Source organism: Micromonospora sp. NPDC093277 (genome assembly GCF_044765245.1).
Lineage (GTDB): Bacteria > Actinomycetota > Actinomycetes > Mycobacteriales > Micromonosporaceae > Micromonospora.
This window is the reverse complement of the sequence record NZ_JBIWJO010000001.1, coordinates 631,167-858,961: the sequence shown is the minus strand read 5'-3', so window position 1 is coordinate 858,961 and position 227,795 is coordinate 631,167. Positions and strand designations below refer to the sequence as shown.

Genomic DNA, 227,795 nt, shown 5'->3' with positions numbered 1-227,795 from the left:
TTCAGCCGCCCACTCCCCTCCCTCGTCTTCGTCGTCTCGCTGGTGGCGAGCATGGCCGGCCTGGCGTACGCGCTGCGCGACATCCCGGTCGGCACCGGCTACGCGATCTGGGTGGGGATCGGGGCGGTCGGCACCACGCTGGTCGGCATGCTCGCGCTGAACGAGCCGGCCACGCTGCCCCGGATCGGCTGCCTGCTGCTGGTGGTCGCCGGCGTGGTCGGGCTCAAGCTGTTCCACTGACACCCGCGACACGGGCCGCACACCGGTTCAGCAGGCCACCCATCGGGTAGGCAGGCCGCACGTCGGGTATGCGGGCCGCACGTCGGGTATGCGGGCTGCGCAAGGGTGCGAAATGTCCGCACCTATCCGCGAGGGAATCGACATCACGGAGGAGACCATGGCTGGTACCCAGGCCACCGCCCGCCCGCACAACGCGGCCCGCGTCTGCACGATTCTCGCGTTTGTCTTCGCGGTCCTCGCGATCTTCATCGTGCCACCGCTCTTCGCCCTGGTCGGCCTGGTGCTCGGCATCGTCGGCGCGACGCGGGGTGACAAACCGCTCGGCTGGTACGGTGCCGCGGCGGCCGTGGTCGGCGGCATTATCGGCCTGGTCATCGCCTACGCGGTCCACCACTCCTGACCGCCGTGCCACACCCGTCCGGCTACTCGTCGCCGCGCAGGCCGGCCAGGACCTCTTCCAGCTCGTCCGGCTTGACCAGCACGTCGCGGGCCTTGGAGCCCTCAGACGGCCCGACCACGCCCCGGGTCTCCATCAGGTCCATCAGCCGGCCCGCCTTGGCGAAGCCGACCCGCAGCTTGCGCTGGAGCATCGATGTGGAGCCGAACTGCGAGGTGACCACCAGTTCCACCGCCTGCACCAGCAGGTCCAGGTCGTCCCCGATGTCCTCGTCGATCTTCTTCTTGCTCTCCTGCGCCACGGTCAGCACGTCCGACCGGAACTCCGGCTCGCGCTGGTTCTTGCAGAACTTCACCACGTCGTGGATCTCGCGCTCGGTCACCCAGGCGCCCTGGATCCGCAGCGGCTTGGACGCGCCCATCGGCAGAAAGAGGCCGTCACCGCGGCCGAGCAGCTTCTCCGCCCCCGGCTGGTCGAGGATGACCCGGGAGTCGGCGAGCGAGGAGGTGGCGAACGCCAGCCGCGACGGCACGTTCGCCTTGATCAGACCAGTCACCACGTCGACCGAGGGGCGCTGGGTGGCCAGCACCAGGTGGATGCCGGCCGCCCGGGCGAGCTGGGTGATCCGGACGATGGAGTCCTCCACGTCGCGCGGCGCGACCATCATCAGGTCGGCGAGCTCGTCGACGATCACCAGCAGGTACGGGTAGGGCCGCAGCTCCCGCTCGCTGCCCGGCGGCGCCTTGATCTCGCCGGTACGCACCTTGCGGTTGAAGTCGTCGATGTGCCGTACCCCGTTGGCGGCGAGGTCGTCGTAGCGCATGTCCATCTCGCGGACGACCCACTCCAGCGAGTCGGCCGCCTTCTTCGGGTTGGTCACGATCGGGGTGACCAGGTGCGGGATGCCCTCGTAGCCGGTCATCTCGACCCGCTTGGGGTCGACCAGCAGCAGCCGCACCTCGTCCGGCGTGGCCCGGGTCAAGATGGACACGAGCAATGAATTCAGGCAGCTCGACTTACCGGCGCCGGTGGCCCCGGCGATGAGGATGTGCGGCATCTTCGCGAGGTTGGCCACCACGTAGCCGCCCTCGATGTCCTTGCCCAGCGCCACCACCATCGGGTGGTGGTCGCTGGTGGCGGCCCGCGAGCGGAGCACGTCGCCGAGCGCCACGTTCTCCGGGTCGGTGTTCGGGATCTCCACGCCGACCGCGCTCTTGCCCGGGATCGGGCTCAGGATCCGCACGTCCGGCGACTTCACCGCGTACGCGATGTTGCGGGAGAGCTGGGTGATCCGCTCCACCTTGACGCCCGGACCCAGCTCGACCTCGTACCGGGTGACCGTCGGGCCGCGGGTGAAGCCGGTGACCGCGGCGTCCACGTCGAACTGCTCGAAGACGCCGGTCAGCGCGGCGATCACCTCGTCGTTGGCCTTGCTCCGGCTCTTCGGCGCGGCGCCGCTGCCCAGGATGTTGGCCGGCGGCAGGGTGTAGTCGCCGGCCAGCCCGGTCAGTGCGAGCTGCTCGGCCCGGGTGGGCAACGGCGAGTGCTCCGGCGGCTCCGCCGGCTTGCGGGTCGCCGGCACCTTCCCCGGCCGCTTGCGCGGCAGCACCAGGGTGTCCTGCAGGTCGACGCCGTCGAGGTCGTCGAGGTCGCCGTCCGGGTCCGCCGGGTCCAACGGCGGCGGGACGCGCTTGGCCGGCCGCTTGCGGGCCGGCTTCGGCGTCGCCTCGGCCTCGGCGTCATCGGTGGCCGGCGCCCCGACCAGGCTGCCGGCGAGCAGCCCGAGGCGCTCCGGGATCTTGTTGATCGGGGTCGCGGTGACCACCAGCAGACCGAAGACCAGCAGCAGGACGAGCAGCGGTACGGCCACCCAGGCGGTGACGGCGGCCTTCAGCAGGTCACCCACGCCGGCGCCGACGAGGCCCCCCGCGTAGTCCCGCTGCACCCCGTTGGCCGGGTCCTGTCCGATGTGCAGCATCGCCGCGGTGGCGAGCAGCATCGAACCCCAGCCGACCAGGCCGCGTCCGCGGTGGGCGGGATCGGACGGGGTACGCAGCAGCCGCCAGGCGCCGATCATCAGCAGCACCGGCACCACGATCGCGATCGCGCCGAGGAAGAGCCGGACGGTGTCGGCCAGGCGTGCGCCGACCGGCCCGGCGCCGCCGAACCAGATGGCCACCGCGCTGAGGATGGCGAGGCCGAACAACAGCAGCCCGCCACCGTCGCGGCGGTGCTCCGGGTCGAGGTCACGGGCCGAGGCGGCGTGCCGGCCGGCGGCCCGCACCGCCCAGCCCAGGCCGTGCGCCACGCCCATCCACAGTGCACCCACCGCGCGACCGACGTACGCGGCCGGCGTCGGCCGGGCCGCGGGCCGCCGCCGGGGAGCCGCCTTGGTGGCCTTCTTCGCCGGCTGGCGGGCACGGCTGGTCGTGGTGCCACGCGGCGACGCGCCGCGCCGCCGGCTCGCCTGAGAGGTACGGCCCGCCATAGAGTCACCGTAACGGCGGGACCCGGTGGATCGCCGCTTTTCCGGGTCGTGTCCGCGCGTCGCAGCACCGACCGCGCCGCAGTCTGTGTTATTCGCCTCAGAAGGGATGCCCCCATGGCGTCGCCGGAGATCGAGGACGGTCCGGACGGCCCCCTGTCCGGGCACCCGCAGGCGTTGCGGCCGCTGACCGGCGAGCTGATCGCCGCCGTGCTGGCCAACCGGGGGTACGCGGTGGCCGAGGACGCCGACGGCGACCTGGTGGGCCGCTGGGAAGAGAGCCTGATCTGGTTCCACCGCCGGGGTGCCGCCGGGGAACTGCTGCAGGTCCGCGTGGTCGCCGCGCACCGCTTCGGCATCGAGCGGGTCCCCGACCTGTACGCCTTCTGCAGCTCCTGGAACCACGACCGGCTCTGGCCCAAGGCGTTCGTGCACGTGGCCGACGACGGGCTGGCCCAGGTCTGCGGCGAGGTGACCACCGATCTGGAACGCGGCGTCACCCCGCACCAGCTCGACCAGCTCATCGACTGCGGCATCGTCACCGGCTGCCAGCTCGCCGCCACCGTGGGCCGCCTGCCGGGCGGGTCGGCCCGGTGACCACCTTCCGCGACCGGGGGCTGGCCGACGCCCTCGCCGACGCCCGGGACCTGCCCGACGGCGAGGCCCGCTGCGCCGAGCTGGAGCGGATCGCCGCCCGGGCCGACGCGACCGGCGACCCGCGGACCGGGCTGGCCGCGCGGTTCGCGCTGATCGAGGCGTACCTGCAGCTCGGGGAGCGGTGGCGGCTGGTCGAGCTGGTGCGCCGCTGCCTGGCCGCGCTCGACCGGACCCCCGGGCTGCTGGACGGCCGCCCCGACGACGCCGTACGGCTGCGCCGGCATCAGCGGCAGGCGGTGGAGGCACTGTTCGGCACCCCGCGGATCAGCCTGGACCAGGCCCGCTCCCTTTTGGACGACCTCGCCGGACGGCTCGGCCCGGACGCCGACCCGGTGGCCGAGCTGCGCTGCCGGCTCGCCGACCATCTCGGCGACGAGCCCACCGCCCGCCGCGAGTACGCCCGCTGGCCCGACCCGGCCACCGCCGGATGGCGGTCGCGTCGGGACGACGATGTGGACGCCACCGCCTTTGGAGCTGATGTCGCAGACCAATCAGCGGGCGGGCGATCCGTCGGTGACATCGACTCCACAGCGGGTCATGGCTGCCCAGGGTGCGCCCCGGCACGGCGGGCCGAGCTGCTGGCCGGCTGGGGGGAGCCGGCCGCGGCCCTGGCGGCGCTGCGACCGGTGCTCGACGGCGAGGTGGGCTGCACCGACCAACCCGAACGGGCCCTCACCGCGGCGCTGCTGCCGTGGCTGCGCACCGGCGAGGCCACGCGCGCCGCCCGGGCGCACGTCCGGGCGTACCGCCGGCACCGCCGGGAGCGGACGGCGTTCCCGCTGATCGCCGCGCACCTGCGCTTCTGCGCACTGGGCGGGCACCTGGACCGTGGGCTGGACCTGCTGGCCGAGCAGCTGCCCCGGCTGGACCAGCCCGCCGACGACCTCTCCGCAATGGAGTTCGCCGCGTCGGGCGCGCTGCTGTGCGGGCTGGCCGTCGAGGCCGGGCTCGGCGGGCGGCGGATGCACCGTCCGGGGCACGGGCCGCGGCCGGCGGCCGAGGTGGACGTCGCCACGCTGGGCGGCCAGCTCCAGGCGCTCGCCATCGAGCTGGCCGGCAGCTTCGACGCCCGTAACGGCACCGGGCACCAGTCCGGCCGGATCGCCTCCTGGCTGGTCGAACGGCCGATCGCGGACCCGGTGCCGCTGCCCGGCGAGGACGACATCGACGACTGGCCGGACGACGACCCGGCCGAACCGGGCCCGCCCGCCGAGGACGATCCGGCCCCGCTCACCCTGGCCCTGCTCACCGCCGCCCTCGACCAACGGGGCGACGGCTACGCGGTGGAGCCGGACGGCACGGTGGTGGGACGCTGGGGCGAGGCCGTGATCCAGTTCCGCCAACTCGGCCGCCGGGGCGAGATCCTGCACGCCCGGGTGGTGGCGACCCGCCGGCTGCCGGCCGACCGCCGAGCCGAGGCGTACGCGTTCTGCAACGCCTGGAACCACGACCGGCTGCTGCCGGCGGCGTACGTGCACGATCCCGGCGACGGGACGCTGGTGCTGGCCGCCGACGTCACCACCGACCTGGCGTACGGGGTGGCCCCGACGCAGCTCGTGGTGCTCGTGACGGCGGCGGTCAGCACCGGCACCGCGTACGCCGAGGCGGTCGCCGCGCTGCCCTGACCCGAGGGCGCGGGTCAGACCTCGACGACCGTCGGGACGATCATCGGCCGGCGGCGGTACGCGTCGTTGACCCAGCGCCCGACGGTGCGCCGGACGATCTGCTGGAGCTGATGCGGGTCGGTGATGCCGTCCGCGGCGGCCCGGTTGAGCGCCTCGGTGACCAGCGGAACGACCGGGCTGAACGCCTCCGGATCCTCGGAGAAGCCCTTCGCGGAGACGGTCGGGCCGCCGACCACCTTGCCGGTGACCGAGTCGACCACCACGGTGGCGGCGATGAAGCCGCCGTCGCCGAGGATCCGCCGCTCGGTGAGCAGCGACTCGCTGACGTCGCCGACGGCGAGGCCGTCGACGTAGACGTACCGGCTCTTCACGTGGCCCACCAGGCTGGCCCGCCCGTCCACCAGGTCGACGACGTCGCCGTCCTCGCAGAGCACCACCCGGTCGGGGGCGACGCCGGACTCGACGCCGAGCCGGGCGTGCGCCCGCAGATGGCGCCATTCGCCGTGCACCGGCATCAGGTTGCTCGGGCGGGTGACGTTGAGCAGATAGAGCAGCTCGCCGGCGGGGGCGTGGCCGGAGACGTGCACCTTGGCCACGTCCTTGTGCACGACCACCGCGCCGGCCCGGGCCAGCCGGTTGATCACCCGGTAGACCGAGGTCTCGTTGCCGGGCACCAGCGACGACGCGAGCACCACCGTGTCACCGGGGGCGATGGTGATGTGCCGGTGGTCGCCGCTGGCCATCCGGCCCAGCGCGCTCATCGGCTCGCCCTGCGAGCCGGTCGACATCAGCACGATCTGCTCGGGCGGCAGGGCGGTGGCCTCCTCCAGCCCGACCACCAGGCCGGGCGGGATGTTCAGCAGGCCGAGGTCGCGGGCGATGCCCATGTTGCGGACCATCGACCGGCCGATCAGTGCAACCTTGCGGCCGTGCTCGACGGCCGAGTCGAAGACCTGCTGCACCCGGTGCACGTGCGAGGCGAACGAGGCGACGATGATCCGGCCGCGCGCCTTGGCGAAGATCGAGTCGAGCACCGGGCCGATCTCCCGCTCCGGGGTGACGAAGCCGGGGATCTCCGCGTTGGTGGAGTCCGACAGGAGCAGGTCCACGCCCTCGGCGCCGAGCCGGGCGAAGCCCGCCAGGTCGGTGATCCGGCCGTCCAGCGGAAGCTGGTCCATCTTGAAGTCGCCGGTGTGCAGCACCAGGCCGGCGCCGGTCCGGATGGCCACCGCGAGCGCGTCCGGGATCGAGTGGTTGACCGCGAAGAACTCGCACTCGAACGGGCCGAGCCGCTCCCGTTCGCCCTCCCGCACGGTCAGCGTGTACGGCTGGATCCGCCGCTCGGCCAGCTTCGCCTCGACCAGGGCCAGGGTGAACTGCGAACCCACCAGCGGGATGTCGGGCTTGTGGGCGAGCAGGTACGGCACCGCGCCGATGTGGTCCTCGTGGCCGTGGGTGAGCACGATCGCCTGGACGTCGGCGAGCCGGTCCAGGATCGGACCGAAGTCCGGCAGGATCAGGTCCACGCCCGGCTGCTCGACGTCGGGGAAGAGCACCCCGCAGTCGACGATCAGCAGCTTGCCGTCGTACTCGAAGACGGTCATGTTCCGGCCGATGGCGCCGAGTCCGCCGAGCGGGATGATCCGCAGGCCGCCTTCCGGCAGTGGCGGGGGAAACTCACCCTCGATGTGCGCCTCGGTCACGCGTCCACCTCATTCTGCGACGCCGTCACGCGGCGCGCGTCGTGTCGTTCGGTCATTCGGGAAGTGCCAGGCCCGCCGCCGCGCAGTCGATGCGTAGCTGGGCCAGTTCGTCGGCGGTGACGTCCACCAGCGGCGGGCGCACCGGGCCGGCCGGCAGGCCCCTGGCCGCCAGGCCCGCCTTCACCAGGATCACACCCTGGCTACGGAAGATGCCGGTGTACAGCGGCAGCAGCCGCCGGTGCAGCGCGAGGGCGGTGGCGTTGTCGCCCGCCTCGTACGCCTCGATCATCTGCTTGGTCTGGACGCCGGTGAAGTGCGTCGAGGTGCCGACGACGCCGACCGCGCCGACCGCGAGGGCGGGCAGGGTCAGCGCGTCCTCGCCGCTGTAGTAGGCCAGGTCGGTGCGGGCGAGCACCTCGGAGGCCGCGGTGAGATCGCCCTTGGCGTCCTTGACCGCGACGATCCGGCCGTGCTCGGCCAGTCGCACCAGGGTCTCGGTGGCGATCGCGGTGCCGGCCCGGTGCGGGATGTCGTACAGCATGATCGGCAGGCCGGTGCCGTCGGCGACCGCGGTGAAGTGCCGCAGCAGGCCGCTCTGCGGCGGCTTGTTGTAGTACGGAGTGACCACCAGCAGGCCGTGCGCGCCGGCCTTCTCCGCCTGCGCGGCGAGCTCGATGGTGTGCCGGGTGTCGTTGGTGCCCACCCCGGCCACGATCCGGGCCCGGTCGCCGACCGCCTCCGCCACGGCCCGGATCAGGTTCTCCTTCTCCGCGTCGGTGGTGGTCGGGGATTCCCCGGTGGTGCCGTTGAGCACCAGCGCGTCGTTGCCCTGCTCGTCGACGAGGTGCTCGGCGAGCCGTACGGCGCCGTCAAGGTCGAGCGACCCGTCGGCGGCGAACGGGGTCACCATGGCCGTGATCAGTCGCCCGAACGGGCGCGATGCGCCCCGGTCGGGAGCGGCAGGGTGGTCGTGCGTCATGTTCACAACCTAGCGGACGACCACCGGAACTCCGGTGGCGAAGGGCGCAGGAGTCACTCGGCGTGCGGGCTGGCCGCCACCTCGGTGCCGTCGGGCAGCGTGGTGATCACGAAGTCGGCGAAGACGTTCGGCGCGACCCCCTGGAGCTGCCGCAGGCACTCCACGGCCAGCTCGCGGATCTCCACGTCGGCGTGCTCGGTGGCCCGCATCTTGACGAAGTGCCGCCAGGCCCGGTAGTTGCCGGTGACCACGATCCGGGTCTCGGTGGCGTTGGGCAGCACCGCGCGGGCCGCCTGCCGGGCCTGCTTGCGGCGCAGCGTCGGGTTGGGCTCGTCGACGAAGCGGGCCTCCAGGCCCGCCAGCAGGTCGGTGTACGCCCGCACGCTCGCCTCGGTCGCCTCGACGAACTTCTTGTGCAGCTCCGGGTCGTCGGCGATCACCGCGGGCTCGACCATGGCCGCGTCCCGCTCCGGCACGTACCGCTGGGAGAGCTGGGAGTACGAGAAGTGCCGGTGCCGGATCAGCTCGTGGGTGAAGGACCGGGAGACCCCGCTGAAGTAGAAGGTCACCGAGCCGTGCTCCAGCACGCTCAGATGCCCGACCTCGAGAATGTGCGCCAGGTAGCCGGCGTTGGTCGCGGTGGCCGGGTTCGGCTTCTTCCAGCTCTGGTAGCAGGCCCGGCCGGCGAACTCGGCGAGCGCCTGGCCGCCCTCGGCGTCGGTCGACCACGGTACGTCGCCTGGGGTTTGGAACTGGGTCCACGCGATGAGCTTGACCTGGGGCTGCACCATGTCCGGCATTCCTGCGACTGTAGTGGCGGGTGGGCCCGCGGGGAAAGTTGGGCGCGCGGGAGGTGAAACGCGGCACCACCAGCGCCGCGGCCACGGCGGCGACGCGACCCGGTCAGACGTAGAGCGAGGTGAACGGGGCCCAGGGCAGGTTGCGCACCACCGAGAAGGCGAGCCACGCGGCGAGGAAGCCGCCGAGCACCTTCGGGCTGAGCCGCAGCTCCGGCAGCCGCCAGCCGAACGCCTGGTTCCCGGCCCAGACGACGAAGAAATATGCCAGGAAGGGCAGCGAGAAGACGAAGACGAAGTGGTGCCGGGCGGCGGCCGGCAGGTCGGCGTGCAGCACGTACCACAGGGCCCGGGTGCCGCCGCAGCCCGGACAGTCCAGCCCGGTGGTGAGCTTGAGCAGGCACGTCGGCGGGGCGTCCGGGTCGCTGTGGGTGGGGTTGCTCAGCAGCGCGTACGCCATGCCGAGGCCGACGCAGCCCACGGCGGCCAGCGGCACCGCCCAGCGCGGGGCCCGGGCGTGCAGCCGCAACACGAAGCGGGTGAACCGGTCCGGCTCGACGGGCTGGTAGGCCGCCCCGGCGGGCCAGATCGCCGAACCGGGTTCGGCAGCCGCGCCTTCGACGTGCGCCGTGGCCACGGTCGGGGGCGGGACGGAGACCGCCTGCGAGTCCGGCGCGGCGGCCGGCCGGTCAACGCTCGTCACGCGCTCACCGTACACCCGCCAGGCTCGTCAGGGCGGCGGCCAGCGGGAGCGCCAGATCGCCAGCGACCGGCGGGGCGACCGCGTCCAGGCCGAGCCAGCCGGCGAGCCGGTAGAGCTCGGCGGCGAGCGCCACCGCGGTCTCTCCCGGGTCGACGCCGGGCTCCACCCAGGCGGCCGGCACCAGCAGCACCCCGGCCTTCCGGTCGGCCTTCAGGTCGACCCGGGCGGTAAACCGCTCGCCCTGCCGGAACGGCAGCACGTAGTAGCCGTGCACCCGCTGGGGTGCGGGCACGTAGATCTCGATGCGGTAGGTGAAGCCGAAGAGCCGCTCGGCGCGGGCCCGCTCCCAGACCAGCGGGTCGAACGGGCTGACCAGGGTGTTGCCGCGGACCCAGCGGGGCAGCCGGGCCTGCGCGTGCAGATAGGCCGGCTGCCGCCAGCCCTGCACCTCGACCGGGGTCAGCTCTCCCGCCTCGACCAGCTCGGCGATCGCCCGCCGCGCCCCGGCCACCGGCAGCCGGAAGTAGTCGCGCAGCTCCGGCTCGGCCGCCACGCCCAGCGCCCCGGCGGCGACCGCCACCAGCGTGCGGTGGGCGTCGGCGTCGCTCGGGGTGGTGGCGTCGAGCACCTCGGCCGGCAGCACCCGTTCGGGCAGGTCGTAGCGGCGGGCGAAGGAGGTGGTGCGCTCGGCGGCGGTCACCTCGCCGGCCCAGAACAGGAACTCCAGCGCCCGTTTGACGGCCGACCAGTTCCAGCCCCAGTTGCCGGTCTCTCGGGGCGCGTCGTGCTCGATCTCGGCCGCGGTGAGCGGGCCCCGGGCGGCCACCTCGTCGCGGACCCAGGCGACCAGCTCGGGCTGCTCCTGGACGATCCTGCGCATCCCGCCCCACGCCTCGTCGCGGGCCCGGGCCATCCGCCAGCGCAGCGCCGGGTGCAGCTCGACGGGGACCAGCGACGCCTCGTGCCCCCAGTATTCGAAGAGCTGCCGGGGGCGGCGGTAGGCGGCGGTGTCGAGCAGAGCGGTCGGGTAGGGCCCAAGCCGGCTGTAGAGCGGCAGGTAGTGGGCCCGTTGCAGGACGTTGACCGAGTCCATCTGGATCAGGCCGACCCGGTCCAGCACCCGACGCAGGTGCCGCCGGGTGGGCACCCCGGCGGGAGCCGGGTCGGCGAAGCCCTGGGCGGCAAGGGCGACCCGGCGGGCCTGGGCGAGCGAGAGCGATTCCGGTGCGGTCATCGCCGGGCACCCTAGTCCACGGGTACGACACGGCGGCTCCAGATCGCGGCAGGGCGTCGGACGCGCCGGGGCGGACGCTGGACCCGCCGGCCGCCGGGGCATAGAACAGACAGGTGCTCACCATCCGCCGGGAGGAGCCCGACGACGCCGAGGCGATCGCCCGGGTGCATGTGCACGGCTGGCAGACCGGTTACGCCGGGATCATGCCGGACGAGGTGCTACGCCGGCTGAACCCGGCCGCCTGGGCACAGCGCCGCCGGGACCTCGGCACCGCCGACCCGGAGCACCCGTTCGCCACCCTGCTCGCCGAAGCCGACGGGGTGGTCGCCGGATTCACCACCTTCGGGCCGTACCGGAACAACCAGGACCGCGGCGACCTCGACGACCGGTACGGCGAGATCCTGGCGGTGTACGTCGAGCCGGCGTACTGGGGCACCGGCACCGGCCAGGAGCTGTTCGCGGCGGCCCGGGCCGGCCTGGCCGAACGGGGCTGGGCGGAGTACCGGCTCTGGGTGCTCGCCGACAACGCCCGGGCCCGCCGCTTCTACGAGCGGGCCGGGCTGTCACCGGACGGCGAGGAGTCCACCTATCCGGTGCCGCTCTCCGGTGGGCGGGACCCGGTGCGGCTCCGTGAGCTGCGGTACACCGCCCGTCTCGACGGCTGAGCCGCGCCGCTGGTGGGGTGCGCGACGGATCGGCGTGGCCGGGCGGCGGATCGGCAGACCGAGCAGCAGCGCCAGGCTGATCCAGACGTAGGTGTTGCTGCCGAGGAAGCCGTCGATCCCGCCGAAGTTCTCCTCCCAGGACCAGACGACCCGGCTGGTCAGGAACCCGTACCCGATGGTCGCGGCGGCCAGCAGGACGACGCGCCGGGGGCCACGCGCGGGGGCCGCCATGCCGTGGTCGACCAGCAGGATCAGCGCGGGCAGCAGCCAGACCAGGTGGTGCACCCAGGTCACCGGGCTGACCAGGCACATGGTGACGCCGGTCAGCGCCAGGCCGGCGGCCTCGTCGTCGGCGGCGGCCGCGGCGCGGGAGCGCCACACCCATACGGCCAGGGTGGCGAGCACCAGCACCAGCCAGGCGACGGTGCTCGGGTGTGCCGGGTCCAGCCGGGCGACCGTCCCGCGCAGCGACTGGTTGGAGATGAACGACAGCTCGCCCACCCGGTCGGTGTTCCACAGCGCCGAGGTCCAGAACTCGCGGGAGGCGTCCCGGAAGAGCGCGCCGGCGAGCACGGTGGCCCCGGCAGCCGCGCCCATCGCGATGAACGCGGCCCGCCAGCGCCCGGTGACCAGCAGGTAGACGATGAAGATGCCCGGGGTCAGTTTGATCGCGGTGGCCAGTCCGATGCCCACCCCGGCCCACCGGCTGCGCGCCGGCACCAGCCGCAGCAGGTCCGCCGCCACCAGGAAGAGCAGCAGCATGTTGACCTGGCCGAAGTTGACCGTCTCCCGCATCGGCTCGTACGCGGCGGCCAGGCAGAGCGCCACCGCGAGGGCGAACCAGCGGGTCCAGCCGCAGCGGCGGGCGATCGGGTCGAGCAGCCACCAGATGACCACGGTGCTGGCCAGCACGGTGGCGACCACGCTCACCGTGATCGCGGTGTGCCACGACAGGTACGCCATCGGCAGCATGACCAACGCGGCGAACGGCGGGTAGGTGAAGCCGTACTGGGTGCCGGCCTTGAGATAGTCGTAGATCTCCCCGCCGTCGTGCACCCACCAGTTCAACGCGCCGTAGTAGACCCTGAGGTCGAAGAAGCCGTGCCGCACGGCCGCCTCCGACAGGAAGGCGGCCACCGCGACGGCGAGCACCACCACGGCGACGACCTGCCCTGCCGTCCGCCTGGCACCCTGCGCCACCGTCGCCTCCCTAGCCCTGCGTAGGCTCACGTGCCATGGCTGCAGGGTACGTCCGTCCGGCGCGTCCGGACGACGCCGACGAGATCGCACGCATCCAGCTCGCGACCTGGCGGGTCGCGTACCGCCGGATCCTGCCCCGACACGTGCTCGACAACCTGGACGAGGCGTACCTCGCCCGGCGGTGGAGCGCGGCGGTGCAGGAGCCGCCTTCGGGCGCGCACCGCGTGCTGGTCGCCGTCGAGCAGGCCGAGCAATCGTATCTGGTGGGGTTCATCGCGGCCGGACCTGCCGACGCCGAGGCACTCGCGCCGGGCGAGCCGGCCGAAGCGCTCGGCGACGGGGTGGCCGCGGTCACCGACCTGCTGGTCGAGCCGCGCTGGGGCCGGCGCGGGCACGGCAGCCGGCTGCTCGCCGCCGCCGTCGACCACTGGCGCACCGACGGCTTCAGCCGCGCGGTGGCCTGGGCGTTCGACGCGGACGCGGCGACCCGGAAGTTCCTCGCCTCGACCGGTTGGGAGGCGGACGGCGCGGCCCGCGCGCTGGACGTCGACGACATGCTGGTCCCCCAGCTCCGCCTGCACGTCGCCGTGCCGGCCGAGCCGGCCTGACGCCTTCCCGCCCCGCCTGTCGCACCTGCCTGGTAGGCACGACGGGAAGCGAGTCATCGGGCGGCACTGGAAGGAGCGGACCATGTTCAGGGACACGAAGGCGTTCAGCGGATTCTCGGTGGACGACACCGACCGCGCGGAGCGGTTCTACACCGACACCCTCGGGCTGCGGGTGTCTCGCGACGAGGCGATGGGCGGCCTGCTGACGCTGCACCTCGCCGGGGACCGGCCGGTGCTGGTCTATCCGAAGCCCAATCACACGCCGGCGACCTTCACCGTGCTCAACTTCCCGGTCGACGACATCGACCGCGCAGTGGACGAACTGATCGCGCGGGGCGTGCGGTTCGAGAGGTACGACGGCATGCCGCAGGACGACAAGGGGATCATGCGGGGCAACGGGCCGTCCATCGCCTGGTTCACCGATCCGGCCGGCAACGTGATGTCGGTTCTCGAGCAGGGCTGAGCCACGGCCGGCGGTCCCGGCGCGGCTGGCGGGACCGCCGGCGGCGTGGTCAGCCCTTGTCGGCGCCCTCGTTGGCGCCGCGCACGAAGTAGCGCTGGAAGACCGCGAACAGCACGGCCACCGGGATGGTGGCCAGCAGCGCCGCGCCGAGCTTGAGCGGATACTGGGTGCCCTTGCCGAGCGAGCCGCTGACCAGGTCGGCCAGCCCTCGGGGCAGGGTGAACAGGTGCGGGTCCTGCACCGAGACCAGGCTGTGCGGGAACTCGTTCCAGGAGCTCTGGAACGACAGGATGGTCAGCGTGATCAGCGCGGGTCTCGCCATCGGCAGCACCACCGACCAGTAGGTGCGGAAGACGCCCGCCCCGTCGATCCGGGCCGCCTCCTCGACGCTGACCGGGATCGACTCGAAGAACTGCTTCATGATGAACACCCCGGCCGCGTCCGCGAGCAGCGGCACCACCAGGCCCGCGTAGCTGTCGTAGAGGCCGAGCTGTTTGAGCACCAGGAACTTCGGGATCAGCAGCACCACGCCGGGCACCGCCATCACCGCGATGACCGCGGCGAAGAGCCCGGCCCGGCCCCGGAAGCGCAGCCGGGCCAGCGCGTAGCCGGCGAGCGAGTCGAAGAAGATCCGGCCGAGCGTGACCAGCACCGTGACCAGCAGCGAGTTGCCGAGCCAGAGCGGGAAGTTGGTGCCGGCGAAGATCCGCTCGAAGCCTGCCAGCGTCACCGGATCGGGTACCGGCGAGAGCGGGTTGGCCGCCGCGTCCGGCTCGGTCTTGAACGAGTTGCCGAGCTGGATGACGAACGGGTAGAGGAAGACCAGCCCGAAGAAGATCAGGACCGCGTACCCCAGGATGCGGTTGACCAGGGTGCGCGGCGCGCTGCCGGCGCGGCGCGCGACGGGCGCTGCCGGCCGGTCGGTCAGCACGGCCATGTCAGGACCCCTCCGGTACGCGTCGCCGCCGCCACCGGCCGCGTCGGGACTCGTCCCGCTCGGCCAGCACCCGGCGTTGGAACAGGGTGAGCACGATGATGATCAGGAACAACACGAACGAGATCGCCGCGCCGGGGCCGTAGTTGAAGTCCACGAAGGCGGTCCGGTACGACAGGTACGCCGGGGTGAGCGTGGTCTTGGCCGGATCGCCCTGGCTCATCACGTACACCTGGTCGAAGACCTGCCAGGAGCCGATCAGGCCGAGGGTGAGCACCAGGAAGGTGGTCGGCTTGATCAGCGGCAGGGTGACGTGACGGAACCGCTGCCAGCGGTTGGCCCCGTCGATCATGCTGGCCTCGTCCAGCGCCTCCGGCACGTTCTGCAGCGCGGCGAGGAACATCAGCATGAAGGTGCCCGAGGTGGTCCAGATCACCAGGCAGATGATCGAGGTCATCGCGACGCTCGGTCCGGAGAGCCAGTCCCACCAGGTCAGGCCGAGCGGGCCGCCGGAGGTGAGCGCGGCGGGCGCCGAGTCCACCCCGACCTTGCCGAGCAGCAGGTGCAGCACCCCGCGGGAGTCGGCGAACCACTCCGGCCCGTCGATGCCGAACAGGCCGAGCAGGTTGTTGACCGCGCCGGAGTTGGCGAACAGGAACAGGAACACCACGCTGATCGCCACCGAGCTGGTGACCGAGGGGAAGTAGAAGGCGCTGCGGAAGAAGCCCTTCCCCTTGAGCATCCGGTTGTTCACCACCAGCGCGAGACCAAGGGCGAGCACGGTCTGCGCCGGCACCACGATCGCGACGTAGTAGATGTTGTTGCGGATGCTGGTCATCAGGTCCCGGCGGGCGAGCCCGTCCTCGGCGAACAGCCGGGTGTAGTTCCTGCTGCCGACGAACGGCACGTCGCCGGTGAACGGGCTGCCCTGGCCGTTCCAGTCGGTGAGGCTCACAAAGAGCGCCATCAGGATCGGCAGCAGCAGGAAGAGCCCGAGAATCACGATCACCGGCGTGACGAACAGCCAGCCGGCGATGTTCTCGTTGCCGCGGATGCCGCCACCGCCAAGGCGGCGCGACGGGCCAGACGGCGTGCTGGCCTGGGCGGCGAGCGCCTCCGTTGCCATCTCCCCTCCTCTTCCGGGGGAGGTGTAAGGAAGGGCCCCCTATTAACGCACAGGGTCAACAAGGGGCCCTCCTTTCACCTCAGCCGCCGAGCGCCGCCTTGGCGTTCTTGTCGAAGTTGCCCAGGATCGCCTTCGGGTCGCCGCTGGCCAGGCCCTGCAGGCCGGCCTCAAGGTCGCGCAGGACGCTGTCCATCTTCGGGGCGTTCACCGGGCCCTGGCCGTACGCGGCACCCTCGATGAACGGGGTGTCCGCCGGGAACTCGCTGGTGTACTGGTCGCGGACAGACTGCCGGGACGGCATGACCCCGAACGCCTTGGCGAAGGCGATCTGCTGGTCACCGGCGGTCATCGCCTCGACGAACTTGATGGCCTGCTCCTTGTACTGCGACTTGGCCGCGATGCCCCAGCACTGGGTGAAGGAGAGGGTGCCCTGCCCCTTCGGGCCGGCCGGCAGCGGGACGACCTTGTACTTCACGTTCGGGAAGTCGTTCTGCAGGGCACCCTTGATCCAGTTGCCCTCGATGGTCATCACGGCCTTGCCCTTGCCGAACGCCTCACCGGACCAGCCGGCGTCGAGCTGCTTCGGGAACTTCGCGTAGCCGCTGGTGAGCAGGGTCTTCACGTACTCGAGGGCCTCGACGTTCTCCGGGGTGTCCGCGGTGGGCTGCTTGCCGTCCTTGCTCATCAGCCAGCCGCCGTTCTGCACCATGAACGCGCCGATCCGGTCCCGGGTGTCGCCGAGGGCCAGCGCCACCATGCCCTTCGCCTTGATCTTCTGGCTGGCCGCGGTGAGCTGGTCCCAGGTGGTCGGCACGTCGGCGTCGGTCAGGCCGGCCTTCGCCCACAGGTCGGTGTTGATCTCGAGGGCGAGGGTGGAGAAGTCCTTCGGCGCGCAGTAGAGCTTGCCGTCGTAGGTGAAGGTGCTGCGCAGGCTCTCGTAGAAATCGTCCTTGTTGCTCACCTTGTCGCCGTAGGGCTCGAGGGCGCCGACGCTGGCGTAGTCGGCGAACCGGGTCGCGTCGACGTAGAAGACGTCCGGCGGGGTGCCACCGGCGAGCGCCTGGCCGAGCTGCTGGGTGAGGTCCTGGGCCGGCGTGACGGTCGCGCTGTTGCCGGACGAGGAGGCCCACTTCGCGGCGGCGTCCTGCACGGCCTTGGTCTCGGCGTCACCCGAGGAGCCGATCATGATCTGGAGGTTGGCCGGGCCGCTGGACTGCTTGGTGTCCTTGCCGGAGTCGTCGAAGCCGCTGCCGCAGGCGGCGGAGCCGAAGAGGGCGACGGCGGCGAGGCCGGCCACCGTGGCCCGGGTGAGGGTCCGAGGTGTCATCTCATTCTCCTGGTGGGGGATGTTGATCACGCGGTGTGCCGGAGCACGAGCGTGGGGCTGAGCAGCGCATGTGGGTCGGTGGGCTGGCCGTCGAGCACTCCGGTGAGCAGCTCGACGCAGCGGGCGGCGGCGGCCGCGAGCGGCTGGCTGACGCTGGTCAGCCCGATCGCGGCGGCCACCGGGGTGTCGTCGAAACCGGTGACGGCGACCGGGATCGCGGTGTCGCGGACGGCGCGGAGGGCGCCGAGTGCGAGGGAGTCGCTGACGCAGACGACCGCGGTCGGCGGTTCGTCGGCGGCGAGCAGCTCGCGCGTCTCCCGTTCGCCCTGGTCGATGCCGTCCTCCGTCGCGCGGTGCGCCGCGGCGCCGTCGAGGCCGGCCGCCGTCATCGCGGTACGCCAGCCGGCGCGCCGGTCGTCGCCGACGCCGGAGCCTTCCGGCCAGCCGATGAAGGCGACTCGGCGGTGGCCGGTGTCGAGGAGCCGCCGGGTGGCCTGCGCGGTGCCGGCGGCGCCGTCGACGTCGACCCAGGGGTGGGCGTCGGGGGCGTCCCAGGGGCGGCCGAAAGTGACGAACGGCACGCCCCGTTCGGCCAGCCAGGCGGTACGCGGATCGCCGTGGTCGGTGCCGGTGAGCACGAACCCGTCCAGGTCGTACGCGCCGAGCAGGTCGTCGAAGGTGGCGATCTCGTGGTCGTCGCCGGTGGCGGAGTAGAGCAGGACCCGGTAGCCGGCGGCGTCGGCGGTCTCGGTGAGCCCGTGCAGGAACCGGTCGAGCACCGAGCCGTTGATCCCGTCCTGGGTGGGCTCGATCCGGACCGCGATGAGTCGGGAGCGCCCGGTCCGCATCTGCCGGGCGGCCTGGTTCGCGCGGTAGCCGAGGACGGAGATCGCCTCCTGCACCCGCTGGCGGGTTTCCTCGCGGACGATGTGCGGCGCGTTGAGCACGTTGGAGACCGTCTGCCGGCTCACCTGGGCGTGCCGGGCCACCGTCGCGATGGTCACCTTTTCAGCCACGAAATCCCTCTCGCCACCTTGAACGATCCAACTCCGATGGGGCAGGATTAGATCGTTCAAGTTTCTGGAATGTTTCGCACTTTGCACCCGGCCGACGGCTTCTGTCAAGACGTCCCGGCCACCGATCAGCACCAGGAGTTCCTCTTGTCCGAACGCCAACTCCAACCCCTGCTGCATGACCTGGTCGGAGTGGTGCACGCCCCGACCAGCGCGCTGGGCGACACGGCGGGTCAGATCCGGCCGAGCGGTGTCCAGGGCGTCTTCCACGCCGACGCCCGGGTGCTGTCCCGGGCCGAGCTGCGCGTCGACGACCGGGAACCGGAGGCGGTGACCCGCGGCGCCGACGGCCCGCACGGAGCCCGCTTCGTCAGCCTGGTCCGCTGGCTCGGCGACCCCGGAGCCGACCCGACCGTCCGGATCGACCGGACCCGGCAGGCCGGCCCGTCCGGCCTCACCGAGGAACTGCACGTCACGTCCACCGCCGCCGTCCCGGTCCGGGCCACGGTCAGCGTCGACCTCGGCTGCGACCTCGCCCCGATCGAGCTGGTCAAGTCCGGCGGCGGCGGATCACCGCTGGAGGCGAAGGCCGGCGAACCCGGCCGCGTCGAGTGGGCCGCCGAGGGCCTCGTCGTGACGGTGACCGGCGAGGCGGCCACCGTGGACGCGGCCGGCGACCGCGCCGCCGCGCCCCGACTCAGCTGGCCGGTCGAGCTGGCCCCCCGCGGGTCCGTCACGCTGCGCTGGCGGCTCGCCGTCACCGACCCGAAGGCAGTCGTGGCCGCCCCGCCGGTCGGCCCGGACTGGTCCGTACCCGAGGTCCACGCCGACGACCGCCGCCTGGTCCGCCTGCTCGACCGCTCCCTGGCCGACCTGCGCGGGCTGCGGCTGACCGACCCCGCGCACCCCGAGGACGTCTTCCTCGGCGCCGGCGTGCCCTGGTTCCTCACCCTGTTCGGCCGGGACAGCCTCTGGGCCGCCCGGATGATGCTGCCGCTCGGCACCGAACTGGCCGCCGGAACGCTGCGGGTCCTCGCCCGCCGGCAGGGCACCCGGCTCGACCCGGACACCGGTGAGGCGCCCGGCAAGATCCTGCACGAGCTGCGCCGGCACGAGTTCGCCCTGCCGGCCCACGAGCTACGCCTGCCGCCCGCGTACTACGGCACGGTCGACGCCACCATGCTCTGGGTCAACCTGCTGCACGACGCCTGGCGCTGGGGTCTGCCGGCCGACCAGGTCGAGCCCCTGCTCCCGCACCTGGAGGCGGCGCTGCACTGGCTCGGCGAGCACGCCGACGCCGACGGCGACGGCTTCGTCGAGTACGTCGACACCACCGGCCGGGGCCTGGCCAACCAGGGCTGGAAGGACTCCGGCGACGCGGTCCGCTTCCGGGACGGCCGGTTGGCCCAGCCGCCCATCGTGCTGGCCGAGGTGCAGGGGTACGCGTACCAGGCGGCGGCGAACGGGGCCGACCTGCTCGACGCCTTCCAGCGCCCCGGCGCCGACCGCTGGCGGGAACACGCCGACCAGCTCGCCCGGCGGTTCCGCGCCGCGTTCTGGGTCGACGGCCGGTACGGCCCACAGCCCGCGCTCGCGCTCGACCGGGACAAGCGGCCGGTCGACTCGCTGACCAGCAACATCGGCCACCTGCTCGGCACCGGGCTGCTGTCGGACAGCGAGTCGGCGCAGGTCGCGGCGCTGCTGTCCACGGAGGCACTGGCCGGCGGCTTCGGGCTGCGCACCATGTCCAGCGACGACGCCGGGTTCAGCCCGCTGTCGTACCACTGCGGTTCGATCTGGGCGCACGACACCGCGATCGTCCTCGGCGGGCTGGCCCGGGCCGGCTTCGCCGAGGCCGCGCTGCGCCTCGCCGACGGCCTGCTCGGCGCCGCCGAGGCGTTCGACTACCGCCTCCCCGAGCTGTACGGCGGCGACGATCGGGCGCTGCTCGGCCGCCCCGTGGATTACCCGGCGGCGTGCCGGCCGCAGGCGTGGTCGGCGGCGGCCGCCGTGGCCCTGCTCCAGGCCGGCGTCGGCCTCTACCCGGACGTGCCCGGCGGCCGGGTGGAGATCCGCCCGCTGGCCGGCCCGGAGCTGGGCGCGCTCGCCGCTGGCGGCCTGCGGATCGCCGGCGCCCCGGTCACCGTGGACGTCGACCGCGCCGGCCACCCGACGGTCACCGGCATCCCCGCCGACCTGACCGTGACAACCACCCTCCCCATCCCAGCCCCCCGCCGCGGCACCCACACCCCCCTCTCCCCCACCCCCACAAACCCCTGACCCCCACCCACCCCCACCCTCCCCACCCCGCCGCTCACCTGGTTGATCAAGGAGTTTGCGTCAGGAGATCGCTCCTCCGCGACGCAAACTCCTTGATCACCGCAGGCCGGCGGGGTGGGGAGGGTGGGTGGGGCTGGCTGGGTGGGGTTAGGCGGGGTGGGTGGGGGTTAGTTCGGCGATGAGTTCGTCGTCGTCCATGGCGCCGGTGGGGTGGAAGCCCAGGGAGGTGTAGAGGGCGGCGGCGGGGGTGTTGTCGGGGTGGTAGCTGAGCCGGACCGGGGCGCCCTGGGCGGCCAGCCAGTCGGCGAGGGTACGCACGGCGGCCCGGCCGACGCCCCGGTCCTGTTCGGCGGCGTCGATCACCATGCCGCCGATCCACCGGGAACCGTCGTCATCCACGCCCCACATGACGTGCCCGACCACCGTCTCGTCCGCGTACACGGCCAGCGAGGTCCAGACATCCGAGCGCATGGTCAGCACCAGGTAGCGGGCGGCGAGGGCGGGCACCCAGACACGCTGGTCGTCGCGGGGTGCGACGTCGGCCACGCCCCGCCAGTTGTCGTCGTCGACCGGCCGCAGGGTCACCCGCCGGCCGGCACGGTCGTGGAGCGCAGATTCGATCACACAGGCCACGTTAGGCCCGCGCCGCTCACCCGGCGACACAGTTCACCGCACCGCACGGCCGGTCAGCCCGCCGCGGCAGCCGGGAAGGTTCAGTCGAGCAGGGCGTCCAGGCCGACGGTGAGGCCCGGACGGTTGCGCACCTCACGCACGGCGAGCAGCACGCCCGGCATGAACGAAACCCGGTCGTACGAGTCGTGTCGGATGGTCAGCGTCTCGCCGGTGGTGCCGAACAGCACCTCCTGATGGGCGACCAGACCGGTGGCACGGACGGCGTGCACGCGTACCCCGTCGATGTCGGCGCCGCGGGCACCCGGCACCTCGTCCCGGGTGGCGTCGGGCGCGGGCCCGAGACCGGCCTCGGCCCTGGCCTGGGCGATCAGCCGCGCGGTGTGCGTGGCGGTGCCGCTGGGCGCGTCCAGCTTGCGCGGGTGGTGCTGCTCGACGATCTCGACCGACTCGAAGTGCCGGGCCGCGCGGGCGGCGAACTGCATCATCAGCACCGCGCCGATACCGAAGTTGGGGGCGATCACCACACCCACCCCGGGCTTACGCGCCAGCCAGCCACGCACCTGATCGAGCCGCTGCCCGGTGAAGCCGGTGGTGCCCACCACCGCGCTGATGCCCTGGTCGATGCACCAGCGCAGGTTGTCCATGACGACGTCGGGGGTGGTGAAGTCGACGACCACCTCGGCACCGGCGTCGGAGGCGGCGAACAGCCCGTCCCCCTGGTCGATCATCGCCACCAGGTCCAGGTCGGCAGCCGCGTCGACCGCCTTGCAGACCTCCACGCCCATCCGGCCCCGGGCGCCCAGCACGCCGACCCGGATCGGCTCGGTCGGACTCGTCTCCTGCTCGTCAGTCACGGGGCACAACCTATCCCAATCGGGACGCGGTCCTCCGGCGGGACCGGCGCTGTCCCACCAGGAGTCCATGATCGACGCGGTATGCGGCAACGTGTGGTCTCGGCGGCGCCGGAGACCACCACTTGCCGCAACCCGCGCACCCCAGCCGGGCCGGACCGGGCAGGCCAGCCACGCCGGGCGGGGCCAGCCACGCCGGGCGGGGTCGGGTCAGGCCGAGAAGGCGGACTCCTCGAAGGGGCCGACGACCGCGAGGGACATCGGCCGGCCGAGCAGGTCGGCGGCGAGGCCGTTCACATCGTCCAGGGTCACCGCGTCGACCCGGGCGAGCAGCTCGTCCACCGGCATCAGGTCACCGTAGAGCAGCTCACCCTTGGCCAGCCGGCTCATCCGGGACCCGGTGTCCTCCAGGCCGAGGACGAACGAGCCCTTGCTCATCCCCTTGCCCCGGGCCAACTCGGCCTCGGTGATCCCCTCGGCGGCCACCCGGCGCAGCTCCGCCCGGGTCAGCTCCAGCACCTCGTCCACCTTGCCCGGCGCGCAGCCGGCGTAGACGGCGAACAGGCCGCTGTCGGCGTACTGGCTGGCGTACGAGTAGACCGAGTACGCGAGGCCGCGCTGCTCGCGGATCTCCTGGAACAGCCGGCTCGACATGCCACCGCCGAGGACGTTGTTGAGCACCCCGAGGGCGAAACGTCGATCGTCAATACGGTCGATGCCGGGGCAGCCGAGGATCACGTGTGCCTGCTCGGTCTCCTTCGGTTCGACCAGGGTGGTGGCCGGCTTGGTGCGTACCGCCGGGGCGGCCGGACGGTGCGGGGCCGGCACCGCCGGGTCGGTGTCCAGCGGGCTGCCGCGCAGCGCCTGCCGGACCAGCTTGACCACGGCGGCGTGGTCGAGGTTGCCGGCGGCGGCGATGACGATCTGCGGCGGGGTGTACCGGCGGCGGTAGAAGCTCTGGATCTGCCGGCGGGTCATCGGGGTGACCGTCTCCTCGGTGCCGGAGATCAACCGGCCGAGGGGGTGGTCGCCGTAGATGGCGCGGGCGAACAGGTCGTGCACCTCGTCGCCCGGCTCGTCGTCGTGCATGGCGATCTCTTCGAGGATCACGCCACGCTCGGTCTCCACGTCGGCGTCGTAGAGCACCGAGTCGGCGACCAGGTCGCACATGACGTCGATGGCCAGCGGCAGGTCCTCGTCCAGCACGCGGGCGTAGTAGCAGGTGTATTCCTTGGTGGTGAAGGCGTTGGTCTCACCGCCCACCGCCTCGATCGCCGAGGAGATGTCCAGCGCGCTGCGCTTCTGGGTGCCCTTGAAGAGCAGGTGCTCCAGGAAGTGCGCGGCGCCTCCCTGCGGCCCCGTCTCGTCGCGGGAGCCGACGGCCACCCAGATGCCGAACGAGACGCTGCGCATCGCGGGGATCGCCTCGGTGAGCACCCGCAGCCCGCTGGGCAGCACGGTACGGCGTACGGTCCCGCCCAGCGGGTCGTCGCTGAGCGTACGGGTGACCGCGCGGGCCGACCCGCCGACGGACCGGGTGCCCCCGGCGGCGTGCCGGACGGCACCGGGCGGCACCACCCCCCGTCGGCCCGCAGGAGAAGACGCACGCCGGGTCCGACTCACGAAAACCTGCTTCCAGTTTGACGAGGGGTGGGTGGTGCTTTGATCAGGACCGACGGCTCAGATCAGGGGTGCCGGCTCCGGGCCACGGCGCGGCGTCGAGCGCGCCGGGCCGGAGTTGTCGACGGCCGGGGCGACACCGTCGGCGTCGCCCCGGCCGTCGTGCATCAGCTGTGCCGGGTCCGGCGACGCGGACGGGAGTCGCCGCCGCCCTCGCCGCCCTCGCCGCCCTCGCCCCGCTCCGGGCCACGGCTGCCGCGCTCGCGGTCACCCCGGTCGCGCGGACCACGGTCGCCCCGGTCCCGGCCGGCCGGACGCTCGGCGGCGGCCTCACCTTCGGCCGGCGCCTCGGCGCCCTCCGGGCGGACCTTGTCCAGGTAGATCTTGCCGCGCTGGTCGATGTCGGCGATCTCCACCTCGACCTTGTCGCCGACGTTGAGGAAGTCCTCGACCTTCTCGACCCGCTTGCCGTCGCCCACCTTGGAGATGTGCAGCAGGCCGTCGCGGCCCGGGAGCAGCGAGATGAAGGCGCCGAACGCGGCGGTCTTCACCACGGTGCCGAGGAACCGGTCGCCGACCTTCGGCAGGGTCGGGTTGGCGATCGCGTTGATCCGCTCGACCGCGGCCTGGGCCGAGGGGCCGTTGGTCGCGCCGACGTAGATCGTGCCGTCGTCCTCGATGGAGATCTCGGCGCCGGTCTCGTCCTGGATGGCGTTGATGGTCTGGCCCTTCGGGCCGATCACCATGCCGATCTTGTCGACCGGGATCTTGACGGTGGTGACCCGCGGCGCGTAGTCGCTCATCGCGGCCGGGGCCTCGATCGCCGACTGCATCACGTCGAGGATGGTCTGCCGGGCCTCGTGCGCCTGCTGAAGCGCGGCGGCCAGCACGTCCGACGGGATGCCGTCGAGCTTGGTGTCGAGCTGGAGCGCGGTGACGAACTCCCGGGTGCCGGCGACCTTGAAGTCCATGTCACCGAACGCGTCCTCGGCACCGAGGATGTCGGTCAGCGTCACGTACTGGGTCTTGCCCTCGACCTCGTCGGAGATGAGGCCCATGGCGATGCCGGCGACCGGGGCCTTCAGCGGCACACCGGCCGACAGCAGGCCCAGCGTCGAGGCGCAGACCGAACCCATCGAGGTGGACCCGTTGGAGCCCAGCGCCTCGGAGACCTGCCGGATCGCGTACGGGAACTCCTCGCGCGACGGCAGCACCGGGATGAGCGCCCGCTCCGCGAGGGCACCGTGGCCGATCTCGCGCCGCTTCGGCGAACCGACCCGGCCGGTCTCACCCGTCGAGTACGGCGGGAAGTTGTAGTTGTGCATGTAGCGCTTGGACTTCTCCGGGGAGAGGGTGTCCAGCGACTGCTCCATGCGCAGCATGTTCAGCGTGGTGACGCCCAGGATCTGGGTCTCGCCGCGCTCGAAGAGCGCCGAACCGTGCACCCGCGGCAGCACGCCGACCTCGGCGGTCAGCGGGCGGATGTCACGCGGGCCACGACCGTCGATGCGGACCTGCTCGCGCAGCACCCGGCTGCGGACCTCGGACTTGGTCAGCGACCGGAAAGCGGCGGAGAGCTCCTTCTCCCGGCCCTCGAAGCGCGGGCCGACCTCCTCGACGACCTTGGCCTTGACCCGGTCGAGGGCCTCCTCGCGGTCGTGCTTGCCGGCGATCTTCAGGGCCTCGGCGACCTCGCCACGGGCCACCTCGGCGACCGCCTCGTACGCGTCGTCCAGGTATTCCAGGAAGATCGGGAACTCGGCGACCGGCTTGGCGGCCACCTCGGCCAGCTCGCTCTGCGCCCGGCACAGCTCCCGGATGGCCGGCTTGGCGGCCTCCAGGCCGCTGGCGACGACCTCCTCGGTCGGGGCGGTGGCCCCGCCGGCGACCAGCTTCACGGTGTGCTCGGTGGCCTCGGCCTCGACCATCATGATCGCGACGTCGCCGTCCGGCAGGGCTCGGCCGGCCACCACCATGTCGAAGGTGGCCCGCTCCAGCTCCTCGTAGGTCGGGAAGGCGACCCACTGGCCGTCGACGTGCGCCATCCGGGTGGCCCCGATCGGGCCGGAGAACGGCAGGCCGGAGAGCTTGGTCGACATCGAGGCGGCGTTGATGGCCACGACGTCGTACGGGTGCTGCGGGTCGAGCGCGAGGACGGTCTCGACGACCTGGACCTCGTTGCGCAGGCCCTTGACGAAGGACGGGCGCAGCGGCCGGTCGATCAGCCGGCAGGTGAGGATCGCGTCCTCGCTGGGCCGGCCCTCGCGGCGGAAGAACGAGCCGGGGATGCGGCCCGCGGCGTACATCCGCTCCTCGACGTCCACCGTCAGCGGGAAGAAGTCGAACTGCTCCCGCGGCTGCTTGCTGGCCGTGGTGGCGGAGAGGACGACCGTCTCGCCGAGCTGGGCGATGACGGAGCCGGCGGCCTGACGAGCCAGCCGGCCGGTGGAGAAGGTGATCTCACGGGTGCCGAAGGCCCCGTTGTCGATCGTGGCGGTGCGGGATTCGGTGCCGAGTCGGTTCTCGGTCATGGTGCGGCAATGCTCCTTCGCATCGGGGGCCCACGACGCGGGAGCTGCTCAGACGGCCGGTCTTCGATCGAAGCGCCCGGGTGACCGGCGGATGCCGGGGTGCCCGGAGGCCACTACCGGAGACCGGTACGCCGACCGGCTCCCTCTCGGGTGGTCGCGTGGCCCGGTTCTCTCAGTGGTACCGGAGCGGGGGAGCGGCCGTGCGGCCACTCCCCCGTCAGGTCACCGGCGCAGGCCGAGTCGCTCGATGAGCGACCGGTAGCGGTTGATGTCCTTCTTCTGAACGTAGTTGAGCAGCCGACGGCGACGGCCGACCAGCAGCAGCAGCCCGCGGCGGCTGTGGTGGTCGTGCTTGTGCACCTTCAGGTGCTCGGTGAGCTCGGCGATCCGCTTGGTGAGGACCGCGACCTGCACCTCGGGCGAGCCGGTGTCGCCCTCGACGGTCGCGTACTCCGCGCGGATCTTGGCCTTGGACTCCTGGTCGAGCGCCATGTTCTCCCTGTTTCGTGGGTCATTCGATGAGGTCCGTCGGGTCGCTCGGGGCGACCGGGGAACGGACCGGTCCTCGCACCCGCGGCGTCGTGCAGGCACGCGAGGCCCCACGTCGGTCAGCCGACGTCCCCGCCAGACTACCAGCCCGGTCGGGAACCACCCGGTGAAGGGCCGCGCGCCGGGCCGGTGAAGGGCCGCGCGGCGGCCGGTGAAGGGCCGCGCCGGGGGGTGGCCGGCGGGCTCAGCCGAGCACCAGGCGGGTCCGCTCGACGTCCTCGGCGATCTGGGCCAGCAACGGCTCGATCGAGTCGTACGTCCGTTGTTCCCGTAGGTGCGCCACGAAGTCCAGGGCCAGTCGCTCGCCGTAGAGGTCGCCGGAGAAGTCGAGCACGTACGCCTCCACCCGGCGCTCCCGGCCGGAGAAGGTCGGGTTGGTGCCGATGGAGACGGCTGCCGCGAGCGGCTCCCGCCCGCGACGCACCAGCCGGGCGGCGTACACGCCGTCGGCGGGGACCGCGGCGTACCGGTGGGTCAGCAGGTTGGCCGTCGGGTAGCCCAGCTCGCGTCCGCGCTGGTCACCGCGGACCACCACGCCCTCGACCCGGTGCGGGCGACCGAGCGCGACGGCCGCCGCGGCCACGTCGCCCGCGTCGACGCAGGACCGGATGTACGTGGAGGAGAAGACCGTCCCCGCCTCGGCCACCAGCGGCGCGCCCTCCACCCCGAAGCCGAAGGTGCGGCCCAGCCGCTCCAGCAGGGCCACGTCGCCGGCCGCCTTGTGCCCGAACCGGAAGTTGTCGCCGACCACCACCTGCGCCGCGTGCAGGTGCTCGACCAGGATGTCGTGCACGAACGCCTCGGCCGGCAGCCGGGAGAACTCCGGGGTGAACGGCACCACGCAGAGCACGTCGACGCCGAGCGCCTCGATCAGTTCCGCCTTGCGGGCCGGTTCGGTGAGCACCGCGGGATGCGAGCCGGGGCGGACCACCTCGGCCGGGTGCGGGTCGAAGGTCACCACCACCGACTTGACTCCCAGCTCACGGGCGTGTGCCACGGCGTGGCCGATGGTGGCCTGGTGTCCCTTGTGCACCCCGTCGAAGACGCCGATGGTGACCACCGAGCGCCCCCAGCCCCCGGGTGCCGCCTCGTACCCGCGCCACCGCTGCATGCAGACCTCCCCCTGTTCCGCCGCGCTTCCCGTCCTACGTTCTCAGGCCGGGGCCAGCACGATCTCCGCGCGGGCCCGCCCGTCCCGCTCGCTGACGATAGCGATCAACCCGCCGTCGGGTCCGAAGACGGCGTACGGGCCGGTGATGCCGGCCGCGTCGAGCGGGCCGCCGTGGGCGAGGATCTTCGCCTCGTCGCCGCTGGCGTCCCGGCGCGGGAAGAACCGCTCGGCGGCCGCGGCCAGCGGAAGGTTGACCACGTCGGGGGCGCGTTCCTCGAGCGTGTCCAGGGTGGCCGCCTCGGCGAGGGCGAAGCCGCCCACGGCGGTGCGGCGCAGCGCGGTCAGGTGGCCGCCGACCCCGAGCGTCAGGCCCGCGTCCCGGGCGATGGCCCGGATGTACGTCCCGGACGAGCAGGTCACGTCCACGTCCACGTCCACCACGTCCGGGGTCTCCCGGCGGACCGCCAGGACGTCCAGCCGGGAGATGGTGACCCGTCGGGCGGGCAGCTCGACGCTCTCTCCCTCGCGGACCCGCTTGTACGCCCGCTGTCCATTGATCTTGATGGCGCTGACCGCGCTCGGCACCTGGTCGATCTCGCCGGTCTGGGCGGCGAGCGCGGCCCGGATCGCGTCGTCGGTCACACCGGCGGTCGCCGTGGTGGCGATCACGTCGCCCTCGGCGTCGTCGGTGACCGTGGCCTGGCCGAGCCGGATCGTCGCGGTGTAGCTCTTGCCGGCACCGATCACATAGGTGAGCAGGCGGGTGGCCCGCCCCACGCCGATCACCAGCACCCCGGTGGCCATCGGGTCCAGCGTGCCGCCGTGCCCCACCCGCCGGGTACGCGCCAGCCGCCGGATCCGTGCCACCACGTCGTGCGACGTCATCCCGCCGGGCTTGTCGACCACGATCAGACCGTCTGTGCTCACGACCGCCAAGCCTGCCAGACGCCGGTCCTCGGCCTGGAACGGGATGGCACAGCGCGCGACGACGTGCGAAGATCAACCGCCCTCGCTGCCTCCGTCCAGGGAACCGTCATGTCCGAACCGCCGCGTCGCCCCGTCGGGGACTCCTCGCCCACCCGATCGTCGTCGCAGGCGCACCGGGCGCGGGTCGAGCTACCCGAATGGATGCGCAATCCGGAGCCGCCGCGCCGCACTCTCGGCCGCCGTCTCTCCGGATTCGTGGACGGGGTGCCGGCCCTGCGGGCGGCCCGGCACCGGCTCTGGAGGTGGCGGGACCGCAGCCGGTTCAGCGAGCGCCACCCGGTGGTCTCCGCGATCGTGTCGTTCTTCGTCGTCCTGGTGGTGGCCACGTGCCTGGTGGTCGGCACGTGGTACCTGTTCTACATGATCACCCAACGCATGCTCTGACGCCGAACCGCTCACGGCGCCGGCATGTCCTGCCGACGGCTCGCGCGCGAAGATCATCCGCCCACTCGACGCGCCACCACAGGAACCGGAATGACCGACGACCAGCAGAATCCCGAGCCGTCGCGCCGCTTCGACGAGATGTTCGCCTCCGTCGAGGCGGTCAAGGTCCCCGACTGGATGCGCCATCCGGTTCAGGAGCACGAACTGACCCGGCGGGAACGGCTGCACCTCGGTTGGGAGCGACACAGCGGGAAGCTGCTCGGCGGCGTCGGCCTGTTGCTGATCGTCGGCCTCCTCGGCTTCGCCGGCACCACAGGCTGGCGCTTCGTGGACAAGGTCCACCGGGGCGAGGTGGTACTCGGCGGACCCGCCTCGACCGAGGCTGCGCCAAGGCCGGTCGACGCGGACGGCAACACCCTGGGCGTGTACCTCGACACGCCCGCCGAGCATTTCGCCGAGGGCGAGAAGGCCATCGTCCTACCGGCCGCCCGGGCGACGGGCCCGTTCACTCAGCAGCAGGTCGCGGACGCGCTGTCCGGCGTCCGGGCGGCGCTGGTCGAGGGCCGCCTTGACAAGGACATGCTCTACGGCGACCCGAAGGCGTTCCTCGCCCGGCTCGCCCCCGACGCGCGGGCCGGGGTCACCGATGACGTGGCCCAGGGCGCCAGCCTCGGCTACGCCACCCGGATCCGCCGTGACGCCGACCCCGACTTCGTGCCCAAGAACGGGATCCGCGCCCGTGGCACCATCGAATACACCGTCATGACCCTCGACGACGGCATTCGCGTGCTGGCCATCACCACCCGGTTCATCTGGGTCTACTCGTTCGACCTGTTCCAGGCGCAGAAGTACCCGCCCGGCGCCGAGTTGGTAACCGTGCGCGACGAAGTGGTATGGCAGTTCCCCCACCCGGACGACGTACGCGCCTCGTCCCGGGGCCTCTGGATCGGCTCGGTCGCGGTGAACGTCGCGAACGCGCCGTGCGACGCGTTGGAGAAGGGCTACCTCGCCCTGGATTACGACCGCTTTGCCCCGCTCCGGCGTCCGAAGCCGGGGCCGACCGGCGACATCTACGATCCGGGCTGGCAGCCGGGCGACGGCGAATCCTGTTGACTGCAACGGTGGTCAGCGGATCGCGCCGACCACCGCCCAGCCGCCGGAGCGCAGCCGCAGCAGCAGGGCGACCAGCCGGAGCGCCACGAACAGCGTCAGCCCGGCCCAGATGCCGCCCAGCCCGAGGTCGAGCCCGTAGGCCAGCCAGATGGCGGGCAGGAAGCCTCCCACCGCCGCCACGATGGTGAGGTTGCGCAGGTAGCCGACGTCGCCGGCACCGATCAGCACCCCGTCGAGCGCGAAGACCACCCCGCCGATCGGCTGGAGCGCGACGAACCACGGCCAGGCGACCATCGCCTGCTCGCGTACCTGTGGATCGGAGCTGAACCAGGATGGCACCAGGCCGGCGCCGGCGGCGATCAGCACCGCGAAGGCCACGCCGCAGGCCCCGCCGAGCAGCGCGATCCGGCGGGCCAGGGCGCGGGCGCCGGCCGCGTCGCCGGCGCCGAGCGCCGCGCCGATCAGCGACTGCGCGGCGATCGCGAGGGCGTCCAGCACCAGCGCCGTGAAGAACCACAGCTGTACGGCGATCTGGTGGGCGCCGACCGCGGCGGCGCCGAACCGGGCGGCGACGGCGGTGGCGGAGAGGAAGCTCGCCTGGAAGGCGACGCCCCGGATCAGCAGGTCGCGGCTGAGCACTAGTTGCTGGCGGATCAGCCGCGGCCGGGGACGCAGGGAGATCCGCTCGCGCACCAGCGCCGCCGCGAACAGGCCGCCGGAGATGGTCTGCGCGACCGAGTTCGCCACCGCCGAGCCGACCAGGCCGAGTCCGACCGGGTAGACCAGCAGCGGGCAGAGCAGCGCGGAGAGCAGGTTGGGGGCGAGCACGAAGAGCAGCGGGCGGCGGGTGTCCTGGACGCCGCGCAGCCAGCCGTTGCCGGCGGCGGCCACCAGCAGGCCGGGCGCGCCGAGCGCCGCGATCCGCAGCCAGTTCGCGGCGGCGTCGGCCACCTCGCCCGAACCGCCGACGAGGGTACGCGCCAGCCATCCACCGCCGATCTGGATGGCGAGCGCCACCAGCACCCCGACGGAGAGGGCGAGCCAGGACGCCTGGACTCCCTCGGCGACCGCCGCGGCCCGGTCCCCGGAGCCGAACCGCCGGGCGGACCGCCCCGTGGTGCCGTACGCGACGACGGTGCCGAGCCAGGCGGTCAGGGTCAGCACCGTGCCGCCGACGGCGAGCGCGGCGAGCGGAACACGGCCCAGGTGGCCGACCACCGCCGTGTCGACGAGGACGTAGAGCGGTTCGGCGGCGAGCACCACGAGCGCCGGCAGGGCGAGCGCGGCGATCCGGCGCGGCGACGCGGCATCGGTGGCGGGAAGGGTCTGACTCATCGCGCCCGATCCTGACACGCCCCCCGTAAGGAACACAACCCACTACACCACTTACCGCACGTGGCGTGGCTCGGCGCGGGGGCAGGTGGGCATGGTGGTCTCGCGGGCGAGGGGGCTCGTGCCGGCCCAGGCGCTGGGGATGATCAGGGTGCGGCGCACCGGACGATCGGGAGGTCCAGGGGCACTTCATGCTCAGCACGGACTGCGGGCCGCCAGGGGCACTTCATCCGCAGCACAGACTGCGGGCCGCCAGGGGCACTTCATCCGCAGCACAGACTGCGGGCCGCCAGGGGCACTTCATCCGCAGCACGGATTGCGGGCCGGCGGTGACGCCGTGGCTGCGGCGTCAGCGCCGGGCGGCAACCGTCACTGACGGGTGTCCATCGAGGTCTGCAGCGCGCGGCGCATCTGCTCGCGCGCCTCGTCGGTGGTGGTCTCGGTCTGCGGCTTGCGCTTGGTCGCCATGGGAGTTCCCTTCCCGGGTGCGGGACCACAGGTGCCCGGTGGCCCGATGGGCCGACAGACTCCGGCTCGGCGCAATTCGCCGGCTGGAGCCATCGGTTCTGCTGGGCGCCGGGGCGGCGGTCCGGGATCACCGGGGCAGCTCGCCTGACAGCGTGAACGCGGGTCGGCCTGACCCTGGCGGGAGGCGGCACCGGGTGTGGCGCCACCGCCCATGACCAGCGCCGAAGCGCTGAACCTCTCCTAAGTTAACGTTTACTTTCCACATGCTGCCCCCTGTTCCCGCGATACGGACAACCGCCCTTGATCGACTCCAGGTGCGGGATGTGGTGGTCACAGCGGGCGGCGGATACCGCCGTTTGCGGGACACGGAGTGGATCACGCTGGGCACGGAGTCCGGGCGCGGCCCGCTGACCGCGTCCGAAGCTGTCACCGGAGCCGTCGTCAGCGGGCCAGGAAGTGCCACCCGAGCCACCACCAGAAGCCGAAGAAGCCGATCCGGCCGACCGGCACCGGGCCGACCTCGTAGCGCATGACGAAGGCGCACACGTCGGCGAGCGACGGGATCCGTGAATCCTCCCGCCGGGCGGCCCACTCGATGGCCGCGAAGAGCAGCAGCGCGGTCAGGAAACCGCCGATCGCCAGGGTTCGCATCATCGGCGGACCAGCCCCCAGAACGCGGACAGCCAGGCGAACCAGGCCGCGGAACGAACCAGGGGGTCCTCCAGCAACGGGTCGGCCAGCCGGGAGAAGGTGGGAAACTCGTCGCCGACGTTCAGCACAAAGGTCGTCCCTTCGAAGACCCCGAAGATGGTGACCGGCAGCAACCACCAGACCGCTCCGGGCGGCAACCGGCCCGGCGCGGGCCGCCGGGGCGTCCGGTTGCTCAGGCCGATCCAGATCAACGCGCCACCGGTACCCAGGGTGTAGAGGTTGGCCTGGGCGGAGAAGGACGGTAGCTGGCCGCCCACGAGGGAGAGACAGATCAGCACCGGCACGGAGACCGCCGGACGGTCCCAGGCTCGGGGCGCCTCGGCGGTGAGCTCTCGGGAATGATCCATCACCCGATTGTCCTCACCGTCACGGAGCGCGGGAAGACCAGCACGCCCCGGAAACGTCCCTGATCTCAGACCGTCAGCAGCGCAGCGCCCAACTCGGCGCGGATCCGGCCCAGCACCTCGTCGACCGTGCCCCGCCCGGTGAAGCCGGCCGCGAACCGGTGCCCGCCGCCGCCGAGCGCCACCGCCACCCGACTCACGTCCACCGCGCCCTTGCTGCGCAGCGAGACCGCCCACTCGCCCGAGCCAACCTGCTTGACCACGCAGCTCACGTCCGCCTCGGCCGTGCAGCGCACCGAGTCGATCAGCGCCTCCAGCACGTACGCCGGCTGGTCGTACCGGGCCAGGTCGTCCCGCGTGGCGTACGTCCAGACCAGCCCGCGCCCGGCGGCGGCGGCCGGTTCCAGCCGGGCCCGGCCCAGCACCTCACCGAAGAGCCGGACCGCGCCGAACGGGCGGGTGTCGAAGATCCGCCGGGAGATGTCCCCCGGGCGGATGCCGGTGGCCAGCAGCCGGGCCGCCATCCGGTGCACCTCGGGCGTGGTCGCCTCGAAGCGGAACGAGCCGGTATCCGTGCTCAGCGCGACGTAGAGGCAGGTGGCGATCTCCGCGTCCAGCGATACCCCGAGCCGTTCCAGCAACCCCTCGGCGACCACCGAGGTGGCCGCCGCGTGCGGGTCCACCAGGTGGATGCCGCCGAACCGGGTGTTCGAGGCGTGGTGATCCAGCACCAGCGCCACGCCGGCCTTGTCCAGCCGGTCGACCAGGTCGCCCAGCCGGGACTCGCTCGCCACGTCGAAGCAGATCACCAGGTCCGGATCCGGGTACGCGTCGTCCTGCGGCACCAGCAGGTCGAGCCCGGGCAGCCAGCGGAACGGCTCGGGCACCTCCGGCGGCCCGGGAAAGGTCGCCTGGAGGTGCCGTACGCCCCACCGGCGCAGGCCCAGCCCGAAGCCGAGCATGCTGCCCAGCGCGTCCCCGTCCGGGTTGACGTGGCAGATCAGCAGCACCCGCGCGTCGGCGGAGAGCCCGCGTACCGCCGCGAGAGCGGCTGCCCAGTCGGTGTCGGTGGGGCCGGCACCGGCCGGCGTACCGCCCACGGCGGGTGAGGTCACCGGCGGTCGCCGCCGCGCGGCTCGTCGTCGCCGGACTCGGCGTCCTCGACGTCCGCGTCCTCGTCCTCGTCCTCCACCCGGTACGGCTGCGCCTCGCCCGCGTACTGGGCCTTGGCCGCCAGCCGCTGCACCTCGGCGTCGGCGTTACGGGCCGCCGCGAGCAGGTCGTCGATGTGCTTGACCTGGTCCTGCACGTCGTCCAGGACGAACGTCAGGGTCGGCGAGTGGCGCAGCCCGAGGGCCTTGCCGACCGTGCTGCGCAGCATGCCCTTGGCGCTCTCCAGCGCGGCGGCGGTGCTGGCCTGGGCCGCCGCGTCCCCGAGCACCGTGTAGAAGACGGTGGCGTCGCGCAGATCGGCGGTGATCCGGGCGTCGGTGATGGTGATCATCCCGAGCCTGGGGTCCTTGATCTGGCTCCGCACCACCGACGCGACCAGTTCACGGATACGCTCCGCGTGCCGGCGTACCTTGGCCGGATCCGTCATGTCCCCCACCTCCAGGGCTTCCCACTTTCGGCCGGAGACGACGGCGCGGGCGCCGCCGGGTCCGGACCCCCCAACGTCTTCGAACACTACCCGCGTGCCCCGGCCAGCCGCTCAGCGCCGCCGGTGCAAGGAAGGGCCCCCTGTTAACGCCTCGTGCGGATAAAGGGCCCCTTCCTAACAGCCTGCCCGAATGCGACGTGCGGCGCTCAGTCCTCGGGGCCGTGGAGGCGGCGGCGGACCGACAGCAGTTCGGTCTCCGGGCGGGCGGCCACCAGGCGCTCGCAGGAGTCGAGCACCTCGCGGACGTGGGCCGCCTCGGCGGCCACCACGGCCACCCCGATCTCAGCCCGCCCGTGCAGGTCGAGCGCCCCGACCTCGGCGGCCGACACCTCGAACCGGCGCAGCGCGGCGACGATCGGCCGGACGTACGAACGCTTGGCCTTCAGGGACCGCGAGTCCCCCGGCAGCAACAGGTCGAAGTGCGCGGTTCCCGTGTACACGGCGAGCAACGGTACGGCAGAGCCGCGCCCCGGTCACCCGCTTTCTGTTGCCACCGCCACCAGGATGTCCCGGTCGATCGCCTGATCGACCCGGTGCGCGAGATCCCGGTAGCCGGGCCCGTCCACCACCCGCAGGCCGGCCCCGGCCAGCACCGCCTCGGCCGCCGCCCGCGGGGCCACCAGGGTGTTCCAGGACAGGCCCAGCGCTCCGCCGGGGCGCAGCAGCTCCCGCCAGACCGGCACGGCCGCGCCGAGCAGGTCCAGCGGGCTGCGGGACAGCCCGTGACCGGTACGGCTGCCGTGTGCCACCCCGTAGGGGGCGTCGGCGACGATCACGTCGGCGCAGGCCGGCCGGAGCACCTCCCGGGCCCGGGTGGTGTCGGTGTGCAGCACGGTGACCCGCTGGGTCGCCCCGGCCCGGTGCTCGTCCCGGGACGGCGCGAGCACCGCCTCGAACCGCCGGGCGACGAGCTTGCGGTCCCGGCGTACCGGCACCGTCTCCGCGGTGTGCTTGAGCCGCTTGCGGCGCAGCCAGGTACGCAGAAACGCCGCGTACGCGTCGACGTCCCTACCGTCGTGCTCGACGCCGATGCCGTCGTAGCCGTACATCAGCGCCTGGTTGAGCGTGGTGCCCCGGCCGCAGAGCGGGTCCAGCACCACGAGCTGCCGGTCCAGCATGTCGCCGGCCGAGGCGGAGGCCAGCAGGGTGACGTTGAGCAGCAGTCGGGTGAACTGCTCGTTGGTCTTGCCGGCGTACTTCGGGATGGTGATCAGGTCGGAGTCGTACCGGGCGAGGGGGTGCAGCGGCACCGGCCGGAGCAGGTCGTCGCCCACCCTCTCGAACAGCGCGTACGCCGCCGACAGGTTGGCCAGGTACGCCAGGTCCCGGGTGCGAGGCCCCGGCTCGGCCGCGGTGAAGGTCAGGTACTCCACCCCGCCGATCCGCTCCACCCCGATGTCGCCGGGTGCCGCGGCGAGCACCCCCGAGCCGGCGAAGGCCGCCAGTTCGGCGCGGGCCAGCCGGCCGGCCGCGTCGGCGTAGACCCGGTTGGTGGAGGGGGCGAGGAGCAGCGCGTACCTGAGCACGCCGGAGATTGTCGCAGTACGCGCGGACGGCGACGGCCGGGACCCAGGGGCCCCGGCCGTCGGTCGTTCATGCCGCTCAGGTGCGCGGCTTCTCCCGCATCTCGAAGGTCTCGATGATGTCGCCGACCTGGACGTTGTTGAAACCGGCCAGCGTCAGACCACACTCGAAGCCCTCGCGGACCTCCGTCGCGTCGTCCTTGAACCGCTTGAGCGAGCTGATCGTGAGGTTGTCCGCCACGACCGCCCCGTCCCGCAGCAGCCGCGCCTTGGCGTTGCGGCGCATGATGCCGGACCGGACGATACAACCGGAGATGTTGCCGATCTTGGACGAGCGGAAGATGTCGCGGATCTCCGCGCTCCCCAGCTCGACCTCCTCGTACTCCGGCTTGAGCAGGCCCTTGAGCGCGGCGTCGATCTCCTCGATGGCCTGGTAGATGACGGTGTAGTACCGGATCTCCACGCCCTCGCGGTCGGCGATCTCGCGAACCTTGTTGGCGGCCCGCACGTTGAAGCCGATGATCGTGACCGCCTCGGACGAGGCGCTCGCGAGCATGACGTCGCTCTCGGTGATCGCACCCACGCCCCGGTGGATGATCCGAAGCTGGACCTCCTCCGGGATGTCGAGGTTGAACAGCGCGTCCTCGAGGGCCTCCACGGAACCGGAGCCGTCGCCCTTGAGCACCAGGTTGAGCGAGGTCTTCTCGCCCTCCTTGAGCTGCTCCATGAGCGTCTCGAGGGTGGCCCGGCCACGGGAGTTGGCGAACGCCGCCGCCCGCCGTCGCGCCTGCCGCTGCTCGGCGATCTGCCGCACGGTCCGGTCGTCCTCGGCGGCCAGGAAGGTGTCACCCGCACCCGGCACCGTGGTCAGACCCAGCACCATGACCGGACGCGCCGGGCCGGCCTCGTCGACCGGCTTGCCGTTCTCGTCCAGCATGGCCCGGACCCGGCCGTGCGCCCCACCGGCGACGATCGAGTCGCCGGCCCGCAGGGTGCCCTTCTGCACCAGCACCGTCGCCACCGAACCGCGCCCCTTGTCGAGGTGCGCCTCGATCGCGACACCCTGCGCCGGCCCGTCGATCGGAGCGGTCAGCTCCAGCGACGCGTCGGCGGTCAGCAGCACGGCCTCGAGGAGTTCCTCGATGCCGATGCCGGGCTTCGCGGCCACGTTGACGAACATGGTCTCGCCGCCGTACTCCTCGGCGACCAGGCCGTACTCGGTCAGCTGCTGGCGGACCTTGTCCGGGTTGGCCTCCGGCTTGTCGACCTTGTTGACCGCGACCACGATCGGCACGTCCGCCGCCTTGGCGTGGTTGAGCGCCTCGATGGTCTGAGGCATCACGCCGTCGTCGGCCGCGACCACCAGGATCACGATGTCCGTGACCTGGGCACCACGGGCACGCATGGCGGTGAACGCCTCGTGACCCGGGGTGTCGATGAAGGTGATCGCCCGGTCCACGCCGTCGTGCGGAACGCGGACCTGGTACGCGCCGATGTGCTGGGTGATGCCACCCGCCTCGCCGGCCACGACGTTCGCCTTGCGGATCGCGTCGAGCAGCTTGGTCTTACCGTGGTCGACGTGACCCATGACGGTCACCACCGGCGGCCGGCTGACCAGGCGGTCCTCCGAGACCTCCGCGTCGAGGTCGATGTTGAACTGCGCGAGCAGCTCGCGATCCTCGTCCTCCGGGCTGACGATCTGCACGTCGAAGCCGAGGTGCTCACCCAGCAGCAGCAGGGTGTCGTCGGAGCACGACTGGGTCGCGGTCACCATCTCGCCCAGGTTGAACATCTCCTGGACCAGCGAACCCGGGTTGGCGTTGATCTTGTCGGCGAAGTCCGACAGCGAGGCGCCACGGGACAACCGGATGACCTGACCCTGGCCCCGGGGAGCACCCGAGGACATGGTCGGGGCCGACAGGTTGTCGAACTCCTGTCTGCGCTGCTTCTTGGACTTGCGGCCTCGGGTCGGCCGGCCACCCGGACGCCCGAAGGCACCCGCGGCGCCGCCGCCACGGCCACGACCGCCGCCACCCGGACGACCACCACCGCCGGCCGGGGCGCCCGGACGGAAACCACCGCCGGGAGCACCACCGCCGCCACCGCCACCGGGACCGCCGCGGTAGCCACCGCCACCGCCACCGCCGCCACCACCGGGGCCGCCGCGGTAGCCACCGCCACCGCCACCGCCGCCACCACCGGGGCCGCCGCGGTAGCCACCGCCACCGCCGCCGGGGCGACCCGCGCCGCCACCGGGACCGCCACGACCGCCACCGGGGCCGCCAGGGCGACCCGTGGTGGGGCGCTGGCTCGGCATGGAGGCCGGGCTGGGCCGCGGCGGCATGGAGGCCGGGCTGGGCCGCGGCGGCATGCCGGCCGGGCTCGGACGGGGACCGCCGGCACCGGCGGCCGGCGGCCGCTGCTGCTGGCCACCCTGGATGCCGAACGGGTTGTTGCCGGCGCCGCGCGCCGGCGGACGACCGCCCGGCCGGGCACCCGGGCCTGGGGTCGGGCCACCGGGACGGCCGGCGGCCGGGCTACCCGGACGCGGCGGCACCGCGTTCGGAGCCGGACGCGGACCCGGACGGGGACCACCCTCCGCCGGGGGCTCCCGGCGAACGTTCTCCCGCTGCTGCTGGCGGGCGGCCTGCGCGGCCTTGACCGCGGCCTCCTGCTCAGCCTTGAGGGCGGCGGCGCGCGCCTCGGCGGCCGCCACCTCGATGTCGTGCGCGCTCGCCGGCTTGGCGGCCGGGGTCGCCGGCTGCGGCGGGCCGGGGACCGGACCCTTGGGCTTCGGTCCAGGGGTCGGCGCAGCCGGGCGCCGGGGCGGCATCGGCTTGGCCGAGACCCGGGGAGCGCCCGGGGTCGGGGACGGCGTCGGGGTCGGGGTCGGGGTCTGGCTCGGGGCTGCCGCCGCTGGGGCGGCCGGCGCCGGCGCGGCCGGTGCCGAGGTGCCACCGGCGGACGCGACGAAGGCGCCACGCAGCCGTCGGGCGACGGGCGCCTCGACGGTGCTGGACGCGGACTTAACGAACTCGCCCATCTCCTTGAGCTTGGCGAGAACGGTCTTACTTTCGACCCCGAGCTCCTTGGCGAGCTCGTGTACGCGGGCCTTTCCTGCCACTGCACTCCTCACTCCGAGGTCGTGCGGGCAGCACCCGCAGCGACCTCACTCGTGCACTTGAAGCCTGGTCATTTCTGGGACTTCATCGTGTGCTCATGTCGGTCGTCCTACCTTGCTAGCGACCGCGACCGGTCGGGTTGACCGGTCGTCGGGTTTGGCGGCGTCAACGTGCTCCGCCAGCATGCCGTGATCGATGACCCCGGCGATGCGCAGTGCCCGCCCGAAGGCGCGGCGCCGCACCGCTTGCGCGAAGCAGGCCGGATCCGGGTGCATGTTTGCTCCCCGACCCGGCAGTCTGCGGGCCGCATCGGGCCGAAGGCTGAAGTGATCAGCTCCGTCACCGACCGCGACAATCCGCAACAACTCGCTGGCTGGCGCTCGATTCCGGCAGCCCACACAGGTGCGCTCCGGCAGCGCGCGTCGTGCCACTGGAGGAAGTCTACCCCTAGCTGCTTGAGATCGCGCCGCCCGGCTCGGGTACGTGATCAGCCCCGCTCCGGCCACCCGTGTCGGCCTGCTCCGCGTCGGAACGGATGTCGATCCGCCAACCGGTCAACCGGGCCGCGAGCCGGGCGTTCTGCCCTTCCCGGCCGATGGCGAGCGAGAGCTGGAAGTCCGGCACGGTCACCCGCGCGGTCCGGCTGGCCAGGTCGACCACCTCGACCCGCAGCGCCTTGGCCGGGGAGAGCGCGTTGCCGACGAACGTGGCCGGGTCGTCCGACCAGTCGATGATGTCGATCTTCTCACCGTGCAGCTCGCTCATCACCGCGCGGACCCGCTGGCCCATCGGGCCGATGCAGGCGCCCTTGGCGTTGACCCCCGGCGCGGTCGAACGCACCGCGATCTTCGTACGGTGACCTGCCTCACGGGCGATCGCGCCGATCTCCACCGTGCCGTCGGCGATCTCCGGCACCTCCAGCGCGAAGAGCTTCTTCACCAGCGCCGGGTGCGACCGGGACAACGTGATCTGCGGCCCGCGCATTCCCTTGGCCACGTGCACCACGACGCAGCGGATCCGCTCGCCGTGGTCGTACCGCTCGCCCGGGACCTGCTCGGACTGGGGCAGGACGCCCTCCAGCTTGCCCAGGTCGACGCTGACGATGCCCTTCTCCTTGCGGGCCTCGTGCGCCTGCACCACGCCGGTGACCAGGTCGCCGTCGCGGCCCACGTACTCGCCGAAGTGCACCTCGTCGGTGGCCTCCCGCAGCCGCTGGAGGATCACCTGCTTGGCGGTCATGGCCGCGATCCGGCCGAAGTCGTGCGGGGTGTCGTCCCACTCCCGCAGCACCGCGCCCTCGGCGTCCTGCTCCTGGGCGTACACCGAGGCGGCCCCGGTCTTGCGGTCGATCTCCACCCGGGCGTGCGGCTCGGCGCCGTCGGTGTGCCGGTAGGCGGTCAGCAGCGCGGTCTCGATCGCCGCGAGGATCGTGTCGAACGGGATCTCCCGCTCGCGCTCGAGTGCGCGCAGCGCCGCGAGGTCGATGTTCACCTCTCCTCGTCCTCCACATCATCTTCGTCGTCGATGTCGTCGATGTCCTCGCCGGCCTCGTCGCCGGCCAGTTCGTCCAGGCGGCTGAACTCCACCTGGACCCGGCCGGGTGCGAGCTCGGCGTACGGGTGTGCCGTGCGGCCGGCGTCGGTCTCCAGCACCACGCGCTCGTCGTCGGCCTCGACCACCCGGCCGGTGAGCTGGCGGTCCGCCGTGGTCCGCTGCTCGGGCACGCCCGCCCCGCCGCGCACGGTCACCTTGACCAGCCGGCCGACGTTACGCCGCCAGTGCCGGGGCAGGGTGAGCGGCCGGTCCACCCCCGGCGAGCTGACCTCGAGCTGGTACTCGCCGGCGACGATGTCACCGCCGGCCTCCTCGGCCGCGTCGAGCGCGGCGGAGACCGCCCGGGAGACGTCCGCGACGGCGTCCAGGCTGATCCCGCCGTCGGCGTCCACGATCACGCGGACCACGTGCCGCCGGCCGGCGCGGGAGACGGAGAGGTCCTCCAGGTCGTACCCGGCGGCGGTGACCACCGGCTCGATCACCTCACGCAGCCGGGCCCGACGCGCGCCCAGGTCGCCGCGGGGCGCGCCGACCCGGTCCCCGACACGGGGCCCGTCGGCCCGGCGGGGTCGCCCGGAGGGCCCCGTCGGCCTGGTGGCACGGCCACGCTGCGTCATCTGGTGCACCCTTTCGCTGTCAAACGGGCCGTTCGGCCCGCCATGCCGGCACGCCACCGGGGCGGACGCGCCCGGTGGCTGTGCAGAGCGTAACGCGCGGCCCGGACGACGGGCCGGGCGGCGCACCGACGCCACTGGCCCACAAGCCGACGGAGATGGTGTTGACTTGTCCGAGTGGGGACAGGCAGAACAACACAGCGCACCGGAGCACCGGGACATTCCCGGCGAAACCTGCTGCGCGCCGGAGCGCTGGTGACCCTCGGCGGCGCCGCCGTACCGCTGGCCGGCTGTGGTCTTTTCGACGACAAGACGCCGGCGCCGGACCCCCTGGAGCCGCTCGCGGCCGAGGCCGCCGAGCTGGAGGGCCGGTACCGGGCCGCCATCGCCGCCGCCTCGACGCTGGCCGACCGGCTCACCCCGATCGCCGACGCCCACCAGGCGCACGCCGCCGAGCTGCGCAAGGTGATCGGCCGGCCCGCCCCGTCGGGTACGCCCGCCGGCAGCCCGACCGTGACGGCCACCGATCCGCAGGGCCTGCTGGCCGAGCTGCGGCAGGCGGAGCAGCCGGCCCGGGAGAACGCCGCCAAGGCGTGCGCCGCCGCGCCGGGCGAGCGGGCCGCGCTGCTCGGCTCGATCGCCGCCGCCCGGGCGACCCACCTGGAGGCGCTGAAGTGACCCCCCGTACCGCATCGACCGGGCCGGCCCAGGCGCTGACCGACGCGCTCGCCGCCGAGTACGCCGCCATCTGGGCGTACGGGGTGATCGGCGTGCACCTCGCCAACGCGGCCCAGACCGCCGCCCGCTCCGCCGAGGCGGCCCACCGGACCCGCCGGGACGCCCTCGTGCTGCAGCTGAGCGAGGGCGGCACCCCGGTCCCCGCCGACCAGGCCGGGTACGCGCTGCCGTACCCGGTGACCGACAAGGCGAGCGCGCTCAAGCTGGCGGTGGAGATCGAGGAGCGGACGGCCGGTCACTGGCGGGCGGCCCTGCCGCACACCACCGGGGCGGACCGGAACCAGGCCCTGGCGGCGCTGACCGACTGCGCGCTACGCGCCACCCGCTGGCGGCGCACCGCCGGGGTGACTCCGATCACCGTCCCGTTCCCCGGTCGGCCGGCCTGAGCCGAGGTATCGGTCACTCGGCGCAGCACTGCGGTTGCGGCCCGCATACCAGGTATGCATACTCCTCGCCATGTCCATCCGTCACGGCCTGCTCGCGTTGCTCGAACGCGGCCAGATGTACGGCTACCAACTGCGCGCCGCGTTCGAGGAGTCGACCGGCTCGACCTGGCCGCTGAACATCGGGCAGGTCTACACCACCCTCGCCCGACTGGAACGCGACGGCCTGGTCCGCTCGCTGCCGGAGAGCGACGGCGGGCAGCGGCCGTACGAGATCACCGACGCCGGGCGGACGGACCTGGCCCTCTGGTTCGCCACCCCGATCAGCCACGCCGACCGCCCCCGGGACGAACTGTCGATCAAGCTGGCGCTGGCCCTCACCACCCCCGGAGTGGACGTCCGCACGGTGGTGCAGACCCAACGCAGCGCGACCATGCGCGGGCTGCAGGAGTTGACCCGGTTGAAGTACGCCAGCGACAAGCCGGAGGACCTGCCCTGGCGCCTGGTGCTGGACGCGATGATCTTCCAGGCCGAGGCAGAGATCCGCTGGCTGGACCACTGCGAGACCAGCCTGGTCCGCTACCGCCCCGCCCCGAGCCGGCCACCCGTACCCGGCGGGGCGGTGGACCGGGCCGACGAGGAGGCCCACCGGTGAGCGCGAGGAGTGAGCCGGGTCTGCGAGCCCCGCAGCCGCGAACAAAGATGGTGCCGTGAGCGAGGTGCTGGAGCTGCGGGACGTGTCCCGCACCCACGGTGCCGGCGAGGCGGCCGTGCACGCGCTGTGCGGGGTCAGCCTCACCGTCCGGGCCGGCGAACTGGTGGCGGTGATGGGCCCGTCGGGCTCCGGCAAGTCGACGCTGCTGGCACTCGCCGGCGGGCTGGACCGCCCCACCACGGGTGAGGTGCTGGTCGAGGGGGAATCGTTCGGCGGCCTCACCGCGCGAGAGCTGGCCCGGCTGCGCCGCCGCCGGATCGGGTACGTCTTCCAGGATCTGAACCTGCTCGGCAGTCTCACCGCGCTGGAGAACGTGGCATTGCCCCTGGAACTCGACGGCGCCGGGGTCCGTACGGCCCGCAGGGCGGCCGGGGCCGCACTGGACGAGGTGGGGGTGGCCGCGCTGGGCGGCCGGTTCCCGGACCAGATGTCCGGCGGCCAGCAGCAGCGGGTGGCGATCGCCCGGGCGCTGGTCGGCGAGCGCCGGCTGGTCCTCGCCGACGAACCCACCGGGGCGCTCGACTCCCAGGCCGGCGAGGCGGTGCTGCACCTGCTGCGCCGCCGGGTCGACGCCGGCGCGGCGGGGGTGCTGGTCACCCACGAGGCGCGGCACGCCGGCTGGGCGGACCGGGTGGTGTTCCTCCGGGACGGGGTGCTGGTGGACTCGACGGCGCCGCTGCCCGGCGTCGAGCAGCTGCTCGCCGGCAGCGGGCGGTGAGCCGGGGCCGGCTGGCCGCCACGGTCGGCTCGTGGCGGGCCGCGCTGCGGATCGCCCACCGTGAGGCCCGCCGGGCGCGCGGTCGTACCGCGCTGGTGCTGGCGACGATCGCGCTGCCCGTGCTGGTGCTGAGCTGCACCGCGGCGACCTGGGACATGGCGGAGCTCAGCCAGGCGGAACAGCTGGACCGCCGGCTCGGCGCGGCCGACGCCGAGCTGCGCTGGACGGATGTGAACGCGATCCAGCAGGACGCGTGGGGGGACAACTCCTGGTCGGTCGGGGGCGACCCGGTGACACGGACCCGGCCGGTGACCGCCGACGAGGTCCGCGCGCTGCTGCCCGCCGGCAGCCGGGTCACCCGGCTCCGCCGGTGGGTTCAGTTCCAGGTACGGATCGACGGCCGGTTCGTCTCGTTCGAGACGCGGGCCGTCGACCTCACCGACCCGCTCACCCGCCCCCTCGCGGCACTGCGCGGCGGCCGGCGGCCCACCGCCCCCGACGAGATCGCGGTCAGCCCGGCGGCGCTCCGCCGGCTCGGCGTACGCCTCGGCGAACCGGTGCACACGGTCGACGGCGCGACGTACACGGTGGTCGGCGTGGTGGAGTTCCCGGACAACCTGAACGAGGTGGTGGCGCTGCACCCGGACACGCCGGCCGGGCCGACCGACCCGCCCGACGAGAGCTGGCTGGTGGACCTGCCCGGGCCGGTGGACGGGGCGCTGGTGGACCGGCTCAACGAGCACGGGATCGTGGTGACCGCCCGAGCCCCGCTGCCCGGGCGGGACGAGATCGCCACCGGCCCGGGGCTGCCCGACCCGGAAGAGGCCGGCAACATGCTGCTGGTCGGCGGGCTCGGTCTGCTGGAGGTGGTGCTGCTGGTCGGCCCGGCCTTCGCGGTCGGCGTACGCCGGCGTCGCCGGGACCTGGCCCTGGTCGCGGCGGCCGGCGGGGACGCCGGTCACCTGCGCCGGATCGTGCTCGCCGACGGCGTGGTGCTCGGCGCCGGCGGGGCGGCGCTCGGGATGCTGCTCGGGGTCGGCGCGGCGTTCGCCGGCCGGCCGCTCGTCGAGCACTACCTGGTGCACTCCCGCCTCGGCGGATACCGGGTCTTCCCGGCCGCCCTCGCCGCGATCGCCGCGGTGGCGGTGCTGGCCGGGCTGCTGGCCGCGCTGGCCCCGGCGTGGACCGCCGCCCGGCAGGACGTGGTGGCCGGCCTCGCCGGTCGGCGCAATCCGCCCAGGCACCGCCCCCGCTGGCTGGTGCTCGGGGTGCTGCTCACCGGGACCGGCACCGCCCTCGCCGCGTTCGGCGCCACCCGGGCCAGCCCGACCGTCGTCCTGGCCGGGATCGTCCTCGGCGAACTGGGCCTGGTCTTCTGCACCCCGACGCTGATCGGGCTGCTCGCCCGGGCGGGACGGCTGCTGCCGCTGGCGCCCCGGCTCGCGTTGCGCGACGCCAGCCGCAACCGTTCCTCGGCCGCGCCGGCCATCTCCGCCGTGATGGCGGCGGTCGCCGGCAGCGTGGCCATCGGTGCCTACCTGGCCAGCGCGGACGCCCGGCAGCACACGCAGTGGCAACCGGGCCTCCCGCCGGGGCAGGTCCTGCTGGCAGGCATGGACGCGCCGGGAACCAGCCCCCAACCGTCGGTTGACGAGATCGCGCGGCGGATCCGGGCCGTGCTGCCGGCCACCGCGGTCGTCCCGCTCGCCGACCTGGTCTGCGCCCGGCCCGCGTCCCCGGAGGACTACTGCGCCCCGACCACCGTGCTGCCGCCGGAGCTGCGCTGCCCGTACGAGCCGGCGGAGACGGTCGGCGCCGCCCAGGCCGAGGCGCGGGCCGACCCACGTTGCGCCACGCCGTTCCGCAATCCGACCAACCTCTATCTGCCACCGTTACTGGACGACGGAGCGGCGCTGCCCGGGCTCACCGGGGCACCGGCGGAGGAGATCGCCGCCGCGACCCGGGTGCTCCGGGCGGGCGGGGCGGTGGTCACCGATCCGCGTCAGGTGGTGGACGGTCGAGTGACGATCACCGTCACCCACAGCGCCGGCAGCCCGGCGGCCAGCGCCACGCTGCCCGGTTACGTGCTGCGCGGCGGGCTCCCCGTCGACCGGCTCGTCCTCTCCGCGCCGGCGGCGGCCGCGGTCGGCCTCGTCGGCGAGCAGTTCGGCTACCTGGTCGACACGCCGACCCCGCCCACCGCCGACCAGCAGAAGCGGCTCATCGCCGAGCTGTCCCAGGCCCGGCTCACGGTCCTGGTGGAGAACGGGCCGCCGAGCGGTGACCAGCGGCCCCTGCTGCTCCTGCTGGCGGGCGCCTCCGGCGTGATCACCGTGGGCGCGGCCGGGGTGGCCACCGGCCTCGCCGCCGCCGAGGGCCGCCGGGACCTGTCCACCCTGGCCGCGGTCGGCGCCGACCCCCGGGTACGCCGGGTGTTGTCGCTCTGCCAGGCGGGGGTGATCGCCGGGCTCGGCTCGGTGCTCGGCATCCTGGCCGGCCTCGGCTCGGCGGTCATCATCCTGACCTCCCTGAACCGCCGGTACGCGCAGTCATGGCCGGTCCAGGACCCGTACCCGTTCGCGGTGCCCGGCCTGACCCTCGCGGTGCTGGTTGTCGTCCCGCTGGTGGCCATGCTCGGCGCGGGCCTGCTCACCCGCTCCCGACTCCCGATCGAACGCCGCCTCGACTGAGCCCCCGCTCGGTGCCACGACAGTTGCCGTTCCACCCGAACGGTAACTATCCACGCTTGCGGGAGTTCCACTCATCGGGGAGCGACGGGTGGAACGGAGGTGGACCGTGGACGCCAGTGACGCCTACGCGGAGACCGAGCGATATCGCGACGATCCGCGATGGCGGGTCGCCGAGCGGGTACGCGACGCGGCGCTGCGCCGGTTTCCGGCCGACATCCTCGCGGTCGCGGTGCACGGGCCCCTCGCACACGGCGACGACGACGGCGGCGGAGACAGCGAGGTGGGGCTGCTGCTGGTCACGTACCGGCCGGGCGGCGGGCCGCCACCGGCGACCCGGCGGGTGGACGGGGTGCTGGTCGACCTCACCGTCGCCGGGGCGGACGACTACCTGGGGCAGGCCCGCACGATCGGCCCGCTCTGGCCGCTGACCGCCGACCGGTACGTCACCACCCGGGCACTGCACGACCCGACCGGTTGGCTGCGCTCCCTGCGCGACGAGCACCTGGCCCGGCTGGCCCGGGCCCGGCCCGCCGAGTTCAGCACCGCCGCCCGGCGGGCGTGGTACCGGGGCAGCGCGGCGCACGCCCGGGCGCTCCGGCTCGCCGAGTGGTACGAGACCGATCAGGCGCTGCTCATGCTCGGCGAGGCGCGGCTGGCCGCGGCCACGGTGCAGGGGCTGCTCAGCCGCACCTACTTCCGCAACCCGGGGGACGCGGTACGGCGTACCGGGCTGGCCGGCGCGGACATGACCGAGGTGGGCACGGTGCTGGCCCGCCAGGCCGAGGAACTGGCCGCCCGGGGCCGCCCGGTCGACGGCACCGTCGACGACCTCCTCACCACCTGACGCCACCGACTGTCAGCCGAGGCCGGACACCCCGATCAGCGAGCCGATGAAGTAGGTCGCGACGGCGGCCAGACCACCGAGCAGAAGCTGCCGCAGGCCGCTGGACCACCAGGCGCGGTAGGTGAACCGGGCCACGATCGCACCGGCCGCGAAGAGCCCCACCCCGCCGACGCCGAGCGCCAGCCAGAGGCTGGTGAAGCCGAGCAGGTACGTCAGCAGCGGCACCAGCGCGCCAACAGAGAAACAGACGAACGAGGATATCGCCGCCGCCCACGGGCTCGGCTGGTCGTCGAGGTCGACGCCCAGCTCCTCCCGTACGTGCATCCGCAGCGCCTCCTCCGGGTTGGCCCGTACCGCCTCGGCCACCTGCACGGCCAGGTCCCGGGGCAGCCCCCGGCGGACCCACGCCTCGGCCAGCTCGCGGGCCTCCGCCTCCGGGTGCCGTTCCAGCTCGCGCCGTTCCTTGGCCACCTCCGCGGCCACCTGCTCGTTGGCGGACCGGACGCTGGTGTACTCCCCCAGCCCCATGGAGATGGCGCCGGCGACCAGCCCGGCGGCGCCGGTGAGCACGATGCTGCGCGGCGAGACGCCACCGCCGCCGACGCCGGCGATCAGGGCGATGTTGGTGACCAGGCCGTCCATCGCGCCGAACACGGCCGGCCGCAGCCAGCCGCCGGACACGTCCGCGTGGTGGGCCTCACGGAGCGCGGCGGGGGTGTCGGTCACGGCAGGGTCAGGATCTCGTAGCCGTCGTCGGTCACGACGATGGTGTGCTCGAACTGGGCCGTCCATTTGCGGTCCTTCGTCACCACCGTCCAGCCGTCGTCCCACATGTCGTACTGGTAGGTGCCGAGGGTGATCATCGGCTCGATGGTGAACGTCATGCCCGGCTCCATCACGTCGGTCGGGCGGGGGCTGTCGTAGTGCGGCACGTAGAGGCCACTGTGGAAGGACTCGCCGATGCCGTGGCCGGTGAAGTCGCGGACCACCCCGTAGCCGAACCGCTTGGCGTACGACTCGATGACCCGGCCGATCACGTTGATCTGCCGGCCCGGGGCGACCGACTTGATGCCGCGCATCATCGCCGTGTGGGTCCGCTCGACCAGCAGGCGGGCCTCCTCGCTCGCCTCGCCCACGCAGAACGTGGCGTCGGTGTCGCCGTGCACCCCGCCGATGTACGCGGTCACGTCGACGTTGATGATGTCGCCGTCCTCAAGCACCGTGGTGTCCGGGATGCCGTGGCAGACAACCTCGTTGAGGCTGGTGCAGCAGGACTTCGGGAAGCCCTTGTAGCCCAGCGTCGACGGGTAGGCGCCGTGGTCGCAGAGGAACTCGTGGACCACCTTGTCGATCTCGTCGGTGGTCACCCCCGGCTTGCAGTGCTCACCGGCGAGCTGGGTGGCCTGGGCCGCGAGCCGGCCGGCGATCCGCATCTTCTCGATGGTCTCGGGGGTCTGCACGTGCGAGCCCCGCCACTCCTGCGGACGCTTCTTGCCCACGTACTCGGGGCGCGGGATGTGGGCGGGCACCGCTCGCCACGGGGAGAGCGTGCCTGGGGTCAGCGGCGCACGGACAGTCATGACCACAGCCTATCGCCGCCCACCGGGTGATCCCCGCCACGGCCCGGCCGGCCGGCGGCCCGGACCAGTGCCGTGATCGGGCGGGGATCGGCGTCGTTCTCCGGATGCCACTGCACCCCGAGCAGGAAGCGCCGCCCAGGGTCCTCGACCGCCTCCAGCACCCCGTCGTCGGCCCAGCCGGAGGCGGTCAGCCTCCCCGGGTCGGCCACCCCCTGATGGTGGTACGAGTTGACCCGGTCCACCCCGGCCAGCACCGTCCCGGCCAGGCTGCCCGCGGCGAACCGGACCGGGTGGGCGCCGTACTCCCCGGGGGACGGGCAGTGCCCCTCGTGGCCGACCACCTCCGGCAGGTGCTGGTGCAGCGTGCCGCCGTGCGCGACCGCGAGGAGCTGCATCCCGCGGCACACCCCGAGCACCGGCAGGTCGGCGGCGAGCGCGGCGGCCAGCAGGGCGAGCTCGCCGGCGTCCCGGTCCGGCCGGCTCCGGGTACGCGGGCCGGGCGGCTGGCCGTACCGCTCCGGTCCGACGTCGGCACCGCCGGCCAGCAGCAGCCCGTCGAGGATCCGCACCACGTCCGCGTCCGTGTCGTCCGGGGGCAGCACCACGGCCCGGCCGCCGGAGGCGGTCACCGCCCGGACGTACGCCTGCGGCACCAGCGCCGCCGGGACGTCCCGCCACACCGCCCAGCCGGCCGGCTCGACGTACGCGGTGATTCCGATCACCGGCCGCCTCACCGGGCCACTCTCCGTTCGCGACTGCAGGGCTCGCAGACCCGGCTCACTCCTCACGCTCACCGAGCCAGTCTCCGTTCGCGACTGCGGGGCTCGCAGACCCGGCTCGCTCCTCACGCTCACCGAGCCAGTCTCCGTTCGCGACTGCGGGGCTCGCAGACCCGGCTCACTCCTCACGCTCACAGTGGTGTGACGTAGGCGGCGGTGATGCCGCCGTCGACCACGAACTGCGCGGCGGTCATGAAGGAGGCGTCGTCGCTGGCCAGGAAGGCCACCGCGGCGGCGATCTCCTCCGGGTTGCCGAACCGGCCCATCGGCACGTGCACGAGGCGGCGGGCGGCCCGCTCCGGGTCCTTGGCGAACAGCTCCAGCAGCAGGGGCGTGGCGACCGGGCCGGGGCAGAGCGCGTTGACCCGGATGCCCTCCCGGGCGAACTGCACGCCCAGCTCCCGGGTCATCGCCAGCACCCCGCCCTTGCTCGCCGTGTACGCGATCTGCGACGTCGCCGCCCCCATCAGCGCGACGAACGAGGCGGTGTTGATGATCGAGCCCTTGCCCTGCCGGCGCATGTGCGGGATGGCGTGCTTGCAGCAGAGGTAGACGCTGGTCGTGTTGACCCGCAGCACCCGCTCCCAGGCGTCCAGGCCGGTGTCCAGGATGGAGTCGTCGTCCGGCGGGGAGATGCCGGCGTTGTTGAACGCCACGTCGACCCGGCCGTGCCGCTCGGCCACCCCGTCGAAGAGGTCCCGCACCGACGCCTCGTCGGCCACGTCGCAGGCGACGAACTCACCGCCCACCTCGTCGGCGGCCCGCCGCCCGGCATCGGCGTCGATGTCGACGCAGACCACCCTGGCCCCCTCGGCGGCGAACCGCCGTACGGTGGCCAGCCCGATCCCGCTGCCCGCCCCGGTCACCACGGCCACCCGGTCCGTCAAACGACCCTGCATCTCACTCCTCCGTGCTGATGAACACGTTCTTGACATCGGTGAAGGCGTGCAGCGCGTCCGGGCCCAGCTCCCGGCCGAGGCCGGAACGCTTCATCCCGCCGAACGGGGTCCAGTAGCGCACCGAGGAGTGCGAGTTGACGCTGAGGTTGCCCGACTCCACCCCTCGGGCCACCCGGACCGCCCGGCCGACGTCCCGGGTCCAGATCGAGCCGGAGAGGCCGTACTCGGTGTCGTTGGCGAGCCGGATCGCGTCCGCCTCGTCGTCGAACGGCAGCACCGAGACGACCGGGCCGAAGATCTCCTCGCGCCAGTGCCGGTCGGCCGGGGAGCCGGCGAGCAGCACCGTCGGGGCATACCAGAAGCCGGGGCCGTCGGGGTGGGAGCCGGTGAAGGCCACCTTCGCCCCGTCGACGTACCCGGCGACCCGGTCCCGGTGCCCGGCGGAGATCAGCGGGCCCATCTCGGCGGTCTCGGCGGCCGGGTTCTCGACCCGGAACGCGCGCACGGCCGGTTCGAGCAGTTCGAGGAAGCGGTCGTACACCGGGCGCTGGACCAGGATCCGGGAGCGGGCGCAGCAGTCCTGGCCGGCGTTGTCGAAGACCGCGTACGGCGCGGTGGCCGCCGCCTTCTGGAGGTCGGCGTCGGCGAAGACCAGGTTCGCGGACTTGCCGCCCAGCTCCAGGGTCACCCGCTTCACCTGGGCCGCGCAGCCCGCCATGATCCGGGTACCGACCTCAGTGGAGCCGGTGAAGCAGACCTTGCGCACCGCCGGGTGGGTGACGAACCGTTCCCCCACCACGCTCCCCTTGCCGGGCAGCACGGTGAACACGCCCTCGGGCAGCCCGGCCTCCAGGGCCAGCTCGGCCAGGCGCAGCGCGGTGAGCGGGGTCAGCTCGGCCGGCTTGAGCACCACGGTGTTGCCGGCCGCCAGCGCGGGCGCGAAGCCCCAGCCGGCGATGGGCATCGGGAAGTTCCACGGCACGATCACCCCGACCACGCCGAGCGGCTCGTGGAAGGTGACGTCGAGTCCGCCGGGCACCGGGATCTGCCGTCCGGTCAGCCGCTCCGGCGCGCCCGCGTAGTAGTCCAGGACGTCCCGGACGTTGCCCGCCTCCCAGCGCGCGTTGCCGATGGTGTGCCCGGAGTTGCGCACCTCCAGCAGCGCCAGCTCCTCGATGTGCGCGTCCACCACCGCCGCGAACCGCCGCAACACCCGCCCGCGCTCCCCCGCCGCGACGTTCCGCCACCCCTCATACGCCCCGGCCGCCCGCCCAATCGCCGCATCCACCTCTGCGAGCGGGGTGCCCGCAATCTCCCCCAGCACCTCCCCGGTAGCCGGGTTCCGCACCTCCGTCACGACCCCTCCCCTCCTTCTCGCCGATCATGGAGTTGTGGCACCGCACAAAGCACCCAAACCGCTGCGAACCAGGCGCCACAAGTCCATGATCGACGGCGCGATGACGGGTTAGAGGCGTTCGAAGCCACGGGTCAGTTCCCAGTCGGTGACGGCGGCGTCGAAGGCGGTCAGCTCGACGCGGGCCTGGTTGGCGTAGTGGGTGACGACCTCGGGGGTGAAGGCTTCCTTGGCCAGTTCGGAGGACTCCCAGAGGGCGAGCGCGTCGCGCAGCGTCCCCGGCACACGCGCCGCCGCCCCGTCGTCGTACGCGTTGCCGGTGCACTCCGGCTCCAGGGGCAGCTCCCGCTCGATGCCGTGCACCGCCCCGGCGACCAGCGCGGCGATCGCCAGGTACGGGTTGACGTCCGCGCCGGGCGCCCGGTTCTCCACCCGCATGCCCTGGCCGTGCCCGACCAGCCGCAGCGCGCAGGTGCGGTTGTCGATGCCCCAGCGCAGCGCGGTCGGGGCGAACGAGCCGGGCTGGTAGCGCTTGTAGGAGTTGACGTTCGGGGCGGAGAAGAGGCTGAACTCGCGCATGGTGGCGAGCAGCCCGGCCGCCACCCGCTGCCCGGTGACGCTGAGCTGCGCCGGCCCGTCGCCGAGGATGGCGGACGCCCCGGACGCGTCGCGCAGCGAGAAGTGGATGTGGCAGGAGTTGCCCTCCCGCGCGTTCGGCTTGGCCATGAAGGTGATCGACATGCCCTCCTGGGCGGCGATCTCCTTCGCCCCGTTCTTGTAGATCACGTGGTGGTCGGCGCAGGCCAGTGCCTCGTCGTAGCGGAAGGCGATCTCGTGCTGGCCGAGGTTGCATTCGCCCTTGGCGCTCTCCGGGGTCAGTCCCGCGCCGGCCATCTCGGTGCGGATCCGGCGTAGCAGCGGCTCCACCCGGGCGGTGCCGAGCAGCGAGTAGTCCACGTTGTACTGGTTGGCCGGGGTCAGGTCGCGGTAGCCGCGCCGCCACGCCTCCTCGTACGAGTCGCGGTAGAGCACGAACTCCAGCTCGGTCCCGGCGTACGCGGTGAGTCCGTGCCCGGCGAGCCGGTCGAGCTGCCGGCGCAGGATCTGCCGGGGCGAGGCGACGACCGGGCCGGTGCCGTCCAGCCACTCCAGGTCGGCGAGGAGCAGCGCGGTCCCCGGCTGCCACGGCACCGGGCGCAGGGTCACCAGGTCGGGCCTCATCGCGAAGTCGCCGTAGCCGCGGGCCCAGCTCGACATCGCGTACCCGTCGACGGTGTTCATGTCCACGTCGACGGCGAGCAGGTAGTTGCAGCCCTCGCTGCCGTGCGCGACCACCTGGTCGAGGAAGTAGGGCGCGTGGAACCGCTTGCCCTGGAGCCGGCCCTGCATGTCGGTCAGGGCCAGCACCACCGTGTCGATCTCGCCGTCGCCGACGGCGACCCGGAGCTGTTCCAGCGTGAGTGGTGCTGTCCTCATCGGCGCGCCCTCCATGGGAAAGGTCTACTACCGAACCTTTGAATCCGTCAATGGGTGGACCGGCTCACCCGAGCAGACCGCGCAGCAGTTCCGCCGTGGCGTCGCAGTGCTCCTCCATCACCAGCCGGGCGGCGTTCGGATCGCCGGCCAGGATCGCGTCGACGACCCGGGTGTGCTGGACGTCGGAGTGGTCGAGGTTTCGGGGGATCACCGGGATGGCGGCGAGCAGCCGGTCGAGGGTCAGCTGCACGTCGGCCACGGCCGCGGCCAGCGACGGGCAGCCGCTGGCCGCGGCGACCGCCAGGTGCAGCCGGGAGTCCGCGACCCGGCGGTTGGCCGGATCGCGGTCGCGGGAGGCGGCCAGGGCGGCGACCAGGGCCTGCCGCTCGACCGCCGGCAGGCTGCGGTTGGCGGCCAGCCCGGCCGCACCCGATTCGAGTACGCGCCGGAAGTCGAGCGCGTCGGGCAGCCGGTCGCCCATCTCGCGAGCCAACTCGCCCGCGTCGGGACGTCCGCCGGCACCGGAGACCGGCAGCGCCGAGCGGACGAAGGTCCCACCGGTACGACCGCGCCGCGATTCCAGGTAGCCGGCGTCGCGTAACGCCGCTATCGCCTCCCGCAGGGTCACCCGGCTGACCCGCAGCCGCTCGGCCAGTTCCCGCTCCGCGGGCAGCCGCTCGCCGACCCGTACCAGGCCCAGCTTGATCGCCTGGACGAGCCGGGCGACGGTGATCTCGAAGGCGTTGCCGCCGCGCACCGGGCGCCACACCGGGAAGGCCGGTACGGCGTCCGGCGTCGATGCCCCGGCACCGCTCGGCCCTCCGGCGGCGGCGCCCCGCACGGCAGTCCCGGCATCGTTCGGCATCGACCGTTCCCTTCCCACCGTCCGTCCGGATGGCGGGCACCCATCGGAGCACCCGCCTCCCGGGCAACCTACTCGGCGGCCGGCTCGGTGACGGGCTCCGCGCCCGTCGCCGGCTTCGGGATCGCCGGGTCCGGCACGTTGTGGCGGGGGCCGGTGAACCAGCGCCGGGCGCTGAGCACCCACCAGAGCCAGGCTCCGCCGAGCACGACGCCGACCGCGACGATCGTGTAGTTGAACGTGCTGGCGGTGATGGGGCTGCCGGTCGGCAGCACGAACAGCACGCAGATGACCAGGACCCAGACGACGGCGATCCACCCGACCGGCGCGCTCCACCGACCCAGGTTCCACGGCCCGACCTGGAAGTCCGGCGTACGCCGGCGCAGGAACACCGGGGCCACGTACGCGATGTAGAGGCCGATCACCGCGATGGAGGTGGCCGCCAGGTATGCGGTGGTGTTCCAGAGCGACGGCAGGACGAGCACCGTCGAGCAGGTGACGCAGAGCCAGATCGAGTTGGTCGGCGTGCCCGTACGCGGGTTGACCCGCTTCCAGATCCGGGAACCGGGTAGCGCGCCGTCCCGGCTGAACGCGTAGGTCATCCGGGAGTTCGCCGTTACCGAGGCCATGCCGCAGAAGAATTGGGCGACCACGCAGATGAAGAGCAGGAACGTACCGAGGTCGTGGCCCACCGCGTCGATGAAGATCTGCGCCGGGGGCAGGCCCAGCGCGGTCGTCCGCTCGGCGTCATAGTCCTGGATGGACCAGGTGATGGCGAAGAGGAGCACGAAGCCGGCGATGACCGAGACCACGACCGACGCCACGATGCCGCGGGGCGCGGAGCGGGCCGCGTCGTGGGTCTCCTCCGCCACGTGGGCGCTGGCGTCGTAGCCGGTGTAGGTGTACTGCGCCATCAGCAGACCGATGAGCACCGCGTAGCCGGCCGCGCCGGCGAAGCTGAAGCCGGTCTCGTTGCGCACTTCCAGGAAGACCTCGGAGATCGGCTTGTGCTGGTCGGGCACGAACGCGAGGGCGACGACGATGACCGCCACGCCGACGAGATGCCACCAGGCGCTGATGTCGGAGAGCAGCCGTACGAGGTTGACGCCGAAGGTGTTGAGCAGGCCGTGCGCGACGATGATCGCCAGGAAGATCAGGAAGGTGCGTCCCGCGGTCACCTCCAGGTCGAAGGCGAGGCTCAGGAAGGCGGAGGTGGTGATCGCCGCACCGAAGTCGATGGCGGCGGTCACCGCCACCTCGCCCAGGAAGTTGAACCAGCCGACGAACCACGCCCAGACCGCCTTGTTACGTCTGGCGAGCGCGGCGGCCCACCAGTAGAGGGCCCCGGCGGTGGGATAGACCGAGCAGATCTCGGCCATGGCCAGCGCGACGAAGATCACCATGACGCCGACGAAGAGCCAGCCCAGGGTGATCGCCAGCGGACCGCCCGCCGTCATGGCGATGCCGTACGACGTGATCGCGCCGGCCAGGATGGAAATGATGGAGAACGAGACCGCAAAGTTGGAGAAGCCGGACAGTTTGCGGCGTAGCTCCTGCTTGTATCCCAGCTGCGCGAGCCGTTCCTCGTCAGACACAGCGGAAGATGGGGTTACTCCGTCCTCGATCGTTGAGCTCATCGGTGTCTCCCTTGGGCGGGGGTGAAGACTGTGACCTGCGTCACCGCCTGACGGGATGATGAGCCCACACCCTGATCGAGGTCAATGCAGATCGGCCGAAAATCCGGCCAGGACCAGACCATTGACCCGGCCAGCCGATCACTCGTTCGGACGTCGACACCATCAGTCGCGGGCCCGCGCCCAAGCGATGAAACGGTGGTGCAGATCCGGGGCGTGGTCCGGGCTGAGCTGCGCAAGCTGTTCCCGAGCCTCGGCCATCAACCCACCGAGGTAGAGCAACAACGCCGTCCGGTTTCCCCGATACTCGACGAGCAGCGACAACCGGGCCGGCTGGCACGGCCACTCCGCGCCACAGTTGCGGCACCGCCAGAGCGGACGCGTCGGCAGGTGCGGGATCACCCGGCGGCCCATCACCGCATCCCCCGGGCAGCGGCGCAGGCCCCCTCGCCGGTCACCAGCGGCCCCCGTTCGCCCCGCCACTCCTGGCCCGGCGTCAACCGGCCCGGGCGGCCAGGCTGGAGCGTGGGAAACACCCGGGTCGGCTCCCGCATCCACGCCGGCAGGTTGTTGCCCGGCTCGCGCTTCGGCAGCATCGGCAGCGCCCTGGTGCGGCACCAGAACCAACGGGTACGCACATCGTCCTCCTCGTCCTTTGGAGGGGGCCGCCCCACGATCGGGTGCGGGGCGACCCCGCGCTGGGACCCACCCCACGCCTTTCTGCGCCGAGCCGGTCCGCTTAGGTGACAGTCTGGTTAGGACGCCACTACCGTCGATATGCGCTCGGCTCATCCGCGCAGGTCGAGCCAGCAGATGGGCGGCTATGAGCAACCGCCGGGCAGAACTGAGCAGGAGTTGGGGGATCGATGGGAACCGCTACCAACTACGTATTGGGTGAACTACGTCTGTTCCGGGCCGCCCTCGGTCTGAGCCAGGACGACTTCGGCAGGACGATCGGCTACTCCGGGTCCCATGTCAGCTCGGTGGAAACCGGCGGCCGGCCGCCGACCAGCGAGTACATGAAGGCTGTCGACGACAGCCACCAAACCGGGGGACGCTTCGGCCGCATGCTGCGTGAGCTCGGAAAGCTTGACACCACGCCCGCCTGGTTACGCGAGTGGATCGAGTTCGAGCGCGAAGCAGCCACGCTGCGCTGGTTTGAGCTGGCCTATATCCCCGGCCTACTTCAGACCGAACGCTACGCTCGCGCCACACTGGCTGGCGGCCGGTTCGGCCCGAAGGATGTCGACCAGGCGGTGGCTTCCCGGCTCGATCGCCAGGCGGTCCTGGAGCGCGAGCGCCCCCCACAGTTCATCGCCGTCCTGGATGAAGCAATACTCCGCCGACCGGTGCTCGACCAGCCGGGACTGATGGCCGAACAGCTTGAACATCTCCTTGCGCAGGCGAGGCGGGAACATATCCAGGTGCACGTGGTGCCCGTGGATGCTGGGATGTACCTGGGCCTGGCCGGGCAGTTCATCATCGCCGAGTTGCCCGACGGCGCGCGCGTGGCTCATGCGGACAACCAGCTCAGCGCGCAGATCGTCGATGCACAAGCCGACATCGCTAAGCTGGCCAAGACGTGGGAGATCGTGCGCAGCGAGGCGCTCCCCCGCCGGCAGTCATTCGAGTTGATCAAGGAAGTGGCGAAGTCATGGACGTGATGGCCCCGCAGTGGCGGAAGTCGACCAGGTCCGGCGGCAACGGCGGGTCATGCGTAGAGGTCGCCGACAACCTGCCGGATGTGGTGCTGGTGCGCGACACCAAGGATCGGGAAGGCGGCGCCCTCCAGTTCAACCCCTCTTCGTGGCGGTCGTTCGTCGATCTGGCGAAGCAGATCGGCCCCGTGGGCTGACACCCGGCAGCACTCGATCAGGTCCTCCCGCCCGAGGGAGGAGGACCTGACCATTCCGTTATCACGCGCCCGTCGTCAGGGTGGAGACGTCATCCAGGACGGTAGAGCTCGCTCATCTTCTCGGCCACAACAGAAACGTCGATGACCGCCGTTCGCCAGGCGAGATCAGACGCAGGGAGCTCGTCACCGTACGCGATACCGTCCAGCAATTCAACTTCTTGGATGGGGGACGGTCAGGTTGGCTCGGACCTTGGGATTTGCGTCAGCTCTCGTCGACGAACTGGCAGACGTGGCCGAAGTGTCGATCGACCAGGAGCGGTGGGGCGTAAACGTTGCCGTACGGCCGCGTCGTCCCGGTGCCCGGTCCGTTGGCTGGGCAGACTTCGGGGATGAGGTCATCCTTCAGGTTGGCGAGTTCGGAGGCCGTTGGGAGCTTGGGTCCGAAGACGAAGATCTTCTTCTTCTGGAGGCCATCGTGCGATCTGTTGTCGCTGGCAGGGTTACCGAGACCCTTGCCGCCGGGCGTTCGCGCGTGATTGTTTTCCTGTCCGATGGTCAGAGGCAGGTGGAAACGGGTTACGAGGCACCGGTCGGCTGTATTCCATTACCCCTTTGGCCGCAGTGGTCGCGGACGGTCCGATACTCGGCCTATCGGGAATCGTCGCAGTAGCGAAGCCGCGTGAAGGATGATCATCCTTGTTGACGACGTTCGTAGGCGCGGACAACTCGAAGCGTAGGATCCCCGCTCTCCGGCGTGCGTAGCCGATCGGTCAGCAGGAAACCGGGCAAGGCGAATCCCGCTGCGTGCTCGTGCTCGGACAACACGAACGTTCCACCCCGCGTCTCAGGCTGCCACCCGTGCCGTAGGGCGTAGCCGATAACGGCTCGCACGTTGGCCGGTGTCGGATAGGAGACGTCGGTCGCGCATCCCCACGGCAATCCCCACGCGGCCGACAGCAGGTCCGCCTGGAGGGCCTGGCTCGTCTTCCCGCCGCCCCAGGCCCGTAGACGAATGTACCGGTGGCAATCACCGCTGCCCTGCACGTGACCAATCTCCGCGCACCACACGAAGGTCCGCGCGTCGATACGCAACTGCCGTAGTCGAGTTCGCACGTGAGTCACCTCCCGATCGATCTTTCCCGATAGGACGCGGGGCCCTGCCGACGGGCCGTCACTGACCGTACTGTGGCTCGGGCACCTTGCCGATGGTGACATCCGGGCTGGCGCTACGACCGGCGGCGATCTGGCCCGGCAGTGGACTCACTGGACTCCCGGTTGTAGTAGGCATCGGCACCGTCAGTTCCCGATCTGGACTGGCCTCCGCCTACGTAACGTCGGCAAGGCCGATCCGAGAGGCTTGGTCGCCGCTGGCCGCTGCCGACGCGGTTGTCGCGGGTGGGGCCTCGGTGGTGACGGGCTGTCTGAGAATGGTGCGCTGCTTGTCGGGGGCGACTCTGCGGAAGTCACTGAGATAGATCTCGTGGTGATCGCCGACCATCTGAAGCCCTTGGCCGGGGATGAACTCGTGATGCATTTGCGCGAGTACGTCAGCTTCGTCGTCGAAGGAGCCGACGTGCAGTGTCTGCACGCACCTCCCCTCGGACAGCGTCTTCAGGCGGACGTCATCGAGACGCGCTGACTTGTTCTTCACCCCGGCTTGCTCGACGGCGGTGGTGAACATGGCCTGGTCGATCCAGTCCGGGACCATGAGCAGCAACGTCCAGTTCCACCGCGACTTGTCCCGCGCCGTCGTGAAGGAATCCATGTCCTCGGCCCGCCACAGGCCCTCCAGGGGCGGAACGACGTAGTCGCGCCCGAGGTCTGTCTTGCTGGCGAACTTCAGCTTGTACGCGACCGGATAAAGCGCTTCGACCGCCGTCGTGAAGGCGGGCGATGTGTTGGGGTCGCCGTGGCCATCGATCATGAGGTATCGCATGTCGGGCACGTCAACGATCCGGAACCGGCCCCGCGGCGCCTGGTAGGTGTCGAGGGTCTTCTTGAAGTCAACCTTGTTCGTCATCTGGTACCTGGGTTCGCATGGCGAGCCACTGCTTCTCTGCGTGCAACAGGCATAGCGGGTACTGGACGCGCCCGGGTGAATCGCGGCATGGTCGTCACCGTACGCGGTTGCAGCGACATCGGTAAGTTCACTCCACCTCAGTCGGCACCCTGTGCCACGGGGCGCGGTGCGCAGGACGGCCTGGTCCGGATCTGGTAGGAGACGGCCGCGACAACGAGCGCCCAGCCGTACCCGCCGAACGCGATCGAGGCGGCTCCGCCCAGGCTCAGCACGCCGTACTCGGTGAAAAATGCGTAGATGAGACTCCCGGTGCCGTAGAGCGCCAAGGTCGGTGCGATGAGCCATACCGGAGTCAGCGGCAGGAACCGCGGGACCCGGCGGCCGGCCAGCCAGAGCGTCCAGCGTGGGAAGACCATGCCCCAGGGCCGGACAAGTCCGAGCAGGAGAAAGATGGCGAGCCCGACCCCGGCGACCCCGCCGGCGACCGCCTGCCAGGTCGGTCGGAACCCGCCCGGCTCGATCCCGGCGACACCTGCCGCGCCCAGGCCGTGGAGGACCAGGTAGGGCAGGAAGACCCCACAACCCGCAAGGGCGATCCGGCGTACGCGCGGCGACGCGGCATGCGGTTCGGGGTACCACCGAGCTGACGAATGTGGCGGGTGTGCCCTGCCGCAGCGAGGACATACCCCCGCCCGGCGCCGCTGCCACGCCAACGCGGTGGCGACGAACAACGCACCGACGACAGCCAGGCCCAACCGTTCGCCGAACACCAACCAGTCGCTATGTCCATCGCGATCGCGCACCGTGCCGGTCAGCACCAGCTCGATCATGCTGAGCAGCACCCAGCAGCTGCCCGCCAACGCGAGCCCAGCCACCGTCCACGCGGCCACGGATACCGCGCGACCGAGATTTCGTTGTCGCGGTGCGGTGATGGTGAGAGCCGCGGCGACCGCGCCAGCGAGCAGAACGACCGCCGCCGGCCATCCGGCGTACGCCAAGCCAATGAAGGCGTGATGCCCCGTGATCGCGGCCGCCAGCACCGCACAGCCGTACAGCGCGCTGGACATGCTCGCGGCCCAGCCCACCCAGGACGGCCACCGGTGCCACCACCCCGAGCCTGAGCCGACGGCCGGATCAACAGGCCCGCCGCCCAGACTGGTCCCCCGCGACGCATTCGCCACACCCGAAGTGTTCACGATCCCGCCTGTGAGGGCGCTGAGGAGAGCTTCCGCCCATGTGCTGACCGGGCGTCACGTCACCGCGGCTAATTACGTTGCCGCACCGGGTGCGCCGGCCGCATCCTTGAGCCAGTGACCAGGCCCGATCGCGACGGGCCCACCACCGGGCGCTCGGCAACGCCCGGCCTGCGACGGCGCGGGGTGTCCACCTCTCTCTCACTGATACGGCGGTTCGCCGTACCCTCCGGACACCCCGCGCCGACGCTCCATCAAGGACAGACCGGCGGAAGCTCACACCAGCAAGCGTGCGACGACGCCCGGCCAAGCCCAGCGCCACCACCACGTCCCGGGGTCTGCGCCAGCATCACCGCACCCCGCCCGTCCCACCGGTCCCGTATGCAGGTGTGAGAAGGGAACCCTTCTCTACCGCGAGCGTTAACAGGGGGCCCTTCCTTACGCCTCCAGCAGCAGGGAGATGCCCTGCCCGACGCCGATGCACATGGTGGCCAGGGCCCGCCGGCCGCCTCGGCGGCGCAGTTCCAGCGCGGCGGTGAGCGCCAGCCGGGCGCCGCTGGCGCCGAGCGGGTGGCCGAGCGCGATCGCGCCGCCGTTCGGGTTGACGTGCTCGGCGTCCTCGGGCAGCCCCAGCTCACGCAGCACTGCGACGGACTGGGCGGCGAACGCCTCGTTCAGCTCGATCACGTCGAGGTCGGACAGGCCGAGGCCGTACCGGTCGAGCAGCTTGCGGGTGGCCGGCACCGGGCCGATCCCCATGATCCGGGGCGGTACGCCGGCCGCCGCCGCGCCGGTCACCCGGGCGAGCGGGGTGAGGCCGTAGCGGGAGACGGCCGCCTCGGAGGCGACCAGCAGCGCCACCGCGCCGTCGTTGACGCCGGAGGAGTTGCCGGCGGTCACCGTGCCACCCTCGCGGAACGGGGTGGACAACGCGGCGAGCTTCTCCAGCGAGGTCTCCCGGGGGTGCTCGTCGACCTCGACCAGCTTCGTCTCGCGCCGGCCGGCCGGCACGGTCACCGGCACGATCTCCTCGGCCAGCCGGCCGTCGGCCTGCGCCTTGGCGGCACGCTGCTGGGAGCGGTACGCGAACTCGTCCTGCGCCGCCCGGTCGACGCCGAAGTCGGCGGCGACGTTCTCCGCCGTCTCCGGCATCGAGTCGATGCCCCAGCTCCGCTTCATCAGCGGGTTGACCAGCCGCCAGCCGATGGTGGTGTCGTAGACCTCGGCGGTGCGGGAGAACGCGCTGGTCGCCTTCGGCATGACGAAGGGGGCGCGGCTCATGCTCTCCACTCCGCCGGCCACCATCAGGTCGGCCTCGCCGGCCACGATCGACCGGGCGGCCATGGCGAGGGCGTCCAGGCCGGAGCCGCAGAGCCGGTTGACCGTGGTGCCCGGCACCTCCTCGGGCAGCCCGCCGAGCAGCGCCGCCATCCGGGCCACGTTGCGGTTGTCCTCGCCGGCCTGGTTGGCGCAGCCGAGGATGACGTCGTCGGTACGGGCCCAGTCGACCGCCGGGTGGCGGGCGACCAGTTCGCGGATCACGTGCGCGGCCAGATCGTCGGGGCGCACCCCGGCGAGGGCGCCGGCGTAGCGGCCGATCGGGGTACGGACTCCGGCCACGAGATATGCCACGGTCATCGGCGCGCATCCTCCGGGGGTGGGAAGGGGCTGGCGGCGTCCGCCGGGTCACGGGGACGTCCGGCGCCAGGATATCCACGCCCGGAGCGGATAGGTTGTCGGCATGGCTCGGGCTCAGTTCGGCGCAGAGAACTCCGGCGGCGGCGCGTTCGTCCGCCAGCCCAACCGGTTCACCGGTCGGGTCACCCCGCACTCCACCTCGCCCGAGGGCGGCGGCCCCGACGAGCAGGACCGCTGGCCGCTGGAGGCCGGCCGGTACCGGCTGATCTGGTGCCGGGCCTGCCCGTGGGCGCACCGGGCCCGGATCGTGCGCAGCCTGCTCGGCCTGGAGGACGTGATCTCGCTGGGCACCGTCGATCCGATCCGCGACGAGCGGGGCTGGCGGTTCGCCCTCGACGAGGACGGCTTCGACCCGGTGCTGGGGATCAGCTTCCTTTCCGAGGCGTATCTGGCGACCGACCCGGACTACCAGGGGCGGGTGACCGTGCCGGCGCTGGTCGACACCCGGACGGGGCGGGTGGTGACCAACGACTATCCGCAGCTCACCCTGGACCTGATCACCGAGTGGCGGCGGTTCCACAAGCCGGGCGCGCCGGACCTCTACCCGGTCGAGCTACGTCCGGAGATGGACGCGCTGATGGCGGAGGTCCACCGGGACGTCAACAACGGGGTGTACCGGTGCGGCTTCGCCACCTCCCAGGAGGCGTACGACGAGGCGTACACGACGCTCTTCGCCCGGCTGGACGCGCTGTCGGAGCGGTTGTCCGGGCGGCGCTTCCTGATGGGCGACTCGATCACCGAGGCCGACGTGCGGCTCTTCACCACGCTGGTCCGCTTCGACGTGGCGTACCACGGGCACTTCAAGTGCAACCGGCAGAAGCTCACCGAGATGCCGGTGCTCTGGGCGTACGCCCGGGATCTGTTCCAGACCCCCGGCTTCGGCGAGACCGTGGACTTCGACCACATCAAGCGGCACTACTACGCCACCCACGAGATGATCAACCCGACCCGGATCGTGCCGCTCGGTCCGGACCTGGACGGTTGGACCACGCCGCACGGGCGTGGCTGAGCCGGGCGTCGGCCGGGCCGTCGCGGCGTCGGCCGCCGCCGGCTGCGTGGTGGGCGGCACGGCCGCGGTGACGTTCGCCGTGGTCGCCGGTCCAGGTCCGGGTCTGACCGGGTACGTCAGCGAGGCCGGCATCACCGACAGCGGGTACGCCGGGGCGTACCGGATCGGGGTGTTCGCGCTGGCGGCGGCGCTGCTGCTGCTCGCGGTGGCGCTGCCCCAGGTGCTGGAACCGGCGGCGGCGCTGCTCGCCGTCGGCGGTGGCTGCACGGCGCTCTCCGGCGCGGTGACGTGCAGCGCCGGCTGCCCGCTGCCGCCGTTCGAGGCGGCCACCGTGGCCGACCTGGTGCACGGCGGGTCGAGCGTGGCGGCCACCGCCGCGGTGGTCTTCGCGATGCTGGTCCTCGTCGTCATCCCGGCGGCGGGCCCGCCGCTGCGCCGGGCGGCCCGGGTCGGCGCGGCGCTGGCCCTGCCGCTGTCCGCGGCGATCGCCCTGGCCATGCTGATGGTGGGGCGCGGCAGCGTGGTGGGGGTGCTGGAACGGTTGCTGCTGCTGGTCGCCGCCGGTTGGGGCCTGGCCACCGCGACTGTCCTCGGCCTGGCCCGCCGATCGTGACGATCGGTTCACCGGCCGGTGAACCGGCCTTGTAAGGATCGTCACGGGCATCGCTCCTTCCACCCGGGCATCGGTCGGGGGTATCCTCACCGGGCGATGACCAATGTCTGGAACCTCACCGTTCGCCTGTACGTCGACCTTCGACGGCAGGCCAGCGGCATCTGTCCGGCGCAGCCGCTCTCCTGACGCTGCCCCGTTCACCTCCACCAGACTTGGACGTCCTCATGGCTTCCGCCCTGCGCAAGTCTCCCTTCTCCCTGCAGATCCTGCTCGGCCTCGTACTCGGCGTCGCGCTCGGCTTCCTCGCCCGCGCCAACGACATCGCCTGGCTGACCAGCACCCTCGACACCGTCGGCCACCTCTTCGTCCAGCTCCTCAAGCTGGCCGTGCCGCCGCTCGTCTTCACCGCCATCGTGGTCAGCGTGGTCAGCCTGCGCGGCGTGGCCAACGCCGCCCGGCTGGCGCTGAAGACGCTGCTCTGGTTCGGCATCACCGCGCTGATCGCGGTGAGCATCGGCATCGGCGTCGGCCTGCTCACCGACCCCGGCAAGGGCGTCACGCTCGACCTGGCCGGCGCCAGCGCGCCGAAGAAGGCCGGCTCCTGGACCGACTTCCTCACCGGCATCGTCCCGACCAACCCGGTCGGCGCGTTCGTGGAGGGCAACGTCCTCCAGATCGTCTTCCTCGCCCTGGTGGTGGGTGCCGCCGCCATGCTGATCGGCGAGGCCGCCGAGCCATTCGTGGCGCTCAACCGCTCGCTGCTGGCCATCGTGCAGAAGGCCCTCTGGTGGGTCATCCGGCTCGCCCCGATCGGCACGCTCGGCCTGATCGGCAACGCCGTCGCCTCGTACGGCTGGGACCTGCTGGCACCGCTCGCCAAGTTCACCACCGCCGTCTACGTCGGCTGCGCGATCGTCCTCTTCGTGGTCTACCCGCTGCTGCTGGTGGCCGCCGGCCGGCTCAACCCGGTGCGCTTCTTCGCCGGCGCCTGGCCCGCCATCGAGCTGGCCTTCGTCTCGCGCTCCTCGGTGGGCACCATGCCGGTGACCCAGCGCTCGGTCGAGCGGCTCGGCGTCCCCCGCGAGTACGCCTCCTTCGCGGTGCCGTTCGGCGCCACCACGAAGATGGACGGCTGCGCCGCGATCTACCCGGCCCTGGCGGCGATCTTCGTGGCGCAGGTCTTCGGGGTGCACCTGGGCGTCACCGACTATCTGCTGATCGCCTTCGTCTCGGTGGTCGGCTCGGCGGCCACCGCCGGCCTGACCGGCGCGATCGTGATGCTCACCCTGACCCTGAGCACGCTGGGCCTGCCGCTGGCCGGCGCCGGCCTGCTGCTCGCGATCGACCCGATCCTCGACATGATCCGCACCGCCACCAACGTGGCCGGCCAGGCGCTCGTGCCGACCATCGTCGCCGCCCGCGAGGGCACCCTCGACCGGTCCGCGTACGACTCGGCCGGAAAGCGCGACCTGGTCGACGTCGACGAGCCCCGGCCGACCCGCTCCGACGAGCTGGCACCGGTCCCGGCCTGAGCCCCCCTTCGGGTGCGTTTCCGGTCGCTCCGACGACCGGAGACGCACCCGAAGCACGTCCATGAGCTTCTCGTCGCCCCCGCCTGGAGGATCACCTCATGAGTGCCCTGTTCACCCCGCTCGCCCTGCGCGACGTCACCCTGCCCAACCGGGTCGCGCTGGCACCGATGTGCCAGTACAGCGCCGGCCCCGACGGCCTGCCCACCGACTGGCACCGGATCCACCTCGGCTCCCGCGCGGTCGGCGGGACCGGGCTGATCATCACCGAGGCCACCGCGGTGGTCCCCGAGGGGCGGATCAGCCCGCAGGACACCGGGCTCTGGTCGGGCGCGCACGTCGACGCGTGGCGGCCGATCACCGCGTTCGTCGCCGCTCAGGGGGCGGTGCCGGCCGTGCAGCTCGCGCACGCCGGGTTCAAGGCGTCGACGTACCGGCCGTGGGCCGGGCACCGGGGCGGCGTGCCGGACGCCGAGGGCGGCTGGACGCCGGTCGGCCCCGGTAGCGAGCCGTTCCAGCCCGACCACCGGCGGCCGACCGCACTCGACGGGGCCGGAATCGCCGGGGTGGTCGAGGCGTTCACCGTCGCCGCCGGGCGGGCGTTGGACGCCGGCTTCCAGGCGGTCGAGATCCACGCCGCGCACGGTTACCTGCTGCACGAGTTCCTCTCCCCGTTGACCAACCGCCGCACCGACACGTACGGCGGCGACCGGACCGGCCGGATGCGGCTCACCCTGGAGGTGGCCCGCGCGGTCCGCGCCACCGTCGGCGAGGCGGTGCCGGTGCTCACCCGGATCTCCGCCACCGACTGGGTGGACGGCGGCTGGACCGTCGAGGACAGCGTGGTGCTCGCCGGCGAGCTGGCCGCAGCCGGTGTGGACCTGGTGGACACCTCCTCCGGCGGCGCCTCGGCCGGGGCGAGCATCCCGGTCGGCCCCGGCTACCAGGTGCCGCTGGCCGCGCGGATCCGCCGCGAGACGGGCGTGCCGACCGGCGCGGTCGGCCTGATCGTGGAGCCGGAGCAGGCCGAGCAGATCGTCGCCGGCGGCGAGGCCGACCTGGTGCTGCTCGGCCGGGAACTGCTGCGCGACCCGTACTGGCCGCGCCGCGCCGCCGCCAAGCTCGGCGCCACCCCCCACTGGCCCAACCAATACACCCGCGCCTCCTGACCACCCCCCCACCCCCCCACCGGGCCCCATCGGCCGGCGGTGTTGATCATGAGGTTGGCACCCCTCCGCGTCGGCGTGTCGCGGCGCTAACCTCATGATCAACCACTGTCGTCCCCGGGGTGGCGGGGAGGGGTGCGGGGGCGGACAGGGGGTGGGTCAGCCGGCCAGGTGGGTCCAGTCGGCCTCCAGGTCGCGCCACGGGCCCTGCGCGGCCACCGCCCCGTCGACCAGCACCACCACGTGGTCCGCCCGGACCAGCGCGGCCCGCTTGGAGGTCGACCCGACCACCGTCACCCCGTGCTCGCGCAGCGCCGCCCAGAGCGCCAGCTCGGTGGTGACGTCCAGCGCGGACGACACGTCGTCGGCGACCAGCAGCTCGGTACGCGGCGCCAGCGCCCGGGCCAGCGCCAGCCGCTGGAGCTGTCCGCCGGAGAGTCGGGTGCCCTTGTGCCCGATGAGCAGCCCGAGCCCGCCGCCCGCAGTGGCCAGATCGTGGTCGAGTTGGGCGGTCGACACCGCGCCGGCGGCATCCACCTGGTGCCCGAGCGCGATGTTGTCGGCGACCGTGCCGGAGAGGACCCGGGGCAACTGGCCGACGTACCCGACCTGGTTGGGGCGGAGGAACAGCTCCGGCTCGGTGACCGGCTCGCCGTTCCAGTGCAGCGTGCCGGTGTGGTGGACGATCCCGGCCAGGGCGCGCAGCAGCGACGACTTGCCCGAGCCGACCGGACCCACCACGAGCACCAGTTGTCCCCGCTCGACGGTGAGGTCGACGTCCCGGACCGCGTGAACGCCGTCGGAGTGCAGCGCGCCGAATCCGGCCAGTTCCAGCCTGCGCAACGGGTGCCGGACCGGCGGCTCGGGCGCCGGGGCGTGGCCCGCGGCCAGGTCCACCCCGGCTACCTCCGCCGAGTACGTGGCCACCCCGGTCATCGCCACGGTCCGCCGGGTCCACACCTGCGCCGACGGATACTGCGAGACCAGCGCCGCGGTGGTCCAGGCAAACCAGCGGGCCGCACCGAGCGTCGAGACCGCCACCAGGGCCGCCCCGGCGGAGAGCCCGCCGGCCAGGTAGAGCGCCCACGCCCCGATCGGCAGCAGCCCGCTGGCCATCGACGGGGTGGACCGCGCCCACACCTGCATGACGATCTCCCGCCGCTGCCGGTCGCTGCGGACCGTGTCCAGTGTCGCGAGGTGGTCCAGCACCGGCCGGGTGGCGCCGGCGAGCTTCACCGTACGGGCGGCGGAGAGCGAGGAGACCAGCGCGGTGGCGAACGCTGCCCGGGCCTTGACGGTGCCGCGGGCGGTGCGTTCCAGGCGGGACGCGAACAGCATGGCCGCCAGCCCGGAGACCACCATGGTGCCGAGGAAGAACAGCGCGGGCACGAAGCTGCCGGTCACCAGGGTCATCGTGATCATGATGGCCAGCGAGATGAACTGGTCCATCAGGTTGTCGGCGAGCTGCACCACCCGATCGGTGTCGCCGCCCTGAGCCACCACCTCGGCGGGGGTGTGCTTGCTGACCCGCCGGGCTCCGGTCTGCCCGTGCACCAGCCGCAGGCTGATCCGCAGCATCTGCCGGATCCACCACTGCGGGAACCACAGGTTGGTCAGGTACGGCAGCGGCAGCACGACCAGCAGTGCGACGACAATGCCGAGCGCCGGCAGCCACGGGTCGCCCCCGCCGATCACCTCGGCCCAGAGCCAGGGCAGCACCGAGCCGTCCAGCCCGAGCAGGGTCATCACGATGAAGAACGTGACGGAGACCAGGCCGTACCGGGGGTCGTTGGTGCCCAGCCGGAGGATCTCCCGCAGGGTCCGCACGGCGGGCGCGGGGGGCACCGGTGGCGGCTCGGCCGGCGGCACCGCGGCCTGGCGCGGGACGGTGGTCGGCGCGGTCGGTTCCGGCGGCCCGTCGGGCCAGGCCTCGCCGGGCCCGTCCAGCAGCTCCACTCCACCGCGCCGGCCACCGGCACCGGCGTACGCGCTGGCGTGGCTGGTCGCGAGCAGTTCGGCGAAGCGGGTCGACTCGCGCAGCGGGCCCGCCTCCAGCACCGCCCCGTCGGCCATCACCACGACCTCGTCGCAGCGGCGCACCGAGGAGAGCCGGTGCGCGATGACGATGCCGATCCGGTCGGCGAGCAGGCGTTCGGTCGCCTCGCGTACCCGGGTCTCGGTGACCGGGTCGAGCCGGGCGGTGGCCTCGTCGAGGATCACCACGTGCGGGTCCCGGACCAGGATCCGCGCGAACGCCACGAGCTGTTCCTGGCCGGCGGAGAGCGCCTGCCCGCCCTCGCCCAGCTTCGTGTGCACCCCGTCGGGCAGTTCGGCGATCCAGCCGGCCAGGCCCAGCTCCTCCAGCGCCCGGGTGGCGTCGTCGAGCAGGTCCGGGTCGAAGAGCGCGACGTTCTCGGCCAGCGTGCCGGCGAGGATCTCGGTGCGTTGGGGAACCACCGCGATCCACCGGCGCAGCGCCTCGACGTCCAGGTCGACCAGGTCGGTGTCGCCGAGGAAGACCGTGCCGCGCGGCACGTCCACGGCCCGGGTGAGCACCTTGGCCAGGGTCGACTTGCCCGACCCGGTCCGCCCGACCAGGGCGTACGACCGGCCCCGGGCGAAGGTGAGCCGGACGTCGCGCAGCGCCGGCCCGCGATCGTCCCCCGTGGCGGGGTAGCGGAAGGTGAGCCCGCGTACGGTCAGGTCCCCGTCGTCCGGGGTGGCCCCGCCGGCGGGTTCCTGCCGGGCACCGGAGAGCAGTTGCACCCGGGCCCAGGCGCCGAGCGCGTACTGCAGGTGCGGCACCCAGCGGGCGATGTGCTCGACGGTCGCGCCGAAGGCGAGGGCGAGCAGCCAGATGGCGGTGAGCCGGGCGCCGTCGACCCGGCCGGTGGTGAGCGCCCAGGCCCCGGCGAGGACGACGGCGGCGATGCCGACCCGGATCCCGCCGGCGGCGAGGGCGGTCACCTTGGCGGACAGCCGGAACACCCGGCCGCCCCGGGCGATCACCTCGGCGGCCCGGCGGGCGTACAGCCGCAGCACGTACGGCCGGGCCAGGCTGGTCCGCACGTCGTCCTGGCCGTGCACCGCCTCCTCCATCACGGCGGCCAGGTCGGACCACGCCTCCTCCTCGGCCATCCGGGCCGGGGCGATCCGGGCGGTGGGCCGGCGCAGCACCACGCCGAGCAGGGCGGTCACCAGGACCATCCCTACGCCGGCCGGCCACCAGACGAACAGGGCGCTGACCGTGGCGAGCAGGCAGACGGCGAGCCCCTGGGCCAGGCGTACGCCGGTGTTCCGCATCTCGGCGGCGACCTGGTAGACGTCGTTGTCGATCCGGTCGAGCAGCTCACCGACCGGCGTGGTCTCCAGGGTGGGCAGATCCTGCCCGAGCGCCACCCGGCACAGCCGGCGGCGTACGTCGGCGGACCAGTCGGCGGTGAGGCCGGCCATCAGCAGCCCGATGAGCAGGTCGCTGGCCACGACCGCGACCAGCGCCACGGCCAGGGCGGTGAACCAGCCGCTCGAACGGTGCACCAGCACCGGCCCGGCCAGCGCGGACGCGGCCGCCTGGCCGCCGGCGCCGAGCGCGATGAGCAGGAGGACTACCGCCATCCGACGCGGTGCGGTGGCCCAGAGGTCGCGGAGCAGGCGCATGGACAGTCCTCCGGACTCGGGTCGGCATGGGGGCGGTGCCTCCAGCCTTCCGCTCCGGCCGCGACGGCTCAAACGATTTACCCGCGGTTCACGCCTGGGCGACCCGGCGAACGATGCCGAGCAGCACCTCCCGCACCTCCTCGATCGGCCGGTCCGGCTGGAAGACCAGCCAGTCCACGGCCACCACCAGGCCCACGCCGAACAGCGCCGAGCTGGCCGTGCGCACGTCCAGGTCGGCGGGGAGGTCGCCGCTCAGCAGGGCGAGGGCGGCGAGCCGGCCGTCCGGTTCGGCGCAATTCAGCAGGGCGTAATCCCGGCCATGCCGCCGGTCGACCGACTCAGAAGAGCACGGTGGCGAGGGTGCCGACCGGGCGGAACCCGCAGCGCTCGTAGACCCGCCGGGCGGGCAGGTTGAAGTCGTTGACGTAGAGGCTGACCGTGGGGGCGACCTGGACCAGGGCGTCGCGTACCACCGCCGCCATCGCCGCGGTGGCGATCCCCCGACCCCGCCACTCCGGCGCCACCCACACCCCCTGCACCTGGGCGGTCCGCCGGGTCACCACTGCCAGCTCGGCCTTGAAGATCACCTTGCCGTCCACGAACCGGGCGTAGGCCCGGCCCGCGCGGACCAGGTCGGCCACCCGCCGCCGGTAGCCGCGCCCGCCGTCCTCGGCCAGTGGCGAGACCCCGACCTCCTCGGTGTACATCGCCACCGCGGCCGGGAACAACCGGTCGACCTCACCGCCACGCACCCGGCGCACCTCCGGGTCGGCCGCCACGGCGGGCAGCGCGTCCGTGGCCAGCAGCGGCTGGTTGGGGCGTACGTCCCGGGCCGGCCCCCAGTACGCGGAGAGGCGGTCCCAGAGCCCGAGCACCGCGTCGGCCCGCCCGACGATCGAGGAGCAGAGCCGTTCCTCGGTGCTCAGCAGGTCGGCGAAGGCGGCCACCGCGGGTTCCGTGGCGAGCACCGGGGTCAGGTTGCCGCCCAGCCAGCAGATCGACTCCAGGTTGCGCCGCGCGCCATAGCCCAGAATCCGCCCCTCGGCCCGCCACCAGGCCAGCCCTCGGGCGGCCACCCGCTCCGCGACCTGCGCACCGCCGAACGGGTCGAGGTCGAGCAGCCGTTCGACCGCGCGGCGCTCGGACTCCCCCAGTTGGCGTACGGGCACGGTGAGCACGGATACCAGCCTGCCAGATGCGACCCACGGCGCGCGGGCCGACCTGCGGACCCCGACGGGGATCGCGGACCGGTTACCGAGTGGCGACTCAGCCGACCGGAACCGGAGCGGACATCTCGGCCGGACGGGTCCGTCCGGCCCACGCCACCACCGGCGGCACCAACGCCCCGAGCAGGAGAAACAGGACCCCGAGCAGCACCCAGCCCGGTACGCCCCAGCCAACCGCCAAAGTGGTCAGCACCACCGGCGCCACCATCGAGCCGAGCTGCATGCCCATCGCGTACGCGCCCTGGTACTGGCCTTGCGCGTGGGCGGGGGCGAGCCCGAACGAGACGCCCCAGCCGGCCGCGGCGTGCCACAGTTCTCCCACCACGTGCACCAGCGACCCGGCCAGCAGCAGCGCGACGGCGACCGGGGCGGGCACCCCGCCGCTGGCCGCGAAGAGCAGGCAGGCGACCGCGATCACTGCGCCGGCCCGCCGAGCGGCGCGGGCCGCCCCGGCCAGTTCCTCGGTGCCCCGCGAGGCACGGACCTGGAAGAGCACGACCATCACGGTGTTGACGAGCAGGCAGCCCGAGATCAGCCAGCGCGGCGCGGCGGTGTGCTCGGCGATCCACAGCGGCAGGGCGATGTTGATCAGCCCGAAGTGCATGGACATCAGCCCGTCGAGCACGGTGAAGGCGAGGAACGGGTGGTCCCGCAGCGCGATCAGGCGCGGGCCGTGCGCTGGCGCGGCCACCGGCGGCAGCGCGGGCAGCCGGAACAGGATCGCGGCGGCGCCCAGGTAGCTCACCGCGTCGAGCAGGATCAGCGTCACATAGGCCGGGCGGGTGTCGGCGGCGATGCCGATGCCGGCGGCCACCGCCCCGACGGAGATCCCGACATTGGTGACCGCGCGCAGCCAGGCCCGGGTCCGGACCCGCTGGTCGGGCGGGACCGCCCCGGCGATCAGGGCGCCCCGGGCGCCTCGGGTGACCGCGTCGGCGACCGCCATCAGCACGCCGACCGCGAGGAACGCCGCGAAGGACCGGACGGCCACCAGGGCGGCGGTGAACACGGCGGAGGCGAGCAGCGCGGCGAGCTGCATCCCGCGCGGGCCGTACCGGTCGGCGAGGTAGCCCATCGGAGTGCTCGCCACCAGGCTGACCAGGGCGGTGACGGTGAGGGCGACGCCGACCTGGGTCACGGTCAGCCCCACCGAACGGGTCAGGAAGAGCGCGCTGACGGTCAGCCAGGTGCCCCGGCCGACGGTGTTGACCAGCGTGGAGATGGCGAGAATCCGGGCCGGACCCGGTTCGGGAAGTAGGCGCACGCCGACACCATAGCAAGACGTACGTACGGTTTGTTGCCCCGCTCCGCCCGCCGCCTTGTCGACGATGCATTTCCGATATATCGTCGACGTATCAGTGATAGGACAACCAAGGAGGACCGATGGGTTTCCATCGACGACTGCACGAGATGCACGAGCAACGGATGCGCGGCTTCGGCTTCCCGCCCGTACCGCCGTTCCCGCCCGGTGGCCCGCACGGCCACGGTCACGGCCGGGGTGGTCGGGGTCGCGGGCGCGGACGCCGGCCCAACGTGCGCGGCGCGGTGCTGGCCCTGCTCACCGAGCGGCCGATGCACGGCTACGAGATGATCCAGGAGATCGACTCCCGGACCGGCGGGGCCTGGCGGCCCAGCCCCGGGTCGGTCTACCCCACCCTGCAACTGCTGGAGGACGAGGGCGTCATCGCCGCCGCCGCGGACTCCGACGGCGGGCGGAAGCGGTTCGCCCTCACCGAGCAGGGCCGCGACGAGGCGGCCACGGCGGCACAGAACCCGCCGTGGGCGGCATTCGCCGAGACGACCGTGAACAGCTGGCACGACATCCGCGACGCCGGCGCCCAGGCCATGCACGCGCTGCGCCAGGTGATGATGACCGGCACGGACGACCAGCGGGAACGCGCCGCCCAGGTGCTCGACGAGACCCGCCGCAAGCTCTACGCCATCCTCGCCGAATCCGAGTGAACACAGTCCAACCTGCCCGGTACGCCCGGCAGGGTGGCCCACGGGCCTCCCTGCCGGCACCGGCGCGCGGTCAGCCGGCCATCAGCGCCTGGATGGGTCGGGCGAACATCAGCCGCACCGGCGGGCGGTGACGAGCAGATACTCCCACCGCATCACCCCGGCCTCGAGATACCGCCGCGCCAGGTCGGCCAGGTCCCGATCGAGGGCGGCGACCCGCTCGGGGTCACCGGCGATCGCCCGGTACGCCGCGATCGTCGGCCCGTAGTGGGCCTTGAAGAAGTCGCGGAACGCCTCCGGGCTGGTGAAGCGGTCCACCGTGACCGTCTGACGGCGGGTGACGACGTCGGTGACCCGGTTCCCGAGCAGCGCGCGGACGTGCTCCTCACTGCCCCAGAGCGGCGGGGGCTGCGCGCCGGGCGGCGGCGGTGGGGCGTACGGCCTCATGCTGGCGAACATCTGCCCGATGAATCCCTCGGGCGTCCAGTTGACCAGGCCGACCGTGCCGCCCGGCCGGCAGACCCGGACCAGTTCATCGGCGCCGGCCTGATGCCGGGGCGCGAACATCACGCCCACGCAGGAAAGGACCCGGTCAAACTCACCGTCCGCGTACGGGAGCGCCTCGGCGTCGGCCTGCTGCCATTCCAGTTGGGCGCCGCGCTCCACGGCGAGCGCTCGCCCGATCTCCAGCAGTTCCGGGGTCAGGTCACTGGCCACCACGCTGGCCCCGGCCAGGGCCGCCGGGATGGCCGCGTTGCCGGTGCCGGCGGCCACGTCCAACACCCGGTCGCCGGGGCCGACGCCGGCCGCCCGTACCAGGGTCGCGCCCAGCTCCGGAATGACCTCCGCGGCGACCGCGGCGTAGCTGCCCAGCGCCCACATCTGCCGGTGCCTGGCCTTCACGGCCCCGTCCCGCTCCACGTCAATCATGACTGCTCCTCTGCCTCGTCCCTTTGAAACGGACGGTAGGCAGCGGCGAACCAGCGCCCTAGTACGAGATCTGTACCGGACCCGACAAGCTCGTGGTCCGGCCCACCGCGGCGGCGTAGCGTGCCGGCCATGGGGGCCTCCTACCATCAGTTCTGCCCGGTCGCGAAGGCCATGGAGCTGCTCGACGAGCGCTGGACGCTGCTCGTCGTCCGGGAACTGGTGAGCGGGTCCGAGCGGTTCAACGAGCTGCGCCGCGGCCTGCCCCGGATGTCGCCCACCCTGCTGTCCCGGCGGCTGCACCAGCTCGTCCGGGCCGGCGTCGTGGAGCGGCACGTCGACGGCGCCGACGTACGGTACGTCCCGACCCAGGCGGGACGGGAGCTACGGCCGGTGCTCGAGGCGCTCGGCGCGTGGGGGGTCCGCTGGATCGGCGAGCTGGGCGAGGCGGACCTGGACCCGAAGCTGCTGTTGTGGGACATGCACCGCCACGTCGACCACCGCGCCGTCCCGCAGGAACGGACGGTCGTCCACTTCCGCTTCCGTGACGTGCCGGCCGGCTTGCGGGACTGGTGGCTCGTCATCGACAGCGGGGAGGCCGACGTCTGCGACGTGGACCCCGGCCACGGCGTGACGGTGGCGGTGCACGCCGACCTGCGGGCCCTGGTGCAGGTCTGGCTGGGCGACCTGAGCTGGCCGGCGGCACTGCGCGGCGGCGCGGTCGAGGTTGCCGGCCCGGAGGCGCTCCGGCGGGCCCTGCCCCGGTGGTTCACGCTCTCCGAGTTCGCCGCGGTGCCCAGGCCGGCAACGCCGGTGTGATCCCGGACCCGACCGAAACGACACGTGCGGCTGCCCCGAGCGGGCAGCCGCACGCCGTGGCGGTTCTTCGGTCAGTGCACGGTGACCGTGGCGCCGGGGACCAGGTCACGCAGATCCTCGGGGATCTCCGCGCCCATCTCGTCGGCGAGCCGCAGCGCCTCCTCGATCAGCGTCTCCACGATCTGGCTCTCGGGCACGGTCTTGATGACCTGGCCCTTGACGAAGATCTGGCCCTTGCCGTTGCCGGAGGCCACCCCGAGGTCGGCCTCGCGGGCCTCGCCCGGGCCGTTCACCACGCAGCCCATGACGGCGACGCGCAGCGGCACCGGCAGCCCCTCCAGACCGGCGGTGACCTCCTCGGCCAGCTTGTAGACATCGACCTGGGCGCGACCGCAGGACGGGCAGGAGACGATCTCCAGGCCCCGCTCGCGCAGGCCCAGCGACTCCAGGATCTGGTTGCCGACCTTGATCTCCTCGACCGGCGGGGCGGAGAGCGAGACCCGGATGGTGTCACCGATGCCCTCGGCCAGCAGCGCGCCGAACGCCACGGCCGACTTGATGGTGCCCTGGAAGGCCGGGCCGGCCTCGGTCACGCCCAGGTGCAGCGGGTAGTCGCACTTCTCGGCGAGCTGTCGGTACGCCCGGATCATCACCACCGGGTCGTTGTGCTTGACCGAGATCTTGATGTCCCGGAAGCCGTGTTCCTCGAACAGCGAGCACTCCCAGAGCGCCGACTCGACCAGCGCCTCGGCGGTGGCCTTGCCGTACTTGGTCAGGAGCCGCTTGTCCAGCGAACCGGCGTTGACGCCGATCCGGATCGGCACGCCGGCGTCACCGGCGGCCTTCGCGATCTCCTTGACCTTGTCGTCGAACTGCCGGATGTTGCCCGGGTTCACCCGGACCGCCGCACAGCCGGCCTCGATGGCGGCGAAGACGTACTTCGGTTGGAAGTGGATGTCGGCGATCACCGGGATCTGCGACTTCTTCGCGATCGCCGGCAGCGCCTCAACGTCGTCCTGGGACGGCACGGCGACCCGGACGATCTGGCAGCCGGACGCGGTCAGCTCGGCGATCTGCTGGAGCGTCGCGTTGACATCGGCGGTCAGGGTGGTGGTCATCGACTGCACCGAGACCGGCGCACCCCCACCGACCGGTACCGAGCCGACCATGATCTGGCGGCTGGTCCGGCGGGGGGCGAGCGGCGGCGGTGGTACGGGAGGCATCCCGAGACTGACAGCGGTCACTTCAGGCACTCACCTTGAGAAGAGCGTGATCGGATTGACGACGTCCGCCGTGACGGTCAGCAACGTGAACACGCCACCGATCAGGATCACCGCGTACGTGATGGGCATGAGCTTGAGGTAGTCGACGCGGCCCGGGTCGGGGCGGCGCAGGCGGGCGTAGAGCCAGGAGCGGACCCGCTCGAACCAGGCGATCGCGATGTGCCCGCCGTCCAGCGGCAGCAGCGGCAGCAGGTTGAACACCCCGATGAAGAAGTTCAGCGAGACGAAGAGCATGAAGAACACCAGCCAGGCGCTGTTCTCCACGGCCTCGCCGCCGAGCCGGCTGGCACCGACCACGCTGATCGGGGTGTCCATGTCGCGCTCGCCACCGGTGACGGCGGTCCAGAGGGCGGGGACCTTCTGCGGGATCCGCTGCATGGCGTGCGCGGTCTGCACCGCCATGTTGCCGGTGAAGTCGGCGGTGGCGCCGAACGCGGCACCCGGGCCGTAGTGCACCAGGGTGGGGGTGCTGGGCCGCAGGGCGACGCCGAGCGCGGAGACCGACGAGGCAGCGCCCTTCGGGTCGTCCAGTGGCGGGCGCTGCACCGCGGCGAGGTCGACGGTGGCGGTGGCCGGGACGCCGTCGCGGACGTAGTCAAGGGTGGCGGGGCCGGGCTTCGTGGCACGGACCACGTCGAGCATCTGCCCCCAGGTGGAGATCGGCTTGCCGTTGACGGCGGTGATGCGGTCGCCGTCCTTGAGCTGCGCGCTCGCGGCCGGGCTGGCAGGGTCGCCGGCCTGGCAGGCCCGGTTGGCGTTCTCCACCACCACGCACGGCGCCAGGGCGACCACCGCGGGCTCGGCCTTGAACCCTTCGTCTGTGTTCGGGAACTTCGGGTTGGGCAGGCCGGCGGTGACCGCGATGAGCCAGAGCGTCACCAGGGCCAGCATGAAGTGGGTGATGGAGCCGGCGGACATCACGATCGTCCGCTTCCAGACCGGGTACCGCCACATCGCGCGCTTCTCGTCGCCCGGTTCGACGTCGTCGTCCTGCGGGGTCATCCCGACGATCTTGCAGAAGCCGCCGAGCGGGATGCCCTTGACGCCGTACTCGGTCTCGCCGCGCTTGAAGGACCACAGCGTCGGGCCGAAGCCGACGAAGTAGCGCGTCACCTTCATCCCGAAGGCCTTGGCGGTGAGCATGTGCCCCGCCTCGTGCAGGCTCACCGAGATGAGGATCGCCGCGGCGAAGAGCACCACCCCGAGCAGGTAACTCATCAAGCTCCTTCCACCGAACCGGCGATGATCTCCTGGGCGCACGCCCGTGCCCACGATTCGGCGGCGAGCACGTCCTCGACGGTACCTGGTTCGTCGAAGTCGGGAGCGCCGTCCAGCACACGCCGCAGGGTGTCGACGATGCCGAGAAACGGCAGCCGCCCGGCGACGAAGGCCGCCACGCACTCCTCGTTCGCCGCGTTGTAGATGGCCGGCCGGCAGCGCCCGGCCTCCCCGGCCGCCTTCGCCAGGGCGACCGCCGGAAAGGCGGCGTCGTCGAGCGGGAAGAACTCCCAGGTGTGGGCCCTGGTCCAGTCGACCGCGGCAGCGGCCTCGGGCACCCGGTCCGGCCAGCCGAGACCGAGGGCGATGGGCAGCCGCATGTCCGGCGGGCTGGCCTGGGCGAGGGTGGAGCCGTCGACGAACTCGACCATCGAGTGGATCACCGACTGGGGGTGGACCATCACCTCGATGTCGGCGTACGGCACGTCGAACAGCTCGTGCGCCTCGATCACCTCCAGCGCCTTGTTCACCATCGTGGCGGAGTTGATCGTGACCACCGGCCCCATGTTCCAGGTCGGATGGGCCAGGGCCTGTTCCGGCGTGACCTCGGTCAACTCGTCCCGGCGGCGGCCCCGGAACGGCCCGCCGCTGGCGGTGACCACGAGCCGGCGTACCTCGCCCCGGGTGCCGCCCCGCAGGCACTGCGCCAGCGCCGAGTGCTCGGAATCGACGGGGACGATCTGCCCCGGCCGCGTCACCGCGGCCTTGACCAGGGGGCCGCCGGCCACCAGGGACTCCTTGTTCGCCAGGGCGAGTGTACGTCCGGCGCGCAGCGCGGCCAGCGTCGGCGCCAGCCCGAGCGAGCCGACCACGCCGTTGAGCACCACGTCGCACGGCCACCCGGCCAGCTCGGTCATCGCGTCCGGGCCGGCCACGATCTTGGGCAGCTTGAAGTCGCCGGTGGCCCAGCCGCGCCGGCTCGCCTCGGCGTAGAACGCGAGCTGGAGATCCTGGGCGGCGGACGCCCTGGCCACGCCGACCACCTCGACCTCGAGTTCGAGGGCCTGCGCGGCGAGCAGCTCCACGTTGCCGCCGCCGGCACCGAGCGCCACCACCCGGAACCGGTCCGGGTTACGCCGGACGATGTCGATGGCCTGGGTACCGATCGAGCCGGTCGAGCCGAGCAGAACTAGGTCTCGGGGAGATGTCACCCGGACATTCTTCCTCAGCCCGGCTGGGCGCTTACTGGGAGCCTCGGTTCCCGCTGTCCGGTTCCTCAGGCAGGCCGCCCGGCCGCCCTTGATCGTTGACGCTGGAGCTGTCCGACACGCCGCGTGTTGAGCAGCTGAGCTGCCAACGATCACGCAGAACCGTGGTGCCGGACGAAGGGCTCCAGTTCGATGCCGCCGTACCAGTCGGTGCGGACGCCGAGATACGTCATGCCGAGCCGCCGGGCCACCGCCTCACGGGACCGGGACGGTGGCGTGCGGGGCGGGGACAGGCTGGTCGGACTCGCGGATGCCGTAGCGGCGGTAGACCCGGGCCAGCGGGCCGGGGGCCCACCAGTTCCAGCGACCGAGCAGCCGCATGGTCGCCGGCACCAGCAGGGCCCGGACCAGCGTCGCGTCGACCACGATCGCCACGATCATGCCGACCCCGATGAGCTTGATGTACGACATGCCGCCGGTGGTGAAGCCGGCCACCACAATGATCAGCAGCAGCGCGGCGGCGGTGATGATCCGGCCGGTGTGCTGCAGCCCGCCGGCCACCGCGGCGGTGTTGTCGCCGGTGCGGTCCCACTCCTCCCGGACCCGGGACAGCAGGAACACCTCGTAGTCGGTGGCCAGTCCGAAGAGCACCGCGAGCATGAGGATCGGGTTGCTCGGCTCGATGAAGCCGGTCGAGGTGAAGCCGAGCAGCCCGGCCAGGTGACCGTCCTGGAAGATCCAGACCACCACGCCGAACGACGCGCCGATCGAGACCAGGTTCATCAGCACCGCCTTGACCGGCAGCACCACCGAGCCGAAGGCGAGGAAGAGCAGCAGCAGGGTGGCGACGGCCATCAGCAGCGCCATCCACGGCAGCCGGTCGCCGAGGCTGTCCAACAGGTCCCGGTCGGCGCCGGGCCGCCCGCCGACCAGCACCTCGGCCCCGGCCGGTCCGGGCAGCCCGCGCAGCTCGCGGACCACCCGCTGGGCGACGTCGCCGGTCGGTTCGCCGGGGTAGCTCACCGAGAGCAGCGTGGTCCGCCCAGCCTCGGCGGCTACCCGTACCCCGGTCACCCCCGGCACGGCCGCGACCTGGTCGGCGAACCCGCGCGCCGCCTCGGCCGGCGCGCCGGAGACCAGCACGTCGATCGGGGCGACCTGGCCGCCGGGGAACTCGGCGGCGATCCGTTCGGAGACCACCCGGGGCGCGGCGTCCGTCGGCAGCACCCGCTCGTCGAAGCCGCCGAAGGTGACCCGCAGGAAGGGGGTGGCCAGCAGGCCGAGCAGCACCACGACCCCGACCAGGTAGCGCACCGGGCGGCGCATCACGCTCCGCGCGATCCGGGCCCAGGCGCCACCCCCACCGGCTGCCCCCGGACCGGCGCGCCGCGTCCCACGCCGCCACGGCAGGGGTACGCGCACCGCGTCGATCCGGTGGCCGAGCACCGCCAGCAGGGCCGGCAGCACGGTCAGCGCGGCCAGCATGGCGACCAGGACGGCGGCCACCCCGCCGAGCCCCATCGAGCGCAGGAACGGCTGCGGGAAGATCAGCAGACTGGACAGGGCGAGCGCCACGGTGAGCCCGGAGACCAGCACGGTCCGGCCCGCGGTGGCCATGGTGCGCCGGATCGCCTCGCCGGTGTCGTGCCCGGCGGCGAGTTCCTCCCGGAACCGGCTCACCACGAAGAGGGCGTAGTCGACGGCCATGCCGAGGCCGACCAGCGTGATGATGTTGATCGCGAAGATCGACACGTCGGTGAAGAGGTTCACCACCCGTACGGCGACGAAGGCGCCGAGGATGGCCAGCCCGCCGATGAGCAGCGGGGTGGTGGCGGCGACCAGCCCGCCGAAGATCAGCACGAGGAGCACCAGCAGCACCGGCATGGAGAGCGTCTCGGCGCGGGTGATGTCCTTGGTGGTCTGGGTGTTGGCGTAGTGCTGGAAGGCGACGAGGCCGCCCACCTCGGTCTTCAGCCCGGGGGCGTCGAGCGCGGGGCGCAGCGCCTCGAACTGCGTCGACCGAGCGTCCTCGTCCGCGCCGCCGAGCCGGATGAGGGCGTACGTGGCCCGGCGGTCGGCGGCGACCAGGGCCGGGGCGGGACTGTCGTACCAGGTGGTCAGGCTGGTCACCTCGGGCCGCCCGCGCAGCCCGGTGACGGTGGCGGTGACCGGGTCGCGGAAGGCCGGCTGGTCGACCGTGGCGGTGTCGCTGGACCAGAGGACGATCACGTCGGCGTCCTGCCGGCCCAGTTCGGCGGTGATCCGCTCGGCGGTCCGGCTGGACTCGCTGGCCGGGTCCTGGTAGCCGCCCCCGGTCAGCTCGCCGAAGACGCCCGCGCCCCAGGTGGAGCCGAGCACGACGAGCGCCACGGCGGCAGCCAGCACCGCCCACCGGGCGCGTACCACCAGTCGCCCCCACCAGGTGAACATCGCCATTCCCCCTCACCGGCAGTTAGGGTCGTAGCCGGTAACCATGCATCAGCTGAGTGAACGGCGTTTACTATTACAACGCCGTTAGCTCCGGTCAAGGGGGCTGACGGATGACCGCACCCACCCGGCGGGAACGCCTGCGTACGGCGGCTCTCGCCGAGATCAAGGACGGGGCGCGGCGGCTGTTGGTGACCGGCGGGATCGAGGCGGTCTCGCTGCGCGCGATCGCCCGGGACATGGGCATGACCGCCCCGGCCATCTATCGATACTTCCCCAGCCTGGAGGCGCTGGTCGCCGGGCTGGCCGGGGACCTCTACGACGAGCTGCGCCAGGGAATCGAGGCGGCCCGGGACGCGGCCGGCCCGGATCCGGCGGGCCAGCTCCGCGAGATGTGCCGGGCGATGCGGCGCTGGGCCGTCGGCCATCCCGCCGAGTTCACCCTGATCTTCGGCAACCCGGTGCCCGGGGTGGGCGGGCTCGCCAGTCACTGCGCCGAACCGGACCATCCGGGGGCGCACCTGTGCGCGGTCTTCCTCACCCCGTTCGTGGAACTCACCCGGGGCAGTCGGCTGCCCACCCCACCGGCGGAGCTGCTCCAGGAACGGCTCGGCGGGCACCTCACCCCGCTGGCGACCGAGCAGGGCCCGCTGCCGATCGAGGTCGCGTACGCCTTTCTCTCCGCCTGGACCCGGCTCTACGGCCTCGTCGCCATGGAGGTCTTCGGTCACCTCGGCTGGGCGGTCGACGAGCCGGAAGCGCTCTTCGAGACCGAGTTGATCAGCCAGCTCGCCCAGTTGCGTCCGGCCGACCCCGGCGAGACCCTCCCCCAGGGCGGCACGCGCCACTAGGCTCCCCCGACATGAGCGAGCGCAGCGAGCGAATCATCAGGCGCAGTGCCGTGGAGCCTCATGCGACCGCCGAGCGAAGCGAGGTGGCCGCATGAGCGAGCGCAGCGAGCGAATCATCAGGCGCAGTGCCGTGGAGCCTCATGCGACCGCCGAGCGAAGCGAGGTGGCCGCATGAGCGAGAGTCTTCCGTCCCGCGCCGACGTCGTCGTGGTCGGCTCCGGGCACAACGGTCTGGTCTCGGCGATCCTGCTGGCCCGCGCCGGCCTCGACGTGCTGGTGCTGGAGGCGGCCGAGGTGATCGGCGGAGCCACCCGCACCGAGAACCCCTTCCCCAAGGTTCCGGGCCTGCGGCACTCCACCGGCTCGTATCTGCTCGGGCTGATGCCGCCGGAGCTGCTCGCCACGCTGGACGTACGCATCCCGGTGCTGCGCCGCGACCCGCACTACTTCCTGCCCACCCCGGGCGGGCCCGGGTCGCCGTACCTGCTCTTCGGCAGCGACGCGGCGGCCAGCCGGCGGCAGCTCGCGGAGATGTTCTCCCCCGCCGACGCGGCGGCCGACGACGCGCTCCAGGCCGAGCTGGCCCAGCTCCGCGAGGACCTGGCCCCGGCCTGGCTGACCGGGCCGCTGCCGGTGGAGGAGACCGCCGAGCGGTACGTCCGCCCGGCCCTCCGGCAGGTCTTCGTCGACCTGGTCCGCGGCTCGGTCGCCGACTACCTGGCCCGGTTCGACTTCCGCTCCGAACTGCTGGTCAGCATGTACGCGGTAACCGACGGCCTCTCCGGGCTCAACGCCGGCCCGGACGACCCGGGCACCGGGCACAACTTCCTGGTGCACAACATGTGCCGCCTGCCGGGCTCCGGTGGCACCTGGATGATCGCCCAGGGCGGCATGGGCACCGTCTCCCGGACCTTCGCCGAGGCCGCCCGCGCCGCCGGGGCGACCGTCCTGACCGGTACGCCGGTCACCGCGATCACCCTGGACGGCGGCGCGGCGTCCGGTGTGGTGCTGGCCGACGGGCGGGAGGTGGCCGCCTCGGTGGTGCTCGGGGCCTGCGATCCGTACCGGTTGCTGGAGCTGCTGCCCGACGGCGCGGTCCCGACGGCGCTGGGCGAGCGGATGGCGGCCGTCCGCCGCACCGGCAGCACGCTCAAGCTCAACCTGGCGCTACGCGGCCTGCCCCGGTTCTCCTGCCTGCCGGCGCACGCGCCCAGCCCGTTCGGCTCCACCATCCACCTGTTGCCCGGCTCGGCGTCGCTGGTCGAGCAGGGCGGCGAGTCGCCGATGACCGCACTGCGCGGCATGTGGGCGGACGTGCGGGCCGGGCGGCTGCCGGCGGAACCGACCATCGAGTGGTACCTGCACACCACTGTCGACCCGTCGCTGGCCGACGAGGCCGGGCACCACTCGTCGGCGCTGTTCGTGCAGTCCGTCCCGTACGAGCTGGCCGGCACCACCTGGGAAGCGGCGCTGCCCGGCTACATCTCCCGGCTGGTCGACATCTGCGAGCGGTACGCCCCCGGCACCGGCGACCTGATCGCCGACGCGGTGCCGCTGGCCCCGCCCGGCATCGAGAGGCATTTCGGCATCACCGGCGGGCACATCCACCACGTCGACAACACCGTCTCGTTCACCGACCGGATGCCGTACGCCACCGGCGTCGACGGCGTGTACGCCGGCAGCGCCGGCTGCCACCCCGCCGGCAGCGTCATCGGCGCCGCCGGCCACAACGCCGCCCGCCGTATCCTCACCGACCTGGGCCGCTGACCGCCCTACCACCTCTTGATCAACTGCTGAGCCCGGCTCTTGATCAACTCCGTGTGCGGCAAGTTGCGGTCATATCCGCCGACGAGACCACCGATTGCGGCACGCGGAGTTGATCAGAGCGGGGCGAGGACGGATCGGGTGGGGCGGGTGGGCGTCAGTTGCCGGTCTCGGCGCGCTCGGCGCGGATCTTGTGGCCGACGCTGGTCAGGCAGCGGCCGCTGGCCAGGTCGAACCGCCAACCGTGCAGCTGGCAGGTGAGCTGGTCGCCGTCGACGATGCCGAACCGGCTCAGGTCCGCCTTCAGGTGCGGGCAGCGGCGCTGCACCACCCAGCCGTCCAGCGTGATGTCCTCGGCGTCGACGGCCCGCTCGTGCTCGTCGTACCAGCCCTCCGCGTACTGGAGACGCTCCTCCGAGAGGCACTTGAAGAACGCGTAGACGAACTCGTTGTACTGGCCGATCCGAGCCGCGGAGAAGCGGCAGGAGAGGAAGAGCGAGTTGACCCAGTCCACCTCGCCGATGTGCAGCAGGTGCTCGATCAGCGCCCGCTCGGTACGGAACCGGTAGCGGACCTTCTCGTCCGCGTACGGCCGGACCTCCTTGCCCGGGAAGTCCACCACGATGGACTCGACGCTGTCACCGTCGTAGCCCACGAGGTCGAAGCGGACCGGGCCGCCGACGCCCTTGGCCAGGTAGATCGACTCGTCGAGCAGCGGCTCGATCCGGCGCTTCATCTCGCCCAGCAGGTCGACCTCGGGGTGCCGCCAGGACGCCTTCTCGGCCTCGATGACCGGGCGCTTGCGCTCCCGCATCTCCTCCAGGTGGGCGACCTTGTTGGCGAAGAACTCCTCGATCGGCATCGGGTGGGTGGTGGTCGCACCCTCGGTGGTGATCTCGGTGACGCTGCCCGGCAGCAGCACGATCCCGTTGGTGCCGCCGACCTTGGCGTACTCCGCCAGGAAGACCGACTGGTCGGGGAAGATGTTGCCCTCGTCGCCGAAGATGTCGTTGAACTGCCACAGCTCGTCGTCGAGGAAGCAGGGCGGTCCGGCGATCGGGAAGACGTGGTCGGCCTTCAGGTCGTCGATGTAGCGCCAGGTGCGGTCGAACTGCCGGTCCCGCTTCTGCTTGCCGAACGCGGTCTTGGCCGCCTGCGGCAGCTCGTAGACCATCGGGTACCAGATCGCGCCGGAGAACTGCAGCATGTGCGCGTGCACGTGGCCCAGCTCGGTGAAGACGGTCAGGTCGGTCGGGCGGGCGTCGTTCTGGTTGAGCAGCCGGACACCGTCGTACTCCACCCAGAGCGAGGAGTCGCCGATCGGGCCGTCGGTCGGGCTGGTCAACGCCTGGATCATGATCTTCAGGCCGCCGGGCAGCTCCACGACCTGCTCGTTCGGGGCCTTGAGGAACTTGGTGAAGCCCAGCTCCCGCAGCTCGTCCTCCATCTCGGAGGTGGGGAACTCGGGCAGCAGGACGGTGACGTCCTTGGAGATGTAGTCGCGCAGGTGCTTCGCGTCGAAGTGGTCGCGGTGCAGGTGCGACACGTACAGGTAGTCGACCTGACCCAGGGCGTCCCAGTCGAGCTGTGAATTGTCCGGGAATGGGAACCACGAGGCGAAATAGGCGGGATTGACCCACGGGTCGCACAGGATGCTGCCCGCGGCCGTGTCGATCCGCATGCTGGCATGTCCCGTACCGGTCACTCGCACCGCAGTCCCCCTCGAAAGACAATCAGGTGTACGTCAAGACGCTACCGGAGGCAGTGTGGTCGCCGTCCCGCGACGCCGGTAGTGCCCATCCGCCCCGCCGGGACGGGTCCAACGACCCGGGCGCTCAGCCCAGCACCGGCCCCGTCCAACTCCGGCGCTCCGGCGCGGCGGCGCACCAGGCGTCCATCAGGGCGGAAATCCGATCGACCGGTGCCGCGACGTGCACCCGCTGCCCGCCCGCGACCTGGTGGTCCCGGTCATGGGACACGTTCCCCTCACTGCAGCACGCGCAGATCATCCGGACCCCGCTGGCCGGCTCCGCCGCGTACCCGTGCTCGTCGAAGAGCTCGGCCAGGGCCTGGACGTCCGCCGGTCCGCCGGCGGCCACCTCGACGATCGTGGTGGGCAGCTCGGAGGCCCGAAACAGCAGCAACTCGTCGAAGACCGGGAACTTCTGGCCGCCGACCTCCCGCTCCCCGTTCGGAGCGCCGTCGTGCACCACGATCTCGCCGTACCGGCGGCCCGACTCCGGCGTCGGCACGTTGAGCACCCGCGCCCGGGTCGGGCAGAGCCGCTGCGCCCAGACCACCTCGCCGCCGCCCTGCCCCACGGTCAGCCGGATCGGCGTCGGCCCGAAGTCCGCCACGATCTCACCGTCGCCGGCCGGCACGGTCAGCCCGTACCCCTGCCAGGCGTCCCGGGCCGTCGCCCAGTCCTCCATGATCGTCGCGGCGATGCCGAGGTTCCAGAACGCCGGGTCCTCCGCGCCCCGCTTCGCCCGCGCGGCCGCCTCCCGGCCCAGCTCGTACGCCTTCGCCCAGTTGCGCACGAACTTGTACGCCAGCGCCGCGTCGTACCACCAGACGCCGGCGCGGCGGTGATCGGGAAGGCGTCGCGCCAGGCGCTCCAGGGACTCCCCGGCGACCACCCAGTCCTGCGCGTCCCACGCCTGATACGCCGCCTTGAGCAGTTCGCGATCCTCCGCGCGAGCCATGCGTCCCCCATCAGGTCGGACCCTGCGCCGGGCCCGGCACGAGGCGTGCCAGACTAACCGGAGATCCGATCGCGAGGGAAGGACCGACAGTGGCAGGAAGCGAGCCGGTAACCGCGCCAGATCAGCACAAGCCCGGGAACCGCAAGGCCGGACGGATCGGAGCGGTGCTGTCGGCGGCATTGTTGGTGGTCATGGCGCTGTGCGGCAACCACGAGGGCAAGGTCGAGGACATCTGGCTGATCGGGGTCGCCGCGCTGCTGCTGGCCATCGTGATCGGCGACGCGGTGCTGCGCCGCAGCGGCCTGCGGTCCTGACCCGACGCTCACGCGTTCGACCTGTACGCGCGAGGGCCCGCCCCTGTTCGGGGGCGGGCCCTCGTCGTCTGGTCGGGGCGGGCGCCCTCGTCGTCAACGGATCAGTGGCCGAGCAGGATGTCCTGTACGTCCTTGAGCGCGGCGTCGACCTCGGCCTCGAAGTAGCCGCCCGGTACCAGCCCGAAGCGCAGGGTGTCCAGGTCCTTCGGATTCACCGGCATCTGGTTGCGGCCCTGCATGCCGCCGAGCAGGGTGTCGAAGAACCGGTCGACCTGGTCCGGGTCGTACCCGCTGCCGAAGCGGCGCACCTGGAAGCTGCGGCGGATCTGGTCCACCCGGTAGAGGTCGCTGCCGGGTGGGCCGGCCATCGGCGGACCGACGGCGGGCGGGCCACCCATCGGCGGGCCACCGGCGGGCGGGCCGGCCATCGGCGGGCCACCCATCGGGCCACCCCCGAAACCCTGCTGGGGCACGGGAGGCGGTCCGGCCGGACCACGGCCACGCAGATCCCGCTCCGGCATCCGGATCTCGGCCGTCATGTCGGGGCGGCCACGCCGACCGGCCTCGAACCCGTCGAACCGGTCATCGGGGCCGAACCCACCGGGCCCCTGCGGAAGGCCGCGGGGCGGCGGCGGACCGCCGTGCCCCATCGGGGCACCCGGACCCATCGGGCCACCCGGACCCATCGGACCGGGTCCCATCGGGCCAGGTCCGGCCGGGCCGCGGGGCCCGTCGTACCCGCCGCGTGGGCCGTCGTACCCACCGGCGAAGGCACCGGTCGGCTCGTCGTAGCGGCCACCACCGGTCGGGTCGTCGTACCGACCACCCCCGGTCGGCTCGTCGTAACGGTTGCCCCCGGTCGGATCGTCGTAGCGGTTGCCGTAGCGGTCGGCGGGCGGGCCGGGCTGCGCGGGCATCGGTCGGGGCGGCATCGGCGGCTGCGGCACCGGCGAGAGGCCGCGGTCGTCGCGCATCGGCGGACCGTGCCGGTCGGCCATCCGGGGATCGGCACCGCGCCCGCCCGGGGCGCCGCCCCGCTCCTCCAGCTCGGCCAGCTGCCGCTCCACCCGGTCGAGGTGCAGGTCGACCTGCCACTCGTCGTAGCCGTTGAACCGGACCCGGAAGACGACGTCGTGGACCTCCTGGGAGGCGACGGGCGCGCCGACCGGCTGACCGTCGAGGGTCGCCTCCACCCGATCCAGGAAGGCGTCCACCTCGTCCACCTTGTATCCCCGGCGAAGCGCCTTACGCCGGAAACGCTGACCCTGACTCGCCACTATGTCTCCTGGTCTCGTTCGCTACGCCCGGTCACGCCGTTCTTCGCCCGGCGCCTCGGTGTCCCTGTCCTCGGCGGCGGCGAGCTGCCCACACGCGCCGTCGATCTCGCGCCCCCGGGTGTCCCGCACCGTGGTCGACACCCCGGCGTCGCGCAACCGCCGGACGAACTCCCGCTCGACCGGCTTCGGGCTGGCGTCCCAGCGGCTGCCCGGAGTCGGGTTGAGCGGGATGAGATTCACATGTGCCAGCTTGCCGGCCAGCAGCCGCCCGAGCAGATCGGCTCTCCACGGCTGGTCGTTCACGTCCTTGATCATCGCGTACTCGATCGACACGCGACGCCCCGTCGTGGTCGCGTAGTCCCACGCCGCGTCCAGCACCTCGGACACCTTCCAGCGCTGGTTGACCGGGACGAGTTCGTCGCGCAGCTCATCATCGGGGGCGTGCAGCGACAGCGCAAGAGTCACGGAGAGGTCTTCGCTGGCCAGTCGGCGGATCGCCGGCACCAGGCCGACCGTGGAGACGGTGATGTGCCGCTGGGACAGGCCGAGCCCCTCCGGGGCCGGCGCCACCAGCCGGCGGATCGCCGCGACCACCCGCGAGTAGTTGGCCAGCGGCTCGCCCATGCCCATGAAGACGACGTGCGACAGGCGCGGCGGGGAGCCGGCCACCACCCCCGAGGCGGCCACCCCGGCGAGGTAGACAGCCTGGTCGACGATCTCCGCGGTCGACAGGTTACGGGTCAGCCCGGCCTGGCCGGTGGCGCAGAACGGGCAGGCCATGCCACAGCCGGCCTGACTGGAGATGCAGACGGTGACCCGGTCCGGGTAGCCCATCAGCACGCTCTCCACCAGCGAGCCGTCGTGCAGCCGCCAGAGCGCCTTCCGGGTGGCACCGTCGTCGCAGGCCAGCTCGCGCACCGGGGTGAGCAGGGTGGGCAGCAGTGTCCCGGCCAGCCGCTCCCGGGCGGTCGCCGGCAGGTCGGTCATCAGCGCGGGGTCGCGCACCAGGCGACCGAAGTAGTGGTTGGAGACCTGCTTGGCTCGGAAGGCGGGCTCCCCCAGCTCGGCGACCAGCGCCTGCCGGCCGGGCAGGTCCAAGTCGGCGAGGTGGCGGGGCGGCAGCGCGGGCCGGCGGCCGCGAGCGTCGGGGTCCACGGGGATCAGGGGGAGGCTCGTCATGGCGGGTCCAGTCTGACACGCCAGCGGCGGGTCGTACCCGTCCGTAGGTCCCGAATCGGCCTTGACCGGCCGGTGGATTCGGCTCCGCCCGCATGATTCATCCCTCAGCCCACCGTCGGCACCAGAACCGTCAACAGCAGATACGCCGCCGGCACCGCGAAGAGGATCGAGTCGAGCCGGTCCATCAGGCCACCGTGCCCGGGTAGCAGGTTGCTCATGTCCTTCACCCCGAGATCCCGCTTGATCATCGACTCGGCCAGGTCGCCGACGACCGCCGCGCAGGAGATCGCCACCCCGAACAGCGCACCCCACCACGGGGTCACCTCGAACAGCAGCCAGAGCAGCAGGGCGCTGCCCGCCGCGGCGGCGGTCAGCGAGCCGGCGAAGCCCTCCCAGGACTTCTTCGGGCTGATCCTGGGCGCCATCGGGTGCTTGCCGAAGGCGACGCCGGCCGCGTACCCGCCGGTGTCGGAGAGCACCACAGCGACCAGGGTGACCAGCACCCGCAGATGCCCGTCGCCGGGAGCGGCCGCGAGCATGGCCGCGAAACCACCGAGGAAGGGCACGTAGACCGCGATCAGGGTGGCCGCGGTCACGTCACGCTGATAGTTACGGGGGCCGTCGCCCAACCGCCAGACCATCGTGCCGAGGACGGTGACCAGCAGGCCGAGACTCTGCGCGTCCGGGCCGGCGAACCAGGCCAGCCCGACGGTGATCACGCCACCGGCGATCAGCGGCACCAGCGGTGGGTGGGCACCGCCGCGGCGCACCGCCCGGGCCATCTCCCAGCTGCCGATCGCCATCGCGGTGGCGACCACGACGAGGAACGCGAGCGGGTAGAAGAAGAGCGGCACCAGGATCGCCGCGCCGAGAGCCAGGCCGACGCCGATCGCCGCCGGCAGGTTGCGGCCGGCCCGGCCGGTCGCCGACTGCGCGGTGGCGGGCCGGTCGACACTGGCCCGGCGGCGACCCCGCCCGCGCCGGCCCGGGGGCGGCTCGTCCCGTACCGCCGCGAGTTGGCCGGTCGGGTCGTCCGGTCCCGCGGCAACCTGGTCGGGCTCGTCGCGTACCGGGGCGATCTGGGCGGTCGCGTACTCGTCGTCCGGCAGGTAGGGGCGGCCACCCCGAACCGGCTCGTCGTAGCCCCGGTCACGCGGACCATGGTCCGCGTCCCGGTACCGGGGATCGTCCCGGTAGCCCGGACCGCCGTCCCAGCGGTCGCGGTCATCGGGGTACGCCGGGCCGCGCTCCCACCGGCGCTCCTCGTGGTACGCCGGACCGCCGTCCCACCGGTCGCGTTCCTCGCGGCCCTCGGCCGGGCGGTCCAGATCGTCGCGGTAGCCGGTCTGGTCGTGCCAACCGCGGTCCGCCTCGCGGTACCTCCGGTCGTCCCCGGCGTGGTCCGGGCGTTCCTCGTACCGCCGGCGGCCGCTCGCCGCGTCGTACCGGTCGTCGTCCGGCCAGGGCCGGGCGTACGGATCGGTGGCGGAACGGCTGCCTCCGGGCGATTCCGCGTACGCCTCAGGGCCACCCGGCCGATGCCAGGACTGCGGTTCGAGGTCGGTCTCGGGCCACGGCAGCGGGGCCGGCTGGTCCCAGCCGCGTGGCTCGGCGGCGCCGTAGGGGTCGGGGCGGGACATCACGTACCGAGCGGAAGCGGTACGAGAGCCACCACATGACGCAAGACCAAGACCATCCCCTACAGGCGTGACTGTTCCGGTTGACCGACCCGACGGCCGGGAGATCCCCGCCGTTCACCCAGTGGTGGTCGGGAGTCCTGCCGAGCCTACTGCACTCGCGAACCCGGGACGGCGGACGATGGCCCACCACGACGACGGCACCGGGTCCGCCACCCGAGATGGGCGGCGGCGCACCGGTGCCGCAGCGGGTGGCGGACCGCTCAGACCTCGAGCAGCTCGTTCTCCTTGTGCTTGATCAGCTCGTCGATGTTGGCGACGAACCGCTGAGTCAGGTCGTCCAGCTCCTTCTCGGCGCGCCGGCCATCGTCCTCGCCGACCTCGCCGTCCTTGACCAGACGGTCCAGCTCTTCCTTGCCCTTGCGGCGGACGTTGCGGACGGCCACCTTGGCCTCCTCGCCCTTGTGCCGGGCGACCTTGATCATCTCGCGGCGCCGCTCCTCGGTCATCTGCGGGAGCAGGATGCGCAGCTGGTTGCCCTCGTTGTTCGGGTTCACCCCGAGGTCGGAGTCGCGGATCGCCTTCTCCATGGCGTTGAGCTGCGAGTTGTCGTACGGCTTGATGATCACCATACGTGGCTCGGGGACCCCGATGGACGCCATCTGGGGCAGCGGGGTGGGGCTGCCGTAGTAGTCGATGACGATCCGGGAGAACATGGCGGCGTTGGCACGACCGGTGCGGATGCCGCCGAACTCCTCCTTGGCGTGCTCGATGGCACGCTCCATCTTCTCCTCGGCCTCGAGGAGGGTGTCGTCGATCACCGGTCTCCTCGCCTCCTTCTGTTGCTCGTCGTGAACTGTGTCGTATCGGAGGACCGCTGCCGGCGCGGCGGGCCGCTCAGGCGGTGATCAGGGTTCCGATCTTCTCACCGCCGACGGCGCGGACGATCGTGTCGTCGCCCTGGGCGCCGAAGACCAGCATCGGCAGGCCGTTCTCCATGCAGAGGCTGAACGCCGCGGCATCGGCCACCCGCAGGTTGCGGCGCAGCACCTCGGAGAAGGTGATCGAATCGAGCTTGCTCGCGGTGGGGTCGATCCGGGGGTCGGCGGTGTAGACCGCGTCCACGCCGTTCTTGCTCATCAGCACCACGTCGGCGCGGATCTCCAGCGCCCGCTGGGCGGCGACCGTGTCAGTGGAGAAGTACGGCATCCCGGCGCCCGCGCCGAAGATGACCACCCGGCCCTTCTCCAGGTGCCGGATCGCCCGCAGCGGGATGTACGGCTCGGCGACCTGGGCCATGGTGATCGCGCTCTGCACCCGCGTCTCGACACCCTCCTTCTCCAGGAAATCCTGGAGGGCCAGGCAGTTCATCACCGTGCCGAGCATGCCCATGTAGTCGGCCCGGGCCCGGTCCATGCCGCGCTTCTGCAGCTCGGCGCCGCGGAAGAAGTTGCCGCCCCCGACCACCACGGAGACCTGTACGCCGCGGCGAACCACCGTCGCGATCTGCCGGGCGATGCCCTGCACGACGTCCGGGTCGACGCCGATCGCGCCACCACCGAAGACCTCGCCGGAGAGTTTCAGCACCACCCGTCGGGCCCGGCCGGGTGGTGGGGCGGTCGGATCATCCGCCGCCAGGCTCCGGTCACTCACAACCTGCGTCATCCGCCCCGCCCCTTCCGTCGCGCACCCGGGTGCGCGTGCATACCGCGTACCTGCCGTTGCCGACCTTATGCGACGAGGAGGCCGCGGTGCCTGTCACGTACACCGGCGGCCTCCTCGTTGACGTTTCCTGGCCACGGACGCGTCGTGCGCCCGGGGCGGCGGCTCAGGCCTGGCCGACCTCGAACCGCAGGAAGCCGGTGGCCTCGATGCCGGCCTCGGCCAGCAGCTGCTTCACCGTCTTCTTGTTGTCGGCGACCGAAGACTGCTCCAGCAGCACAAAGTCCTTGAAGAAGGCGTTGACCCGGCCCTCGACGATCTTCGGCAGCGCCGCCTCGGGCTTGTTCTCCTCGCGGGCGGTCTGCTCGGCGATGCGCCGCTCCGAGTCGATGACCTCGGCCGGGACCTCGTCGCGGGTGAGGTACTTCGGCCGCATGGCGGCGATCTGCATGGCCACGCCCCGGGCGTCCGCGTCGGCAGCCTCGTCGCTCTTGCCGGTGAACTGCACCAGCACGCCGACGGCCGGCGGCAGGTCCTGGCTCTTGCGGTGCAGGTAGACGGCGGTGGTGCCGTCGAGCTTGCCGAAGCGGTTGAGGACCAGCTTCTCGCCGATCTTGGCCGACTGCTCCTGGATCAGGTCGGCGACGGGCTTGCCGTCGAGGGTGCTGGCGAGCAGCTCCTCGGCGGTGCTCACGCCGCTGGCCACGCCGTGCTCGACCAGCTGCTGGGCCAGCGCGATGAAGGCGTCGTTCTTGGCGACGAAGTCGGTCTCGCAGTTGAGCTCGAGCAGCGCCTGGCCGGCGTGCGCGATGAGGCCGTTGGCGGCGGTACGACCGGCCCGCTTGCCGACATCCTTGGCGCCCTTGACACGCAGGATCTCGACGGCCTTGTCGAAGTCGCCCTCGGCCTCGGTCAGCGCCTTCTTGCAGTCCATCATGCCGGCGCCGGTGAGGTCGCGGAGCTTCTTGACGTCCGCGGCGGTGAAGTTGGACATGGCTCTCTCTTCGGGTCTTGAGGCTGCGGTGGGATGGTCTGGGGGTCGGTTACCCGGATCCGGGCCGGTTGTGCCCGGGGGCCCGTCGCGTCCCCACCGGCCGGAAAATCGGGCAGTGGGGACGCGACGGTTCGATCACTCCGCGGCGGTGGCCGCCGGCTGCTCCTCGGTCTTCTTCGGCTCCTCGAGCAGCTCACGCTCCCACTCGGCCAGCGGCTCGTCGGCGCCGACCTGGCCCGCCTCGGGCTTCTCGTCGGTGCCACGGCGGCGGCCGGAACGGGCGATCAGGCCGTCGGCGACCGCGGCGGCGACAACCTTGGTCAGCAGTTCGGCCGAGCGAATGGCGTCGTCGTTGCCCGGGATCGGGAAGTCGACCTCGTCCGGGTCGCAGTTGGTGTCGAGCACGGCGATCACCGGGATGCCCAGCTTGCGGGCCTCGTCGACGGCGATGTGCTCCTTCTTGGTGTCGACCACCCAGACCGCGGCCGGGAGCTTCTGCATGTCCCGCAGACCGCCGAGGGTCTTGGTCAGCTTGATCTTCTCGCGGGAGAGCTGCAGGGTCTCCTTCTTGGTGTAACCGGCGGCGGTGCCGCTCAGGTCACCGAGAGCCTCCAGCTCCTTCATCCGCTGAAGCCGCTTGTACACCGTCTGGAAGTTGGTCAGCATGCCGCCGAGCCAGCGGTGGTTCACGAACGGCTGGCCGACCCGGGTCGCCTGCTCGGCGATGGCCTCCTGGGCCTGCTTCTTGGTGCCGACGAAAAGGATGCTGCCACCCTCGGCGACCGTGTTGCGGACGAAGTCGTACGCCTTCTCGATGTAGTCGAGGGTCTGGCGCAGGTCGATGATGTAGATGCCGTTGCGCTCGGTGAAGATGAAGCGCTTCATCTTCGGGTTCCAGCGCCGGGTCTGGTGCCCGAAGTGGACACCGCTCTCAAGCAGCTGACGCATGGTCACGACGGCCATGGCTTTACTCCTAGTTATCCCTGGTTGTCCCGTCCGGCCGGCGGCCGGACGCCTGGCACCCGGTCGCCGGCCGTGACGGACCCGATTCAGAATCGGGACCAGGGAGGCCGTCGCCCCACGAACTGGTCGCGGAGAGGGCGCGCGAGGTCGACCGCACACGGCGGTCGCCAGTCGACCAGTGTACGCCCCTTCCCCGTACGCCCGCCCCGGGGTGCGGGAACGCCCACGGGGTCCCGTTCCGGGCGAGCCACCCCCGCTGCCCGCGAGCCGCCGCGCGGCCGTGCTCGCCGAGCCGCCACGCGGCTGCGCTCGCTGAGCCGCCGCGCGCTGTGCTCGCCCTACGCCTGAGCCCGACGCCTGCCGTCGCGCCGTCGCCCGGGCGCGTCCCCGGACTCCGCACGTTTTCCGAGGATGCGCGGACGCGAATGCGACGCTCCCTGCCAGGCCCCCGGACGTGGACGCAATTCGGCGGCACCCCGGCCCATGCCGCGGGCGCGGGCGCCTTGATCGACTCCACGGGCGGGATGTGGCGGTGTCGAGCGTGGCCGGATGCCACCGTTTGCGGAACATGGAGTGGATCACCCGAGGTTCGGGACCACCCGCCGCGGGTTTTGTCCGGTTCATGCGCTTCCAGTCACCCTCACCGCCCGCACCCGCGTTACCCACGCCTCGGTCTCGTGTTCCGCCGTTACCCCAGGACCCACCCGCAAGGTCTCCCTGGTCCGGCGAGCGACGCGGGCGGCCACACCCGCGGCCGGGACCCCTGGCCGGCGAGCGACGCGGGCGGCCAGCACCGCAGCCGGGACCCCTGGGCGACGGGCGACGCGGGCGGCCACACCCGCGGCCGGGACCCCTGGCCGGCGAGCGACGCGGGCGGCCAGCACCGCAGCCGGTCAGCGGGCGGCGAGCGCCGCCGCGAGGAAGAGCACGAGCCCGACGGTGAGGTACGCCGTCGGCGGTCGGAGCCAGCCACGGCTGCCGTCCGCGAGCGCCAGCCCGCCGGTGCGCAGCCCGTACAGCCCCGTGCCGAAGATCGGCAGCCCCAGCACGAGGAACGAGCCCACCACGACGTGCGAGGTCGAGACCGGGTCACCCACCAGGCCACGCAGGAACACCCGCAGCGCCGGGGCCTCCAGGGCCAGCACCACCACCGCCAGCAGCACCGCGAGTGCCGGCCGGCGGGTCCGGTAGACGCCGTCCCCCGGCGGCGGACCGTCCAGCCGCGGCGCGACCGAGGGCATCGGGCCGGTCGGCAGGTCCAACGGGTGCGGCATGTGGGCACCCACCGCCTCGGTCACGGGCGCGGCGGGCCGTTCCCCGACGGTCAGCGGCGTGGGCATGCCGTGCAGCGGCCGGTCCCCGACGGTCAACGGCGCGGCGGCGACCGGTTCGGCCGGCTGGGATGGCTCGACGATCGGATAGCCGCCCAGCGGGCCGGGGCGCAGCGCGTCGCCCGTACGGTCCAGGTCGATCGGGTCGACCTCGCGCACGCCCCCGCCGAGGTCGCCGGTCTCGCGCGCCGCCCGGCGGCCACCGCGTTCGCCCGGCAGTTCCCCGGAGATCTCCGGGTTGCCCAGCCGGCGCGCCCCCCGGTAGCTGTCGGTGTCGTCGCCCAGCGGGTCGAACCGTCCCGGTTCGCCGTACCGGGTCTCGCCGCCGGTGCGCTGCTCCGGGGCACGGTAGTCGTCGTCGCGGTAGCGCGGCTCGCTAGCGGCGCGCCAGTCCGGCTCGGCGTATCCAGGGTCGTTCCAGTGCGACCCCTGCTGGTCCTCGGGAAAGCTCCGTCGTCCGTCCACGATCGGCACCGTATGCGACCGGCTCCACGCGCGCCATCCGCCCCCGCGCCAGCTCACACCGCGGTCCGACCGATCCGCCGTAGACACGCCGGGTGATCAACCGCAGTCGAACGGTGGCCCGCTAGCACAGTCGGGGCATGATCGTCGGCACGTCCACAGGGCGCCGTTGTCCACAGGACGCCGGGACGAGACACCACCACGGGGCCGCCGGAGGCGCACCGTGACCGGCATGACGAAGCGGAACCAGGCCGTCGGCGCGTACGGGGAGCGGTGCGCCGTCCGGCACCTGATCGAGGCGGGGCTGCGCCCGGTGGCCCGGAACTGGCGCTGCCCCGACGGGGAGATCGACATCATCGCCTGGGACGGCGTGGTGCTCGCCATCTGCGAGGTGAAGACCCGCCGTACGGAGGAATTCGGCACCCCGGCCGAGGCGGTCGTGCCGGCGAAGGCACGCCGGCTGCGCGGTCTGGCCGCCCGTTGGCTCGCCGAGACGGGCACCGTCGCCGACGAGGTCCGCTTCGACGTGCTGGCCGTCCGGCTCCCGGTCGCCGGCCCGGCCCGGGTCGAGCACGTAAAAGGAGCTTTCTAGAAATGAGCTACGCCAAGGTGCTCTGCGTGGGCCTGGTCGGGGTGGCCGGGCACGTGGTGGAGGTGGAGGCCGACCTGACCCCCGGGCTGCCGGGCATCGCGATCTCCGGCTTGCCCGACACGGCCCTGCACGAGGCCAGGGACCGAGTCCGCGCGGCCATCGTCAACTCCGGGCAGAAGTGGCCGAATCGGCGGATCACCATCAACCTGCTCCCGGCCACCCTGCCGAAGTACGGGTCCGCGTTCGACCTGGCCATCGCGGCGGCGGTGCTCGGCGGCTCGGGTGAGCTGCCACTGCTGCCGCTGGAGCGGACGGTGGTCCTCGGCGAACTCGGCCTGGACGGCACTGTCCGCCCGGTGCGGGGCGTACTGCCGATGGTCGCCGCCGCGGCCCGAGCCGGTTTCCCGCGGGTGGTGGTGCCCGCCGGCAACGCCGCCGAGGCATCGGTGATCCCCGGCGTCCAGGTACGCGCGGTCGACAACCTGCACCGGCTGGTCGCCTTCGTCCGGGACGGCTCGCCGTTGCTCCCACCGCCGGCGCTCGCGCCGGCCACCGGCGAGGAGGGTTTGGACCTCGCCGAGGTGGCCGGGCAGCAGCTCGGCCGGCGGGCGCTGGAGGTGGCCGCGGCGGGCGGGCACCATCTGGCGCTGCTCGGGCCTCCGGGGGCTGGCAAGACCATGCTCGCCGAGCGCCTTCCGTCGATCCTGCCGGAGCTGGACGACGACGCCGCGCTGGAGGTCACCGCCCTGCATTCCATCGCCGGGCTCCTGCCGCCCGGCGGGCGGCTGCTCCGCCGGCCGCCGTTCCAGGCGCCTCATCACACCGCCACGGTCCCCGCCCTGGTCGGCGGTGGGTCGGGGGTGGTCCGGCCCGGCGCGGTGTCACTGGCCCATCGCGGGGTGCTCTTCCTCGACGAGGCACCCGAGTTCAGCAAGGGGACGCTGGAGGCGCTGCGCCAGCCGTTGGAGAGCGGCCGGGTACGGGTCGCCCGGACCCGGGGCGCCACCGAGTACCCGGCCCGCGCGCAACTGGTGCTGGCGGCCAACCCCTGCCCCTGCGCGAAGCCGTCCGGGGACGTGGACTGCGAGTGCACCCCGCTGGCCCGGCGACGCTATCTGGGCCGGCTTTCCGGTCCCCTCCTCGACCGGGTCGACGTGCAGGTCCGGCTGCAGGCCGTACGGGCGGCGGAGCTGCTGGAGACGGGCACGCCGAACGAGCCGTCCCAGAAGGTGGCTGCCCGGGTCGCCGCCGCGCGTCGGGCCGCCGCCGACCGGTGGGCGTCCACCGGCCGCCGCGTGAACGCCGAGATCCCCGGCCCGTACCTGCGCCGCCCACCGTGGCGGCTGCCCGGGCCGGACACCCGCGAGCTGCGCAGGCGGCTCGACTCCGGTTCGCTCTCCGCCCGTGGGTTCGATCGGGTCATTCGGCTCGCCTGGAGCATCGCCGACCTGGACGGGCGGGACCGCCCGGACGGCGGGGACATCGCGGAGGCCATTCACCTAAGGACAGGAGAGGTCGCATGAGCGAGCGCCAGCGAGCGAATGATCAATGCGGTGCGTGGGTGCCTCATGACGGCACGGAGCGAAGCGGAGCGCCGTCATGAGCGAACGCAGCGAGCGAATCATCAGGCACAGCGCGGTGGTGCCTCATGACGGCACGGAGCGAAGCGGAGCGCCGTCATGAGCGAGCGAGTCGTCAGGTCCAGTGCCGTCAGCAGCACGATGACTGAAAGACGGCTGGCGCGGGTGGCGCTGACCTGGCTGACCGAGCCGGGGACCCGGTCGGTGCACCGGTTGGTCGACCAGCTCGGCCCGATCGCCACGCTGGACCTGCTGCTCGACGGTGGCGCCCCGGACCGGGCGCTCAGGTCCCTGGTGGTCGCCCGGTCGGCCGGCGGCGACGCCAGGGCGGTGGCGGAGCATGCCCTGGCGCGCACCGAGCGGCTCGGCGCACGGGTGGTCACCCCCGAGGACGACGAGTGGCCGATCCGGGTTGAGCACCTGCGACAGCTGGTCTTGCCCGGGGCGGAACGCCGGGTCGACCTGGAGACGGCGCCACCGCTCTGCTTCTGGGTACGCGGTGCCTGGCCCCTCGGGGAGGCGTTCGACCGATCCGTCGCCGTCGTCGGCGCTCGGGCCGCAACCTCGTACGGCACGCACGTCGCCACCGAACTCGGTTACGGGCTGGCCGACCGGGGCTGGACGGTGGTCTCCGGTGGTGCCTTCGGCATCGACTCCGCCGCACACCGGGGCGCGTTGACCGCCGACGGGATCACCATCGCCGTGCTGGCCTGCGGGGTGGACCGCCCGTACCCGTCGGGCAACGCGGCGCTCTTCGACCGGATAGCGGAGACCGGCCTGCTGGTCAGTGAGTGGTTGCCGGGCGCCGACCCGCTGCGGCCCCGGTTCCTCATCCGCAACCGGGTCATCGCGGCCGGCACGCTCGGGACGGTGCTGGTGGAGGCGGCGGCCCGCAGCGGGGCCACCCAGACGTTGAATCGGGCGATCGGGGTCAGCCGGCCGGGCATGGTGGTGCCGGGCCCGGTCACCTCGGCGATGTCGGTGGGCGCGCACGAGCTGCTGCGCGAGCAGCCCAAGGCCCGGCTGGTCACCGGCGTCGCGCACGTGCTGGAGGAAGTGGGACGGATCGGCGACGACCTGGCCCCGCCGATCCGGGCGCCGGAACGGCTCCGGGACCGGCTCGACGACGAGGCTGTCCAGGTGCTGGAGGCGCTACCCCGACGCAAGACGCTGGCCCTGGAGAGCGTCGCGGCCCGCGCCGGGGTGGACCTGCGCACCGCGATGCGCAAGTTGTCCATGTTGGAGGAGCTGGCCATGGTGGTCCGCCGCGACGACGGCTACGCGCTCGCACCACCACCCGAGAAGGGCGGTCCCCCGAAGGCTGGGCCGTGACGCGGGCGGGTGCGCCGCAGGGCGTCGCGCGGCGGCACGGCCCGTAGGCTGGGCCGGTGCCCGCCGACAGCAGCGTCCGCACCGGCTGTGGGACGCCTCCGAACGACGCCCCCCGGCAGTCCTGCTCCAGCGGCAGGCCCCGCCGCAGAGAGCCTGCGTCAAAGTCCCTGGCCGGCCTGCGGTGGGTCCACGACCCCGCCCCGCCTCGACCGAGGGCTTTGACCCGGGCCGTAGCCCAGACGCTGGCCCGGCGCATCGGCACGGCCGCCAGCAGCGCGACCCGGGGCTTGGCCGGGCACGCGGTCGACGGGCGACACGGGAGACATCGGTGAGCGCCGAGCGACGCGGCACGCGGGCGGTCCACGAGGCGCTGCCCGTGGAGATGCGGGAGGCGGTGGACGCGTTCGCCGAGCACCTCGCCCGGGTGCGTAACCGGTCCGCGCACACCGTGCGGGCGTACGTGACCGACCTGGTCTCCCTGCTCGACCACGCGGTACGGATGGGCTGTGCCGACCCGTCGGAACTGGACCTGACCGTGCTGCGGAGCTGGTTGGCGAAGCAGCGGACGATGGGTGCGGCCCGCACGTCGTTGGCACGCCGGGCCGCCTCCGCGCGCACGTTCAGCGCGTGGGCGCACCGGGCGGGCCGGCTCACCGCCGACGTGGCCGCCCCACTGGCCAGCCCCCGAGCCCACCGGGAGTTGCCCACGGTCCTGCGGGCCGACCAGGCCGCCGCCCTGATGGACGCGCCCCACCCGGGCGCGGGGCGGGCGGACGACGGGGCCGGAACCGATGACGCGGTGCTGCTGCGCGACCGGATGCTGCTTGAACTGCTCTACGGCACCGGCGTACGGATCAGCGAGGCGTGCGGGCTGGACGTCTCCGACGTCGACCACGCCCGCCGGGTGGTCCGGGTCCTGGGCAAGGGCGGGCGGGAACGGGCCGTGCCGTACGGGGTGCCGGCGCAGCGCGCCCTGGACGCCTGGCTGAGCCGGGGCCGGCCCGCCCTGGCCGGTCCCGCCTCGGGGGCGGCACTGCTACTGGGCGCGCGGGGCGGACGGCTCAACCCGACCACGGGACGCCGGGTAGTCGCCGGCTACGCCGAGGCCGCCGGCCTGCCCCGCACGACCCCGCACGAACTGCGGCACTCCGCGGCCACCCATCTGCTGGAGGGCGGCGCGGATCTGCGGGCCGTTCAGGAGTTGCTGGGCCACTCCTCGCTGGCCAGCACCCAGATTTACACGCACGTGTCGGTGGAGCGGCTGCGGGCGGCGTACCGGCAGGCGCACCCGCGGGCCTGATCCTCGGGCACGCGGCGTGCTCGCGGCGGGGCGCCGGCAAACCACGGCGGGACGTGGCAGAACCGCGAGTTGATGATCCACGGCGGGCTACGATCGGCCTATGACGGTCCCGCAGCCGCCCGAGCCGATCCCCGGGGCTCGGCTGCTCTTCTCCCTCGACCCGTCGGTCTGCCACCTCAACCACGGATCGTTCGGCGCGGTCCCGATCGGTGTGCAGCGGGCGCAGCAGCTACTGCGTGACGAGATGGAGGCGAATCCGCTCCGCTTCTTCACCCAGGGCCTGGTCGACCGGCTCGCTCACACGCGGCGACACCTGGCCGGGTTCCTCGGGGCCGACCCGGACGGCACCGCGCTGGTGGGCAACGCGACCACCGGCGTGGCGGTGGTGCTCCAGTCGCTCGGCCTGCGCCCCGGCGAGGAGGTCCTGACCACCGACCACGGGTACGGGGCGGTCGCCATGTCGGTGGCTCGGGAGTGCCAACGGACCGGGGCGGTGTGCCGGACGCTGTCGGTGCCGCTGAACGCCACCGACGAAGAGGTGGTCGAGATCGTCCGGACCGGCTTGCGCCCGGGGCGTACCCGGCTGCTGATCGTCGACCAGATCACCTCGCCCACCGCCCGGCTCTTCCCGACGGCGGCGATCGTCGGGGTGGCCCGCGAACAGGGCATCCCGGTCCTGGTCGACGGGGCGCACGCGCCGGGCATGCTGCCGGCCACGGTGGCCTCGATCGGCGCCGACTTCTGGGTCGGCAACCTACACAAGTGGGCGTACACGCCGCGGGGCACCGCCGCGCTGGTGGTGGCCGAGCCGTGGCGGGAGCGGATCCAACCGCTGGTCGTGTCGTGGGAGCAGGACAGCGGCTTTCCCACCCGGGTCGAGTGGCAGGCGACGCTGGACTACACGCCGTGGTTGGCCGCCCCGGCGGGCCCGTTCACCCTGCGCAGCCTGGGGCTGGACCGGGTACGCGCGCACAACGCCGCGCTGGCCGCGTACGGGCAGCGGGTGGTCGGGGACGCGCTCGGGGTGGCGCCGACCCACCTGCCGGAGCCCGGCGGGCCGACGGTGGCCATGCGGCTCATCCCGCTGCCGCCCGGCGTCGCCACGACGATGGACGCGGCGCGGGCGCTGCGGGCCCAGATCGCGGAACGGCTCGCCGTCGAGGTGGCGGTGGCGGCCTGGAACGGCCGCGGCTGGCTGCGTCTCTGCGGCCAGGTCTACAACACTCCGGACGAGTACCACCGCTTGGCCGTCCGCCTGCCCACGCTGCTCGCCCAGGGCTGAGCGGCGTCGGCGGCCCGGACGTCGAGCGGGAGCAGCCGGACCGGGCCGAGGCCGAGCAGGGCGAGCGGGTCCAGGTACTCCTCGCCCCGGCGCAGCCCCCAGTGCAGGCACGCGTCGGCCGGGCAGCCCGGATGGCCGGCGAGGAGCGCGCCGATCGGCGTGCCGGTCGTGACCGCGGTGCCGACCGGCAGGCCCGGTTGTACCGGTTCGTACGTGGTGCGTAGCCCGTCGGCGTGCCCGACGGTCATCACCGGACGCCCGGCCACCGGGCCCGCGAAGAGGACGATCCCGGTGCCGGCGGCACGGACCTCGGCGCCCGGTGCGGCGGCCAGGTCGACGCCCCGGTGGCCGGGCAGCCACGGCTGCGGCGGTGGGTCGAACCGGCGTACCAGTCGGGGCGTGCCGGTCAGCGGCCAGTCGAACCGCGACTCGGATCCGGCGGCCGCCCTGGCTGCTCTCGCGCCACCGGAGACGGTGACCGACCCACCCGCGGGAGTCGCCGGCGGCCCGGTGGCCGTCGCCGATGGCGCCAGGGTGTGGACGGGAGCCGCCGACCGGACGGCCACACCGGGTCGGGACGAGACACCGACCGCGCCCGGCGCGGGGAGCACGAGCGGCGAGACGCCGACCGCGCCGGGCGAAGGGATCACGAGCAGCAGGGCGCCGGCCGGGCCGGGCGCGGGGAGCACGAGCAGCAGGGTGCCGAGGGCCGTGCCGGCCCGTCGCAGAAAGGTCCGCATTCCAGGCACGCTGTCGCCGTCGGCGGGTTCGGGCCAGCACCAGGTCGGGCACTGTGGACAACGGTCGGGGCTGTGGACGGGCCCCGCGCGCGGGGACGATCTGCTAAGGCGCCGCCGCCTATGCTGGCCGCGTGACGAAGGACTGGTACGCCTGGCACGCCGACTACGAGCAGCCCGGCTCCGCCCTGTCCCGGCGCCTCGCCGAGGTGCGGGTCCGGATCCGGGAGGCGCTGGACGCGGCGCCGTCGGGCCCGTTGCGGGCGATCAGCCTCTGCGCGGGTCAGGGGCACGACCTGATCCCGGTGCTCGCCGCCCATCCCCGGCGGGACGACGTCACCGCCCGCCTGGTCGAGTTGGACCCGCGCAACGCGGAGGTGGCCCGCAAGGCCACCGCCGAGGCCGGCCTCACCGGCGTCGAAGTGGTGGTCGGCGACGCGGCGCTCACCGACCGTTACGCCGATCTCGTGCCCGCGGACCTGGTCCTGGTCTGCGGGGTGTTCGGCAACATCGTCGACGCGGACATCCGGGCCGTGGTCGGGCACTGCGCGGCGCTCTGCGCCACCGGGGGCACGGTCCTCTGGACCCGGCACCGCCGCGAGCCGGACCTGGTCCCCACCCTGTGCGGCTGGTTCGCCGAGGAGGGCTTCACGCCGGTGGCCGTGAGCAGCCCGGCCGACGGGGTGGGGGTCGGCGTGCACCGCTTCACCGGTACGCCGCGCCCGCTGGCGCCCGGGGTGACGATGTTCGAATTCGTCGGCCACCACCGCCTCACCCACCCCTGACCGATCGCGGGAGCAGTCGATGACCACTGTGGACGAACTTAGCGGGCCCTCCCGGGTCGCCGGTCCGGACGAGGCGATCAGCGCCGAGGAACTCCAGCTGGCCGCGCGCAACCACGGGATTCCGCTGGAGGCGCTCCGCTACGACGTGACCCCGGCCGGCCTGCACTACCTGCTCATCCACTACGACATCCCGGACGTCGACCCGGCCGCGCACACGCTGACCGTCGACGGCGCGGTGGATCGGCCGCTCAGCCTCGACCTGGCCGCGCTGCGGGAGCGGCCCCGGGTCACCCACCGGGTGACGCTCGAGTGCGCCGGCAACGGTCGGGCGCTGCTGCACCCACGCCCGGTCAGCCAGCCGTGGCTGGTGGACGCGGTGGGCAACGCCGAGTGGACCGGCACCCCGCTGGCGCCCCTGCTGCGGGAGGCCGGGCTCGCCGCCGACGCCGTCGACGTGGTCTTCACCGGCGCCGATCACGGAATCGAGCGCGGCGTGGAGCAGGACTACCAGCGGGCGCTGCCGGTCGCGGACGCGTTGCGCGAGGAGGTGCTGCTGGCGTACGAGATGAACGGCGCTCCCCTGCTGCCGCAGCACGGCGCGCCGCTGCGCCTGATCGTGCCCGGCTGGTACGGCATGGCGCACGTGAAGTGGCTGCGCGGCATCCGGGTGCTGACCGAGCCGTTCGAGGGCTACCAGAACGCGGTGGCGTACCGGCTGCGGCAGGACGCCGAGGACCCGGGTGTGCCGGTGACCCGGATCGAGCCGCGTGCCCTCGTCCGCCCGCCGGGCTTCCCGGACTTCATGTCGCGTACCCGGCTGCTGCGGCCAGGGCCATGCACGGTGGACGGTCGGGCCTGGTCGGGTCACGCGCCGGTCACCGCTGTCGAGGTGACCTTCGACGGCGGTGCGACGTGGGCGCCGGCGACCCTGGAGGAGCCGACCGGGGGTACGTGGGCGTGGCGGCGCTGGCACGTCGAGTGGCACCCGACGCCGGGGCGTCACGTGCTGGGTGCGCGGGCGACGGACGCCTCGGGGCGGACCCAGCCGGTCGAGCAGCCGTGGAACCGGGGTGGCTTCGCGAACAACCTGGTGCAGCGGGTCGAGGTGGTGGTGCTGGCGGAGTGATCCGCCAGCGAGGGGTGGCGGATCGGGCCAGCCCGGTGTCCGGCCGGGTCAGCCGCCGAATCCGGAATCTGCGGGAAGCGAGATGTCGGGCTTTTCCAGCTCTTCCACATTGACGTCCTTGAACGTCATCACCCGAACGTTCTTGACAAACCGGGCAGGACGGTACATGTCCCACACCCACGCGTCGTGCATCTCGACCTCGAAGTAGACCTCGCCGTCAGAGTTACGCACGTGCAGGTCGACCTGGTTGGCCAGGTAGAAGCGGCGCTCGGTCTCCACCACGTAGGAGAACTGGCGGACAATGTCGCGGTACTCCCGGTAGAGCTGCAGCTCCATCTCGGTCTCGTACTTTTCGAGATCTTCGGCGCTCATCGCTCTCCGCCTTCCATGACCACATCTTCCCCCACCGGCGCCGGAGGTCGCGGCTGCTCGCCCAACGCCACGCCGACGGTACCCCCTGGCGCGCCCGCGCGCTCCATCGGCTCGTCCGGGCGGCCGAACAGCGCCTCCTCCGGGCCGCCGAACAGCGCCTCCTCCGGGCCGCGGCTCGCCGGGCGCCGGGAGCGCGGTGGCCGGCCGACCCGCCCGGACACGGTCGCGACGTTGACGTACGAGAAGCGATGCTCCCGGCACGGCCCGAGCTCCCGCAGCGCGGCGGTGTGCTCCGGCGTGATGTACCCCTTGTGCTCGCCGAAGCCGTAGCCCGGATACCGCTCGTCCAGCTCGACCATGATCCGGTCCCGGGTGACCTTGGCCAGCACGCTGGCCGCCGCCACGCAGGCCGCCACCCGGTCCCCCTTCCAGACCGCCAGCCCGGGCACGTCCAGCCCGTCGACGCCGAAACCGTCGGTCAGCACGTACTCGGGGCGGGTGGTCAGCGAGGCGAGCGCCCGGCGCATCGCGGCCAGGTTGCACACGTGCAGCCCCCGCGCGTCGACCTCGTCGGCGGGGATGACCACCACCGCGTACGCCAGGGCCCGGGCCACCACCTCATCGTGGATGCGCTCCCGGCTGGCCGGGGTGAGCAGCTTGGAGTCGGCCAACCCCTCGATCTCGCCACGCCGCCCCTCGGGCAGCACCGCCGCGGCGGCCACCAGCGGGCCGGCGCAGGCGCCCCGGCCGGCCTCGTCGGCGCCGGCCACGTGCCGGAAGCCCCGCCGTTGCAGGGCCCGCTCCAGGGCGTACAGGCCACCGTCGCGGCGCACCACCGTGCGCGGGGGCGTCAGCACGGCACGCCTCCGGCGAGCAGCCGGGTGAGCCGGTCCGGCAGGTCCGGCGGGTAGTAGCGCTCGGCGGTCGCGGCCAGCTCCGCCACCGACCACCACCGGTGGCCGGACACGCTGGCCCGCTCGATCTCGTCGAAGCCCGCCGTGTCGACCTCCCAGGACGGCACCCGGACCAGGAAGAACTCCTGCTCCTGGCGGTACCAGACGCCGTCGAACGGGAACTCGACCGTCTCCGCCCAGACGGGCACGCCCAACGCGTCCGGGGCCAGCCGCAGCCCGGTCTCCTCGGCCAGTTCCCGGGCCGCGCCCTCGACGGGGCTCTCTCCCGGGCGCAGGCCGCCGCCGGGGGTGAACCAGTAGGCGTGCCCCGGCCGGCCCGGGTCGGTGCCGGCGAAGAGCAGCACCCGGTCGGACGCGTCAACGAGCAGAACACGAGCCGCGCGACGAGGGGTGTAGACGGTCACCGCCCCAGCCTGCCAGACGTGTCCGACGAACGCCCACGCGCTTCGGGGTCAGGAATTGGGGATCCCGTCGAACTGCTTCGGCACCGTGAGCCAGGTCGCCCGGCTGGGCGGCCAGAAGATCGTGAAGGCCCGGCCGACCACCTGGTCCTCGGGGATGGTCGCCTCGTTGATGTCCTCGCCGGACTGCTGCCAGTGCTCCAGGGAGTCGCCGGAGGCCTCCCGGTGGTCGCCCATCACCCAGAGCCGCCCCTGCGGCACGGTGATGTCGAAGTCCTGGTCGGCCGCCTTGTTGCCCGGGAAGATGAAGGGCTCGTCGAGCGGCTTGCCGTTGATGACCAGCCGGGAATCCTGACCGGCGTCGTAGACCACGTGGTCACCGCCGACGCCGATCACCCGCTTGATGAAGTCCTCGCCCTGCGGGTTGCCGCTCCAGGTGGTGGGCGCCTTGAAGACGATCACTTCGCCCCGGTGCGGCGAGCGGAAGTCGTAGACCAGCTTGTTGACCAGCACCCGATCGTCGATCTTGAGAGTGTTCTCCATGGACGGCGACGGGATGAAGAAGGTCTGCAGCACGAAGGCACGTACCAGCACTGCGACCAGGATCGCCACGCCCAGGAGGATGGGCAACTCCTTCCAGAAGGAGCTGCGCGGCTTTTCGGTCTGCTCGTCGATCACGGGAGGAGCCTACGTTGCCGGGCAAGGCGTGGTCGCCCCGAACGCGCGAGAACGGAGAGCGCGGCCGTGACCGGGATGAGCAAGACCACACCGCCCACCGGGTCGGGATCCACCGGGACCGGCCGGGCCGGAGCCGCGTTGGCTTGCGGCAGGTCGGCGAACGCCTGCGGGACGGGCAGGGTGGTCCATCGCTGCGACGGCCACACGACCATGAAGGCCCGGCCGATCACGTTGCTGATCGGCACCGGCCCCTGGCACCGGGCGTCCTGGGAGACCAGCCGGTGATCACCCATCACGAAGATCTGCCCCGGCGGTACGACGACCTCGGTGAACTGCCGGGAGCGGCACTCCCTCGCGTTCGGCGGCAGCTCGGGGGGTGAGTCCTCCGACACGTACGCCGACTCGTCCAGGGGTACGCCGTTGACCATGACCCGGCCCGTCTCCGGGTCGCAGCAGGAGATCCGGTCGCCGGGCACGCCGATGACCCGCTTGATGAAGTCCTTCTCACCGGGGCGGCTGATCCCGACCAGGTCGCCGAGGGTGCGGCCGACCCGACCGACCCAGTTGGTCGGCGGCGCCGGGGCCTCCTGGGCCACCCACCTGTCGGTGCCCCGGAAGACCACCACCTCGCCGCGGGCCGGGTCGCGAACGTCGTAGACGACCTTGTTGACCAGCACCCGGTCGCCGATGAGCAGGGTGTTCTCCATCGACCCGGAAGGGATGAAGAACGCCTGGAGCAGGAAGGTGCGGATCAGCACCGCCAGGCAGAACGCAACGACCAGCAGCAGCGGCAGTTCCTGCCAGAGGGGCAGTTGCCGGCGGCCGCGCCGGGGCCGTCGGCGCCACGGATCGACGGCGGCGCCGTCCTCGTCAAGCATCTGCACCATGCCATTCTCCGGTCCACACAAACGCCACTACCGCCCGGGAGTCTCGGCAGAGACCCCACGGGCGGTAGTGGACCGCTGTGCCACCGCGAGCGAGCGCGGCGCGTCGTACCACTGCGCCCGTACGACCAGGGTAATGCGCTCCGATCGATACGACATCCGCGCAGTTCAGGCGGCGTGGCGAGCGGAGGTTCAGCTCGCCGGCTGCTTCTCGCGCAGCTCCTTGATCTTGGCCTTCTTGCCGCGCAGCTCGCGCAGGTAGTAGAGCTTGGCGCGGCGCACGTCACCGCGGGTCACGATCTCGATCCGGTCGATCGCCGGGCTGTTCAGCGGGTAGGTCCGCTCCACACCCACGCCGAAGCTGACCTTGCGGACCGAGAAGGTCTCGCGCAGACCGTCACCCTGGCGGCGGATGACGACGCCCTGGAAGATCTGGACCCGGGACCGGTTGCCCTCGACGACGCGGGCGTGCACCTTGACGGTGTCACCGGCCCGGAAGTCGGGGATGTCAACGCGCTTCGACTGGGCGTCAAGGGCGTCCAGGATGTTCATCGCTGCGTCCTCGTAAGGCTCACGGCGCACCGTCAGTCGATGCGCGAATGGGTGATTCTGACCCCCGGGTGGCGGCCGGTGATGCCGGCCCCGGTCGAGGGTCCTCGCAGCCGCCCACGGCGTGGACGGATGCGGCAACCCCCCTACTTTGCCACATCCCCCGACGGCGGCTGAAATCCACCCCGGTCCAGGGCCGCCCGGTCCCGTTTGTCCAGGCTCTCCGGGGGCAGCGCGTCGATCATCTCGGGGCGGCGGGCGGCCGTACGCAGCAGCGACTCGTCACGCCGCCAGCGGGCGATCCGCCCGTGGTCGCCGGAGCGGAGCACCTCCGGCACCTCGTGCCCACGCCAGGTCGCCGGCTTGGTGTACATCGGCGCCTCCAGCAGCCCGTGGGCGTGCGACTCCTCGTCCAACGAGCCGGCGTTGCCGAGCACCCCGGGCAGCAGCCGGGTGACCGCCTCCAGGATCACCAGCACGGCCACCTCGCCACCGAAGAGCACGTAGTCGCCGAGGGAGACCTCGGTCACCCGCATCCGGGTCGCCGCGTGGTCGAGCACCCGCTGGTCGATGCCCTCGTACCGGCCGCAGGCGAAGAGCAGGTGCGACTCGGCGGCCAGCTCGTGCGCCATGGCCTGGGTGAACCGGACACCGACCGGGGAGGGCACCAGCAGCCGGGGCTCCGGCTCGCCGTCCTCGCCCGGGACAAGGGCGTCCAGCGCCTCGCCCCAGGGCTCCGGCCGCATCACCATGCCCGGCCCGCCGCCGTACGGCGTGTCGTCGACCGTGCGGTGCACGTCGTGCGTCCAGGTCCGCAGGTCGTGTACGGCCAGCCGCAGCGTGCCGTTCGCCCGGGCCTTGCCGATCAGCGACAGGTCCAGCGGGGCGAAGTACTCGGGAAAGATCGACACGATGTCGACGCGCATGAGGGGCTGACTCCAACTACAGGTCGAGCAGGCCACCGGGCGGGTCGACGACGACGCGACCGCCGGCGAGATCCACCTCGGGCACGATCGCCTTGACGAACGGGATCAGCGCGATACGCCCCTCGGGGCGCCGCAGCACCAGCAGGTCGGAGGCGGGGGCATGGTCGATGCGGGCCACCTCGCCCAATTGTTCGCCGGCCAGGGTGACCACGGCGAGGCCGACCAGCTGGTGGTCGTGGAACTCCTCCGGGTCCTCCGGCGAGGCGACGTCGGCGCTGTCCACCCCGACCAGAGTGCCGCGCAGCGCCTCGGCCACGTCGCGGTCCAGCACGCCCTCGAACGCGACCAGCATCCGGCCCTGGTGCAACCGGGCGGACTCGATGGTCAGCTCCGCCGGCACCCGGTAGGCGCCGGGCGCCGCGGGCGCGACCGCCCCAGGCATGGTGCGCAGCACCATGCCTGGGGCGAACCGTGCTTCGGGCTCGTCGGTCCGCACCTCCACGGTGACCTCACCGCGGATCCCGTGCGGCTTACCGATCCTGCCGACGACGAGAAGCATCAGTACGAGTCGACAATGTCGACGCGTACCCCGCGCCCGCCGATGGAGCCGATCACCTGGCGCAGCGCCTTGGCGGTCCGGCCGGACCGCCCGATCACCGTGCCGAGGTCCTCCGGGTGCACGCGGACCTCGAGCCGCTTGCCCCGGCGGGAGTCGACCATCCGCACCCGGACGTCGTCCGGGTGGTCGACGATCCCCTTGACCAGATGCTCCAGGGCGGGACGCAGCGCCATGTCAGGCCTGCTCGCCGGACTCGGCACCGGTCTGCTCCTCGGCCTTCGGCGCCTCGGCCTCCGGCTTCGCGGCCTCCGGCTTCGCGGCCTTCTTGGCCGGCTTGGCCGGGGCCTCCGCCAGGCCGGCGGCGGCCTTCGCCTCGGCCTCGTACGCCGCCTTGCGGTCGGCCCGCTCCGCCGCGACCTTCAGCGGCGGCGGGGCCGGCAGGCCCTTGAACTTCTGCCAGTCGCCGGTCAGCTCCAGCAGCCGCTGCACCGCCTCGCTCGGCTGGGCGCCGACGGACAGCCAGTACTGGACCCGCTCCGACTTGACCTCGATCACCGAAGGGTCCTCCTTCGGCTGGTACACACCGACGAACTCGATCGCCCGGCCGTCACGCTTGGTGCGCGAGTCGGCGACGACGATGCGGTACTGCGGGTTGCGGATCTTGCCCATCCGCAGGAGCCGGATCTTTACGGCCACAGTTGTTTCGCTCCTGTTGCGATCTCACCGGCCCGGTACGGGCGGTGTGGCGGGTGAGCGCCGACCGGCACAGTGGGGTTGGGCCGGAGACTGCTCGGTCAACTGGCGACGCGCCCGGGTTAGAGGGCGCCGGACGCGCGCCGGATACCAGCGACCCATTCTGCCAGATCCGGTCCCGATCTCTCACACCGGACCCGCACCCGAAGCCCCGGAGTCAGCCTCCGGGTGACGTACGACACGAATTCAGCGGACCGGCGGCCGATCCCAGCCGGGCGGAAGCTTGTCCGGCGCGTCCCAATCGGCGGGCGGCACGAAGTCGCACCAGGTGCCGTCGAACGGGAACCGCCCCGCCTCGGCGAGCCGGATCACCCGCTTCCCTTCGGCGCGGACCGCCTGCTCGTCGGCCACCCAGTAGTGCTCCGGGAAGGCGAGTCGTTCGACGAACTCCTCCTCGTCCTTCCACTCCCAGCTCAGATCCGGATGGACCACCACGTCGAGGTCTTGGTCCACCACGTCGACCCCGGCCACCGGACCGTCGTCCCAGCGGACGCCCGGTTCCTCCAGGTTGACGTACCAGTTGCGGAACCCGCCCTGGGCGTCCCGGAACCACCAGACCGAATGCGCCGCGCCGGGGGGCAGGAACTTGAGCAGCGGCGGCCCGTTCCAGCGGCCCTCGGCGAGCCGGTAGCGGAAGGTGATCCACTCCGCGTACGGCATGGCCCGCATGCCCAGCCCCGCCTCGGTCACCTCGCTGGCCACCGGCGTGTCCCGGGCGATCCAGAGCAGCAGCCCCCGGTCGTCATCGACGACCACCCGGGCCGGCCGCACCCAGCCGATCCGGCCGTTACGGACGTTCCGGTGCATGATCAGCCGACCCGGCTCGAAGCGCACGTCACCACCCCAGTGGTTAGCCGGGGCCCCTTCCTCTACCGCAGGCGTCAAGAAGGGGCCCTTTCTTACACCTCAGTAGGCGCGGGCGAGGACGGCGACGAGGTCCGGCTCGGTTTCGGAGTCCGGCACCGAGCCGTCGGCGCGCAGCAGGCACCGGACGGTGACGCCCTGGGCGTTCGCCTCGGCCTCGCCCTCGACACCGACCGCCGACCACGGCACCTTGGCCCAGCCGGTGGCCGCCGCCTCGATCGCCTCGGCCTGGGTGGCGACCTCGACGGTGCGGGACTGCCGGAACGCCAGCGCCTGGTCGTGCAGCGCCTGCTGGTCGGCCTCCAGCGCGGCCAGGACCGCGCCGACCACGTCGGCCACCGGCGTCGGGGCCTTCGAGCCGTCCGTACGCCGGACCACCACCGCGTTGCCGGCGGCCAGGTCGCGGGGGCCGACCTCGACGCGTACCGGGTAGCCGCGCAGCTCGGCGTCGACGGCCCGGCGGCCGAACGCGGTGTCGGTGCGGTCGTCCAGCGCGACCCGGACCCCGGCGTCGCGCAGCGAGTCGCGGAGCTTGGCCGCCACCTCGCTCACGCCCTCGCCGTCCTTGACGATCATCACGTACGCCTGGACCGGCGCGAGCCGCGGCGGCACCCGCAGGCCGTTGTCGTCGCCGTGGCACATGATCAGGCCGCCGAGCATCCGAGTCGAGGTGCCCCAGGAGGTGGTCCAGGCGTGTTCCCGGCCGCCCTCGGCGGAGGAGAAGCTGATGTCGAAGGCCTTGGCGAAGTTCTGGCCCAGCTCGTGGCTGGTGCCCAGCTGGAGCGCCTTGCCGTCGCCCATCATGCCTTCGCAGGTGTAGGTGGCGGTGGCGCCGGCGAACCGCTCGCGGGCGGTCTTCAGGCCGACCACCACCGGAATGCCGAGCACGTTGACCATCAGGTCCTCGTACGCCTCGTGCAGGATCTTGCGGGCGTATTCCCGGGCGTCGGAACGGGTGGCGTGCGCGGTGTGCCCCTCCTGCCAGAGGAACTCGCTGGTACGCAGGAAGATCCGGGGCCGCAGCTCCCACCGGACCACGTTCGCCCACTGGTTGAGCAGCAGCGGCAGGTCCCGGTACGAGTCGATCCACTTGGCCATGAACTCGCCGATCACCGTCTCGCTGGTGGGGCGGACCACCACCGGCTCGGCGAGCTGCTTGCCACCGCCGTGGGTGACCACGGCCAGCTCCGGCGAGAAGCCCTCGACGTGCTCGGCCTCGCGCTTGAGGTAGCTCTCCGGGATGAAGAGCGGGAAGTACGCGTTCTCCGCCCCGGCCGTCTTGATCCGGGCGTCCATCTCGGCCTGCATCCGCTCCCAGATGGCGTAACCGGCCGGTCGAATGACCATGGTGCCCCGCACCGGGCCGTTGTCGGCCAGCTTCGCCTTGGCGATCAGGTCCTGGTACCAGCGGGGAAAGTCCTCCGCGCGGGGAGTGAGCACGCGTGCCATGACCGCACATCCTATGCTCCGCCCACCCTGTCGGTGCGCCCGGGAGCGCCGCCCGCCGCCCACGCGCGGCGCACAAGGGCCCGGCGCGGGGGCGCGCGGGGTGGGGTCAGCGGATGATGCGGCCGCGGAGGACGATGCGGGAGGGGGTGCGGACCACGCGGAGGTCGTGGCGGGGGTCCTCGGGGTAGACGACCAGGTCTGCGAGGCCGCCCTCGACCATGCCGGGGAAGCCGAGCCACTCCCGGGCCCGCCAGGAGGCGGCGGCGAGGACGTCCTCGGCGGACATGCCGGCGCGCTCGTGCAGCAGCAGCATCTCCTCGGCGGCCAGCCCGTGGTCGATGCCCCCACCGGCGTCGGTACCGACGTAGATCGGCACGCCCGCCTCGTGCGCGGCCCGGACCACGTCGGGGAATCGGTCCCGCAGGGCGAGCATGTGGTCGGCGTACCCGGGGAATTTCGAGCGGGCCTGGTCGGCGATGTGCCCGAAGGTCTGGATGTTGATCATCGTGGGGACCAGCGCGGTGCCCTGCCGGGCCATCAGGTCGATCAGGTCGAGGCTGAGGCCGGTGCCGTGCTCCACCGAGTCCACCCCGGCCCGCACCATGATCTCCACGGCCGACTCGCTGAAGGTGTGCACGGCGGCGCGTACCCCGGCGGCGTGCGCGGCGGCGACGGCGGCGGTCATGGTGTCCGCGTCCCAGGCCGGCGCGAGGTCGCCCACGTCGCGGTCGATCCAGTCGCCGACCAGCTTGACCCAGCCGTTGCCGGCGGCGGCCTGCTCGGTCACCGTCGCGGCCACCTCGGCCGCGCCGATCTCCACCCCGATGTCGCGCAGGTAGCGCTTGGGCGGCGCGACGTGCCGGCCGGCGCGGGCCAGTCGCGGCAGTTCCGGGTCGTCGTCGAGCTCCCGGTACGGGTATGGCGAGCCGGCGTCCCGGATGGCGAGCACCCCGGCGTCCCGGTCGACCCGGGCCAGCTCGCGGGCCTCGTCGAGGGAGGTGATCGGGGCGCCGCCGCGGGCGATGCCGATGTGGCAGTGGGCGTCGGTCAGGCCGGGGAGGACGAAGCCGCCGTCGGCGACGGTCTCCGCGCCGGGCACTGGTTCGAAGGTGACCCGGTCCCCGACCAACCACAGGTCCCGGACCTCGTCGTCCGGCAGAAGCACACCGCGCACATGCAGAGCCATGCGCACAGTCCTACCGGATCACTCCGCGTCGCTGGCGAGCAGGTCGTTCCGCCGGGCGGTGAGGGCGGACGGGTCGACGACGCCGATCGTCGCCCGCCGTCACCGACACGCGTCAGCGGGGGTGCTTGTCGCCGCCCTTGCCGAGCTTGTTGAAATCGATCTTCGGGAGCTTGAAGCCCGGCGGCAGGCCCTGGGCGCCGGCCAGGTCGCTTGGGTCCATGCCCGGCGGGAGCTGCGGCATGCCGCCCGGGAAGCCGCCCGGCATCCCACCGGCACCGATCCGCCCAGCGGCACCACTCTGCCCGGCGCCCCGCGAACGCTGCGAGCCCTTCGCATTCTTTCGCTTGTTCTTGGGGCTCTTGGTCGCCTTGCGCCGGCCGGCGCCGGGCAGGCCCATCATGCCGCCCATCTGCTTCATCATCTTCTGCGCGTCGGCGAAGCGGTTGAGCAGCTGGTTGACGTCCATCACGGTGACGCCGGAGCCGTTGGCGATCCGGGCCCGCCGGGAGCCGTTGATGATCTTCGGGTTGGTGCGTTCGCCCGGGGTCATCGACCGGATGATCGCGGTGACCCGGTCGAAGTGCTTGTCGTCCAGCTCGGCGAGCTGGTCCTTCATCTGCCCCATGCCGGGCATCATGGACAGCACGTTGGCGATCGGGCCCATCCGGCGCACCGCGATGAGCTGGTCGAGGAAGTCCTCCAGGGTGAAGGTCTCACCGCCCACCAGCTTGGCGGTCATCTTCTCCTTCTGATCGGCGTCGAAGGCCGCCTCGGCCTGCTCGATCAGGGTGAGGACGTCGCCCATGCCGAGGATCCGGCTGGCCATCCGGTCGGGGTGGAAGACGTCGAAGTCCTCCAGCTTCTCGCCGGTGGAGGCGAAGAGGATCGGCTGCCCGGTGACCTCGCGGACCGACAGCGCGGCACCACCGCGGGCGTCGCCGTCGAGCTTGGAGAGGACCACACCGGTGATGCCCACGCCGTCGCGGAACGCCTCGGCGGTGCGTACCGCGTCCTGACCGACCATCGCGTCGATGACGAAGATGACCTCGTCGGGCTGGACCGCGTCGCGGATGTTCGCGGCCTGCTGCATCATCTCGGCGTCGATACCGAGCCGGCCGGCGGTGTCGACGATCACGATGTCCCGGGCGGAACGCCTGGCGTGCTCGATCGAGGCGCGCGCCACCTGGACCGGGTCGCCGACGCCGTTGCCGGGCTCCGGGGCGTACACCTCGACGCCGGCCCGGCCGCCGAGCACCTGGAGCTGCCCGACCGCGTTGGGACGCTGCAGGTCGGCGGCGACCAGCAGCGGCTGGTGGCCCTGGGCCTTGAGCCAGCGGGCCAGCTTGCCGGCGAGGGTGGTCTTACCGGAACCCTGGAGACCGGCCAGCATGATCACGGTCGGCGGGTGCTTGGCGAACTGGAGCCGCCGCCCCTCGCCACCGAGGACCGCGACCAGTTCCTCGTTGACGATCTTGATGATCTGCTGCGCCGGGTTCAGCGCCTGGGAGACCTCGGCGCTGCGGGCCCGCTCCTTGACGTTCGCGATGAAGCCCTTGACCACCGGCAGGGCGACGTCGGCCTCCAGCAACGCCATCCGGATCTCGCGCGCGGTGGCGTCGATGTCGGCGTCGGTGAGCCGGCCCTTGCCGCGGAGCTTGGTGAAGATCCCGGACAGGCGGTCACTCAAGGTGTCAAACACGCGAACATCCCGTTTGTCGTTTTCGGCGGGCACAAGTCGGCCGGCGCGTACAAGGCCGGCTACCCGCAAGGGTAACGGTCCCACCCGCCCACTGCTTCCCGCCGGCCGGACCGCCGTCGGGAGATCAGGAGGCCACCAGCCCCGACTGGTACGCGAAGACCACCAGCTGCGCCCGGTCCCGGGCACCCAGTTTGACCATGGCCCGGCTGACGTGGGTACGCGCGGTGGCCGGGCTGACCACCAGCCGCTCCGCGATCTCGGCGTTGCTCAGCCCCTCGCCGACCAGCCCCACCACCTCCCGCTCCCGGTCGGTGAGGGTGCCGAGCCGCGGGTGGGGTCGGGGCACCCGGGCCGGCCGGGTGGCGAACTCCTGGACCACCCGCCGGGTCACCGACGGCGTCAGCAGCGCCTCTCCCTCGGCGACCAGCCGGACTGCCCGCAGCAGCTCGGCCGGGCGGGTGTCCTTGGTGAGGAAGCCGCTGGCCCCGTGCCGGAGCGCGTCGAAGACGTACTCGTCCAGTTCGAAGGTGGTCAGCACGATCACCCGGGTGCCGGCCAGCCCGGGATCGGCGACGATCCGCCGGGTCGCCTCGATGCCGTCGACGCCCGGCATCCGGACGTCCATCAGCACCACGTCGGGGCGTTCCCGCCGGGCCAGCTCGACCGCGCCGAGACCGTCGGCCGCCTCGCCCACCACCGTCAGGTCGTCCTCGCTCTCCAGCAGGGCACGCAGCCCGATCCGGACCAGATCCTGGTCGTCGGCGAGCAACACCCTGATCATGCGACCTCCTTCGCCGGCAGCGTGACGTACACCCGAAAGCCGCCACCGGGGCCGGGGCCGGCGGTGAACGACCCGCCCAGCACGGTGACCCGCTCCCGCATGCCGGCCAGGCCGTACCCGCCGGCCCACTCCGGCCCGGCGGCCGGGCCGCGCCCGGTGTCGGTGATCTCGATGGTGACCTCGTCGGGCGCGTACCGCAGCCGGACGGTGGCGGTCGCCGGACCGGCGTGGCGCAGCACGTTGGTCAGCGACTCCTGCACGACCCGGTAGGCGGCCAGGTCCACGGCGATCGGAAGCGGGCGCGGCTCCCCGTCGACCTCGACGGTCAGCGGCACCCCGGCCCCGGCCAGCCGATCGCGCAACTGCGGCAACTGGTCCAACCCTGGTGCCGGAGACCGCTCGTCGACCGCCTCGTCCCGCCGGACCACGGTGAGCGTCACCCGCAGCTCGTCCAGGGCCTCCTTGCTGGTCCGGCTGATCGCGGTCAACGCCGTCTCGGCCTGCTCGGGCCGCTTGCCCAGCAGGTGCAGGGCGATCTCCGCCTGCATGTGGATGGCGGCGAGCCCGTGCCCGACCACGTCGTGCACCTCCCGGGCGACCCGCAGCCGCTCGGTGTCGGCCAGCCGGCGGGCGTCGTCGACCCGGTTCCGGGCCGCGCTCTCCCGACCCAGGCGGACCGTGGTCCCGACCGCGAACGGCACCACCAACCAGGCGGCGACCCCCATCAGGCCGTCCAGGCCCGTCGGGCGCGCCCCGACGAAGACGTGCGCCAGCAGTGCCACCAGCGCGGCCGCGCCGGCCAGCGCCGCGGTCCGCAGCGGCCGGTACGCGGCCACCGTGTAGACCGCGACGAAGAACGAGACCAGGATCGGCCCGTACGGGTAGCCGAGCACCAGGTACGCCGTGGTGGTCGCGGTGACCACGGCCAGGGTGGCCAGCGGCCACCGTCGCCGTCCGGCCAGGGCGAGCGCGGCCACCACGACCAGCGGGTACGTCGCCCGGCCGGTGCCCACCCCCTGGTTGAGGCCGGCCGGCCCGGTGCCGAACAGGCCGAAGACGACCAGGGCCAGGGCGAACAGGGCGTCGAAGACGCCGTCGCCCCAGCCGCCCCGGTTCCGGTCCACCTCGTCCCTCCCCGCCGGCCTCAGCCGATGTCCCGCCGGCGCAGCAGCACCCCGCCGACCGCCGCGAACACGACGAGATAGGCCGCCACCACCACCGCAGCCTGCCCGCCGCCGACGGTCGCCGCCACCCCGGGCGTGTCCGCGGTGGCACCGAGCGCCGCCACCAGCGACCCGGCGTTCGGGCCGGGCAGCCCCTTCTGGAGCTGAGCCACCCAGTCGAGCAGGGGCGCGGCGAGCGCGGCGAGCAGGTTCTGCACCGCGAGCATCCACACCAGCCCCAATCCGACCGGCAGCGCCACCGCCCGCAGCGCGACGGCGAGCACCGCACCGAGCATGGCCCACATCATCGCGACGAGCCACCCCGCGCCGATCCCGGTGAGCAGGTCGCCGAGCGAAGGCCAGTGGACCGGCTGCGACTCGGCGACCGCGATCAGCACGCTCGCCAGCGCGCCGACGGCGAAGACCGAGAGCACCACGGCGAGGGCGGCGGCGGCCAGGACGAACAGCTTGCCCGCGTACACCTCCAGCCGGGTCGGCCCCTGGGTGAGCACGGTCTTCCAGGTGCCCCAGGCGTACTCGCCACCGACGGTGAGCACGCCGAGGATCAGCACGAGCGAGCCCAGGAAGACCGGCAGCCCACCGAGCGAGTTCCCGACCAGGCGGTCGGGCAGCAGCATCGGCAGGGTCCGGTCGGTGTTCGGACCGCTGGTCCCGCCGGCGATGCTCGCGTACGGGAAGACGTAGGTGAAGATCAGGGCGAGTACCAGCGTGATGGCCAGCAGCAGCCACGCCGCCGGCCGGTGGACCAGCTTGACCGCCTCGGCCCGGAAGCTACGCGACATCGGCCGTTCCCTTCTCGATGAGGTCGAAGAAGACCTGTTCCAGATCCCGCTCCCGGGTACGCAGCTCCCGCACCGCCACCCCGTCGCCGACCAGCTCGGCGTTGAGCCAGGCGGCCCGGTCCGGCTCGACGGAGAGCTCCAGCCCGCCGTCGACCACCCGTACCCGTTCGGCGCCGACCAGTTCCCGGGCCCGCGCCGCCGCCTGGTCGAGCGGGTCGGCGAGCACCCTCAGCACGGCCGCGCCGCGCAGGTCGGCGACGCTGCCCTCGGCGATCAGCCGCCCCTGGGAGATCACCCCGACGCGGTCACAGATCTGCTCGACCTCGCCGAGCAGGTGGCTGGAGACCAGCACCGTGCACCCGGACGCGCCGAGCCGGCGGATCAGCGTGCGCATGTCCGCCATGCCGGCCGGGTCGAGGCCGTTGGTCGGCTCGTCGAGGATCAGCAGGCGCGGGTCCTTGAGCAGGGCGGCGGCCACGCCGAGCCGCTGTTTCATGCCCAACGAGTAACCGGTGTACCGGTCGCCGGCCCGGTCGGTGAGGTCGACCAGGTCGAGCACCAGCGCGACCCGGTCGGCGCCGACCCCGGCGTAGCGGGCGAGCACCCGCAGGTTGTCCCGTCCGGACAGGTACGGGTAGAAGGCTGGCCCCTCGATCAGCGCCCCGACCCCGGTGAGCCGTCCGGCCCCGGGTGGCCGGCCGAGCAGCCGTACCGTGCCGGCGGTGGGGCGGACCAGCCCGAGCAGCATGCGCAGGGTGGTGGTCTTGCCGGCGCCGTTCGGGCCGAGGAAGCCGTACACCTCGCCGGAGCGGACGGTCAGGTCGAGGTCCCGTACGGCGGTCAGGCCGCCGTACCGTTTGGTGAGCCGTTCGGTGTGCACTGGCAGGTTCATGCCCCCGAGCCTGCCGCCCGCCGGCCCGCCCACCATCCCCCCGCAAGCGACACCCCGTCTACGCCCCGCAACGTACCTCTGCGCCGATGGTGAGATGGGGGCCTTTCTCCACCGGAGGCGTCAACAAGGGGCCCTTCCTTACACCGCGGCGAGGACGGCGGCCTCGATGCGGTGCCGGTCGGCGTCGGAGGGCCAGCCGCCGACCAGGTAGAACGCGTCCACCACGTCGCCGCCGAGGGTGGAGATCCGGGCCGCCCGTACCTGGGCGCCGGCCTCGTCGAGGGCGCAGGTGACCCGGTAGAGCAGGCCAGCCGCGTCGGCGGCGCGCAGTTCCAGCAGCACCGCGTCGGTGGCCGCCTCGCGGTGCCAGACCACCCGCGGTGCGGCGGTGCCCTGGCCGCGGGCGGCGAGGGCCCGGCCGCGCAGCCGCTGGGTGACCGAGACGTCGCCGCTGACCGCGCGACGCAGGTCGGCGGCGAGCGCGACGGGGTCGGGCGCCAGGCCGTAGCGGGGCTGGACCCGGCACTCGACCAGGGCCCGGCCGTCGACCGTGGCGGCGTCCGCGGAGATCACTTCCAGCCGGTGCAGGGCCAGGCAGCCGGCCACCGTGGCGAGCAGGCCCCGCCGGTCCGACGCGGCCACCGACACCCGGTCCTCCCCCAGGTGTACGACCGGCAGTGGCCCCGCGACCAGCGCCGGGTCCGGGGCGGGTGGTGCCGGCACCACGCCGGTGTCCAGGGCGGTACGCGCCCGGGCGACCAGCTCGGCGATGAGCCGGCCCTTCCAGTCCGACCAGGCGGCCGGCCCGGTGGCGGCGGCGTCGGCGCGGACCAGGGCGTGCAGCAGGTCCAGGGTGGTGGTGTCGCCGACCTGCTCGGCGACACCGGCAACGGTCTTCGGGTCGGACAGGTCGCGCCGCGTCGCCACGTCGGGCAGCAGCAGGTGCAGCCGGACCAGCGTGCCGATCAGCGCCGCCTCGGTCTCGGCGAGTCCGATCCGGGTGGCCACCGCCTCGGCCAGCGGCGCGCCGAGCGTGCTGTGGTCCGCGCGGCTGTCGGCCCGCCCGGTGGCATCGTCGGCGGGCAGTCCCTTGCCGATGTCGTGCAGGAGCGCGCCGAGCAGCAGCAGGTCGGGGCGGTCCACGTCGCGGGTGTGCCGGCTCGCCTCGTACGCGGTCTGCACCAGGTGCCGGTCGAGGGTGAACCGGTGCACGGGGTTGTGTTGGGGCAGGCTGCGCAGCCGGGTCCACTCGGGCAGCCAGCGGTCGACCAGGCCGTACCGGTCGCAGGTCTCCCAGGCGGGCACCAGGCCGGGACCGGCGCCGAGGAGGGTGATCAGCGCGGCCAGGGCGGCCGGCGGCCAGGGTGCGGGCAGCGGCGGGCAGTAGGCGGCCAGCCATTCGCAGGTGGCTCGGGCGATCGGGAGCCGGGTGACGGCCGCCGCCGCGGCGACCCGCAGCGACAGGCTGGGGTCGGGCCGGGCGCCGATGGCGGTGCGGGCGAGCACCAGCTCGCCGTCGTGTTCGACGACGTCCCGGGCGACCGGGCGGCGTACCGGCCGGCCGTCGGTGCCTCGGCGGCGGCCGGCGCGGAGCCGGTCGGCGGCCCGCCAGGCGTCGTCGAGGGCGTGGCTGATGGTCCGGGCGTCCCCGGCGACCCGGCGCAGCAGCGCGTCCCCGTCTTCCAGCAGGAGCAGCTTGCCGACGCCGTCGCGCTCCTGGGCGACGAGCCGGTCGACGCGGCGGCCGGCCTGCTGGTGCAGCGCGTCGCGGGTGTCGAGCAGCCGCCGGTGGGCGGCGAGGACGGCCGGGCGCAGCGCGTCGGTGACGCCGGCGGTGGCGATGGCGCGCAGGATGCCCACGTCACGCAACCCGCCGGCGGCCTCCTTCAGGTCGCCCTCGAGCAGGAAGGCCAGCTCGCCGTGGGTCGCCCAGCGCGCGGTGGTGATCTCGCGCAGCTGCGGCAGCCGCCGGACGGCGGTACGCCGCCAGTGGTCGGTGGCGGTACGGATGAGCTGGTCGGCGAGCGCCCGGTCGCCGGCGAGGTAGCGGGCGTCGAGCAGGCCGAGGGCGACCTTCACGTCGTCCTGGGCGACGGAAAGCGCCTCGGCGACGGTGCGGACGGAGTGGTCGAGCCGCAGTCCGGCGTCCCAGACCGGATACCAGAGCGAGCCGGCCAGTTCCTCGATGCCGGGCACCCCCGCATGCAGCAGCACCAGGTCGACATCCCCGTAGGGCGCGCACTCCCGCCGCCCCAGTCCCCCCACGGCGACCAGCGCGACCCCGTCCCGCCGGGGAAGAACGGACCCCAACCACCCCCCGATCGCCTCCGCCCGCGCCCCCCGCGCGTCCTCCCCCACCCCGCCGGGTACACCGACGACCTCGTTGATCAAGAAGTTTGCGTCGCTGTTGCCAGGTTTTCCGGACGCATTCCCCTTGGTCAACGAGGTCATCGAGGCGTTCCTCCTTACAGCGCGTCCAGGCCGCGTTCGCCGGTACGGACCCGGACGACCTCCTCGACGCCGGTCACCCAGACCTTGCCGTCGCCGATCTTGCCGGTCCGCGCGGCGGCCACGATGGCGTCGACGACCTTGTCCACGTCCATCTCGTCGGTGAGCACCTCGACCCGGATCTTGGGCAGGAACTCGACCGTGTACTCGGCACCCCGGTAGACCTCGGTGTGCCCCTTCTGCCGCCCGTAGCCCTGGACCTCGCTGACGGTCAGGCCGGCCACGCCGAGGGCGTGCAGCGCCTCCTTCACCGCGTCCAGCTGGTACGGCTTGATGACCGCGGTCACCAGCTTCATGTCCATCCCCTCCATCCCAGGAACGTTAACCGGCGACCTTCTCGCTGACCGGCTCGGCGGGCTCGTCCACCTCGTCGGTGGTTGCCGGGGCCGGCTTGGCGGCGCCGATCCCGGCCATCGCGAACGCGCCACCGGCGCCGCCGCCGGTGGTCGGCGAGAGGTCGTACGCGCTCTCCGCGTGCTCGGCGACGTCGATGCCCTCGACCTCCGCCTCGCTGGAGACCCGGAACCCGATCGTCTTGTCGATCACGAAGCCGAGGGCGTAGGCGATCGCGAAGGAGTAGACCGTCACGATCAGCGCGCCCAGCGCCTGCTTGCCGAGCAGGGTGGCGTTGCCGCCGACCAGCAGGCCGTCGCTGGCCACCAGCGAGCTGACCGAGGCGGTGCCGAAGAGGCCGATCCAGAGGCAGCCGATCCACCCGCCGACGAAGTGCACACCGACCACGTCCAGGGAGTCGTCGTAGCCGAACCGGTACTTCAGGCCCACCGCGAGGGCGCAGGCCGCACCGGCGACGAGGCCCAGCAGCACCGACGCGGCCGGGGTGATGAACGCACACGCCGGGGTGATCGCGACGAGGCCGGCCACCGCGCCCGAGGAGGCACCGACCAGGGTCGGCCTGCCGTCGCGCACCCACTCCACGACGATCCAGCCGAGCAGCGCGGCGGCCGTGGCCACCTGGGTGTTGATGAAGGCCAGCGCGGTGACCCCGTCGACGGTCAGCTCGGAGCCGGCGTTGAAGCCGAACCAGCCGAACCAGAGCAGCGCGGCACCGAGCGCGACGAACGGGACGTTGTGCGGCTTGGCGCTCTCCCGGGGCCAGCCGACCCGTTTGCCGAGAACCAGCGCCAGGGCCAGCGCCGCGGCGCCGGCGTTGATGTGCACCGCGGTTCCACCGGCGAAGTCCAGGGCGCCGATGTCGCCGCCGATGAGGCCGCCGCCCCAGACCATGTGGGCGACCGGGAAGTAGACCAGGGTCGCCCAGCCGAAGGCGAACACCAGCCAGCCGGCGAACCTGGTCCGGTCGGAGAGCGCGCCGCTGATCAGCGCGACGGTGATGACGGCGAACATCATCTGGAAGGCGATGAAGACGTAGATCGGAATCCCGGTCTCGCCCCACAGGTCGCTCTCCCCGACGAACGTCCTGGTGCCGAGGTACTGGCCCAGGTCGCCGATGAACCTGCCACCCTCGCCGAAGGCGACGGTGAAGCCGTAGAAAAGCCACAGGATGCTGACGAGCCCGATGGACGAGAAGCTCATCATCATCATGTTGAGTACGCCCTTGGACCGGTTCAGCCCGCCGTAGAACAGGGCCAGACCGGGCGTCATGAGCAGCACGAGCGCAGACGAAAGGAGCAACCAGGCGGTGTTGCCGGTGTTGATCTCCACGCTGCCTCCTCTCGGGGTGGATGTCCTCCCTCCGGCTGAGATGTGGCAGCGTCGCCCGTCAGCCGGCTGCGCGGAAGCTTGCTCGCCGGCTGTTTCCTGCACCGACACCGCTCGATTTCCAGCGGGTGACGGGTTGTTTCCGGCGTGTGAAGAACGCCGATCTTGGCGCCGTAAAGGAAAAAGTGGCCGCTCCGGGAGGAGTCGACCACTTCTACCCGCCGGAGTCAGCGCAGCGCGTACTCCAGGGCGTGCCGCTCGTAGTCGAGCAGCCGCAGGTCACGCATCGGGCGGCGCAGGTGGCCCTTGTGCACGATCCGGACGAACGCCGGCTCCCCGGCCGCGGCCATCCGGCGGATGCCCTCGACGTGGTCCACGACCCGCTTGCGGATGGTCCGGACCAGCCGGTGCCGGTCGCGCGGGATCAGCCCGTACGCGTCGGCGAAGAGCCGAAGCCGACGTGGCCGGTCCGGCCGCTTCCAGCCCAGAGTGATCGAGTCCCGGTCGGAGAAGATCGGCACCCAGGTCCAGGCCGCGTACGCCACGTCGTAGATCCGCGCGCCCGGTGAGGCCAGGTCGAAGTCGATCAGGCCGAGGGTGCCGTCCGGCCGCCAGATCACGTTGTGCGGGGCGGCGTCGTGGTGGCAGATCACCTCGGTGTCCGGCGGGGGCGGGCCGAACGAACGCCAGACCGCACCGGGCGGCGGGGTGAAGCCGTACTGGGCGTCGTGGAACATGCGCAGCATGGTGGCCACGGTCACCAGCGCCTCGTCGGTGACCCAGTGCGGAGCCAGCGGATATTCCCCGCACTCCCCCTCCAGGTACGACAGGACCTCCCGGTTGCGCTCGTCCATGCCGAGGGCGCGGGGGGCGCCGGTGAAGCCGACGTACTCCAGATGCCGCAGCAGCGCGTGCACCGAGGGGGTCCAGGGGCCGGCGTTGCGCCGGACCGTGTCGCCCACCCGGACCACGGTGCTGACGTTCCCGCCGTGCAGCGGGATCTCCTGTGAGGTCACGTACGGTCTCCCGAGGCGCGGCGACGGGTGGCTGGGGTCGCGCCACCCCGCGTAGGCGCGATCGTCAGTCGTCACGTCGAGGCTACGCGTCCCGGGCGAGCGGCTCGGTGCCCAGCAACGCGTCGACGAACTGCGCCGGGTCGAACGGGGCCAGGTCGTCGGGGCCCTCGCCGAGGCCGACCAGCTTGACCGGGATGCCGAGCTTGCGCTGCACGGCGATCACGATGCCGCCCTTGGCGGTCCCGTCGAGCTTGGTCAGCACCACGCCGGTCACGTTCACCACCTCGGTGAAGACCCGGGCCTGCTCCAGGCCGTTCTGGCCGGTGGTGGCGTCGAGCACCAGCAGGGTCTCGTCGATCGGGCCGTGCTTCTCCACCACCCGCTTGACCTTGCCCAGCTCATCCATCAGGCCGATCTTGTTCTGCAGGCGGCCGGCGGTGTCCACCAGCACCGTGTCGACCTTGGTGTCGATGCCCCGCCGGACCGCGTCGAAGGCGACGCTGGCCGGGTCCGCGGCCTCCGGCCCGCGCACCGTCTCGGCGCCGACCCGGCTGCCCCAGGTCTCCAACTGGTCGGCGGCGGCGGCCCGGAAGGTGTCGGCCGCGCCGAGCAGCACGGTACGCCCGTCGGCGATCAGCACCCGGGCGATCTTCCCGCAGGTGGTGGTCTTGCCGGCGCCGTTGACCCCGACGACCAGCAGCACGGCCGGCACGTCCACCTTGGGGTTGGTCTTCAGCGACCGGTCCAGGGTCGGGTCGAGGGCGTTGACCAGCTCGGCGGCGAGCAGGGCACGCAGCTCGGTGGTGGAGCGGGTGCCGAGCACCCGGGTCCGCTCGCGGAGCCGGTCGACGATCTCCCGGGTGGCGTCGATGCCGACGTCGGCGGTGATCAGGCTGTCCTCGATCTCCTCCCACGCGTCCTCGTCCAGGTGCTCGCGGGTGAGCAGGCCGAGCAGGCCCCGGCCGAAGGCGTTCTGCGAGCGGGACAGCCGGGAGCGCAGCCGGACCAGCCGGCCCGCGGTGGGCTCGGGCACCTCGATGGTGATCGCCGGCGCCTCGACCACCGGCGGCTCGACCAGCACGCCGGTGGAGACCTCCGGTGCCGCCTCGACCGGCGGAGCGGCCAGCTCCTCCTCGGCGCGGGTCTCGGCCTCCACTTCCTCGGCACGCCGGCGCAGCCGGGGCACCACGAGACTGAGGCCGCCGAGGATCAGCACGCCGAGCAGGGCGAGTGCGATGAGGAGGTATTCCTTCATGCCCGAAATCCTGTCAGATGGCGGCGACGGCGTCCCACTCACCGCCTCCGTACCCGCGAGCGAGCCGCCGGTACGCTCGCCGCAGCCAGCGTGCCGAACACGCAGTCCGGGTACGAACCCCTCGGAGGTGCCCCGTGCCCAGTTCCCGCCTGCTCATCGGCCCGTTGCTGCGCCGGGTCGTCGGCACGCGGGCGACGGTCTGGGTGGAGACCAGCGGACCCGCGGTGGTCACCGTCCGCACGGCCGACGGCGCCACCGGCACCGCGCCGACCTTCTCGGCGTACGACCACCACTATGCGATCGTGGTGGTGGCGGGGCTCACCCCGGACAGCGCCACGACGTACCAGGTGCTGATCGACGACGAGCTCGCCTGGCCGGTGCCGGAGAGCGGCTTCCCGCCCAGCGTGATCCGTACCCGGGCGGCGGACGACCGGGACCAGCCGGTGACGTTGGTCTTCGGCTCGTGCCGGGAGACCACCCAGCGCTCCACCGCCCGCAGGCTGCCCCCGGACGCGCTGGACGCGTACGCCCGGCGGTTGATCGCCGCCCCTGAGCCCGGCGGCCTGCCCGACCTGCTGGTACTGCTCGGCGACCAGGTCTACGCCGACGTCACCTCGCCGACCGTGCGCAGGCTGCTCAGGCGGCGCCGGCACCGGCCGGCGGGTGCCCCGGCCACCCAGGTGGTCAGCTTCGACGAGTACACCAGGCTCTATCTGGAGTCCTGGCGCGACCCGGAGATCCGGTGGCTGCTCTCCACCGTGCCCAGCGTGATGATCTTCGACGACCACGAGGTGATCGACGACTGGAACACCTCGGCGTCGTGGCGGGCGGACATGCGCGGGCAGCCGTGGTGGGCGGAACGGATCCGCAGCGGTCTCGCCTCCTACTGGGTCTACCAGCATCTGGGCAACCTCTCCCCCGACGAGATCGCCGCCGACCCGGTGTACGGCAAGGTCGCCGCCGCCGAGGACGCCACCGCCGTGCTGCACGAGTTCGGCGAGCGGGTCGACGGGGAGGCCGACGTCGCGCACGACACCGAGCGCTGGCGCGCGGTGCAGTACCAGTGGAGCTACGCCCTGGACCTGGGACGTACCCGGCTGGTGATGCTGGACAACCGGTCCAGCCGGATGCTGGAGTCGGGCAACCGGGCGATGCTGCCGCCCGGCGAGTGGTCCTGGTTCCTCGACCGCGCCCACGGCGTCTACGACCACCTGGTGGTCGGCGCCTCGCTGCCGTGGCTGCTGCCGCCCGGCATCCACCATGTCGAGGCATGGAACGAGAAGCTCGCCGATTCCCGCCGCCCCTGGGTGGCGAAGCTCTCCGAGCGGCTGCGCCGGGGCCTGGACCTGGAGCACTGGGCGTCGTTCCGGCGCTCCTTCGACGCCCTCGGCGAGCTCTTCGCCCGGCTGGGCAGCGGCACCCCGGCCGGCTCCGGGGCGCGGGTCGGCGCCGGTCCGGCGTACGCGCCACCGGCCTCGATCAGCGTGCTCTCCGGTGATGTGCACCACTCGTACGTGGCGCGGGCGCGGTTCGCCGACCGGGCCGTACACACCCCGGTGCACCAGCTCACCTGCTCGCCGATCCACAACCAGGTGCCGGCGGCGATGCGCCCGCTGATGCGGTTGGGCTGGAACCCGGGGCCGGCCGCCGCCACCCGGGCCCTCGCGCGTTCCGCCGGGGTGGTCCGGCCGGGCGTGCGCTGGCAGCGGCTGGCCGGACCGTACTTCGGCAACGCGGTGGCCACGCTGATCCACCGGGGCCGGTCGGCCGAGGTGGTGATCGAGGGCACCTCCGCCGACGGCCGGCTCCGCGAGGTGGCACGGCAGCTTCTCAGCGACGGTGCGTGAGTACGCTCGGCCCGTGGACGAGCACCTTCCGGAGACCCTGCGCGCGGTGGAGGACGAGCTGACCGCGCTGCTGCGCCGTGGTCGGGCGCTGTCCTGGGAGGTCGCCCGGGAGGTCCATCCCAACGTGGAGCCGAACACGTACGGCCTGCTGCTCTGGCTGCGCCGTTCGGGCTCGATCCGGCTGACCGACCTGGCCGCGCGGCTGGGCATCGGCAAGGGCACGCTCAGCCGGCAGATCGCCGGGCTCGAAGGGCTGGGGCTGGTCCGCCGCGACCCGGATCCGGGCGACCGGCGGGCGGCGCAGCTCAGCCTCACCGAGGAGGGCAGCCGCCGGTTCGACGCGGCGCGGGCGGCCCGGCTGGAACAGATCCGCCACGCGATGAAGAACTGGCCGAAACAGGACGTGGAGGACTTCGCTCGCCTGCTGCACCGGTTCAACGAGATCTAGCGAATCCCGGCCGTTTAGTTGGGGCCGGGGGGAATCGCGTCACGGACCCGGAGGCTTCTGGTTGGCGTAGGACGGCGACCACAGGTGCCGTATACGAGGGGCCGGTTGACCTGTCCTGCGAAACGCTTGCTGAGGGAGACCAGATGCACGTGCAGGTCGTGGACAAGGCTTCTACCTCGCCGGACATCGGGATCCGAGGACCATCACGGCGACATTGACCAAACGGTATATTGTGGACGATGAAGCTCGTTGTACAGGTGCGCCTGTTTCCCGACGCCAGCCAGGAGGCGGCGCTGCGGGATACGTTGAGACTGTGCAACGAGGCCGCGAACGTCGTCTCCGTCGAGGCCTACCGGACGCGGGCGTTCGGGAAGCAGGCGTTGCAGCGGCTCACCTACGGGCGGCTGAAGGCGATGGGGTTGTCCTCTCAGCCGGCAATCCACGTCGCCCGCAAGGTTGCCGACGCGTACGCCACCCTCCAGGCCAACATCGGCACCGGCCACCTCGGCAAATCGGGGTCGAAGCGCCGCCGCAAGGCTGAGGGGAAGCCGATCGGCTTTCGCCGGGATGCGGCCCAGCCGTTCGACGACCGCTGCCTGTCCTGGCAGATGCAGGCCCTCACTGTGTCGATCTGGACGACTGCGGGCCGACTACGCGGTATTCGGTTCGGCTGCTCTGACGCGCAGTACGCGGTGCTGTCCGCCCACCGCAAGGGCGAGTCCGACCTGGTGCACCGTGACGGCAAGTGGTTCCTGTACGCCACCTGCGACATCCCCGACATCGAGGTGAAAGAGCCTGACGGGTTCCTCGGCGTTGACCTGGGTATCGCGAACATCGCCACCACCAACGACGGCACCCGACACAGCGGCAACGGCCTGAACCGGGTGCGCCACCGCAACCAGCGACTACGGGCCAAACTTCAGCGCATCGGCACCAAATCGGCCAAGCGGCTGTTGAAAGCCCGCCGCCGTAAGGAAGCTCGGTTCGCGGCCGACACGAACCATCGCACCGCCAAGCAGATCGTGACCGAGGCCGAACGCACCGGACGTGGGATTGCCCTGGAGAACCTCACGGGCATCCGCGACCGGGTACGGCTCCGACGGCCCCAGCGGGTCACCCTGCACTCATGGGCATTCCACCAACTCGGCCAATTCATCGCCTACAAAGCAGCCCGAGCCGGGCTGGCGCTCGTCCACGTCGACCCCGCATACACCTCGCAGGGCTGCTCCGCCTGCGGGCACATCGCCAAAGCCAACCGCCCCAACCAATCCACTTTCCGATGCACGTCGTGCGGCTTCGCTGAGCACGCCGACGTCAACGCGGCTCGCAACATCGCCACACGCGGTGCCGCGGGCTGGGCAGCAGTCAGCCTGCCAAACGCGGCGTGACCGATGCAGCCAGCACCGAACACGATCTGCAATCTCGCCCTTGCAGGGCCGAGAAGCTGACCGAGACCTTCTGAGCCGGGAATAAGAGTTGCGCCACCTCCGGTTGTTGCTTTAGGCAACCAAGTCAGACTCCCCCTCGTTCTTCCGGAGGCGTTCCACGATGACACAGGCGACAGCGCCCACCCGGGCGACCGCCGTCGGCATGACCCACCGGCAGATCCTGGAGGCCCTCTCCGGCCTGCTGTTGGGCATGTTCGTCGCGATCCTCTCCTCCACGGTCGTCTCCAACGCGCTGCCGCGGATCATCACCGACCTGCACGGCGGCCAGTCCGCGTACACCTGGGTGGTCACCTCGACGCTGCTGGCAACCACCGCGACCACCCCGATCTGGGGCAAGCTCGCCGACCTGGCCAGCAAGAAGCTCCTGGTCCAGCTCGCTCTCGGGATCTTCGTACTGGGCTCGGTGCTGGCCGGGCAGTCCCAGTCCACCGGCGAACTGATCGCCTGCCGGGTGCTGCAGGGCGTCGGCGCGGGCGGCCTGACCGCCCTCGCCCAGGTGATCATGGCAACGATGATCGCCCCGCGCGAGCGCGGCCGGTACAGCGGCTACCTCGGCGCGGTGATGGCCGTCGGCACCATCGGCGGCCCGCTGATCGGTGGCGTCATCGTCGACACCGACTGGCTCGGCTGGCGCTGGTGCTTCTACGTCGGCGTGCCGTTCGCGATCCTCGCCCTGATCGTGCTCCAGAAGACCCTGCACCTGCCGGTGGTCCGGCGCCCGGCGAAGATCGACTGGTGGGGTGCCACGCTGATCACCGCGGCCGTGTCACTGCTGCTGATCTGGGTCACCCTGGCCGGCGACCAGTACGAGTGGATCTCCTGGCAGACCGCCGTCATGGTGGTCGGTGCGGTGCTGCTCGGCGCACTCGCCATCCGGGTGGAGCAGCGGGCCGACGAGCCGATGATCCCGCCGCGCCTGTTCCGCAACCGCACCATCGCCCTCGCCGTGGTCGCCAGCATCGCGGTCGGCGTGGGCATGTTCGGCGCCTCGGTCTTCCTCGGCCAGTACTTCCAGATCAGCCGCGGCGAGAGCCCGACCATGTCCGGGCTGATGACCCTGCCGATGATCGGCGGTCTGCTGGTCGCCTCCACGGTGGTCGGCCGGATCATCACCAGCACCGGCCGCTGGAAGCGCTACCTGGTCGCCGGCTCGGCCCTGCTCACGGTCGGCTTCGCGCTGATGGGCACGCTGCGCGCGGACACCCCGTACTGGCGGGTCGCCATCTTCATGGCGCTGATCGGCCTCGGCCTCGGCATGACCATGCAGAACCTGGTCCTCGCCGTGCAGAACACCGTCGGCACGCACGAGCTCGGCGCGGCCAGCTCGACGGTCGCGTTCTTCCGCAGCCTCGGCGGCGCGATCGGCGTGAGCGCCCTCGGCGCGGTGCTCGGCCACAAGGTCAAGGACTACCTGGCAGAGGGGCTGGCCGGGCTCGGCATCCGGGCCTCCGACGCCGGCAACGGCGGCACCCTGCCCGACGTGCACACCCTGCCCGCCCCGATCCGCACGGTGGTCGAGTCCGCGTACGGGCACGGCGCCGGGGACATCTTCCTGGCCGCCGCCCCGTTCGGGCTGATCGCCCTGATCGCGGTCGTCCTCATCAAGGAGGTGCCGCTGCGCCGGCACACCGGCGACGCGACCTCCGCCGAGGTCGAGCGGGAGTCGACCGTCGCCGCGGGCGGCGGGGCCGCGGCGGTACGGACGACCGGCGGGCAGGACTGACCCTTGAGCGAGCGAACCGGCCGGGTCGGTGCGACCACAGGGAGGCGACGGCATGAGCGCATCGGTCGAGCGTGAGAGGTACGGCCCGGAGCACCGTCCGCTGCCGTTCGAACGCGGCACGGACGGGCCCCGGGTGGTCCTCGTCGGGGTGGACGGCAGCCGCACCTCGCTGCGGGCCGCCGCGTACGCGGCCGGGCTGGCCCGCCGGCAGGGGGCCGGGCTGGTGGTGGTCTTCGTCAGCTCACCGGCCCCCTACACCGGGATGATCTCCGGTGTGGTAGCCGGTGCGGTGCAGCAGACCCACGACGAGCTGGCCGCCGAACTGCGCCAGGAATGCCGGCGCGGGGCCGAGGAACTGGGCTTGCCGGTGACCTTCCTGTGCCGGCGCGGCGACGCGTACGCCGAGCTGTGCAAGGCGGCCGACGAGCACCGCGCGGACCTGGTCGTGGTCGGATCGTCCGAGCAGGCCGGGCACCGCCTGGTCGGCTCGGTCGCCACGCGGCTGGTCCGCACCGGCCGCTGGCCCGTCGTCGTGGTGCCCTGAAGCGGAAGGAAGGGCCCCTCGTTAACGCCTCGCGTTGTACAGGGGGCCCCTCCTAACATCGCCGGATGACCTGGACAGCACCCACGATCGACCGTAAGCACGAGCCCTACCTCGGTGACGAGCGCACCATGCTCGAAGGCTGGCTCGACTACCACCGCGACACCCTGCTGCTCAAATGCGCCGGCCTCACCGCGGCGCAGCTCAAGACCCCGAGCGTCGAGCCGTCCTCCCTGACCCTGCTCGGCCTGGTCCGGCACATGGCCGAGGTGGAGCGCTGGTGGTTCCGCATCCGGGCCGCCGGCCAGCAGCTCGACGACCTCTACTGCACCGAGGCCAGCCCTGACGGTGACCTGGACGACATCGCCGACGCCGACCCGGAGGCCGACTTCGCCACCTACGCCGCCGAGGTCGAGGCGGCCCGAAAAGCCGCCGCCAACCTCTCCCTGGACCGGACGTTCATTCGCCGCCGTCGCGACGGCGGCGGCGACGAGATGAACGTCCGCTGGGTGTACGTGCACATGATCGAGGAGTACGCCCGGCACAACGGCCACGCCGACCTGATCCGTGAACGGATCGACGGCGTCACCGGCGACTGACCTGCCCCGGCTCCGTGAGGTGGCGGTGTCCCGGCGGACCGGAGCCCGCCACCTCGGCGATACGGTTCAGTACGCCAGCGCGGCGCGCAGGTAGCGCAGGTCGTCCGGGCCGGTCCAGCGGTGCGCGGAGAGCCCGGACACCCGGGCGCCGGCGACCGCCCGGTCATCGTCGTCGACGAAGAGCACCCGCGCCGGCGGGGTCTCCAGCGCCTCGCAGGCCGCCTGGAAGTACTCCTTCGCCGGCTTGTGCACCCCGACGACCGAGGAGTTGACCACCACGTCCAGCTCGTCGGTCAGGCCCAGCGCGGCCAGATCGGCGTCCAGCAGGTCGGTGGCGTTGGTGCCCAGCCCGACCCGTACGCCGGCGGCCCGCACCTCGCGGACGAACGCGAGCACGTTCTGGTCGACCTCGCCGCGGTAGCGCTGCCACTCCTCGACCGCGGCGCGGGCCCGGGCTTCGCCCACCGACGGGGCGAGCGCCTCGGCCACGCTGGTCATCCACTGGTCATGGCTGACCTGCCCGGTGAGCACCGGCTGGAGCAGCCCCCAGGACATCGCGATCTCGCCCAGGACGCCCTCGGTGAGCCCGTACTCCCGCTCGACGCCGGCGGCCACCGCCGGGTCCCAGCGGCGCAAAACGCCGTCGAAGTCCACCAGCAGCGCGGTCGCCCGTTCCCGACTCACTCGTCCTTCTCCTGCCCGTCGTCGTCGGCCCGGTTGAGCCGTTGGCTGATCACCTGGGTCACGCCGCTGCGCATCGTCACGCCGTACAGCGCGTCGGCGATCTCCATGGTCCGCTTCTGGTGGGTGATCACGATCAGCTGGCTCTTCTCCCGCAACTGGGCCAGCAGCGTGATCAACCGGCCCAGGTTCACGTCGTCGAGGGCCGCCTCCACCTCATCCATGATGTAGAACGGGCTGGGCCGGGCACGGAAGATCGCCACCAGCATGGCCACCGCGGTCAGCGACCGCTCCCCGCCGGAGAGCAGCGACAGCCGCTTGATCTTCTTGCCCGGCGGCCGGGCCTCCACCTCGACGCCGGTGGTGAGCAGGTCCTCCGGGTCGGTGAGCACCAGCCGTCCCTCGCCACCGGGGAAGAGCACGGTGAAGACCTGCTCGAACTCCCGCGCGGTGTCCTCGAACGCGCTGGCGAAGACCTCCAGGATCCGCTCGTCGACATCCTTGACCACGGTGAGCAGGTCCCGCCGGGTGGCCTTGAGGTCCTCCAGCTGCTCGGAGAGGAACTTGTAACGCTCCTCCAGCGCGGCGAACTCCTCCAGCGCGAGCGGGTTGACCTTACCGAGCAGGGCCAGTTCCCGTTCCGCCTTGGCGGCCCGCTTCTCCTGCACCGGCCGCTCGTAGCGGACCGGTTCGGGCACCGGGATGCTCTCCTTCTCGGCCGCCGCCACGTCCGCGTCGGTGGGCGGGACGAGCTGATCCGGGCCGTACTCGGCGATCAGCGTCGCCACGTCGAGGCCGAAGTCCTCGGCGGCCTTGGCCTCCAGCTGCTCGATGCGCAGCCGCTGCTCGGCGCGGGCCACCTCGTCCCGGTGCACCTGGCTGGTCAGCCGGTCCAGCTCGGCGCCGAGCCGCTTCGCTGCGCCGCGTACCTCGGAGAGCTCGGCCTCGCGGGCGGCGCGCTCGCGGGCCACGGCGTCGCGGTGCTCCTCGGCCCGGGCGATGGAAACGGTGAGCCGGGTCAACGCCTCGCGGGCGCCGCCGACCACGGCCCGGGCGATCTCCGCGCCGCGGGTGCGGGCCGCCCGGCGGGCCGCGGCGCGTTCCCGCGCGGCCCGCTCGGCGTTCGCCTGCCGCGCCAGCGAGTCGGCCCGGCCGGCGATCGAGGAGACCCGCTCCTCGGCGGTACGCACCGCGAGCCGGACCTCCATCTCGTTCTGCCGGGCCTGCGGCACCATCGCGGCGAGCTGGTCGCGTTCCTCGGTGGACGGTTCCGCGTCGACCGGTGTGGCCTCGGCCAGCCGCAGCCGCTCCGCCAGCTCGGCGAGCGCCTGAAGGTCACGTTCCCGGGCCGCCTCGGCGCGGGCTCGGGACTCACCGAGCCGGTCGGTCTCCGCCCTGGCCGACCGGGCCGCAGCGCCCAGCTCGGCCAGCCGGCGGGCGGCGGCGTTGCGGTGGCTCTCCGCCTCACGCTTGGCGGCGGCGGCGTGCTGTACGGCCTCCTTCGCCGTGTCCACCTCGGCACGCGCCTCGACCAGCCGCTCGCGCAGCTCGGCACTGCTCCGCTCGGCGGCGGACCGGTTGGTCCGGGCCTCCTCGACGGCCGCCTGCACCTCGATGAAGCTGGGCGCCTTGGCCGACCCGCCGGCCGCCGCGTACGCCCCGACGATGTCGCCGTCCGGGGTGACCGCGCGCAGCTCCGGGTTTCCGGCGACCAGCTCGGCCGCGGCGGCGAGGTCGTCGACCAGCGTCACGTCGCGCAGCGCCCGGTACACCGCCGGCCGGATCTCGGCCGAGCAATCCACCAGGTCGGGTGCCCAGCGGGCACCGTCGGGCAGCTTCGGGCGCAACGCGTCGGCCGGGCCGTCCATGCCCGGCCCGGCGGCGCTGCCGACCAGCAGGCCGGCCCGGCCGGCGTCGGAGATCTTGAGCAGGCGCATCGCCTCGACGGCCTCGTCGACGCCGCTGACCGCGACCGCGTCGGCGAGCCCGCCGAGCGCGGCGGCGAGCGCCGCCTCGTGGCCGGGCGCGACGGTGAGCAGCCCGGCGAGGCTGCCGAGCAGGCCCGGCACCTGGTCGGCGCGGGCCAGCAGCGCACCGGCGCCGTCCTTGCGACGCAGGCCGAGGGCGAGCGCCTCCTCACGGGCCTTCCAGGTGGCGGCGTCCTTCTCGGCGGCGCGCTCGGCGTCGGCGAGGCTGCGGACGGCCGCCTGCGCCTGCTCGTGCACGGCGACCGTCTCGGCGTGCCGGGCGTCCAGGTCGGCGTTGTCCCGGTCCGCCTCGGTGGACTGCTCGGCGACCGCGTCCAGCTCGGCCTGCGCCTTGTCGGCCCGGGCCAGCGCGTCGGCGTGCGCGGTGGCGAGCCGTTCGATCTCCTCGCCGGCGCTGGTGGTCCGGGCCCGGGCCGAGTTGACCTGGCCGGTCAGCCGGGCCAACCCCTCCCGCCGGTCGGCGATGGCCTTGGCGGCGGCGACCAGTTCCCGCTCGGCGGCGGCGAGCTGCCGTTCCAGCTCCTGCCGGTGCTCGACCGCCTCGGCCAGCCGGATCTGATCCTCGGTGAGCGCCGCACGCAGCTCCTCCTCCTGCTCGCGGACCCGCTGCGACTCGGCCTCGAGCTGGTCGGGGTCGCGGCCGGGGCGCTCGTCGTCCGGGGTGGCGCTGAGGTGGCGCAGCCGTTCCCGGGCGAGCTGCTCGATGGACCGGAACCGCTCCTGGAGTGCGGAGAGCTTGTACCAGGTGTCCTGGGCGGCGGCGAGCAGCGGGGCATCCTCGGCGAGGGCGGCCTCCAGTTCGCCGAGGCGGGACTGCACCTCGGTGTGTTCCGCCTCGATCTGTTCCCGCCGCTCGCGCAGCGCGGTCTCGTCGGCGATCTCCCTGTCCAGCGTGGTCCGCAGGGTGTGCAGGTCGTCGGCGAGCAACCGCAGCCGGGCGTCGCGCAGGTTGGCCTGGATGGCCGCGGCACGGCGGGCCACCTCGGCCTGCCGGCCCAACGGCTTGAGCTGGCGGCGCAGCTCGGCGGTGAGGTCGGTGAGCCGGTTGAGGTTGGTCTGCATCGCGTCGAGCTTCCGCAGCGCCTTCTCTTTGCGCTTGCGGTGCTTGAGGACGCCGGCCGCCTCCTCGATGAACGCCCGCCGGTCCTCCGGCTTGGCGTGCAGCATGCCGTCGAGCCGGCCCTGGCCGACGATGATGTGCATCTCCCGGCCGATGCCGGAGTCCGACAGCAACTCCTGGATGTCCAGCAGCCGGCAGGTGTCGCCGTTGATCTCGTACTCGCTCTCGCCGGAGCGGAACATCCGGCGGGTGATGGAGACCTCGGTGTACTCGATCGGCAGCGCGCCGTCGGTGTTGTCGATGGTGAGGGTGACCTCGGCCCGGCCCAGCGGCGCCCGCCCGGCGGTGCCGGCGAAGATGACGTCCTCCATCTTGCCGCCGCGCAGCGCCTTGGCCCCCTGCTCGCCGAGCACCCAGGCGATGGCGTCGACGACGTTGGACTTGCCGGAGCCGTTCGGGCCGACCACGCAGGTGATCCCCGGCTCCAGCTTCAGCGTCGTCGCGGAGGCGAAAGACTTGAAGCCCTTCACCGTCAGGCTCTTGAGATGCACCTTCTCGATCCTCGTCCGGTGGCCGCCGTACCGTCGCCGGCTGCGCGGACCTGGTAGACCCGCAGACTAACCCGGGGGCGGGGTGACCACGGCATGCGACCCACCGCGGGGCCCGTCGTGTCCGGTTTCGGCGCGCCCCGGGAAGAGTGCGGAAAACCACAAGATCCTATTCGCGGCCCGGTTGCCACCGCGCAATTTCGCGCTCACGTGATCTGAAGATCCGACCCGAAAACAAAGGCGTACGCACAAAGCGGCGCGCCGGCACGTGGGGGTGTCGGCGCGCGTTTTCGGGTGGTGCGATTCAGTTTTCCGACAAACCGGAGATCAGGTCAGCGCGGGCTCGGCCAGCCGGAGGAGGTCATCAGCCTCCGCCGCTGCCGCCGCCAGCCGATCATTGTCGGCGCGCAAGCGCGTGATCTCGAACTCCAGTGCCTGAACCCTGGCACGCAGTCGGGTGACCTCGTCGAGCAGGCGCCGGTCGGGCGCTGCACCAACGTGGCCGTAGAGGGCCTTCGCCATGCTGACTCCTTGATATGCGCTGCCGGAAAGGCCGGCCAACGCGCGCCCATCATGTTCGCGGCTGCCATCCCAGCAAAATGCGGGCATGGCTGGGCGCGACTGGCGACACCTACATATTGAGCCGCAAACCCCTCCTTCGTCAAGTTCCCGCAGGCCGTAGATCATCTCCACGTCGACCTGTCCACTTGTCGGGGGCTGCCGTGAGGCACGGACACGCTCTGTCCGGACGACATAACTGTACGCCCTGGAATGCGTGAACACCTCACCCTCTCTGTCGGCTTCCCCTTAACTCTTTCTTAGCCACGTTGTCGCTGCTCGCGGCACCACCTAGCGTCAGCCTGGCCGACAACCGACCCGTGGAGGGGACAGGCGTGTACCGCTGGACCGACCCGATCGAACCGGATGGCTCTGCCCGACACCCGCAGCCGCCGGCCGCCAGCGGACCGGCCTGGCTCACCGACCGGCCGGAGCCGCGCTCGGCGTACCTCTTCGGGGACGAGCCGGAGGCCGCAGACGCCGGCTGGGCCGGCACCGCGACCGAGGCCTGGCGGACCGGCGACCCGGACGGCGGCTGGCGGACCGGCACGTCAGACGACACCTGGCGGACCGGCGACCCGGGCGACGCCTGGCGGACCGATGCCCCAGAGGGCGGCTGGCGGGCGGACGGCCCGGACGACCGGTGGCAGCCCGGTGGGCACCCCGACTGGACAGCGGAGCACGCGGCGTTCGAGCCGGCGGTCGCCCCGTTCGAGCAGTCCGCCGGCTGGCCGGCGCAGGAGCCGTCCACCTGGCGTCCGGCCACCGACGGCTCGTTCGACGAGCCGGGGCGGCACCGGCAGTCACGCCGCTTCCCGCGTCCCCTGCTGATCGGCGGGGCCGCCGCCGCGGCGACGCTGGTGGCCACCCTCGGCGTGGCCGGCCTGCTGCTGCCCGGCGACGGCCAGCAGACCGGGTCGAGCGTGGCCGACGACGCGGCGGCCGCCGCCCCGGTCGCGCCGGACGCCTCCGGCGACACCCTCGCCCGCACGTCGCCCACCGCCTCGCCGACCGGCTCCCCCAGCGCCGCCCCGTCCAGCGCCCGGCCGAGTCCGACCCGGACCGCCACGCCGCAGTCGAACCGGACCACCGCCTCCTCCCGCCAACTGCAGCGCACCGCCGCGCCGAGCAGCACCACCGCCCGGACCACCTCGGCCAGCGGGCTGAGCGCCGAGCTGCAGCAGGTCGTCGACCTGGTCAACGCGGAACGGGCCAAGGCCGGCTGCAAGGCGGTGACCGTCAACGACAAGCTGACGCTGGCCGCCCAGCGACACAGCCAGGACCAGGCCGACCACAAGACGATGACGCACGACGGCAGCGACGGCAGCAACGTCGGCGAGCGGCTCGACCGGGTCGGCTACGCCTGGCGGGCGTACGGCGAGAACGTGGCCTGGAACCAGCAGAGTCCGGCCGCCGTCATGGACGCCTGGATGAACAGCTCGGGCCACCGGGCCAACATCCTGAACTGCTCATTCACCCAGATCGGGGTGGGTGTGGCGCGGAGCAACGGGCCGTACTGGACCCAGGACTTCGGCACCCCACGCTGAGCGGACACCCCGGCGGCGGGCCGCTACCGCGTCGTGACCGGGTCCGCGCTCGTTTGACCGGGTGAGATACGCCAGGGTTCGTCCCGCCGTGCCGGCACGGCCGGCATCCCGGGTCGGCTCGGCGTACCGGCAGGGGCGGCGACGTGCCGCCCCGCGACCCGGGAGCTGTCGATGCGGATGCGGCCGGCGTGGCCCGCCCCGCGCGGCCGGTCGGTCCGCGTCCTGCCACGCGGGCTGCACCGCGGCGCGGCGGCACTGGTGACGGTGCTGCTGCTCGCCCCGCTGGCCGGCTGCCACACCCCGATCGTCCCGCCCGGGGCACCCACCCGGTGGCCGGCCGACCGGGTCCACCAATGGCAGTGGCAGTGGCAGCTCACCGGCCCGGTGGACGTCACGGTCGACGCCGACGTGTTCCTGCTCGACCCGGTCGGCACCACCTCCGCCGAGACCGCCGGGCTGAGAGACCGGAACCGCAGGCTCGTCTGCCAGGTGCGCGTCGGGACGTACGCGTCCACCGACCCGGACGCCAGCCGCTTCCCGGCCGACGTACTCGGCGCGGCGGTGCCGGGCCGGCCGGGCAGCCAGTGGCTGGACGTACGCCGGTGGGCCACGCTGGAGCCGGTACTCGCCGACCGGTTCCGGCTGTGCCGGGGTAAGGGCTTCGGCGCGGTGGCGGTCGACGACGCCGACGGTTACCAGCAGCTCACCGGTTTCCCGCTCGACTTCGACGACCAGCTGGTGTTCAACCGCCGGGCGGCCGCCCTGGCCCGCCGGCTAGACCTCTCGCCCGGGCTGGTCGACGACGTGCCGCAGGTGGCCGCGCTCGCCCCCGACTTCGACTTCGCCGTCAACCAGGAGTGCGTACGCCGGCGGGAGTGCGGCAAGCTGCTGCCCTTCGCCGACGCGCACAAGCCGGTCTTCCACGTGGAATACACCGGCGACCCGACCGCCTTCTGCGTCACCACCGTCGGCTACGGCTTCGCCTCGATCCTCAAGGACCGCAAACTGGACGCCTGGCGCACCCCCTGCCCCCTCCCCTGACCCACCCCACCCGCCCCACCGCCTCCCCACCCACCCCACCCCACCCCCCATCGGCGTTGATCATGAGGTTGCTGGCGCGACACGCCGACGCGAAAGGCGCTAACTTCATGATCAACCAGGGCGCCGGGGTGGGGAGGGGAGGGGGAGGGAGGGGAGGGAGGGGAGGCGGGCGGAGGGTCGGGCCGCCGCCGCGGCCCGACCCTCCGGAAGTGTCAGCAGATCAGTGGGCGCCGACCAGTTCCGGGGTGGGGGTGGGTGGGTCGGCGGGTGGGGTGGCCGGTCGGGCCCGCAGGAAGCGGGGGGCCCACCAGTTGGCGTCGCCCAGCAGGGTCATCAGGGACGGCAGGACCACGGCCCGGATGATCGTGGCGTCCAGCAGGATCGCCGCGGCCAGCCCGATGCCGAGCTGCTTCATGTCGATGGTGCTCAGCGTCGCGAAGATCGAGAAGACCCCGACCATGACGATCGCCGCGCTGGTCACCACGCCCGCCGACGAGGTGATCCCGTACGCCACCGCGTCCCGGTTGGGCAGGCCGCCGAGGACGCCCTCGCGGATCCGGCTGACCACGAAGACGTGGTAGTCCATGGAGAGCCCGAAGAGCACCACGAACAGGAACAGCGGCAGCCAGGTGACGATCGCGTCCATCGAGGTGAAGCCCAGTGGCCCGGCCGCCCAGTCACCCTGGAAGACCAGCACCAGCAGGCCGTACGCGGCCCCGGCGGAGAGCAGGTTCAACAGGATCGAGGTGAGTGCCACCACCACCGACCGGAACGTCCAGGCCATCACCAGGAAGGTCAGCGCCAGCACGAAGGCCACCACGATCGGCAGCCTGTCCCGGATGTGCTGGGCGTAGTCCTCGTTGGCGGCCACGGCGCCGCCGATCGCGTACTCGATCCCGGGGATGCCGCGCAGCGCGGCCGGTGCCAGGTCCTCGCGCAGCTTGTGCAGCGAGCGGGTGGCCTCGTCGGTGCGGCTGGCGTGCGGGGTGGCGACCTCCAGCACGGACACCCGGTGGTCGGCCGAGACCTCGATCTTCGCGCCGTCCCCCTCGGCCGGCGCGAAGATCGGGTCGGCGGCGGCCCGCCCGGCCAGGTCGGTCAGCGCCGCGTGCACCCGGTCGGCCTGCTCGGCCGGTGCCCGCACCGCCACGGTGTGACTGGTGCCGTTGCTCGGGAAGGCGGCGGTGAGCCGGTCGTACGCCTGCATGACCGGCGTGGTGCGCGGCACGTCCTCCATGCCGGGGAACTTCATCTTCATGCCCAGCGCCGGGGCGGCCAGGGCGAGCAGCAGCCCGACCGAGACGACCAGGGTGGTCCGCGGCGCCCGCAGCGCGGGCCTCAGCACGGCCGGCCAGAACCGGGGCCGGGCCGGCTGGCCGTGCCGGCCGACACGCGGGGCGGTGAGCCGCCACAGCAGCGGCACCCGGGGCCGGTCGACCCAGCGGCCGAGCTTGGCGAGCAGCGCCGGCAGCACGGTCAGCGAGCCGATCACCGCGACCGCGACCACCAGGATCGAGCCCACGGCCAGCGAGGAGAAGATGGCGTCCTGGGCGAGCAGCAGCCCGGCCATCGAAATGATCACGGCGGTTCCGGAGACCACCACGGCGTGCCCGGAGGTCTCCGCGGCGATCTCCACGGCGTCGAGTCCGGACCGCCCCTTCGCCCGTTCCTCACGCTCCCGGCGGACGTAGAACAGTGAGTAGTCGACGCCGACTGCCATGCCGATCAGCAGGATCACGCTGGCCGTGGTGTCGTTGGCCGGCACCAGGTGCGAGGCCAGGGTGGAGAGACCCATCGCCGCGGCCACCGAGGAGAGCGCGAGCAGCACCGGCACGCCGGCCGCGATCAGCGCGCCGAACGCGATGATCAGGATGGCCAGGGTGACCGGCAGGCTGAGCAGCTCCGCCCGCTGGAAGTCCTTCCCGAGCGTGTCGTCGAGCGCCTTGTTGATCGAGGGGCCACCGACCTCCTCGATCCGTAGCGCCGGATGCGCCTCCTGCACCTTGGCGGTGGCGTCCTGCAGCGGCTGTACCCGGTCCGACGCGGTCTCCGGCTCGCCGGACATGGTGACCGGCAGCAGCAGCGCGCTGCCGTCCCGGGACGGCATCGGGGTGCCCACCGAGGCGACCCCGACGACCTGCCGCAGCCGGTCCGCCGCGTCGTCGGCGGCGGCCTTGGCCGCCGCCTGGTCGAGGGTCCCCGAGCGGGACGTGATCAACACGTTCTCGGTCGCCGGCTCGTGGAAGCCGCCACGGTCGACGATCGCCTCGGACCGTCCCACCTCACCGATCGACTCGTCGGCGGAGCTCGCCTCGTTCAGGCCCGCGGCGTTGCCCCCGACGAAGCACACCGCCACGAACACCACCCACAGTGCGATGGCCCGCCACGGATGCTCCGCACTCCACCGCGCCAATCGCACCGTCACCGGTCGCCTGCCCATACCCGGGTTCCCCCTCCACACGTCGGCCCCGTGCCGACGGTGCTGACGCTAGGAAGCGGGAGACGCCCGGACATCCGGGAACGGCCCCGGCTCGTCCCCGAGCCGTCCGGTCCCGGCCGGTCGGCCCGAAACGGCTCAACCAAGCGTACAAAAGGGGATTTTCAGGGCACGTCCGGGGGAACGCGCCGCAAGCCGCCCGGAGTGGCACACCGGCGCAACCCCGAGGCTGCTCCGGGTCATCCCCGGAGAGCGCCCCGGGGACGGGGTTGGCAGCGTGGACAGCTGTACGACGAACGGTTCATGAACGCCTCACGACGGATCGGCGCACCGCACCGCCCACAGGGTTCCCCCTCTCGGCCGTACGCGTTGAGCGACCGGTCGAAGTAGCCGCTCTCGCCGTTGACGTCGACGTACAGCTCGTCGAAGCTGGTGCCGCCCTGCTTGATCGCCTCGGCGAGCACGTCCCGGACGTGCCCGAGCAACCGGCCGACAGCCGGTCCGGTGAGCGCGTCGGTCGGCCGGACGCCGTGCAGCTTCGCCCGCCACAGCGCCTCGTCGGCGTAGATGTTGCCGATCCCGGAAACCAGGGTCTGGTCCAGCAACGCCCGCTTGACCTCGGTACGCCGCCGTCGCAACGCAGCCACGAAGTCGGCGTCGGAGAACTCCGGGTCCATCGGATCCCGGGCGATGTGCGCGATCTCCTGCGGCAGTTCCGCCCCGCCCTCGGACACCGACAGCCCGCCAAACGTGCGCTGGTCGACGAAGCGCAACTCCAGGCCGTCGTCGGTGAACCGGAACCGGACCCGCAGGTGCAGCTCGTCGGCCGCCCCGACCGGTTGCAGCAGCAGTTGGCCGGACATGCCGAGATGCCCGACGAGGGCGTCCCCGCTGTCCAGCGGCAGCCACAGGTACTTGCCCCGGCGCCGCACGTCGGTGACGGTCCGCCCGGCCAGCACGTCGGCGAAGTGCTCCCCGCCCGGCTGGTGCCGGCGTACGGCCCGGGGGTGACGCACCTCGACGGAGCTGATCGTCCGGCCGATGACCCACTCGGCCAGGCCCTGCCGGACCGTCTCGACCTCGGGCAGCTCAGGCACGGCCAGCACCCGCTCCGGCCGGGTCGGCCGTGGATCCGCTGCCGGCGTCGCCCGCCGCGGCGGCATCCCCCGTTGGCGTGCCCTGCTCCCGCTCGGCCTGCTCGGTCAGCATCCGCCAGGCCGACTCGGCGGCCCGCTGCTCCGCCTCCTTCTTGCTGCGCCCCTCGGCGCCGCCGTACCGGTTGCCGGCCACCACCACCCAGGCGGTGAAGGTCTTGAGGTGATCCGGGCCGGTGCCCTCGATGCGGTATTCCGGGACGCCCAGCCCGAGCGCGGCGGTCAACTCCTGGAGGCTGGTCTTCCAGTCCAGCGCGGCGCCCCGGCCGGCCGACTCGGCCATCAGCGGGTCGAAGAGGCGATGGATCACGACGGCCGCGGTGTCCAGGCCGTACTGGAGGTAGATCGCGCCGAGCAGCGCCTCCAGGGTGTCGGCCAGGATGCTGGCCTTGTCCCGGCCGCCGGTGGTCTCCTCCCCCTTGCCCAGCAGCAGGTACGCGCCCAGCCCGTCCGGACCGAGGCCGCGCGCCACCTCGGCGAGGGCGCGCATGTTGACCACGCTGGCGCGCAGCTTGGCGAGCTGCCCCTCGGGCAGGTCCGGATGGTTGTGGAACAGCGCCGTGGTGATCACCACGCCGAGGACCGAGTCGCCCAGGAACTCCAGCCGCTCGTTGGTGGGCAGGCCACCGTTCTCGTACGCGTAGGAGCGGTGGGTGAGGGCGCGCTCCAGCAGTTCCGGCTCGAGCGACACCCCGAAGGCCGCCTCCAGGTGGCCGACGGGAGCACGCCGCCGCTTGTCGTTGGTCATGGTGCTACCTCGGTGTCGTTGCGGTCAGGTGCGGGATCGTGCGGGACACCGTCGAGCAGGGTGGAGACGGTGTCGGTGGCGCCACGCCGCCACAGGTGGGCGGCGAGGGCGATGCCGGAGGCGACGTCGTCGGGCCGGGCCGCCCCGTGGCAGACGACCACCGTGCCGGCCACGCCGAGCAGGGCCGCGGCGCGCGGGGCACCGCCGCTCGCCGGCGGTCCGCCGGCCATCGCGTACGCGCCCTCGATGGCCTTGAGCAGGACGTTACCGGTGAACCCGTCGGTGACCACGACATCGGCGCGCGCGCCGAGGGAGATGTCGAACCCCTCCACGAGGCCCACGTAGCGGCCGCCGCAGGGCAACGGCACGGCAGCGAGGGCGGGGTCGGCGGCGCGGCGCAGCCGGTCGCCCTTGCCCGCCTCGGTGCCGACGGAGAGCAGGCCGACCCGGGGCGCGGCGACGGCGTGCGCCACGGCGGCGTACGCGGTGCCGAGCACGGCGTGCCGGGTGAGGGTGGCCGGGCCAGACTCCAGGGTGCCGCCGACGTCCAGCAGCACCACCGGGCCGGCGACGGCGGGCAGGGTGGCCACCAGGGCCGGGCGGCGGATGCCGGTCCACCGGCCGAGGCCGAGCGCGGCGGCGGTGACGGTGGCGCCGGTCGAGCCGGCGGAAACGATCGCGTCGGCGAGCCCGTCACGGACGGCGGCGACGGCCGCGTGGACGGTGCTCTCCGTGCGCGCGGCGGTGGGATGGTCGGCCATGCCGACGGCGGTCCGCACCGGGCGGACCGTGACCCGGGCGCGTTGCTCCGGGTCGAGCGCACCGATCAGCCCGCCGGCGACCTCGGTCGGTCCGACGAGCAGCAGGTGTAGGTCAGGGTCGGTACGCACCGCCCGCAGAGCGCCGTCAACCACGACGGCGGGAGCATCGTCCCCGCCGAGGAGGTCGACGGCGATCCGCGCGGTGCCCGGCTCCATCGGGGCGCCGGCCGGGAATCGGCCAGCGCTGGAGGGAGCCGGGACACCGGGCGAGAGCCAGGGTGTGCGCGCCACCCGACCAGTGGTCGGGGACGTCACTCGGCTACCAGGTCAGACCTCGAGGACCTGGCGGCCGTTGTAGGTGCCGCAGACGGAGCAGGCGGTGTGCGGCAGCTTGGCCGACTTGCACTGCGGGCAGGCCACGGTCGCGACCGCCGCGGTCTTCCACTGCGCCCGACGGGCCCGGGTGTTGCTGCGCGACATCTTGCGCTTGGGGACGGCCACGGTTCTTACTCCTCTGTACGGGTCAGTTGCGACAGGCCCGCCCAACGCGGGTCGATCTGCTGATGGCTGTGATCGGCCGGCAGATCGTCCCACTGCACCCCACAGTCGGGGCACAAGCCTGGGCAGTCCTCCCGGCAGAGCGGGTTCGTCGGCAGCGCGAGCACCACCGCGTCCCGCAGCACCGGCTCCAGGTCGATCAGATCGCCCTGCATCCGGCCTACCTCGTCCTCGTCCGTCGTGTCGTCCGTGGTGCTGTTCTCGTACGCGTACAGCTCCTGGATCCGCACGGCAACCGAGTCGTCGATCTCGCGCAGGCAGCGACCGCACTCGCCCTTGACGGGGCCGGTGACGGTCCCGGAGACGAGCACGCCCTCGGACACCGACTCCAACCTCAGGTCGAGGTCGAGATCCGCGCCCACCGGCACGCCGATCAACTCCACGCCGAGGTCCTCCGGTGCCGGCGCGACCCGCTTGACCGGACGCAACGCGCCAGGCCGACGCGGCAGTTCCCTCGTGTCGAGGACCAGCGGCGACCTGGGGTTGAGTGAGGAAGACGAGTGTTTGGGCATAGTCAGACTCCGGCCGGTGAGTGGCCGACAAAGAAGGTTACCTGGGCGAGGGGCGAACCGTCGAACCGGGGCGTCGCTCGCCCGGCCCGTCGGGTGCCGGCTGTCGGCCGCCGGCCCGGGGGCCGCTCAGAAGGGTAGCGGCCGGTCGGCCTCGTCACCGGCGAAGGTGCCGATCTCGCGCAGCGCGTGCATCTTGTCCCGGCCGCGCTCGATCGAGGCGAGCGCCCGGGTGAGGAACTGCTCGAAGTTGGCCAGCGCGGTGTCGACGTAGTCGTCCACCTCGTCCCGGAGGCGCTGCGCCTCGGCGCGGGCCTCGGCGATGATCCGGGCGCCCTCGTGCTCGGCGGAGACCGTGATCTCGTTCACCGAGACCAGGCGGGCGTGTTCCGCCTCACCCTCGCTGATGATCCGGTCGGCCTCGCGCTTGCCGGCCTCCATGATCTTGTCCCGCTCCTCCAGCAGCGCGGCGGCCCGGCGCAGGTCGGCGGGAAGCTCCGCGCGCAGCTCGTCGAGAGTGGCGATCATCTCACCGCGGTCGACCATGCAGTTGTTGCGCGACATCGGGACGGAGCGGGCCTGCTCCACCATGGCGATCAGTTCGTCGATGCGATCGAGCGGGTCCACCGGTACCTCACTCCTGTCGTTCGTCGGCCGACCTACATGATGCGGCCTGCGCCCGGGTTCGGCGCTGCACACATCATGTCGCGCCCGCTCCACCACACGCCGACGGCCCCTCCCGGCGCGTCGCCCGCCACCCGTCCGTGTGCTGGCGGCGTCTGTGCTGGTCGGCCTGGAGGTCGGGCCGTTCTACCCGGTTCAGTCCCGGGTGTCCGGGCCGAGGCGGGCGACGAGCTGCTCGCGGACCACGTCGGGGACGTGCGCCGAGACGTCGCCACCCCACTTGGCCACATCCTTGACCAGGCTGGAGGAGAGGAAGGAGTAGAGCGGGTTGGTCGGCATGAAGAGCGTCTCCACGCCGGCCAGGCCGATGTTCATCTGGGCCATCTGGAGTTCGTAGTCGAAGTCGCTGACCGCACGCAGGCCCTTGATCAGCACGCTCGCCCGCTGGGCCCGGCAGAAGTCCACCAGCAGCCCGCGGAACGACTCGACCCGCACGTTGTCGTACGAGGCGGTCACCTCACGGAGCATGTCGATGCGCTCCTCGACCGTGAACAGCCCCTGCTTGGACTGGTTGACCAGCACGCCGACGATCACCTCGTCAAAGAGCCGGCTGGCCCGGCCGATGATGTCGAGGTGTCCGTTGGTGACCGGGTCGAAGGAGCCCGGGCAGACCGCACGTCTCATGATCGGCGACCGTACCAAAGGGTGGTCTCGCCATAGCGGCGACTGCGCTCGGACGTGATGCCGTCCACCCAGGTGACAGGCCCGGAGCGGCTGGACCGCTCGATGATCACCAGGGCGTCCGGGGTCAGCCAGCCGCCGTCGACCAGCGCGGCCAGCAGCGCGGTGACCTCCTGGTCGGACACGGCGTACGGCGGGTCGGCGAAGACCACGTCGTACGGCCCACCGTCCGGCCCGGCCGCGAGCACGGTGGCCACCTTGCCGGTGACCAGGCGGGCGGCCGGGGCGGCCCGCAGCATGGCGATGTTCTCCCGGATCACCCGGGCCGCCCGGGCGTCGGACTCGACCAGCAGCACGTGCTCCGCGCCACGGGAGAGCGCCTCCAGCCCGACCGCGCCGGAGCCGGCGTACAGGTCGGCGAAGCGCGCCCCGTCGAGGTCGAGCTCGGCCTGCACCGCGCTGAACAACGCCTCCCGCACCCGGTCGGAGGTCGGCCGGGTGCCGGCACCGGGCGGCGCGGCGATCCGCCGCCCGCCGAGCGTTCCGGCCACGATCCGAGTCACCGCTTGCTCCCGCACATGTCCATGACGCTACGCGACGGCGGGGCGCCATTCAGACACCGGCACCCAAGCCGTACGCAACCACGCGGCGACTCTTCGCCTATATAAGATCACAGATTTACAACGAGATCCTTAGTGGGCGCTGAAGACTCCACTCATCGCGCCTGGATCGCTAAGGTCAGCCGGGTGTCGGGTGCGGTGCGTGGTGCGTAGTTTCCCCCAACCCGGCACAGTCTCTAGCTTCCCCCAATCAGGAGTAGACGTGAACCGTCTGAACCTCCGGCGTGTCGCGGCGGTCGCCGCCGGCGCGCTGATCGGCCTCACGGGCGTGGCGGTTGCCGCCAGCCCGGCCCTGGCCCACCACACCACCATCACCGGCAAGGCCTGCAAGCTGCCCAACGGTGAGCTGCGTGTCAACTGGACCGTGGTGAACAGCGAGTGGGACCTGAAGGGCAAGATCACCTCGGTGTGGACCCCGTCCGCTACCGGGATCACCAACATCTACGCCGATGCCGAACTGCCCGCCGGCAAGAAGGAAGGCGGCAAGGTCGAGTACGGCAAGCTCGAAGGCGAGCAGATCGTCAGCAAGGGCAAGGCGGCCGAGCTCAAGGTCAGCACCACGTGGGTACGCGATGGGAAGCTGGTCAAGAACACCGCGACGGGCACCGCGAAGGCGACGAAGAACTGCGAGTCGCAGCCGCCGGCCTCGCCGGAGCCGTCCCAGTCGCCCGAGCCGTCCCAGTCGCCCGAGCCCTCGGTGGAGCCCTCCGAGTCCGTCGAGCCGACGGTCGAGCCCTCCGAGTCCGTCGAGCCGACGGTCGAGCCGTCCGAGTCGGCCGAGCCGACCCCCCAGCCGAGCGAGCCGACCGGCCCGCTGGTGCCGGAGGAGCCGAACGCACCGGTCTTCGAGATCATCTTCACCTGTGACGAGCTGACCGTGACCGCCGACAACCCGGCTGACGGCGTCGAGGCGACCATCGTCTTCACCTCGGAGAAGGGTGAGACGAAGAAGCTGGAGCTGATCCCGGGCAAGAAGACCGAGGTGACCTTCAAGGCCCACAAGGGCCTGACCATCATCCCGAGCTTCGAGGGCGAGAAGGGTGACGCCGAGGACGCCGTCACCTGGGAGAAGCCGGCCGAGTGTGACGCTGGTGGCTTGCCGGTCACCGGCCCGGCCGCCGGCGTGATCACCGGTGTTGCCGCCGTGCTGGTAGCCGCTGGTGCAGTGTTCTTCGTGATGGCTCGCCGTCGTCGGATCCGCTTCACCGCCTGATCCGCGCTGAACCACTCGCGCTGAGCTGAACCGAGGGCGCGTCGACCAACCGGTCGGCGCGCCCTCGGCCCGTACCTACGCCGGCCCGCTTTCCGGGCCCTCTCCGGGCCGAGTGGCGGGGTGATCGACTCCAAATGCGGCACATCGGCGTCTCCAGGTCGCGGAAGACCACCGGATGCTGCACACGGAGTCGATCGAGCCGGGCGACGGCCAGAACCCGGCCGCGCCGACGGAGTCGGTCAAGCCGAGCGACGGCCAGACCGCGGACAGGCGGCGGGGATGGACCGGGGCCGCGGCGTCAGCCCTTTTCCAGGTACTCGGCGCGTTCCTCGTCGACCAGGGCGGCGACCGAGGCGGCCAGGGCGGGATGCCGGGCCAGCTCCGGATCCTCCTCGACCAGGGCGATCGCCTCGGCCCGGGCGTCCCGGATCAGGTCGGTGTCCCGCAGCAGCGACAGCAACCGCAGGTGGGACCGGCGGCCGGACTGGGTGGCTCCCAGCACGTCGCCCTCGCGGCGCTGCTCCAGGTCGAGCTCGGCGAGCTTGAACCCGTCCGTGGTGGAGGCGACCGCGTCCAACCGTTCCCGGGCCGACGAGCCCTCCACCGCCTCGGTTACCAGCAGGCAGAGGCCGGCGGCCGAGCCCCGGCCGACCCGGCCGCGCAACTGGTGCAGCTGGGAGACGCCGAACCGGTCGGCGTCCAGCACGATCATCACGGTGGCGTTGGGCACGTTCACGCCCACCTCGACCACAGTGGTCGCCACCAGCACGTCCAGGTCGCCGGCGGCGAAGGAGCGCATCACCGCGTCCTTCTCGTCGGCCGGCAGCCGCCCGTGCAGCACCCCGATGCGCAGCCCATGCAGCGGGCCCTCGGCGAGCAGCGGGGCGATCTCGGTCACCGCGAGGGGCGGGCGCCGCCCGTTGTCGTCCTCACGTGGCGGTTCCTCCTCCGAGGCGGGTCCTTCGCCGATCCGCGGGCAGACCACGTACGCCTGGTGGCCGGCGGCGACCTCCTCGCGCAGCCGGCGCCAGGCCCGGTCGAGGAAGGCCGGTTTCTCGGCGGCCGGTACCACGTGCGAGGCGATCGGCGAGCGACCCTGCGGCAGTTGGGAGAGGGTGGAGGTCTCCAGGTCGCCGTAGACGGTCATCGCGACCGTACGCGGGATCGGGGTCGCGGTCATGACCAGCACGTGCGGCGGCTGGTCGGCCTTGGCCCGCAGCGCGTCCCGCTGCTCCACGCCGAACCGGTGCTGCTCGTCGACGACCACCAGGCCCAGGTCGTGGAAGTCGACCCCCTCGTAGAGGAGGGCGTGGGTGCCCAGCACGATGCCGGCCCGCCCCTCGGCCACCTCGGCGAGCGCCCGCCGCCGGGCCGCCGCGCCCAGCGAGCCGGTGACCAGCTCCACCCGGGTGGCGTCGTCGGCCGCGCCCAGCTCGCCGGCCTGCGCGAGCGGGCCGAGCAGGTCGAGCATGCCCCGGTGGTGCTGGGCGGCGAGCACCTCGGTCGGGGCGAGCAGCGCCGCCTGCCCGCCCGCATCGACCACCTGGAGCATGGCCCGCAACGCAACCACCGTCTTGCCAGAGCCGACCTCGCCCTGCAGCAGCCGGTGCATCGGGTGCGCGGTGGCCAGGTCGGCGGCGATCTCCCGGCCGACGGCCTGCTGGCCGGTGGTCAGCTCGTACGGCAGCCGGGCGTCGAACGCGTCAAGCAGGCCACCCGGTTTCGCGGGCCGGGCCTGCGCCGGCCAGGCCGCCGCCCGGTGCTTGCGCTGCACCAGGGTGAGCTGCACGGCGAACGCCTCGTCCCACTTGAGCCGGCGGCGGGACCGGTACAGGTCCTCCTTGCTGGACGGTCGGTGGATCTCGCGCAGCGCCGACCCGATGCCGACCAGGTTCCGGCTGGCCCGGAGGGTGGCCGGCAGCGGGTCCTCGGGCGGGGTGAAGGTGTCCAGCACGACCCGGACGCAGCGGGCGATCACCCAGGTCGGCACCGCGGCGGCGGCCGGGTAGACCGGGATCAGCGCCCCGGCGAACTCCTCGACCTCCTCGTTGGCCGCCGCCTCGGCGTCGCCGCCGTCGCCGAGCAGGACGTACTCCGGGCCGTTGAGCTGCCGCTTGCCCCGGAACTCGGTGACCTTGCCGGCGAACAGCCCCCACCGGCCGGGCCGCAGCTCCCGTTCCCGCCACGCCTGGTTGCCGAAGAAGGTGAGGGTGAGTACGCCGCCGGAATCGTCGCCGACGGTCACCTCCAGCAGGCTGCCCCGACGTTGACGCATCGGGCGTACGGCGGTGCGCTGCACCTGGGCCAGCACGGTGACCTGCTCCCCCACGTCCAGCGAGCGGATGTCGGTGTGCTCGCCGCGCTCGTCGTAGCGGCGGGGGAAGTGGTAGACCAGGTCGCCGGCGGTGTGCAGGTCGAGGTGGCCGGCCAGCGCCTTGGCCGTCTTCTCCCCGACCAGCTTCTTCAGCGGCGTGTCCACCGTGGCCGGTTCGCTCGTCATTCGACCCCCACCAGAAGCGGATAGTGCGGCTGCCCACCCTCGTACGCCTGGACCTCCACGAACGGCCAGGAACGCTCGACGTGCTCGCGTACCCGGTCGGTCAGCCCGTCCGGGGCGTCCGCGCCGCGGAGCAGGGTGACCAGCTCCCCGCCGCCGCCGAGCATCCGGTCGACCACGGCGGTGCAGGTGTCGAGCAGGTCGGCGCCGATGAGGTGCACCTCCCCCTCGACCAGTGCCAGCACGTCGCCAGGCCGGCACGGGCCGGCCACGGTGAGCGCCTCCTTGCCGGCGTGGCAGACCTCGGCGTACCGGCAGGCGCCGGCGGCCTCGGCCATCGCGATGACGTCGTCCTCGAACCGCCGGGACGGGTCGCGCACGGCGAGGGCGGCGAGGGCCTGCACCGGGGAGCGGGTGGGCACCACGCTCACCTTCACCCCGAGCCCGTGAGCCTCGCGCGCGGCTGCGCTCGCCACCGACTGGGTGTTGGGATCGTTGGGCAGCACCACCACCCGGGCCGCCCCGGTGGCCCGGATCGCGTCGAGCAGTTCGCCGGTGGACGGGTTGGCCGGCACCACGGTGGCCCCCTCGGCGGCGAACAGCTCGGCGATGCCGGCGCCGGTGGCCACCACCACGGCCGCCCGGCCGTCGGGCAGCGGGACCGGTGCGGGCGGCGCGGCCTGGTCGGCGAACCGGGTCACCGTGATCCGGTGCGGGCGGCCGGCGGCGACCCCCGCCTCGATCGCCGTGCCGACGTCGTTGACGTGTACGTGCACGTTCCAGGTGCCGACGCCGGGGCTGCCGTCGCCGACGATGACGAGCGAGTCGCCGAGCGGATCCAGCTCGGCGCGCAGCCGGGCCACCGCCTCGTCGGAGGCGTCGAGCAGGTACTGCACCTCGTAGGCGTACGCCGGGGAACCGGTCTCCCGGACGGCGGTGGCGGGCGGGCGGACCGCGGGTGGGGCGGGCGCCGGCGGTGCGGGGCTCTCCCCGGTGATCACCTCGACCAGCGCGTCCAGCAGCAGGCAGAGGCCGCGCCCGCCGGCGTCGACCACGCCGGCGCGGGCCAGCGCGGGCAGTTGTTCCGGGGTACGCGCGAGTGAGTGGGCCGCGGCGGCCGCGGCGGCCCGAACCACGGCGCACAGGTCGTCGCTGTCCGCCTGCTCGGCGGCGCGCGCCGCGGCGGTGACCACGGTGAGCAGGGTGCCCTCGACCGGGTGGGCGACCGCCGCGTAGGCGGCGGTGGTGGCGGCGGCCAGCCCGGCGGCGAGCTGCCGGCCGCGGACCGCCGGGGCGGCGGCCAGCGCGTCGGCGAGGCCACGCAGGATCTGCGACAGGATCACCCCGGAATTGCCCCGCGCGCCCAGCAGCGCGCCCTGGGCCATCAGTCGCAGCGCGTGCCCGTGCGGGGTGTGCCCGTCGTCGGGAAGGGTGTCCAGGTCCATGGCGAGGGCCTGCTGCGCGGAGGTGAGGGTGAGCACCAGGTTGGTGCCGGTGTCGCCGTCCGGGACCGGGAAGACGTTGAGATCGTCGATCTCGCCCTGGTGCCGCTGGAGGGTGGCCAGCCCGCTCGCGCACCAGCGGCGTACCGCGGCGGCATCGAGGGTGTCCAGCACGACCGGAAGCCTACTGGCGTGCGCCGACACGCGCCGGGGTCGCCCGGCCCGCGTCGGCGTGTCCGAGGTGTCCGGGGCGGGTGACCGGCCGCCCTGCACCACCGGTAGGCTGGGCGGGTTTCCACCCGACAACTCCAGCTCGGCGCGTCTTCACGCCGCGCGACCTGGAGCCGTCGGCCGCCGGCCGGACCCGGTTGGGCGTACCAGCAGGTCATCGGGTAACCTGACCAGGTTGCCCGGGCAGCGCCTGGCGGCGACCTCATGAACGTTTCAAACCCAGGAGTATCCCGTGGCTAGCGTGTGCGACGTCTGTGGCAAGGGGCCGGGCTTCGGCCACAACGTGTCCCACTCGCACCGGCGGACCAACCGCCGCTGGAACCCGAACATCCAGTCGGTGCGTACCCCGGCCGGTGGCGGCACCACCAAGAAGATGCAGGTCTGCACGTCGTGCATCAAGGCTGGCAAGGTCACCCGCGCCTGACGCGGTAACGCCACCCCAGATTCGTCGGTAGCCGGCGGCCCCTTTCGGGTCCGCCGGCTTCTGTCGTGTTCGAAAAGCGGGCCGGCGGGTGGGCCGACCGGTTGCGTGTCGCCGGGCCCACCTGGACCGGGGCCGGCCGGGCGGCGGCGTCAGAGGGTACGGCCGAAGGAGAGGCAGCCCGGGGCGTCCTTGTAGAAGCCGAAGTTCGGGATCCGCTCGTAGCCGGCCGAGGTGTACATCGCGATCGCCTCGGGCTGCTTGTCGCCGCACTCCAGGATGATCTGCTTGCGACCCTGCTCCCGCGCCGACCGCTCGACGGCCGCGAGGACCGACCGGGCGACGCCGCGCCCCCGGGCGACCGGCGCGGTGTACATCCGCTTCAGTTCGGCCGTCACGCCGTCGTCGCCGTGGCTGCGCCAGCCGCCACAGCCCACCGGCTGGCCGTCCAGGAAGGCGACCAGGAAGGCGCCTGCCGGCGGCTCGAACTCCGTCGCGTCGACCGGCGTCTCGTCGCCGCTGCCGCCGTACCGCTCGCCGAGGTCGGCCAGGGCCGCCCGGATCAACGCCTGCGACTCGGACGCGTCGAACCGCCGCACCCGGATCTCGATCTCGTTCACGGATGAAGGGTACGACCGCAGCCGGCCCCGAACCGGGGCCGGCTGTCCCCGTTCGGTCGCAGATCACTCCGTCCGGCTGGTGTCGGACACCACGGCAAAGGTCCAGACCAACTGCCGATCCCGCTCCGGGTCGTACTCGGGTTCCGGTGTGGGCGGCGCCGACTCGTCCCGCCAGCCGACGTACCGCTCACCGATCACATGGCCGGTTTCGGCGTCGAAGAGCAGGTCGACGCTACGGCCGTGCTCGTCGGCCTGCCCTACCGCCCAGCAGCGACGCCCGTCGACGGTGACCTCGGCCACGGCGAGCCCGTCGAGCCCGGCGATCAGGCGGTAGAGACCGACCCGCAGCTCGGGCGAGAGTCGGGGCTCCGACCGGGCGAACATTGCGGCGAGGTGCATGATCGGCCCGAACGGACCGAACTTTGGCCGGCTGAAGGCATCGCGGGTCTCCGTCTCGAGCCGGGCCTGCAGCGCCGCCGGGTCCGTCGGCAGATCGGCCAGAAAACGGGGGGTCGGGTAGTACAGGCTGCCGCCGCGGGCGACGATGTTCCGGTTGTCCTCGGCCATGCTGCCCGGCTTGTCCGGTCCATCGATCGAGGTGTCCGTCCCGTCCGTCCGGGTCCGTAGCGGCATGATCGTCTCGCCGTCGAACCAGATCTCCGAGGTGTGCCGGCCAGGCTGGTCGGGGTTCCCGGTCATCACGGTCCGCACAAACAGAAGCTGGCCCTTCGGCACTTGGACCGGCTCGATGCTGGCCGCCTTGTCGATCAGGCGGTCCATCACCTGCGGTGTGGTCAACGGCGCGGATGCCGCGCGGTCCCGGTCGGGGGCGAGCAGGGTCACCCCTCCCACCACGAGCGCGGCGACCACAGCGGCGGCGGTCACCGGGACCAGCCAGCGACGAGACGGCGGCCGGTGGGTGGCCAGCCGGCGGGTGACGACGTGCCAGGTACGGCTGACCGACTCGTCGGTCGGTTCGGGCTGTCCGGGCGGCAGGTCGCGTACCGCCAGCATGTCGGGGTCGATGCGGCTCATCGGGCGTCTCCTTGGGTGGCCAGGGCGGCCCGGACCTTGGTCCGGGCGCGGTGCAGGGCGGACTGGACCGAGCCCAACGGGATGTCCAGGGCGACGGCAATCTCGGCGTACTCCAGCTCGGCGACCGCGTAGAGCAGCAGCACGTCGCGCTGGCGCCGGGGCAGCCCGGCCAGCACCCCGGCCAGCCCGGCCACGGTCCGTTCGGCGTCCACCCGCTCGGCGGTACGCCGGGACGGGCCCTCGGCCGCAGCATCGCCCCGGGCGGCCATTCGCAGCGCACGGACCTCCACCCGCCGGTGCCGCCGCAGCAGGTTGGTGGCGATGCCGTAGAGCCAGGGCAGCATTTCGCCCCGACTCCGGTCGTATCGCTCCCGGTGCTCGTAGGCCACCAGGAAGGTCTCCGCCACCACGTCCTCGGCGAGCTGCTCGCCAACCCGGCGGGTGCAGTAGCGCAGCAACTCCCGGGCGTACCGGTCGAAGAGGCCGGCCAGGTCGGCGGGATCCGCCCCCGTCGCGGCTGTCGTCGGCAAGGTCATACCCCTACTTGCCGCCCGCCCACCGCCATGTTCCCCAGTGGGGCCGATCAGCGGAAGTGGTCCCACCCGGTCGGGCCGTCGTACGGGGCGCCGTCCACGGTCATCCCGGCGCCCTCGGCCACCCGCCCGATCGGCCGCCAGCCCGCCGGCAGCGCCGCCGCCGGGGGGAAGGTCGCCGCCAGGGCATGGTCCTCGCCACCGGCAAGGATCCACGAGTACGGGTCGACGCCCAGCGCCTGTGCCGCGTCGCGCATCTGCCGGGGCACCTCGAACGCGTCCCGCGTCACGTCGATCGCCACCCCGCTGGCCTTCGCCACGTGCCCCAGGTCGGCCAGCAGCCCGTCGGACACGTCGATCATGGCGGTGGCTCCGTGCCGGGCGGCCTCCGGCCCGGCCGCGTAGGGCACCTCGGGACGGCGGTACGCCTCGACCAGCAGCCGGGGCGTCCGGAAGCCCCGGGAGAGCACGGTGTAGCCGGCCCCCGCCCAGCCGGTACGCCCGGCGAGCGCCACCACGTCGCCCGGGCGCGCTCCCGAGCGGACCACCGGTGGCCGGTCACCCAGATCGCCCAGGGCGGTCACGGCGATCGTGATGATCGGGCTGGCCGACATGTCACCGCCGACGACCCCCGCCCCGACCAGAGCCGCCTCGGCGCCCAGCCCGTCGGCCAACTCCTCCGCCCAGCTCGTGTCCAGCTCGGCCGGGATGCAGAGGGCGACCAGCAGCGCGGTCGGGGTGGCACCCATGGCCGCGATGTCGGCCAGGTTGGCCGCCGCCGCCCGGTGTCCGATGTCCCGCGCCGCGGACCAGTCCCGGCGGAAGTGCCGCCCCTCGACCAGCACGTCGGTGGAGGCCACCACCCGCCGGTCCGGGGCCGCGACCACCGCCGCGTCGTCACCCGGGCCGAGCAGGCAGCTCTCCCCGTACGTCAGCCGGGCGGTCACCCGGTCGATCAACCCGAACTCCCCGACACCCGCGACCGTCATGCCGTCCCCTCGTCGCGCTCTTCCGACCTGTATTCCCGCACCACGCCCCCGGCGTGTCCTCGCTCACCGCGTCCAGCCGGCCACCGATCGGGATCGGGCCTGCTCCGTAGGGTAGTTTCACCCTTCGGGTCGCCCAGGCGGCGACGGACGGAGGTCGAGTCGTGGTACAGGCGTACATCCTCATCCAGACCGAGGTCGGTCGGGCGCGTGACGTGGCCGGTCAGATCGCGGACCTTGCCGGCGTGGTACGGGTCGACGCCGTCACCGGGCCGTACGACGTGGTCGTGCTCACCGAGGCGAACACCGTCGACGAGCTTGGCAAACTCATCGTCAGCAAGGTGCAGATGGTGCCCGGAATCACCCGCACCCTCACGTGTTCGGTGGTGCGCCTGTAAGTGGACGAGATCACTTCTTCCCCCGCTCCCGATTCCCCCGCTCCCGGCGAGACTCCGCGCCGGGACCGGAGCACCCGCAGCGCCGCGCTCTGGGCGACGCTGATCGCGGTGCCGGTCACCGCGGCGGTGGCCGGATTCACCTTCGCCAAGCTCGCCCCGGCGGAGCCGGCCGCCACGCCGAGCGCGTCGGCGACCGCCGTCCGGCCGCAGTCGACCACCCCGGTCGAGATGCCGGCCCCGGCCCTGGCGGAACGGCCGGCGACGGTGTGCCGCGCCCTGTTGTCGCAGCTCCCGCCGAGCGTCCGCGACCTGAACCAGCGACCGGTCACCGCCGGCATCGAGCAGAACGCCGCATACGGCGACCCGGCGCTGACCATCGCCTGCGGCGGCATTCCGCCGATCAAGGCGTGCCCCTCGCCCGGCGCGGGCGCGTCGACCGATCAGCCGGCCGGCGACTGCCTTCCGGCGACCGGCGACGTGTGGCGGGTCAACGGGGTCTGCTGGCACCCGGTGGAGGAGGCCGACGGCGCGGTGCTCACCACCGTCGACCGGGAGGTTCCCGTCCGGGTCCGGCTGCCCAAGACGTACGAGCAGCCGCTGAAGTGGGTCACCCCGATCTCCGACACGATCGTCGCCACGGTCCCGTCGGCCAAGGCCGCCCCCTCCGGCTGCTCCAGCTGATCGCCGCCCGCGCGGGCCGGCCGGTCAGCGGCCCGCGCGGCGCAGGGCGGTACGGATGAGGCGGTTGACGAGCTTGGGATACTCCAGGCCGCTGGCCGCCCACATCCGGGGGAACATCGAGGTCGAGGTGAACCCGGGCATGGTGTTGATCTCGTTGAGATAGACGTCCAGCTCGGGGGTGACGAAGAAGTCGACCCGGGCCAGGCCGGAGCAGTCCAGGGCGGTGAAGGCGCGGGCGGCGTACTCCTGCACCTGGCGGGTGACCCGCTCGGGCAGGTTCGCCGGGACGTCGTACTCGCAGACCTCGTCGGCGTAGATGTACTTCGCCTCGAAGTCGTACCAGTCGTGGGCGCCGACCATCCGCACCTCGGCCAGCACCGACGCCTCCGGGGCGCCGCCAGCTTCCCCCTCCAGCACGCCGCACTCGATCTCGCGGCCGACAATGGCCCCCTCGACCAGCACCTTGGTGTCGATCTCGCGGGCGGTGGCGACCGCCGCGTCGAGCCGTGACCAGTCGTCGACCTTGGTGATGCCGAAGGAGGAGCCGGCCCGGGACGGCTTGACGAAGACCGGCAGCCCCAGCCGCTCCTTGTCCTCCTCGGTCATCGTCATCCCGTTGCGCAGCACCACGTACGGGCCGACCGGGATGCCCTCGGCGACGCAGAGCTTCTTGGTGAACTCCTTGTCCATGGCGGCCGCGGAGGCGAAGACGTTCGCCCCGACGTACGGGATGTCGGCCATCTCCAGCATGCCCTGGATGGTGCCGTCCTCGCCGTACGCGCCGTGCAGCACCGGGAAGACCACGTCCACGTCGGCCAGTGCCCGGGGGCCCTCGGTCGGGTCGAGCACCATCAGGCCGCCCACGGCCGGGTCAGCGCGCAGCACCAGCTCGGCCCCGGAACTGGAGGTGATCTCCGGCAGCTTGCGGTCCTGGATCGCGAGCTGGCTCGGGTCGCCGCTGGCCAGCACCCACTGGCCCCGCCGGGTGATGCCGACCGGCACCACCTCGAACTCGTCGGGGTCCAGCGCGTCCAGCACGCTGCCCGCGCTGACGCACGAGATGCCGTGCTCGGGGCTGCGGCCGCCGAATACGATCGCCACACGGGTCTTGCCTGGGGTGGTCACAGGTGGTCACCTCTTCGGTCGCGACTGCGGCTGGCCGTGCTCGCCCGTGGCGCTCACCCGGTTGACCTTACTGTGCGTGGCGAGCGCGGGTGGTCGATACCCGGGGAGACGGGCGGGCGAACCGATCCGGGCAACGAATCTTATACGGTGAGTAACCGGACGGCGACCCCGGACCAACCCACGCGCGGGCTGGAGTCGCCCGGGCGGTCTGCCATTAGCCGGGCGGATGTGGCCGGGCCGCTCGGGGGCGGCCCGATGGCGCGGCCGGGCCGATCGGGGGCGGCCCGATGGGCGGCCGGACCGTTCGGGGCGGCTCGGGATGCGGCACATTGCGGTCTCCCGGATGCCGGATACCACCACATGCGGCATTTGGAGTGGATCAAACTGGCACCCGGCGCGCCAGGTCCGCAGGGCGGGCGGGATTCAGCTCAGGCACTCCGGAGCGCGGAGGGGCGGCGCCCGACGGCGATGACCTTGACCCGCTGCCGTCTCGCGCGGACCATGCCGAGCGCCATGAAAGCTCCGGCTATCCGGTCCGCCGCCGCCTGGCTGCTCGCCCCGACCACCTGCCGGCGGCGCTCCGGGCTCGTCCGTTCGTCGCGCGCCGCGCCGTCGAACGGCCGGACGTCCGTAAGGACCACGAGAAAGCGGGTCACGGCGTGCACCGCCGGCCCGGAGGGCGGCCGGCCGTCGCCGTCATGCCTGCACCTTCCCGCCTGTTGCGCCCGGCAAGGGGCGCGCGGCGATCGGGCGGCGGGGGGAGAATCCCGGTCGCCGCGCACCCCATTCCTCCGGTCGCTCACTACCGCCGTCGCCACGACAACCAGTGGTGAGGACGCTGTCACAGATTGACAGGTGGACACGAGTGAATGCAACTCTCATCGACCTTCTCTCATGCCCACCTTTCCCGTTTGATGTGCGACCATCGATGCATGGCGCCGAAGACCGCCCGGGCCCGACGGCTCGGCATCGCCCTGCGTACCCACCGGGAAGCAGCCGGCCTGACCCTGGAGGTCGCGGCAGACGAGATCAACAGCACCCGGAGCACCCTGTCCCGCTACGAGAACGCCCAGACGCTGGTCAGTCCGGCCACCGTACGAGCCCTGCTCACCCTCTACGGCGTGAGCCCGGACGAAATCGCCGCCGCGGTGCAACTGGCCAAGGACGCGCGCAAGCCCGGCTGGTGGGTCTCCTACTCGTACCTGCTGGACCGGCGGACCATCGACTTCATCGCGCTGGAGGCGGAGGCGACAGGGATCGCCAACTTCGAGCCCTCAGTGGTGCCCGGCCTGCTGCAGACCGCCGACTACATCCGCGGCGTGATGCGCGGCGGCCCGCACACGCTCAGCGACGAGCAGGTGGAGCAGCGGGTCCACCTGCGACTCGACCGGCAGCAGCGGCTCACGGGCGACGATCCGCCGATCCTCGACGCCATCATCGACGAGAGTGCGCTACTGCGCCCGGTCGGCGACCGGTCCGTGATGGAGGGGCAGCTACTGCACCTGCTGAAGATGGGCGAGCTGCCCAACATCACCGTGCAGGTGATCCCCCTCGCCGCCGGCTACCACCGGGGCACCCGGGGCTCGCTGCACATCCTGGAGTTCGTCGACCCCGAGGACCCGATCATCGCCTCCGTGGAGACGGTCGCCGGGCAGATGGTCCTGGACCGGCCGAGCGACCTGCGCACCTGCACCAAGATCATGGAGCACCTGCGGACCGTGGCGCTGAGCCCGGCGGCCACCCGGGAACAGCTCCTCCGCCTACTGGACGAGAGGTAGAACGACGATGAACGGCACGAACAGCCCCCGCCCGGCCACCGGCTGGCGCAAGAGCAGCCACAGCGGCGACGAGGGCGCGTGCGTCGAGATGGCACTGCTGCCCGACGCGGTCGCGGTCCGCGACTCCAAGGACCCGGCCGGCCCGGTGCTGGTCTTCTCCCCGGCCGCCTGGGCGGCCTTCACCGGCGAGCCGCCGCGCGGCTGACCCACCACCTGCGCCCGCAGCACCCGCTCCTGGGGCGCCACCCCGCGGGGTGGCAGGACCGGGGTGGCCGCGCGGCGGAGGAGCGGGCCATGCCGCCGCTCGCCCCCGAACTCACAAATACCGATCTTGGTCGCTGTGATCCACTCCATGCCGCGCACACAGCGGCATCCGGAACCTGGCGAGACCACCACATGCCGCACACGGAGTCGACCAATGCCTGCCCGGGCGGTAGGGCGAGACCACCCACATGCCGCACACGGAGTCGACGAATGCCTGCCCGGGCGGTAGGCGGCTCAGGCGGGCCGGCGGGCGGTGACGGCCGTGGCGTCGAGGTCCTCGTCGTGTACCACCGTCGGCACCAGGCCCGCTCCGGCCAGCACCGCGCAGAGCGCCTCGGACTGCGCGACGCTCACCTCGACCGCCAGGTGCCCGCCCGGGGCGAGCCACTCGGCCGCGCCGGCCGCCACCCGGCGCAGCACGGCCAGCCCGTCCCCGCCGCCGTCCAGGGCCACCGGCGACTCGTGCAGCCGCGCCTCCGCCGGTAGCAGCGCCACCGCGCCGCTCGGCACGTACGGGGCGTTCGCCACCACCAGGTCGAGTCCGCCCCGCCACTCGGGCGGGACCGGCGCGAACAGGTCGCCCTGGTAGACGGGCACGCCGAGCGGGGCGAGGTTGCGTCGGGCGCAGGCCACCGCGACCGGGTCGATGTCGGCGGCGGCCAGCCAGCGCGGGCCGAGCCGGCCGTGCAGCACCAGCGCGGCGGCGCCCGACCCGCAGCAGAGGTCGAGCACGGCGGGGGCCGGTCCGGCGGCCGCCGTGGCGGCGGCGACCAGCAGCGCGGTACGCCCCCGCGGCACGAATACCCCAGGGTCGACGGCGACCCGCAGGCCGCAGAACTCGGCCCAGCCGAGCAGGTGTTCCAGCGGCAGGCCGGCGACCCGGCGGTCGACCAGATCGGTCAGTGCCTCGGCCGTGTCGGCGGCGGCGATCAGGAGCTCCGCCTCGTCCTCGGCGAAGACGCAACCGGCGGCGCGCAGCCGGGCGACGAGGGCGGGACGGTCTGGGGAGAACAGGATTGGTGCCATGTGCTGCCTTTCGGGAACGCTCGTCGGCGCTCCCGGCGTCGCCCTAGCCCCAGGGCGACGCGGACTCGGAGGGAGCGCCGGTCCTTGTCTGGTGGATCGGACTCACCTCCTCCGGTCGGGGCCCACTCGGGCCGTGGCTGCCCGTCACGATAGCCGAACCGGCGGCACCTGGCCGCCCCGGTACCCGCCCCGGTTGCGTCAGCCGCCCCTGGTGCGCGGCCGGTGGTGTCAGGCCGCCACGGCGTCCAGCGCGGCGGCCACGTCGGCCACCAGGTCGACGGTGTCCTCGATGCCGCAGGAGAGCCGGACGAAGCCGGGGGCGGTGTCGTCGCCCCACTGGGCGCGCCGGTCGGCGGTGGTGTGCACCCCGCCGAACGAGGTGGCGGCGGCGACCAGGCGCGACGCGTCGAGGAACCGGGCCACCCGGTCGGCGTCGCCCAGGTCGAACGAGAGCACCCCGGGCATCCGTCGCATCTGGACCGAGGCCACCGGGTATGCCGGGTCTCCCGGCAGCCCGGGCCAGCGCAGGCCGGTCACGTCGGCACGGCCGGCGAGCAGCCGGGCGAGCGCCTCCGCGTTGGCGGTCTGTCGGGCCAGCCGCAGGTCCATGGTGGCCAGCGAGCGGTGGGCCAGCCAGCAGTCGAACGCACCGGGCACCCCGCCGGTGGTGGTCCGCCAGGCGGTCACCGGGTCGAGCAGCTCGGCGGAGCGGGTCGCCACGTACCCGAGCAGCAGGTCGGAGTGGCCGGTGAGCGCCTTGGTCGCGGAGGCCACCACCACGTCGGCGCCGAGTTCCAGCGGGCGCTGCCCGAGCGGCGTGGCGGTGGTGTTGTCGACCGCCACGAGGGCCCCGGCGGCGTGCGCCGCAGCGGTCAGCGCGGGCACGTCGGCCACGTCCAGGCCGGGGTTCGCCGGCGTCTCCAGCAACACCAGCCGGACACCGGAGAACGACGGGTACGGGCCGGCGGTCGGCACGAAGCCGACCCGCACCCCGTTGCCCGCCAGGGTCTCGGTGGCGAAGGCGCGCACCGGGAAGTAACCGTCGGCGGGTAGCAGCACGGTGTCGCCGGGGCGCAGCAGTGCCAGCAGCAGCCCGGTGATGGCCGCCTGGCCGCTCGCGAAGACCCGGCAGTCCCCGCCCTCCAGCTCACCGATGGCCGCCTCCAGCAGCCGCCGGGTCGGGTTGTCCGGCCGGCCGTACCCGTTGGGTGTCGCCGCCGGCCCCTGCCGCGGATCCAGGTGGTACGGCGCGGCGAAGACCGGCCCGGGCAGGAACGGCTCGCCCGGCGTCGGCGCGGGCAGCCCGGCGTGCACGCTGCGGGTGCCGTCCCCCCACTCGCTCATGCGGTCACCTCACTCGTACGACTCGGGTTTGGCGGTCCGGCTCATCAGGGCGTCCACGGCGAGCCGCGGGTCCATCCCCTCGTGACAGATTCGCTCGATCTGCTCGGTGATCGGCATCTCCACCCCGTGCGCCCGGGCCAGGTCCCGGATCGCCAGGCAGCTCTTCACCCCCTCGGCGGTCTGCCGGGTGGCGGTCTGCGCCTGTTCCAGGGTCTCCCCCCGGCCCAGGTGCTCGCCGAAGGTCCGATTGCGGGCCAGCGGGGAGGAGCAGGAGGCGACCAGGTCACCCATGCCGGCCAGCCCGGCGAAGGTGATCGGGTCGGCGCCGAGCGCCACGCCCAGCCGGGCGGTCTCGGCCAGGCCACGGGTCATCAGCATGGCCCGGGTGTTGTCGCCGAAGCCCATCGCGGTGGCGATCCCGTACGCGAGGGCGATGACGTTCTTCACCGCCCCACCCAGCTCGCAGCCGACCACGTCGTCGTTGGTGTACGGGCGGAAGTACGGCGTCCGGATCGACGACTGCACCAGGGTGGCCCGTCGGTTGTCGGTGCCGGCGACCACGGTCGCGGCGGGCTGCTCGGCGGCGATCTCCGGGGCCAGGTTGGGCCCGGAGACGACCACCACCCGGTCGGCCGGCACCCCCGCGGTCTCCATGATCACCTGGCTCATGCGCTTGGTGGTGCCCAGCTCGATGCCCTTCATCAGGGAGACCAGCGTGGCGTCGGGGTCCAGGTACGGGGTCCACCCGGCGAGGTTGCCGCGCAGCGTCTGCGACGGCACGGAGAGCACCACCACCTCCGCCCCGACGATCGCCTCCTCGGCGTCGCCGGTCGCGGTGACCCGGTCGGGCAGCCGCACGCCCGGCAGGTAGTCCGGATTGCGGCGCTCGGCCCGGATCGCCTCGGCCACCGACGGCCGCCGGGCCAGGATCGTCACGTCCCGGCCGGCGTCCGCGAGGATCTTGGCGAACGCGGTACCCCACGACCCCGCCCCCAGCACCGCGACATGCCCGCCGCTTCGGCCGCCTCGCTCGCTCATTCTCCGGCCTCGCCGCGGGTGCGGGTACGGGCGGGACGCTCCCACAGCGGCGGCGGGGTGCCGCCGCGGATCTCGGCGACCATGTCCCGGATCCGCAGCATGATCGTGTCGGTCATCTCCTCCAGCACGATCCGGGACGGCGCGGCGTCCGCCCAGCGACTCAGGTCGACCGGCGGCCCGGCCACCACGGTCACCGGGATGCGCGGGCGCAGGCTGAGCCGGGAAGTACGGGGTTCGAACATCTTCTCCGGCCCCCACATCGCGATCGGGATCACCGGCGCGCCGGTGGCCAGCGCCAGCCGGGCCGCCCCGGTCTTGCCCCTCATCGGCCAAAGGTCCGGTTCGCGGGTGATGGTCCCCTCCGGGTAGATCACCACCGCGCCGCCCGCCCGCACCGCGGCGACCAGCTTGTCCAGCGACTTGGCCGCCTCGACGGTGCCGCGTTCCACCGGGATCTGCTTGCACCGGTACAGGATCCAGCCGATCACCGGCAGCCGGAACAGGCTGGCCTTGCCCAGAAACTGCGGCCAGCGCCCGGCGTCGTGGATGAAGTGCGCGGCGACCAGCGGGTCGGCGTGCCCGATGTGGTTCGGCACGATGATGACGCCGCCGGGGTGGCGCAGGTGTTCCATGCCCCGCCAGGTGCGCCGCGTCCAGACGTTCAACACCGGCTTGACCAGCACCACGGCCAGCCACTGCCAGAACCCCAGCCTCCGCGGTGCCACCCTGCCTCCTCGTATCGCCCCGCCCCACACGCCCGCGACGAAATCATGCCTGCTCGCCCTGGGTCCGGCCAGTGAGGGTACCGCCGTCCGACTGGCAGGATGGTCACGTGCCCGAGCCGACCTGGACCGTCGTGGTGCCGGTGAAGCGCCTCGGAGCGGCGAAGAGCCGCCTGCGGGGCGCGCTGCCCGCCGTACCGCACGAGGAGCTGGCGTTGGCGCTGGCGGCCGACACGGTCCGCGCGGTGCGGGCCTGCCCGGCCGTCGGCGAGGTGCTGGTGGTCAGCGACGACGCGCGGGTGGCCGCGGAGGCGACGGCGGCCGGCGCGCGGGTGGTGCCGGACCCGGCCGGCGGGCTGAACGCCGCGTTCCGGCGGGGCGCGGCGGCTGCCGGCCCGCGCGCCGCGGTGGCCGGCCTCACCGCCGACCTGCCCGCGCTGCGCCCGGCCGAGCTGGCCGCGGCGCTGCGGGCCGTCCCGCCCGGGGCACGCGGCTTCGTGGCCGACGCCCCGGGAAGCGGCACCGTGCTGCTCGCCGCGCCGGCCGGGGTGCCGTTGGACCCCCGGTTCGGGGTGGGCTCGGCGGCGGCGCACGGGGCGAGCGGGGCGCTGCCGCTGCGCGGCGACTGGCCGACCCTGCGCCGGGACGTGGACACCGCCGCCGACCTGGTCACCGCCGTACGGCTGGGGCCGGGCCCGCGCACGGCGCGGCTGCTCGACGGGTACGGTGCTGGCATGCAGGGCACGGTGGCCACCTACGACGCGTCGACCCGCAGCGGTGTGCTGCTCCTGGACGACGGCACCGAGCTGGCCTTCCCGGCCCGCGCCTTCGACGCCTCCGGGCTGCGGCTGCTCCGGCTCGGGCAGCGGGTCCGGATCGAACGGGACGCGGCGGGTGAGATCGTCCGCGTGACGTTGCCGACGATGGCCTGAGCAACCTGCCCCGAGTTCATTTTCCGTTCACCGGAATCGGGGAATCATGAGGTGGTGAGCACCCCTCGCGAGCACCCCGAGAACACGCAGCACATCCTCGACCCGGAATCGCCCCGCAACGGCATTCCGGCCCGGGGCACCGACGGCCGGTTCCGCCGGGTCCGCGCCCCGGAGGAGGATCTCGCCGTCGACCCGGCCGACCTGGACGCCGCGGCCGCCTCCGCCGGCCTGGAGGAGCCCCTCGACCCGGTCGAGGGCCCCGGCCCGTACGCCGAGCGGGCGGCGGCGCAGCCGCTGCCCGAGGACCGGTTCCTCAACCGGGAACTCTCCTGGCTCGACTTCAACGCCCGGGTGCTGGCGCTGGCCGAGGACCCGCGTACCCCGCTGCTGGAGCGGGTGAAGTTCCTGGCCATCTTCGGCAGCAACCTGGACGAGTTCTACATGGTGCGGGTGGCCGGGCTGAAGCGCCGGCTCTCCGCCGGCCTGCCGGTACGCGGCGGGGACCGGCTGCCGCTGCGTACCCAGTTGCAGCTGATCGCGGAGCAGGCCGCCGGCCTGGTCGCCCGGCAGGCCAACTGCTTCGTCGACGACGTGCTGCCGAGGCTGGCCGAGGAGGACATCCGGATCCTGCGCTGGGCCGAGCTGGACAACCCGGAACGGGAGCGGCTGCGCACCTGGTTCCGGGAGCACATCTTCCCGGTGCTCACCCCGCTCGCGGTGGACCCGGCGCACCCGTTCCCGTACATCTCGGGGCGGTCGTTGAACCTCGCCGTCTCGGTGCGTGACCCGGACGGCGGTTCGGAGCTGTTCGCCCGGGTGAAGGTGCCCAACAACGTGCCCCGGTTCGTCCGGGTGGCCCGGGACGCGCCCGGCGTCCGGTTCATCCCGGTGGAGGACCTCATCTCGGTGCACCTCGGGCAGCTCTTCTCCGGGATGCAGGTGGTGGAGTGCCACCTGTTCCGGGTCACCCGCAACGCCGAGGTGGAGGTGGACGAGGACCGCGACGAGGACCTGCTCCAGGCCCTCGAGCGGGAGCTGGCCCGGCGGCGGTTCGGCCCGCCGGTCCGGCTGGAGGTGGCCGCCTCGATCTCCGACCGGATGCTGGAGCTGCTCGTCCGGGAGCTGGACATGCACGACCAGGAGGTGCTCCGGGTGCCCGGCCTGCTGGACCTCTCCGCGCTCTGGCAGGTGTACGGCGAGTCCGACCGCCCCGAGCTCAAGGACCGGCCGTTCGTGCCGGCCACCCATCCCCGGCTCACCGAGGGGGAGGTGCCGCGCAGTGTCTTCGCCACCCTGCGCGACGGCGACGTGCTGGTGCACCACCCGTACCACTCGTTCGCCACCAGCGTGCAGCGCTTCATCGAGCAGGCCGCCGCCGACCCGGGCGTGTTGGCCATCAAGCAGACCCTCTACCGGACCAGCGGCGACTCCCCGATCGTCGACGCGCTGGTCGACGCGGCCGCCGCCGGCAAGCAGGTGGTGGTGCTGGTCGAGTTGAAGGCGCGCTTCGACGAGGTGGCGAACATCGGCTGGGCCCGCACCCTGGAACGCGCCGGCTGCCACGTCGTCTACGGCCTGGTCGGCCTGAAGACGCACTGCAAGACCGCCCTGGTGGTACGCCAGGAGGGCAACCAGATCCGCCGCTACTGCCACATCGGCACCGGCAACTACCACCCGAAGACCGCCCGGACCTACGAGGACTTCGGCATGCTCACCGCCGACCCGGAGATCGGCGCCGACCTGACCGACCTGTTCAACGTGCTCACCGGCTACAGCCGGCAGACCGCGTACCGGCGGCTGCTGGTGGCACCGCAGGGCATCCGCAGTGGCCTGATCGAGCGGATCGAACGGGAGATCGCGCACGTCCGGCTCGGCATGCCGGGCCTGGTGCAGTTCAAGGTGAACGCCCTGGTGGACGAGGAGATCACCGACGCTCTCTACCGGGCCTCCCAGGCCGGCGTACACGTCGACCTGCTGATCCGGGGCATGTGCACGCTGCGTCCCGGGGTGCCTGGGCTGTCGGAGAACATCCGGGTCCGCTCGATCCTCGGCCGGTTCCTGGAGCACTCGCGGGTCTTCCGGTTCGGCAACAACGGTGACGCCGAGTTCTGGATGGGCTCGTCGGACCTGATGCACCGCAACCTGGACCGCCGGGTGGAGGCGCTGGCGCAGGTGAGCGACCCGGTGGCCCGGGCCGAACTCGACTACGTGCTGACCGCCGCGTTCAGCCCGGAGGTGGACGCGTTCGAGCTGGCCGGGGACGGCAGCTGGAGCCGGCGTACCGGCACCGCGGAGGAGCCGCTGACCCACCTGCAGGACCTGCTGCTGCGCCGGGTGGGCGGGACGGCGGGGTGAGCGGGCCACGGCCGGCTCGGGGCGGGCTTACGGTGAGCGGGTGACGGACGAGGAGCCGGTACGGATCCGGGCGGCGGGCGGGGTGGCCTGGCGGCCCGGGGCGGACGGCGTCGAGGTGTGCCTGGTGCACCGCCCCCGGTACGGCGACTGGTCGCTGCCCAAGGGCAAGTTGGACGCCGGGGAGCACCCGCTGCGGGCCGCCGTCCGCGAGGTCGCCGAGGAGACCGACGTCCGGGCGGTGCCGCAGGTACGGCTGCCCACGGTCCGCTATCACAGCGAGGGGCGGCCGAAGGCGGTCGACTTCTGGTCCATGCGGGCCGCCACGACCGGGGGGTTCCAGCCCGACACCGAGGTCGACGAGGTGCGCTGGCTCGGGGTCGACGAGGCGGTACGCCGGGTCAGCTACCCGCACGACGCCGAGGTGATCGCCGCGTTCGCGGCGCTGCCGCCGGTGACCGGCATCGTGCTGCTGGCAAGGCACGGGCACGCCGGCACGCGGGGCACCTGGACGGGCCCGGACAACGGCCGGCCGCTGGACGTGCAGGGCTGGGCGCAGGCGCGGGAGCTGGCCGACCTGGTGGCCCTGATCCGACCGGCTCGCCTGCTCGCCGCCTCGGCCCGCCGCTGCGTACAGACCCTCGATCCGGCCGCCGCCCTGCTGGATCTGCCGATCGAGGTGACCGGCGACCTGGACGAGCCGAAGCCCGGTCAGCAGCCGGACGAGTGCGTCCTCGCGGCCGCGGCGTGCCTCACCGCGCTGGCCGTCGAAGGCGAACCGGTCGCCGTGTGCAGCCAGGGCAAGGTGATCCCGGGCCTGCTGGAACGGCTGACCGGCCGGACCGACGACTTCACCACCGCCAAGGGCGGCGGCTGGCTGCTCGCCTTCACCGGCGACCGCCTCCTCGCCGCCGACCGCCTGTAGGTTGCGTCTCGTCACACCGGATCGGCGGCGGGACCGGACCGCGCGTACCCGCGAAAAGGGCGCCCACCGCGACGGTGGGCGCCCTTCGGGCCGCGACGGTCAGCGCCGGGCGGCGGTCTTCCGGGCCGGTGCCTTCTTCGCCGGCGCCTTCTTGGCGGTGCTCTTCTTCGCCACGGCGGTCTTCTTGACGGCCGTGGTCTTCTTCACCGCCGTGGTCTTCTTCGCCGGCGGCGCCTTCTTGGCGGCGGTGGTCTTCTTGGCCGCCGCGGCCTTGGCAGGGGCGGCCTTCTTCGCCGGCGCGGCCTTCTTGGCGGCGGCAGTCTTGGTGGCCTTCGCCGCCGTGGTCTTCTTGGCGGCGCCGACTGCGGCGGTCTTCTTCACCGCGGTCGCCTTGGCTCCGGTCGCCTTGGCTCCGGTGGCCTTGGCGGCGGCCGCGGCTATCTTCTTGGCGGCGGCCGTGGCCTTCGGCACCTTGCCGCTGGCCACCATCTCCTTGAACCCGGCGCCCGGACGGAAGCTGGGGACGGAGGTCTTCTTGACCTTCACCGCCTCACCTGTCCGTGGGTTGCGCGCTGTTCGGGCACCGCGGATTCGCTTTTCGAACGCTCCGAATCCGGTGATCGCCACCTTCTCGCCCTTGGTGACCGCCGCCTGGACCTCAGCGAGAACCGCGTCGAGCGCGGCCGTCGCCGTCTTCCGGTCCCCCAGGCGAACGGCGAGCGCCTCGATGAGCTCGGCCTTGTTCACGACTTCCTCCCGATTGTGCAACTGACTCGACGCGAGCCATTCTGCGCGCACGGTATGCCCTGTGCTGCCGGGACACAAACATTCGGTCGAAAAAAGGCCTTGTGTCGTAACGGATTCGCCCCCGCAGGCCTGGGCCGGCGGGGGCGAATAGCTATCTGCGGTCAGGCGACCGACGGCAGGAACGAGGGCCGGGACGCCTCGTACACGCCGATCTCGGCCTCGTGCCGGAGGGTGAGTCCAATGTCATCCAAGCCCTCCATCAGCCGCCAACGGCTGTGGTCGTCGAGCGGGAATGCCCAGCTGGCATCCCCGGCGCGGACCTGGCGGGCGGTGAGGTCGACCGTGATCGGGGTGGCCGGGTCCGCTTCCACCAGATCCCAGAGCTGCTCCACGGCGGCCAATTCCAGCTCCACCGGAAGGAGCCCTTCCTTCAGCGCGTTGCCACGGAAGATGTCACCGAAGCGGGGCGCGATCACGGCGCGGAAGCCCCAGTCCCGCAACGCCCAGACGGCATGCTCGCGCGAGGAACCCGTACCGAACTCGGGGCCGGCGACGAGAATCGACGCACCCGAATGGGATTGATCATTGAGAACGAATGTCGGATCTTCCCGCCACGCGCTGAAGAGCCCGTCGGCGAAACCGGTTCGGGTCACCCGCTTGAGGTACACGGCGGGAATGATCTGATCGGTGTCCACATTGGATCGGCGAAGCGGCACGGCGGTGCCGGTGTGGGTGGTGAACTTGTCCATCTCTCGGCTGCCCTTCTACAGGTCGGCGGGGGCGGCCAGCCGGCCGACCACGGCGGTGGCGGCGGCGACCGGCGGGGACACCAGGTGGGTACGCCCGCCCCGGCCCTGGCGGCCCTCGAAGTTGCGGTTGGAGGTCGAGGCCGAGCGCTGGCCCGGCGAGAGGGTGTCCGGGTTCATCCCCAGACACATGGAGCAGCCGGCGAAGCGCCACTCGGCGCCGGCGTCCGTGAAGACCTTGTCCAGCCCCTCCGCCTCGGCCGCCTCGCGGACCACGGCGGACCCGGGGACCACCAGCATGCGTACGCCGTCGGCGACCTGGTGGCCGCGCAGCACGTCGGCGGCGGCGCGGAGGTCCTCCAGCCGGCCGTTGGTGCAGGAGCCGACGAAGACCACGTCGACGGCCAGATCGCGCAGCGGGGTGCCGGGCGTGAGGTCCATGTATTCCAGCGCCCGGCGGGCGGCGGCCCGTTCGGACTCGGTGCCGAACTCCTCCGGGGCGGGCACGGCGGAGCCCAGCGGGGCGCCCTGCCCGGGGTTGGTGCCCCAGGTGACGAACGGGGTGAGCCGGCTCGCGTCCAGGGTCACCTCCGCGTCGAAGGTCGCCCCCTCGTCGGTGGGCAGCGTCCTCCAGTACGCCACCGCCGCGTCCCACTCCGGGCCCTGCGGCGCGTTCGGCCGTCCCTTCAGGTACGCGAAGGTGGTCTCGTCCGGCGCGATCATGCCGGCCTTGGCGCCCCACTCGATGGACATGTTGGCGATGGTCATCCGGCCCTCCATGGAGAGTTCCCGGATCGCCTCGCCCCGGTACTCCACGATGTGACCGCGCCCGCCGCCGGTGCCCACCTGCGCAATCAGCGCCAGCACCAGATCCTTGGCGGTGATGCCCGGGGCGAGCCGGCCGGTGACGTTCACCGCCATGGTCTTCGGCCGGGCCTGCGGCAGCGTCTGGGTGGCCAGCACGTGCTCCACCTCGCTGGTGCCGATGCCGAAGGCGAGCGCGCCGAACGCGCCGTGGGTGGCGGTGTGCGAGTCGCCGCAGACGATCGTCATGCCCGGCTGGGTGAGGCCGAGCTGCGGGCCGATGACGTGCACGATGCCCTGGTTCTCGTCGCCCAGCGGGTGCAGCCGCACGCCGAACTCGGCGCAGTTGCGGCGCAGCGTCTCGATCTGGGTGCGGGAGGTGGGGTCCGCGATGGTCAGCAGGTCTCCGCGCCGGGATCGGAATGACGGATCGTCGTACCCGGTCGGGGTGTTGTGATCCTCGGTCGCGATCGTCAGGTCGGTGCGCCGCACCCGGCGGCCACTCAGTCGCAGCCCGTCGAACGCCTGCGGGCTGGTGACCTCGTGCAGCAGGTGCAGGTCGATGAAGAGCAGGTCCGGCTCGCCGGCGGCGGAGCGGACGACGTGCGCGTCCCAGACCTTCTCGGCCAGGGTCCTCGGTTGAGTGTCTCCCACCATCTGGACATCCTAAATTCTGGGAGGTAAGTTTCGGGTTGTGGGACACAGTATGAGCGGTGTCGGCGTTCTCGACAAGGCAGTGGTCATCCTGGCCGCCTGTGTCGACGGCGCCAGCCTGGCCGAGCTCGTTGAACGCACCAAGCTGCCCCGGGCGACCGCGCACCGGCTGGCACAGGCGTTGGAGATCCATCGGATGCTGGTCCGGGACACCCAGGGGCGCTGGCGTCCCGGGCCCCGGCTCGGCGAACTGGCCAACGCCGCGCCGGACGTGTTGCTGACCGCGGCCGAGCCGCTGCTCGCCGCGCTGCGGGACGCCACCGGCGAGAGCGCCCAGCTCTATCTGCGCCGCGCCGACGAGCGCGTCTGCGTGGCCGCGGCCGAGCGGGCCAGCGGCCTGCGGGACACCGTACCGATCGGTTCGGTGCTGCCGATGACGGCCGGGTCGGCGGCGCAGATCCTGCTCGCCTGGGAGCCGCCGGAGGCGGTCATGCCGCTGCTGCCCCGATCGAAGTTCACCGGCCGCACCCTGGCCGAGGTACGCCGCCGCGGCTGGTCGCAGAGCGTCGCCGAGCGGGAGGCCGGCGTGGCGAGCGTCTCGGCCCCGATCCGGGACCGCACCGGCCGGGTGATCGCGGCGGTCAGCATCTCCGGCCCGATCGAACGCCTCGGCCGCCGCCCCGGTGAACGCCACGCCATGGCCGTCGTCCGCGCCGGCCAACGCCTCTCCGGCCTCTAGCCCCCGGCCCCCTCTCCCTCCGTCCAGCCCGGTTGATCATGAAGTTGTCGTCACGCCACGCCGATGTCCGCGACAACAACTTCATGATCAACGCTGAGGGCAGCGCGAGTGGCGACTGAACGGTGAATGGCCCGGCCTCGCGGAGCGAGACCGGGCCATTCGGTGTGGTAGCCCCGACCGGATTCGAACCGGCGCTACCGCCTTGAGAGGGCGGCGTCCTGGGCCGCTAGACGACGGGGCCAGGCACTTTCCTGCTTCACCGCCCTGACGAGCGGTGCGGGCAGTAGTCTACCGGCATCCGTCCGCGCCTCACGACCGGGGGTCCTGACATCAGCGAGCCGTCGTGTCGGGCTGAGGACAGCACTGAGCACCGGACGGGCGGGACGAAAACCGGACGCACCAAGAGGAAGGCCGGGGCATGACAAAACAGCCCGCCCCACAGGATGGGACGGGCTGTGCGCATGGTAGCCCCGACCGGATTCGAACCGGCGCTACCGCCTTGAGAGGGCGGCGTCCTGGGCCGCTAGACGACGGGGCCAGAACTATCTGCTTCCTCACCTGAAGGCGAGGAAGCTGCACTCTATCAGAGATCATCTGCCGTCCCTCGCGCGAGGGACGGAGCGGAACTCCACCAGAATCCAGCGTCCGGGATTCTCGCGAATCCGCGGCTGCGCTGGGGTACCAGGACTCGAACCTAGACTAACTGAACCAGAATCAGTCGGGCTGCCAATTACCCCATACCCCATTGGCCCCTTGCGGTGCCGGGAATGAACTTTACCCTCCCCGTGCCGGCAGGCCAAATCCAACCCCTCGAACCGCCCCTGACCAGCGGAAACGAGACGTCGGACGCATCAGGCGACCGGCACCACCGGGTTGGTGAGCTCGCCGATCCCCTCGATCCGCACCGCGACCGTATCCCCGTCGGTGAGCGGACTAACCCCCGCCGGGGTGCCGGTCAGCACCACGTCGCCGGGAAGCAGCGTCATCACGTGGGAGATGTACGACACCAGGGCCGGCACGTCGAAGACCATGTCCTTGGTCCGGCCGAGTTGGCGAACCTCCATCGCCTCCGGGTCGCGACCCACCTCGCACCGGATCTCCAGGTCGGCCACGTCCAGCCCGGTGGTGATCCACGGGCCCAGCGGGCAGAAGGAGTCGAAGCCCTTGGCCCGGGTCCACTGCCCGTCGGAGCGTTGCAGGTCCCGCGCGGTGACGTCGTTGGCACAGGTGTAGCCGAAGATGGCGCGCTCGGCGGCGGCCCGGTCGGCACGCCGCGCGCCCGGAGCGCCGATCACCACGGCCAGCTCCGCCTCGTGCTCGACCTGCTTGGAGAAGATCGGCAGCCGGATCGCGTCCCGCGGGCCGATCACCGAGGTGGACGGTTTGAGGAAGAGCAACGGCTCCTTGGGCACCTCGCTGCCGTGCTCGGCGGCGTGCTCGGCGTAGTTGCGGCCGACGCAGACCACCTTGCTCGGCAGGATCGGTGAGAGCAGCCGGACGTCGGAGAGCGCCCAGCGGGCGCCGGAGAACGAGATCTGCCCGAACGGATGTCCGTCGATCTCGGCGATGGTCAGGCCCTGCGGCCCGGACCCCGGCTCGCCCTCGACGACCCCGAACGACATTCCCTTGGCATGAGCAAAACGAGCGATACGCACCCGGCCAATCTATCGCCGCCGCCGCCGGGACCACGCCGGACGCGGCCGCGCCACGTCGACCCGCCACGTCGACCCGCCACGTCGACCCGCCGCACGGACGGGCCAGCGTACGCCGCCGCGCACCGACCGGGGCGGGAATGACCACTTCGTACCCGCACGGCGAGCCAGGGACCATAGCTTCGGGTCCGGGAGGTTCGGTCACATGCCTGCAACGAGACGACACCACAGGTCCCTGGCCCTGATCGTGAACTGCCTCGGGGTCATCGCCGCCGTACCAGCCCTGCCCGCCGCGGCACCCCGGGCGGCTGCCGCGCCTGCGGCACCGGCCCCGCCAGCGGCACAGGTCGCACCCGTGGAACGCGCCACACCCATCCCGACCGGAGCGCCGGCGTCCCCACCGGCGGTGCCGCCCGCGAAGCCGCCGCCGGTCCAGATGTCAACCCCGCCGGTCACCGTGGCGATGACCGCGGCCAACACGCCGGCACCCGGCTACCAGATCCTGGTCCGCAACGACGGTGACAAGGTGGTCGAGGCGATCGTACGGCAGGAGTTGCCGGCGGGCTCGAAAGCCACCACGGTGACCGCCGGTGGTCGGGCCACCAGCCCGGCCGGATCGTCCACGGCCGGCGAGGTGACCTGGCGGCTGAAGCTGCCGGCGCACAGCACCACCACCCTGAACACCGCCCTCGGCACGGCCGGCCCCGGAAAGTCGGTGACCGCACCCACCTGCGCGTACGGCACCGACGGCACCCGGCCGTACGACTGCGCCACAGCGACCTGGGCGGCCTCGGCGGCACCGGCGGCGAAGGTGACGGCGGCGCCACCGGTGTGGCAGCGACCGCCGGTGCTGTTGGCCGCGCTGGCCGCGCTCCTGGTCCTCACCGCCGGCGTGCTCACCTGGTGGTGGCGCCGACGGCGGCAGCGAACCGGCGTGGCTCCGGCCGGCCCGACGGCGACGGGCGTCGACGGCCCGGCCCTGGCCGGCGCGGCGGCCGGCCCGGCGGAACGTGGCACGGTCTACCCACGCCCGGCGATGCCCTCGCCGACGCGGCGCCGCGGCACCCCACCGATGTGGCTGATGGTGCCGATCGCCGCGGCGCTGCTGGCCGGCCTGGTCGGCGCGGGGGTGTGGACGGCCACCCAGCGGGTCGCCGCGATCGACACCGCCAAGCAGCCGACCAGCGGCGCGTGGATGGGCAAGAGCGTGACCGGGCAGGTCGGGGTACCGCTGCGCGAGTCCGCGTTCGAGTTCACCGTCTACCGGGTGGCCTGCGGCGCCGGGTCGCTCCCCTCGACCTCTGCGGGCGGCCGGCAGTGCCTGGCCACGGTCGGGGTGCGCAACGTCACAGCGGACGAGCAGACCTGGCATGGCCAACTGCAACGGGCGTACGTGCCGGGCGGCAACTGGGTCTCCGCCGACGAGGACGCCACCCGGGTGGCCAACCTCGGGCGGGACATCTTCGCCCAGCCGGTCGCCGCGGGCAGCCGGGTGCTCCTTCCGCTGGTCTTCAGCCTGCACGGCACCGACCAGCCCAAACAGTTGGAGCTGCGCAGCGGCGTCTTCTCCGCTGGCGTCCGGGTGGACGTGCCCTGACCGGAGGGCGGGCGGCGGTCGTACCCTGGGGTCCGTGACCGCCGCCCTCGCCCCCGCCGCCGCGCTCGACGCGGCCGACTGGCAGGCCCGACGGCGGGCCCACGAGGAGCGGGTGGACGCCTGGCTGGCGCCGCACCTGGCCCGCCGGCGCGGCGGCGTGAAGCACCCGGTGGAGGACTTCCTCTTCACCTACTACTCGCACCGGCCCGCCCAGCTGCGCCGCTGGCACCCGGGCGCGGGAGTGGTGCTGCGCGACGCGGACCCGGCCGAGTTCGGCGAGGACTACCGTGCCACCGCCGCCGGGCTCACCCTCGACACCGATCGGGTACGCGCACGGCGTGCCGAGTCGGTCGCCTGGATCCGTACGCTGCTCGCGGCGACCGCCGGCCGCCCGGCCCACCTCGGCTGTTTCGGGATGCACGAGTGGGCGATGGTCTACCGGCAGACCCAGGACGAGATGCGGCACAACGCCTGGCCGCTGCGGCTCGGCCCGGCAGCCACCGCCGCCGTCGTCGAGGAGCGCGGCGTCCGGTGCAGCCACTTCGACGCGTACCGGTTCTTCACCGCGCCGGCCCGGCCGCTGAATGTGCTCACCCCGACCCGGGAGACCCAGCACGCGCTGGAGCAGCCGGGCTGCCTGCACGCCAACATGGATCTTTACAAATGGGCGTACAAGCTCTCGCCAATGGTGCCGTCGGAGCTCGTGGCCGACTGCTTCGCGCTGGCGAGAGAGATCCGGACCCTGGACATGCGGGCCTCTCCGTACGACCTGGCCGACCTGGGATACCCGCCGGTGCGGGTGGAGACCCCGGAGGGCCGGGCCGAGTACGCCGCCGCCCAGCGCGGCTTCGCCGACCAGGCCGCCACCCTCCGCACCCGCCTACTCACCACCCTCACCTAACCCCCACCACACCCCCCTCGTAGAGCCCGCCGATCATGAGGTTGGCCGGGGTAAAAGGCACGTATCGCCCGGCCAACCTCATGATCAACCAGTCGGGGGGTCAGGTTGGGGGGGTCAGGTTGGGGTGCAGGTCAGGGGTGGTGTGCGGTTTGGGCCGGGGGCGTCGGCCAGGAAGCCGAAGGTGGCCTGGGCGGCCGGGGCGAGGGACCCGTTCCAGCTCACGTTCCGCGCGGTGACCTGGGTGCCGTTCTGGGTCAGCTCGGCGTTCCAGGACTGGGTGATCCGCTGGCCGTCGGCGTAGCCGAACCGGACTGTCCAGCCGGCGATCGGCGCGGTGCCGCTGTTGCGGACGGTCACCTCGCCCTGGAAGCCGCCCTGCCACTGACCCACGATCCGGTAGTCGGCGGCGCAGCCCGTGCCCGGCGCCCCGGTCGGGGTCGACGACGGCGTGGGGCTGCTGGTGGGTGATTTGGAAGGCGTGGGGCTGCTGGTGGGTGATTTGGAGGGTGTGGGGCTACCGGTCGGCGATGCGGTCGGCGTCGGGATGGTGCCGCGCAGGGCCGCAGTGAGCGCCGGGTACCAGCGGTCGGACATCTTCTGGTCCCCGGACGCGTTCGGGTGCACCCCGTCGTACGTGTCGGTTGCGGTACTGAAGCCGGTCCACTGGTCGACCACGACGACCGGCGAGGCGGCCGTGGTCTTTCCCGCCGCCCAGCCGTCGATCGCGCCGTTGAGCGCCACCACCCGCTGGCCGCACTCGGGGCAGGTGCTGGGAGCCATCGGGATGATCTTCGCGACGATCACGGTCGTCGCCGGGTTGCTGGCCCGCATCTGGTCCACCAGCTTCGAGTACGCGGCCAGGATGGTCGCCGGCGCGATGTTGCTCCACACGTCGTTGGTGCCGAAGTGCATGAGCACGACGTCCGGGCGCGTGGCGGCGAGCCACCCGGGCAGCTGGTTCTGGTTTGCGACGTTGGTCACCAGGGCGCCGCCGTGGCCCTCGTTGTCCCCGTCGTAGGGCACCGAGCACCCCTGCGGGCCGAGGGTGCCGACGAAGTCGACGTCGGTGTAGCCGGTGGACTGGAGGCGGTTCCAGAGCAGCGCGCGCCAGCAGCCGGGCGAGCCGGTGATCGAGTCGCCGAGCGGCATGACGCGTACCGGGGTGGCAGCGGCGGCGGCGGGCGGCGCCGTCGAGACGAGGGCCAGCCCGACGGCGAGGGCGGGAAGGAGTGCGGCGACCGCGGCCAGCGCGGCGCGCAGGGGTGCACGGAGCATGATGACGGGACTCCTGTCACGTGACGTGGTGGTCGGTGACGGCCCCTGCTCCCGCCAGGGATTCAATCAGGTTGATGGATTTGACTCAACCCGGTCCCATGCCGCGAGCGTGGCTCAGCCCGCCGGGTGGCCGCGGTGGACCGTCCACTCCGTCGCGAGGATCGACATGACGGTGGCGTCGACCCACTGCTCGCCGTCGTGGAGCACCTGGCGCAGTGTGCCCTCGGCGACGAAGCCGACCTTCTCGTAGACCCGCCGGGCACGCGGGTTGAACGCGAACACCTCCAACGAGATCCGGTGCAGGCCGAGCTGCTCGAAGCCGTACCCGACGATCAGCCGCACCGCCTCGGTGCCGAGCCCCCGGTCACGGCCGGCGGGGCCGATCAGCGTGCGGAAGTTGCAGTTGCGGTGGTGGGAGTCCCATTCGTTGAGGACCACCTCGCCGACGCAGGTCCCGGTCGCCTTGTCCACCACGGCCAGGTCGAGCCGGTCGGCCTGGCTGTTGCGGGTGCCGTACCAGGCGCGGAGCCGAGCCGCGTCGAACGGCTCCGGCGGGCTGCCGGTGAGCCGGGTCACCTCCGGATCGGCCAGGACGACCTCGAAGGCGGCGATGTCGTCGTCCACGAACGGGCGCAGCACGACCCGGTCGCCGGTGAGGGTGGGCTTGTCGGAGAAGTCGGCGGGCATGCGGCGAATTCTGGGCGGTCCGCCCGCCGGGGCCAACCGGGTTAGGGCCTGGCGCGGCCGGTGACGGACTTCCGCTGCCCGGCGTCAGTCGCCGTCCACCCGCCGATCACGCTTGCGCTGGGACTGGCGTTTCTTGTCGGCCAGGCGGCGCTCCTTCGCGCCGCGGGACGGGCGGGTCGGGCGGCGGGGTTTCGGCGGTGGGGCGACCGCCTCGCGCAGCAGGGCGGCCATCCGGTCCCGGGCGGCCTCCCGGTTGGCCAGTTGCGCCCGGTGCTCGCTGGCGGCCACCGTCAGCACGCCGTCGACCAGCCGGCCGGCGAGCCGCTCCAGCGCGCGGGCACGCAGCGGCTCGGGCACGCTCGGCGAGCCGGCCAGGTCGAAACTGAGCTCCACCCGCGAGTCGGCGGTGTTGACCCCCTGCCCGCCCGGTCCGGACGAGCGGGAGAAACGCTCCCGCAGCTCGGCGGCGGGGACGACGAGTCGCTCGGTCACCCGCAGTCCGTCATCCACGCCCTGAGGCTATCGCCCGGACGGGTGACCCGGCGCGGGGGTTGTCACGGTCGGGGTGGGTGCGGGATCCGCCCGCTCGTGGTCCGACCCGACCGCCGCGTACGCGGCGGCGCCGACGAGCAGCAGGGCGATCACGCCCACCTTGGTGAGGACCGCGCGGATCGCCAGCCAGGCGGTCCGCCGGGCGGTGGGAACGGTGTTCCGGGCGGTCCTGTAGTCATTCCAACCACGCTTCGCGCGGGCGTACGCCGCACCGACGCCGGTACCGATGCCCAGGCCCACCAGGAGGAGGGCCGCGATGACAGCTTGCTCCACCCACGCCAGTATCCATACTCAGAGTAATATTTCCATGGTCCGATGGGCTCGCGCCGGATATCCGACAGTTCACCCGATCCGGCCGGATGGTCCGGGCGGGCCTCCGCAGGTCACGCCCGCGGCGGTGGTCAGCCACCCCGGCCGATGATCGTGTCGGCGGTCTGCTGCACCTGGTCGATCGGGATCGCGAAGCCGATGCCGATCGAACCGTTGCCGTCGATGGTGGCGATGGCGGTGTTCACCCCGACCACCTCGCCCCGCGCGTTGACCAGCGGGCCACCCGAGTTGCCCGGGTTGATCGAGGCGTCGGTCTGCACCGCGGTGTGCCGGCCGTTGCCGATACGTACCTGCCGATTGAGCGCGCTGACGATGCCTGCCGTCACCGTGCCGGCCAGGCCGAGCGGGGAACCGACCGCCAGGACCGGCTCGCCGACCCGGGTGGAGTTGGGCTTGGCCAGCGGCAGCGGCGGCAGCCCGGCCGACGCGGGCACCTTGAGCACCGCCAGGTCGCTGTTCGGCTCCCGCCCGACCACCTCGGCGTTGAACTGGCGGCCGTCGGTGGTCTCCACCGTCACCGGTCCGGAGCCGCCCTTGGCCAGGATGTGGTCGTTGGTCACGATGTGCTGCTCGTGGTCGATGGCGAAGCCCGAGCCGCTGGCCGACGACCCGGACGAGCCGGCGACCATCACCGAGACCACCCCCGGCACGGTCTTCTCGGCGGCGGTGACCAGTTCCGCCGGCACCGGCGCCGCGGAGGCCGCCGCCGGCCCGGACGCGTCATGGCCGGCCACCCAACTGCCGGCCGCCGCACCGGAGAGCGTGGAGAGGGCCAGCACCGCAGCCGCGCTGAGCAGCCGGTGGCGCCAGCCCCGGGGCCCCGAGCCCCGCTCCGATCCGGGGCCGTCCCAGCGCCCGCGCCCGTCCGGATCCAGCTCCGGAGAGACGAACCACGGGCCGCGTGGCTCGCCGAGTCCGGTCTGCACTGCCATACCTGGCTCCTCACGTGTCGTGCCGACGTGCCGGATGGGTGGTGCGGGTCAGGGCAGCCGGGAGAACCACCGCAGGGATCCCGCGGCCGCACCCATGGCGAAGACCAGTCCGAGGCCGATGAAGCGGGCGGAGATGTCCTGTCGTTCCTTGCGGTAGCCAACTGACGTGCCGATGTCCTCGTACACGGCGCGCAGCTCGGCGCTGGTGGTCGCCTCGTGGAAGCCGCCCCCGGTCTCCTCGGCGACCGCCTTGAGGGTCTGCCCGTCGACCGGCACCTGGATGGGCCGCCCGCCCCGGTCGACGAAACCGGACGGGGTGCCGAACGAGATGGCGTGCACCGGGACCTTGGCCGCCACGGCCTGGGCGGCGGCCTCCATCGGGTCCATCCCGGAGGTGTTCGCGCCGTCGGAGAGGAGGATGATCCGGGCCGGCGGCGGGTCCTTGGCGGCCTTGGCGTCCAGGCTCTTCACCGCGCCCAGCGAGGTGCTGATCGCCTCCCCGATGGCGGTGCCCTGCACGCCGGTGACCCCCTCGGCGAGCCGCCCGATCCCCTCGTGCAGGGCGTCCCGGTCGGTGCTCGGCGGGACCAGCACCGCCGCGCTGCCGGCGAAGGCGACCAGCCCGACGTTGAACTCCTTCGGCAGGCCGTCGGTGAACCGGCGGGCGGCCTGTTTGGCGGCGGTCAGCCGGTCCGGGTCGACGTCGGTGGCGAGCATCGAGGTGGAGACGTCCACCGCCACCATCACGGTGGCCCGCTCCCGCGGCACCCGCACCTCGGCGCTGGGCCGGGCGAAACCGACCACCAGCAGCGCGAGCATGGCGAGGAAGAGCCCCGCCGGCACGTGCCGGCGCCAGACCGGCCGGCGCGGCGCGACCCGGTCCAGCAGGCGCAGGTTGGTGAAGCGCACCGCGTACCGGTTCCGCCGGCGCTGCATCGCCAGGTAGCCGACGACGAGCGCGGCGACGCCGAGCAGGAGCCAGAGCCGGGTGGGTGACTGCCAGATCACGCGCCACCTCCCCGGGCCGCGGCGGGCGCGGCGGCCAGCCGGCGCTGGTGGTGCACGTGCCGCACGATGTCGGCGGCCCAGTCCCGGTCGGTACGCAGCGCCAGGTGGGCCGCCCCGGCTCGGCGCAGCACCTGGTGCACCTGGTCGCGCTGGGCGGCGGCGGCCTGGGCGTACCGTTCCCGCAGGGTCCGGTCGCCGGTCCACACCTCGCGATGCCGCCCGGTCTCCGGGTCGACCAGGGTGATCAGGCCGACGTCCGGCAGTTCCAGCTCGCGCGGGTCGGTCACCTCCACCGCGAGCACCTGGTGCCGGACGGTGAGCCGGCGCAGCGCCGCCTCCCAGGGCGGGGCGCCATCCGGGTCGTCGGGCAGCCCGTCGAGGAAGTCGGAGACGACCACCACCAGGCCGCGCCGGGTGGCCACCCGCTGGACGCCGGCCAGCCCGTCCGCGAGGTTCGGCGGGGCGGGTGCCGAGGTCTCCTCGTACCCGCCGGTGCGGGGGGCGTCGAGCAGGGTGCGCAGCAGCCCGAGCAGGTGGGTCCGGCCGCCACGGGCCGGGAACCGGCGCAGCCCGTCGGGGCTGAGCACCTGCGCGCCGAGGCGGTTGCCGACGCCCGCGGTGAGGAACCCGACCGCCGCCACGGCGGCCACCGCGAGCTCGCGTTTGTCCAGTGTGGCGGTGCCGTACTCCATGCTGGGGCTGGCGTCGACCAGCAGCCAGGTGCTCAGCTCGCGGTCGGCGTCGACCTCGCGGACGTGCGGGACGGTGGTCCGCGCGGTGACGGCCCAGTCCATCCGGCGTACCTCGTCCTCGCCGGGGCGGTACTCCCGGCTGCCGGCAACCTCGCTGCCCGGTCCGGGCAGCAGGCCGCGGTACTGGCCGTGCAGGAGCCCGTCGAGGCGGCGGGTGACGGTCAGTTCGAGCCGGCGCAACCGCTGGTCGGGGGCGAGATCCGCCAGGCCGGGCTCGGGCAGGGCCGGGGCGGCCCGGCGCCTCACGCCGCCGCCAGGTCGGACGCCGTCTCGGGACGACCGGCGACGACCCGGGGCGGTGGCACCGCCTCGATCAACCGGCGGACGACCGCCTCGGCGGACACCCCGTCGGCCACCGCGTCGAAGGAGAGCACCAGCCGGTGCGACAGCACGTCCACCGCCAACTCCCGGACGTCCTCCGGGAGCACGTACTCCCGGCCCCGGATCAGCGCCTGGGCACGGGCGGCGGCGACCAGGCCGAGGGTGGCCCGGGGACTGGCCCCGTACGCCAGCAGCGGCGCGAGGTCGGGCAGCCCGAACCGGCCCGGGTCCCGGGTGGAGAGGATGAGCCGGACGACGTACTCGGCGAGCGCGTGGTGGACGAAGATCTGACTGGCCCGACGCTGGAGTTCGCGGAGCCGGGCCGCGTCGAGCACCGGCCGGGCCGTCGGCCGGTCGCTGCTCATGCGGTAGAGGATGGCCAGCTCGTCGGCATCGCTCGGATAATCGACCACGATCTTCATAAGGAACCGGTCACGCTGCGCCTCGGGAAGCTGGTAGACGCCCTCCGACTCGATCGGGTTCTGCGTGGCGAGCACCAGGAACGGGTCGGGGACCGGCCAGCTCCGGCCGCCGATGGAGACCTGCCGCTCGGCCATGGCCTCCAGCAGCGCCGACTGCACCTTGGCCGGAGCACGGTTGATCTCGTCGGCGAGGACCAGGTTCGCCATGACCGGGCCCAACTCGACGTCGAAGGCCTCGGTGGAGGCGCGGTAGATGCGGGTACCGACGATGTCCGAGGGGACCAGGTCGGGGGTGAACTGGATGCGGGAGAAGGTGCCGCCGACGACGGTGGCGAGGGTCTGCGCGGCGAGGGTCTTGGCCACTCCGGGCACACCCTCCAGCAGGCAGTGACCGTCGGCGACCAGGGCGGTGAGCAGGCGCTCGACGAGGCGGTCCTGCCCCACGATCACGCGCTTGACCTCGAATAGGGTCTGTTCCAGCTCGACGCCGCCGGCGTCGGCTTCGACCGGGCTGGGCACGCTGGCCAGGGTGTCCGAGATGTCCGTCACGGTGCTTGCTTCCCGTACGGGCGGTCGGACAAACGTCGGATTATCGGCCCCTGCCAGGCCGTTCCAGGACCGGACCGGGACGACTCCCGCAGCCGGGCCGCAACCGCACGACCGACGCCTGGCCGCGCAGATCGGGGCAGACCGGACGACCGATCGGGAGGGTCGGGACTGTCCCGCAACGGTACGGTGACGGCCGTGACCACGATCACGGACAAGGAACGGAGCACAGCCCGGAACCGCCGGAACCGCCGGATCGCGACGGCGGCGTGCTGGCTCGCCGTCACGCCCGCCGCCGCCTGGACGGTGCTCCGGCTGGCCGGGTCGGACCGGGGACCGCTGGTGCAGGCGGTCGCCTTCACGCCGTACGCCGCGGCTGGTTCCCTGCTGCCGCTGGCGCTGTCCCTCGCCCTGCGGCGGCGTGCGGCGGCGGTGGTCGCGGCGGCCACGGCGCTGGCGCTGATCGGTGCGGTCGCCCCGCGCGCGATCGCCGCCCCGCAGCCGGCGGCCGGCGGTCCCGCACTGCGACTGCTCACCGCCAACCTGCTCAAGGGCGAGGCCGATCCGGCCCGGCTGATCGACCTGGTCCGTACGCACCGGGTGGACGTGCTGGCCGTGCAGGAGTTCACCCCGGAGATCGCGACCGAACTGGACCGCCTCGGGCTGGACGCCCTGCTGCCCCACCGGGTGCTGAACCCGGAGGTCGGCACCACCGGCTCCGGCCTGTACGCGCGCTTCCCGCTCGGCGAGGGCGGGTTCCGGCGCAACCCGGGCTTCCTCTTCACCCAGGCGTACGGGACGCTGGCGGTGCCGGGCGCGCCCCCCGTACGCGTGGAGTCGGCGCACCCGGCCGCCCCGTACGCCGTCCATATGGTGCCGGAGTGGCGGACCGACCTGCGCGGGCAGCCGCCGGCCACGCCACGGGGACGGCTGAGCATCCTGGCCGGGGACTTCAACGCCACCCTCGACCACGCCCCGCTGCGGACCCTGATCGACACCGGGTACGTCGATGCCGCCGACGCGGCGGGCGCCGGGCTCGTCGGCACCTGGGGCCCGTACGACGGCGATCTGATCCCGCCGGTCACCATCGACCACGTGCTGGTCGACCGGCGCATCGCGGTGCGCTCGGCGGCCGTGTACGCGCTGCCCGGCAGCGATCACCGGGCCGTCCTCGCCGAGCTACGCCTGCCCGCCGCGGTGTAAGGAGGGGTCCCCTCCGTTACACGCGGGCCCGGTCGAGGCCGTAGGTTAGGGCGTCGACCAGGGCGTGCCAGCTCGCCTCGACCACGTTCGGGTGCACGCCGACGGTGGTCCAGTCCCGGCCCGCCCCGGCGGTCTCCACCAGCACCCGGGTCACCGCGCCGGTGCCGTGGCTGCCCTCCAGGATGCGGACCTTGTAGTCGGCCAGCTCGAAGTCGCGCAGCTCGGGGTAGTGCCGCACGAGCGCCACCCGCAACGCCTCGTCCAGGGCGTTGACCGGGCCGTTCCCCTCGGCGGTGGCGATCACCCGCTCGCCGCGTACCCGGATCTTGACGGTGGCCTCGGAGACCACCGCGCCGTCCTCGCGGTGCTCGACCAGCACCCGGTACGACTCCAGGGCGAACGGCCGGGGCGCGGCCCGGTCCGGCAGCTCGGAGCGGACCAGCAGCTCGAACGAGGCGTCGGCGGCCTCGAACGACCAGCCGTCGGCCTCCAGCTCCTTGACCCGGTTGGTGACCGTGCTCAGGGCCTCGGGATGGCCGGACAGGTCCAGGCCCAGCTCACGGCTCTTGAGCTCGACGCTGGCCCGTCCGGCCATCTCGGTCACCAGGATCCGCATGCTGTTGCCCACCACCGACGGGTCCACGTGGTTGTAGAGCAACGGGTCCACCTTGATCGCGCTCGCGTGCAGCCCCGCCTTGTGGGCGAAGGCGGCGGCCCCGACGTAGGCCTGGTGGGTGTCGGGGGCGATGTTGGCGATCTCGGCGATGGCGTGCGAGACCCGCACCAGCTGTTCCAGGCAGCCCTCCGGCAGGACGGGCAGCCCGAGCTTGAGCTGGAGGTTGGCGACGATCGCGAAGAGGTCCGCGTTGCCGGGGCGTTCGCCGTACCCGTTGGCGGTGCCCTGGAAGTGCCGGACCCCGGCCTCGACGGCGGCGATGGTGTTGGCCACCGCGCAGGCGGTGTCGTTCTGGGCGTGCATGCCGAGCAGCTCCGGTGCCACCCCGGTGCGCGCGGTGACGTCCGCGATGGCGGCGGTGACCTGTGAGGGCAACATCCCGCCGTTGGTGTCGCAGAGCACGAACCGCTCGGCCCCCGCGGCCAACGCCGCCTCCAGCACCGCGGCGGTGTACGCCGGGTCGTGCCGGTAGCCGTCGAAGAAGTGCTCGCCGTCCACGAAGACCCGCCGGCCCTGCCGTACCAGGTGGCGCACCGTGTCCTGGATCATGGCGAGGTTCTCCACGGCGGTGGTGCGCAGTGCCCGCTCGACGTGGCGGATGTCCGCCTTGGCGACCAGCGCCACCGCCGGGGTCTCCGCGTCGAGCAGCCCGCGCACCTGCGGGTCGCTCTCGACCGCCACCCCGGCCTTGCGCGTCGCGCCGAAGGCGACCAGGATCGCGTGCTTGAGGTCCAGCTCGGTGCGGGCCCGCTGGAAGAACTCGGTGTCCTTGGGTACGGCGCCCGGCCAGCCGCCCTCGATGAAGCCGACCCCGAGGTCGTCGAGCAGGCGGGCCACCGCCAGCTTGTCGACCACCGAGTAGCTGAGCCCCTCGCGCTGGGCACCGTCGCGCAGCGTCGTGTCGTACACCTGGAAGGTCATGGGAAGTCCTCTTCTCGAACCTTTGGGGGCAACAAAAAGACCCCCCGCGGATGCGGGAGGTCTGCGCGCTCGGCGAGAGGGAAGGCCGGCGCGCTAGCTGCCAATAATCAGGACGTGGCTGGTCACGATCGGTACTCTGCCACTCCGGTCGCGGTTTTGGGAGGCACAATCCACATTTCGGGACGGTAACGCAGGGTGGCCTTACCCGATCGAGGGACAACCTTCCGCGCGGAACGCGCCACCGGTGATCGACTTCACAAGTCATCCGACCGCCCAGCGGCGAAAACGCGGCTACGGCAGAATCTGGAACTGATCCAGTTAACGGCTTCGCGCCGCTGGCGAAGCCGCTGTCAAGGAGGACCTGTGCTCACTGTCGGTGACCGCTTCCCCGAGTACGAACTCACCGCCTGCGTGTCGCTGGACGCCGACAAGGCGTTCGAGACGATCAACCACAAGTCCCACGAGGGCAAGTGGCGGGTGGTCTTCTTCTGGCCGAAGGACTTCACCTTCATCTGCCCGACCGAGATCGCCGAGTTCGGCCGCCTCAACGGCGAGTTCGCCGACCGGGACGCCCAGGTCCTCGGCGTCTCCGTCGACAACGAGTTCGTCCACTACGCGTGGCGCAAGGACCACCCGGACCTGCGCGAGCTGCCCTTCCCGATGCTCAGCGACATCAAGCGTGAGCTGACCGAGGCCTGTGGCGTGCTCGGCGAGGACGGGGTCGCCCAGCGGGCCACCTTCATCGTCGACCCGAACAACGAGATCCAGTTCGCCATGGTGACCGCCGGCTCGGTCGGCCGGAACGTCTCCGAGGTGCTGCGGGTGCTGGACGCGCTGCAGACCGACGAGCTCTGCCCGTGCAACTGGAACAAGGGCGGCGCGACCCTGGACGCCAACGCGCTGCTCGCCGGCGCCGGGGCCTGACGATGGGCCTGGACGCGGTCAAGGCGGCGCTGCCGGAGTACGCCAAGGACATCAAGCTCAACCTCGGCTCCACCATCGCCACCTCGACGCTCAAGCCGGAGCAGGCGTGGGGCACCGCCCTGGCCTGCGCGGTGGCAGCCCGCAACCCGATGGTGCTGAAGGAGATCGCCGCCGAGGCGGCCGGTCACCTCATGCCAGAGGCGGTCGAGGCGGCCAAGGGCGCCGCCACGATCATGGCGATGAACAACATCTACTACCGGGCCAAGCACCTGATCGGCGACGAGCAGTACGCCTCGATGCCGGCCCGGCTGCGGATGCAGATCATCGCCCGGCCGGGCGTGGAGAAAGGCGACTTCGAGCTGTGGTGCCTCGCCGTCTCGGCGATCACCGGCTGCGGCGTCTGCCTGGAATCCCACGAGAAGACCCTGCGCGCCACCGGGTTCACCCGCGAGCAGGTGCACGAGGGGCTGCGCATCGCGGCCGTCGTGCACGCCGCCGCGGTGGCCCTCGACGCGGAGGCCGCGCTGGCCTGATCCTCCGGTGTAGCGAGCTCCACAACCGGGTACGAAGGGTCCGACAGGGCACATCCCCCGAGAAAGTCGAGAAAGGGAGTGAACGCCAATGGAGCGGCTCGACCCTCGAACGACCCACGGGACGCCGGACCCGCTGACCCGAAGCGGTCAGGGCGCCTTCGCGGACGGCACGCCCGCGGGACGTTTCGATCCGTGGACCTACCGGGACGACGCCGGGGTGTCCGGTGTCGACCTGGTCGACTACAAGGTGGAGGCGAGCGACGGCGGTGTCGGCAAGGTGGACCAGGCCAGCCATGAGGTGAACTCCAGTTACCTCGTGGTCGACACCGGTCCGTGGATCTTCGGCAAGAAGGTCATGCTGCCGGCCGGCACCGTCAACCACGTCGACCACGACGAGCGGAAGGTGTACGTCGACCGGAGCAAGGAGCAGATCAAGGCCGCGCCCGAGTACGACGTGTCCACCGACGCGGATCCGGCGTTCCGGGAGAAGCTCGGCGGGTACTACGACGACACATACTCGTCGATCCCCCCGGGTACCGCCCGGTGACGGAAGGCACCTGCGCCTGACGGCCGGCGGGGCACATCGATGCCCCGCCGGCCGTTACCGTGTCAGGGGTGGATGCCACCGACACTCCGCACCGGAACCCCTTTCCCGCCCTGTTCAACTTCCGCGACGTCGGCGGGCTGACCGGCCATGACGGACGGACCGTCCACCGGCGCCGGCTCTACCGCTCCGACTCGTTGCACCGGATCGACGAGACCGACCGGGCGGCGTTCACCGCCCTCGGGATCCGCACCGTGATCGACCTGCGCCGTCCCACCGAGGTGGCCCGCGACGGCCGGGTGCCCGCGTACGACGGGCTCACCTACCGGCACATCCATCCCGAGCACCAGGGCTGGGCCGAGCAGCCGTACTCGTCGGGCACCAGCCTGGCCCGCTATCTGGCCGACCGGTACGCCGACCTGGCACGGACCGGCACCGCCGGGCTGGCCGAGGCGGTCGGCCTGATCGCCGACAGCGTCAACGCGCCGGCGGTGGTGCACTGCGTCGCCGGCAAGGACCGCACCGGCATCGTCTGCGGCCTCACCCTGGCCGTGCTCGGCGTCGCCGACGACGACATCGCCGCCGACTACGCGCTGAGCACCGAGGCGTCCGCCCGGTTCAGCGCCTGGATAGCGGCCACCATGCCGGAGGCCGAGGAACTGCCGCCACCCTTCCTCGCCTCCCCGGCCGAGGCGATGATCCTCTTCCTCACCGAGTTGCGCGACGGGTACGGATCGATCGAGGGCTACCTGCGCCACGCCGGGGTGACCGCCGCACAACTGGCCGCGCTCCGCGACCATCTGCTCAACTGACCCGCCCGGGCCGCGCCTCGCACATCGCGGGGCGCGCCTCGCACGATCGCGCTCGACCCAGGAAGTAGTGGCCTCCCACCACGTGGAGACCACTACTTCCGTGTTTCAGCACGATCTTGACAGGCAGCGTTCCGTCGGCGAACGGCGGCGCTGGGTGACGGCCGAGCCGTGGCCGCCACCCGGGTCAATCGGCGGCGTCAGAGCACCCGCTGCACCCAGCCGTGCCGGTCCTCGGCCCGGCCGCGCTGGATGTCGACCAACTGCTGCCGCAGGGCCATCGTGAAGCGTCCCGGCTCGCCGCCACCGACGAGGAACTCCCCGTCGGGGAAGCGCACCCCACCGATCGGGGTGATCACGGCGGCGGTGCCGCAGGCGAACACCTCACGCAGCCGGCCGCTGGCCGCGTCCGCCTGCCAGTCGGCGATGCTGACGGGCCGCTCCTCCACCCGGCGCCCGGCCTCGGCGGCCAGGGTGATGACCGCGTCCCGGGTGATGCCCGGCAGGATGGTGCCGGTGAGCGGCGGGGTGACCAGGGTGTTGTCGTCGTAGACGAAGAAGACGTTCATGCCGCCCAGCTCGTCGACGAAGCGCCGCTCCACCGCGTCCAGGAAGACCACCTGGTCGCAGCCCGCCTCGATCGCCTCGGCCTGGGCGACCAGCGAGGCGGCGTAGTTGCCGCCGCACTTGGCCGCGCCGGTGCCACCCGGCGCCGCACGCGTGTAGTCCGGGGAGGCCCAGACCATGATCGGCTTGACCCCGCCGGTGAAGTAGGCCCCGGCCGGGGAGGCGATGACCGCGTAGAGGTATTCGTTCGCCGGCCGGACGCCGAGGAAGACCTCGCTGGCGAACATGAACGGCCGAATGTAGAGGGTGCTGTCCTCGTCCTCCGGGACCCAGTCCTTGTCGATCTCGACCAGCCGGCGCAGCGACTCGACGAACGCCTCCGGCGGCAGCTCGGGCATGGCCAGCCGCCGGGCGGACGCGACGAAGCGGGCCGCGTTCGCCTCCGGACGGAACAGGGTCACACCGCCGTCCGCGGTCCGGTACGCCTTCAGCCCTTCGAAGATCTCCTGCGCGTAGTGCAGGACCGCGGCGGCCGGGTCCATCGGGATCGGCGCCCGCGCCTCCACCCGGGCGTCGTACCAGCCCTTGCCGTCGGCGTAGCGCACCGTCACCATGTGGTCGGTGAACACCCGGCCGAACCCGGGGTTCGCCAGCAGGGCGGCCCGGTCGGCGGCGGATACCGGCGCGGGATTCGGACGGATCTCGAAATCGAGCTTGTCACCACCGCTCATCGCGCTGACCTCCCTGCGGGTCCTTACACGGCATGCGCCATCGCACGCCGGCGTCACTGGTGCCAGAAAACTTACCCCGAACGGTCGTTCAGCGGATAGGTACGTCCCGGCAGATCGACTGCGCGTGATGGCGAAGCCGTAGCCGACACATTGCTGCCCGGACGGGTCTGGCGGCCCGGACCCGGACCGACGCGAGCGGCCCGGTCAGCCTACGGCGTGCCCGGCGAGCCGGTCGCCGACCTCCTCGGTGCGCAGCGACGCCCCCGGCGTACGGCCGGACAGCTCGGTGGCGACGGCGGCGGTGACCCGCGCGGCGGCGTCGGCATGGCCGAGCTGGTCGAGCAGGAGCGCGGCGGAGAGCACCGCGGCGACCGGGTCGGCGACGCCCCGGCCGGCGATGTCCGGCGCGGAGCCGTGGACCGGCTCGAACATCGACGGGTAGCGCCCCTCCGGGTTGATGCAGCCGCTGGCCGCCAGCCCGATACCGCCGGTCACCGCGGCGGCGATGTCGGTGAGGATGTCGCCGAAGAGGTTGTCGGTGACCACCACGTCGTACCGCTGGGGCTGGGTGACCAGGAACATCGCGGCGGCGTCGACGTGCTGATACTCGGTGGACACATCCGGGTGCTCGGCGGCGACAGCCTCGAAGGTCCGCGCCCACAGCGAGCCGGCGTGGGTCAGCACGTTGGTCTTGTGCACCAGGGTGACCTTGCGGCGCTCCCGGCGGCGGGCCCGGGCGAAGGCGTCCCGGATCACCCGCTCCACCCCGTGCCGGGTGTTCAGGCTCTCCTCGGTGGCCACCTCGGCCGGGGTGTCCCGGTGCAGCGCACCGCCGGCACCGGCGTACAGGCCCTCGGTCCCCTCGCGGACCACGACCAGGTCGACCTCGCCCGGCTTCACGGCGGCCAGCGGCGCGGGCACGCCCGGCCAGAGGCGTGACGGGCGCAGGTTGACGTACTGGTCGAACGCGAAGCGGAGCTTGAGCAGCAGGCCGCGCTCCAGCACACCGGGCGGCACCGTCGGGTCGCCGACCGCGCCGAGCAGGATGGCGTCATGGCCGGCCAGCTCGTCGAGGACCGAGTCAGGCAGCACCTCACCGGTGCGGTGGTAGCGTGCGGCGCCGAGGTCGTACTCGGTGGCCGTCACGCCGGGCAGCACGGCATCGATGACCTTGCGGGCCTGCCCGACCACCTCGGGTCCGATCCCGTCCCCGGCCACCACCGCGATCCGTGCCACCTGGCGCTCCTCACCTCGTCGTCAGCGCAACGGTACCCGCCGTCCCGCCCCCCGGTACGACCCTTCCAGTATGCGGGATTCGGGATGCTCAGGAGGCTCCCAGGTGGCATTCATGGTGTGGTCATCTCCACTACCTAGGATCGATGGCGACCGGAGTCGACGGGGCCCGGGACCGGCTTCGCCGCGGCGCTGCGGCGTCGTCAGCGAGGGAGCAGGTGCGATGCGGATCGACACGCGGCGGCGGACCCACTGGGCTGACGAACAGCCGCGTAACCGATGGATCGACCAGTCCTCCGTCCTCAGCCGTCCCGACCTGCGCCTCGGCACCCACAGCCACCGGCTCGACCGGGCCGGCGGCAGCGCCGTCGACCGGATCAGCGTCCGGCACACCGTCAGCACCTCGACCGCCGAGTACACCCTGCTGCTCAACGCGCCCGACTGGCTGGGCCGACGGGGCGTCGGGGAGGCGCTACGGGACGCGGTCGCCGAACTGCGCGCCATCGACCTCACGTACGGGCCGAACCAGCCGGACAGCCTCGTGTCCAAGCTGCGCCGGGCCGAGATCAGCCCCGAGTCGTACCCTCCGCTCTCCGACCTGGTGGACCGCTGCGCCGCGATGCGGGCGGCGACCGACGGGTGGTTCGACGCCTGGGCGGTGCCGGGCGGCTTCGACCCGGGCGGGCTGCTCGGCGGCTGGGCCGTGGAGCGGGCCGCGGCCCGGCTGCGGGCGGCCGGCGTCCACGACTACGCCGTGCTCACCGGCGCCGACCTGACCGTACGCGGCCACGCGCCCCACGGCGGTCCGTGGCGGGTCGCCGTGCACCATCCGACGGAGGCGCGCCGGGCGCCGCTGATGCTGGAGATGACGGCCGGCGCGGTGGGCACCTCCGGGGTGACCGGGCGCCGCGGACACGTGGTGGACCCGCACACCGGCGAGCCGGCCGACCAGTTCCTCGCCGCCACCGTGGTGGGCCCGGACCTCGCGGTGGCCGACGCCTACGCCACCGCCCTGTACGCCGCCGGGCCGGCCGGGCTGGCCTGGTTCCGCAACGGCTCGGACTACCGCGTGCTCTTCACCGACCGTCGGCAGTAGGTCGCGGTCCGCCCCTCGTCGCCTTGCCCTCGCAACCGGGACGCGGTCCGCGATCGGCCCCCACCGTCTCGGCAACAACCGTGGGGGCCGGTCAGCGACGAGTGCGCGTGGCTCGCGCAATCGAGGGGTGCGGGCCGCCGGGCCGGACACTCGACCGCGCCACCCGAAGACGGGCCGGAGTCTCAACTCAGCCAGTGACCGCACGGGTACGCTAGCGAATCGACGGAACTCGACGCAAGGGTCTCCACAGCGGACCTTCCCGCAGCCGAATCTGACGGCTCGGCAAAGACCCGGTGACGGGGGCAGGGATGACGGACGGCCACCAGGAATGGCACAGTGTCCGCCGTGAGTTTCGATCTGAGCGTGTGGGCCCTGCCCACCGGGGCCACACCCGACCAGGTACGGGCGGCGGTGCAGCGGTGCCGCGAGGGGCGGCACCGCGAGCAGCAACCCGACCCGAGGCTGGTCGCCTTCTACCGGGCGATCACCGGCTCGTATCCGGACCGCCCAGCCGGTCCGGGCACCCCGTGGGAGGTCGCCCCGCTGCACACGGCCTGCGACCACATCGAGATGAACCTCGTCCCGACCTGCGAGGACCAGGTGCTGCTCGACATCGAGCGGCTGGCCGCCACGCACGACCTGATGCTCTTCGACGCCCAGGACGGCACGGTCTATCCACCGCCGACCCGCGTCACTCCCTGACCTCGGCTCGGTGCGACGAGGGGCCCGGCCTACCGGCCGGGCCCCCGATCAGTCGCGTGTGGACTACTCGTCGCGCAGGTCCGCCGCGCTGGCCGCGACCGCGCCGATCGAGTCGGCGGCCGAGCTGAGCAGGTCCGCGCCGAGCGCCTGGTCGACGGTGAGCGTCATCAGCGTCTCGCCGCCGGCCTCCCGGCGGGCGACCTGCATGGCAGCGATGTTGACCCCCGCCGCGCCGAGCAGGGTGCCGACAGTGCCGACCACACCCGGCCGGTCGGCGTAGCGCAGGAAGACCAGGATGCCCTCCGCGCCGATCTCCACGTCGAAACCGTCCACCTCGGTCAGCTTGATGACGTCGCGGGCGCCGGCGTGGGTCACCGTGCCGGAGACGCTGACGGTCCGGCCGTCCGGCAGCGCACCGCGTACGGTCACCAGGTTGTTGTGGTCGGTCGTCTCGGCGTGCGTGGTCAGGGCCACCTCGACCCCGCGCTCGGCGGCCAGGTGCGGCGCGTTGACGTAGGTGACCTGCTCCTCCACCACCGAGCTGAACAGCCCCTTGGTGGCGGCGAGCTTGAGCACCGACACGTCGTTCGTGACGACCTCGCCGCGCACCTCGACGGTGACGCTGGCGGCCACCCCGCCGGCCACCGCGGTGAAGGCCCGGCCGAGCTTCTCGGCCAGCGGCAGCAGCGGCCGGACATCCTCGGCGACCACGCCACCGGCCTGCACGTTCACCGCGTCCGGCACGAACTCGCCCTGGAGCGCCAGCTTGACGCTCTTGGCCACGGCCAGGCCGGCCTTGTCCTGCGCCTCGTTGGTGGAGGCACCCAGGTGCGGGGTGGCCACCACGTTGTCGAAGGCGAACAGCGGCGAGGAGGTGCACGGCTCCTTCGCGTACACGTCGACGCCGGCACCGGCGACCCGACCCTCGGCGATCGCGTCGGCCAGGGCCTGCTCGTCGACCAGCCCGCCGCGGGCGGCGTTGACGATCCGGACGCCCGGCTTGACGATCGCCAGCTCCTTCTCGCCGATCAGGCCGACCGTCTCCGGGGTCTTGGGCAGGTGGATCGAGATGAAGTCGCTCTCCCGCAGCAGCTCCTCCAGCCCGACCAGGCGGACGCCGAGCTGCGCGGCGCGGGCCGGCTGGATGTACGGGTCGTACGCGATCAGCCGAGTGCCGAAGGCAGCGATGCGCTGCGCGAAGAGCACGCCGATACGGCCGAGCCCCACCACGCCGACGGTCTTGCCCTGGATCTCCACGCCGGTGTACTTGGACCGCTTCCACTCCCCCGCCTTGAGCGCCGCGCTGGCGCTGGCGGTGTTGCGGGCCACGGCGAGCAGCAGCGCGACGGCCTGCTCGGCGGCGGAGACGATGTTGGAGGTGGGCGCGTTGACGACCATGACGCCCCGTGCGGTGGCGGCCGGCACCTCGACGTTGTCCAGGCCGACGCCGGCCCGGGCGACCACCTTCAGCCGCGGCGCGGCGGCGACAGCCTCGGCGTCGATCTGCGTGGCGCTGCGTACGATCACCGCGTCGGCCTCGGAGAGAGCGGAGAGCAGGGCCGGACGGTCGGTGCCATCGACGTGACGCACGTCGAAGTCGTGCGCGAGCACCTCGATGGCGGCGGGGGCGAGTTCTTCGGCGATCAGTACGACAGGATTCATCGGTCCTCGTAGACGCTCGTATGCGGTCAGCCTGGCACGCCGGGAACGCCGCGCTGCGCCCCGAGCTGATCCGTGCCGTGGCCGTCAGGCGCGGGCTACGCACCTATGAAGGATCGTAGGGCGCGGTTCCGATGGCGTGTCCCGGAGTGCGGGGTGAGTGCCCTCACATCGGTCACCCGGCCTCATCAGGTGACCAACCGGGGCGGGCAGTGCAGGGGCCAGCACGACCCGTGACCCGACGCCGGAAAGGCGTCGGGCCGCGGGCCGCGTCTTCAGCGGTCTGAATCCGGGGGGTCAGGCGGTCTCGGTGATGGGGCGGTCGACCCAGCTCATCATGGCGCGCAGCTTCTGCCCGGTCTCCTCGATCGGGTGCGCCGCGCCCTCAGCCCGCCACTTGGCGAAGTTCGGCCGCCCGGCCTCGTCCTCGGCGACCCACTCGCGGGCGAACTCGCCGGACTGGATCTCGCCGAGGATCTTGCGCATCTCCTCCTTGACCCGGGAGTCGATGACCCGGGGGCCGCGGGAGAGGTCGCCGTACTCGGCGGTGTCCGAGATGCTGTAACGCATCCGGGCGATGCCGCCCTCGTACATCAGGTCGACGATGAGCTTCAGCTCGTGCAGGCACTCGAAGTAGGCCACCTCGGGGGCGTAGCCAGCCTCGGTGAGCACCTCGAAACCGGTCTGCACCAGCGCGGTCGCACCACCGCAGAGCACCGCCTGCTCACCGAAGAGGTCGGTCTCGGTCTCCTCGGTGAAGGTGGTCTTGATCGCGCCGGCCCGGGTGCCGCCGATCGCCTTCGCGTACGCCAGGGCCAGGCCGAAGGCGTTGCCGCTGGCGTCCTGCTCCACAGCGACCAGGCAGGGCACACCCTTGCCGTCGACGTACTGGCGGCGGACCAGGTGACCCGGGCCCTTCGGGGCGACCATCGCCACGTCCACATCGGCCGGCGGGTTGATCAGGCCATACCGGATGTTGAAGCCGTGGCCGAAGAAGATCGCCTTGCCGGCGGTCAGGTTGGGGGCGATCGCCTCGGCGTACAGGCCGCGCTGGGCGGTGTCCGGCGCCAGGATCATGATGACGTCGGCCTCGGCCGCCGCCTCGGCCGGCGTGAGCACCCGCAGGCCCTGCTCCTCGGCCTTCGGCCGGCTCTTCGAACCGGCGGGCAGGCCGATCACCACGTCGACGCCGGAGTCGCGCAGCGACAGCGCGTGGGCGTGGCCCTGGCTGCCGTACCCGATCACCGCGACCTTGCGGGCCTGGATCAGGCCCAGGTCGGCGTCGTCGTCGTAGTACACCTCAACGCTCATTGACTTCCCTTTCGTACGGCGGTGCCCGGCGGCCCGTCGTGGATTTGTGCGGTGGATGCGGCGCTCGGGCGCCGGTCGGGGCGGGTCAGGCGGCACGCAGCGCGGGACCGGCGGTGATCGAACGCGAGCCGCGCCCGATCGCCACCGTGCCGGACTGCACCATCTCCTTGATGCCGAGGGGTTCGAGGTCACGCAGCAGCGCGTCGAGCTTGTCGGGGGTCCCGGTGGCCTCGATGGTCAGGGTGTCCGGGGCGACGTCGACCACCCGGGCGCGGAACAGGTTCACCGTCTCCAGCACCTGGGCGCGGGCGCTGCGGTCCGCGCGGACCTTCACCAGCAGCAGCTCCCGGGCCACCGAGACCTGCGGGTCCAGCTCGACGATCTTGAGTACGTTGACCAGCTTGTTGAGCTGCTTGGTCACCTGCTCCAGCGGGGACGACTCGGCGTTGACCACGATGGTGATCCGGGAGACGTCCGGGTTCTCGGTCTCCCCGACGGCGAGACTGTCGATGTTGAAGCCCCGCCGGGAGAACAGCCCGGAGACCCGCGCCAGGACACCCGGCTTGTTCTCCACGAGCACGGACAGGGTGTGCATGGTCATGGCATTACCTTCCTCGTCATGCCCTCATGGCCCTCGCTGCGCTCGGTGCGTTCGGTCATGACACAGCCTTCCTCGTCATGCCCACATGGCCCTCGCTGCGCTCGGTGCGTTCGGTCATGACACAGCCTTCCTCGTCATGCCCACATGGCCCTCGCTGCGCTCGGTCATGACTAGAGCTCGTCCTCGTCGAAGGCGGGGCGGACGCCCCGGGCGAACATGATCTCGTCGTTGCTGGTGCCGGCGGCGACCATCGGCCAGACCATGGCGTCCTTGCCGACCACGAAGTCGATGACCACCGGGGCGTCATTGATCGCCATCGCCGCCGCGATGGTCTTGTCCACGTCGGCGGCGGTCTCGCAGCGCAGACCGACGCAACCGAGCGCCTCGGCGAGCTTGACGAAATCCGGGATGCGGTGCTTGTGGGTGCCCAGCTCGGTGTTGGAGTAGCGCTCCCCGTAGAACAGGGTCTGCCACTGCCGGACCATGCCCAGGTTGCCGTTGTTGATCACGGCGACCTTGATCGGGATGCCCTCCAGCGCGCAGGTGGCCAGCTCCTGGTTGGTCATCTGGAAGCAGCCGTCGCCGTCCACCGCCCAGACCGGGGTGTCCGGCTGGCCGACCTTGGCGCCCATCGCCGCCGGAACGGCGTAGCCCATCGTGCCGAGGCCGCCGGAGTTGAGCCAGGTGTGCGGCTTCTCGTACGAGATGAACTGGCTGGCCCACATCTGGTGCTGGCCGACGCCGGCCACGTAGATCGCGTCCGGGCCGACGATCTCGCCCAGCCGCTTGATCACGTACTGCGGGGGGAGGGTGCCGTCGGCCGGCTCCTCGTAGCCGAGCGGGTAGCGCTCGCGCAGGTCGTCGAGCTGGGTCCACCAGTCGCCGAGGTCGGCGGCCGGCCGGGCCGCCCGCTCGGCGGTGACCGCGGCGATCAGCTCGTCGATCACGTGCCGGGCGTCGCCGACGATCGGCACGTCCGCGTGCCGGTTCTTCCCTATCTCGGCGGGGTCGATGTCCGCGTGCACGACGGTGGCGTCCGGCGCGAACGAGTCCAGCTTGCCGGTGACCCGATCGTCGAAGCGGGCCCCGAGGGCCACGATCAGGTCGGCCTTCTGCAGGCCGTACACGGCGGCGACGGTGCCGTGCATGCCGGGCATGCCCAGGTGCTGCCGGTGTGAGTCGGGGAACGCGCCGAGCGCCATCAGCGTGCTGACCACCGGGATGCCGGTCAGCTCGGCCAGCCGGCGCAGCCCGTCGGTGGCGCCGGCCTTGAGCACGCCGCCGCCGACGTAGAGCACCGGACGGCGGGCGCTGGTCATCAGCCGGGCCGCCTCGCGGATCTGCTTGCCGTGCGGGTGCAGGGTCGGCCGGTAGCCGGGCAGGTCGAGGGTGGGCGGCCAGGAGAAGGTGGTCTGGGCCTGCAGGACGTCCTTGGGGATGTCCACCAGGACCGGGCCCGGCCGGCCGGTCGCGGCCAGGTGGAACGCCTCGGCCAGCACCTGCGGGATCTCCTCGGCCGTCTGCACCAGGAAGTTGTGCTTCGTGATCGGCAGGGTGATGCCCTGGATGTCCGCCTCCTGGAAGGCGTCCGTGCCGATCGCCGGCCGGGCGACCTGGCCGGTGATCGCCACGATCGGCACCGAGTCCATGTATGCGTCGGCGATCGGGGTGACCAGGTTGGTCGCGCCCGGGCCGGAGGTGGCCATGCAGACCCCGACCTTTCCGGTGGCCTGGGCATATCCGGTGGCGGCGTGCCCGGCGCCCTGCTCGTGGCGGACCAGGATGTGCCGGACGGTGGAGTCGTAGAGCGGGTCGTAGGCCGGCAGGATCGCGCCGCCCGGGATGCCGAAGACGACGTCGACGCCGAGGGCCTCGAGCGACCGCACCAGCGATCCGGCGCCGGAGACCTGCGCCGGGCCGGGCCGCCGTTCGGTCGCGGTGGTTCCGTCCGCGCCGGTCGGGGTGTCCGTTCCGCGTACGGTCGGCTCGGCCGGGACGGACCCGTTGCGGGGGGTCGAGGCGTTGTCGGCGGCGCCGGCCGGCTCGGTGGCCGTGCGGGCTCGCCGGACGGAGTGGGCGAGGGTCTCTGGCGTGGGTCTGGTCATGGCGGTTCAAGCCTTTTGCTGGAGTGGGTGATGCGCTTCTCAGGATGGAACGCGGGCGTCCCGGCGATGGTCCGATGGCAACAAAAACGGCCCACGTGCAGATGCACGGGGCCAGCGCACTCTCAAGCAGAGGAGAGTGCGCTCAGGTAAGTACTCGCAGCGACCGGTTCGACGACATGTGGCTAAGCCTGACGCATCTCACGCGATGAGTCAACTGATCCCACATTCTGGTTAACGGATGCCGGCGTGTCCCGCTGCGGCACGCCCTCCGCGGCCGATCCCACCTGCGAAGATCCCTCGTTCGGGGGACGTGGCGCCGGCACCGGCGCCGCCGGGCTGGGACGCGCGCCCGGCGAGGTGGCCGCCTCCAACATCGCCTCCAGGTGCTCGGCCGGCACCCCCCAGCCGAACAGTGCGCCCTGACCGAAGCGGCAGCCGGCGGCCACCACCGCGGCCAACTCGGTGGGGTTGGTGACGCCCTCGGCGATCACCTCCAGCCCGAAGTGGTGCCCGAGGCGCATCACGATGTCCACCATCGGGGCGAACGCCGGACCGTCCCTGCCGACCGGCCGGACCGGCTCGTGCTCGGCGACCAGGCTGTGGTCGATCTTCAGAATGTCGATCGGCAGCCGGCGCAGCTGCCCCAGCGAGGAGTAGCCCGTGCCGAAGTCGTCCAGCGCGATGCGTACCCCGGTGAGACGCAGCGCGGCCAGCCGGCGGATCAGCTCGTCCAGGTCGGTGGCGACGGCGTGCTCGGTGACCTCCAGCACCAGCCGCTGGGGCGGTACGTGGTGGGCGCGCAGCGCGTCGGCGACCTGGCCCACGTACTCCGGGGCGTGCAGCTCGCGCGGCGAGACGTTCACCGACACCCAGACGTCGTGCCCGTCGGCCAGCCACCGGGAGAGCTGGTAGCAGGCCTGGTGCAGCACCCAGGCGCCCAGCTTGGAGATCATCCCGCACTCCTCGGCGAGCGGGATGAACTCGTCCGGGCGGACGTTGCCCAGCTCGGGGTGGTGCCAGCGGAGCAGCGCCTCGGCGCCGACCGGACGCACCGACGGCAGCGAGGCCACCGGCTGGAACGCCAGCCGCAGCTCGTCCCGCTCGATCGCGCCGCGCAGCTCGTGCTCCAGCACGGTGCGCCGGCGCAGCAGTTGGTCGTACGCGGCGTCGTAGCGCTCGATGCGGTTCTTGCCCCGCTGCTTGGCATAGCGCAGGGCGAGGTCGGCGTTGCGCAGCAGCAGCGCGACGTCGGTCTCCCCGTGGTTGCCGGCCACCCCGATGCTGACCGAGAGGAAGACCGGCACGTCCGCCTCCTCGTAGGGGCGGCCGAGCACCCCGAGCAGCCGTTCCGCGACCGGTTCGGCGTCGCTCGCGCCGTGCATCAGCACCGCGAACTCGTCACCGCCCAGCCGGGCCGCCAGGTCACCCGGGCGCAGGTTGCCGCGCAGTCGCCGGCCGACCTCGGCCAGCACCGCGTCGCCGACGTCGTGCCCCCGCATGTCGTTGACGTTCTTGAAGCCGTCCAGGTCCAACCCGAGCAGGACGCAGGGCACCCGGGCGTCGGCGCAGCGGTGCAGTTCGCGCAGCAGCCCGCGCCGATTGGCCAGGCCGGTGAGCGGGTCGGTGTGCGCCAGCTCGCGGAAGTGGGCCTCCCGGGCGGCCAGCCGGCCGGCGTAGCCCCGGACGTCGTTCAGGGCCAGGTACTGCCGGGCCACCAGGGCGAACCCCTCGACGCTGCCGGCGACGATGCCGAAGGCGTCGAACCCGCCGCCCTGGCTCAGGTGGTACATCGCCGAGGCGGCCATGGCGAACATCGGTGCGAAGGCGTACTCGCCGTCGCGGCGGATCAGGTCGACGTCGACCTGACCGGGCAGGTCGACCCGGTGGACCGCGGCGGCGACGGCCAGCAGTCCGGCGGCCAGCGCCGCGGCACCGGTGAGGGCCAGTGCCGGGCCGGCCTGGCAGAGCCCGGCGGACAGCCCCAGCCCGCCGCCGGTCACCCCGGTCGCCCCGACGCCGAGCAGGATCAGCCGCCCGCGTGGCGGAGCGGCCCGGAGCACCATGATCAGGATCAGCCCGGCGGTGAGTGCCGCGCTCACCGTGGCCAGCACGATGGGCACGTCGGCGACCGGGGTGAACGCGCCGAGCAGCCGGGTCGGCTCGGAGAGGACCACCCAGCCGACGAACCAGAGCGCGCTCGCAATGATCACGCCGTCGAGCAGCAGCCGGGCGGTGGCGGCCCGGGTTGCCGCGGCGCCGGGCAGGCGGAGCAGGGCGGCGCCGAGCGCGAGCCCGCTGAGCGTGCCGCCCGCCGAGACGAACGTCGCCCAGCCGGTGCGTTGCCCTTCCCGGTGGGCCCAGTCGTCGGCGGCCAGCACGGCGATGACCCCGGCGACGAGGCTGATCAGCGCGATCCCGGCGGCCACGGCGAGCAGCACGTGGGTCTGCCGGTGGGATCCGACCCGGCGGCGGGCCGAGGCGGCGAGCAGCGCGGTGGCGCCGGCGGCGGCAAGCCCGCTCAACGCCACAACGGTGACCACGCCCGGGGTCGAATGCACGACGTCAACTTTGCCGGATACGCGCACGCCGAGGGGTACCGGGTGTGCAACTGTTGGGACACGACCTGCGCGCCCGGGGTTCGCCGGGTTGGCGGTGCCACACTGGTAGCCATGCCTGAGCTGCGGTCGAGGACCTCCACGCACGGTCGGACGATGGCGGGCGCCCGAGCCCTGTGGCGGGCCACCGGGATGACCGACGACGACTTCGGCAAGCCGATCGTCGCCATCGCCAACAGTTTCACCCAGTTCGTGCCCGGTCACGTACACCTCAAGGACCTCGGCGGCCTGGTGGCCGACGCGGTGGCCGAGGCCGGCGGGGTGGGCCGGGAGTTCAACACCATCGCCGTGGACGACGGCATCGCCATGGGCCACGGTGGCATGCTCTACTCGCTGCCCAGCCGCGAGCTGATCGCCGACGCGGTGGAATACATGGTCAACGCGCACTGCGCGGACGTCCTGGTCTGCATCTCCAACTGCGACAAGATCACTCCGGGCATGCTGCTGGCCGCGCTGCGGCTCAACATCCCGACCGTCTTCGTCTCCGGTGGCCCGATGGAGGCCGGCAAGACGGTGGCGATCGAGGGGATCGTGCACTCCAAGATCGACCTGGTCGACGCGATGGTCGCCTCGTCGAACGAGGCGGTCACCGACGACCAGCTCGACCAGATCGAGCGTTCGGCCTGCCCGACCTGCGGTTCCTGCTCCGGCATGTTCACCGCCAACTCGATGAACTGCCTCACCGAGGCGATCGGCCTGGCGCTGCCCGGCAACGGGTCGACCCTGGCCACCCACGCCGCCCGCCGGTCGCTCTTCGTCGAGGCCGGCCGCACCGCCGTCGCGATCGCCAAGCGCTGGTACGACGCCGACGACGCCTCGGTGCTCCCCCGCTCGATCGCCAACCGGGCCGCCTTCGAGAACGCCGTGGCGCTCGACGTGGCCATGGGCGGCTCGACCAACACGGTGCTGCACCTGCTCGCCGCCGCCCGCGAGGCGGAGCTGGACTTCGGCGTGGCCGACATCGACGCGATCTCCCGCCGGGTGCCCTGCCTCGCGAAGGTCGCGCCGAACTCGCCGCAGTACCACATGGAGGACGTGCACCGGGCCGGCGGCATCCCGGCCATCCTCGGCGAGATGGACCGGGCCGGCCTGCTCAACCGCGACGTGCACGCGGTGCACTCGCCCAGCCTGGCGCAGTGGCTGGCCGACTGGGACGTGCGGGGCGGCTCGGCCACGCCGGAGGCGGTCGAGCTGTTCCACGCCGCCCCGGGCGGGGTGCGCACCACCGAGCCGTTCTCCACCACCAACCGCTGGTCGTCCCTGGACACCGACGCGGCCGGCGGCTGCGTACGGGACCGGGAGCACGCCTACTCCGCCGACGGCGGACTCGCCATCCTGCACGGCAACCTGGCCCCGGACGGCTGCGTGGTGAAGACCGCCGGGGTGCCCGAGGAGTGCCTGACCTTCCGCGGCCCGGCCAAGGTCTACGAATCGCAGGACGAGGCGGTGTCGGCGATCCTGGCCAAGGAGATCGTCCCGGGGGACGTGGTGGTGATCCGGTACGAGGGCCCGAAGGGCGGCCCCGGCATGCAGGAGATGCTCTACCCCACCTCGTTCCTCAAGGGCCGTGGGCTGGGCCGATCGTGCGCGCTGCTCACCGACGGGCGGTTCTCCGGCGGCACCTCCGGGCTCTCCATCGGTCACGTCTCCCCGGAGGCGGCCTCGGGCGGGCTGATCGCGCTGGTGCGGGAGGGCGACGAGATCGTCATCGACATCCCGGCCCGGTCGATCGACCTGAACGTGCCGGACGACGTGCTCCAGGCCCGCCGGGTGGAGGAGGAGAAGCGGGACCGCCCGTACACCCCGGCCGACCGGCAGCGGCCGGTCTCGGCGGCACTGCGCGCGTACGCCTCGATGGCCACCTCGGCCAGCGACGGCGCCTACCGCCGGGTGCCGGAGTAACCCGCCCCCACGGCACGGCCGCACGCCGGTAGGGTCCGCCGTCGTGGAGACGACGATGAGCTACGCGCGACGGATCCGGCCGGTCATCGACCGGGTGTACGTGGCTGCCCGCTGGGCGGCCCGGGCCCGGATGGAGGCGTACTACGCGGAGCGGGGGGCGGACCTCGGCGCCGAGAACAGCTTCTACTCGGGCCTGCTGGCCCGGCCGATGCCGGCCGACGCCCTCGCCGACGGGGTGGTCTACACCGATGGTGACATGAGCCGGGAGCTGGCCCAGGGCCTCATGAAGGTGGACGCCGAGGGCACCTGGCACCTCACCGAGCTGGGCCGGGAGCTGGCGCTGTTCGCGCAGCGGGCGACCGGCGAGGCCGCCGAGGAACGCTGGTCTGCCGGCCCGTCGATGCTGCCCGGCATGGCGTCGATACCCCGGCTGGCCGAGCTGGTGGGCCGGGTGCTGGCGCACGGGCTGGCCACCGGCGGGCCCGCGTTCCGTGCCATGGCCCCGGCGTACGAGCCGGACGACGCCTCACCGGCGGTGCTGCTCACCACCCGACTCGGCTCGCTGCGGCACCACCGGGCCGACGCACACCGGGCGGCGTGGCGGGCCGCCGGGCTGACCGCCGAGCAGATCAAGGCGCTGCCCGACGGCCCGGAACGGGCGGCGATCGAGGCCGACACCGACCGCCGCGACGCACCCGCGTACGCGGTGCTCACCGACGACGAGCGCTGGGAGCTGCTCGCCGGCCTCGGCGCCCTCCAGGGCTGATCAGCCGAGATCTTGGACAGTTGCCGTTCGCCGCTAACGGCAACTGTCCAAGATTCACAAAGGGCCCCTGACGTCGTTGACGCAGCGGAGCACGGGGCGGCGGGTGAGGGCGGCGGGGTCGAGCGGGACGTCCGCGCGCACCGTGAACGCCGCCGAATCGCCGGGTAGCAGGGTGACGAGAGCCTGATTCACCTCCGCCGACGGGTGCAGCCGGTCCGGGAACAGGGTCAGGTCGCGCAGCACCGTCCGGGCGGTCACCTGGACCAGTTGACCGCCGTCGACCGGCTCGACCGTGGCCTCCAGCTCCGCCACCGGCCACTCGATCTCCCGGTCCTCGGCGAAGAACCACAGCGCCCGCTCCGTCGCGTCCCACGGCTCCGCGACCAGCAGCTCCCGCCGGGCCTCGTCCGGCCGCGCCAGCTCCGCCGGCAGCGCCGCCACCGCCGACGAGTACGCGGGGACGTCGAGTTCCAGCGCGGTCTTCGCCCGCACTTCCCAGCCCAGCGTGATCCGGTTGACCGTGACAGGCACCTGCCACGGCCGGCCGGTCTCGTTCACCGCCACCAAGGCCAGCCCGCCGTCGCGGGGCTGCACGGTGAGCAGGCGGTCGGCGTACGCCTGGCGCAGCGCGTACCAGAGTGGCTTGCGCCGGCCGTCGCCGTCGACCGCCGCCCACGAGGTGACCGGCCAGCAGTCGTTGAGCTGCCAGACGATGGTGCCCATGCAGACCGGCCGGTGGGACCGGAAGTGCTCGACGCCGAGCTGGATGGCCCGGGCCTGGTTGAGCTGGGTGAGGTAGTGCCAGTCGTCGAAGTCGGCGGGCACCGGCAGGTGGGCGTCCAACCCGCGCTGGAGCTTCAGGTCCCCGTCGATCGCTTTCTGGTGGTGGGCCATCCCGGGCGAGTCGTGGGCGAGGGTCTCGTCCGAGATGGACCGCCGCAGGGTCGCGTACGCCGGCGGCGCCTGGTAGCCGAACTCGGCGACGAAACGCGGCAGGTACTCCCGGTACTTCGTGTAGTCGTCGGTGTTCCAGACGTCCCAGATGTGCGTGGTGCCGTGCGCCGGGTCGTTGGGGTGCACGTCCTCGCGGCCCGACCACGGGCTGCCCGGCCAGTACGGTCGGGTCGGGTCCAGTTCGCCGACGATCCGGGGCAGCAGCTCCAGGTAGTAGCCGCGCCCCCAGGTCCGCCCGGCCAGCGGCTCCTGCCAGTCCCAGTCGTGCCAGCCCCAGATGTTCTCGTTGTTGCCGGTCCAGAGCACCAGCGACGGGTGGACGGCCAGCCGGGTCACCTGCTCGCGCGCCTCGGCCTCGAGCTCGGTGCGGAACGGCTCCTCCTCGGGGTAGGCGGCGCAGGCGAAGAGGAAGTCCTGCTGCACCAGCAGGCCGAGTTCGTCGGCCAGGTCGTAGAAGTCGTCCGACTCGTACCGGCCGCCACCCCAGACCCGGAGCAGGTTGACGTTCGCCCCGACCGCCTGCGCGAACCGTCCGGCCAGTCGCTGCCGGGTCACCCGGTCGGGGAACACGTCGTCGGGAATCCAGTTGACGCCCCTGACGAAGACCGGCACGTCGTTGACGTGCAGCGTGAACGCGCTGCCGTGCGCGTCGGGGGCGGTGTCGAGGCGTACCGAGCGGAAGCCGATCCGCCGGGACCAGTCGTCCAGCGCCCGGCCGTCCTCGGCGCGCAGGGTCACGTCGAGGTCGTAGCGCGGCTGCTCGCCGTACCCGACGGGCCACCACCGCTCGGGGTCTCGGAGGGTGAGCGTGGCCACGGCCGTGCGCTCCCCCGCCGGGATGGTGACCTCCGCCGCGACGCCGGCGACCTCGGCCCGCACGACCAGCGGTACGTCCGCCGCCCGCTCGACCTCGACATGCAGCTCCACCCGGCCGGTGTCGCCGGAGAGGGTGACCAGCGGGCGGACGGTGGCCAGCCGGGCGGTCGACCAGGCGTGCAGCCCGATCTCCTGCCAGATACCGGCGGTCACCAGGTTCGGTCCCCAGTCCCAGCCGAAGTTGCAGGCGGTCTTGCGGATGAAGTTGAACGGCTCCGGGTACGCGTTGGGCCGGTCACCGAGCCGGTCGCGGTGCGCTTCCGCGTAGCGGTACGGCGAGTCGAAGCGGACGGTCAACGTGTTGTCTCCCGGCCGGAGCAGGGCGCCGACGTCGAACCGGTACCCGCGGTGCTGGTTCTCGGTACGGCCGAGCACGGTGCCGTTGAGGGTCACCGTGGCGACCGTGTCCAGCCCGGCGCAGGCCAGGTCCACCCGGTCCGTGTCGCCCGGCTGCCACTCGAAGGTGGTCTCGTAGACCCAGTCGGTACGCCCGATCCAGCCGAGCCTCGTCTCGTTGTCGTCCAGGTAGGGGTCGGGGATGAGGCCGGCGGCCAGTAGGTCGGTGTGCACGCAGCCGGGCACGGTGGCCGGCACCGCCGCCTCGGCGACCTCCGGCGGCACCTGCGGACCGGGTACGGACCGCAGCGCCCAGCCCTCGTACAGCGCCTGCAACCTCACGATTTGACCGCACCTTCCATGATTCCGCGGACGATCTGGCGTCCGCCGACGAAGAGCATCACCAGCAGGGGGATGGTGGCGACGAACGCGCCCGCCAGCACCCGCCGGTAGATCACGTAGTTGCCGCTGGCCAGGTCGGAGACCGCCACCATCGAGGTCGGGAAGTCGCTGCCGCCCAGCGTGATCAACGGCCACTGGAAGTCGTTCCAGGTGGCCACGAAGGTGAGCAGGCCGAGCACCGCCAGGGCGGGACGGAGCGCCGGCAGCACGATGCTGGCGTAGATCCGCATGGTGGTGGCACCGTCCACCCGGGCGGACTCGACCAGTTCGTCGGGCACGCTGTTGACGATGAACTGCCGCATGTAGAAGACGCCGAAGGCGCTGACCAGACCGGGGGCGATGACGGCGAGCAGGGTGCCGTTCCAGCCGAGCTTGCCCATCACGATGTAGAGGGCGACCACCCCGAGCTGGTTGGGCACGGTGAGGGTGAGTATCACGAAGAGCATCAGCGCGTTGCTGCCCTTGAACCTCAGCTTGGCGAAGGCGAAGCCGGCCAGCGAGCAGAAGAAGAGCACCGAGGCGGTCACCACGGTCGACACGATGACGCTGTTGACCAGCGAGGCGGCGAAGTAGACGTCCTGGAGGGAGAAGACCTCGTCCAGGTTGATCAGGAACTGGTTACTGGGGACCACCGCCGGGGGAAGCTTCGCCAGCGCCTCGTCGGTGCTGGTGGCGATGACGAACATCCAGTAGAGCGGGAACGCGCCGAGCAGGAAGGTCGCGGCCAGCAGCAGATAGGTCCAGATGCTGGCGCCGGTGTCCTGCGGGGCCCGCCCCATCAGCCGCGGCCGGTTGCGCCTGGCCGGCGGGGTGGGCGACGGGGTGGACGGCGGCGCGGTCACGGCGGTCATTTGCGACCTCCCGACAGTCGGTTGGTGAGCAGGGTGTTGACGCCGGCGACGATCAGGATGATCAGGAAGAGCGCCCAGGACATCGCGGCGGCGTAGCCGAGGTTGAGGTCCTTCCAGCCGACCTTGTAGATGAGCTGGGCGATGGTCTGCCACTCCCGGCCGGAACCGCCCGTCGCCGCCTGCGCGTTCAGGTCGAAGAGCATCGGCTCGGTGAAGAGCTGGAGCCCGCCGATGGTGGAGAGGATGACGGTGAAGAGCACCACCGGCCGGATCATCGGCACGGTGATCCGCCAGAGCTGCTTCCACGGGCTGGCGCCGTCGAGCGCCGCCGCCTCGTAGACGTCGCGCGGGATGGACTGCATCGCGGCCAGGTAGAGCAGGGCGTTGTAGCCGATCCACTTCCAGTTGACCATGGTCGCGATGGCGATCCACGAGTGCAGCTTGTCGGCGCGCCAGTCGATGGGGTCGTCCGCGCCGCCGATGCCGAAGAGGCCGAGCACCCAGTTGGCCATGCCGAAGTCGCGGGAGAAGAAGACGCTGAACACCATGGTCGAGGCGACGATCGGTGTCACGTACGGCAGCAGCACCGCGACCCGCCACCAGGTCTGCGCCCGCAACTTGCGGTTGAGCAGCGAGGCGACGATCAGCGCGAGCAGCAGCTGCGGCACCGTGGAGAGCAGGAAGATGCCGAAGGTGTTGTAGAGCGCGTTCCAGAAGTATTCGTCGCCGAAGAGCTTGCTGAAGTTGTCGAAGCCGGCCCAGTACGGCAGCGTCGGATCGTCGAGCCGGTAGTTACGTAGCGCGACCACACCGTTGAAGATCAGCGGGAAGAGGCCGAACACGATGAAGAGCAGGAAGAACGGCGCGATCATCAGGTACGGCAGGTAGCGCAGGTCGAAGCGGTACAGCCGGTCGCGCCAGGTCAACCGTGATTTGCCGCCCCCGCGACCGCGCTCCGGCGCGGCTCGGCGGCCCGACGACGGTGTGGCTGCGGCACGCGTGGTGGACATCGGATCACTCCAGGGCCGAGGTGGTGACGGGACGGACGGTGACGGAGCGGGCGGTGCCCCGCTCCGTCACCGGTGCTGCAAGTTGAGTCACTGCGGCGAAGCCACCGTCAGGAGTGGGCCACCTTCTCCGCCGCCTTGACCGCCGCCGGCCAGGCGGCGTCCGGCTTCAGGCTCTTGCTCTCCACCCGGCGGATGACGTTCTCCACCTCGACCCGGGTCGGGCCGTTCTTCTTGCCGAGGTACTGCGGGGTCAGGCCCTCGGCCATCTTCGGGAAGATCTGCCCGACCGGCGCGTTGCTGAAGAACGGGTTCTTGAAGTCGGCGATCGCCGGGTCGGAGTAGAGCGCCGGCTGCGAGGGCAGGTTGCCGACCTTCTTGAAGATCTCGATCTGCTGCTCCGGCGCGACCAGCCACTCCAGCAGCTTGTACGCCTCGTCGACGTGCTTGCCCTGCTTGGGGATGGTCAGGAACGAGCCGCCCCAGTTGCCGCCGCCGCCGGGCACCGCGGCGATGTCCCACTTGCCCTCGGTGCCGGGGGCGGTGTCCTTGATGTGGCCGAGCATCCATGCCGGGCAGGCGAGCACGGCGAAGGAGCCGCTGGTGAAGCCCTTGTCCCAGTCCGCCTGGAAGCTCACCAGGTTGGCCGAGAGGCCGGCCTCGATTCCCTTGACGGCGTTGTCGAAGGCGACCTTCGGGCCGCCGTCCATCTGGAGCTGTTCCTGCTCGTCGTAGAAGCCGACCGGCTGCTGGCCGAGGATCGGGTTGAACAGGTTGGTGGCCGAGTCGACGAACTTCTTCTTGGACTTGGCGGTGTACTGCTGGCCGACCTCGAAGAACTTGTCCCAGGTGGGCCAGAGCGCGGAGACCTGGTCCCGGTCGGTGGGCAGGCCGGCGGCCTTGAACAGGTCGGTCCGGTAACACATGGCCAGGCCGCCGACGTCGGTGCCGAGGCCGAGCTGGCTCTTGCCGTCGGCCGACAGCGACTGCTTCCACTTCCAGGGCAGGTACTTGCTCTCGTACGAGCCGGCACCCTTGTCCAGCAGGTTGACGAACTTGTCGGACTGGCTGCGGAACTGGACTATGAAGCCCTCGTCGATCGCCGCGATGTCCGGTGCTCCGGTGCCTGCGACGAGCTTCTTCTGCAGATCCTCGTGCTGGGCGTTGTACTCGCCGGAGTTCAGCTGGATCTTGATGTTCTTGTGCTCGGCCTCGTACTTGGTCTTGAGGTCCTGGAGGCCGAAGTCACCCCAGAAGTTGATCTTCAAAGTGATCTGCCCGCCGGCCGAGTCCGAGCCGCCGGTGGTGCTCTTTCCGCTGCATGCCGCGACCATGACCAGGCTGACGGCACCCACGGCGACCGCCCGGGCCCAGTGCGTCCAGGACCGTTTCATGTCATCCTCCGCGCCGAATGGGAACGCTCCCAAGATCGAGAAACGTTGACTGAACCGGATAAGTGAGCACACCGTACGGGCGCCCCAATGGACTGTCAACGGCAGGTGAACAGCGAGACCGGACAGTGACCTTTCGGACGCCTTGGGAGCGCGATCATGCGTGATTAACCGCTCTCCGAAGCAGAATCGTGAGCGGGGCACTGGCGGGCGGCACCGGACCCGGTCGTACGCTTAACCGCGCAAGTGAGGTCCGTTCAGGAAGCCTCAGCCTTGTCGTCGCGCCGATCGCGGCCGGGGCCCCTTGCAGTAGCGTGACAGCCGCCGCTCCCCGGCGGCTGAGGAGCGCCCCGCGGGGCCGGAACAACTGGAGGAGCGCGCCGGTGAAGCGGCCGACCATCGCCGACGTCGCCCGGCGGGCCGGGGTCTCCAAGGGCGCGGTGTCCTACGCGCTCAACGGGCAACCCGGCGTGTCCGAGGCGACCCGCCGACGCATCCTGGCGATCGCCGCCGAGATCGGGTTCAGCCCGAGCAGCGCCGCCCGGGCGCTCTCCGGCGCCACCGCCAGCGCGGTCGGCCTGGCCCTGTGCCGGCCGGCGCGGACGCTCGGCATCGAGCCGTTCTTCATGGAGCTGATCAGCGGCGTCGAGGCCGAACTGTCGGCCCGCTCGTACGCGCTGACCCTGCAGGTGGTGGCCGACCACGAGGCGGAGGTCGCGGTCTACCGGCGGTGGTGGGCCGAGCGGCGGGTGGACGGCGTGCTCGTGTGCGACCTGCGGACCGACGACCGGCGGGTGCCCGCGCTGGAGGAGCTGCAACTGCCGGCCGTGGTGATCGGCGGCCCCGGTCACACCGGCCGCCTGACCAACGTCTGGTCCGACGACGCGGCGGCCCTGGCGGAGACCGTGGAATACCTCGTCGCGCTCGGGCACCGGCGGATCGCCCGGGTCGGCGGCCTGCCCACCCTGCTGCACACCGAGATCCGCAACAACGCGTTCGACGCGGTGTGCCGGCGGCTGGGGCTGGACGACGCCACCACGGTCTGGTCGGACTACACCGGCGAGGAGGGCGCCCGGGCCACCCGCCGGCTGCTCAGCTCCGCCAACCGGCCCACCGCGATGATCTACGACAACGACGTGATGGCGATAGCCGGGCTCTCGGTCGCCCAGGAGATGGGGCTCGCCGTCCCCGGCGACCTGTCGATCGTGGCCTGGGACGACTCCCCGCTCTGCCAGCTGGTGCACCCGCCGCTGACCGCCCTCGGCCGGGACATCCCCGCATACGGGGCGCACGCCGCCCGGCAGCTCCTCGCGGTGATCGCCGGCGAACCGGTCACCGGCCTCCAGGACGAGACGGCCCACCTCACGCCGCGCGGCAGCACGGCACCGCCCCGGCCCCGGTGAACCGGTTCAGGGCAGCACGGACCGGCTCAGTGGGGCGCGGAGCCGAACTCCTCGAACCACGCCTCGACCCGCTCGGCGGTGGCCGGGCGGGCCAGCGCGAAGCCCTGGCCGTAGCGGCAGCCGGCCCGCCGGGCCCCGGCGACCTGGACCTCTGACTCCAGCCCCTCGACGATCACCTCGACGCCGAGCCGGTCGCCAAGGTTGGCCACCACCTCGATCAACGGGTGGTTCCCGTCCGGGGACGGCCCGACCAGGTGCGGGCCGACCTTGAGCAGGTCGATCGGGAGCCGGCGGAGCTGAGCCAGCGAGGCGTGCTCGGCACGGAAGTCGTCCAGCGCGGTCCGCACCCCGAGCGAGCGCAGGCCGGCGAGCCGGGCCACCACCGTGGGCAGCTCCACGGCGACGGCCGGCTCGGCGACCTCCACCACGAGGCGTTCCGGTGCCACGTCGTACGCGGCCAGGGCCGTCGCCGTCCGGGCCACGAAGTCCGGTGCCGCCAGCTCGCGGGGCGTGACGTTGACCGCCATCCACAGTTTCCGTCCCCCGTCCGACCAGTCGGCGAGCTGCCGGCAGGCCCGGTCCAGCACCCACCGCCCCACCTCGCCGAGCAGGTCCAGGTCCGCCGCGACCGGCAGCAGCTCGTCCGGCAGCACGGTGCCCAGCGCCGGGCTGCGCCAGCGCAGCAGCGCCTCGGTGCCCACCGGCTGCCGGTCGGCGAGGGCCAGCACCGGCTGGTAGACCAGGTCCAGCTCGCCCCGGGCGAGCGCCCCCGGCAGCTCCCGCTCCAGGTCCAGCCGGCGGACGAGCTGCTCCTCCAGGTACGCGTCGTACCACTCGACCCGGTCCCGGCCGAGCTGCACCGCGCGTCGCCGGGCCAGTTCGGCCTGGCGCAGCACGTCCTCCGGCTCACCGCCGGTCGTCTCGGCCAGCCCGAAGCCGGCCCGGATCCGCGGCACCCCGCCGGCCCGCGGGTACGGCTCGGTCAGCGCGGCCAGCAACCGGCCGCCCAGCGCGTACGCGACCACCGGCCCGACGTCGGTCAGCACGGCGAACTCGGCATCGGCGAGGCGGGCCACGAGATCGCCGGGGCCGCAGCCGGCCCGGAGCCGCCGGGCGACCTCGACCAGCACGGACCGGTCCGGGGGCACGCCGTCGTCGGCGCCGGCCAGGTCGACGACGAGCAGCGCGCCGCCCGCCCGCCCGACGAGCCGGCGCAGCAGCTCACTCCGGTCCACCAGGGCGGCGAGCGGGTCGGCCGTGACCGGCCGGTCGCCGGACGGGACGGGCCCGCCGGCCTCCCGGGCCAGCCGGTGGGCGCGGCGGCGCTGGTCGGCGACGGCGAGCAGTTCGCGGAGCACCATCGGCGGGACGACCGCCAGTCCCAGGGCGATCGCGGGGGCGGCGATCTCCCCCACCGTCCACAGGTGGTGGCCGGCGGCGAGCGCGGCGATGCCGGCCGGCGCGGTCAGCGCGGGCCAGACGGCAGGTAGGCCACTGGGCCGGGGTAGCGCCCCCACGGCCGTACGCCGGGCGCCGTCGGCGGTGAGCAGCGCGCCGGCCAGCAACGGCGGCGCGGCGGCCAGGGCGGCCCGCTCCGGGACGCCGTAGGCGAGCAGCAGCACGAGCAGGGCCAGCCCGGCGAGGGAGGCCGCCGCTCCGGCGAAGCAGCGCGCCGCGCCCGGCCGGCGGCGCCGGTCCGCCCGCGCGGTCACCAGCAGCACCGCCACCGCGGCCGTACCGGCGCCGGTCGCGGCGACCGCCGCCGGCGGCACCGGGCCGGCTGGCAGCAGCATCCAGGCCGTGAAGACCAGGCTGACGCCGAGGCTGAGCACGTCCACGCTCCGGCGGAGGCGTTCGGCGGCGGCGAGCCGGGACCGGCCGGGGAGCCGGCGCAGCGCCACGGCGTACAGCGCGGCGGTGACGGCGAGGCCGGCCAGCGCGACCGGCGGCCGGTGCGCCGGGCCGACCAACGGCAGCACGGCGACGGTGAGCCCGGCGGCCAGCACGGCCCCATCGAGGATCACGGCGCACCGGCGGAACAGGACTGTCCGCCGGGCCCGTTGGCCGGTCGACGGCGACCCACCGGGAGCCGGTGCGGCGACCGGAGGTCGGTCCGGGTCGGCGGGTCGGGTGCCGGCCAGCCAGGCGAGCCGCACGCAGGACACGGCACAGCCGGCGGCGACGGCGAGCGCGACCGCAGCGAGGGGTGGGACGAGATCGGCGGCCCCGGCCAGCACGAGTAGCGCGCCGACGAGCGGCACGACGAGGTCGGGCAGCGGTGGCCGGTGGTGGCGACCGGCGGCGGGGCGGGTGACGGGCACGTGCGATCGCCTTCGTGAGGGGGCACGGGCGGTGCCGTTGCGGGGCGGCGTGCGGGCTCTGCCGTGGTGGCGGACGGCTCTCGGACGACCGCGCGGAGACCGGCGTGGCCATGCCTATAAACGACCCCGGACGCGCCCGGTGACGGGGCCTCGCGTGTGAGGCCAGTCACACGCGCGCCACGGATCGCCGCCGTCGCGCCCGCCCGGGACCGCCCGGCCCCGGGGTGCGATCATCGGGAGGTGAGCCGCCCCGACACCATCCGCTTCCGCCACAACCAGGCCATCCTGGTCGCCGCGATCGTGACGTTCATCGGCGCGCTGCCGCTGGCCACCGCAAGCCTGTGGTTCTTCTGGGTCCTGCTGATCCCGCTCGCGGTCATGATCTGGGCGTGGCGGGCCGGCACCGACGCCGACTCCCGCGAGATCCGCGTACGGGCGCTCCTCGGGCAGCGACGGATCCCCTGGGAGCAGGTCGCCGAGCTGACCGGCGACGCCCGCGGCCGGGGGGTCGTCCGGCTCGACGACGGGGAACTGCTCGTCCTGCCCGCGGTACGCGCCGACGACCTGCCCCGGCTGATCTCCGCCACCGGACAGGAACTGCCCGGCAACGCCGACTGAACCGACCCGGGATCGACCGGGCCGGCCCGGTCAGTAGCCGTCCACCACCCGGTTCGCCAGCGGCGCTCCGGCCACGAACCGGCGCAGCTGCTCCCCCACCAGCCGGTACGCCCGGGGCAGCAGGCCGCGTACCGAGCCGGCGACGTGCGGGGTGAGCAGCACGTTCGGCAGCTCCCACAGCGGGTGGTCGGCGGGCAGCGGCTCGGGCTCGGTGACGTCCAGGGCGGCCCGCAGCCGGCCGGAGGCCAGCTCGGCCACCAGCGCCGACGTCCGGGCCACCGGGCCGCGGGCCGCGTTGACCAGCAACGCGCCGTCCGGCATCGCGGCGAGGAACTTCTCGTCGACCAGCCCCCGGGTCCGCTCGGTCAACGGCACCAGCAGCACCACCACGTCCGCCTCGGGCAGCAGGGCGGGCAGCTCGTCCACCCCGTGCACCCCCTCGGCCGGACGCGGGCTGCGGGCGACCAGGGTGAAGGTCACCTCGAACGGGGCCAGCCGGGCCTGGACCGCCGCGCCGATCGAACCCGCCCCGACGATCAGCACCCGCTTTCCGGCCAGCTCGTCGCTCGGGGCCACCTCGGCGTACGCCCATTCACGGCGGGCCTGGGCCCGGGCCAGCGGGCCGAAACCGCGCAGCGCGGAGAGGATCGCGGCGACCACCCACTCGGCGGTGGACGAGTCGTGCACGCCCCGGCCGTCGCAGAGTGTCACCCCGTCGGGAATCCGCCCCACCCAGGCGTCCGCCCCGGCGGAGAGCAACTGCACCACCGCCAGGTCGGGCAGCTCGGCCAGCAGCGCGCAGGCGTCCCCGCCGGACAGGAACGGCGGCACCCAGAAACGGACGCCGGCCGGCGGCGACGGCAGTCGGGTCGGGTCCTCCAGGAGCTCAACGGTGACGCCCGACGGCAGCTCGCCGAGGAGGGCGCGGCCGGCCGGGTGCGGAATCCATACCTTCACGATCACCGACGATAGTCGGCGCGCCCGCCGAACCAGCCGGTCGGCCTCGGCCCGGCTACGCTGGGGCGGGTGAACGCCCGTCCCCCGTACCCCCGCATCGGCCGCCTCCGGACGGCGCTGGCGGCGCCCTGCGCGGCGCTGCTGCTGGGCACCGCCGGCTGCGCCTTCGGCGAGCCGGAACCGGACCCGGCCGGCGCGCCGCCGAACCTGCCGACGCCCTCGGCGACGGCCAGCTCCGGCGGCGCCGGGCAGCAGGTGGTCGTCACCGTGCTGGCCAAGGGGCTGGCGGTGCCCTGGGCGATCGCCTTCCTCCCCGACGGCGGCGCGCTGGTGACGGAACGGAACAGCGGCCGAATCCTCCAGGTCGGTCCCGAGTCCGGCCCGGATGGCATGAACGTCGGCGTGGTGCAGAGCGTGCCGGGCGTGGCGGCCGGCGGCGAGGGCGGGCTGCTCGGCATCGCCGTCTCCCCGTCGTACGCCAAGGACCGCACCGTCTTCGTCTACTACACCTCGACGCAGGACAACCGGATCGCGAGGATGCGACTGGGCGAAGCACCCACCCCGATCCTCACCGGCATCCCGAAGGCCGGAAACCACGACGGCGGCGGCCTGGGTTTCGGCCCGGACGGCTACCTTTACGCCAGCACGGGCGACGCCGGGAAGACGGCCAACGCACAGGACCCGAAGAGCCTCGGCGGCAAGATCCTGCGGATCACCCCGGACGGCAAGCCCGCGCCGGGCAACCCCACCGCCGGCTCCCCGGTCTGGTCGCTGGGACACCGCAACGTGCAGGGCTTCGCCTGGACGCCGGACAAACGGATGTATGCGGTGGAGTTCGGCCAGAACACCTGGGACGAGATCAATCAGATCGACAAGGGCGGCAACTACGGCTGGCCGCAGGCCGAGGGGCGGGCCGACGACAAGCGCTTCGTCGACCCGATCACGCAGTGGCGCACCGCCGACGCCTCCTGTTCCGGGCTGGCCGCGACGGAGCGCCTGCTGGTCACCGCGTGCCTGCGCGGGCAGCGGCTCTGGTTGGTCGAACTGGCCGCGAACGGTAGCGTTCTCGGCCAGCCGCGCGAGCTGCTGACCGGCAAGTACGGCCGGCTCCGGGCCGCCGCGGTCGCCCCGGACGGCTCGGTCTGGGTGAGCACCTCCAACCAGGACGGGCGGGGCAAGCCGGCCGCGGAGGACGACCGAATACTGCGGCTGGTCTTCGCCGACGGCGGGGCTGGGCGCAGCTGAGGCCGGCCGCACGACCGGAGAGTTGAGCAGGCCCGGGCATCCCCGGGTTTTCCACGAACCCTCATTGGGCAGGTCAGGATTTGAACATGGACGGCCAGGAGAACGAGGAACGCGGCACCGGGGACGAGGCGGCCCCGGAGACCGGGCGTGCCCCCCGCCGGGCATTCCGCCTGCCGGGGGCCGGGCGGTGGCTCGTCGGGCTGCGCCGGCTCGGCCTGGCGCTGGCCGTGCTCGTGGTCACCCTGACCGGGATCGTCGCCGGCACGTACGCCGGTGGGCACCAGGCCACCGACATCGGGCCGTTCCGCGCGGAGCTCAGCCTCAGCCCGTCGGTGAGCGGGGGCACCACCATCGACGTGTCGCCGCTGGGCGCGCTGCTGCTGGACAGCCACCGCGGGCCGGCCTACCTGACCGTGAAGCTGGGCTCGCTGGACCAGGGGCGCACCGAGGCGCTGCTCGACGACCCGGCGAGCATCAGCCGAGCCAGCCAGTCCGCCGTCGAGGACGTCCGCGTCGGCGTGGTGCGCCTCGGACTCAAGACGCTCGGTTCGGCGGTGCTGGCGACCCTGCTGCTCTCCGCGCTGGTCTTCCGCAACGTACGCCGGACGGCCTGGGCCGGCGGCATGGCGCTGGTGATCACCGGAGGCAGCCTCGGCCTGGCCGCCGCCACCGTCCGCCCGCAGTCGATCGAGGAGCCCCGCTACGAGGGGCTGCTGGTCAACGCGCCGGCGATAGTCGGCGACGCGCGGCGGATCGCCAACGACTACACCAAGTACGCCGAGCAGCTGCAGCGGATGGTCGGCAACGTCAGCCAGCTCTACACCACCGTCTCCACGCTGCCGCTGTACGAGCCGGCGCCCGGTTCCACCCGGGTGCTGCACGTCTCCGACATGCACCTGAACCCGACCGGCTGGTCGTTGATCCGCACCGTGGTCGAGCAGTTCGGCATCGACGTGGTGATCGACACCGGGGACATCACCGACTGGGGCAGCGAGCCGGAGGCCTCCTACGTCGGCTCGATCGGCCTGCTCAAGAAGCCGTACGTCTACATCCGCGGCAACCACGACTCGGCGCGGACCACCGCGGCGGTGGCCCAGCAGCCGAACGCGATCGTGCTGGACAACTCGACGACCACCGTCGCCGGGCTGACCATCGCCGGCATCGGCGACCCGCGGTTCACCCCCGACAAGGAGACCTCGCCGGCCGGCAGCGGGCTCACCGCGCAGGTCGCCGATCAGGTGATCGGGTCCGGTGAGCAGCTCGCCACCACGGTGAAGAACTCGCCGACCAAGGTGAACATCGCGCTGGTGCACGACCCGGCCTCGGCCGGGCCGCTCTCCGGCACCACCCCGCTGGTGCTGGCCGGGCACCTGCACGAACGGCAGGTGTTCAAGCTGCCGCAGGTGCCGGACAAGGACCCGACCACGCTGATGGTGGAGGGCTCCACCGGCGGCGCGGGGCTGCGCGGCCTGGAGGGCGAGAAGCCCACCCCGCTGACCATGACCGTCCTCTACTTCGACCAGGACAAGATGCTCCAGGCGTACGACGAGATCACCGTGGGCGGCACCGGTCAGTCGCAGGTCAACCTGGAACGGCACGTGATCAAGGAGCCGGAGAAGGGCGCCCAGGTGCCGGTCACCCCGACGCCCACCCGGGGCGGGCCGGAGTCGTCGAACCCGACCGAGAGCCCGAGCGCGACCCCCACCCGATGACCGGCGCCGGGCGCTCCCGCGAGGAGCCGCCCGGCGGCCGGTGGCCCGGTCAGCGCAGCGAGAGCGCGGCCAGGGCGGCGTTGACGATGCTGCCGGGCAGCAGATCGTGCAGCTCGTACAGCTCGCGGACGCTGCCGGACTGGCCGAACTCGTCCACCCCGAGCGGCACCGCCGGGGCGCCGAGCGCGGAGCCGAGCCAGGCCATCGCGTGCGAGGCGGCGTCGTGCACGGTCACCACCGGCACCCGGTCGGCGAACGCCGCCCGCAGCGCGCCGGGCACGCTCGGCACGGTCGCCGTGCGGACGCCCTGGCGCAGGGTCCGCTGCCAGGCGCGGTAGAGCCGGTCCAGGCTCGTCACGTCGATCACGTGGGCGGCGACGCCCTCCTCCGCCAGCTCCGCGGCGGCCGCCAGGACCTCGGGCAGCACCGCGCCGGAGGCCGCGAGCTGCACGACCGGGGCGTCCGCCAGGTGCGGGTACGCCTCGTGCGCGTCCACCAGCCGGTACGCCCCGGCGACCACCTGCCGGCGCAGCACCGCGTCGCCGATCCGGGCCCGGGCCGCCTCGAACGGCGCCTGGTCGACCGGGCGGGTGCTGAGCCGGAAGTAGTACGCTCCGTCCTCGCTCGGTGCGGCGGTGGTGGTGGGCGCCGCTCCCCCGGCGATCTGGCCGAGCGCGTCACAGAGCAGCCAGTCGAGGCTGCCGGCGTACGCGGGCTCGATGAAGGTGACGCCGGGCAGCTCCAGGCCGACGGAGGCGGTGATGGTCGACTGGTGGGCACCGCCCTCCGGGGCGAGGGTGATGCCGGACGGGGTGCCGGCGACCACGAACCGGGAGCCGGAGTAGGTGCCGTAGAGGAAGGCGTCCAGGCCACGCAGCACGAACGGGTCGTAGACCGTGCCGACGGGCAGCAGCGGCTGCCCGGACAGGTCCCAGGAGAGGCCGAGCTGGCCGAGCAGCAGGAACAGGTTCATCTCGGAGATGCCCAGCTCGATGTGCTGGCCCGCCGGGCTCTCCGTCCAGCGCAGCATCCGGTCCTCCGACCAGGAACGCTGCGCGGTGGGGGCGAACACGCCGGTCTTGTTGATGAATCCGGCCAGGTTGGTGGAGGTGGCCACGTCCGGCGCGGTGGTGACCAGATAGGGGGCGACGTTCTCGTCCCGGGCCAGGTCGACCAGCACCCGGCCGAAGACCTCCTGGGTGGAGACCGGCTTGTTCGCGCGCACCTTGGTGGTCTCGGGGACGGTGACGCCCAGCGCCCGACGGCGGGGCGCGCGGGCCAGCGCCTCCCGGCGTTCGCCGGCCCGGATGCCGGCCGGGGACGCCGGGTCGAGGCGGTCCCACTCGGTGTCGCCGGTCAGGCCGTGCGCCGCGCGCAGCGCGTCGACCTGCTCGGTGGTGAGCAGCGCCGAGTGGTTGCGCGGGTTGCCGGCGATCGGCAGGCCCCACCCCTTGACGGTGTAGGCGAAGACCACGCTGGGCCGGTCGGTGACCGCGTCGCACTGGGCGTACGCGTCGAGCATGGCGTCGAGGTCGTGCCCGCCGAGGTCGGTGACGAGGGGACCCAGCTCGGCGTCGGGGATGTCGGCGACGAAGGCGGACACCTCGGCCGGCGCGCCGTCGAGGAACTGCTTGCGCTGGGCCGGCCCGGTCAGCCCGAACAGCGACTGGTACTGCTCGTTCGGCATCAGGTCGATCCAGTCGCGCAGCGCCTCGCCGCCCGGCCGGGCGTACGCCTCGGCGAGCTTGCGGCCGTACTTGACCTCGACGACGTGCCAGCCGGCGGCCTCGAACTGGCCGCGCCACTGGTCGATCCGTACCCCGGGGACGACCCGGTCGAGCGACTGGCGGTTGAAGTCGACCAGCCACATCACGTTGCCCAGCCCGGTGGTGGCCGGGTCGGCGACGGCCTCCCAGATGTTCCCCTCGTCCAGTTCGGCGTCGCCGATGAGGGCGATGAACCGGGAGTGCGGGCGCTGGCCGAAGTGCGCGTCGACGTAGCGGCGGGTGACCGCGGCGAAGAGCGGCGCGGCGGCGCCGAGGCCGACCGAGCCGGTGGAGAAGTCCACCTCGTCCGGGTCCTTGGTCCGCGACGGGTACGACTGCAACCCGCCGCGCGCCCGCAGCTTCGGCAGGTACGACCGGTCCAGGTTGCCGAGCAGGTACTGGATGGCGTGGAAGACCGGCGAGGCGTGCGGCTTGACCGCGACCCGGTCCTCGGCGTCCAGGTGGGCGAACCAGAGCGCGGTCATCGCGGTGACCAGGGAGGCGCTGGACGCCTGGTGGCCGCCGACCTTCACCCCGTCGCCGGTGTTCCGGTCGTGGTTGGCCGCGTCCACGATGCGGCTGGCGAGCCAGAGCACTCGCCGCTGGATCTCGTCGAGGACGTCGAGGTCGTGCTGGTTCACGGAGACTCCATCCGGGCGTCGCCGTTGACGCCCTCGCAAGGGGTGGCGCGGGTCGCGCGCGCACTCGTATTTGCCGGAGGCCGCCACCGGATCGCGACGGCGGCCTTCGTAGGGGGCTGTCAGGCCGGCCCCGGTCATGCGCCAGGCGTTGACCGGGGACCCTTCCTTACGACTCAGCCCTGGACGCCGAGGCGCTCCAGGATCAGCTCGCGGACGGTCTTGGCGTCCGCCTGGCCGCGGGTGGTCTTCATGACCGCGCCGACCAGCGCGCCGGCCGCCGCCACCTTGCCGCTGCGGATCTTGTCGGCGACAGCCGGGTTGGCGGCGATCGCCTCGTCGACGGCGGCGGTGAGCGCGCCGGTGTCGGAGACGACCTCCAGATTGCGGTTGGTCATGATCTCGGTCGGCGAGCCCTCGCCGGCCACCACGCCCTCCAGGACGGTACGGGCCAGCTTGTCGTTGAGCTTGCCCGCGTCGACCAGGTTCTGCAGCTCGGCGACCTGCCCCGGGGTGGCCCCCACGTCGGCGAGCTCCACGCCGGCCTCGTTGGCCCGCCGGGACAGCTCGCCCAGCCACCACTTACGGGCACCGGCCGGGGTGGTCCCGGCGGCCACGGTGGCCTCGATCAGCTCGACCGCGCCGGCGTTGACCACCGACTGCATGTCCAGGTCGGAAAGGCCCCAGTCCTGCTGGATCCGCTTGCGGCGCAGGCGCGGCAGCTCCGGCAGGGCGGCCTTCAGCTCGGCCACCCAGGCCGGGTCCGGCGCGAGCGGGACCAGGTCCGGCTCCGGGAAGTACCGGTAGTCGGTGGCGGTCTCCTTGGACCGGCCGGGCGTGGTGTCCCCGGTCTCCTCGTGGAAGTGCCGGGTCTCCTGGGTGATCTTCCCGCCGGCCTCGAGCACGGACGCCTGGCGCAGCATCTCCGAGCGGACCGCCCGCTCGACCGAGCGCAGCGAGTTGACGTTCTTGGTCTCGGTGCGGGTGCCCCACTCGTCGCCCGGCCGGTTCAGCGAGGTGTTGACGTCGCAGCGCAGCGAGCCCTCCTCCATCCGGACGTCGGAGACGCCCAGCGACCGGAGCACGTCGCGCAGCTCGGTGACGTACGCCCGGGCCACCTCCGGCGCGAGCGCGCCGGTGCCGGGGATCGGCTTGGTGACGATCTCGACGAGGGGAATGCCGGCCCGGTTGTAGTCGACGAGCGACTCGGTCGCGCCGTGGATCCGGCCGGTGGCGCCGCCGACGTGCAGCGTCTTGCCGGTGTCCTCCTCCAGGTGCACCCGCTCGATGCCGATCCGCACCGTCTCACCGTTGACCTCGACGTCCAGGTAGCCGTCGACGCAGAGCGGCTCGTCGTACTGGCTGATCTGGAAGTTCTTCGGCATGTCCGGGTAGAAGTAGTTCTTCCGGGCGAACCGGCACCACTCGGCGATGGAGCAGCCGAGGGCCAGGCCGATCCGGATGGTCGCCTCGATGGCGGCCTTGTTGGCCACCGGCAGCGAGCCGGGCAGGCCCAGGCAGACCGGGCAGACCCGGGTGTTCGGCTCGCCGCCGAAGTCGGTCGGGCAGCCGCAGAACATCTTGGTGTTCGTGCCCAGCTCGACGTGGGTCTCCAGGCCGATCACCGGTTCGAAGCGCGCGACGACCTCGTCGTACGCGGGCAGTGTCGTCGTCATATGAGCTCCAGGCGCGATCCGGACGGAACCGCTCCAGCCTAGTGGGGCTGGGTGCGATCATCTCGCCCGGGCGTGCATCCACGCCGGTACGCGCCCTGGCCCGCCCGGAGTACCGTCCCCCGGGCGGGCCCGGAGATCACCGCTCCTCGACCACACCGAGGTACATCACCTGCGGGTCGACCGGGTTGAAGGCGACGCCGGAGATCCCGTCGTGGGGGTTGTGCCGCGAGGTCAGCCGGCCCTTCGACGCGTCGTACCGGTAGAGGTCGGTGCCGTAGCCGCCGAACCACGTTCCGTACGCGAAGTACAGCACGTCCGGGTCGACCGGGCTCGGCCACAGGGGGGTGCCGTTGATCAGCGTCGGCCCGGAGCCGTCGAGCATCGACACGAAGCTGCGGCCCCCGTCGGTCGAGCGCCAGATGTGCCGCGCGGAGTTGTCGTTCTGGCTCAGGTCGTAGCCCTCCAGCCAGACGGTGCGCGGATCCGCCGGCGAGAAGGCCACCGAGAAGCCGTTCGCGTGCGGGGTGGCGCCGACCCCGGCCGACCGGGTCCAGCTCTGCCCGCCGTCGAACGTCACGTAGCTGCCGTTGCCCATCGTGCCGACGATGATGTGGGACCGGTCGGTGGGATCGACCGCCGCCTGGTAGACGTACTCGTCCGGCCCGGCCGGCACCCCCACGGCGGACCAGGTGGCGCCGCCGTCAACGGAGTCGTAGATCTGCCCTGCCTTGCTGACCGTCCGCAGCACCCGCGCGTCGGCCGGGTCCACCGACAGCCCGGCCACGCCGTCGCCCGGGACCGGGCCGGCGACCTTGCCGACCTGGTCGTCCTGCACGCGGTAGATCGGCTGGTCGTTGACGCCGTACACGTACGCGACGCCGTCCGGCCCGGCGGCCAGGTCGTACGCCGCCAGGTCCGGCGCCGTGTCGACGATCTGCTGCCAGCTGCAACCGGCGTCGGTGGACCGCTGGATCGACTTCTTCGAGATCGCCACCAGGGTGTTCGGCGTGGTCAACGCGACGACCTTCGGGTAGGCCACCGGGGTGGGGGCGGTCGTGGTGGGCACCAGGACAACCCCGTCGTTGCGGGTGACGGTCACCGAACCGTCGCCCTGCACCGCGCCGCACCGCGGGTGGTGCCAGCCGTCGGCAGCGGCGGCGGGGGATGCGGCGGCGAGGTTGACGGTGCCCGCGGCCGTGACGGCCAGCGCGATCGCACCGCTGAGTCGAGAGAAGATCATGAAGCATGTCTAGACGTGGGCATGCGCCGATCACCACAGTTTCGGGTGTCCGAGCCCGGCCATGACCTGTGTCGGACATCCGCGGAAGGGGGTGCGGGTGTTCGAGTCGTTGGGCCTGACCCCGGTGGAGGAGTCGGTCTACCTGGCCCTGCTGCGGAAGCGGCAGTCGACCGTGCCGGAACTCGCCCAGCAGGTCGGCGAGAACCTGCGAATGGTGCGCGCGGCGACCGAACGTCTGGAGGATCTCGGCTTCGTCAGCCGCCGGGTCGGCTCCGGCACCCGGCTGGTGGCGACCCGCCCGGACGTCGCGGTGAACGCCCTGGTCGTACGGCGCACCGAGGAGTTCGGCGCGGCCCGCCGAGCCGCCGAACGAATGGCGGCCGAGTTCCCCCAGGAGCTGCTGACCAGCCCGGACGAACTGCTGGAGATCGTCACCGGGCGGGCCGCCGTGGAGACCCGGTTCGTCCAGCTCAGCCACGGTGTCACGGACGAACTGCTGGTCCTCGACCGCCCGCCGTACGCGCAGGAGGTGGCCGCCGCGAACCTGCCCGAGAACGAACTGCTCAGCCGGGAGGCCAGCGTGCGCGGGATCTACGCCCCGGAGGCGTTCGAGCTGCCCGGCGCCTTCGAGCAGGCGATGGCGGCCGTGGCGGCCGGGGAACAGGCACGGGTGCACACGGACGTACCGCTGAAACTGGCGATCGGCGACCGCTCGGTGGCGCTGCTGCCGCTGGCCAGCGAGCGGGCCGTGGACGCGGCGCTGGTGATCCGCGCGCCGATGGTCGTGTCGGCACTGGTGAAGCTCTTCGAGATGCTGTGGATGCAGGCCACCCCGCTGCCGGCATGGGACCCGGAGCGGCCCGCGACCGGGGGCGACGAGCTGGACCTGCGGCTGCTGGGGCTGCTCGCCACCGGCCTGAAGGACGAAGCGATCGCCCGCGAGCTCGGGGTGAGCGTACGCACCCTGGGCCGCCGCTCGTCGGCCCTGCTGGCCGCCCTCGGCGCGCGTACCCGCTTTCAGGCCGGGTTGCAGGCCGGGCGCCGCGGCCTGGCCTGAACCCGCGACGCCCGCCTCAACAACCCGCCGTCAGTCGGTCGGGCGTCACCCGTCCGCCGTGAACCGCTGGCGACGGGCGCGCAGCACAATGAGGATCATCCCGCCGACGGCGATCGCCGCGACGCCCAGCAGCAGCATGGTGGCCAGGCTCGAACCGGTGACCGGGAGGCCGGGACCGGACGTGGCCGACGGCGAAGCCGCGTCCGGGGTGGTCGTCGGCGTCGAGGTCGGCGAGGCCGAGGGCGCGTCGGCGATGCTGACGGTCACCTGGGCCTCGGCGCTCGTCGCCGTGCCGGTCGCCTTGACCGTGAAGCTGAAGCTGCCGGCGGACTTGGGGGTGCCGCTGAGCAGGCCGTCGGGGGCGAGGGTGAGCCCGTCGGGCAGGTCGCCGGCGGCCACGCTGAACGTGATGCCCGAGTCGCCGGCGGCGGTGAACCGGAACGAGTACGCCTCACCGACCGTGCCCTCGTGCGGATCGCCGGAGGTGATGGTGGCGGCCGGGTCGGCGATGACGAGCATGACGTTCTGGTCGGCGAAGAAGCCGTTCGCGTCGCTCACCCGCACCCCGAACGAAAAGCTCCCCGGCTTTTCCGGCGTACCCGACAACTTCCCCGACGACGACAACGCCATCCCCACGGGCAACGAACCCGACCGCAACGACAGACTGTACGGCCCGGTGCCACCCGACGCCGTGAACGTGTGCGTCGGGTACGACTGGTCGGTGTACCAGGGTGAGGTGGGGGCGCCCGAGGTGATGGTGATCGTCGGCGCGACCACCTCGACGGTCACGTCCTGCTCCGCGAAGAAGCCGTTCGTGTCGGTCACCCGCACCCTGAACGAAAAGCTCCCCGGCTTTTCCGGCGTACCCGAC

Annotated in this window: 205 protein-coding genes, 3 tRNA genes and 5 pseudogenes (1 of these 213 only partly in view); 69 read left to right on the top strand and 144 right to left on the bottom strand. The window is 72.7% G+C overall.

Annotated elements, in window-relative coordinates:
* Together ACIRG9_RS03965 and ACIRG9_RS03960 are read left to right on the top strand one after the other, a co-directional pair.
* Window positions 1–240: the 3' portion of a DMT family transporter gene (locus ACIRG9_RS03965; protein ID WP_402849712.1), read on the top strand. The gene continues 75 nt to the left of window position 1, outside the view; only the last 240 of its 315 coding nucleotides appear in the window; its start codon lies off the left edge, out of view; it ends in the stop codon at window positions 238–240.
* 157 nt (window positions 241–397) lie between these two features.
* Window positions 398–640 (top strand): hypothetical protein, encoded by a 243-nt coding sequence (locus tag ACIRG9_RS03960; protein WP_402849711.1) that lies wholly within the window; start codon window positions 398–400, stop codon window positions 638–640.
* A gap of 22 nt (window positions 641–662) precedes the next feature.
* On the opposite strand, the gene ACIRG9_RS03955 is transcribed toward ACIRG9_RS03960, so the two are convergent.
* On the bottom strand, window positions 663–3,125 hold the full coding sequence (locus ACIRG9_RS03955; protein ID WP_402849708.1) for a DNA translocase FtsK 4TM domain-containing protein: 2,463 nt from the start codon (window positions 3,123–3,125) through the stop codon (window positions 663–665).
* Between the two features lie 114 nt (window positions 3,126–3,239).
* Here ACIRG9_RS03955 and ACIRG9_RS03950 point away from each other — a divergent pair, with 114 nt between their 5' ends.
* Both ACIRG9_RS03950 and ACIRG9_RS03945 read left to right on the top strand, forming a co-directional pair.
* Window positions 3,240–3,719 (top strand): YbjN domain-containing protein, encoded by a 480-nt coding sequence (locus ACIRG9_RS03950; RefSeq protein WP_402849705.1) that lies wholly within the window; start codon window positions 3,240–3,242, stop codon window positions 3,717–3,719.
* Window positions 3,716–5,404 carry a YbjN domain-containing protein gene (locus ACIRG9_RS03945; protein ID WP_402849702.1) on the top strand — a complete coding sequence of 563 codons (1,689 nt, stop codon included), beginning with the start codon at window positions 3,716–3,718 and terminating at the stop codon, window positions 5,402–5,404. The genes ACIRG9_RS03950 and ACIRG9_RS03945 overlap by 4 nt, the downstream gene beginning before the upstream one ends.
* Before the next feature lie 14 nt (window positions 5,405–5,418).
* Here ACIRG9_RS03945 and ACIRG9_RS03940 read toward each other — a convergent pair whose 3' ends face one another.
* The 5 genes from ACIRG9_RS03940 to ACIRG9_RS03920 form a co-directional block, all read right to left on the bottom strand.
* Entirely contained in the window at window positions 5,419–7,107 is a 1,689-nt protein-coding gene (locus ACIRG9_RS03940) for a ribonuclease J (protein ID WP_402849699.1), read from the bottom strand.
* Window positions 7,108–7,159: 52 nt separating this feature from the next.
* The gene (dapA, locus tag ACIRG9_RS03935) at window positions 7,160–8,086 is read right to left on the bottom strand and encodes a 4-hydroxy-tetrahydrodipicolinate synthase (RefSeq protein ID WP_402849697.1); all 927 of its coding nucleotides are present in this window, start codon (window positions 8,084–8,086) and stop codon (window positions 7,160–7,162) included.
* Window positions 8,087–8,139: 53 nt separating this feature from the next.
* Window positions 8,140–8,877 carry an FAD-dependent thymidylate synthase gene (gene thyX / locus ACIRG9_RS03930; protein WP_402850263.1) on the bottom strand — a complete coding sequence of 246 codons (738 nt, stop codon included), beginning with the start codon at window positions 8,875–8,877 and terminating at the stop codon, window positions 8,140–8,142.
* Window positions 8,878–8,989: 112 nt separating this feature from the next.
* Complete coding sequence (locus tag ACIRG9_RS03925; RefSeq protein ID WP_402849694.1) at window positions 8,990–9,586, bottom strand: DUF2752 domain-containing protein; 597 nt, start codon at window positions 9,584–9,586, stop codon at window positions 8,990–8,992.
* Window positions 9,587–9,590: 4 nt separating this feature from the next.
* Complete coding sequence (locus ACIRG9_RS03920) at window positions 9,591–10,820, bottom strand: winged helix-turn-helix domain-containing protein (protein WP_402849692.1); 1,230 nt, start codon at window positions 10,818–10,820, stop codon at window positions 9,591–9,593.
* A gap of 113 nt (window positions 10,821–10,933) precedes the next feature.
* On the opposite strand from ACIRG9_RS03920, the gene ACIRG9_RS03915 reads away from it, so the two are divergent.
* On the top strand, window positions 10,934–11,485 hold the full coding sequence (locus ACIRG9_RS03915; RefSeq protein ID WP_402849690.1) for a GNAT family N-acetyltransferase: 552 nt from the start codon (window positions 10,934–10,936) through the stop codon (window positions 11,483–11,485).
* On the opposite strand, the gene ACIRG9_RS03910 is transcribed toward ACIRG9_RS03915, so the two are convergent.
* Window positions 11,384–12,685 carry a glycosyltransferase family 87 protein gene (locus ACIRG9_RS03910; protein ID WP_402849687.1) on the bottom strand — a complete coding sequence of 434 codons (1,302 nt, stop codon included), beginning with the start codon at window positions 12,683–12,685 and terminating at the stop codon, window positions 11,384–11,386. The two genes, ACIRG9_RS03915 and ACIRG9_RS03910, sit on opposite strands and share 102 nt — an antisense overlap.
* Before the next feature lie 35 nt (window positions 12,686–12,720).
* On the opposite strand from ACIRG9_RS03910, the gene ACIRG9_RS03905 reads away from it, so the two are divergent.
* Together ACIRG9_RS03905 and ACIRG9_RS03900 are read left to right on the top strand one after the other, a co-directional pair.
* Window positions 12,721–13,293, top strand: coding sequence for a GNAT family N-acetyltransferase (locus ACIRG9_RS03905; protein WP_402849685.1), 573 nt, complete (start codon window positions 12,721–12,723; stop codon window positions 13,291–13,293).
* Between the two features lie 82 nt (window positions 13,294–13,375).
* Window positions 13,376–13,756 (top strand): VOC family protein, encoded by a 381-nt coding sequence (locus ACIRG9_RS03900; RefSeq protein WP_402849683.1) that lies wholly within the window; start codon window positions 13,376–13,378, stop codon window positions 13,754–13,756.
* A gap of 49 nt (window positions 13,757–13,805) precedes the next feature.
* On the opposite strand, the gene ACIRG9_RS03895 is transcribed toward ACIRG9_RS03900, so the two are convergent.
* From ACIRG9_RS03895 to ACIRG9_RS03880, 4 genes are all read right to left on the bottom strand, one after another.
* Window positions 13,806–14,693, bottom strand: a complete 888-nt coding sequence (locus ACIRG9_RS03895) for a carbohydrate ABC transporter permease (protein ID WP_402849680.1) — start codon at window positions 14,691–14,693, stop codon at window positions 13,806–13,808.
* 1 nt (window position 14,694) lies between these two features.
* Entirely contained in the window at window positions 14,695–15,816 is a 1,122-nt protein-coding gene (locus tag ACIRG9_RS03890) for a carbohydrate ABC transporter permease (protein ID WP_402849678.1), read from the bottom strand.
* 79 nt (window positions 15,817–15,895) lie between these two features.
* Window positions 15,896–17,143, bottom strand: a complete 1,248-nt coding sequence (locus ACIRG9_RS03885) for an extracellular solute-binding protein (protein ID WP_402849676.1) — start codon at window positions 17,141–17,143, stop codon at window positions 15,896–15,898.
* 26 nt (window positions 17,144–17,169) lie between these two features.
* A complete protein-coding gene (locus ACIRG9_RS03880) occupies window positions 17,170–18,159 on the bottom strand; it encodes a LacI family DNA-binding transcriptional regulator (protein ID WP_402849673.1) in 990 nt (329 codons plus the stop codon).
* A gap of 144 nt (window positions 18,160–18,303) precedes the next feature.
* On the opposite strand from ACIRG9_RS03880, the gene ACIRG9_RS03875 reads away from it, so the two are divergent.
* Window positions 18,304–20,436: a glycogen debranching N-terminal domain-containing protein gene (locus ACIRG9_RS03875; protein WP_402849670.1), complete on the top strand. Its 2,133-nt coding sequence runs from the start codon at window positions 18,304–18,306 to the stop codon at window positions 20,434–20,436.
* A gap of 147 nt (window positions 20,437–20,583) precedes the next feature.
* Here ACIRG9_RS03875 and ACIRG9_RS03870 read toward each other — a convergent pair whose 3' ends face one another.
* From ACIRG9_RS03870 to truB, 7 genes are all read right to left on the bottom strand, one after another.
* A complete protein-coding gene (locus tag ACIRG9_RS03870; protein ID WP_402849667.1) occupies window positions 20,584–21,060 on the bottom strand; it encodes a GNAT family N-acetyltransferase in 477 nt (158 codons plus the stop codon).
* An 89-nt stretch (window positions 21,061–21,149) separates the two neighbouring features.
* Window positions 21,150–21,923: a 4-hydroxy-tetrahydrodipicolinate reductase gene (dapB, locus tag ACIRG9_RS03865; protein WP_402849664.1), complete on the bottom strand. Its 774-nt coding sequence runs from the start codon at window positions 21,921–21,923 to the stop codon at window positions 21,150–21,152.
* Window positions 21,924–22,130: 207 nt separating this feature from the next.
* Window positions 22,131–23,498 carry a M16 family metallopeptidase gene (locus ACIRG9_RS03860; RefSeq protein WP_402850261.1) on the bottom strand — a complete coding sequence of 456 codons (1,368 nt, stop codon included), beginning with the start codon at window positions 23,496–23,498 and terminating at the stop codon, window positions 22,131–22,133.
* A gap of 209 nt (window positions 23,499–23,707) precedes the next feature.
* On the bottom strand, window positions 23,708–26,071 hold the full coding sequence (locus ACIRG9_RS03855) for a polyribonucleotide nucleotidyltransferase (protein ID WP_402849662.1): 2,364 nt from the start codon (window positions 26,069–26,071) through the stop codon (window positions 23,708–23,710).
* A gap of 222 nt (window positions 26,072–26,293) precedes the next feature.
* Window positions 26,294–26,563: a 30S ribosomal protein S15 gene (gene rpsO, locus ACIRG9_RS03850; protein ID WP_402849659.1), complete on the bottom strand. Its 270-nt coding sequence runs from the start codon at window positions 26,561–26,563 to the stop codon at window positions 26,294–26,296.
* Between the two features lie 241 nt (window positions 26,564–26,804).
* Window positions 26,805–27,731 (bottom strand): bifunctional riboflavin kinase/FAD synthetase, encoded by a 927-nt coding sequence (locus ACIRG9_RS03845; RefSeq protein ID WP_402849657.1) that lies wholly within the window; start codon window positions 27,729–27,731, stop codon window positions 26,805–26,807.
* A gap of 42 nt (window positions 27,732–27,773) precedes the next feature.
* On the bottom strand, window positions 27,774–28,658 hold the full coding sequence (truB, locus tag ACIRG9_RS03840; RefSeq protein WP_402849654.1) for a tRNA pseudouridine(55) synthase TruB: 885 nt from the start codon (window positions 28,656–28,658) through the stop codon (window positions 27,774–27,776).
* A gap of 108 nt (window positions 28,659–28,766) precedes the next feature.
* On the opposite strand from truB, the gene ACIRG9_RS03835 reads away from it, so the two are divergent.
* Both ACIRG9_RS03835 and ACIRG9_RS03830 read left to right on the top strand, forming a co-directional pair.
* Window positions 28,767–29,102, top strand: a complete 336-nt coding sequence (locus tag ACIRG9_RS03835; protein WP_402849652.1) for a hypothetical protein — start codon at window positions 28,767–28,769, stop codon at window positions 29,100–29,102.
* Between the two features lie 90 nt (window positions 29,103–29,192).
* Window positions 29,193–30,215, top strand: coding sequence for a hypothetical protein (locus ACIRG9_RS03830; protein WP_402849649.1), 1,023 nt, complete (start codon window positions 29,193–29,195; stop codon window positions 30,213–30,215).
* Between the two features lie 12 nt (window positions 30,216–30,227).
* Here ACIRG9_RS03830 and ACIRG9_RS03825 read toward each other — a convergent pair whose 3' ends face one another.
* The 11 genes and pseudogenes from ACIRG9_RS03825 to rimP all read right to left on the bottom strand — a co-directional run bounded on the left by ACIRG9_RS03825 (window position 30,228) and on the right by rimP (window position 41,546).
* Window positions 30,228–31,550, bottom strand: a complete 1,323-nt coding sequence (locus tag ACIRG9_RS03825; protein ID WP_402849646.1) for an MATE family efflux transporter — start codon at window positions 31,548–31,550, stop codon at window positions 30,228–30,230.
* A gap of 906 nt (window positions 31,551–32,456) precedes the next feature.
* Window positions 32,457–32,666 (bottom strand): DUF6186 family protein, encoded by a 210-nt coding sequence (locus ACIRG9_RS03820; protein ID WP_402850258.1) that lies wholly within the window; start codon window positions 32,664–32,666, stop codon window positions 32,457–32,459.
* On the bottom strand, window positions 32,666–33,073 hold the full coding sequence (locus ACIRG9_RS03815) for a hypothetical protein (RefSeq protein WP_402849643.1): 408 nt from the start codon (window positions 33,071–33,073) through the stop codon (window positions 32,666–32,668). The genes ACIRG9_RS03820 and ACIRG9_RS03815 overlap by 1 nt, the downstream gene beginning before the upstream one ends.
* 65 nt (window positions 33,074–33,138) lie before the next feature.
* Complete coding sequence (locus ACIRG9_RS03810; RefSeq protein ID WP_402849640.1) at window positions 33,139–34,185, bottom strand: bifunctional oligoribonuclease/PAP phosphatase NrnA; 1,047 nt, start codon at window positions 34,183–34,185, stop codon at window positions 33,139–33,141.
* A complete protein-coding gene (rbfA, locus tag ACIRG9_RS03805; protein WP_402849637.1) occupies window positions 34,182–34,670 on the bottom strand; it encodes a 30S ribosome-binding factor RbfA in 489 nt (162 codons plus the stop codon). Before rbfA ends, ACIRG9_RS03810 begins: the two co-directional genes overlap by 4 nt.
* A gap of 206 nt (window positions 34,671–34,876) precedes the next feature.
* Window positions 34,877–35,170, bottom strand: a complete 294-nt coding sequence (locus ACIRG9_RS03800) for a DUF503 domain-containing protein (RefSeq protein WP_402849634.1) — start codon at window positions 35,168–35,170, stop codon at window positions 34,877–34,879.
* 33 nt (window positions 35,171–35,203) lie between these two features.
* On the bottom strand, window positions 35,204–36,256 hold the full coding sequence (locus tag ACIRG9_RS03795) for a TRM11 family SAM-dependent methyltransferase (RefSeq protein WP_402849632.1): 1,053 nt from the start codon (window positions 36,254–36,256) through the stop codon (window positions 35,204–35,206).
* A gap of 76 nt (window positions 36,257–36,332) precedes the next feature.
* Window positions 36,333–39,377 (bottom strand): translation initiation factor IF-2, encoded by a 3,045-nt coding sequence (gene infB / locus ACIRG9_RS03790; RefSeq protein ID WP_402849629.1) that lies wholly within the window; start codon window positions 39,375–39,377, stop codon window positions 36,333–36,335.
* Window positions 39,378–39,470: 93 nt separating this feature from the next.
* Window positions 39,471–39,806: pseudogene (locus ACIRG9_RS03785) on the bottom strand (YlxR family protein).
* A 16-nt stretch (window positions 39,807–39,822) separates the two neighbouring features.
* Window positions 39,823–40,866 carry a transcription termination factor NusA gene (gene nusA / locus ACIRG9_RS03780; protein ID WP_402849626.1) on the bottom strand — a complete coding sequence of 348 codons (1,044 nt, stop codon included), beginning with the start codon at window positions 40,864–40,866 and terminating at the stop codon, window positions 39,823–39,825.
* Window positions 40,863–41,546 carry a ribosome maturation factor RimP gene (gene rimP, locus ACIRG9_RS03775; RefSeq protein ID WP_402849624.1) on the bottom strand — a complete coding sequence of 228 codons (684 nt, stop codon included), beginning with the start codon at window positions 41,544–41,546 and terminating at the stop codon, window positions 40,863–40,865. Before rimP ends, nusA begins: the two co-directional genes overlap by 4 nt.
* A 231-nt stretch (window positions 41,547–41,777) precedes the next feature.
* On the opposite strand from rimP, the gene ACIRG9_RS03770 reads away from it, so the two are divergent.
* The 6 genes from ACIRG9_RS03770 to ACIRG9_RS03745 all read left to right on the top strand — a co-directional run bounded on the left by ACIRG9_RS03770 (window position 41,778) and on the right by ACIRG9_RS03745 (window position 47,631).
* On the top strand, window positions 41,778–42,221 hold the full coding sequence (locus ACIRG9_RS03770) for a hypothetical protein (RefSeq protein WP_402850256.1): 444 nt from the start codon (window positions 41,778–41,780) through the stop codon (window positions 42,219–42,221).
* On the top strand, window positions 42,218–42,667 hold the full coding sequence (locus ACIRG9_RS03765; protein WP_402849621.1) for a ferritin-like domain-containing protein: 450 nt from the start codon (window positions 42,218–42,220) through the stop codon (window positions 42,665–42,667). The genes ACIRG9_RS03770 and ACIRG9_RS03765 overlap by 4 nt, the downstream gene beginning before the upstream one ends.
* A gap of 70 nt (window positions 42,668–42,737) precedes the next feature.
* The gene (locus ACIRG9_RS03760; RefSeq protein WP_402849619.1) at window positions 42,738–43,319 is read left to right on the top strand and encodes a PadR family transcriptional regulator; all 582 of its coding nucleotides are present in this window, start codon (window positions 42,738–42,740) and stop codon (window positions 43,317–43,319) included.
* 55 nt (window positions 43,320–43,374) lie between these two features.
* Window positions 43,375–44,097 carry an ABC transporter ATP-binding protein gene (locus tag ACIRG9_RS03755; protein ID WP_402849617.1) on the top strand — a complete coding sequence of 241 codons (723 nt, stop codon included), beginning with the start codon at window positions 43,375–43,377 and terminating at the stop codon, window positions 44,095–44,097.
* The gene (locus ACIRG9_RS03750) at window positions 44,094–46,787 is read left to right on the top strand and encodes an FtsX-like permease family protein (RefSeq protein ID WP_402849615.1); all 2,694 of its coding nucleotides are present in this window, start codon (window positions 44,094–44,096) and stop codon (window positions 46,785–46,787) included. The genes ACIRG9_RS03755 and ACIRG9_RS03750 overlap by 4 nt, the downstream gene beginning before the upstream one ends.
* A gap of 106 nt (window positions 46,788–46,893) precedes the next feature.
* The gene (locus ACIRG9_RS03745; RefSeq protein ID WP_402849613.1) at window positions 46,894–47,631 is read left to right on the top strand and encodes a nucleotidyltransferase domain-containing protein; all 738 of its coding nucleotides are present in this window, start codon (window positions 46,894–46,896) and stop codon (window positions 47,629–47,631) included.
* 12 nt (window positions 47,632–47,643) lie between these two features.
* Here the strand turns inward: ACIRG9_RS03745 and ACIRG9_RS03740 are convergent, their stop codons facing one another.
* From ACIRG9_RS03740 to ACIRG9_RS03695, 10 genes are all read right to left on the bottom strand, one after another.
* A complete protein-coding gene (locus ACIRG9_RS03740) occupies window positions 47,644–48,357 on the bottom strand; it encodes a VIT1/CCC1 transporter family protein (protein ID WP_402849610.1) in 714 nt (237 codons plus the stop codon).
* Window positions 48,354–49,211: a type I methionyl aminopeptidase gene (gene map / locus ACIRG9_RS03735; protein ID WP_402849607.1), complete on the bottom strand. Its 858-nt coding sequence runs from the start codon at window positions 49,209–49,211 to the stop codon at window positions 48,354–48,356. Before map ends, ACIRG9_RS03740 begins: the two co-directional genes overlap by 4 nt.
* The gene (locus tag ACIRG9_RS03730) at window positions 49,208–49,933 is read right to left on the bottom strand and encodes a gamma-glutamyl-gamma-aminobutyrate hydrolase family protein (RefSeq protein WP_402849604.1); all 726 of its coding nucleotides are present in this window, start codon (window positions 49,931–49,933) and stop codon (window positions 49,208–49,210) included. Before ACIRG9_RS03730 ends, map begins: the two co-directional genes overlap by 4 nt.
* A gap of 188 nt (window positions 49,934–50,121) precedes the next feature.
* Window positions 50,122–50,889: a 3-oxoacyl-ACP reductase gene (locus tag ACIRG9_RS03725; RefSeq protein ID WP_402849601.1), complete on the bottom strand. Its 768-nt coding sequence runs from the start codon at window positions 50,887–50,889 to the stop codon at window positions 50,122–50,124.
* A 1-nt stretch (window position 50,890) separates the two neighbouring features.
* Window positions 50,891–52,246: an aldehyde dehydrogenase family protein gene (locus ACIRG9_RS03720; protein ID WP_402849598.1), complete on the bottom strand. Its 1,356-nt coding sequence runs from the start codon at window positions 52,244–52,246 to the stop codon at window positions 50,891–50,893.
* A gap of 108 nt (window positions 52,247–52,354) precedes the next feature.
* Complete coding sequence (locus ACIRG9_RS03715; protein WP_402849595.1) at window positions 52,355–53,719, bottom strand: glutamine synthetase family protein; 1,365 nt, start codon at window positions 53,717–53,719, stop codon at window positions 52,355–52,357.
* 64 nt (window positions 53,720–53,783) lie between these two features.
* Window positions 53,784–54,584, bottom strand: coding sequence for a FadR/GntR family transcriptional regulator (locus ACIRG9_RS03710; RefSeq protein WP_402849592.1), 801 nt, complete (start codon window positions 54,582–54,584; stop codon window positions 53,784–53,786).
* Between the two features lie 68 nt (window positions 54,585–54,652).
* On the bottom strand, window positions 54,653–56,218 hold the full coding sequence (locus tag ACIRG9_RS03705) for an amino acid permease (protein WP_402849589.1): 1,566 nt from the start codon (window positions 56,216–56,218) through the stop codon (window positions 54,653–54,655).
* A 162-nt stretch (window positions 56,219–56,380) separates the two neighbouring features.
* The gene (locus ACIRG9_RS03700) at window positions 56,381–56,629 is read right to left on the bottom strand and encodes a flavin reductase (protein WP_402849586.1); all 249 of its coding nucleotides are present in this window, start codon (window positions 56,627–56,629) and stop codon (window positions 56,381–56,383) included.
* Entirely contained in the window at window positions 56,629–56,853 is a 225-nt protein-coding gene (locus ACIRG9_RS03695) for a hypothetical protein (protein WP_402849583.1), read from the bottom strand. The genes ACIRG9_RS03700 and ACIRG9_RS03695 overlap by 1 nt, the downstream gene beginning before the upstream one ends.
* Window positions 56,854–57,081: 228 nt before the next feature.
* On the opposite strand from ACIRG9_RS03695, the gene ACIRG9_RS03690 reads away from it, so the two are divergent.
* Entirely contained in the window at window positions 57,082–57,879 is a 798-nt protein-coding gene (locus ACIRG9_RS03690) for a helix-turn-helix transcriptional regulator (RefSeq protein ID WP_402849580.1), read from the top strand.
* Window positions 57,870–58,070 (top strand): DUF397 domain-containing protein, encoded by a 201-nt coding sequence (locus tag ACIRG9_RS03685; protein ID WP_402849577.1) that lies wholly within the window; start codon window positions 57,870–57,872, stop codon window positions 58,068–58,070. The genes ACIRG9_RS03690 and ACIRG9_RS03685 overlap by 10 nt, the downstream gene beginning before the upstream one ends.
* Window positions 58,071–58,760: 690 nt before the next feature.
* Here the strand turns inward: ACIRG9_RS03685 and ACIRG9_RS03680 are convergent.
* The 4 genes and pseudogenes from ACIRG9_RS03680 to pcaF all read right to left on the bottom strand — a co-directional run bounded on the left by ACIRG9_RS03680 (window position 58,761) and on the right by pcaF (window position 62,921).
* Window positions 58,761–59,162, bottom strand: a complete 402-nt coding sequence (locus tag ACIRG9_RS03680; RefSeq protein ID WP_402849576.1) for an integrase — start codon at window positions 59,160–59,162, stop codon at window positions 58,761–58,763.
* A gap of 316 nt (window positions 59,163–59,478) precedes the next feature.
* Window positions 59,479–60,090, bottom strand: a pseudogene (locus tag ACIRG9_RS03675) (GyrI-like domain-containing protein); the annotation flags it as partial.
* Window positions 60,091–60,227: 137 nt separating this feature from the next.
* Entirely contained in the window at window positions 60,228–61,157 is a 930-nt protein-coding gene (locus ACIRG9_RS03670) for a hypothetical protein (protein ID WP_402849573.1), read from the bottom strand.
* Between the two features lie 564 nt (window positions 61,158–61,721).
* Complete coding sequence (gene pcaF, locus ACIRG9_RS03665) at window positions 61,722–62,921, bottom strand: 3-oxoadipyl-CoA thiolase (protein ID WP_402849570.1); 1,200 nt, start codon at window positions 62,919–62,921, stop codon at window positions 61,722–61,724.
* Window positions 62,922–63,024: 103 nt separating this feature from the next.
* On the opposite strand from pcaF, the gene ACIRG9_RS03660 reads away from it, so the two are divergent.
* The 4 genes from ACIRG9_RS03660 to ACIRG9_RS03645 all read left to right on the top strand — a co-directional run bounded on the left by ACIRG9_RS03660 (window position 63,025) and on the right by ACIRG9_RS03645 (window position 67,301).
* On the top strand, window positions 63,025–63,990 hold the full coding sequence (locus ACIRG9_RS03660; protein WP_402849567.1) for a glutathione S-transferase family protein: 966 nt from the start codon (window positions 63,025–63,027) through the stop codon (window positions 63,988–63,990).
* Window positions 63,983–64,603: a DUF998 domain-containing protein gene (locus ACIRG9_RS03655; RefSeq protein WP_402849564.1), complete on the top strand. Its 621-nt coding sequence runs from the start codon at window positions 63,983–63,985 to the stop codon at window positions 64,601–64,603. Before ACIRG9_RS03660 ends, ACIRG9_RS03655 begins: the two co-directional genes overlap by 8 nt.
* Before the next feature lie 236 nt (window positions 64,604–64,839).
* On the top strand, window positions 64,840–66,135 hold the full coding sequence (locus tag ACIRG9_RS03650) for a dicarboxylate/amino acid:cation symporter (protein WP_402850253.1): 1,296 nt from the start codon (window positions 64,840–64,842) through the stop codon (window positions 66,133–66,135).
* A 98-nt stretch (window positions 66,136–66,233) separates the two neighbouring features.
* Window positions 66,234–67,301, top strand: a complete 1,068-nt coding sequence (locus tag ACIRG9_RS03645) for an NADH:flavin oxidoreductase/NADH oxidase (RefSeq protein WP_402849561.1) — start codon at window positions 66,234–66,236, stop codon at window positions 67,299–67,301.
* 156 nt (window positions 67,302–67,457) lie between these two features.
* On the opposite strand, the gene ACIRG9_RS03640 is transcribed toward ACIRG9_RS03645, so the two are convergent.
* The 4 genes from ACIRG9_RS03640 to ACIRG9_RS03625 all read right to left on the bottom strand — a co-directional run bounded on the left by ACIRG9_RS03640 (window position 67,458) and on the right by ACIRG9_RS03625 (window position 73,445).
* Window positions 67,458–70,955, bottom strand: a complete 3,498-nt coding sequence (locus ACIRG9_RS03640) for an ATP-binding cassette domain-containing protein (RefSeq protein ID WP_402849558.1) — start codon at window positions 70,953–70,955, stop codon at window positions 67,458–67,460.
* Between the two features lie 88 nt (window positions 70,956–71,043).
* Window positions 71,044–71,181 (bottom strand): hypothetical protein, encoded by a 138-nt coding sequence (locus tag ACIRG9_RS03635; protein WP_402849555.1) that lies wholly within the window; start codon window positions 71,179–71,181, stop codon window positions 71,044–71,046.
* A gap of 112 nt (window positions 71,182–71,293) precedes the next feature.
* Window positions 71,294–72,133 carry a GNAT family N-acetyltransferase gene (locus ACIRG9_RS03630; protein ID WP_402849552.1) on the bottom strand — a complete coding sequence of 280 codons (840 nt, stop codon included), beginning with the start codon at window positions 72,131–72,133 and terminating at the stop codon, window positions 71,294–71,296.
* Window positions 72,134–72,221: 88 nt separating this feature from the next.
* On the bottom strand, window positions 72,222–73,445 hold the full coding sequence (locus tag ACIRG9_RS03625) for an MFS transporter (RefSeq protein ID WP_402849549.1): 1,224 nt from the start codon (window positions 73,443–73,445) through the stop codon (window positions 72,222–72,224).
* 119 nt (window positions 73,446–73,564) lie between these two features.
* On the opposite strand from ACIRG9_RS03625, the gene ACIRG9_RS03620 reads away from it, so the two are divergent.
* A complete protein-coding gene (locus ACIRG9_RS03620) occupies window positions 73,565–74,143 on the top strand; it encodes a PadR family transcriptional regulator (protein WP_402849546.1) in 579 nt (192 codons plus the stop codon).
* A gap of 108 nt (window positions 74,144–74,251) precedes the next feature.
* On the opposite strand, the gene ACIRG9_RS03615 is transcribed toward ACIRG9_RS03620, so the two are convergent.
* Window positions 74,252–75,070 carry a class I SAM-dependent methyltransferase gene (locus ACIRG9_RS03615; RefSeq protein ID WP_402849543.1) on the bottom strand — a complete coding sequence of 273 codons (819 nt, stop codon included), beginning with the start codon at window positions 75,068–75,070 and terminating at the stop codon, window positions 74,252–74,254.
* A 129-nt stretch (window positions 75,071–75,199) separates the two neighbouring features.
* On the opposite strand from ACIRG9_RS03615, the gene ACIRG9_RS03610 reads away from it, so the two are divergent.
* Window positions 75,200–75,886, top strand: a complete 687-nt coding sequence (locus ACIRG9_RS03610) for a winged helix-turn-helix transcriptional regulator (RefSeq protein ID WP_402849540.1) — start codon at window positions 75,200–75,202, stop codon at window positions 75,884–75,886.
* Between the two features lie 71 nt (window positions 75,887–75,957).
* Here the strand turns inward: ACIRG9_RS03610 and ispG are convergent, their stop codons facing one another.
* The 4 genes from ispG to ACIRG9_RS03590 form a co-directional block, all read right to left on the bottom strand.
* Entirely contained in the window at window positions 75,958–77,130 is a 1,173-nt protein-coding gene (gene ispG / locus ACIRG9_RS03605; RefSeq protein ID WP_402849537.1) for a flavodoxin-dependent (E)-4-hydroxy-3-methylbut-2-enyl-diphosphate synthase, read from the bottom strand.
* 9 nt (window positions 77,131–77,139) lie between these two features.
* Complete coding sequence (locus tag ACIRG9_RS03600) at window positions 77,140–78,387, bottom strand: M50 family metallopeptidase (RefSeq protein ID WP_402849534.1); 1,248 nt, start codon at window positions 78,385–78,387, stop codon at window positions 77,140–77,142.
* The gene (gene dxr / locus ACIRG9_RS03595) at window positions 78,387–79,598 is read right to left on the bottom strand and encodes a 1-deoxy-D-xylulose-5-phosphate reductoisomerase (RefSeq protein WP_402849531.1); all 1,212 of its coding nucleotides are present in this window, start codon (window positions 79,596–79,598) and stop codon (window positions 78,387–78,389) included. The genes ACIRG9_RS03600 and dxr overlap by 1 nt, the downstream gene beginning before the upstream one ends.
* 252 nt (window positions 79,599–79,850) lie before the next feature.
* Window positions 79,851–82,031: an MMPL family transporter gene (locus tag ACIRG9_RS03590; protein WP_402849528.1), complete on the bottom strand. Its 2,181-nt coding sequence runs from the start codon at window positions 82,029–82,031 to the stop codon at window positions 79,851–79,853.
* A 104-nt stretch (window positions 82,032–82,135) separates the two neighbouring features.
* Between ACIRG9_RS03590 and ACIRG9_RS03585 the strand changes: the two genes are divergently transcribed.
* Together ACIRG9_RS03585 and ACIRG9_RS03580 are read left to right on the top strand one after the other, a co-directional pair.
* Window positions 82,136–82,873 (top strand): TetR/AcrR family transcriptional regulator, encoded by a 738-nt coding sequence (locus tag ACIRG9_RS03585; protein WP_402849525.1) that lies wholly within the window; start codon window positions 82,136–82,138, stop codon window positions 82,871–82,873.
* Between the two features lie 171 nt (window positions 82,874–83,044).
* The gene (locus ACIRG9_RS03580; RefSeq protein ID WP_402849523.1) at window positions 83,045–84,640 is read left to right on the top strand and encodes a phytoene desaturase family protein; all 1,596 of its coding nucleotides are present in this window, start codon (window positions 83,045–83,047) and stop codon (window positions 84,638–84,640) included.
* A 154-nt stretch (window positions 84,641–84,794) separates the two neighbouring features.
* On the opposite strand, the gene ACIRG9_RS03575 is transcribed toward ACIRG9_RS03580, so the two are convergent.
* Together ACIRG9_RS03575 and ACIRG9_RS03570 are read right to left on the bottom strand one after the other, a co-directional pair.
* Window positions 84,795–86,348, bottom strand: coding sequence for a Rieske 2Fe-2S domain-containing protein (locus ACIRG9_RS03575; protein ID WP_402849520.1), 1,554 nt, complete (start codon window positions 86,346–86,348; stop codon window positions 84,795–84,797).
* Window positions 86,349–86,472: 124 nt separating this feature from the next.
* Complete coding sequence (locus ACIRG9_RS03570) at window positions 86,473–87,342, bottom strand: hypothetical protein (protein ID WP_402849517.1); 870 nt, start codon at window positions 87,340–87,342, stop codon at window positions 86,473–86,475.
* Between the two features lie 89 nt (window positions 87,343–87,431).
* Between ACIRG9_RS03570 and ACIRG9_RS03565 the strand changes: the two genes are divergently transcribed.
* A complete protein-coding gene (locus ACIRG9_RS03565) occupies window positions 87,432–87,656 on the top strand; it encodes a DUF2631 domain-containing protein (RefSeq protein WP_402849514.1) in 225 nt (74 codons plus the stop codon).
* Between the two features lie 101 nt (window positions 87,657–87,757).
* Here the strand turns inward: ACIRG9_RS03565 and ACIRG9_RS03560 are convergent, their stop codons facing one another.
* The 8 genes from ACIRG9_RS03560 to ACIRG9_RS03525 all read right to left on the bottom strand — a co-directional run bounded on the left by ACIRG9_RS03560 (window position 87,758) and on the right by ACIRG9_RS03525 (window position 97,173).
* Complete coding sequence (locus ACIRG9_RS03560) at window positions 87,758–88,933, bottom strand: DivIVA domain-containing protein (protein WP_402849511.1); 1,176 nt, start codon at window positions 88,931–88,933, stop codon at window positions 87,758–87,760.
* A 21-nt stretch (window positions 88,934–88,954) separates the two neighbouring features.
* Window positions 88,955–90,112: a 23S rRNA (adenine(2503)-C(2))-methyltransferase RlmN gene (gene rlmN / locus ACIRG9_RS03555; RefSeq protein ID WP_402849509.1), complete on the bottom strand. Its 1,158-nt coding sequence runs from the start codon at window positions 90,110–90,112 to the stop codon at window positions 88,955–88,957.
* A gap of 104 nt (window positions 90,113–90,216) precedes the next feature.
* Window positions 90,217–91,752 (bottom strand): phosphatidate cytidylyltransferase, encoded by a 1,536-nt coding sequence (locus ACIRG9_RS03550; RefSeq protein WP_402850250.1) that lies wholly within the window; start codon window positions 91,750–91,752, stop codon window positions 90,217–90,219.
* 260 nt (window positions 91,753–92,012) lie between these two features.
* On the bottom strand, window positions 92,013–92,570 hold the full coding sequence (frr, locus tag ACIRG9_RS03545; RefSeq protein WP_402849506.1) for a ribosome recycling factor: 558 nt from the start codon (window positions 92,568–92,570) through the stop codon (window positions 92,013–92,015).
* A 76-nt stretch (window positions 92,571–92,646) separates the two neighbouring features.
* Complete coding sequence (pyrH, locus tag ACIRG9_RS03540; RefSeq protein WP_402849503.1) at window positions 92,647–93,414, bottom strand: UMP kinase; 768 nt, start codon at window positions 93,412–93,414, stop codon at window positions 92,647–92,649.
* A gap of 163 nt (window positions 93,415–93,577) precedes the next feature.
* On the bottom strand, window positions 93,578–94,405 hold the full coding sequence (tsf, locus tag ACIRG9_RS03535) for a translation elongation factor Ts (protein WP_402849500.1): 828 nt from the start codon (window positions 94,403–94,405) through the stop codon (window positions 93,578–93,580).
* Window positions 94,406–94,540: 135 nt separating this feature from the next.
* Complete coding sequence (rpsB, locus tag ACIRG9_RS03530; RefSeq protein WP_402849498.1) at window positions 94,541–95,368, bottom strand: 30S ribosomal protein S2; 828 nt, start codon at window positions 95,366–95,368, stop codon at window positions 94,541–94,543.
* A gap of 893 nt (window positions 95,369–96,261) precedes the next feature.
* Window positions 96,262–97,173, bottom strand: a complete 912-nt coding sequence (locus tag ACIRG9_RS03525; protein WP_402849495.1) for a hypothetical protein — start codon at window positions 97,171–97,173, stop codon at window positions 96,262–96,264.
* Between the two features lie 220 nt (window positions 97,174–97,393).
* On the opposite strand from ACIRG9_RS03525, the gene ACIRG9_RS03520 reads away from it, so the two are divergent.
* From ACIRG9_RS03520 to ACIRG9_RS03500, 5 genes are all read left to right on the top strand, one after another.
* On the top strand, window positions 97,394–97,753 hold the full coding sequence (locus ACIRG9_RS03520; RefSeq protein ID WP_402849492.1) for a YraN family protein: 360 nt from the start codon (window positions 97,394–97,396) through the stop codon (window positions 97,751–97,753).
* Between the two features lie 2 nt (window positions 97,754–97,755).
* Window positions 97,756–99,276, top strand: a complete 1,521-nt coding sequence (locus ACIRG9_RS03515; RefSeq protein ID WP_402849489.1) for a YifB family Mg chelatase-like AAA ATPase — start codon at window positions 97,756–97,758, stop codon at window positions 99,274–99,276.
* Between the two features lie 156 nt (window positions 99,277–99,432).
* Window positions 99,433–100,665 (top strand): DNA-processing protein DprA, encoded by a 1,233-nt coding sequence (locus tag ACIRG9_RS03510; RefSeq protein ID WP_402849486.1) that lies wholly within the window; start codon window positions 99,433–99,435, stop codon window positions 100,663–100,665.
* Window positions 100,666–101,047: 382 nt separating this feature from the next.
* Complete coding sequence (locus ACIRG9_RS03505; RefSeq protein ID WP_402850248.1) at window positions 101,048–101,965, top strand: tyrosine recombinase XerC; 918 nt, start codon at window positions 101,048–101,050, stop codon at window positions 101,963–101,965.
* A 100-nt stretch (window positions 101,966–102,065) separates the two neighbouring features.
* Window positions 102,066–103,247 (top strand): aminotransferase class V-fold PLP-dependent enzyme, encoded by a 1,182-nt coding sequence (locus tag ACIRG9_RS03500; RefSeq protein ID WP_402849484.1) that lies wholly within the window; start codon window positions 102,066–102,068, stop codon window positions 103,245–103,247.
* Here ACIRG9_RS03500 and ACIRG9_RS03495 read toward each other — a convergent pair.
* Window positions 103,181–103,897 (bottom strand): murein hydrolase activator EnvC family protein, encoded by a 717-nt coding sequence (locus ACIRG9_RS03495; RefSeq protein ID WP_402850245.1) that lies wholly within the window; start codon window positions 103,895–103,897, stop codon window positions 103,181–103,183. The two genes, ACIRG9_RS03500 and ACIRG9_RS03495, sit on opposite strands and share 67 nt — an antisense overlap.
* A gap of 221 nt (window positions 103,898–104,118) precedes the next feature.
* On the opposite strand from ACIRG9_RS03495, the gene ACIRG9_RS03490 reads away from it, so the two are divergent.
* A complete protein-coding gene (locus ACIRG9_RS03490; RefSeq protein WP_402849482.1) occupies window positions 104,119–104,769 on the top strand; it encodes an SAM-dependent methyltransferase in 651 nt (216 codons plus the stop codon).
* Window positions 104,770–104,788: 19 nt separating this feature from the next.
* On the top strand, window positions 104,789–105,895 hold the full coding sequence (locus tag ACIRG9_RS03485) for a sulfite oxidase (protein ID WP_402849479.1): 1,107 nt from the start codon (window positions 104,789–104,791) through the stop codon (window positions 105,893–105,895).
* A 48-nt stretch (window positions 105,896–105,943) separates the two neighbouring features.
* Here ACIRG9_RS03485 and ACIRG9_RS03480 read toward each other — a convergent pair whose 3' ends face one another.
* From ACIRG9_RS03480 to ftsY, 23 genes and pseudogenes are all read right to left on the bottom strand, one after another.
* Entirely contained in the window at window positions 105,944–106,267 is a 324-nt protein-coding gene (locus tag ACIRG9_RS03480) for a DUF2469 domain-containing protein (protein ID WP_007075222.1), read from the bottom strand.
* A complete protein-coding gene (locus ACIRG9_RS03475) occupies window positions 106,264–107,124 on the bottom strand; it encodes a ribonuclease HII (protein ID WP_402849476.1) in 861 nt (286 codons plus the stop codon). The genes ACIRG9_RS03480 and ACIRG9_RS03475 overlap by 4 nt, the downstream gene beginning before the upstream one ends.
* A complete protein-coding gene (locus tag ACIRG9_RS03470; protein WP_402849473.1) occupies window positions 107,118–107,585 on the bottom strand; it encodes an NUDIX hydrolase in 468 nt (155 codons plus the stop codon). The genes ACIRG9_RS03475 and ACIRG9_RS03470 overlap by 7 nt, the downstream gene beginning before the upstream one ends.
* A gap of 48 nt (window positions 107,586–107,633) precedes the next feature.
* Window positions 107,634–108,260: a signal peptidase I gene (gene lepB, locus ACIRG9_RS03465; protein ID WP_402849470.1), complete on the bottom strand. Its 627-nt coding sequence runs from the start codon at window positions 108,258–108,260 to the stop codon at window positions 107,634–107,636.
* A gap of 9 nt (window positions 108,261–108,269) precedes the next feature.
* Window positions 108,270–109,147 (bottom strand): annotated as a pseudogene (lepB, locus tag ACIRG9_RS03460) (signal peptidase I).
* Window positions 109,148–109,336: 189 nt separating this feature from the next.
* Window positions 109,337–109,696, bottom strand: coding sequence for a 50S ribosomal protein L19 (rplS, locus tag ACIRG9_RS03455; protein ID WP_091190539.1), 360 nt, complete (start codon window positions 109,694–109,696; stop codon window positions 109,337–109,339).
* 143 nt (window positions 109,697–109,839) lie between these two features.
* Window positions 109,840–110,619, bottom strand: coding sequence for a tRNA (guanosine(37)-N1)-methyltransferase TrmD (gene trmD, locus ACIRG9_RS03450; RefSeq protein ID WP_402849467.1), 780 nt, complete (start codon window positions 110,617–110,619; stop codon window positions 109,840–109,842).
* 16 nt (window positions 110,620–110,635) lie between these two features.
* Window positions 110,636–111,178 carry a ribosome maturation factor RimM gene (rimM, locus tag ACIRG9_RS03445; RefSeq protein ID WP_402849465.1) on the bottom strand — a complete coding sequence of 181 codons (543 nt, stop codon included), beginning with the start codon at window positions 111,176–111,178 and terminating at the stop codon, window positions 110,636–110,638.
* On the bottom strand, window positions 111,178–111,438 hold the full coding sequence (locus ACIRG9_RS03440) for an RNA-binding protein (protein WP_030500803.1): 261 nt from the start codon (window positions 111,436–111,438) through the stop codon (window positions 111,178–111,180). The genes rimM and ACIRG9_RS03440 overlap by 1 nt, the downstream gene beginning before the upstream one ends.
* A complete protein-coding gene (rpsP, locus tag ACIRG9_RS03435) occupies window positions 111,413–111,874 on the bottom strand; it encodes a 30S ribosomal protein S16 (RefSeq protein WP_402849461.1) in 462 nt (153 codons plus the stop codon). The genes ACIRG9_RS03440 and rpsP overlap by 26 nt, the downstream gene beginning before the upstream one ends.
* 243 nt (window positions 111,875–112,117) lie before the next feature.
* A complete protein-coding gene (locus ACIRG9_RS03430; RefSeq protein ID WP_402849459.1) occupies window positions 112,118–112,765 on the bottom strand; it encodes a DUF402 domain-containing protein in 648 nt (215 codons plus the stop codon).
* Between the two features lie 72 nt (window positions 112,766–112,837).
* Window positions 112,838–114,244 (bottom strand): proline--tRNA ligase, encoded by a 1,407-nt coding sequence (gene proS / locus ACIRG9_RS03425; protein WP_402849456.1) that lies wholly within the window; start codon window positions 114,242–114,244, stop codon window positions 112,838–112,840.
* A gap of 106 nt (window positions 114,245–114,350) precedes the next feature.
* Window positions 114,351–115,430: an amidohydrolase family protein gene (locus ACIRG9_RS03420; protein WP_402849453.1), complete on the bottom strand. Its 1,080-nt coding sequence runs from the start codon at window positions 115,428–115,430 to the stop codon at window positions 114,351–114,353.
* Window positions 115,431–115,542: 112 nt separating this feature from the next.
* Complete coding sequence (gene ffh / locus ACIRG9_RS03415) at window positions 115,543–117,129, bottom strand: signal recognition particle protein (RefSeq protein ID WP_402849450.1); 1,587 nt, start codon at window positions 117,127–117,129, stop codon at window positions 115,543–115,545.
* 124 nt (window positions 117,130–117,253) lie between these two features.
* Window positions 117,254–117,910 (bottom strand): response regulator, encoded by a 657-nt coding sequence (locus ACIRG9_RS03410; protein WP_402849447.1) that lies wholly within the window; start codon window positions 117,908–117,910, stop codon window positions 117,254–117,256.
* Window positions 117,907–119,034 carry a sensor histidine kinase gene (locus ACIRG9_RS03405; RefSeq protein ID WP_402849444.1) on the bottom strand — a complete coding sequence of 376 codons (1,128 nt, stop codon included), beginning with the start codon at window positions 119,032–119,034 and terminating at the stop codon, window positions 117,907–117,909. Before ACIRG9_RS03405 ends, ACIRG9_RS03410 begins: the two co-directional genes overlap by 4 nt.
* 20 nt (window positions 119,035–119,054) lie before the next feature.
* On the bottom strand, window positions 119,055–119,876 hold the full coding sequence (locus tag ACIRG9_RS03400) for an ABC transporter permease subunit (RefSeq protein ID WP_402849441.1): 822 nt from the start codon (window positions 119,874–119,876) through the stop codon (window positions 119,055–119,057).
* Window positions 119,866–120,768, bottom strand: a complete 903-nt coding sequence (locus ACIRG9_RS03395) for an ABC transporter ATP-binding protein (protein ID WP_402849438.1) — start codon at window positions 120,766–120,768, stop codon at window positions 119,866–119,868. Before ACIRG9_RS03395 ends, ACIRG9_RS03400 begins: the two co-directional genes overlap by 11 nt.
* Before the next feature lie 138 nt (window positions 120,769–120,906).
* On the bottom strand, window positions 120,907–123,219 hold the full coding sequence (locus tag ACIRG9_RS03390; RefSeq protein ID WP_402849436.1) for a [protein-PII] uridylyltransferase: 2,313 nt from the start codon (window positions 123,217–123,219) through the stop codon (window positions 120,907–120,909).
* Between the two features lie 14 nt (window positions 123,220–123,233).
* Window positions 123,234–123,572, bottom strand: a complete 339-nt coding sequence (locus ACIRG9_RS03385) for a P-II family nitrogen regulator (RefSeq protein ID WP_067307311.1) — start codon at window positions 123,570–123,572, stop codon at window positions 123,234–123,236.
* A gap of 25 nt (window positions 123,573–123,597) precedes the next feature.
* On the bottom strand, window positions 123,598–124,959 hold the full coding sequence (locus ACIRG9_RS03380) for an ammonium transporter (protein WP_402849433.1): 1,362 nt from the start codon (window positions 124,957–124,959) through the stop codon (window positions 123,598–123,600).
* A 224-nt stretch (window positions 124,960–125,183) separates the two neighbouring features.
* A complete protein-coding gene (locus tag ACIRG9_RS03375; RefSeq protein ID WP_402849431.1) occupies window positions 125,184–126,047 on the bottom strand; it encodes an aminoglycoside phosphotransferase family protein in 864 nt (287 codons plus the stop codon).
* A 7-nt stretch (window positions 126,048–126,054) separates the two neighbouring features.
* The gene (ftsY, locus tag ACIRG9_RS03370; RefSeq protein WP_402849428.1) at window positions 126,055–127,227 is read right to left on the bottom strand and encodes a signal recognition particle-docking protein FtsY; all 1,173 of its coding nucleotides are present in this window, start codon (window positions 127,225–127,227) and stop codon (window positions 126,055–126,057) included.
* 134 nt (window positions 127,228–127,361) lie between these two features.
* On the opposite strand from ftsY, the gene ACIRG9_RS03365 reads away from it, so the two are divergent.
* The 6 genes from ACIRG9_RS03365 to ACIRG9_RS03340 all read left to right on the top strand — a co-directional run bounded on the left by ACIRG9_RS03365 (window position 127,362) and on the right by ACIRG9_RS03340 (window position 133,833).
* Window positions 127,362–129,074 carry an alkaline phosphatase D family protein gene (locus ACIRG9_RS03365; protein WP_402849425.1) on the top strand — a complete coding sequence of 571 codons (1,713 nt, stop codon included), beginning with the start codon at window positions 127,362–127,364 and terminating at the stop codon, window positions 129,072–129,074.
* A 13-nt stretch (window positions 129,075–129,087) separates the two neighbouring features.
* Window positions 129,088–129,522 (top strand): MarR family winged helix-turn-helix transcriptional regulator, encoded by a 435-nt coding sequence (locus ACIRG9_RS03360; RefSeq protein WP_402849422.1) that lies wholly within the window; start codon window positions 129,088–129,090, stop codon window positions 129,520–129,522.
* A 239-nt stretch (window positions 129,523–129,761) separates the two neighbouring features.
* Entirely contained in the window at window positions 129,762–130,910 is a 1,149-nt protein-coding gene (locus ACIRG9_RS03355; protein ID WP_402849419.1) for an RNA-guided endonuclease InsQ/TnpB family protein, read from the top strand.
* A gap of 160 nt (window positions 130,911–131,070) precedes the next feature.
* Window positions 131,071–132,693 carry an MDR family MFS transporter gene (locus ACIRG9_RS03350; RefSeq protein ID WP_402849416.1) on the top strand — a complete coding sequence of 541 codons (1,623 nt, stop codon included), beginning with the start codon at window positions 131,071–131,073 and terminating at the stop codon, window positions 132,691–132,693.
* Between the two features lie 52 nt (window positions 132,694–132,745).
* Window positions 132,746–133,237: a universal stress protein gene (locus ACIRG9_RS03345; protein ID WP_402849414.1), complete on the top strand. Its 492-nt coding sequence runs from the start codon at window positions 132,746–132,748 to the stop codon at window positions 133,235–133,237.
* 65 nt (window positions 133,238–133,302) lie between these two features.
* Window positions 133,303–133,833, top strand: a complete 531-nt coding sequence (locus ACIRG9_RS03340; RefSeq protein WP_402849412.1) for a DinB family protein — start codon at window positions 133,303–133,305, stop codon at window positions 133,831–133,833.
* A 66-nt stretch (window positions 133,834–133,899) separates the two neighbouring features.
* Here the strand turns inward: ACIRG9_RS03340 and ACIRG9_RS03335 are convergent, their stop codons facing one another.
* From ACIRG9_RS03335 to ACIRG9_RS03325, 3 genes are all read right to left on the bottom strand, one after another.
* Window positions 133,900–134,517 (bottom strand): HAD family hydrolase, encoded by a 618-nt coding sequence (locus tag ACIRG9_RS03335; RefSeq protein ID WP_402849409.1) that lies wholly within the window; start codon window positions 134,515–134,517, stop codon window positions 133,900–133,902.
* Entirely contained in the window at window positions 134,514–138,113 is a 3,600-nt protein-coding gene (gene smc / locus ACIRG9_RS03330) for a chromosome segregation protein SMC (RefSeq protein WP_402849407.1), read from the bottom strand. Before smc ends, ACIRG9_RS03335 begins: the two co-directional genes overlap by 4 nt.
* A gap of 324 nt (window positions 138,114–138,437) precedes the next feature.
* A complete protein-coding gene (locus ACIRG9_RS03325) occupies window positions 138,438–138,632 on the bottom strand; it encodes a hypothetical protein (RefSeq protein WP_007456482.1) in 195 nt (64 codons plus the stop codon).
* Between the two features lie 371 nt (window positions 138,633–139,003).
* On the opposite strand from ACIRG9_RS03325, the gene ACIRG9_RS03320 reads away from it, so the two are divergent.
* Together ACIRG9_RS03320 and ACIRG9_RS03315 are read left to right on the top strand one after the other, a co-directional pair.
* Window positions 139,004–140,215, top strand: coding sequence for a CAP domain-containing protein (locus tag ACIRG9_RS03320; RefSeq protein ID WP_402849404.1), 1,212 nt, complete (start codon window positions 139,004–139,006; stop codon window positions 140,213–140,215).
* A gap of 171 nt (window positions 140,216–140,386) precedes the next feature.
* Window positions 140,387–141,256, top strand: a complete 870-nt coding sequence (locus ACIRG9_RS03315) for an endo alpha-1,4 polygalactosaminidase (RefSeq protein ID WP_402849402.1) — start codon at window positions 140,387–140,389, stop codon at window positions 141,254–141,256.
* A gap of 220 nt (window positions 141,257–141,476) precedes the next feature.
* On the opposite strand, the gene ACIRG9_RS03310 is transcribed toward ACIRG9_RS03315, so the two are convergent.
* From ACIRG9_RS03310 to rsmD, 9 genes are all read right to left on the bottom strand, one after another.
* On the bottom strand, window positions 141,477–143,696 hold the full coding sequence (locus ACIRG9_RS03310; protein ID WP_402849399.1) for an MMPL family transporter: 2,220 nt from the start codon (window positions 143,694–143,696) through the stop codon (window positions 141,477–141,479).
* A gap of 236 nt (window positions 143,697–143,932) precedes the next feature.
* Window positions 143,933–144,790 (bottom strand): bifunctional DNA-formamidopyrimidine glycosylase/DNA-(apurinic or apyrimidinic site) lyase, encoded by an 858-nt coding sequence (gene mutM / locus ACIRG9_RS03305; RefSeq protein ID WP_402849396.1) that lies wholly within the window; start codon window positions 144,788–144,790, stop codon window positions 143,933–143,935.
* Window positions 144,783–145,595: a ribonuclease III gene (gene rnc, locus ACIRG9_RS03300; RefSeq protein WP_402849393.1), complete on the bottom strand. Its 813-nt coding sequence runs from the start codon at window positions 145,593–145,595 to the stop codon at window positions 144,783–144,785. The genes mutM and rnc overlap by 8 nt, the downstream gene beginning before the upstream one ends.
* The gene (locus ACIRG9_RS03295) at window positions 145,592–146,572 is read right to left on the bottom strand and encodes a phosphate acyltransferase PlsX (protein ID WP_402849391.1); all 981 of its coding nucleotides are present in this window, start codon (window positions 146,570–146,572) and stop codon (window positions 145,592–145,594) included. The genes rnc and ACIRG9_RS03295 overlap by 4 nt, the downstream gene beginning before the upstream one ends.
* 111 nt (window positions 146,573–146,683) lie before the next feature.
* Complete coding sequence (gene rpmF, locus ACIRG9_RS03290) at window positions 146,684–146,857, bottom strand: 50S ribosomal protein L32 (protein ID WP_402849389.1); 174 nt, start codon at window positions 146,855–146,857, stop codon at window positions 146,684–146,686.
* A gap of 5 nt (window positions 146,858–146,862) precedes the next feature.
* Complete coding sequence (locus tag ACIRG9_RS03285) at window positions 146,863–147,426, bottom strand: YceD family protein (RefSeq protein ID WP_402849386.1); 564 nt, start codon at window positions 147,424–147,426, stop codon at window positions 146,863–146,865.
* Window positions 147,427–147,552: 126 nt separating this feature from the next.
* A complete protein-coding gene (locus ACIRG9_RS03280) occupies window positions 147,553–148,050 on the bottom strand; it encodes a hypothetical protein (RefSeq protein WP_402849383.1) in 498 nt (165 codons plus the stop codon).
* A gap of 192 nt (window positions 148,051–148,242) precedes the next feature.
* Window positions 148,243–148,731 (bottom strand): pantetheine-phosphate adenylyltransferase, encoded by a 489-nt coding sequence (coaD, locus tag ACIRG9_RS03275; protein WP_402849380.1) that lies wholly within the window; start codon window positions 148,729–148,731, stop codon window positions 148,243–148,245.
* A complete protein-coding gene (rsmD, locus tag ACIRG9_RS03270; protein ID WP_402849377.1) occupies window positions 148,728–149,291 on the bottom strand; it encodes a 16S rRNA (guanine(966)-N(2))-methyltransferase RsmD in 564 nt (187 codons plus the stop codon). The genes coaD and rsmD overlap by 4 nt, the downstream gene beginning before the upstream one ends.
* A 259-nt stretch (window positions 149,292–149,550) precedes the next feature.
* Between rsmD and ACIRG9_RS03265 the strand changes: the two genes are divergently transcribed.
* Complete coding sequence (locus ACIRG9_RS03265) at window positions 149,551–150,561, top strand: hypothetical protein (RefSeq protein ID WP_402849374.1); 1,011 nt, start codon at window positions 149,551–149,553, stop codon at window positions 150,559–150,561.
* 298 nt (window positions 150,562–150,859) lie between these two features.
* Here ACIRG9_RS03265 and recG read toward each other — a convergent pair whose 3' ends face one another.
* Window positions 150,860–153,061: an ATP-dependent DNA helicase RecG gene (gene recG / locus ACIRG9_RS03260; protein WP_402849371.1), complete on the bottom strand. Its 2,202-nt coding sequence runs from the start codon at window positions 153,059–153,061 to the stop codon at window positions 150,860–150,862.
* Window positions 153,058–154,674 carry a DAK2 domain-containing protein gene (locus ACIRG9_RS03255; protein ID WP_402849368.1) on the bottom strand — a complete coding sequence of 539 codons (1,617 nt, stop codon included), beginning with the start codon at window positions 154,672–154,674 and terminating at the stop codon, window positions 153,058–153,060. The genes recG and ACIRG9_RS03255 overlap by 4 nt, the downstream gene beginning before the upstream one ends.
* Before the next feature lie 289 nt (window positions 154,675–154,963).
* On the opposite strand from ACIRG9_RS03255, the gene rpmB reads away from it, so the two are divergent.
* Window positions 154,964–155,155, top strand: a complete 192-nt coding sequence (rpmB, locus tag ACIRG9_RS03250) for a 50S ribosomal protein L28 (RefSeq protein ID WP_073832489.1) — start codon at window positions 154,964–154,966, stop codon at window positions 155,153–155,155.
* A 149-nt stretch (window positions 155,156–155,304) separates the two neighbouring features.
* On the opposite strand, the gene ACIRG9_RS03245 is transcribed toward rpmB, so the two are convergent.
* The 4 genes from ACIRG9_RS03245 to ACIRG9_RS03230 all read right to left on the bottom strand — a co-directional run bounded on the left by ACIRG9_RS03245 (window position 155,305) and on the right by ACIRG9_RS03230 (window position 158,329).
* On the bottom strand, window positions 155,305–155,772 hold the full coding sequence (locus tag ACIRG9_RS03245) for a GNAT family N-acetyltransferase (protein ID WP_402849364.1): 468 nt from the start codon (window positions 155,770–155,772) through the stop codon (window positions 155,305–155,307).
* 63 nt (window positions 155,773–155,835) lie between these two features.
* Window positions 155,836–156,807: a hypothetical protein gene (locus ACIRG9_RS03240; protein ID WP_402849361.1), complete on the bottom strand. Its 972-nt coding sequence runs from the start codon at window positions 156,805–156,807 to the stop codon at window positions 155,836–155,838.
* The gene (locus ACIRG9_RS03235) at window positions 156,804–157,337 is read right to left on the bottom strand and encodes an RNA polymerase sigma factor (protein WP_402849359.1); all 534 of its coding nucleotides are present in this window, start codon (window positions 157,335–157,337) and stop codon (window positions 156,804–156,806) included. The genes ACIRG9_RS03240 and ACIRG9_RS03235 overlap by 4 nt, the downstream gene beginning before the upstream one ends.
* Before the next feature lie 53 nt (window positions 157,338–157,390).
* Window positions 157,391–158,329 (bottom strand): thiamine-phosphate kinase, encoded by a 939-nt coding sequence (locus ACIRG9_RS03230; RefSeq protein ID WP_402849356.1) that lies wholly within the window; start codon window positions 158,327–158,329, stop codon window positions 157,391–157,393.
* Window positions 158,330–158,490: 161 nt separating this feature from the next.
* Here ACIRG9_RS03230 and ACIRG9_RS03225 point away from each other — a divergent pair, with 161 nt between their 5' ends.
* Together ACIRG9_RS03225 and ACIRG9_RS03220 are read left to right on the top strand one after the other, a co-directional pair.
* Window positions 158,491–158,724 carry an Lrp/AsnC ligand binding domain-containing protein gene (locus ACIRG9_RS03225; RefSeq protein WP_018786298.1) on the top strand — a complete coding sequence of 78 codons (234 nt, stop codon included), beginning with the start codon at window positions 158,491–158,493 and terminating at the stop codon, window positions 158,722–158,724.
* On the top strand, window positions 158,725–159,405 hold the full coding sequence (locus ACIRG9_RS03220) for a DUF3515 family protein (RefSeq protein WP_402849354.1): 681 nt from the start codon (window positions 158,725–158,727) through the stop codon (window positions 159,403–159,405).
* A gap of 24 nt (window positions 159,406–159,429) precedes the next feature.
* Here ACIRG9_RS03220 and ACIRG9_RS03215 read toward each other — a convergent pair whose 3' ends face one another.
* Together ACIRG9_RS03215 and ACIRG9_RS03210 are read right to left on the bottom strand one after the other, a co-directional pair.
* On the bottom strand, window positions 159,430–160,530 hold the full coding sequence (locus ACIRG9_RS03215) for a D-alanine--D-alanine ligase family protein (protein ID WP_402849351.1): 1,101 nt from the start codon (window positions 160,528–160,530) through the stop codon (window positions 159,430–159,432).
* A gap of 428 nt (window positions 160,531–160,958) precedes the next feature.
* Complete coding sequence (locus ACIRG9_RS03210; RefSeq protein WP_402849349.1) at window positions 160,959–161,186, bottom strand: hypothetical protein; 228 nt, start codon at window positions 161,184–161,186, stop codon at window positions 160,959–160,961.
* Between the two features lie 276 nt (window positions 161,187–161,462).
* Here ACIRG9_RS03210 and ACIRG9_RS03205 point away from each other — a divergent pair, with 276 nt between their 5' ends.
* Complete coding sequence (locus tag ACIRG9_RS03205; protein ID WP_402849346.1) at window positions 161,463–162,308, top strand: helix-turn-helix domain-containing protein; 846 nt, start codon at window positions 161,463–161,465, stop codon at window positions 162,306–162,308.
* Window positions 162,309–162,315: 7 nt separating this feature from the next.
* A complete protein-coding gene (locus ACIRG9_RS03200; protein ID WP_402849343.1) occupies window positions 162,316–162,513 on the top strand; it encodes a DUF397 domain-containing protein in 198 nt (65 codons plus the stop codon).
* 293 nt (window positions 162,514–162,806) lie between these two features.
* Here ACIRG9_RS03200 and ACIRG9_RS03195 read toward each other — a convergent pair whose 3' ends face one another.
* The 4 genes from ACIRG9_RS03195 to ACIRG9_RS03180 all read right to left on the bottom strand — a co-directional run bounded on the left by ACIRG9_RS03195 (window position 162,807) and on the right by ACIRG9_RS03180 (window position 166,705).
* A complete protein-coding gene (locus tag ACIRG9_RS03195; protein WP_402849340.1) occupies window positions 162,807–163,598 on the bottom strand; it encodes a putative protein N(5)-glutamine methyltransferase in 792 nt (263 codons plus the stop codon).
* Between the two features lie 228 nt (window positions 163,599–163,826).
* Window positions 163,827–164,942, bottom strand: a complete 1,116-nt coding sequence (locus ACIRG9_RS03190; RefSeq protein WP_402849337.1) for a cystathionine gamma-lyase — start codon at window positions 164,940–164,942, stop codon at window positions 163,827–163,829.
* A gap of 9 nt (window positions 164,943–164,951) precedes the next feature.
* A complete protein-coding gene (locus ACIRG9_RS03185) occupies window positions 164,952–165,980 on the bottom strand; it encodes an NAD(P)H-dependent glycerol-3-phosphate dehydrogenase (protein WP_402849334.1) in 1,029 nt (342 codons plus the stop codon).
* Complete coding sequence (locus tag ACIRG9_RS03180) at window positions 165,977–166,705, bottom strand: lysophospholipid acyltransferase family protein (RefSeq protein ID WP_402849331.1); 729 nt, start codon at window positions 166,703–166,705, stop codon at window positions 165,977–165,979. Before ACIRG9_RS03180 ends, ACIRG9_RS03185 begins: the two co-directional genes overlap by 4 nt.
* Before the next feature lie 107 nt (window positions 166,706–166,812).
* Between ACIRG9_RS03180 and cofC the strand changes: the two are divergent.
* The 4 genes and pseudogenes from cofC to ACIRG9_RS03160 form a co-directional block, all read left to right on the top strand.
* Window positions 166,813–167,445 (top strand): annotated as a pseudogene (gene cofC / locus ACIRG9_RS03175) (2-phospho-L-lactate guanylyltransferase); the annotation flags it as partial.
* On the top strand, window positions 167,437–167,634 hold the full coding sequence (locus tag ACIRG9_RS03170) for a cold-shock protein (RefSeq protein ID WP_402850240.1): 198 nt from the start codon (window positions 167,437–167,439) through the stop codon (window positions 167,632–167,634). The pseudogene cofC and the gene ACIRG9_RS03170, both read left to right, overlap by 9 nt.
* A gap of 54 nt (window positions 167,635–167,688) precedes the next feature.
* On the top strand, window positions 167,689–169,989 hold the full coding sequence (locus tag ACIRG9_RS03165) for an RNA degradosome polyphosphate kinase (RefSeq protein ID WP_402849329.1): 2,301 nt from the start codon (window positions 167,689–167,691) through the stop codon (window positions 169,987–169,989).
* A 40-nt stretch (window positions 169,990–170,029) separates the two neighbouring features.
* Window positions 170,030–170,911 (top strand): NUDIX domain-containing protein, encoded by an 882-nt coding sequence (locus ACIRG9_RS03160; RefSeq protein WP_402849327.1) that lies wholly within the window; start codon window positions 170,030–170,032, stop codon window positions 170,909–170,911.
* A gap of 99 nt (window positions 170,912–171,010) precedes the next feature.
* Here the strand turns inward: ACIRG9_RS03160 and ACIRG9_RS03155 are convergent, their stop codons facing one another.
* The 3 genes from ACIRG9_RS03155 to leuC all read right to left on the bottom strand — a co-directional run bounded on the left by ACIRG9_RS03155 (window position 171,011) and on the right by leuC (window position 173,865).
* The gene (locus ACIRG9_RS03155) at window positions 171,011–171,658 is read right to left on the bottom strand and encodes an HU family DNA-binding protein (protein WP_402849324.1); all 648 of its coding nucleotides are present in this window, start codon (window positions 171,656–171,658) and stop codon (window positions 171,011–171,013) included.
* Window positions 171,659–171,819: 161 nt separating this feature from the next.
* Window positions 171,820–172,407 (bottom strand): 3-isopropylmalate dehydratase small subunit, encoded by a 588-nt coding sequence (gene leuD, locus ACIRG9_RS03150; RefSeq protein WP_402849322.1) that lies wholly within the window; start codon window positions 172,405–172,407, stop codon window positions 171,820–171,822.
* Between the two features lie 15 nt (window positions 172,408–172,422).
* Window positions 172,423–173,865: a 3-isopropylmalate dehydratase large subunit gene (gene leuC, locus ACIRG9_RS03145; protein ID WP_402849319.1), complete on the bottom strand. Its 1,443-nt coding sequence runs from the start codon at window positions 173,863–173,865 to the stop codon at window positions 172,423–172,425.
* Between the two features lie 49 nt (window positions 173,866–173,914).
* Here leuC and ACIRG9_RS03140 point away from each other — a divergent pair, with 49 nt between their 5' ends.
* Entirely contained in the window at window positions 173,915–174,601 is a 687-nt protein-coding gene (locus ACIRG9_RS03140) for an IclR family transcriptional regulator (RefSeq protein ID WP_402849316.1), read from the top strand.
* 165 nt (window positions 174,602–174,766) lie between these two features.
* On the opposite strand, the gene ACIRG9_RS03135 is transcribed toward ACIRG9_RS03140, so the two are convergent.
* The 4 genes from ACIRG9_RS03135 to ACIRG9_RS03120 form a co-directional block, all read right to left on the bottom strand.
* Window positions 174,767–174,842 (bottom strand) — tRNA-Glu (locus ACIRG9_RS03135).
* Window positions 174,843–175,063: 221 nt separating this feature from the next.
* Window positions 175,064–175,139 (bottom strand) — tRNA-Glu (locus ACIRG9_RS03130).
* A gap of 135 nt (window positions 175,140–175,274) precedes the next feature.
* Window positions 175,275–175,346, bottom strand: a tRNA-Gln gene (locus ACIRG9_RS03125).
* Window positions 175,347–175,452: 106 nt separating this feature from the next.
* Window positions 175,453–176,256, bottom strand: coding sequence for a fumarylacetoacetate hydrolase family protein (locus tag ACIRG9_RS03120; protein WP_402849313.1), 804 nt, complete (start codon window positions 176,254–176,256; stop codon window positions 175,453–175,455).
* A gap of 202 nt (window positions 176,257–176,458) precedes the next feature.
* On the opposite strand from ACIRG9_RS03120, the gene ACIRG9_RS03115 reads away from it, so the two are divergent.
* The gene (locus ACIRG9_RS03115) at window positions 176,459–177,850 is read left to right on the top strand and encodes a hypothetical protein (RefSeq protein WP_402849310.1); all 1,392 of its coding nucleotides are present in this window, start codon (window positions 176,459–176,461) and stop codon (window positions 177,848–177,850) included.
* A 34-nt stretch (window positions 177,851–177,884) separates the two neighbouring features.
* Window positions 177,885–178,751: a 3-methyladenine DNA glycosylase gene (locus ACIRG9_RS03110; protein WP_402849308.1), complete on the top strand. Its 867-nt coding sequence runs from the start codon at window positions 177,885–177,887 to the stop codon at window positions 178,749–178,751.
* A 114-nt stretch (window positions 178,752–178,865) separates the two neighbouring features.
* On the opposite strand, the gene ACIRG9_RS03105 is transcribed toward ACIRG9_RS03110, so the two are convergent.
* The 8 genes from ACIRG9_RS03105 to ACIRG9_RS03070 all read right to left on the bottom strand — a co-directional run bounded on the left by ACIRG9_RS03105 (window position 178,866) and on the right by ACIRG9_RS03070 (window position 185,579).
* Window positions 178,866–180,026: a cellulose binding domain-containing protein gene (locus ACIRG9_RS03105; RefSeq protein WP_402849305.1), complete on the bottom strand. Its 1,161-nt coding sequence runs from the start codon at window positions 180,024–180,026 to the stop codon at window positions 178,866–178,868.
* A gap of 114 nt (window positions 180,027–180,140) precedes the next feature.
* Complete coding sequence (locus tag ACIRG9_RS03100; RefSeq protein ID WP_402849303.1) at window positions 180,141–180,713, bottom strand: GNAT family N-acetyltransferase; 573 nt, start codon at window positions 180,711–180,713, stop codon at window positions 180,141–180,143.
* Window positions 180,714–180,797: 84 nt separating this feature from the next.
* A complete protein-coding gene (arfB, locus tag ACIRG9_RS03095) occupies window positions 180,798–181,223 on the bottom strand; it encodes an alternative ribosome rescue aminoacyl-tRNA hydrolase ArfB (protein WP_402849300.1) in 426 nt (141 codons plus the stop codon).
* 9 nt (window positions 181,224–181,232) lie between these two features.
* Complete coding sequence (locus ACIRG9_RS03090) at window positions 181,233–181,538, bottom strand: hypothetical protein (protein WP_402849297.1); 306 nt, start codon at window positions 181,536–181,538, stop codon at window positions 181,233–181,235.
* A 128-nt stretch (window positions 181,539–181,666) separates the two neighbouring features.
* Window positions 181,667–182,527, bottom strand: a complete 861-nt coding sequence (locus ACIRG9_RS03085) for a S1C family serine protease (protein ID WP_402849294.1) — start codon at window positions 182,525–182,527, stop codon at window positions 181,667–181,669.
* Window positions 182,528–182,575: 48 nt separating this feature from the next.
* Window positions 182,576–183,535, bottom strand: a complete 960-nt coding sequence (locus ACIRG9_RS03080) for a VWA domain-containing protein (RefSeq protein ID WP_402849291.1) — start codon at window positions 183,533–183,535, stop codon at window positions 182,576–182,578.
* Window positions 183,532–184,533 carry a DUF58 domain-containing protein gene (locus ACIRG9_RS03075; protein ID WP_402849289.1) on the bottom strand — a complete coding sequence of 334 codons (1,002 nt, stop codon included), beginning with the start codon at window positions 184,531–184,533 and terminating at the stop codon, window positions 183,532–183,534. Before ACIRG9_RS03075 ends, ACIRG9_RS03080 begins: the two co-directional genes overlap by 4 nt.
* Window positions 184,530–185,579 (bottom strand): AAA family ATPase, encoded by a 1,050-nt coding sequence (locus ACIRG9_RS03070; RefSeq protein WP_402849286.1) that lies wholly within the window; start codon window positions 185,577–185,579, stop codon window positions 184,530–184,532. Before ACIRG9_RS03070 ends, ACIRG9_RS03075 begins: the two co-directional genes overlap by 4 nt.
* 204 nt (window positions 185,580–185,783) lie before the next feature.
* Between ACIRG9_RS03070 and ACIRG9_RS03065 the strand changes: the two genes are divergently transcribed.
* A complete protein-coding gene (locus tag ACIRG9_RS03065) occupies window positions 185,784–186,779 on the top strand; it encodes an endonuclease/exonuclease/phosphatase family protein (protein WP_402850237.1) in 996 nt (331 codons plus the stop codon).
* Between the two features lie 16 nt (window positions 186,780–186,795).
* Here the strand turns inward: ACIRG9_RS03065 and cimA are convergent, their stop codons facing one another.
* A complete protein-coding gene (gene cimA, locus ACIRG9_RS03060; protein WP_402849284.1) occupies window positions 186,796–188,376 on the bottom strand; it encodes a citramalate synthase in 1,581 nt (526 codons plus the stop codon).
* A 363-nt stretch (window positions 188,377–188,739) separates the two neighbouring features.
* On the opposite strand from cimA, the gene ACIRG9_RS03055 reads away from it, so the two are divergent.
* The 4 genes from ACIRG9_RS03055 (at window position 188,740) to ACIRG9_RS03040 (ending at window position 191,189) form a co-directional block, all read left to right on the top strand.
* Window positions 188,740–189,300: a peroxiredoxin gene (locus ACIRG9_RS03055; RefSeq protein ID WP_402849281.1), complete on the top strand. Its 561-nt coding sequence runs from the start codon at window positions 188,740–188,742 to the stop codon at window positions 189,298–189,300.
* A 2-nt stretch (window positions 189,301–189,302) separates the two neighbouring features.
* Window positions 189,303–189,833 carry a carboxymuconolactone decarboxylase family protein gene (locus tag ACIRG9_RS03050; RefSeq protein ID WP_402849278.1) on the top strand — a complete coding sequence of 177 codons (531 nt, stop codon included), beginning with the start codon at window positions 189,303–189,305 and terminating at the stop codon, window positions 189,831–189,833.
* Window positions 189,834–189,921: 88 nt separating this feature from the next.
* Window positions 189,922–190,380, top strand: a complete 459-nt coding sequence (locus ACIRG9_RS03045; RefSeq protein ID WP_402849276.1) for a PRC-barrel domain-containing protein — start codon at window positions 189,922–189,924, stop codon at window positions 190,378–190,380.
* A gap of 59 nt (window positions 190,381–190,439) precedes the next feature.
* Window positions 190,440–191,189 carry a tyrosine-protein phosphatase gene (locus tag ACIRG9_RS03040; protein ID WP_402849274.1) on the top strand — a complete coding sequence of 250 codons (750 nt, stop codon included), beginning with the start codon at window positions 190,440–190,442 and terminating at the stop codon, window positions 191,187–191,189.
* A gap of 197 nt (window positions 191,190–191,386) precedes the next feature.
* Here ACIRG9_RS03040 and ACIRG9_RS03035 read toward each other — a convergent pair whose 3' ends face one another.
* Complete coding sequence (locus tag ACIRG9_RS03035; protein WP_402849271.1) at window positions 191,387–192,484, bottom strand: branched-chain amino acid aminotransferase; 1,098 nt, start codon at window positions 192,482–192,484, stop codon at window positions 191,387–191,389.
* A 204-nt stretch (window positions 192,485–192,688) separates the two neighbouring features.
* Complete coding sequence (locus tag ACIRG9_RS03030; RefSeq protein ID WP_402849268.1) at window positions 192,689–193,720, bottom strand: 3-isopropylmalate dehydrogenase; 1,032 nt, start codon at window positions 193,718–193,720, stop codon at window positions 192,689–192,691.
* 220 nt (window positions 193,721–193,940) lie between these two features.
* On the opposite strand from ACIRG9_RS03030, the gene ACIRG9_RS03025 reads away from it, so the two are divergent.
* Both ACIRG9_RS03025 and ACIRG9_RS03020 read left to right on the top strand, forming a co-directional pair.
* On the top strand, window positions 193,941–194,813 hold the full coding sequence (locus tag ACIRG9_RS03025) for an FAD:protein FMN transferase (RefSeq protein WP_402849266.1): 873 nt from the start codon (window positions 193,941–193,943) through the stop codon (window positions 194,811–194,813).
* Window positions 194,814–195,158: 345 nt separating this feature from the next.
* Window positions 195,159–195,515, top strand: a complete 357-nt coding sequence (locus tag ACIRG9_RS03020; RefSeq protein ID WP_402849263.1) for a hypothetical protein — start codon at window positions 195,159–195,161, stop codon at window positions 195,513–195,515.
* Window positions 195,516–195,578: 63 nt separating this feature from the next.
* Here ACIRG9_RS03020 and serA read toward each other — a convergent pair whose 3' ends face one another.
* The 5 genes from serA to ACIRG9_RS02995 form a co-directional block, all read right to left on the bottom strand.
* Window positions 195,579–197,177: a phosphoglycerate dehydrogenase gene (gene serA / locus ACIRG9_RS03015; protein ID WP_402849260.1), complete on the bottom strand. Its 1,599-nt coding sequence runs from the start codon at window positions 197,175–197,177 to the stop codon at window positions 195,579–195,581.
* A 294-nt stretch (window positions 197,178–197,471) separates the two neighbouring features.
* Window positions 197,472–198,485, bottom strand: a complete 1,014-nt coding sequence (gene ilvC / locus ACIRG9_RS03010; RefSeq protein WP_402849257.1) for a ketol-acid reductoisomerase — start codon at window positions 198,483–198,485, stop codon at window positions 197,472–197,474.
* Between the two features lie 85 nt (window positions 198,486–198,570).
* Entirely contained in the window at window positions 198,571–199,086 is a 516-nt protein-coding gene (ilvN, locus tag ACIRG9_RS03005; protein WP_402849255.1) for an acetolactate synthase small subunit, read from the bottom strand.
* 170 nt (window positions 199,087–199,256) lie between these two features.
* Window positions 199,257–201,191, bottom strand: coding sequence for an acetolactate synthase large subunit (locus ACIRG9_RS03000; protein ID WP_402849252.1), 1,935 nt, complete (start codon window positions 201,189–201,191; stop codon window positions 199,257–199,259).
* Window positions 201,192–201,373: 182 nt separating this feature from the next.
* Window positions 201,374–203,749 (bottom strand): putative bifunctional diguanylate cyclase/phosphodiesterase, encoded by a 2,376-nt coding sequence (locus ACIRG9_RS02995; protein WP_402849249.1) that lies wholly within the window; start codon window positions 203,747–203,749, stop codon window positions 201,374–201,376.
* A gap of 111 nt (window positions 203,750–203,860) precedes the next feature.
* On the opposite strand from ACIRG9_RS02995, the gene ilvD reads away from it, so the two are divergent.
* Both ilvD and ACIRG9_RS02985 read left to right on the top strand, forming a co-directional pair.
* Entirely contained in the window at window positions 203,861–205,708 is a 1,848-nt protein-coding gene (gene ilvD, locus ACIRG9_RS02990; RefSeq protein ID WP_402849246.1) for a dihydroxy-acid dehydratase, read from the top strand.
* 43 nt (window positions 205,709–205,751) lie between these two features.
* Window positions 205,752–206,474: a hypothetical protein gene (locus ACIRG9_RS02985; protein WP_402849243.1), complete on the top strand. Its 723-nt coding sequence runs from the start codon at window positions 205,752–205,754 to the stop codon at window positions 206,472–206,474.
* Window positions 206,475–206,528: 54 nt separating this feature from the next.
* Here the strand turns inward: ACIRG9_RS02985 and ACIRG9_RS02980 are convergent, their stop codons facing one another.
* The 4 genes from ACIRG9_RS02980 to ACIRG9_RS02965 form a co-directional block, all read right to left on the bottom strand.
* Window positions 206,529–208,985 (bottom strand): glycoside hydrolase family 2 protein, encoded by a 2,457-nt coding sequence (locus ACIRG9_RS02980; protein ID WP_402850235.1) that lies wholly within the window; start codon window positions 208,983–208,985, stop codon window positions 206,529–206,531.
* Window positions 208,979–209,821, bottom strand: coding sequence for a carbohydrate ABC transporter permease (locus ACIRG9_RS02975; RefSeq protein ID WP_402850232.1), 843 nt, complete (start codon window positions 209,819–209,821; stop codon window positions 208,979–208,981). The genes ACIRG9_RS02980 and ACIRG9_RS02975 overlap by 7 nt, the downstream gene beginning before the upstream one ends.
* A 68-nt stretch (window positions 209,822–209,889) precedes the next feature.
* On the bottom strand, window positions 209,890–210,903 hold the full coding sequence (locus ACIRG9_RS02970; protein WP_402849240.1) for a carbohydrate ABC transporter permease: 1,014 nt from the start codon (window positions 210,901–210,903) through the stop codon (window positions 209,890–209,892).
* A gap of 107 nt (window positions 210,904–211,010) precedes the next feature.
* On the bottom strand, window positions 211,011–212,294 hold the full coding sequence (locus tag ACIRG9_RS02965) for an ABC transporter substrate-binding protein (protein ID WP_402849237.1): 1,284 nt from the start codon (window positions 212,292–212,294) through the stop codon (window positions 211,011–211,013).
* 380 nt (window positions 212,295–212,674) lie between these two features.
* Here ACIRG9_RS02965 and ACIRG9_RS02960 point away from each other — a divergent pair, with 380 nt between their 5' ends.
* Window positions 212,675–213,694, top strand: a complete 1,020-nt coding sequence (locus tag ACIRG9_RS02960) for a LacI family DNA-binding transcriptional regulator (protein WP_402849234.1) — start codon at window positions 212,675–212,677, stop codon at window positions 213,692–213,694.
* A gap of 26 nt (window positions 213,695–213,720) precedes the next feature.
* On the opposite strand, the gene ACIRG9_RS02955 is transcribed toward ACIRG9_RS02960, so the two are convergent.
* Window positions 213,721–216,015, bottom strand: a complete 2,295-nt coding sequence (locus ACIRG9_RS02955) for a putative bifunctional diguanylate cyclase/phosphodiesterase (protein WP_402849231.1) — start codon at window positions 216,013–216,015, stop codon at window positions 213,721–213,723.
* Between the two features lie 240 nt (window positions 216,016–216,255).
* Between ACIRG9_RS02955 and ACIRG9_RS02950 the strand changes: the two genes are divergently transcribed.
* Window positions 216,256–216,633: a PH domain-containing protein gene (locus tag ACIRG9_RS02950; RefSeq protein ID WP_402849229.1), complete on the top strand. Its 378-nt coding sequence runs from the start codon at window positions 216,256–216,258 to the stop codon at window positions 216,631–216,633.
* A 30-nt stretch (window positions 216,634–216,663) separates the two neighbouring features.
* Here ACIRG9_RS02950 and ACIRG9_RS02945 read toward each other — a convergent pair whose 3' ends face one another.
* Complete coding sequence (locus ACIRG9_RS02945) at window positions 216,664–217,590, bottom strand: 2-hydroxyacid dehydrogenase (RefSeq protein ID WP_402849227.1); 927 nt, start codon at window positions 217,588–217,590, stop codon at window positions 216,664–216,666.
* Between the two features lie 69 nt (window positions 217,591–217,659).
* On the opposite strand from ACIRG9_RS02945, the gene ACIRG9_RS02940 reads away from it, so the two are divergent.
* Complete coding sequence (locus ACIRG9_RS02940) at window positions 217,660–218,835, top strand: PQQ-dependent sugar dehydrogenase (RefSeq protein ID WP_402849224.1); 1,176 nt, start codon at window positions 217,660–217,662, stop codon at window positions 218,833–218,835.
* 86 nt (window positions 218,836–218,921) lie between these two features.
* Window positions 218,922–220,547, top strand: a complete 1,626-nt coding sequence (locus ACIRG9_RS02935; protein WP_402849221.1) for a metallophosphoesterase — start codon at window positions 218,922–218,924, stop codon at window positions 220,545–220,547.
* A gap of 49 nt (window positions 220,548–220,596) precedes the next feature.
* On the opposite strand, the gene ACIRG9_RS02930 is transcribed toward ACIRG9_RS02935, so the two are convergent.
* The 3 genes from ACIRG9_RS02930 to ACIRG9_RS02920 form a co-directional block, all read right to left on the bottom strand.
* A complete protein-coding gene (locus ACIRG9_RS02930) occupies window positions 220,597–222,954 on the bottom strand; it encodes a transketolase-like TK C-terminal-containing protein (protein ID WP_402849218.1) in 2,358 nt (785 codons plus the stop codon).
* 173 nt (window positions 222,955–223,127) lie between these two features.
* Entirely contained in the window at window positions 223,128–224,627 is a 1,500-nt protein-coding gene (gene gatB, locus ACIRG9_RS02925) for an Asp-tRNA(Asn)/Glu-tRNA(Gln) amidotransferase subunit GatB (RefSeq protein WP_402849215.1), read from the bottom strand.
* A gap of 136 nt (window positions 224,628–224,763) precedes the next feature.
* The gene (locus ACIRG9_RS02920) at window positions 224,764–225,867 is read right to left on the bottom strand and encodes a WD40/YVTN/BNR-like repeat-containing protein (RefSeq protein WP_402849212.1); all 1,104 of its coding nucleotides are present in this window, start codon (window positions 225,865–225,867) and stop codon (window positions 224,764–224,766) included.
* Window positions 225,868–225,964: 97 nt separating this feature from the next.
* Here ACIRG9_RS02920 and ACIRG9_RS02915 point away from each other — a divergent pair, with 97 nt between their 5' ends.
* Window positions 225,965–226,924 carry a helix-turn-helix domain-containing protein gene (locus ACIRG9_RS02915; protein ID WP_402849210.1) on the top strand — a complete coding sequence of 320 codons (960 nt, stop codon included), beginning with the start codon at window positions 225,965–225,967 and terminating at the stop codon, window positions 226,922–226,924.
* 45 nt (window positions 226,925–226,969) lie between these two features.
* Here ACIRG9_RS02915 and ACIRG9_RS02910 read toward each other — a convergent pair whose 3' ends face one another.
* Both ACIRG9_RS02910 and ACIRG9_RS02905 read right to left on the bottom strand, forming a co-directional pair.
* The gene (locus ACIRG9_RS02910) at window positions 226,970–227,482 is read right to left on the bottom strand and encodes an Ig domain-containing protein (protein WP_402850229.1); all 513 of its coding nucleotides are present in this window, start codon (window positions 227,480–227,482) and stop codon (window positions 226,970–226,972) included.
* Between the two features lie 9 nt (window positions 227,483–227,491).
* Window positions 227,492–227,701: pseudogene (locus ACIRG9_RS02905) on the bottom strand (putative Ig domain-containing protein); the annotation flags it as partial.
* Between the last annotated feature and the right edge of the window lie 94 nt (window positions 227,702–227,795).

What these genes read in the sequence shown, in the direction of transcription:
- ACIRG9_RS03960 (WP_402849711.1), top strand. Translation starts at nt 398, where the DNA reads ATGGCTGGTACCCAGGCCACCGCCCGCCCGCACAACGCGGCCCGCGTC.
- ACIRG9_RS03955 (WP_402849708.1), bottom strand. Translation starts at nt 3,125, where the DNA reads ATGGCGGGCCGTACCTCTCAGGCGAGCCGGCGGCGCGGCGCGTCGCCG.
- ACIRG9_RS03950 (WP_402849705.1), top strand. Translation starts at nt 3,240, where the DNA reads ATGGCGTCGCCGGAGATCGAGGACGGTCCGGACGGCCCCCTGTCCGGG.
- dapA (WP_402849697.1), bottom strand. Translation starts at nt 8,086, where the DNA reads ATGACGCACGACCACCCTGCCGCTCCCGACCGGGGCGCATCGCGCCCG.
- thyX (WP_402850263.1), bottom strand. Translation starts at nt 8,877, where the DNA reads ATGGTGCAGCCCCAGGTCAAGCTCATCGCGTGGACCCAGTTCCAAACC.
- ACIRG9_RS03920 (WP_402849692.1), bottom strand. Translation starts at nt 10,820, where the DNA reads ATGACCGCACCGGAATCGCTCTCGCTCGCCCAGGCCCGCCGGGTCGCC.
- ACIRG9_RS03905 (WP_402849685.1), top strand. Translation starts at nt 12,721, where the DNA reads ATGGCTGCAGGGTACGTCCGTCCGGCGCGTCCGGACGACGCCGACGAG.
- ACIRG9_RS03900 (WP_402849683.1), top strand. Translation starts at nt 13,376, where the DNA reads ATGTTCAGGGACACGAAGGCGTTCAGCGGATTCTCGGTGGACGACACC.
- ACIRG9_RS03895 (WP_402849680.1), bottom strand. Translation starts at nt 14,693, where the DNA reads ATGGCCGTGCTGACCGACCGGCCGGCAGCGCCCGTCGCGCGCCGCGCC.
- ACIRG9_RS03890 (WP_402849678.1), bottom strand. Translation starts at nt 15,816, where the DNA reads ATGGCAACGGAGGCGCTCGCCGCCCAGGCCAGCACGCCGTCTGGCCCG.
- ACIRG9_RS03885 (WP_402849676.1), bottom strand. Translation starts at nt 17,143, where the DNA reads ATGACACCTCGGACCCTCACCCGGGCCACGGTGGCCGGCCTCGCCGCC.
- ACIRG9_RS03855 (WP_402849662.1), bottom strand. Translation starts at nt 26,071, where the DNA reads ATGACCGAGAACCGACTCGGCACCGAATCCCGCACCGCCACGATCGAC.
- rpsO (WP_402849659.1), bottom strand. Translation starts at nt 26,563, where the DNA reads ATGGCGCTCGACCAGGAGTCCAAGGCCAAGATCCGCGCGGAGTACGCG.
- ACIRG9_RS03845 (WP_402849657.1), bottom strand. Translation starts at nt 27,731, where the DNA reads ATGCAGCGGTGGCGCGGGTACGAGGCGGCACCCGGGGGCTGGGGGCGC.
- ACIRG9_RS03835 (WP_402849652.1), top strand. Translation starts at nt 28,767, where the DNA reads ATGTCCGAACCGCCGCGTCGCCCCGTCGGGGACTCCTCGCCCACCCGA.
- ACIRG9_RS03830 (WP_402849649.1), top strand. Translation starts at nt 29,193, where the DNA reads ATGACCGACGACCAGCAGAATCCCGAGCCGTCGCGCCGCTTCGACGAG.
- ACIRG9_RS03825 (WP_402849646.1), bottom strand. Translation starts at nt 31,550, where the DNA reads ATGAGTCAGACCCTTCCCGCCACCGATGCCGCGTCGCCGCGCCGGATC.
- ACIRG9_RS03820 (WP_402850258.1), bottom strand. Translation starts at nt 32,666, where the DNA reads ATGCGAACCCTGGCGATCGGCGGTTTCCTGACCGCGCTGCTGCTCTTC.
- ACIRG9_RS03815 (WP_402849643.1), bottom strand. Translation starts at nt 33,073, where the DNA reads ATGGATCATTCCCGAGAGCTCACCGCCGAGGCGCCCCGAGCCTGGGAC.
- rbfA (WP_402849637.1), bottom strand. Translation starts at nt 34,670, where the DNA reads ATGACGGATCCGGCCAAGGTACGCCGGCACGCGGAGCGTATCCGTGAA.
- rimP (WP_402849624.1), bottom strand. Translation starts at nt 41,546, where the DNA reads ATGACGCAGCGTGGCCGTGCCACCAGGCCGACGGGGCCCTCCGGGCGA.
- ACIRG9_RS03760 (WP_402849619.1), top strand. Translation starts at nt 42,738, where the DNA reads ATGTCCATCCGTCACGGCCTGCTCGCGTTGCTCGAACGCGGCCAGATG.
- map (WP_402849607.1), bottom strand. Translation starts at nt 49,211, where the DNA reads ATGACTGTCCGTGCGCCGCTGACCCCAGGCACGCTCTCCCCGTGGCGA.
- ACIRG9_RS03725 (WP_402849601.1), bottom strand. Translation starts at nt 50,889, where the DNA reads ATGCAGGGTCGTTTGACGGACCGGGTGGCCGTGGTGACCGGGGCGGGC.
- ACIRG9_RS03715 (WP_402849595.1), bottom strand. Translation starts at nt 53,719, where the DNA reads ATGAGGACAGCACCACTCACGCTGGAACAGCTCCGGGTCGCCGTCGGC.
- ACIRG9_RS03710 (WP_402849592.1), bottom strand. Translation starts at nt 54,584, where the DNA reads ATGCCGAACGATGCCGGGACTGCCGTGCGGGGCGCCGCCGCCGGAGGG.
- ACIRG9_RS03705 (WP_402849589.1), bottom strand. Translation starts at nt 56,218, where the DNA reads ATGAGCTCAACGATCGAGGACGGAGTAACCCCATCTTCCGCTGTGTCT.
- ACIRG9_RS03700 (WP_402849586.1), bottom strand. Translation starts at nt 56,629, where the DNA reads ATGGGCCGCCGGGTGATCCCGCACCTGCCGACGCGTCCGCTCTGGCGG.
- ACIRG9_RS03690 (WP_402849580.1), top strand. Translation starts at nt 57,082, where the DNA reads ATGGGAACCGCTACCAACTACGTATTGGGTGAACTACGTCTGTTCCGG.
- ACIRG9_RS03685 (WP_402849577.1), top strand. Translation starts at nt 57,870, where the DNA reads ATGGACGTGATGGCCCCGCAGTGGCGGAAGTCGACCAGGTCCGGCGGC.
- ACIRG9_RS03670 (WP_402849573.1), bottom strand. Translation starts at nt 61,157, where the DNA reads ATGTCCAGCGCGCTGTACGGCTGTGCGGTGCTGGCGGCCGCGATCACG.
- pcaF (WP_402849570.1), bottom strand. Translation starts at nt 62,921, where the DNA reads ATGACCGTGGCATATCTCGTGGCCGGAGTCCGTACCCCGATCGGCCGC.
- ACIRG9_RS03660 (WP_402849567.1), top strand. Translation starts at nt 63,025, where the DNA reads ATGGCTCGGGCTCAGTTCGGCGCAGAGAACTCCGGCGGCGGCGCGTTC.
- ACIRG9_RS03645 (WP_402849561.1), top strand. Translation starts at nt 66,234, where the DNA reads ATGAGTGCCCTGTTCACCCCGCTCGCCCTGCGCGACGTCACCCTGCCC.
- ACIRG9_RS03640 (WP_402849558.1), bottom strand. Translation starts at nt 70,955, where the DNA reads ATGCGCCTGCTCCGCGACCTCTGGGCCACCGCACCGCGTCGGATGGCG.
- ACIRG9_RS03620 (WP_402849546.1), top strand. Translation starts at nt 73,565, where the DNA reads ATGGGTTTCCATCGACGACTGCACGAGATGCACGAGCAACGGATGCGC.
- ACIRG9_RS03615 (WP_402849543.1), bottom strand. Translation starts at nt 75,070, where the DNA reads ATGATTGACGTGGAGCGGGACGGGGCCGTGAAGGCCAGGCACCGGCAG.
- ACIRG9_RS03610 (WP_402849540.1), top strand. Translation starts at nt 75,200, where the DNA reads ATGGGGGCCTCCTACCATCAGTTCTGCCCGGTCGCGAAGGCCATGGAG.
- ACIRG9_RS03600 (WP_402849534.1), bottom strand. Translation starts at nt 78,387, where the DNA reads ATGAGTTACCTGCTCGGGGTGGTGCTCTTCGCCGCGGCGATCCTCATC.
- ACIRG9_RS03590 (WP_402849528.1), bottom strand. Translation starts at nt 82,031, where the DNA reads ATGGCGATGTTCACCTGGTGGGGGCGACTGGTGGTACGCGCCCGGTGG.
- ACIRG9_RS03585 (WP_402849525.1), top strand. Translation starts at nt 82,136, where the DNA reads ATGACCGCACCCACCCGGCGGGAACGCCTGCGTACGGCGGCTCTCGCC.
- ACIRG9_RS03580 (WP_402849523.1), top strand. Translation starts at nt 83,045, where the DNA reads ATGAGCGAGAGTCTTCCGTCCCGCGCCGACGTCGTCGTGGTCGGCTCC.
- ACIRG9_RS03570 (WP_402849517.1), bottom strand. Translation starts at nt 87,342, where the DNA reads ATGGCTCGCGCGGAGGATCGCGAACTGCTCAAGGCGGCGTATCAGGCG.
- rlmN (WP_402849509.1), bottom strand. Translation starts at nt 90,112, where the DNA reads ATGACGAGCCTCCCCCTGATCCCCGTGGACCCCGACGCTCGCGGCCGC.
- ACIRG9_RS03550 (WP_402850250.1), bottom strand. Translation starts at nt 91,752, where the DNA reads ATGTCCCGCCCCGACCCCTACGGCGCCGCCGAGCCACGCGGCTGGGAC.
- pyrH (WP_402849503.1), bottom strand. Translation starts at nt 93,414, where the DNA reads ATGACGCAGGTTGTGAGTGACCGGAGCCTGGCGGCGGATGATCCGACC.
- tsf (WP_402849500.1), bottom strand. Translation starts at nt 94,405, where the DNA reads ATGTCCAACTTCACCGCCGCGGACGTCAAGAAGCTCCGCGACCTCACC.
- rpsB (WP_402849498.1), bottom strand. Translation starts at nt 95,368, where the DNA reads ATGGCCGTCGTGACCATGCGTCAGCTGCTTGAGAGCGGTGTCCACTTC.
- ACIRG9_RS03520 (WP_402849492.1), top strand. Translation starts at nt 97,394, where the DNA reads ATGACGAAGCGGAACCAGGCCGTCGGCGCGTACGGGGAGCGGTGCGCC.
- ACIRG9_RS03515 (WP_402849489.1), top strand. Translation starts at nt 97,756, where the DNA reads ATGAGCTACGCCAAGGTGCTCTGCGTGGGCCTGGTCGGGGTGGCCGGG.
- ACIRG9_RS03510 (WP_402849486.1), top strand. Translation starts at nt 99,433, where the DNA reads ATGAGCGAGCGAGTCGTCAGGTCCAGTGCCGTCAGCAGCACGATGACT.
- ACIRG9_RS03505 (WP_402850248.1), top strand. Translation starts at nt 101,048, where the DNA reads ATGCGGGAGGCGGTGGACGCGTTCGCCGAGCACCTCGCCCGGGTGCGT.
- ACIRG9_RS03500 (WP_402849484.1), top strand. Translation starts at nt 102,066, where the DNA reads ATGACGGTCCCGCAGCCGCCCGAGCCGATCCCCGGGGCTCGGCTGCTC.
- ACIRG9_RS03485 (WP_402849479.1), top strand. Translation starts at nt 104,789, where the DNA reads ATGACCACTGTGGACGAACTTAGCGGGCCCTCCCGGGTCGCCGGTCCG.
- ACIRG9_RS03480 (WP_007075222.1), bottom strand. Translation starts at nt 106,267, where the DNA reads ATGAGCGCCGAAGATCTCGAAAAGTACGAGACCGAGATGGAGCTGCAG.
- rplS (WP_091190539.1), bottom strand. Translation starts at nt 109,696, where the DNA reads ATGAACATCCTGGACGCCCTTGACGCCCAGTCGAAGCGCGTTGACATC.
- trmD (WP_402849467.1), bottom strand. Translation starts at nt 110,619, where the DNA reads ATGCGCGTCGACATCGTGTCGATCTTTCCCGAGTACTTCGCCCCGCTG.
- rimM (WP_402849465.1), bottom strand. Translation starts at nt 111,178, where the DNA reads ATGCTTCTCGTCGTCGGCAGGATCGGTAAGCCGCACGGGATCCGCGGT.
- proS (WP_402849456.1), bottom strand. Translation starts at nt 114,244, where the DNA reads ATGGCACGCGTGCTCACTCCCCGCGCGGAGGACTTTCCCCGCTGGTAC.
- ACIRG9_RS03420 (WP_402849453.1), bottom strand. Translation starts at nt 115,430, where the DNA reads ATGGCTCTGCATGTGCGCGGTGTGCTTCTGCCGGACGACGAGGTCCGG.
- ACIRG9_RS03410 (WP_402849447.1), bottom strand. Translation starts at nt 117,910, where the DNA reads ATGATCAGGGTGTTGCTCGCCGACGACCAGGATCTGGTCCGGATCGGG.
- ACIRG9_RS03400 (WP_402849441.1), bottom strand. Translation starts at nt 119,876, where the DNA reads ATGTCGCGTAGCTTCCGGGCCGAGGCGGTCAAGCTGGTCCACCGGCCG.
- ACIRG9_RS03395 (WP_402849438.1), bottom strand. Translation starts at nt 120,768, where the DNA reads ATGAACCTGCCAGTGCACACCGAACGGCTCACCAAACGGTACGGCGGC.
- ACIRG9_RS03390 (WP_402849436.1), bottom strand. Translation starts at nt 123,219, where the DNA reads ATGACCTCGTTGACCAAGGGGAATGCGTCCGGAAAACCTGGCAACAGC.
- ACIRG9_RS03385 (WP_067307311.1), bottom strand. Translation starts at nt 123,572, where the DNA reads ATGAAGCTGGTGACCGCGGTCATCAAGCCGTACCAGCTGGACGCGGTG.
- ftsY (WP_402849428.1), bottom strand. Translation starts at nt 127,227, where the DNA reads ATGAAGGAATACCTCCTCATCGCACTCGCCCTGCTCGGCGTGCTGATC.
- ACIRG9_RS03355 (WP_402849419.1), top strand. Translation starts at nt 129,762, where the DNA reads ATGAAGCTCGTTGTACAGGTGCGCCTGTTTCCCGACGCCAGCCAGGAG.
- ACIRG9_RS03350 (WP_402849416.1), top strand. Translation starts at nt 131,071, where the DNA reads ATGACACAGGCGACAGCGCCCACCCGGGCGACCGCCGTCGGCATGACC.
- ACIRG9_RS03345 (WP_402849414.1), top strand. Translation starts at nt 132,746, where the DNA reads ATGAGCGCATCGGTCGAGCGTGAGAGGTACGGCCCGGAGCACCGTCCG.
- ACIRG9_RS03340 (WP_402849412.1), top strand. Translation starts at nt 133,303, where the DNA reads ATGACCTGGACAGCACCCACGATCGACCGTAAGCACGAGCCCTACCTC.
- ACIRG9_RS03325 (WP_007456482.1), bottom strand. Translation starts at nt 138,632, where the DNA reads ATGGCGAAGGCCCTCTACGGCCACGTTGGTGCAGCGCCCGACCGGCGC.
- ACIRG9_RS03315 (WP_402849402.1), top strand. Translation starts at nt 140,387, where the DNA reads ATGCGGATGCGGCCGGCGTGGCCCGCCCCGCGCGGCCGGTCGGTCCGC.
- ACIRG9_RS03310 (WP_402849399.1), bottom strand. Translation starts at nt 143,696, where the DNA reads ATGGGCAGGCGACCGGTGACGGTGCGATTGGCGCGGTGGAGTGCGGAG.
- rnc (WP_402849393.1), bottom strand. Translation starts at nt 145,595, where the DNA reads ATGACCAACGACAAGCGGCGGCGTGCTCCCGTCGGCCACCTGGAGGCG.
- ACIRG9_RS03295 (WP_402849391.1), bottom strand. Translation starts at nt 146,572, where the DNA reads ATGGAGCCGGGCACCGCGCGGATCGCCGTCGACCTCCTCGGCGGGGAC.
- ACIRG9_RS03285 (WP_402849386.1), bottom strand. Translation starts at nt 147,426, where the DNA reads ATGCCCAAACACTCGTCTTCCTCACTCAACCCCAGGTCGCCGCTGGTC.
- coaD (WP_402849380.1), bottom strand. Translation starts at nt 148,731, where the DNA reads ATGAGACGTGCGGTCTGCCCGGGCTCCTTCGACCCGGTCACCAACGGA.
- recG (WP_402849371.1), bottom strand. Translation starts at nt 153,061, where the DNA reads ATGACGAGCGAACCGGCCACGGTGGACACGCCGCTGAAGAAGCTGGTC.
- ACIRG9_RS03240 (WP_402849361.1), bottom strand. Translation starts at nt 156,807, where the DNA reads ATGAGCCGCATCGACCCCGACATGCTGGCGGTACGCGACCTGCCGCCC.
- ACIRG9_RS03230 (WP_402849356.1), bottom strand. Translation starts at nt 158,329, where the DNA reads ATGACGGTCGCGGGTGTCGGGGAGTTCGGGTTGATCGACCGGGTGACC.
- ACIRG9_RS03205 (WP_402849346.1), top strand. Translation starts at nt 161,463, where the DNA reads ATGGCGCCGAAGACCGCCCGGGCCCGACGGCTCGGCATCGCCCTGCGT.
- ACIRG9_RS03200 (WP_402849343.1), top strand. Translation starts at nt 162,316, where the DNA reads ATGAACGGCACGAACAGCCCCCGCCCGGCCACCGGCTGGCGCAAGAGC.
- ACIRG9_RS03195 (WP_402849340.1), bottom strand. Translation starts at nt 163,598, where the DNA reads ATGGCACCAATCCTGTTCTCCCCAGACCGTCCCGCCCTCGTCGCCCGG.
- ACIRG9_RS03190 (WP_402849337.1), bottom strand. Translation starts at nt 164,942, where the DNA reads ATGAGCGAGTGGGGGGACGGCACCCGCAGCGTGCACGCCGGGCTGCCC.
- ACIRG9_RS03185 (WP_402849334.1), bottom strand. Translation starts at nt 165,980, where the DNA reads ATGAGCGAGCGAGGCGGCCGAAGCGGCGGGCATGTCGCGGTGCTGGGG.
- ACIRG9_RS03170 (WP_402850240.1), top strand. Translation starts at nt 167,437, where the DNA reads ATGCAGGGCACGGTGGCCACCTACGACGCGTCGACCCGCAGCGGTGTG.
- leuD (WP_402849322.1), bottom strand. Translation starts at nt 172,407, where the DNA reads ATGGACAAGTTCACCACCCACACCGGCACCGCCGTGCCGCTTCGCCGA.
- leuC (WP_402849319.1), bottom strand. Translation starts at nt 173,865, where the DNA reads ATGGTGGGAGACACTCAACCGAGGACCCTGGCCGAGAAGGTCTGGGAC.
- ACIRG9_RS03140 (WP_402849316.1), top strand. Translation starts at nt 173,915, where the DNA reads ATGAGCGGTGTCGGCGTTCTCGACAAGGCAGTGGTCATCCTGGCCGCC.
- ACIRG9_RS03115 (WP_402849310.1), top strand. Translation starts at nt 176,459, where the DNA reads ATGCCTGCAACGAGACGACACCACAGGTCCCTGGCCCTGATCGTGAAC.
- ACIRG9_RS03105 (WP_402849305.1), bottom strand. Translation starts at nt 180,026, where the DNA reads ATGCTCCGTGCACCCCTGCGCGCCGCGCTGGCCGCGGTCGCCGCACTC.
- ACIRG9_RS03100 (WP_402849303.1), bottom strand. Translation starts at nt 180,713, where the DNA reads ATGCCCGCCGACTTCTCCGACAAGCCCACCCTCACCGGCGACCGGGTC.
- ACIRG9_RS03085 (WP_402849294.1), bottom strand. Translation starts at nt 182,527, where the DNA reads ATGGCAGTGCAGACCGGACTCGGCGAGCCACGCGGCCCGTGGTTCGTC.
- cimA (WP_402849284.1), bottom strand. Translation starts at nt 188,376, where the DNA reads ATGACCTTCCAGGTGTACGACACGACGCTGCGCGACGGTGCCCAGCGC.
- ACIRG9_RS03050 (WP_402849278.1), top strand. Translation starts at nt 189,303, where the DNA reads ATGGGCCTGGACGCGGTCAAGGCGGCGCTGCCGGAGTACGCCAAGGAC.
- ACIRG9_RS03045 (WP_402849276.1), top strand. Translation starts at nt 189,922, where the DNA reads ATGGAGCGGCTCGACCCTCGAACGACCCACGGGACGCCGGACCCGCTG.
- ACIRG9_RS03035 (WP_402849271.1), bottom strand. Translation starts at nt 192,484, where the DNA reads ATGAGCGGTGGTGACAAGCTCGATTTCGAGATCCGTCCGAATCCCGCG.
- ACIRG9_RS03025 (WP_402849266.1), top strand. Translation starts at nt 193,941, where the DNA reads ATGCGGATCGACACGCGGCGGCGGACCCACTGGGCTGACGAACAGCCG.
- serA (WP_402849260.1), bottom strand. Translation starts at nt 197,177, where the DNA reads ATGAATCCTGTCGTACTGATCGCCGAAGAACTCGCCCCCGCCGCCATC.
- ilvC (WP_402849257.1), bottom strand. Translation starts at nt 198,485, where the DNA reads ATGAGCGTTGAGGTGTACTACGACGACGACGCCGACCTGGGCCTGATC.
- ilvN (WP_402849255.1), bottom strand. Translation starts at nt 199,086, where the DNA reads ATGACCATGCACACCCTGTCCGTGCTCGTGGAGAACAAGCCGGGTGTC.
- ACIRG9_RS03000 (WP_402849252.1), bottom strand. Translation starts at nt 201,191, where the DNA reads ATGACCAGACCCACGCCAGAGACCCTCGCCCACTCCGTCCGGCGAGCC.
- ilvD (WP_402849246.1), top strand. Translation starts at nt 203,861, where the DNA reads ATGCCTGAGCTGCGGTCGAGGACCTCCACGCACGGTCGGACGATGGCG.
- ACIRG9_RS02975 (WP_402850232.1), bottom strand. Translation starts at nt 209,821, where the DNA reads ATGGGGCGGGCCCCGCAGGACACCGGCGCCAGCATCTGGACCTATCTG.
- ACIRG9_RS02970 (WP_402849240.1), bottom strand. Translation starts at nt 210,903, where the DNA reads ATGTCCACCACGCGTGCCGCAGCCACACCGTCGTCGGGCCGCCGAGCC.
- ACIRG9_RS02965 (WP_402849237.1), bottom strand. Translation starts at nt 212,294, where the DNA reads ATGAAACGGTCCTGGACGCACTGGGCCCGGGCGGTCGCCGTGGGTGCC.
- ACIRG9_RS02935 (WP_402849221.1), top strand. Translation starts at nt 218,922, where the DNA reads ATGGACGGCCAGGAGAACGAGGAACGCGGCACCGGGGACGAGGCGGCC.
- gatB (WP_402849215.1), bottom strand. Translation starts at nt 224,627, where the DNA reads ATGACGACGACACTGCCCGCGTACGACGAGGTCGTCGCGCGCTTCGAA.
- ACIRG9_RS02920 (WP_402849212.1), bottom strand. Translation starts at nt 225,867, where the DNA reads ATGATCTTCTCTCGACTCAGCGGTGCGATCGCGCTGGCCGTCACGGCC.